This window comes from Ruegeria sp. CDSB136 (genome assembly GCF_059610965.1).
In genome coordinates this window covers 1-218,203 of sequence record NZ_JBXWOP010000006.1, presented here as the reverse complement: position 1 = coordinate 218,203, position 218,203 = coordinate 1, and the positions used below count along the sequence as shown (strand labels likewise).

Annotated in this window: 217 protein-coding genes, 2 tRNA genes and 1 riboswitch; of the genes, 104 read left to right on the top strand and 115 right to left on the bottom strand. The window is 58.7% G+C overall.

Features of this window, described 5'->3' with window-relative positions; all coding sequences use genetic code 11:
- The 12 genes from AC2FIR_RS09060 to AC2FIR_RS09005 all read right to left on the bottom strand — a co-directional run.
- Positions 1-375, bottom strand: a 375-nt coding sequence (locus AC2FIR_RS09060; RefSeq protein WP_496762176.1) for an adenylate/guanylate cyclase domain-containing protein, incomplete at its 3' end; no start/stop codon positions are given.
- A gap of 332 nt (positions 376-707) precedes the next feature.
- Positions 708-1,856 (bottom strand): hypothetical protein, encoded by a 1,149-nt coding sequence (locus tag AC2FIR_RS09055; RefSeq protein ID WP_496762173.1) that lies wholly within the window; start codon positions 1,854-1,856, stop codon positions 708-710.
- Between the two features lie 892 nt (positions 1,857-2,748).
- Positions 2,749-4,512, bottom strand: coding sequence for an adenylate/guanylate cyclase domain-containing protein (locus tag AC2FIR_RS09050; RefSeq protein ID WP_496762170.1), 1,764 nt, complete (start codon positions 4,510-4,512; stop codon positions 2,749-2,751).
- Positions 4,513-5,290: 778 nt separating this feature from the next.
- Positions 5,291-6,961, bottom strand: a complete 1,671-nt coding sequence (locus AC2FIR_RS09045; protein WP_496762167.1) for an amidohydrolase — start codon at positions 6,959-6,961, stop codon at positions 5,291-5,293.
- 29 nt (positions 6,962-6,990) lie between these two features.
- On the bottom strand, positions 6,991-8,211 hold the full coding sequence (locus AC2FIR_RS09040; RefSeq protein ID WP_496762163.1) for a serine hydrolase domain-containing protein: 1,221 nt from the start codon (positions 8,209-8,211) through the stop codon (positions 6,991-6,993).
- Positions 8,212-8,320: 109 nt separating this feature from the next.
- A complete protein-coding gene (locus tag AC2FIR_RS09035) occupies positions 8,321-9,352 on the bottom strand; it encodes an extracellular solute-binding protein (RefSeq protein WP_170680699.1) in 1,032 nt (343 codons plus the stop codon).
- A gap of 50 nt (positions 9,353-9,402) precedes the next feature.
- A complete protein-coding gene (locus AC2FIR_RS09030) occupies positions 9,403-10,233 on the bottom strand; it encodes an ABC transporter permease (RefSeq protein WP_170680702.1) in 831 nt (276 codons plus the stop codon).
- Entirely contained in the window at positions 10,226-11,182 is a 957-nt protein-coding gene (locus AC2FIR_RS09025; protein WP_170680705.1) for an ABC transporter permease, read from the bottom strand. The genes AC2FIR_RS09030 and AC2FIR_RS09025 overlap by 8 nt, the downstream gene beginning before the upstream one ends.
- Positions 11,182-12,243 carry an ABC transporter ATP-binding protein gene (locus AC2FIR_RS09020; protein WP_170680707.1) on the bottom strand — a complete coding sequence of 354 codons (1,062 nt, stop codon included), beginning with the start codon at positions 12,241-12,243 and terminating at the stop codon, positions 11,182-11,184. Before AC2FIR_RS09020 ends, AC2FIR_RS09025 begins: the two co-directional genes overlap by 1 nt.
- A gap of 114 nt (positions 12,244-12,357) precedes the next feature.
- Entirely contained in the window at positions 12,358-13,134 is a 777-nt protein-coding gene (locus AC2FIR_RS09015) for a helix-turn-helix transcriptional regulator (protein WP_170680710.1), read from the bottom strand.
- Between the two features lie 481 nt (positions 13,135-13,615).
- On the bottom strand, positions 13,616-14,416 hold the full coding sequence (locus AC2FIR_RS09010; protein ID WP_496762159.1) for a glutathione S-transferase family protein: 801 nt from the start codon (positions 14,414-14,416) through the stop codon (positions 13,616-13,618).
- Positions 14,417-14,420: 4 nt separating this feature from the next.
- A complete protein-coding gene (locus AC2FIR_RS09005) occupies positions 14,421-14,864 on the bottom strand; it encodes a cupin domain-containing protein (RefSeq protein ID WP_496762157.1) in 444 nt (147 codons plus the stop codon).
- Between the two features lie 112 nt (positions 14,865-14,976).
- Here AC2FIR_RS09005 and AC2FIR_RS09000 point away from each other — a divergent pair, with 112 nt between their 5' ends.
- The gene (locus AC2FIR_RS09000) at positions 14,977-15,909 is read left to right on the top strand and encodes a LysR family transcriptional regulator (protein ID WP_496762154.1); all 933 of its coding nucleotides are present in this window, start codon (positions 14,977-14,979) and stop codon (positions 15,907-15,909) included.
- A gap of 257 nt (positions 15,910-16,166) precedes the next feature.
- Here AC2FIR_RS09000 and AC2FIR_RS08995 read toward each other — a convergent pair whose 3' ends face one another.
- Positions 16,167-17,501 (bottom strand): tetratricopeptide repeat protein, encoded by a 1,335-nt coding sequence (locus AC2FIR_RS08995; protein ID WP_496762152.1) that lies wholly within the window; start codon positions 17,499-17,501, stop codon positions 16,167-16,169.
- Between the two features lie 100 nt (positions 17,502-17,601).
- Between AC2FIR_RS08995 and AC2FIR_RS08990 the strand changes: the two genes are divergently transcribed.
- The 4 genes from AC2FIR_RS08990 to AC2FIR_RS08975 all read left to right on the top strand — a co-directional run bounded on the left by AC2FIR_RS08990 (position 17,602) and on the right by AC2FIR_RS08975 (position 21,326).
- A complete protein-coding gene (locus AC2FIR_RS08990; RefSeq protein ID WP_170678873.1) occupies positions 17,602-17,835 on the top strand; it encodes a hypothetical protein in 234 nt (77 codons plus the stop codon).
- Between the two features lie 10 nt (positions 17,836-17,845).
- Positions 17,846-19,318: a guanitoxin biosynthesis MBL fold metallo-hydrolase GntH gene (gntH, locus tag AC2FIR_RS08985; RefSeq protein WP_480527399.1), complete on the top strand. Its 1,473-nt coding sequence runs from the start codon at positions 17,846-17,848 to the stop codon at positions 19,316-19,318.
- Positions 19,319-19,322: 4 nt separating this feature from the next.
- Entirely contained in the window at positions 19,323-20,303 is a 981-nt protein-coding gene (locus tag AC2FIR_RS08980) for a CobW family GTP-binding protein (protein WP_480527401.1), read from the top strand.
- Between the two features lie 354 nt (positions 20,304-20,657).
- The gene (locus AC2FIR_RS08975; protein ID WP_496762149.1) at positions 20,658-21,326 is read left to right on the top strand and encodes a hypothetical protein; all 669 of its coding nucleotides are present in this window, start codon (positions 20,658-20,660) and stop codon (positions 21,324-21,326) included.
- A gap of 503 nt (positions 21,327-21,829) precedes the next feature.
- Here the strand turns inward: AC2FIR_RS08975 and AC2FIR_RS08970 are convergent.
- A tRNA-Thr gene (locus AC2FIR_RS08970) sits at positions 21,830-21,905 on the bottom strand.
- A 181-nt stretch (positions 21,906-22,086) separates the two neighbouring features.
- Here AC2FIR_RS08970 and AC2FIR_RS08965 point away from each other — a divergent pair.
- On the top strand, positions 22,087-22,962 hold the full coding sequence (locus AC2FIR_RS08965; protein ID WP_496745998.1) for a hypothetical protein: 876 nt from the start codon (positions 22,087-22,089) through the stop codon (positions 22,960-22,962).
- A gap of 193 nt (positions 22,963-23,155) precedes the next feature.
- Here the strand turns inward: AC2FIR_RS08965 and AC2FIR_RS08960 are convergent, their stop codons facing one another.
- The gene (locus tag AC2FIR_RS08960; protein WP_170614681.1) at positions 23,156-23,425 is read right to left on the bottom strand and encodes a DUF2312 domain-containing protein; all 270 of its coding nucleotides are present in this window, start codon (positions 23,423-23,425) and stop codon (positions 23,156-23,158) included.
- A gap of 163 nt (positions 23,426-23,588) precedes the next feature.
- Between AC2FIR_RS08960 and AC2FIR_RS08955 the strand changes: the two genes are divergently transcribed.
- Complete coding sequence (locus AC2FIR_RS08955) at positions 23,589-23,807, top strand: hypothetical protein (protein WP_170614682.1); 219 nt, start codon at positions 23,589-23,591, stop codon at positions 23,805-23,807.
- Positions 23,808-23,817: 10 nt separating this feature from the next.
- Here AC2FIR_RS08955 and AC2FIR_RS08950 read toward each other — a convergent pair whose 3' ends face one another.
- Complete coding sequence (locus AC2FIR_RS08950; protein ID WP_170807960.1) at positions 23,818-24,033, bottom strand: hypothetical protein; 216 nt, start codon at positions 24,031-24,033, stop codon at positions 23,818-23,820.
- Positions 24,034-24,286: 253 nt separating this feature from the next.
- Here AC2FIR_RS08950 and AC2FIR_RS08945 point away from each other — a divergent pair, with 253 nt between their 5' ends.
- From AC2FIR_RS08945 to AC2FIR_RS08930, 4 genes are read left to right on the top strand one after another with little or no spacing between them, the layout of a single operon-like run.
- Positions 24,287-25,150 carry an MBL fold metallo-hydrolase gene (locus tag AC2FIR_RS08945; RefSeq protein WP_321254336.1) on the top strand — a complete coding sequence of 288 codons (864 nt, stop codon included), beginning with the start codon at positions 24,287-24,289 and terminating at the stop codon, positions 25,148-25,150.
- A gap of 33 nt (positions 25,151-25,183) precedes the next feature.
- A complete protein-coding gene (locus AC2FIR_RS08940) occupies positions 25,184-25,606 on the top strand; it encodes a YeeE/YedE family protein (RefSeq protein ID WP_321254338.1) in 423 nt (140 codons plus the stop codon).
- Positions 25,606-26,037: a DUF6691 family protein gene (locus tag AC2FIR_RS08935; protein ID WP_170807957.1), complete on the top strand. Its 432-nt coding sequence runs from the start codon at positions 25,606-25,608 to the stop codon at positions 26,035-26,037. Before AC2FIR_RS08940 ends, AC2FIR_RS08935 begins: the two co-directional genes overlap by 1 nt.
- 9 nt (positions 26,038-26,046) lie before the next feature.
- On the top strand, positions 26,047-26,478 hold the full coding sequence (locus AC2FIR_RS08930; protein WP_170807956.1) for a protein tyrosine phosphatase family protein: 432 nt from the start codon (positions 26,047-26,049) through the stop codon (positions 26,476-26,478).
- On the opposite strand, the gene AC2FIR_RS08925 is transcribed toward AC2FIR_RS08930, so the two are convergent.
- The 6 genes from AC2FIR_RS08925 to AC2FIR_RS08900 all read right to left on the bottom strand — a co-directional run bounded on the left by AC2FIR_RS08925 (position 26,479) and on the right by AC2FIR_RS08900 (position 32,344).
- Positions 26,479-26,697 (bottom strand): hypothetical protein, encoded by a 219-nt coding sequence (locus AC2FIR_RS08925; RefSeq protein WP_496746505.1) that lies wholly within the window; start codon positions 26,695-26,697, stop codon positions 26,479-26,481.
- Positions 26,698-26,733: 36 nt separating this feature from the next.
- Positions 26,734-27,588, bottom strand: a complete 855-nt coding sequence (locus AC2FIR_RS08920) for a FliM/FliN family flagellar motor C-terminal domain-containing protein (protein ID WP_496746503.1) — start codon at positions 27,586-27,588, stop codon at positions 26,734-26,736.
- Between the two features lie 78 nt (positions 27,589-27,666).
- Entirely contained in the window at positions 27,667-30,345 is a 2,679-nt protein-coding gene (locus AC2FIR_RS08915; RefSeq protein ID WP_496746501.1) for an ATP-binding protein, read from the bottom strand.
- Complete coding sequence (locus tag AC2FIR_RS08910) at positions 30,333-30,647, bottom strand: hypothetical protein (RefSeq protein WP_496746500.1); 315 nt, start codon at positions 30,645-30,647, stop codon at positions 30,333-30,335. Before AC2FIR_RS08910 ends, AC2FIR_RS08915 begins: the two co-directional genes overlap by 13 nt.
- The gene (locus AC2FIR_RS08905; protein ID WP_170807952.1) at positions 30,644-31,024 is read right to left on the bottom strand and encodes a response regulator transcription factor; all 381 of its coding nucleotides are present in this window, start codon (positions 31,022-31,024) and stop codon (positions 30,644-30,646) included. Before AC2FIR_RS08905 ends, AC2FIR_RS08910 begins: the two co-directional genes overlap by 4 nt.
- 78 nt (positions 31,025-31,102) lie before the next feature.
- On the bottom strand, positions 31,103-32,344 hold the full coding sequence (locus AC2FIR_RS08900) for a short-chain fatty acyl-CoA regulator family protein (protein WP_496746497.1): 1,242 nt from the start codon (positions 32,342-32,344) through the stop codon (positions 31,103-31,105).
- Between the two features lie 278 nt (positions 32,345-32,622).
- On the opposite strand from AC2FIR_RS08900, the gene AC2FIR_RS08895 reads away from it, so the two are divergent.
- The 4 genes from AC2FIR_RS08895 (at position 32,623) to aat (ending at position 35,855) form a co-directional block, all read left to right on the top strand.
- Positions 32,623-33,159, top strand: coding sequence for a LuxR C-terminal-related transcriptional regulator (locus AC2FIR_RS08895; RefSeq protein ID WP_170614692.1), 537 nt, complete (start codon positions 32,623-32,625; stop codon positions 33,157-33,159).
- 152 nt (positions 33,160-33,311) lie between these two features.
- The gene (accB, locus tag AC2FIR_RS08890) at positions 33,312-33,815 is read left to right on the top strand and encodes an acetyl-CoA carboxylase biotin carboxyl carrier protein (RefSeq protein WP_496746495.1); all 504 of its coding nucleotides are present in this window, start codon (positions 33,312-33,314) and stop codon (positions 33,813-33,815) included.
- 9 nt (positions 33,816-33,824) lie between these two features.
- On the top strand, positions 33,825-35,174 hold the full coding sequence (accC, locus tag AC2FIR_RS08885) for an acetyl-CoA carboxylase biotin carboxylase subunit (protein WP_496762146.1): 1,350 nt from the start codon (positions 33,825-33,827) through the stop codon (positions 35,172-35,174).
- Between the two features lie 48 nt (positions 35,175-35,222).
- Complete coding sequence (aat, locus tag AC2FIR_RS08880; RefSeq protein ID WP_496746491.1) at positions 35,223-35,855, top strand: leucyl/phenylalanyl-tRNA--protein transferase; 633 nt, start codon at positions 35,223-35,225, stop codon at positions 35,853-35,855.
- Here the strand turns inward: aat and AC2FIR_RS08875 are convergent.
- From AC2FIR_RS08875 to AC2FIR_RS08850, 6 genes are all read right to left on the bottom strand, one after another.
- The gene (locus tag AC2FIR_RS08875) at positions 35,819-36,178 is read right to left on the bottom strand and encodes a DUF2155 domain-containing protein (RefSeq protein ID WP_496746489.1); all 360 of its coding nucleotides are present in this window, start codon (positions 36,176-36,178) and stop codon (positions 35,819-35,821) included. The two genes, aat and AC2FIR_RS08875, sit on opposite strands and share 37 nt — an antisense overlap.
- Positions 36,175-36,627, bottom strand: coding sequence for an outer membrane lipid asymmetry maintenance protein MlaD (mlaD, locus tag AC2FIR_RS08870; protein ID WP_170614697.1), 453 nt, complete (start codon positions 36,625-36,627; stop codon positions 36,175-36,177). Before mlaD ends, AC2FIR_RS08875 begins: the two co-directional genes overlap by 4 nt.
- A 12-nt stretch (positions 36,628-36,639) precedes the next feature.
- A complete protein-coding gene (locus AC2FIR_RS08865) occupies positions 36,640-37,023 on the bottom strand; it encodes an NADH:ubiquinone oxidoreductase subunit NDUFA12 (RefSeq protein WP_170680842.1) in 384 nt (127 codons plus the stop codon).
- Between the two features lie 79 nt (positions 37,024-37,102).
- Positions 37,103-37,462, bottom strand: a complete 360-nt coding sequence (locus AC2FIR_RS08860) for a RidA family protein (RefSeq protein ID WP_496762143.1) — start codon at positions 37,460-37,462, stop codon at positions 37,103-37,105.
- Positions 37,463-37,662: 200 nt separating this feature from the next.
- Complete coding sequence (gene clpX, locus AC2FIR_RS08855; RefSeq protein ID WP_170614700.1) at positions 37,663-38,931, bottom strand: ATP-dependent Clp protease ATP-binding subunit ClpX; 1,269 nt, start codon at positions 38,929-38,931, stop codon at positions 37,663-37,665.
- 133 nt (positions 38,932-39,064) lie between these two features.
- A complete protein-coding gene (locus AC2FIR_RS08850) occupies positions 39,065-39,697 on the bottom strand; it encodes an ATP-dependent Clp protease proteolytic subunit (protein ID WP_480491648.1) in 633 nt (210 codons plus the stop codon).
- A gap of 367 nt (positions 39,698-40,064) precedes the next feature.
- Between AC2FIR_RS08850 and AC2FIR_RS08845 the strand changes: the two genes are divergently transcribed.
- The 3 genes from AC2FIR_RS08845 (at position 40,065) to AC2FIR_RS08835 (ending at position 41,584) form a co-directional block, all read left to right on the top strand.
- Entirely contained in the window at positions 40,065-40,406 is a 342-nt protein-coding gene (locus tag AC2FIR_RS08845) for an ArsR/SmtB family transcription factor (protein WP_170614702.1), read from the top strand.
- Positions 40,407-40,650: 244 nt separating this feature from the next.
- A complete protein-coding gene (locus AC2FIR_RS08840; protein ID WP_170807946.1) occupies positions 40,651-40,860 on the top strand; it encodes a hypothetical protein in 210 nt (69 codons plus the stop codon).
- Positions 40,861-41,302: 442 nt separating this feature from the next.
- Positions 41,303-41,584, top strand: coding sequence for a type II toxin-antitoxin system Phd/YefM family antitoxin (locus AC2FIR_RS08835; protein WP_496746485.1), 282 nt, complete (start codon positions 41,303-41,305; stop codon positions 41,582-41,584).
- A gap of 221 nt (positions 41,585-41,805) precedes the next feature.
- Here AC2FIR_RS08835 and AC2FIR_RS08830 read toward each other — a convergent pair whose 3' ends face one another.
- Entirely contained in the window at positions 41,806-42,258 is a 453-nt protein-coding gene (locus AC2FIR_RS08830) for a hypothetical protein (RefSeq protein WP_170614705.1), read from the bottom strand.
- Positions 42,259-42,426: 168 nt separating this feature from the next.
- Entirely contained in the window at positions 42,427-42,912 is a 486-nt protein-coding gene (locus AC2FIR_RS08825; protein WP_480491646.1) for a hypothetical protein, read from the bottom strand.
- Positions 42,913-43,332: 420 nt separating this feature from the next.
- Here AC2FIR_RS08825 and AC2FIR_RS08820 point away from each other — a divergent pair, with 420 nt between their 5' ends.
- Complete coding sequence (locus AC2FIR_RS08820; RefSeq protein WP_496746483.1) at positions 43,333-44,097, top strand: hypothetical protein; 765 nt, start codon at positions 43,333-43,335, stop codon at positions 44,095-44,097.
- A gap of 77 nt (positions 44,098-44,174) precedes the next feature.
- On the opposite strand, the gene lepA is transcribed toward AC2FIR_RS08820, so the two are convergent.
- Complete coding sequence (gene lepA / locus AC2FIR_RS08815) at positions 44,175-45,974, bottom strand: translation elongation factor 4 (protein ID WP_170614709.1); 1,800 nt, start codon at positions 45,972-45,974, stop codon at positions 44,175-44,177.
- A 520-nt stretch (positions 45,975-46,494) separates the two neighbouring features.
- Between lepA and AC2FIR_RS08810 the strand changes: the two genes are divergently transcribed.
- Positions 46,495-46,806: a hypothetical protein gene (locus AC2FIR_RS08810; RefSeq protein ID WP_170614710.1), complete on the top strand. Its 312-nt coding sequence runs from the start codon at positions 46,495-46,497 to the stop codon at positions 46,804-46,806.
- A 65-nt stretch (positions 46,807-46,871) separates the two neighbouring features.
- Positions 46,872-47,822, top strand: a complete 951-nt coding sequence (locus AC2FIR_RS08805) for a LysR family transcriptional regulator (protein WP_170614711.1) — start codon at positions 46,872-46,874, stop codon at positions 47,820-47,822.
- Here AC2FIR_RS08805 and AC2FIR_RS08800 read toward each other — a convergent pair.
- A complete protein-coding gene (locus AC2FIR_RS08800) occupies positions 47,819-48,262 on the bottom strand; it encodes a low molecular weight protein-tyrosine-phosphatase (RefSeq protein ID WP_480491642.1) in 444 nt (147 codons plus the stop codon). The genes AC2FIR_RS08805 and AC2FIR_RS08800 overlap by 4 nt on opposite strands.
- A gap of 28 nt (positions 48,263-48,290) precedes the next feature.
- Here AC2FIR_RS08800 and AC2FIR_RS08795 point away from each other — a divergent pair, with 28 nt between their 5' ends.
- Positions 48,291-48,986: an NAD-dependent deacylase gene (locus AC2FIR_RS08795; protein ID WP_496746556.1), complete on the top strand. Its 696-nt coding sequence runs from the start codon at positions 48,291-48,293 to the stop codon at positions 48,984-48,986.
- Positions 48,987-49,047: 61 nt separating this feature from the next.
- Complete coding sequence (locus AC2FIR_RS08790) at positions 49,048-49,656, top strand: HdeD family acid-resistance protein (protein ID WP_480491640.1); 609 nt, start codon at positions 49,048-49,050, stop codon at positions 49,654-49,656.
- A 96-nt stretch (positions 49,657-49,752) separates the two neighbouring features.
- On the opposite strand, the gene AC2FIR_RS08785 is transcribed toward AC2FIR_RS08790, so the two are convergent.
- The 5 genes from AC2FIR_RS08785 to meaB all read right to left on the bottom strand — a co-directional run bounded on the left by AC2FIR_RS08785 (position 49,753) and on the right by meaB (position 53,804).
- Positions 49,753-50,226 carry a copper chaperone PCu(A)C gene (locus tag AC2FIR_RS08785; protein WP_496746479.1) on the bottom strand — a complete coding sequence of 158 codons (474 nt, stop codon included), beginning with the start codon at positions 50,224-50,226 and terminating at the stop codon, positions 49,753-49,755.
- 40 nt (positions 50,227-50,266) lie between these two features.
- Entirely contained in the window at positions 50,267-50,617 is a 351-nt protein-coding gene (locus tag AC2FIR_RS08780) for a hypothetical protein (protein WP_496746477.1), read from the bottom strand.
- A gap of 397 nt (positions 50,618-51,014) precedes the next feature.
- Positions 51,015-51,302, bottom strand: a complete 288-nt coding sequence (rpmB, locus tag AC2FIR_RS08775; RefSeq protein ID WP_170614716.1) for a 50S ribosomal protein L28 — start codon at positions 51,300-51,302, stop codon at positions 51,015-51,017.
- A gap of 222 nt (positions 51,303-51,524) precedes the next feature.
- A complete protein-coding gene (locus AC2FIR_RS08770) occupies positions 51,525-52,661 on the bottom strand; it encodes a Hint domain-containing protein (RefSeq protein WP_496746475.1) in 1,137 nt (378 codons plus the stop codon).
- A 165-nt stretch (positions 52,662-52,826) separates the two neighbouring features.
- Positions 52,827-53,804: a methylmalonyl Co-A mutase-associated GTPase MeaB gene (gene meaB, locus AC2FIR_RS08765; RefSeq protein WP_480907498.1), complete on the bottom strand. Its 978-nt coding sequence runs from the start codon at positions 53,802-53,804 to the stop codon at positions 52,827-52,829.
- Positions 53,805-53,927: 123 nt separating this feature from the next.
- Between meaB and hrpB the strand changes: the two genes are divergently transcribed.
- The 3 genes from hrpB to AC2FIR_RS08750 all read left to right on the top strand — a co-directional run bounded on the left by hrpB (position 53,928) and on the right by AC2FIR_RS08750 (position 58,580).
- Positions 53,928-56,375: an ATP-dependent helicase HrpB gene (gene hrpB, locus AC2FIR_RS08760; RefSeq protein ID WP_496746473.1), complete on the top strand. Its 2,448-nt coding sequence runs from the start codon at positions 53,928-53,930 to the stop codon at positions 56,373-56,375.
- Positions 56,376-56,552: 177 nt separating this feature from the next.
- The gene (locus AC2FIR_RS08755) at positions 56,553-57,011 is read left to right on the top strand and encodes an NUDIX hydrolase (protein WP_496746471.1); all 459 of its coding nucleotides are present in this window, start codon (positions 56,553-56,555) and stop codon (positions 57,009-57,011) included.
- 90 nt (positions 57,012-57,101) lie between these two features.
- On the top strand, positions 57,102-58,580 hold the full coding sequence (locus AC2FIR_RS08750; protein ID WP_496746470.1) for an inorganic phosphate transporter: 1,479 nt from the start codon (positions 57,102-57,104) through the stop codon (positions 58,578-58,580).
- Between the two features lie 6 nt (positions 58,581-58,586).
- Here AC2FIR_RS08750 and AC2FIR_RS08745 read toward each other — a convergent pair whose 3' ends face one another.
- Entirely contained in the window at positions 58,587-59,351 is a 765-nt protein-coding gene (locus tag AC2FIR_RS08745; RefSeq protein WP_496762141.1) for a ketopantoate reductase C-terminal domain-containing protein, read from the bottom strand.
- Between the two features lie 535 nt (positions 59,352-59,886).
- Between AC2FIR_RS08745 and AC2FIR_RS08740 the strand changes: the two genes are divergently transcribed.
- Positions 59,887-60,606: a response regulator gene (locus AC2FIR_RS08740; protein ID WP_496746466.1), complete on the top strand. Its 720-nt coding sequence runs from the start codon at positions 59,887-59,889 to the stop codon at positions 60,604-60,606.
- A 346-nt stretch (positions 60,607-60,952) separates the two neighbouring features.
- Here AC2FIR_RS08740 and aspS read toward each other — a convergent pair whose 3' ends face one another.
- From aspS to AC2FIR_RS08720, 4 genes are all read right to left on the bottom strand, one after another.
- The gene (gene aspS / locus AC2FIR_RS08735) at positions 60,953-62,728 is read right to left on the bottom strand and encodes an aspartate--tRNA ligase (RefSeq protein WP_496762138.1); all 1,776 of its coding nucleotides are present in this window, start codon (positions 62,726-62,728) and stop codon (positions 60,953-60,955) included.
- Between the two features lie 79 nt (positions 62,729-62,807).
- Entirely contained in the window at positions 62,808-63,479 is a 672-nt protein-coding gene (locus tag AC2FIR_RS08730; protein WP_480812294.1) for a CPBP family intramembrane glutamic endopeptidase, read from the bottom strand.
- Positions 63,476-64,123, bottom strand: coding sequence for an aminotransferase class IV family protein (locus AC2FIR_RS08725; RefSeq protein ID WP_170680879.1), 648 nt, complete (start codon positions 64,121-64,123; stop codon positions 63,476-63,478). The genes AC2FIR_RS08730 and AC2FIR_RS08725 overlap by 4 nt, the downstream gene beginning before the upstream one ends.
- The gene (locus AC2FIR_RS08720; RefSeq protein WP_496746461.1) at positions 64,078-65,205 is read right to left on the bottom strand and encodes an aminodeoxychorismate synthase component I; all 1,128 of its coding nucleotides are present in this window, start codon (positions 65,203-65,205) and stop codon (positions 64,078-64,080) included. Before AC2FIR_RS08720 ends, AC2FIR_RS08725 begins: the two co-directional genes overlap by 46 nt.
- Positions 65,206-65,383: 178 nt before the next feature.
- On the opposite strand from AC2FIR_RS08720, the gene carB reads away from it, so the two are divergent.
- Positions 65,384-68,737: a carbamoyl-phosphate synthase large subunit gene (gene carB / locus AC2FIR_RS08715; protein ID WP_496746460.1), complete on the top strand. Its 3,354-nt coding sequence runs from the start codon at positions 65,384-65,386 to the stop codon at positions 68,735-68,737.
- A gap of 219 nt (positions 68,738-68,956) precedes the next feature.
- The gene (locus tag AC2FIR_RS08710) at positions 68,957-70,081 is read left to right on the top strand and encodes a beta-ketoacyl-ACP synthase III (RefSeq protein ID WP_496746458.1); all 1,125 of its coding nucleotides are present in this window, start codon (positions 68,957-68,959) and stop codon (positions 70,079-70,081) included.
- 65 nt (positions 70,082-70,146) lie between these two features.
- Here the strand turns inward: AC2FIR_RS08710 and AC2FIR_RS08705 are convergent, their stop codons facing one another.
- Positions 70,147-70,608, bottom strand: coding sequence for a hypothetical protein (locus AC2FIR_RS08705; RefSeq protein WP_170614729.1), 462 nt, complete (start codon positions 70,606-70,608; stop codon positions 70,147-70,149).
- 355 nt (positions 70,609-70,963) lie between these two features.
- Here AC2FIR_RS08705 and AC2FIR_RS08700 point away from each other — a divergent pair, with 355 nt between their 5' ends.
- A complete protein-coding gene (locus AC2FIR_RS08700) occupies positions 70,964-71,542 on the top strand; it encodes a thymidine kinase (RefSeq protein WP_480913466.1) in 579 nt (192 codons plus the stop codon).
- Here the strand turns inward: AC2FIR_RS08700 and AC2FIR_RS08695 are convergent.
- The 5 genes from AC2FIR_RS08695 to AC2FIR_RS08675 form a co-directional block, all read right to left on the bottom strand.
- Complete coding sequence (locus tag AC2FIR_RS08695; protein ID WP_496746456.1) at positions 71,539-72,489, bottom strand: 2-hydroxyacid dehydrogenase; 951 nt, start codon at positions 72,487-72,489, stop codon at positions 71,539-71,541. The two genes, AC2FIR_RS08700 and AC2FIR_RS08695, sit on opposite strands and share 4 nt — an antisense overlap.
- The gene (locus tag AC2FIR_RS08690) at positions 72,489-72,827 is read right to left on the bottom strand and encodes a tRNA-binding protein (RefSeq protein WP_496746454.1); all 339 of its coding nucleotides are present in this window, start codon (positions 72,825-72,827) and stop codon (positions 72,489-72,491) included. Before AC2FIR_RS08690 ends, AC2FIR_RS08695 begins: the two co-directional genes overlap by 1 nt.
- Complete coding sequence (gene proC / locus AC2FIR_RS08685) at positions 72,820-73,635, bottom strand: pyrroline-5-carboxylate reductase (RefSeq protein WP_170614733.1); 816 nt, start codon at positions 73,633-73,635, stop codon at positions 72,820-72,822. The genes AC2FIR_RS08690 and proC overlap by 8 nt, the downstream gene beginning before the upstream one ends.
- Positions 73,636-73,674: 39 nt before the next feature.
- Positions 73,675-74,175 (bottom strand): type III secretion system chaperone family protein, encoded by a 501-nt coding sequence (locus tag AC2FIR_RS08680; protein ID WP_170614734.1) that lies wholly within the window; start codon positions 74,173-74,175, stop codon positions 73,675-73,677.
- A 327-nt stretch (positions 74,176-74,502) separates the two neighbouring features.
- Complete coding sequence (locus AC2FIR_RS08675) at positions 74,503-74,751, bottom strand: accessory factor UbiK family protein (RefSeq protein ID WP_050604795.1); 249 nt, start codon at positions 74,749-74,751, stop codon at positions 74,503-74,505.
- A gap of 98 nt (positions 74,752-74,849) precedes the next feature.
- On the opposite strand from AC2FIR_RS08675, the gene lgt reads away from it, so the two are divergent.
- The 4 genes from lgt (at position 74,850) to AC2FIR_RS08655 (ending at position 79,075) form a co-directional block, all read left to right on the top strand.
- Positions 74,850-75,737 (top strand): prolipoprotein diacylglyceryl transferase, encoded by an 888-nt coding sequence (gene lgt / locus AC2FIR_RS08670; protein WP_496762135.1) that lies wholly within the window; start codon positions 74,850-74,852, stop codon positions 75,735-75,737.
- A complete protein-coding gene (locus AC2FIR_RS08665; protein WP_170614736.1) occupies positions 75,734-76,801 on the top strand; it encodes a class I SAM-dependent methyltransferase in 1,068 nt (355 codons plus the stop codon). Before lgt ends, AC2FIR_RS08665 begins: the two co-directional genes overlap by 4 nt.
- Positions 76,798-77,556: a peptidoglycan editing factor PgeF gene (pgeF, locus tag AC2FIR_RS08660; protein ID WP_496762133.1), complete on the top strand. Its 759-nt coding sequence runs from the start codon at positions 76,798-76,800 to the stop codon at positions 77,554-77,556. Before AC2FIR_RS08665 ends, pgeF begins: the two co-directional genes overlap by 4 nt.
- Positions 77,557-78,292: 736 nt before the next feature.
- Positions 78,293-79,075, top strand: coding sequence for a Hint domain-containing protein (locus tag AC2FIR_RS08655; RefSeq protein WP_170614738.1), 783 nt, complete (start codon positions 78,293-78,295; stop codon positions 79,073-79,075).
- A gap of 117 nt (positions 79,076-79,192) precedes the next feature.
- On the opposite strand, the gene AC2FIR_RS08650 is transcribed toward AC2FIR_RS08655, so the two are convergent.
- On the bottom strand, positions 79,193-79,693 hold the full coding sequence (locus AC2FIR_RS08650; RefSeq protein ID WP_170619551.1) for an Lrp/AsnC family transcriptional regulator: 501 nt from the start codon (positions 79,691-79,693) through the stop codon (positions 79,193-79,195).
- Between the two features lie 227 nt (positions 79,694-79,920).
- On the opposite strand from AC2FIR_RS08650, the gene trxB reads away from it, so the two are divergent.
- The 3 genes from trxB to AC2FIR_RS08635 all read left to right on the top strand — a co-directional run bounded on the left by trxB (position 79,921) and on the right by AC2FIR_RS08635 (position 84,581).
- Entirely contained in the window at positions 79,921-80,862 is a 942-nt protein-coding gene (gene trxB / locus AC2FIR_RS08645; protein WP_496746448.1) for a thioredoxin-disulfide reductase, read from the top strand.
- A gap of 123 nt (positions 80,863-80,985) precedes the next feature.
- The gene (locus tag AC2FIR_RS08640) at positions 80,986-82,656 is read left to right on the top strand and encodes an adenylate/guanylate cyclase domain-containing protein (protein WP_496715955.1); all 1,671 of its coding nucleotides are present in this window, start codon (positions 80,986-80,988) and stop codon (positions 82,654-82,656) included.
- Between the two features lie 206 nt (positions 82,657-82,862).
- Entirely contained in the window at positions 82,863-84,581 is a 1,719-nt protein-coding gene (locus tag AC2FIR_RS08635) for a bifunctional sulfate adenylyltransferase/adenylylsulfate kinase (protein ID WP_170807918.1), read from the top strand.
- A gap of 57 nt (positions 84,582-84,638) precedes the next feature.
- On the opposite strand, the gene AC2FIR_RS08630 is transcribed toward AC2FIR_RS08635, so the two are convergent.
- From AC2FIR_RS08630 to AC2FIR_RS08615, 4 genes are all read right to left on the bottom strand, one after another.
- Positions 84,639-85,511, bottom strand: a complete 873-nt coding sequence (locus AC2FIR_RS08630; RefSeq protein ID WP_496746446.1) for a glycosyltransferase family 10 domain-containing protein — start codon at positions 85,509-85,511, stop codon at positions 84,639-84,641.
- Entirely contained in the window at positions 85,508-86,395 is an 888-nt protein-coding gene (locus tag AC2FIR_RS08625) for a PhzF family phenazine biosynthesis protein (protein WP_496746444.1), read from the bottom strand. The genes AC2FIR_RS08630 and AC2FIR_RS08625 overlap by 4 nt, the downstream gene beginning before the upstream one ends.
- Positions 86,396-86,508: 113 nt before the next feature.
- The gene (locus AC2FIR_RS08620; RefSeq protein ID WP_170614745.1) at positions 86,509-86,733 is read right to left on the bottom strand and encodes a DUF1150 family protein; all 225 of its coding nucleotides are present in this window, start codon (positions 86,731-86,733) and stop codon (positions 86,509-86,511) included.
- A 5-nt stretch (positions 86,734-86,738) separates the two neighbouring features.
- On the bottom strand, positions 86,739-87,152 hold the full coding sequence (locus AC2FIR_RS08615) for an Hsp20 family protein (protein ID WP_058280036.1): 414 nt from the start codon (positions 87,150-87,152) through the stop codon (positions 86,739-86,741).
- Between the two features lie 164 nt (positions 87,153-87,316).
- On the opposite strand from AC2FIR_RS08615, the gene AC2FIR_RS08610 reads away from it, so the two are divergent.
- The 3 genes from AC2FIR_RS08610 (at position 87,317) to AC2FIR_RS08600 (ending at position 89,154) form a co-directional block, all read left to right on the top strand.
- Positions 87,317-87,541, top strand: coding sequence for a YdcH family protein (locus AC2FIR_RS08610; protein ID WP_037308505.1), 225 nt, complete (start codon positions 87,317-87,319; stop codon positions 87,539-87,541).
- 64 nt (positions 87,542-87,605) lie between these two features.
- Positions 87,606-88,094, top strand: coding sequence for a 5-(carboxyamino)imidazole ribonucleotide mutase (purE, locus tag AC2FIR_RS08605; RefSeq protein WP_170614746.1), 489 nt, complete (start codon positions 87,606-87,608; stop codon positions 88,092-88,094).
- Positions 88,087-89,154, top strand: coding sequence for a 5-(carboxyamino)imidazole ribonucleotide synthase (locus AC2FIR_RS08600; protein ID WP_496746442.1), 1,068 nt, complete (start codon positions 88,087-88,089; stop codon positions 89,152-89,154). The genes purE and AC2FIR_RS08600 overlap by 8 nt, the downstream gene beginning before the upstream one ends.
- A 67-nt stretch (positions 89,155-89,221) precedes the next feature.
- Here the strand turns inward: AC2FIR_RS08600 and AC2FIR_RS08595 are convergent, their stop codons facing one another.
- The 6 genes from AC2FIR_RS08595 to AC2FIR_RS08570 form a co-directional block, all read right to left on the bottom strand.
- A complete protein-coding gene (locus AC2FIR_RS08595; protein WP_170614748.1) occupies positions 89,222-90,373 on the bottom strand; it encodes an alpha-D-ribose 1-methylphosphonate 5-triphosphate diphosphatase in 1,152 nt (383 codons plus the stop codon).
- Complete coding sequence (locus AC2FIR_RS08590) at positions 90,370-91,143, bottom strand: esterase/lipase family protein (RefSeq protein ID WP_170614749.1); 774 nt, start codon at positions 91,141-91,143, stop codon at positions 90,370-90,372. The genes AC2FIR_RS08595 and AC2FIR_RS08590 overlap by 4 nt, the downstream gene beginning before the upstream one ends.
- A gap of 38 nt (positions 91,144-91,181) precedes the next feature.
- Positions 91,182-92,024, bottom strand: coding sequence for a DMT family transporter (locus AC2FIR_RS08585; RefSeq protein ID WP_496746439.1), 843 nt, complete (start codon positions 92,022-92,024; stop codon positions 91,182-91,184).
- A 238-nt stretch (positions 92,025-92,262) separates the two neighbouring features.
- Positions 92,263-93,903 (bottom strand): chaperonin GroEL, encoded by a 1,641-nt coding sequence (groL, locus tag AC2FIR_RS08580; RefSeq protein ID WP_480913441.1) that lies wholly within the window; start codon positions 93,901-93,903, stop codon positions 92,263-92,265.
- Positions 93,904-93,958: 55 nt separating this feature from the next.
- On the bottom strand, positions 93,959-94,246 hold the full coding sequence (locus AC2FIR_RS08575; protein ID WP_170614752.1) for a co-chaperone GroES: 288 nt from the start codon (positions 94,244-94,246) through the stop codon (positions 93,959-93,961).
- 174 nt (positions 94,247-94,420) lie between these two features.
- A complete protein-coding gene (locus AC2FIR_RS08570) occupies positions 94,421-95,095 on the bottom strand; it encodes a DUF2161 domain-containing phosphodiesterase (RefSeq protein ID WP_170614753.1) in 675 nt (224 codons plus the stop codon).
- Between the two features lie 121 nt (positions 95,096-95,216).
- On the opposite strand from AC2FIR_RS08570, the gene AC2FIR_RS08565 reads away from it, so the two are divergent.
- The 7 genes from AC2FIR_RS08565 to AC2FIR_RS08535 all read left to right on the top strand — a co-directional run bounded on the left by AC2FIR_RS08565 (position 95,217) and on the right by AC2FIR_RS08535 (position 101,393).
- A complete protein-coding gene (locus AC2FIR_RS08565) occupies positions 95,217-96,197 on the top strand; it encodes a TraB/GumN family protein (protein ID WP_496715959.1) in 981 nt (326 codons plus the stop codon).
- A 108-nt stretch (positions 96,198-96,305) separates the two neighbouring features.
- The gene (locus tag AC2FIR_RS08560) at positions 96,306-97,226 is read left to right on the top strand and encodes a manganese-dependent inorganic pyrophosphatase (RefSeq protein WP_170680923.1); all 921 of its coding nucleotides are present in this window, start codon (positions 96,306-96,308) and stop codon (positions 97,224-97,226) included.
- 241 nt (positions 97,227-97,467) lie between these two features.
- Entirely contained in the window at positions 97,468-98,343 is an 876-nt protein-coding gene (locus tag AC2FIR_RS08555; RefSeq protein WP_496746437.1) for a TIGR01459 family HAD-type hydrolase, read from the top strand.
- A gap of 101 nt (positions 98,344-98,444) precedes the next feature.
- Positions 98,445-98,888 carry a MaoC family dehydratase gene (locus AC2FIR_RS08550; protein WP_496746435.1) on the top strand — a complete coding sequence of 148 codons (444 nt, stop codon included), beginning with the start codon at positions 98,445-98,447 and terminating at the stop codon, positions 98,886-98,888.
- Between the two features lie 68 nt (positions 98,889-98,956).
- On the top strand, positions 98,957-99,889 hold the full coding sequence (locus AC2FIR_RS08545) for a bifunctional riboflavin kinase/FAD synthetase (RefSeq protein WP_496746433.1): 933 nt from the start codon (positions 98,957-98,959) through the stop codon (positions 99,887-99,889).
- Positions 99,886-100,359: a YcgN family cysteine cluster protein gene (locus AC2FIR_RS08540; protein WP_496746431.1), complete on the top strand. Its 474-nt coding sequence runs from the start codon at positions 99,886-99,888 to the stop codon at positions 100,357-100,359. Before AC2FIR_RS08545 ends, AC2FIR_RS08540 begins: the two co-directional genes overlap by 4 nt.
- The gene (locus AC2FIR_RS08535) at positions 100,359-101,393 is read left to right on the top strand and encodes a threonine aldolase family protein (protein ID WP_496746429.1); all 1,035 of its coding nucleotides are present in this window, start codon (positions 100,359-100,361) and stop codon (positions 101,391-101,393) included. The genes AC2FIR_RS08540 and AC2FIR_RS08535 overlap by 1 nt, the downstream gene beginning before the upstream one ends.
- A 35-nt stretch (positions 101,394-101,428) precedes the next feature.
- Here AC2FIR_RS08535 and AC2FIR_RS08530 read toward each other — a convergent pair whose 3' ends face one another.
- Both AC2FIR_RS08530 and AC2FIR_RS08525 read right to left on the bottom strand, forming a co-directional pair.
- On the bottom strand, positions 101,429-102,253 hold the full coding sequence (locus tag AC2FIR_RS08530) for an alpha/beta fold hydrolase (RefSeq protein WP_496746427.1): 825 nt from the start codon (positions 102,251-102,253) through the stop codon (positions 101,429-101,431).
- Positions 102,250-102,852, bottom strand: coding sequence for a 2-hydroxychromene-2-carboxylate isomerase (locus AC2FIR_RS08525; protein ID WP_496746426.1), 603 nt, complete (start codon positions 102,850-102,852; stop codon positions 102,250-102,252). Before AC2FIR_RS08525 ends, AC2FIR_RS08530 begins: the two co-directional genes overlap by 4 nt.
- Positions 102,853-102,959: 107 nt before the next feature.
- On the opposite strand from AC2FIR_RS08525, the gene AC2FIR_RS08520 reads away from it, so the two are divergent.
- Both AC2FIR_RS08520 and rpiB read left to right on the top strand, forming a co-directional pair.
- Positions 102,960-103,979 carry a ribose-phosphate pyrophosphokinase gene (locus tag AC2FIR_RS08520; protein WP_496762130.1) on the top strand — a complete coding sequence of 340 codons (1,020 nt, stop codon included), beginning with the start codon at positions 102,960-102,962 and terminating at the stop codon, positions 103,977-103,979.
- 67 nt (positions 103,980-104,046) lie between these two features.
- On the top strand, positions 104,047-104,496 hold the full coding sequence (rpiB, locus tag AC2FIR_RS08515) for a ribose 5-phosphate isomerase B (RefSeq protein WP_496746424.1): 450 nt from the start codon (positions 104,047-104,049) through the stop codon (positions 104,494-104,496).
- Positions 104,497-104,556: 60 nt separating this feature from the next.
- Here the strand turns inward: rpiB and AC2FIR_RS08510 are convergent, their stop codons facing one another.
- The 7 genes from AC2FIR_RS08510 to AC2FIR_RS08480 all read right to left on the bottom strand — a co-directional run bounded on the left by AC2FIR_RS08510 (position 104,557) and on the right by AC2FIR_RS08480 (position 110,929).
- Positions 104,557-104,907: an H-type lectin domain-containing protein gene (locus tag AC2FIR_RS08510; RefSeq protein WP_496746422.1), complete on the bottom strand. Its 351-nt coding sequence runs from the start codon at positions 104,905-104,907 to the stop codon at positions 104,557-104,559.
- A gap of 117 nt (positions 104,908-105,024) precedes the next feature.
- Positions 105,025-105,435 carry a F0F1 ATP synthase subunit epsilon gene (locus AC2FIR_RS08505; protein WP_170817178.1) on the bottom strand — a complete coding sequence of 137 codons (411 nt, stop codon included), beginning with the start codon at positions 105,433-105,435 and terminating at the stop codon, positions 105,025-105,027.
- A 12-nt stretch (positions 105,436-105,447) separates the two neighbouring features.
- Positions 105,448-106,872, bottom strand: coding sequence for a F0F1 ATP synthase subunit beta (atpD, locus tag AC2FIR_RS08500; RefSeq protein WP_170614767.1), 1,425 nt, complete (start codon positions 106,870-106,872; stop codon positions 105,448-105,450).
- Positions 106,873-106,890: 18 nt separating this feature from the next.
- Entirely contained in the window at positions 106,891-107,769 is an 879-nt protein-coding gene (locus AC2FIR_RS08495) for a F0F1 ATP synthase subunit gamma (RefSeq protein ID WP_170614768.1), read from the bottom strand.
- A 12-nt stretch (positions 107,770-107,781) separates the two neighbouring features.
- Complete coding sequence (gene atpA, locus AC2FIR_RS08490; protein ID WP_170614769.1) at positions 107,782-109,320, bottom strand: F0F1 ATP synthase subunit alpha; 1,539 nt, start codon at positions 109,318-109,320, stop codon at positions 107,782-107,784.
- On the bottom strand, positions 109,321-109,881 hold the full coding sequence (locus AC2FIR_RS08485) for a F0F1 ATP synthase subunit delta (protein WP_170614770.1): 561 nt from the start codon (positions 109,879-109,881) through the stop codon (positions 109,321-109,323). It lies immediately after the preceding gene.
- 313 nt (positions 109,882-110,194) lie between these two features.
- Positions 110,195-110,929, bottom strand: coding sequence for a class I SAM-dependent methyltransferase (locus tag AC2FIR_RS08480; protein WP_170614771.1), 735 nt, complete (start codon positions 110,927-110,929; stop codon positions 110,195-110,197).
- 61 nt (positions 110,930-110,990) lie between these two features.
- Between AC2FIR_RS08480 and gloB the strand changes: the two genes are divergently transcribed.
- The 3 genes from gloB (at position 110,991) to AC2FIR_RS08465 (ending at position 114,944) form a co-directional block, all read left to right on the top strand.
- Positions 110,991-111,758 (top strand): hydroxyacylglutathione hydrolase, encoded by a 768-nt coding sequence (gloB, locus tag AC2FIR_RS08475; RefSeq protein ID WP_480913417.1) that lies wholly within the window; start codon positions 110,991-110,993, stop codon positions 111,756-111,758.
- A gap of 174 nt (positions 111,759-111,932) precedes the next feature.
- Positions 111,933-114,257: an ATP-dependent Clp protease ATP-binding subunit ClpA gene (gene clpA, locus AC2FIR_RS08470; protein WP_170680940.1), complete on the top strand. Its 2,325-nt coding sequence runs from the start codon at positions 111,933-111,935 to the stop codon at positions 114,255-114,257.
- 78 nt (positions 114,258-114,335) lie between these two features.
- Entirely contained in the window at positions 114,336-114,944 is a 609-nt protein-coding gene (locus tag AC2FIR_RS08465) for a DJ-1/PfpI family protein (protein WP_480812320.1), read from the top strand.
- A 10-nt stretch (positions 114,945-114,954) separates the two neighbouring features.
- Here AC2FIR_RS08465 and AC2FIR_RS08460 read toward each other — a convergent pair whose 3' ends face one another.
- The 3 genes from AC2FIR_RS08460 to AC2FIR_RS08450 all read right to left on the bottom strand — a co-directional run bounded on the left by AC2FIR_RS08460 (position 114,955) and on the right by AC2FIR_RS08450 (position 118,416).
- Complete coding sequence (locus AC2FIR_RS08460) at positions 114,955-116,634, bottom strand: peptidoglycan -binding protein (RefSeq protein WP_170614775.1); 1,680 nt, start codon at positions 116,632-116,634, stop codon at positions 114,955-114,957.
- A gap of 3 nt (positions 116,635-116,637) precedes the next feature.
- Positions 116,638-117,816, bottom strand: coding sequence for a biopolymer transporter ExbB (locus AC2FIR_RS08455; RefSeq protein ID WP_496762128.1), 1,179 nt, complete (start codon positions 117,814-117,816; stop codon positions 116,638-116,640).
- A gap of 69 nt (positions 117,817-117,885) precedes the next feature.
- The gene (locus tag AC2FIR_RS08450) at positions 117,886-118,416 is read right to left on the bottom strand and encodes a gamma-glutamylcyclotransferase (protein ID WP_170614777.1); all 531 of its coding nucleotides are present in this window, start codon (positions 118,414-118,416) and stop codon (positions 117,886-117,888) included.
- A 67-nt stretch (positions 118,417-118,483) separates the two neighbouring features.
- Here AC2FIR_RS08450 and AC2FIR_RS08445 point away from each other — a divergent pair, with 67 nt between their 5' ends.
- Both AC2FIR_RS08445 and AC2FIR_RS08440 read left to right on the top strand, forming a co-directional pair.
- On the top strand, positions 118,484-119,485 hold the full coding sequence (locus AC2FIR_RS08445; protein ID WP_496746419.1) for a DUF2125 domain-containing protein: 1,002 nt from the start codon (positions 118,484-118,486) through the stop codon (positions 119,483-119,485).
- Between the two features lie 58 nt (positions 119,486-119,543).
- Complete coding sequence (locus AC2FIR_RS08440; RefSeq protein ID WP_496746417.1) at positions 119,544-120,386, top strand: FkbM family methyltransferase; 843 nt, start codon at positions 119,544-119,546, stop codon at positions 120,384-120,386.
- Positions 120,387-120,397: 11 nt separating this feature from the next.
- On the opposite strand, the gene AC2FIR_RS08435 is transcribed toward AC2FIR_RS08440, so the two are convergent.
- The 4 genes from AC2FIR_RS08435 to AC2FIR_RS08420 all read right to left on the bottom strand — a co-directional run bounded on the left by AC2FIR_RS08435 (position 120,398) and on the right by AC2FIR_RS08420 (position 124,722).
- Positions 120,398-121,243 carry an extensin-like domain-containing protein gene (locus AC2FIR_RS08435; protein ID WP_496746415.1) on the bottom strand — a complete coding sequence of 282 codons (846 nt, stop codon included), beginning with the start codon at positions 121,241-121,243 and terminating at the stop codon, positions 120,398-120,400.
- Complete coding sequence (locus AC2FIR_RS08430; RefSeq protein ID WP_170680954.1) at positions 121,240-122,160, bottom strand: prephenate/arogenate dehydrogenase family protein; 921 nt, start codon at positions 122,158-122,160, stop codon at positions 121,240-121,242. Before AC2FIR_RS08430 ends, AC2FIR_RS08435 begins: the two co-directional genes overlap by 4 nt.
- On the bottom strand, positions 122,157-123,242 hold the full coding sequence (gene hisC, locus AC2FIR_RS08425) for a histidinol-phosphate transaminase (protein ID WP_496762125.1): 1,086 nt from the start codon (positions 123,240-123,242) through the stop codon (positions 122,157-122,159). The genes AC2FIR_RS08430 and hisC overlap by 4 nt, the downstream gene beginning before the upstream one ends.
- A 64-nt stretch (positions 123,243-123,306) precedes the next feature.
- Positions 123,307-124,722 (bottom strand): aminotransferase class V-fold PLP-dependent enzyme, encoded by a 1,416-nt coding sequence (locus AC2FIR_RS08420; RefSeq protein WP_496746411.1) that lies wholly within the window; start codon positions 124,720-124,722, stop codon positions 123,307-123,309.
- A gap of 103 nt (positions 124,723-124,825) precedes the next feature.
- On the opposite strand from AC2FIR_RS08420, the gene AC2FIR_RS08415 reads away from it, so the two are divergent.
- Positions 124,826-125,287 carry an Lrp/AsnC family transcriptional regulator gene (locus AC2FIR_RS08415; RefSeq protein ID WP_170614784.1) on the top strand — a complete coding sequence of 154 codons (462 nt, stop codon included), beginning with the start codon at positions 124,826-124,828 and terminating at the stop codon, positions 125,285-125,287.
- 124 nt (positions 125,288-125,411) lie between these two features.
- Here the strand turns inward: AC2FIR_RS08415 and rpsD are convergent, their stop codons facing one another.
- Both rpsD and AC2FIR_RS08405 read right to left on the bottom strand, forming a co-directional pair.
- The gene (gene rpsD / locus AC2FIR_RS08410; protein WP_170614785.1) at positions 125,412-126,032 is read right to left on the bottom strand and encodes a 30S ribosomal protein S4; all 621 of its coding nucleotides are present in this window, start codon (positions 126,030-126,032) and stop codon (positions 125,412-125,414) included.
- A 218-nt stretch (positions 126,033-126,250) separates the two neighbouring features.
- Positions 126,251-126,703 (bottom strand): hypothetical protein, encoded by a 453-nt coding sequence (locus tag AC2FIR_RS08405; RefSeq protein WP_496746410.1) that lies wholly within the window; start codon positions 126,701-126,703, stop codon positions 126,251-126,253.
- Between the two features lie 342 nt (positions 126,704-127,045).
- On the opposite strand from AC2FIR_RS08405, the gene AC2FIR_RS08400 reads away from it, so the two are divergent.
- Both AC2FIR_RS08400 and AC2FIR_RS08395 read left to right on the top strand, forming a co-directional pair.
- Positions 127,046-127,468, top strand: coding sequence for a hypothetical protein (locus AC2FIR_RS08400; RefSeq protein WP_496762122.1), 423 nt, complete (start codon positions 127,046-127,048; stop codon positions 127,466-127,468).
- Positions 127,469-127,684: 216 nt separating this feature from the next.
- Complete coding sequence (locus AC2FIR_RS08395) at positions 127,685-128,047, top strand: hypothetical protein (protein WP_496746406.1); 363 nt, start codon at positions 127,685-127,687, stop codon at positions 128,045-128,047.
- A 115-nt stretch (positions 128,048-128,162) separates the two neighbouring features.
- On the opposite strand, the gene AC2FIR_RS08390 is transcribed toward AC2FIR_RS08395, so the two are convergent.
- Positions 128,163-128,966, bottom strand: a complete 804-nt coding sequence (locus tag AC2FIR_RS08390; protein WP_480812328.1) for a glycoside hydrolase family 25 protein — start codon at positions 128,964-128,966, stop codon at positions 128,163-128,165.
- A 389-nt stretch (positions 128,967-129,355) separates the two neighbouring features.
- Here AC2FIR_RS08390 and rplS point away from each other — a divergent pair, with 389 nt between their 5' ends.
- Together rplS and rpmE are read left to right on the top strand one after the other, a co-directional pair.
- Positions 129,356-129,739, top strand: coding sequence for a 50S ribosomal protein L19 (gene rplS, locus AC2FIR_RS08385; protein WP_170328369.1), 384 nt, complete (start codon positions 129,356-129,358; stop codon positions 129,737-129,739).
- Between the two features lie 11 nt (positions 129,740-129,750).
- A complete protein-coding gene (rpmE, locus tag AC2FIR_RS08380) occupies positions 129,751-129,972 on the top strand; it encodes a 50S ribosomal protein L31 (RefSeq protein WP_170428949.1) in 222 nt (73 codons plus the stop codon).
- Positions 129,973-130,038: 66 nt separating this feature from the next.
- Here the strand turns inward: rpmE and AC2FIR_RS08375 are convergent, their stop codons facing one another.
- Entirely contained in the window at positions 130,039-130,410 is a 372-nt protein-coding gene (locus tag AC2FIR_RS08375; RefSeq protein WP_496746404.1) for a VOC family protein, read from the bottom strand.
- A gap of 367 nt (positions 130,411-130,777) precedes the next feature.
- On the opposite strand from AC2FIR_RS08375, the gene AC2FIR_RS08370 reads away from it, so the two are divergent.
- The gene (locus tag AC2FIR_RS08370; RefSeq protein WP_170614791.1) at positions 130,778-131,587 is read left to right on the top strand and encodes a division plane positioning ATPase MipZ; all 810 of its coding nucleotides are present in this window, start codon (positions 130,778-130,780) and stop codon (positions 131,585-131,587) included.
- Positions 131,588-131,623: 36 nt separating this feature from the next.
- On the opposite strand, the gene AC2FIR_RS08365 is transcribed toward AC2FIR_RS08370, so the two are convergent.
- Entirely contained in the window at positions 131,624-132,160 is a 537-nt protein-coding gene (locus AC2FIR_RS08365) for a winged helix-turn-helix transcriptional regulator (RefSeq protein WP_496746402.1), read from the bottom strand.
- 40 nt (positions 132,161-132,200) lie between these two features.
- On the opposite strand from AC2FIR_RS08365, the gene AC2FIR_RS08360 reads away from it, so the two are divergent.
- Positions 132,201-132,578 (top strand): VOC family protein, encoded by a 378-nt coding sequence (locus AC2FIR_RS08360; protein ID WP_496762119.1) that lies wholly within the window; start codon positions 132,201-132,203, stop codon positions 132,576-132,578.
- 34 nt (positions 132,579-132,612) lie between these two features.
- Here the strand turns inward: AC2FIR_RS08360 and AC2FIR_RS08355 are convergent, their stop codons facing one another.
- Positions 132,613-133,848 carry an adenylate/guanylate cyclase domain-containing protein gene (locus AC2FIR_RS08355; RefSeq protein ID WP_496746398.1) on the bottom strand — a complete coding sequence of 412 codons (1,236 nt, stop codon included), beginning with the start codon at positions 133,846-133,848 and terminating at the stop codon, positions 132,613-132,615.
- A gap of 61 nt (positions 133,849-133,909) precedes the next feature.
- Positions 133,910-134,362, bottom strand: coding sequence for a MarR family winged helix-turn-helix transcriptional regulator (locus tag AC2FIR_RS08350; RefSeq protein WP_170614795.1), 453 nt, complete (start codon positions 134,360-134,362; stop codon positions 133,910-133,912).
- Positions 134,363-134,419: 57 nt separating this feature from the next.
- On the opposite strand from AC2FIR_RS08350, the gene hmgA reads away from it, so the two are divergent.
- The 3 genes from hmgA to fahA are packed head-to-tail and all read left to right on the top strand — an operon-like array spanning position 134,420 to position 137,701.
- Positions 134,420-135,775, top strand: coding sequence for a homogentisate 1,2-dioxygenase (gene hmgA / locus AC2FIR_RS08345; RefSeq protein ID WP_496746396.1), 1,356 nt, complete (start codon positions 134,420-134,422; stop codon positions 135,773-135,775).
- Positions 135,776-135,781: 6 nt separating this feature from the next.
- A complete protein-coding gene (locus AC2FIR_RS08340; protein ID WP_170614797.1) occupies positions 135,782-136,405 on the top strand; it encodes a LysE family translocator in 624 nt (207 codons plus the stop codon).
- 39 nt (positions 136,406-136,444) lie between these two features.
- Positions 136,445-137,701, top strand: coding sequence for a fumarylacetoacetase (fahA, locus tag AC2FIR_RS08335; protein WP_496762117.1), 1,257 nt, complete (start codon positions 136,445-136,447; stop codon positions 137,699-137,701).
- Positions 137,702-137,800: 99 nt separating this feature from the next.
- Here the strand turns inward: fahA and AC2FIR_RS08330 are convergent, their stop codons facing one another.
- Positions 137,801-138,682 (bottom strand): LysR family transcriptional regulator, encoded by an 882-nt coding sequence (locus AC2FIR_RS08330; RefSeq protein ID WP_170815753.1) that lies wholly within the window; start codon positions 138,680-138,682, stop codon positions 137,801-137,803.
- 103 nt (positions 138,683-138,785) lie between these two features.
- On the opposite strand from AC2FIR_RS08330, the gene AC2FIR_RS08325 reads away from it, so the two are divergent.
- From AC2FIR_RS08325 to AC2FIR_RS08265, 13 genes are all read left to right on the top strand, one after another.
- Positions 138,786-140,228, top strand: coding sequence for an aldehyde dehydrogenase family protein (locus tag AC2FIR_RS08325; protein ID WP_496746392.1), 1,443 nt, complete (start codon positions 138,786-138,788; stop codon positions 140,226-140,228).
- Positions 140,228-141,205 (top strand): membrane dipeptidase, encoded by a 978-nt coding sequence (locus AC2FIR_RS08320; protein ID WP_496746390.1) that lies wholly within the window; start codon positions 140,228-140,230, stop codon positions 141,203-141,205. Before AC2FIR_RS08325 ends, AC2FIR_RS08320 begins: the two co-directional genes overlap by 1 nt.
- Positions 141,202-142,887 carry a hypothetical protein gene (locus tag AC2FIR_RS08315; RefSeq protein ID WP_496746389.1) on the top strand — a complete coding sequence of 562 codons (1,686 nt, stop codon included), beginning with the start codon at positions 141,202-141,204 and terminating at the stop codon, positions 142,885-142,887. Before AC2FIR_RS08320 ends, AC2FIR_RS08315 begins: the two co-directional genes overlap by 4 nt.
- A complete protein-coding gene (locus AC2FIR_RS08310; protein ID WP_496746387.1) occupies positions 142,884-143,471 on the top strand; it encodes a DUF3726 domain-containing protein in 588 nt (195 codons plus the stop codon). Before AC2FIR_RS08315 ends, AC2FIR_RS08310 begins: the two co-directional genes overlap by 4 nt.
- Before the next feature lie 10 nt (positions 143,472-143,481).
- Positions 143,482-144,492, top strand: coding sequence for an Ldh family oxidoreductase (locus AC2FIR_RS08305; RefSeq protein ID WP_496746385.1), 1,011 nt, complete (start codon positions 143,482-143,484; stop codon positions 144,490-144,492).
- A gap of 101 nt (positions 144,493-144,593) precedes the next feature.
- Positions 144,594-145,760, top strand: a complete 1,167-nt coding sequence (gene iadA, locus AC2FIR_RS08300; RefSeq protein ID WP_496762115.1) for a beta-aspartyl-peptidase — start codon at positions 144,594-144,596, stop codon at positions 145,758-145,760.
- Positions 145,761-145,816: 56 nt separating this feature from the next.
- Positions 145,817-146,704 carry a cyanophycinase gene (locus AC2FIR_RS08295; protein ID WP_496746381.1) on the top strand — a complete coding sequence of 296 codons (888 nt, stop codon included), beginning with the start codon at positions 145,817-145,819 and terminating at the stop codon, positions 146,702-146,704.
- Between the two features lie 23 nt (positions 146,705-146,727).
- Positions 146,728-149,529, top strand: a complete 2,802-nt coding sequence (cphA, locus tag AC2FIR_RS08290) for a cyanophycin synthetase (RefSeq protein WP_496746379.1) — start codon at positions 146,728-146,730, stop codon at positions 149,527-149,529.
- Positions 149,530-149,544: 15 nt separating this feature from the next.
- The gene (locus AC2FIR_RS08285; protein WP_496762113.1) at positions 149,545-151,281 is read left to right on the top strand and encodes a Mur ligase family protein; all 1,737 of its coding nucleotides are present in this window, start codon (positions 149,545-149,547) and stop codon (positions 151,279-151,281) included.
- Positions 151,282-151,391: 110 nt separating this feature from the next.
- Positions 151,392-151,594, top strand: a riboswitch (cobalamin riboswitch).
- A 101-nt stretch (positions 151,595-151,695) separates the two neighbouring features.
- Positions 151,696-152,052: a DUF1636 family protein gene (locus AC2FIR_RS08280; protein WP_170614809.1), complete on the top strand. Its 357-nt coding sequence runs from the start codon at positions 151,696-151,698 to the stop codon at positions 152,050-152,052.
- Positions 152,049-152,834, top strand: coding sequence for an ABC transporter ATP-binding protein (locus AC2FIR_RS08275; protein WP_170614810.1), 786 nt, complete (start codon positions 152,049-152,051; stop codon positions 152,832-152,834). Before AC2FIR_RS08280 ends, AC2FIR_RS08275 begins: the two co-directional genes overlap by 4 nt.
- An 18-nt stretch (positions 152,835-152,852) precedes the next feature.
- Positions 152,853-153,800 carry an ABC transporter substrate-binding protein gene (locus tag AC2FIR_RS08270; RefSeq protein WP_170614811.1) on the top strand — a complete coding sequence of 316 codons (948 nt, stop codon included), beginning with the start codon at positions 152,853-152,855 and terminating at the stop codon, positions 153,798-153,800.
- Position 153,801: 1 nt separating this feature from the next.
- A complete protein-coding gene (locus AC2FIR_RS08265; protein WP_170614812.1) occupies positions 153,802-154,809 on the top strand; it encodes a FecCD family ABC transporter permease in 1,008 nt (335 codons plus the stop codon).
- A gap of 54 nt (positions 154,810-154,863) precedes the next feature.
- On the opposite strand, the gene tcuB is transcribed toward AC2FIR_RS08265, so the two are convergent.
- The 3 genes from tcuB to AC2FIR_RS08250 are packed head-to-tail and all read right to left on the bottom strand — an operon-like array spanning position 154,864 to position 158,007.
- Positions 154,864-155,931 carry a tricarballylate utilization 4Fe-4S protein TcuB gene (tcuB, locus tag AC2FIR_RS08260; protein ID WP_496715992.1) on the bottom strand — a complete coding sequence of 356 codons (1,068 nt, stop codon included), beginning with the start codon at positions 155,929-155,931 and terminating at the stop codon, positions 154,864-154,866.
- The gene (gene tcuA, locus AC2FIR_RS08255) at positions 155,921-157,315 is read right to left on the bottom strand and encodes an FAD-dependent tricarballylate dehydrogenase TcuA (RefSeq protein ID WP_170614814.1); all 1,395 of its coding nucleotides are present in this window, start codon (positions 157,313-157,315) and stop codon (positions 155,921-155,923) included. Before tcuA ends, tcuB begins: the two co-directional genes overlap by 11 nt.
- An 11-nt stretch (positions 157,316-157,326) precedes the next feature.
- Positions 157,327-158,007, bottom strand: a complete 681-nt coding sequence (locus AC2FIR_RS08250) for a GntR family transcriptional regulator (protein WP_170614815.1) — start codon at positions 158,005-158,007, stop codon at positions 157,327-157,329.
- Positions 158,008-158,129: 122 nt separating this feature from the next.
- Here AC2FIR_RS08250 and AC2FIR_RS08245 point away from each other — a divergent pair, with 122 nt between their 5' ends.
- Positions 158,130-159,149 carry an AbrB family transcriptional regulator gene (locus AC2FIR_RS08245; protein WP_480913369.1) on the top strand — a complete coding sequence of 340 codons (1,020 nt, stop codon included), beginning with the start codon at positions 158,130-158,132 and terminating at the stop codon, positions 159,147-159,149.
- Here AC2FIR_RS08245 and AC2FIR_RS08240 read toward each other — a convergent pair.
- The 5 genes from AC2FIR_RS08240 to AC2FIR_RS08220 form a co-directional block, all read right to left on the bottom strand.
- A complete protein-coding gene (locus AC2FIR_RS08240) occupies positions 159,118-160,098 on the bottom strand; it encodes a D-2-hydroxyacid dehydrogenase family protein (protein WP_170614817.1) in 981 nt (326 codons plus the stop codon). The genes AC2FIR_RS08245 and AC2FIR_RS08240 overlap by 32 nt on opposite strands.
- Positions 160,095-160,331, bottom strand: a complete 237-nt coding sequence (locus AC2FIR_RS08235) for a hypothetical protein (protein ID WP_170614818.1) — start codon at positions 160,329-160,331, stop codon at positions 160,095-160,097. The genes AC2FIR_RS08240 and AC2FIR_RS08235 overlap by 4 nt, the downstream gene beginning before the upstream one ends.
- 51 nt (positions 160,332-160,382) lie before the next feature.
- Positions 160,383-161,471: a 4-oxalomesaconate tautomerase gene (locus AC2FIR_RS08230; RefSeq protein WP_480907069.1), complete on the bottom strand. Its 1,089-nt coding sequence runs from the start codon at positions 161,469-161,471 to the stop codon at positions 160,383-160,385.
- An 8-nt stretch (positions 161,472-161,479) separates the two neighbouring features.
- The gene (locus AC2FIR_RS08225) at positions 161,480-163,510 is read right to left on the bottom strand and encodes a tripartite tricarboxylate transporter permease (RefSeq protein ID WP_496746371.1); all 2,031 of its coding nucleotides are present in this window, start codon (positions 163,508-163,510) and stop codon (positions 161,480-161,482) included.
- An 81-nt stretch (positions 163,511-163,591) separates the two neighbouring features.
- Complete coding sequence (locus AC2FIR_RS08220; protein ID WP_321254578.1) at positions 163,592-164,680, bottom strand: tricarboxylate transporter; 1,089 nt, start codon at positions 164,678-164,680, stop codon at positions 163,592-163,594.
- Positions 164,681-164,819: 139 nt separating this feature from the next.
- Between AC2FIR_RS08220 and AC2FIR_RS08215 the strand changes: the two genes are divergently transcribed.
- Together AC2FIR_RS08215 and AC2FIR_RS08210 are read left to right on the top strand one after the other, a co-directional pair.
- The gene (locus AC2FIR_RS08215) at positions 164,820-165,488 is read left to right on the top strand and encodes a response regulator transcription factor (protein ID WP_170614822.1); all 669 of its coding nucleotides are present in this window, start codon (positions 164,820-164,822) and stop codon (positions 165,486-165,488) included.
- Complete coding sequence (locus tag AC2FIR_RS08210) at positions 165,485-166,852, top strand: sensor histidine kinase (RefSeq protein ID WP_496746368.1); 1,368 nt, start codon at positions 165,485-165,487, stop codon at positions 166,850-166,852. The genes AC2FIR_RS08215 and AC2FIR_RS08210 overlap by 4 nt, the downstream gene beginning before the upstream one ends.
- A gap of 184 nt (positions 166,853-167,036) precedes the next feature.
- Here the strand turns inward: AC2FIR_RS08210 and AC2FIR_RS08205 are convergent, their stop codons facing one another.
- Positions 167,037-167,882: a LysR family transcriptional regulator gene (locus AC2FIR_RS08205; RefSeq protein ID WP_170825063.1), complete on the bottom strand. Its 846-nt coding sequence runs from the start codon at positions 167,880-167,882 to the stop codon at positions 167,037-167,039.
- Positions 167,883-167,968: 86 nt separating this feature from the next.
- On the opposite strand from AC2FIR_RS08205, the gene AC2FIR_RS08200 reads away from it, so the two are divergent.
- The 3 genes from AC2FIR_RS08200 to AC2FIR_RS08190 all read left to right on the top strand — a co-directional run bounded on the left by AC2FIR_RS08200 (position 167,969) and on the right by AC2FIR_RS08190 (position 170,398).
- On the top strand, positions 167,969-168,436 hold the full coding sequence (locus AC2FIR_RS08200; protein ID WP_496746366.1) for a c-type cytochrome: 468 nt from the start codon (positions 167,969-167,971) through the stop codon (positions 168,434-168,436).
- Between the two features lie 13 nt (positions 168,437-168,449).
- On the top strand, positions 168,450-169,358 hold the full coding sequence (locus tag AC2FIR_RS08195) for a c-type cytochrome (protein ID WP_480913358.1): 909 nt from the start codon (positions 168,450-168,452) through the stop codon (positions 169,356-169,358).
- A gap of 206 nt (positions 169,359-169,564) precedes the next feature.
- A complete protein-coding gene (locus AC2FIR_RS08190) occupies positions 169,565-170,398 on the top strand; it encodes a hypothetical protein (RefSeq protein WP_496746364.1) in 834 nt (277 codons plus the stop codon).
- Positions 170,399-170,473: 75 nt separating this feature from the next.
- On the opposite strand, the gene AC2FIR_RS08185 is transcribed toward AC2FIR_RS08190, so the two are convergent.
- The 3 genes from AC2FIR_RS08185 to AC2FIR_RS08175 form a co-directional block, all read right to left on the bottom strand.
- Positions 170,474-171,121, bottom strand: a complete 648-nt coding sequence (locus AC2FIR_RS08185) for a response regulator (protein ID WP_170614826.1) — start codon at positions 171,119-171,121, stop codon at positions 170,474-170,476.
- On the bottom strand, positions 171,118-172,521 hold the full coding sequence (locus AC2FIR_RS08180) for a sensor histidine kinase (protein ID WP_496746362.1): 1,404 nt from the start codon (positions 172,519-172,521) through the stop codon (positions 171,118-171,120). Before AC2FIR_RS08180 ends, AC2FIR_RS08185 begins: the two co-directional genes overlap by 4 nt.
- Positions 172,522-172,623: 102 nt before the next feature.
- Positions 172,624-173,022, bottom strand: coding sequence for a MerR family transcriptional regulator (locus AC2FIR_RS08175; protein ID WP_170614828.1), 399 nt, complete (start codon positions 173,020-173,022; stop codon positions 172,624-172,626).
- Positions 173,023-173,121: 99 nt separating this feature from the next.
- Between AC2FIR_RS08175 and AC2FIR_RS08170 the strand changes: the two genes are divergently transcribed.
- Together AC2FIR_RS08170 and AC2FIR_RS08165 are read left to right on the top strand one after the other, a co-directional pair.
- Positions 173,122-173,445 (top strand): hypothetical protein, encoded by a 324-nt coding sequence (locus tag AC2FIR_RS08170; RefSeq protein WP_480913354.1) that lies wholly within the window; start codon positions 173,122-173,124, stop codon positions 173,443-173,445.
- A 4-nt stretch (positions 173,446-173,449) separates the two neighbouring features.
- The gene (locus tag AC2FIR_RS08165; RefSeq protein ID WP_496746358.1) at positions 173,450-173,668 is read left to right on the top strand and encodes a GDCCVxC domain-containing (seleno)protein; all 219 of its coding nucleotides are present in this window, start codon (positions 173,450-173,452) and stop codon (positions 173,666-173,668) included.
- Between the two features lie 69 nt (positions 173,669-173,737).
- Here AC2FIR_RS08165 and AC2FIR_RS08160 read toward each other — a convergent pair whose 3' ends face one another.
- From AC2FIR_RS08160 to AC2FIR_RS08145, 4 genes are all read right to left on the bottom strand, one after another.
- Positions 173,738-174,775 carry a glutathione S-transferase C-terminal domain-containing protein gene (locus AC2FIR_RS08160; protein ID WP_170614830.1) on the bottom strand — a complete coding sequence of 346 codons (1,038 nt, stop codon included), beginning with the start codon at positions 174,773-174,775 and terminating at the stop codon, positions 173,738-173,740.
- A gap of 10 nt (positions 174,776-174,785) precedes the next feature.
- Positions 174,786-175,352: a hemerythrin domain-containing protein gene (locus AC2FIR_RS08155; RefSeq protein WP_170614831.1), complete on the bottom strand. Its 567-nt coding sequence runs from the start codon at positions 175,350-175,352 to the stop codon at positions 174,786-174,788.
- A 74-nt stretch (positions 175,353-175,426) separates the two neighbouring features.
- Positions 175,427-176,959: a glutamate synthase-related protein gene (locus AC2FIR_RS08150; protein WP_496746356.1), complete on the bottom strand. Its 1,533-nt coding sequence runs from the start codon at positions 176,957-176,959 to the stop codon at positions 175,427-175,429.
- Between the two features lie 3 nt (positions 176,960-176,962).
- On the bottom strand, positions 176,963-177,943 hold the full coding sequence (locus AC2FIR_RS08145) for a glutathione S-transferase family protein (protein WP_496746354.1): 981 nt from the start codon (positions 177,941-177,943) through the stop codon (positions 176,963-176,965).
- Positions 177,944-178,089: 146 nt separating this feature from the next.
- Between AC2FIR_RS08145 and AC2FIR_RS08140 the strand changes: the two genes are divergently transcribed.
- The gene (locus tag AC2FIR_RS08140) at positions 178,090-179,001 is read left to right on the top strand and encodes a LysR family transcriptional regulator (protein ID WP_496762178.1); all 912 of its coding nucleotides are present in this window, start codon (positions 178,090-178,092) and stop codon (positions 178,999-179,001) included.
- Between the two features lie 287 nt (positions 179,002-179,288).
- Here AC2FIR_RS08140 and AC2FIR_RS08135 read toward each other — a convergent pair whose 3' ends face one another.
- A complete protein-coding gene (locus AC2FIR_RS08135; RefSeq protein ID WP_496746352.1) occupies positions 179,289-180,182 on the bottom strand; it encodes a LysR family transcriptional regulator in 894 nt (297 codons plus the stop codon).
- Positions 180,183-180,339: 157 nt separating this feature from the next.
- Between AC2FIR_RS08135 and AC2FIR_RS08130 the strand changes: the two genes are divergently transcribed.
- The 3 genes from AC2FIR_RS08130 (at position 180,340) to AC2FIR_RS08120 (ending at position 183,318) form a co-directional block, all read left to right on the top strand.
- A complete protein-coding gene (locus AC2FIR_RS08130; protein WP_321254612.1) occupies positions 180,340-180,750 on the top strand; it encodes a GFA family protein in 411 nt (136 codons plus the stop codon).
- Positions 180,751-180,783: 33 nt separating this feature from the next.
- Positions 180,784-180,990, top strand: coding sequence for a DUF1059 domain-containing protein (locus tag AC2FIR_RS08125; RefSeq protein ID WP_170614837.1), 207 nt, complete (start codon positions 180,784-180,786; stop codon positions 180,988-180,990).
- Between the two features lie 561 nt (positions 180,991-181,551).
- The gene (locus tag AC2FIR_RS08120; protein ID WP_496747626.1) at positions 181,552-183,318 is read left to right on the top strand and encodes an adenylate/guanylate cyclase domain-containing protein; all 1,767 of its coding nucleotides are present in this window, start codon (positions 181,552-181,554) and stop codon (positions 183,316-183,318) included.
- 7 nt (positions 183,319-183,325) lie between these two features.
- On the opposite strand, the gene AC2FIR_RS08115 is transcribed toward AC2FIR_RS08120, so the two are convergent.
- Together AC2FIR_RS08115 and AC2FIR_RS08110 are read right to left on the bottom strand one after the other, a co-directional pair.
- Positions 183,326-183,622 (bottom strand): hypothetical protein, encoded by a 297-nt coding sequence (locus AC2FIR_RS08115; protein WP_496747628.1) that lies wholly within the window; start codon positions 183,620-183,622, stop codon positions 183,326-183,328.
- Positions 183,623-183,866: 244 nt separating this feature from the next.
- Entirely contained in the window at positions 183,867-186,152 is a 2,286-nt protein-coding gene (locus AC2FIR_RS08110) for an adenosylcobalamin-dependent ribonucleoside-diphosphate reductase (RefSeq protein WP_496747629.1), read from the bottom strand.
- Positions 186,153-186,281: 129 nt separating this feature from the next.
- On the opposite strand from AC2FIR_RS08110, the gene AC2FIR_RS08105 reads away from it, so the two are divergent.
- Positions 186,282-186,713 (top strand): DUF1489 family protein, encoded by a 432-nt coding sequence (locus AC2FIR_RS08105; protein WP_170614840.1) that lies wholly within the window; start codon positions 186,282-186,284, stop codon positions 186,711-186,713.
- On the opposite strand, the gene hisG is transcribed toward AC2FIR_RS08105, so the two are convergent.
- From hisG to hisS, 3 genes are read right to left on the bottom strand one after another with little or no spacing between them, the layout of a single operon-like run.
- A complete protein-coding gene (gene hisG, locus AC2FIR_RS08100) occupies positions 186,714-187,403 on the bottom strand; it encodes an ATP phosphoribosyltransferase (protein ID WP_480491507.1) in 690 nt (229 codons plus the stop codon). It abuts the gene before it with no gap.
- Complete coding sequence (locus tag AC2FIR_RS08095) at positions 187,400-188,488, bottom strand: ATP phosphoribosyltransferase regulatory subunit (protein WP_496747631.1); 1,089 nt, start codon at positions 188,486-188,488, stop codon at positions 187,400-187,402. The genes hisG and AC2FIR_RS08095 overlap by 4 nt, the downstream gene beginning before the upstream one ends.
- A 3-nt stretch (positions 188,489-188,491) precedes the next feature.
- Entirely contained in the window at positions 188,492-190,039 is a 1,548-nt protein-coding gene (gene hisS / locus AC2FIR_RS08090; protein WP_496762110.1) for a histidine--tRNA ligase, read from the bottom strand.
- A 131-nt stretch (positions 190,040-190,170) separates the two neighbouring features.
- Between hisS and AC2FIR_RS08085 the strand changes: the two genes are divergently transcribed.
- Complete coding sequence (locus AC2FIR_RS08085; RefSeq protein ID WP_170614844.1) at positions 190,171-190,365, top strand: SlyX family protein; 195 nt, start codon at positions 190,171-190,173, stop codon at positions 190,363-190,365.
- 4 nt (positions 190,366-190,369) lie between these two features.
- Here the strand turns inward: AC2FIR_RS08085 and AC2FIR_RS08080 are convergent, their stop codons facing one another.
- From AC2FIR_RS08080 to dnaE, 3 genes are all read right to left on the bottom strand, one after another.
- Positions 190,370-190,738 carry a hypothetical protein gene (locus tag AC2FIR_RS08080; protein WP_170614845.1) on the bottom strand — a complete coding sequence of 123 codons (369 nt, stop codon included), beginning with the start codon at positions 190,736-190,738 and terminating at the stop codon, positions 190,370-190,372.
- A 47-nt stretch (positions 190,739-190,785) separates the two neighbouring features.
- Positions 190,786-191,004: a YMGG-like glycine zipper-containing protein gene (locus AC2FIR_RS08075; RefSeq protein WP_170614846.1), complete on the bottom strand. Its 219-nt coding sequence runs from the start codon at positions 191,002-191,004 to the stop codon at positions 190,786-190,788.
- A gap of 90 nt (positions 191,005-191,094) precedes the next feature.
- The gene (gene dnaE, locus AC2FIR_RS08070) at positions 191,095-194,595 is read right to left on the bottom strand and encodes a DNA polymerase III subunit alpha (protein ID WP_496747635.1); all 3,501 of its coding nucleotides are present in this window, start codon (positions 194,593-194,595) and stop codon (positions 191,095-191,097) included.
- Between the two features lie 343 nt (positions 194,596-194,938).
- Between dnaE and xdhA the strand changes: the two genes are divergently transcribed.
- From xdhA to AC2FIR_RS08035, 7 genes are all read left to right on the top strand, one after another.
- On the top strand, positions 194,939-196,300 hold the full coding sequence (gene xdhA / locus AC2FIR_RS08065; protein WP_496747637.1) for a xanthine dehydrogenase small subunit: 1,362 nt from the start codon (positions 194,939-194,941) through the stop codon (positions 196,298-196,300).
- Positions 196,297-198,699 (top strand): xanthine dehydrogenase molybdopterin binding subunit, encoded by a 2,403-nt coding sequence (gene xdhB, locus AC2FIR_RS08060; protein ID WP_496747639.1) that lies wholly within the window; start codon positions 196,297-196,299, stop codon positions 198,697-198,699. The genes xdhA and xdhB overlap by 4 nt, the downstream gene beginning before the upstream one ends.
- Positions 198,699-199,634 carry a xanthine dehydrogenase accessory protein XdhC gene (gene xdhC / locus AC2FIR_RS08055; protein WP_496747641.1) on the top strand — a complete coding sequence of 312 codons (936 nt, stop codon included), beginning with the start codon at positions 198,699-198,701 and terminating at the stop codon, positions 199,632-199,634. Before xdhB ends, xdhC begins: the two co-directional genes overlap by 1 nt.
- The gene (locus AC2FIR_RS08050) at positions 199,631-201,148 is read left to right on the top strand and encodes an ABC transporter ATP-binding protein (RefSeq protein WP_170614851.1); all 1,518 of its coding nucleotides are present in this window, start codon (positions 199,631-199,633) and stop codon (positions 201,146-201,148) included. Before xdhC ends, AC2FIR_RS08050 begins: the two co-directional genes overlap by 4 nt.
- A gap of 63 nt (positions 201,149-201,211) precedes the next feature.
- Positions 201,212-202,294, top strand: coding sequence for an ABC transporter permease (locus AC2FIR_RS08045; protein ID WP_170614852.1), 1,083 nt, complete (start codon positions 201,212-201,214; stop codon positions 202,292-202,294).
- Between the two features lie 3 nt (positions 202,295-202,297).
- A complete protein-coding gene (locus AC2FIR_RS08040; RefSeq protein ID WP_496747643.1) occupies positions 202,298-203,218 on the top strand; it encodes an ABC transporter permease in 921 nt (306 codons plus the stop codon).
- Positions 203,219-203,253: 35 nt separating this feature from the next.
- Entirely contained in the window at positions 203,254-204,327 is a 1,074-nt protein-coding gene (locus AC2FIR_RS08035; RefSeq protein WP_321254651.1) for a BMP family ABC transporter substrate-binding protein, read from the top strand.
- A 305-nt stretch (positions 204,328-204,632) separates the two neighbouring features.
- On the opposite strand, the gene AC2FIR_RS08030 is transcribed toward AC2FIR_RS08035, so the two are convergent.
- Together AC2FIR_RS08030 and AC2FIR_RS08025 are read right to left on the bottom strand one after the other, a co-directional pair.
- Positions 204,633-205,865, bottom strand: a complete 1,233-nt coding sequence (locus AC2FIR_RS08030; RefSeq protein ID WP_170614855.1) for an HlyD family secretion protein — start codon at positions 205,863-205,865, stop codon at positions 204,633-204,635.
- Positions 205,866-205,868: 3 nt separating this feature from the next.
- Complete coding sequence (locus AC2FIR_RS08025; RefSeq protein ID WP_480442174.1) at positions 205,869-206,270, bottom strand: hypothetical protein; 402 nt, start codon at positions 206,268-206,270, stop codon at positions 205,869-205,871.
- A gap of 129 nt (positions 206,271-206,399) precedes the next feature.
- Here AC2FIR_RS08025 and AC2FIR_RS08020 point away from each other — a divergent pair, with 129 nt between their 5' ends.
- From AC2FIR_RS08020 to AC2FIR_RS08010, 3 genes are all read left to right on the top strand, one after another.
- Positions 206,400-207,473, top strand: coding sequence for an NAD(P)/FAD-dependent oxidoreductase (locus tag AC2FIR_RS08020; protein ID WP_496747645.1), 1,074 nt, complete (start codon positions 206,400-206,402; stop codon positions 207,471-207,473).
- Entirely contained in the window at positions 207,470-208,123 is a 654-nt protein-coding gene (locus tag AC2FIR_RS08015; protein ID WP_496747646.1) for a DUF938 domain-containing protein, read from the top strand. Before AC2FIR_RS08020 ends, AC2FIR_RS08015 begins: the two co-directional genes overlap by 4 nt.
- A gap of 65 nt (positions 208,124-208,188) precedes the next feature.
- Positions 208,189-208,527: a carboxymuconolactone decarboxylase family protein gene (locus AC2FIR_RS08010; protein ID WP_170614858.1), complete on the top strand. Its 339-nt coding sequence runs from the start codon at positions 208,189-208,191 to the stop codon at positions 208,525-208,527.
- Between the two features lie 68 nt (positions 208,528-208,595).
- Here the strand turns inward: AC2FIR_RS08010 and AC2FIR_RS08005 are convergent, their stop codons facing one another.
- The 4 genes from AC2FIR_RS08005 to AC2FIR_RS07990 all read right to left on the bottom strand — a co-directional run bounded on the left by AC2FIR_RS08005 (position 208,596) and on the right by AC2FIR_RS07990 (position 215,555).
- Entirely contained in the window at positions 208,596-211,103 is a 2,508-nt protein-coding gene (locus tag AC2FIR_RS08005) for an FAD-dependent oxidoreductase (protein ID WP_321254659.1), read from the bottom strand.
- A gap of 180 nt (positions 211,104-211,283) precedes the next feature.
- Entirely contained in the window at positions 211,284-212,681 is a 1,398-nt protein-coding gene (locus tag AC2FIR_RS08000) for an FAD-binding oxidoreductase (RefSeq protein WP_496747648.1), read from the bottom strand.
- Between the two features lie 23 nt (positions 212,682-212,704).
- Positions 212,705-214,498 carry a gamma-glutamyltransferase gene (gene ggt / locus AC2FIR_RS07995; RefSeq protein WP_496747650.1) on the bottom strand — a complete coding sequence of 598 codons (1,794 nt, stop codon included), beginning with the start codon at positions 214,496-214,498 and terminating at the stop codon, positions 212,705-212,707.
- Positions 214,499-214,568: 70 nt separating this feature from the next.
- Complete coding sequence (locus tag AC2FIR_RS07990; protein WP_170614862.1) at positions 214,569-215,555, bottom strand: 2-hydroxyacid dehydrogenase; 987 nt, start codon at positions 215,553-215,555, stop codon at positions 214,569-214,571.
- Positions 215,556-215,693: 138 nt separating this feature from the next.
- Here AC2FIR_RS07990 and AC2FIR_RS07985 point away from each other — a divergent pair, with 138 nt between their 5' ends.
- On the top strand, positions 215,694-216,215 hold the full coding sequence (locus AC2FIR_RS07985) for an SH3 domain-containing protein (protein ID WP_170614863.1): 522 nt from the start codon (positions 215,694-215,696) through the stop codon (positions 216,213-216,215).
- Between the two features lie 15 nt (positions 216,216-216,230).
- Here the strand turns inward: AC2FIR_RS07985 and AC2FIR_RS07980 are convergent, their stop codons facing one another.
- Positions 216,231-216,737, bottom strand: a complete 507-nt coding sequence (locus AC2FIR_RS07980; protein WP_496747651.1) for a ferritin — start codon at positions 216,735-216,737, stop codon at positions 216,231-216,233.
- 252 nt (positions 216,738-216,989) lie between these two features.
- Here AC2FIR_RS07980 and AC2FIR_RS07975 point away from each other — a divergent pair, with 252 nt between their 5' ends.
- Positions 216,990-217,979 (top strand): NADPH:quinone reductase, encoded by a 990-nt coding sequence (locus AC2FIR_RS07975; protein ID WP_496747653.1) that lies wholly within the window; start codon positions 216,990-216,992, stop codon positions 217,977-217,979.
- 89 nt (positions 217,980-218,068) lie between these two features.
- Positions 218,069-218,143, top strand: a tRNA-Gln gene (locus tag AC2FIR_RS07970).
- Positions 218,144-218,203 lie beyond the last annotated feature (60 nt).

The following is a 218,203-nucleotide window of genomic DNA, read 5'->3' as shown; positions in this document are numbered from 1 at the left end:
GTCCAACTGCCGCTTAAGGTCTTCGGAGATCATCACACCACCGGGTGGCGCTTCGGTTTGCAGGCGGGCGGTGATATTTATACCGGCGCCATAAATGTCGGCCTCGTCTTGAACGATCTCACCGAGATGCGCTGCCATCCTCAGCCTGATTTTCTTATGGTCGACCAATCCCAATTGCACAAATTGAGCGGTTTCGATTGCCGCTGATACTGAAGGAAAGGCAATAATCCATCCATCGCCCATACGCTTCAGTATTTCGCCGCCTCTTTGTACGGCCTCTGGTTCCAGTAGTTTATCCCGAAGTTCGTGGACCAGCTCGATTGCGAGCGACTGATCCGCCTCCATTGCGGACGTATAGCCGACCAGGTCAGCCATCAAGATTACGGCCAGGCGAGCTCTCATAAAGCAAGGTTAAGACAACGCTCAGGTATTGTCATCTTTTGAAACGGGTGAAGCGGCCTCTGGGCACCATCAAAGCAATGCAACGAATGGCGGCTTCGTCCGCAAAGTAGACGTTCAAGCAAGTTGCAGCGAAAGACGGCTCAGAGCCCAAAGCGAACATGGTTGTTTCGCGGAAGTTGTGTTTTAGGTTGTCCACTTAGTAGCGATAGTGGCACCTAATGCATAAATCGGGTTCAATCCAACTGGAGGCTGGCAATATCAAAGAAGGCGTCTAAATTCCCGCTCTGAGGCCTCTTACATTACATCTATCCGTTGCTTGCAAATTCGTCTTCCGGCTCTTCATCCGGGGTTTGATTTGCTCCCTCCGCTTCTCCATCAACATCATCGTCCTCCTGGCCGTCGGCATAAAGGCTTCCGTCGTCCGAAGTGCCAAGCGTGGCTTTTACCGATTCTTCATCGGGATTGGAGGCGCGGACGGCTCCAAGGACGCGGTCTTGCTGTTCCTCCGCGATGATTGTGTCGTCAGAAAAGTCGCCTTTGTAGTGCCCCAACAGGCTGGCTTCCGCGTCATGCACCGCCTCCGCAGCCGCCAACTGATCGTCGGTCGGCTGCCCTATCTTATTTCCGTCTTCATCTGTTGTTACGTCGTGCGCATTTTTCACCGCTTGTGCGGTTTCCAAGTCTTCGGGCGCAATCGTACCGGGGGTGGCCGCCTCATCGGCAAGAACCTGTTCAGCTTCCTCCAGCGTCATCGGAGCCGTGTCCAAATAGTCATACGCCGCAGCAATTTCCTTCACTTCTTCAGGGCTCAAGTCGTAATCTTCACCCATGACATGATTGAAATTTGCGTCGGCTACGGCGAGGCCAGCGGCCAGGCTCACCGGCCCTGTACCTTTCGCATACTGTCCGTTCGCGATATGCGCGAGTTTTGCATTTACACTGGAGTTAATGGCACCATTCAATTTGCCGAGGTTACGCGGGGCAAGCGTGCCATCATCAAGGAGTTTTGCTTTTCTGCTTGGTGGTCTCGGGGATTGCGCGACACTCGCATTACTTGTTCGTGTTGTGGTGGTCCGTGCCTTGTTCCCTTTGAATAGACCTTTGACACCGTTTTGCTTCAGGTTACGGCCCAAGGCCTGAAAGTCTTCCTTCACAGCCCGACCCAAACGACTGCCGCTCTTTGATTTATGACTTTTGCTGGCAGACTTCGTTCTTGTCCCGTTTAGCGTTTTGTCGGAACCCCATCCCTTTTTGGCACCTTTTTCACCGCTGTTGCCGCCCTTTCCGCCACCGTTGCCACCTCCATTATCCCCTTTTCCGCCGCCGTTGCCCCCACCTTTTCCGTTACCATTTTTTGCATATGCGTAATCGGTGGCGAAAACGGTCACGATTGGCGCGACTACAAATGCAGACAGCACGAGTGCGGAGACACTCACTTTAAGGAAGTTCAACACGTAAGAAATCCTTTTTACTTAGCGAAATACAGATTAGCGGCGACGTGCAAATGCCACACTTAAGAGTGTTGTCAAAACGGGGCCAGAATGTGGCAACGATCCGACATTTCGGAGTGGATATTTTTAATTTAACATTAACAGCTTAGCCGTTACTCCCAAAAGAATCACTGGGGAAGCATTAATACTGTTGACAATAGTAATTGGCTTGGAGTTTTTGTCTCCAAAAGCGGTCAAAAAAAACGCCAAAACTGAAATAATTTGAGCGTTAATCTTCGGTTAATGTGGGGTTTGAAAGAGATTAGTCAGTTTTTCACGAGTTGACTATGATTAAGCAAAGCAAAAGGGATCTATTCCCACCTTTAAGTTACACCAAGGTCGAAACTTTTAGCCCACACAAAAATGGCGCCCTAAAATCTTCGATAAGGAAGGCTATGATTGCTTTTCCCGTATTGCTGTATTTTCTTCTTTTGGCCTTTTTTCTAAATAGAGCGTCCGCCGCAAGCTATGTATCGATCCTGTAGTGGAAGAAGGCTTTTGCCCTGAGATGGGCGATGAGGGTCCGCGCTTTTAGGTCCGACAGCGAAAGATAACTCTGTTCGTCAGCTCCGCCTGCTGAGCAATCCTTCAATTGATTCCGGAGCTCTGCGCCGCAGCAAACGGCAGCTTGGTCCGCATAGTAGTCGTTCAGCGGATTTTTGCGAATGTCCGCTGCCGTTCAATGCAGAACTTCAGGCGAAAATTCTCGGAATGACCACCGATAATGACCGCTATCCGTTCCTGAGCCGTCATCTGACTGAAAGACTCAGATGACCGCTTCGAGCCCAAAGCGGTATTTCAATGACGGTCAAGTGTAGGTGCCGAACTCGCCAGCATACCCTTCTAGGCGGCGATATTAGGTGCTCGTTTTCCTCCACCCCGCTTTTTGGAGACCCTCTATGACGTGGTTCGCGTCATCTAAGTTACGGAATACGCTGGGAAGAATGTCGATCTCCATATTGATTCGGCCAGGGTCAATGCGTTCCGCGTCATTAATCGCTTCCCGCGCCTCGTCCAGTAGCTCCAAATGACCCAATGCAGATGCTAACACGATATGGGCAAAGGCGTGTTCCACACGTCTGCCGATTGACTCGCGTGCATATTGAACAGCCAAATGGTGATCTTTCGCGGTCAAATAAGAGCGCGCAATCATGTTAATGTAGAAGTGGGCGTTGGGATCATAGGGGTTTAGTTGCAGGGCCCTCTGTATACTGAGAATGCCATCATTGGGAGATCCTGCGAACGAAAGCGCATTACCAAGGATGGCGTGTGCCAGTGCGTTGCTGGGGTTCAAGGTCACTGCGCGTCTGCAGCAGGTCAGGCATCTCTCATGCTCTCCTTGGCGCAAGTAGACGGTTCCCAACACAGCATGAGCGTATGAATCGGTATCGTCTAGTTCAATTGCTTTGGAGGCGGCCGAGATCGCTTTTGACAAAACTTCTTCTCGGTTTGCCGCCTGCCAGATGGCGACTTCTGCGTGATAGCTAAATGCAAGCGACGCATAAGCTGAGCCAAACTTCGGGTCTGCTAAGATTGCTTTGCGAAAAAACTGACGGGCGGTAGCGTTTGCCTCCCTAGTTGTTTTGTAGAAATAGGACATACCACGCTGATGCAGATCCCAAGCACCGGCAACATTGGCTTGGTATGAGAGACGCCTTCGTTCTGCCTTCTCGAGTTCGGGGACAATACACGCTGCGATCTTCTCGGTTATCTCGTCTTGTAGCTCAAAAACGTCGATTAAGTTGCCGTCAATATTCTCCGCCCAGACATGATGCTCGCTGGCTGTGTCGATCAGCTTCGCCGAAACCCGCACACGATTGTCAGCCTTTCTGACACTGCCCTGCAAGACATAACGAGCTCCAAGAGAGACCGCCACATTTTGGATGTCGATCGGTTTACCCTTGAACGCGAACGAGGAGTCACGCGCGATTACAGGGAACGAACGCCAATAAGAGAGTGCCGTAATGATGTCATCGGTCAACCCGTCAGCAAAGTATTCCTGATCTGGGTCCCCAGTTAGATTAATCAGCGGAAGCACGGCGAGGGTGGGTCGTGTAAACAAGTCCAGGGTGCTTACCTGTAGATCGGATGCTGTGTTTGACGCGAGTCGAAATACCCGAATTGGTTCACCTATGTTTTTTAGATGATGATAGCCGAGATCTTCGAATGTCAGGTCTACTTTGTTCTTCAAATGACGATGGGCCTCACCAGAAAAAGTTACACCGCCAGGATCGGATAGCGCTTCCAATCGGGCGGCGATATTTACTCCTTCGCCGAACACGTCGTCACCGTCGACAATGATGTCGCCGACGTTGATACCCATTCTGAATTGCACCTGTCTGACTCGGTCAGGGCTGATGGATATCCGAAGTTCTTCCTGGATTTCCCATGCACACTGTGCTGCATCGACTACGCTTTGAAACTCCACGAGCAAACCGTCGCCCATCTCCTTAACGACCCGTCCGCCGCGCGCAGAAATCTTTGGGAAAAGAGTATCGCGAAGTGTAGCCTTGAGACTTCTAAGCGTACCGACTTCGTCGCGTTCCATAAGGCGACTGAAGCCGACAACATCTGCAGCGAGTATGGCCGCAAGGCGTCTATGAGTCCCTTTGCCAAGCATACTTCACTATAACTTAGAGTATGTGACCTCGAGCAAACCATTTGATCGACGCAAGAATTACAGCGGTGCCTGAATTGAAATCGGCACCCTAAATTTGTGTCGATTCAGTCCGCACAGCGGTCATTCAGGCGGAGCGCGGCGAAAGACGGCTCAGAGCCGAAATGGTCATCAGTTTGGAAGACACGCTTGAGGGCGCAGCAAATGACTGACTTTAGCCTGCGACCATCTCTACCCAATATGCGATAATTGCACTGTCACAACCACAATAGGGGCACGTGACTGAAAAGGAAAAAGACCGGCGCAAATGCGCCGGTCAGTCCAACAGGGAGAATGCAGAGTTGACCTCTGCATTGTGAAGTCACCACATAGGTTTGGCGTTAGTTGGACCTCTTTGTGGATTATTGTGCGTTTGTGGCTTCTTTGCCGACACAACAAAATACTGAACTTCAGACGATGGCTGCTCCGTCCGCGACTCGGACATAGCCCTATTTTTGGCCGCCGTCCGCCCCCGCGCGAAGCGGTCGTTCATGGTCGGGGTTTCGAAAGTTTTCCGCTGAACGTCGGCAATACGCTTATAACCAGTCACCTGAACAAAAGACCTGAATGACCGGGTCGAGCCCAAACTGGACCTTGCTTCTTGGCGCAGCATCCTCCGCAGTGGGCGGGAAGTAGTCATTCGCTGCGCTCGAGGCCAAGGTCTGATTTGCTGCGAAATGCCGACAATCGTCGCGGCCTAAAAGAAGTTCTCTAAGCACTAATACAATCGATGCTTAGCATTTCAAGCTGTATGCGAAACGGCGCCTCCACAAACGGTCACAGCAATGCGCACATTTGCTAATTGGTTTTCCTCAATCGAAAACAGGTCCTGTTCGAGAATGGCAATGTCGGCCAGATATCCCGACTTCAGACGGCCCTTTTGATTCTCGTTGAACTCCAGCCACGCATTGTCATGCGAATAAGCGGAAAGCGTGGCCATAAGGCTTTGACGGTTGTCCTGCCAGGGCGATGGCAGCTCATTGCAGTTTACCGCTCCGGCAATCGTCATCATTGTGTCGACGGGAACGACTGGCCAATCCGTCGAGAAACAAATCTTGGCGCCACTCTCGCGTATTTTGTTCCACGCGAACGCAAAAGGGATTTGCTCGGTTGTCAGAATATCTCCGGCCGAATAGGGAGAAAACAATCCTCCAGCGGGTGAATGCAATGGTTGAAGAGAGGCAACGACATCGAGGGCTGCCAGACGGGGCAGATCCAAGGGGTCTATCACCTCGATATGCTCGATCCGGTGTCTGGAATCCCGTGCGCCGTTGGCACTGCGCGCAGCCTCGTAACCGTCCAGCGTGCGCCGAACGGCACCGTCGCCAATTGCGTGCGTGCTGAGTTGCAAACCCATTGCATCAGCGCGAATGCAGGCTTCGTTAAAGTGTTCGGCACTGAATACAGCATCGCCGAGGCTTTCCGGCTTGCCCGGATACGGCGCGAGCATCAGTGCTGTGTAGCTGTCCAGCACGCCATCCATGAACATCTTTACGCGCCCTGACCAAACCATATCCGACGCAAAGCGACGGCGCATTTCATCGGCCTCTTCCAACCGATCCAGAGGGTCGGTGTTCTTAAGGTGCATGGGCACCTGAACACGGATCGGAAGTCGCCCCTCGGCCTCAAGTTCACTTAGCAGCTCAAGTTGATAGAAGTTGCCGTCCATATTGTGCAACCCCGTGATCCCGTGGGATGCGCAGTGCTTCAGGCCACGCAGTATGACTTCCTTGTCAAAGGCGCGTTCCTCTGGTGTTGCGGGTGGCACGGGGTCCGCTCCTGTAACATACCCCAGAAGATCGCGCCCTCCCAGTTGCGACAGGCGCAGGACAGGGCCAAAAGCACCGGTTTCGTTCAGTTGACCTTGTGCGGTACCATCCCCAGCCATCACGATTTCCGAACCGGGGGGAACGCCGCCGCCGTGAAGAATGCCCGCCTTTTCCAAGGCAATTGTGTTTGCCCAGACGGTGTGGTGGTCGGCCGACATTAACGCAACCGGGCGCTCGGACAGGATGCGATCCAGATCTTGCCGTGTCGTTGTGACGCCGGGGCCAAGAATTTCGTAGTCGGCGGCGACCCCCATAAGCAAAGGTTCGTCGGGGTGCTCGGCCGCAAAGGCTCGCAATGCGTTTGTCAGAGCATCCGCGCCTGTCGTTTCGCGCAGGTCCAACATGCCCAACTCGGCCGCTCCACCGAAAAGGTGGACATGGCTATCAATAAAGCCAGGCATGACGGTGCCGCCCGCAGCGTCGATGATTTTGGTTCCATTCCCAGCCAGAGTACGGATGTCGTCGGTGTTTCCAACAGCCACAATTATGCCGCCCTGAATTGCCAGGGCCGAAGCCTTCGACGTGGCGTCGTCAAAGGTCAGGAGAGAACCGTTGAGGATGATCAGATCAGGTGTTGGCGACATGCGGCCTCTTGTGTCAGTGATGGTTTGAACTACTCAAGCGCGCGAATGATTGCCTCGCAGGCACGCACGGCATCGTGGCTAAAGGACTGGATCAGATAGTCGGGCCAGCTGGAAAGCTTGACGATAACCACGTCCGCGGTCAGGTCAATGAAGATCAGTTGACCAAAAACTCCGCGCGCCATGAACACGCCGCGCCTCGGGTCGTGAACCCACCAAAACCTTCGGTATGCCCCTTGAGGGGACAGCACGTCATACGGGTCACCGTGCTTTGAAGGGTCCGCTCCCGAACAAATCCCAGAAACCCAGCTTTCCGGCACTACTTGCTGGTCACCGACCTTGCCACCATCAGCCATCATGCGGCCAAAGCGGGCATAGTCCCGAAGAGTTGCGTTGAACCCGCCGTCAGCGAGTGCTGTCTTGGCGTCGTCTACAGTGAAAAAGCCCGAATGCACGCAGCCAATCTTTTGCCAGATCCGGCTGGACAAGAGCGAAGCAAGGTCTTCGCCGCTCACACGTTCCAAGGCCCAGGCGATGACATCCGTCTCAATCGAGCGGTAAGAAAACGCCTGCCCATGGGGTCTTTCCCGGGGCAAAGTTAGAATAACATCCCGAATGGTAGGTTTGATTTCTCCCTTGCGAACCGGGCGCCAGCCCGACGCCACATCTACGCGTGTCATGTCACTATCCGGAAAGCCATAATCCTCGGTAAAGCGCACGCCGGATTGCATATCGAGCGCCTGATCTACAGTGCATCCGGCATAGCCGGTCCCAGCAAGTTCCGGTACGATATTGTCAAGCGGCTCCGAGAGGTCCAGCTTGCCTTCACCGTGAAGCACACCGGCCAGAGAGCCGATCAGGGATTTGGAGACAGATTGCCCCAAATGTGCGGTGTCCGGAGTAAAGTCGTTGGCATACATCTCGGTTAAAAGCCGGTTGCCTTTCAACACTAGGAAGCCATCCGTGTAGCTCTCAGTCAGCCAGTTCCCGACCGATAGTTGGCGGTCGTCAAAGGTCTGAAACTCCGTATCCAGCAGGTCACGGGGCGCCTGTATCAGTTCTCGGGCATTCGGGCCCGGACGAACATCGACCGTGGGAAACAGACTACGCATGTTCTGGAAGGTCCAGCGGTTGAATGGGGCGAGGTCCCAGTTCTCGAGAGACGGGCGTTTCTCAGGCGGGGGCGGGAAACCCTGCATGATGCCGATCTCACGCGCTGTTTTGGGCCTGGGGCCGGATTTGCTGTTTTGCATTTTCCATGCTCCCGCAAGGCGACCCAAACAGGGGCCGCAGTCAGGTTAATAAAACTTTGGAAGGGGTCGGCCCGACCAGAGATGGGCCGACCACAGGTGACTTTTAAGCTTATTGCTTAAGGCGGGTCCAAACCTGGTTGTACAGGTCCACAACGTCTTGGTCGCAAGGCTTCACAAAGTCGGGTACCGGTGCCCCTGCAGGCATCACGATTTCAGGCGCGTCGAGCATCTCGGCATCCATGAATGCCTCGGAACCTTTGATCCCGTTGGCATAACGCGCAAAGTTCGAGGTCATTGCAGCGTTTTCCGGGTCCATCATGAAGTTCACGAAGAGCTTTGCGTTTTGCATGTTGGGTGCGTCGGCAAGAATCGCGACGTTATCCATCCATCCGGTGAACCCCTCCTTTGGATAGGCGTACTGCAAGGTCGGGCGATCCGCCCGGGCGCGCATGGCCGCGCCGTTCCAGCTTTGCGACAGGTCCACATCTTTCGACGTCAGCTTTTCGATCACCGCATAATCCATGGTGCGCCAGTCACCCTTGGCATTTTCGAGCAGTGCCATCAGCTCTTTCATCTGATCGGGATTGGAGTTGCAACGCGGATAGCCTAGGTAGCGCAGGCCGGCGTTGATCACATCATTCATGTCATTCAGCATGTTGATACGGCCCTTAAGCTCTTCGGGCGTATCGAAGATCAGGCCAAGCGTGTCTATGTCACCGCTGTAGACCGCGCTGTCGACCGTAAAGCTGGTCGTACCCCACTGATATGGGACCGAATACTTGCGACCCGGATCCCAGTATACATCGACCCAGTTCGGGTCCATGTTATTGAAGTTGTCCATTTCGGAGGCATTGATCTCGGCCAGTAAGCCTTCGCCTACCATAATCGCGATCATGTAGTCGCCAGGAACAACAACATCATAGCCGGTGTTGCCCTCTTTGACCTTGGCCAGCATGGTTTCATTGCTGTCATAGCTGTCCAGCGTGACCTCAATATCGTATTGGGCTTCGAATTTCTCGATCATCTCTGGGTTGGTGTAGTTCCCCCAGTTATAGATGTTCAGTTTGCCTTCGGCATGCGCTCCTGCCGCGCTGAGCGCCAGGGCCGAGATGGCTGCGGCTTTGAGAAGAGTGTATTTCATTTTGTTCTCCGTTGAGATTGATGGCGTCCCGCAGCAGCGCGGGCTTCTTGTTATTTTCGTTTGCGTTGCAGAAAGAAGGTCAGGGCGACCATGGCGATGGTCACTCCGATCAGGATGGTCGAAACGGCGTTGACCTCTGGCGTTACGCCGCGACGGATTTGGCCCAAAATATAGATGGGCAAGGTGGTTTCACCCGGTCCGGCCACCAGAAGCGTGATGATGACGTCGTCAAGAGAGACTACAAAGGCCAGCATCGCCCCCGCCATAACACCGGGCATCAAAAGCGGCAGCGTCACATAGCGGAATGTCTGCCAGGGCGTCGCGTACAAATCAGCGGCGGCGGCTTCGTAAGTCACGGACAAATCTGACAAACGCGCGCGGATCGGCATGTAAGCAAAGGGCACGCAAAAAACTGTGTGCGCGAGGATCAGCCAGCCGATCCCAGTAACACCCGTGAGCTGGCGCAGGATCGAAAAGAAGGCCAGCGTCGCAATCGCCGTGACGATCTCGGGGATCATCAAGGGCTGGTTTATGAGCGCAATAGCCGCAGAACGGCCGCGATAAACATCGCCGCGCGTTGTCGCCAGTGCAGCCATTGTGGCAATGATAGTGGAAAACACGGTCGCGGTGAGAGCGACCTGTACCGAGATCATTGCCGACCGTCGGATGTCATCGTTTTCCAAGGCCGCCGCGTACCAGCGCAAGCTGAACTCGGTCCAGCGCACAACAGAGCGGTTATCGTTGAACGAGAACACGACCAGGACGGCAATCGGTGAGTAGAGGAACAACAGAACCAGCCAGGACATGCCGGTGAACAGGGGTTGCCGGCGTAGTTCGCGCACGTCTGTCGACGGCCGGAAGAGTGACGACAGTTTAGCCATGTCCACTCTCCTTCGAAGCACCTGCCCGCAAGCTGACAAGAAGCGCGATTAACACGACTGCCATCAGGATCAGTGCAGCAGCGGCGCCAAAGGGCCAGTTGCGGCCCGAACCGAACTGCAGGGCAATCAGGTTGCCGATCATCAGTTTCTTGCCACCGCCGAGCAGTTCCGGCGTGATGTAGGCCCCAAGCGCCGGGATCAGCACTAGAACGCAGCCCGCGACAATGCCCGGACGGGTAATCGGTATAATGATGTGGCGGAACACCTGCGTGCGTGTGGCATAGAGATCATGCCCTGCCTCAAGCAGCGAAAAGTCGAACTTCTCCAGCGAGGCATAGATCGGGAGGATCATGAAAGGCAGGTAGCTGTAGACCAGCCCGGCCAGTACCGCGCCGTCGGTGTACAACATCTCGATCGGCTCGCTGATCAGGCCGATGTTCATCAGCGTCAGGTTCACAAAACCCTCGTCCCGTACGATCAGAAGCATCGAGTACGTACGGATCAACAGGTTCGTCCAAAACGGCAGAGTGATGGCGAACAGCCAGAAATTGCGTTGTTCCTGCGAGCGGGCCGCAATGAAGTAAGCAACAGGAAACCCAAGGATCAGGGTTCCAATCATAGTGGCGATGGCAAGACCAAAGGAACGCCCGAAGATCTGAAGATAGGCGCTGTTAAAGGTCAGCGTGTCATCAAAAATATCCCGCTCGAACAGGAACTGCACATAGGCGTCGTAAGAGAACGTCCATTCAACGCCGCCATAGGTCCCGGGTTCAAGGAACGAGTAAACCAGGGCGATAGAGAGAGGGAACAGTCCAAAGATACCGATAATCCCGAGCGCCGGCGCCAGCAGGAATAGCCGCGTTCTGCGTCTTTGACGCGCGCGCTCGGCCTGCGCCGCAAGCAATCTCGACGCGGCGTCCGGCTGCGGGATATGTGCAACGCCGGCCATCAGTCTTCCAGTACATGCAGCATGGAGGTATCAAATTCGAGCCCGACGCGCGATCCGACGGGGCGCGGAGTGGAAACCTGGACGTGAACACTGACACCATCTTCCAGCCGCACAAGCATTTGCGACCCGGCCCCGAAATAGGTGCTGTCCACGACCTCGCCACGCAAGAGCGCTGTTTCGGCACTCTCCTCGACCACACGGATCGTTTCGGGGCGCAGAGCGACATGTACGGGGCCCGGTTCGAGCAAGGTGCTGGCAGTGTGAATCGTGAGTGGTTTGCCTTCGCCAAACCGGATTTTTGCCGCGTCTCCGTCAAAGCCAAGCAACGTAGCGTTTACGATGTTGGTGTCCCCGATAAAATCCGCGACGAACCTGCTTTTCGGGGCTGTGTAAATCTCTTCCGGTGTGCCGACCTGACGTACCGAGCCTGCCGACATCACAGCGATCCGGTCCGACATCGCCAGTGCTTCCCCTTGGTCATGCGTGACAAAAACAAACGTAATGCCTGTCTCATGCTGCAGTCGCTTCAACTCGCTCTGCATTCCTTTGCGAAGTTTCAGGTCCAGAGCAGAAAGGGGTTCGTCCAGCAGCAGAACCTTTGGGCGCGGCGCCAGTGCGCGCGCCAAAGCCACGCGCTGCTGCTGCCCGCCTGACAATTGATCAACCCGGCGCGTTGCAAACTCGCCCAGCTGCACCAGGTCCAGCATCTCAGTGATGGTGCTGTCGATCTCGGCTTTCGGCCTTTTCAGCATCTCAAGGCCAAACCCGACATTGCGGGCCACACTCATGTGCGGAAACAGGGCGTAGTTCTGAAACACCGTGTTCACGGGCCGATTGTTGGGTGCCAGATGGCCAATCGACTCACCGTCCAGCGCTATTTCGCCTTCGCTTGGAAGTTCGAACCCGGCGATCAGCCGCAGTAGTGTCGTCTTGCCACAACCTGACGGGCCCAAAAGCGTGAAAAAGCTTCCTTCGGGAATGGTCAGCGACACGTCCCCCAGAGCCGTCACGGCCGCCTGACCTTCGCCAAAGCGTTTTGTCACATTCTTTACGTCGATCATGGTCTGATCCGGACACCCGCACTTGTTGTTTTGTAGAATCAGCTTAAAGCCGGGAGACTTACCCTGTGAATACCTCCAAAGGGCAGTGTGATTTGTACCCCCAAAGGGGTACGACTAATCGTTTGCCGAATGCAGAAACATTGAAAACAGGGCAGACTGGGAAGATATGCGCAGCTTTCTATAGATGTTCTTGCGATGCACTTTGATCGTCGCCGGGGAAACATCCAGCAAAAGCGCAATGGACCGCGTCGAGTGCCCGCGCAAAAGGAACTGCACGACCTCGATCTCCCGCTGTGTCAAACCTTTGCAAACCTTGTCGATGACCCCGCCGAAATCGACCTCGCTCTCGTCGAGTCGGCCTGACGAGGGGTTGCGATGGAAGTGCTGCTCGCAAAGCGCCGATATGATCGGGTGCAGGTCTGTCAACCGTTCGACATCCCGCCGCGTGAACCGGGTTTTTCCCTCGGAAGGACCGAGAGAAAGAAACAAGGTGCCGCTTGCTATTGCTACGAACACCCCGATCTCGTCCGTCAGAAACAGGGATTTGTAGTAGATCCGAAAGTAGTCGGAATTGGCAAACCTGTCCGGTGTAACGTCTCTTAGTACCATCACTGGTTCGTGGCGTTCACCAATGAAACGAACAACAAACGGGTCCAGCAGCCAGGCGCGATCAAGCCATCGGTCGACAACAACCGAGCGACGTTCCGAACGCACATTGTCATAGACATGTTCGGGCGCTTTTCCCGGGTTCAAAAGGCTGACAAACGCGCCCTTGAACGAAGCTGCCTCGCGCATGAGGTTCAACAATTCCGGCATAAAACTAGATGTGCCTACAGCCCTGATCGCCCCGGCGACTTCTTCCGCGTAAGTTGGCTTTTCGGACTTTCCCAAGTATCCCACCTGGCTAAAGGGCGTTTCCTTCCCAATGTGGCTAGCCGGATTTAACTTGGCAACCTTTTCGCGCAGCTATCAGCCGGGAGAGGCGTTTTTTTCGCATAGACTTGCTGAATCATGCTCAAAACCTATTCCGATACAAGATTTCAAATATTGGAGAAGCGGAAGAACAATGACTTTAAACTAAATCTCTTTAAAGGCTTAACCTAAGCATTAGCCGTCCTCTGGCAATCTTACGCCAGTTCTGAGGAACTCTTGTTCGCCGCAAAGCATCGTGTTGCGGCTGAAGCCAGTATGCTTGACGGAACCATGAACTAAAATCCTAGTATGTCCAATCCGAGATTGCCGACTGTGCCAGCGTACCCGACCAGAGAGGCTTTTTTCCTGTTGCTGGAGACGAACGCTCCACTATCAAAAGCCCATTTTGTCCAATGCCGCGCGGCGCACGAATGTCCGGTACTGGGCATTTAATCAATAGTCAGGCGACAAGGCCCAGCTCTTTGTCGGTGGCTGTACCCGCATACTTTTCCCTCGGGGGCATGGGCCTTGACTGCCAGGGCGGTTCGAAGGTGAAACTTGAAACGCTGCGGCCGTCAGGCAAGGCACCGTTTCCGGCCCCGAGCGCGTAGTCGTAGTAAAGCTTGACGATCTCTTCTTCGGTCACCTGCGCTGTTTCTGGATGCGCCATGCATGCATCACGCCACTCTCGTACCCGGTCATAGTCTTTGCCAACGGGTAGTGTGAACCCTTCGTAGTAGTCAAGGAACCAAAACCGCTTGAACATTGGGGTAAAAACAGCCTCTGCCAAACCGAAGTCCTCGAACAAGAATGGGCCAGTCGGATTATGATGAGCTAGGAAATCATCAAGGTCTCGATAGAGCGCGAGAAGTTTATTCAAATGCTCATCTCGGCGCGCCTGATCCTGATTCATGACAAAGAGATAGCCCGCCATTGTGAAGGGTCCTTCGCGCGCGATCAGCATCGACTCAATGGCGTGCTCGGCAGGATCACTGCGGCGCAGTGGTGCCCCCGGTAGAGCCTCGTCAAGATAGCGCAGGATCACAAGGCTTTCTTTCAAAATACGGCCGTCGCCGGTTTCCAGCACGGGCAAGGCTGTCGTCCCTCGGGTCTTGGCCAGCAATTCAGGGTCGCGCGGCTTGGTGATGTCTACTACACGAAATTCCACGGCATCCGTCAGTCCGCGCAGCGCCAGTAGGATTTCCAGTCGCTGCGAAAAGGGACAGACGGGGATATGATAGACGATGTGTTTCTTAGTCATGGCTTCAATCCAACGGCGGGCCGGTGAAGGTCATGTTGTGCCGCTTGGCGCTCTCTTCAATAGCAGGCATGTCCTCGGGAATGCGGCACTGACCGGCTGCCATGTCGGAAAAGAAGCCTTCGAATCCGCCGGGTGTCAGGATCACGAGATGGCGGCAAGGTTCGTCGTCTGTCACCTTGAAGGTATGTTCCTTGCCTCGTGGGATGAATACGCTTTCGCCGGCCCCTGCGGTGAACTCCTTGCCTTCCAACCAGAACCTGCATGTGCCGGTCAGGATTATAAAGGTTTCGTCTTCGTTTTGATGCACATGGCGCGGAGGGCCGCTACCCGCAGGGGACCAGCTGTTCACGATGGACATAGCGCCGCCTGTCTGTTCTGGGCCGAGGATGGTTTTGTATTTTACGCCGAGCCATTCGATGGCTCCGTCGATTTGGGCCAGGTCCTTCATCGTTTCTCTCCATTAGCATCGGATTGAAACGAAAGCGCTTCCGTTGACAGAAACTTATCCGAAGGCCAACCTATCAGGCAAACCGCAATATCAAATATAGGATATCGGCCAGGTGAATTTCGCTACACTGGACCTCAATCTTTTGCGCGTGTTGGACGCCCTCTTCAGTGAAGGCTCAACCGTAAAGGCGGCCGACAAGCTAGCGATGTCGCAATCCGCAGTCTCTGGTGCATTGTCGCGTCTTCGTCATGCCTTGGACGACCCCCTTTTTGTCCGGCAGGGAAACCGTTTGGTCGCTACCGATTACGCGTCCAGGATTGAATCCGGTTTGCGCGAAGAACTCGAACGTCTGGAAGCTTTGCTAGCGCCGCCAGCTACCTTTGATCCGCGAACCGCTGAAGGCACTTTCCGGATCGCCGCCAGCGATTTTTTCGCGGAACTCCTGATGCCACCCTTGGGTGATCTCCTGCAAAAGTCAGCGCCCAATCTACGAGCACAGCTGGTTGATCTGGTTCCGAATGACTATGTGGCCAGTCTTGAACGACGCAATGCTGACATTGCGCTGATCCCAGATTTGCTCCTGCCGGACTGGGTCAATCGAGAGCCACTCTTCCATTCGCCGTTCCACGTGATAGCTCGCAAGGAAAATCCAAAGCTTGAGGAGCTTCAGGAAGGAACGCAGATGCACATGGATACGTTCTGCGCACTCCACCACGTTTTGTTTTCCCCACAAGGGAATCTGGCTGCAATGGGTGATGCTGCCCTTAATCGCGTCGGAAAACAGCGCCAAGTAGCTATGACAGTGCCCGTCTTTAGTGGCGTTTGCCGTGCGGTTAGCGAAAGCGACCTCATCGCGCTTGTACCCGCGCAGCTTGCAAAGAAAGTGGCCAAGACATTCGAACTGAACGTGTTCGAACCTCCGATGCATATTGAACCGGCGTTGATCATCGGCATCTGGCACAAGCGTTTCGACAACGCCCCGATGGCGGCCTGGATGCGTAGCCAAGTCTTCGAATTAATGAAGGGTTTGGAATTTGACGGTTAGTCAAATTGTTCTAAGCAGCGCCCGTATGGCAGATACAAGTTGACGTTTCGAATAACAGAATCGAAATAGGTTCTATCAGCCAATGCAGACATTCGCGCAGCCGCGGCGAACGAACGTTTTGGTCCCCAAAGTGGTCGTTAATGGCAAGTACGGCGGATGACCGCGTTGAGCCCACTTTGGCCGGTGCTGCGCGTTGCCCCAATGACAGCAATGCGCGGAAAGCAGACTTTGCGTCGACAAACATGCGACACGTTTCATCAGTATCTGATCAGAGTATCCAGGATCACTTGCCGCGTTGCGTCATCATTTTGGAAAATCCTGCCGGCGAGAAACTCAGATGGAAACTCCGGCCACGTTTTGCGCATTTCGGAAATAAGTCGCTGAGCTTCTTCGGTATGTCCCAACTGATCCTGCGCGACGGCTTGGAACAGGAGAGAAGGAGCACTCACAGGCGCACCGGCTGCGGGCGCTCCTTTAAAGGCGTCTACTACCTTTTCGTATTTCCCGAGCATCAGTTGCGATACACCCCAAATGTTTCGTGCGCCAAAGCGGCCCGATCCTGACCTGAGTCTTTCTGGATCGCTAACCTCAGCCGCAAGTTCTGGGGCGCCCGCCATGATGGCGGTGATGCCGACAAGATCCAGAATATGACCATCATTCGGCGCAAGCTCGACCGACAGTCTTGCGAATTTCATAGCCTCGACTGGATTGTTTTGGGTGGCCAACACCCAACCATTTGCGCCGTTTGCCCATGCATCGGTGGGAGATAGATCAAGCGCTCTTTCCGACATCTCGGAAGCTTGGTTGAAGAGATCGTCTCTTTGCGCCTTATTAGGGGACAGCATGGCCAAAGTCGCCAGAACCTGCGCCGATCCGGCATAACCGTCGGAGAGTGCGGGGTCGAGCTCCACGGCATGCTGAAACATTCCCAGTGCTATTTGCTGGCGCTTGACGTCAAAAACAGGAAAAAACATGCCTCGGGCCTGATCCGCAAGATTAGCCGCCTGAAGCCTTGTCAAAGACTGCTCGCCAAGAGCAGTTCGCTCAGCCTGTTCGATGGATTGAGCTGTGGGCAAAACCACCTTGTTATCCCGAGTGAGCCAAAAGCCAGTCACCGCAATCAACACTAGGCAACCCAGCCCAATTGGCAGCAGTTGCCTTAGACGTCGATTCCCGCCAAGCAGATCGCTATCCTGAGCATTTGAGTTGTCGCTTCCTGTCGTCCTGCCTTGCGAAAACCGTGGTTTGTATCCGCCGGAATCAACAAAAATGCGAACTCCCTCACCGTCCCATTGATCTTCATAAAACTCATGTAGCAGTCGCCGCAGGCGCCTGGCTTCGACGCGGACAAGGTTTCGACCACCAGTGCCATCAATACTCCGACCGTAGACTTCGACCGCGATTGCTTTACCCCGGATCTGGGTACCGCGACCCGCGAGAGTTTCTTCGACCACGTATGTAAGAAACTGTTGGAGTCGAGGCGAAGCCTGGAGCGCGACGCTGGACACAACGCTCTGAAGTGCCTGTCGAACAAGCTCCGGCGATGGCGGTGCAACATCTTGATCTATCGACAATTCATTAGCTTGGTTCAAAGCAAACTCACCCCCCAACTCACGGTGACTCACTTGGCATATGTCGTCAACCGCTCTCATCTTGATGTGAGAATAGATAGTGGGAACCGGGGATTATCCAGTGACTTGGGAACTGAGTGATGAGCTTCCAGATCTTTCCGATGCGCTTTCAGGGCGTACCGAAACGGATGCGTTACTCAGCGAGGCAATCGAAGACCTAAAGAAAGTTACTGCGCTGTTGGATGACGCATCGATCACAGCCTCAGAGCGCGCGGAATGGGCCCACATCAGATCCGAACTCGTGAACGAGCTTCGCCGGATGGTGAAGCGCAACCTTCGTAGCATTTCCAACTAAGGGCATAGCCATGACAAAAGAAGACAACGGCAAAGAACTTAAGAACGAACAGATCCAGAAATCTGACGAAATCGAAAACCCTTCCCGGCGACACGTTATGCAGGGACTGGCAGCAGGTGCGGTCGCAACCGGTGCCGTTAGCTTCGGTACAGGAACTGCACAGGCGCACCCCGGTGATGGACCACTAGGCGAAAGCCTAAAGAACCCGTACGGCGGCAGGCCTGCCGGGGGCATCACTCTGCCGGAGTACTTCCGTCCTACCAAATACATGACGGGCTCGAATGCGAACTACTTCCCGCTTTCCGAGGACCTCGGGCCCGACGAAATGCGGATATCGTTCTGTGGTTCGACGCCATTTCCGCCCCGCGAAGATCAGGCTGGGACTTGCATCATGGTAGAATTGGGTAATGGAAAGAGGTTCTTCTTCGACTTCGGCTCGGGCTGCGTCCGCAACATTATCGGGATGCAGGTTCCGGGGCAGTTGATCAACGACATCTTCATCACACACCTGCATGTCGATCACTATGCAGACATCCCTTACATCTACCCTTTCCGGGCTTGGTCTGGTGGATACACGCCGCTGCGCATTCACGGCCCTTCTGGTCGGACACCAGAGCTTGGTACAGCCGGAATGGTGAAAGGCATGCAGCAGATGCTCAAATGGCATCTTGAGGCCTTCGATGTGTTCCCGATTGGGGACGGCTACGAGATCGAAGTTAACGAATTCGATTTCCGTCAAGAAGGCGGCATCGTCTATGACGAAGATGGTGTGACTGTTCGGTCCTGGCCTCGTAGCCACGCCAAAGACGGTGCAGTCGGGTATCGGCTGGATTGGAACGGACTGAGCTTTGTTTGGACCGGCGACGGCCGCCCCGATGAACTGAGTCTTGAATACGGAAAAGGCGTCGATGTGTTTGTGACCGAAATGTCCGGACAGGATATCGGTCAGTTGATGACCTACAAATACGGTCTGCCGCAAGAGCTGTTCAACTACACAATCGATACGCACCATACATCGCACTATGCGGTCGGTAAGATGATGGCTGAGGCGCGCCCGCGGCTTGCAATGGTAACCCACTATACGCAAGACGAAGACATCGATGCCGAAATGCTGGCGGGAATCCGTGCCCACTACGATGGGCTGTTCGCTTGGGGTTTGGACGTCGCCGTCGTCAACGTCACCAAAGATGCAATCTGGTATCGGAAGGCGACACTTCCCGGAAAATCTGGTTCGGTCGCGCCATTCCGCGAATTGGGCAAGATGGAAGCAGAAGGCAAGATCACATTGCCGGATGAAATCAAGCCGCCAGCACCGCGGTCATCACGTGCCGAACAACAAGACCAGAAGTACCGGGACATGGAGATCGATCCTAAAGAATACTACCCAGCTGATGTATTCCGGGCTCCCGATCCAGAGTGGCCCAGTGATTTCGTAATCAAGGTCGATGACGTGATCCCGAACCGCAAGAAGAAGACGGAGTAACGACATGATCGAATTTGGGTCGTCGTCCGCAATCCCCGTAACGATCCTTACCGGCTTTCTCGGAGCCGGTAAGACAACACTTTTGAACCGCATCCTGACAGGCAATCACGGGTTGCGGGTTGCGGTTCTGGTGAATGACTTTGGATCAATAAACGTTGACGCCGACTTGGTAGTCGGTCTCGAAGATGATGTGATGAGTTTGGCAAATGGCTGCGTTTGCTGCTCGATCCGAGATGACCTGATCGAAACGGTAGAGGCCGTTCTCGCCCGGCCTGAGAAACCGGAATACATCGTCCTTGAAGCAAGCGGAGTGTCGGACCCGTCATCAATTGCGATGACATTCACCGATCAGAAGTTTCGGGACATGATCCGCTTGGACAGTCTTATGTGTCTTGTTGATGCAGAACAGTTATTTGCCGCGCCGGAACAAATGGAACTGAAGCTCCGTCAAATCGCGTTCTCGGACATGGTTATTTTGAACAAGGTCGACCTCGTCGACAGGGCGGCTGTTCAAAGGGTGCACGATTGGCTCGGGTCTCGCTTCCGTCGATATCGTTTGGTCGAAGCGGTCAACGCGGATGTCCCACTGGATATTCTTCTTTCTGTTGGCCGCTTTGCCGCCGAACAGCTCGAAACAGAAATACCCGATCATCACGAACATGGACCGGATTGTGGTTGCCACCACTTTGATCACTCGGACAGCTTCTCAACAACAATGATGAAAGCTGAACGCCCGATAAGCTTGTCTTCTCTTCGGAGTGCAATTCGCAAGCTTCCGGGCGACGTCTATCGCCTCAAGGGCTTTGTTTTTAGCGAGGAGGATCCGGATCATCGCATTCTTGTTCAGGTAGTCGGAAAGCGCATGGACATCGCAAGGGATGGCGCTTGGGGCCAACGAAAACCCGAAACAAGGCTTGTTGCAATAGGTGCACCAGGGGCCCTTTCGGAATACGAGCTTTCCGATGCGTTGTTGGCGACCGCATAGCAGCAAGTTAGACCAAACTTGTTTGCGTGTGTTTATAAAACTCCAACACGTAACAGCTCGAAAGCCCGCAACACCGCGGACCAAATATGGAGAGAAACCTAATTGCTGAAGCAGCTTAGGAAATGGAGCCAAGCGATCAGATTGCTCGCACCTGCCACTGCGTTTGTCTTGTCGGGGGCGGCTTTGTGCGCGCAGGACGTTTCAAGTCGAGAACTTGAAGATACAACCCCAAACCTCGGATTGCCGAGTTCAGCTGGAGGACAAGATGCCGAGTTGCTTTCCGCTTTCCACGGGCTCGAGGCGTTGCCCCGCGTAGCAAATCTCATTTGCAGAGGTTCCAGGGGCAAAGACGGGATGCCTGTCATCTTTTCAACCGAGGTAGATCTGGAAACTTTGCAGGCAGGTGACTTCAGAGTTGTAACAAAGTCAGGTCAGATCGGAACAATGCACTGTGCGTCAGTGTTGCCTGCTACCGATCCCGGTGAATTGCGCACTTTGCTTCTGATCGGGGATTTTGGGAACGTTTCCGAGGATCCACCGTTTGAAGTCGAGGTTATTGGACACCTTCATTCCATCGATGGAACACTTGATTTTCGCGGTGCCACTGTAGCCGTGACTCCGCTGGAAGACGGGCCGCCATTGATCTTGGCCGAGGTTGTCGAAGATTGGACTTTGGTCGGAAACTTGGGGCCACGCCGAACCAGAGGAAGCCTTTGTCCAAGTGACAACATCGTACAGGCCATTCAGGTAACTTGGGCGGGTGGCGTTACGCTGGCGAACGGCAAGGAACCTGGCGATGCGGAACGCGATCTGTACAGGATCATCGTAGAGGCCGAAGATGGATCTCAACGCACAGTTACGCCCGCCGCGCTTGCCGATCTGGGTGACGGGGACAATAACCACATGCTCTGCCTTGATACTAAGGATCGACCTATCTCGGTTTCCTTTCCAGCTGGCATTTTGACGGATCCGAATGATGATCTGAACCCAGAAACCAGCGTATTTGTTTCAAAACCAAATTAACAAACTGTTTTTAGGTTTGTTCGAATGGACTTTTAGCCGAAAATGCCCGGCCGGGCCGGTTGCGGGTATTGCAGCGGTAAATGCGAATGAACGGACTTGTTCGCCTCTCGGACATTGCAAACTCGGTTTTGAAGGTCCGCTTTGGGCTGACTGCGGTCCTTTGGAGCAATACTGCGGATGTCTGCAAAGTCCGCAACTCGGTCAGTCGCCCAATTTCGATAAACGTCCGTTGTTCATGAAAGCTGCCGTCGGAGCCTAGCATCGTTATTAGGTATTAAACCTAGGTCGGGTTGCCCGTTAAAGGTGGGACATTTTCACAGCACTAACTCCAACAAATACCAACATTTACTATCATCAATCGTATTAGAAGAATGCGTATCAAGGGAACCGATGGCAAGAAAATCGGGGCTCACAACTATCAGCAGAATAATAGGGGATAGATCAGGGGATACACAAAGTTCCACTCTGAAAAATATTATATTACAGCATCTTATCTTTGAATGTGGTGCCCCCACACGGACTCGAACCGCGGACCTACTGATTACAAATCAGTTGCTCTACCAGCTGAGCTATAGGGGCGCTGGAGTCCGATTACTCTCTCCGGAAAGGGACTGCAACCCACAATTTTTGCCCGCATAGAAATCTATCCCAGAACGTTTTAATAACTGCACCTCTGTTCCCCCGTTGTGAATTTGACTGTGGTTGCTGCAGGCTGTAACCCGACGGGGCACCATGGGGACGCAAGGGCTGAAACGGAAAGATGCAGGTTGTCATTCACGCAGGCGGAGCTTTTGCGGACGATGGTCGGCTGCTGAACTCATTGCAGGCGAATTTGAACATCCTGTCTGCCCATGGGGTGTCTCTGGTTGGACCACGGCGCTATCGCCAGGTTTTTCGGCCTGTGTTCAACGCGATAGGATCGCATCCGGTCTCCACTGATGAGCTTGTGCGCCTCATGGAAATACTGCCGGATGACGAAAACACTCAGCGAACAATATTCACCAGCCCGGATTTCATCGGTGAGCCGATCGAGGCCATAAAGGATGGACAGTTCTATCCTGCGGCCGGGCAACGCATGGCCATCCTGGAACACGCCTTCCCCAATGATCAGGTCGAGCTGTTTTTCGGGCTGATCAACCCCGCAAGCTTCATTCCGAAAACCCTGGCAGCACTTCCGCAAGACCGTCGCGATCAGATCCTCCGGGACACCGATCTGAGCTGCCTGAGTTGGCTCAGCACGATAGAAGATATTCGCGATCTTGCACCCGGGGTCGGCATAACGCTTTGGTGCAACGAGGATACGCCTCTGATCTGGGGGGATGTTCTGCGCGCGATGGCCGGGCTTGACGACGGTATGGTGATGCAGGACGAATATGCCTTCCTCTCCTCCCTTCTGACGGACCCTGGCAAGCGCGAGGTTCTGGCGCTGATCCGTCAGGACCCTCAACCCGACAAGCATGTTCTGCGCGAGGAACTGGCCGGGATCTTTGAAACACACGCATCGCCTGAAGAGGTTGAAGAGGAGTTGGAATTGCCCGGCTGGAGCGCAGATATAGTTGAAGCGTTTTCCGAGCTTTACGAACAGGACCTGGCCCGAATTCAATCCATGCCGGACATTCGCTTTCTGAAACCCTGATGGTCGGCCGAGGGTAGCAGTCATCCGGTATGGGTTGCTACCACCGCGGGTGAACCTCGTATTGGGTTTGATGATTTACGTTAGCAAGGATTGAAGACCCACACTGCGCCTGAACGCTGCGACAGCCCGAAATTCGCGGGCTTCCCCCTAGGACCCGAGCAGAATGGCAGCACAGAACCCCGTGGTTCTGAGCCTAGCTCATACCCAAAGCTTCTTTGTACATTTCAAGAACCGCCTCTTCCTCGGCGATGTCGTCCTTGTCCCGTTTGCGCAGCGCGATTACCTTGCGCATGACCTTGGTGTCGTAGCCGCGCGCCTTGGCTTCTGCCATCACCTCTTTTTGCTGTTCGGCAATGTCTTTTTTCTCGGCATCGAGGCGCTCGAACCGTTCGATGAACTGGCGCAATTCACCCGCCGTCACACGGTAGTTGGCGGTGGCCTGATCTTCGGTCATGTCTTCCATTTACGTCTCTCCCAGAGGCTGCGGTCTGATGCTGTGACATCGGGCAATATGCCGGATACATCGGTGCCGTCCGGGCCGCAAGCACCCAATAGCGGGCCAGGCTTGTGCCATCCGGCCTGATCCGCTAAGCGCAGCTTGAGAAAAAGGCAATATGTGGAAACCCATGTTCGAACTCATCACATGGAGCGGGGCCGCTCTTTCGCTGGCGGGGCTGGCCGGGCTGGTCTGGTGCATTCTGCGCGTGATGAAGGCGCGCAAGGCCGGCCTTTCGGATGATGAATTGCGCGCGGCTGTTCAAAGCGTTCTGCCGTGGAACCTCGCCTCATTGTTTTTATCGGTGATCGGGCTGATGCTGGTCATCCTCGGTATCTCGTTCGGATGACCAACTAAGCTCAGACTGGCAGGTTGTCGAAGCGCGCTTCCATGGCGTCTTCGCACAGCGACGCATCCAGTCGCTTCAGTCGGGACGGCACATGCAGCCCCCGCTGATGCAGACGGTCAATCATTTTGCTGACGGAGGGCTGAAGGGCCAGTCGTGTTTCAAGGCATGCACCCTTCAATTGACGCTCCAGTTGTTCAGCTTCTGAGTAGAGATTCTGTTTCGACATTTCCATCCTCCCAAATGGTGCCAGTCTTGCAGATATGCGTAGTAAGTAACGGTATTGCGACTTTCAGAACATTTCCACCCAAGGTTGCGGATTCCCGCCGGTTCCCGGGGAAGATTTCGCCACTTTGCGCGCACTGCATGAATTTTATGCGGTTCCGAGACAGAATGCCTTGACCGACATCAACAAGGAATTGATGATTGCATCACATTCCGAATTTACTATATGATAAATGATACGTTTAATGGGGGTGTGCATGACACCAGTAGTGAAAGCCTTTTTCGACCAGGATACATTCACCGTATCCTATGTCGTGCAAGAGCCCGAAGGCACGGCATGCGCCATTATCGACAGCGTGCTGGATTTTGACCATGCATCGGGGCGGACCGGCACCGGTTCGGCCGACCGGATCATCGAATACGTCAGGTCCGGCGGACTGAAAGTCGAATGGATTCTGGAAAGCCATGTGCATGCGGATCACCTGTCGGCCGCGCCCTATCTGCAGCAGGAGTTGGGCGGAAAGATCGGGATAGGCGCCCAGATCGTCACAGTGCAGGACACGTTCGGCAAGGTGTTCAATGAAGGCACGGAATTCCAACGCGACGGCAGTCAGTTCGACGCTCTGTTCTCGGAAAATGACAGCTTTCACATCGGCCAGATGCGGGGCGACGTTCTGCATACGCCCGGGCACACCCCGGCTTGCATGACCTATGTGATCGGTGACGCGGCTTTTGTCGGGGACACCCTTTTCATGCCCGATTTCGGAACCGCACGTTGCGATTTTCCAGGCGGCTCCTCTGAAATGCTGTATGCCTCGATCCAGAAAATCCTGTCTTTGCCGGATGAAACCCGGATTTTCGTCGGGCACGACTACAAGGCACCCGGACGCGATGAGTTTGCCTGGGAAACGACGGTGGGCGAGCAAAAGGCGCTGAACGTACATATCGGACAGGGACGCAGCATCGAAGAATTCGTGGAAATGCGGGATGCGCGGGATGCGACACTGGCGATGCCCCGGCTGATCCTGCCATCGCTACAGGTCAATATGCGGGCCGGGCAGATGCCGCCTGCGGACGAAAAAGGCGACGTATTTCTGAAGCTGCCCCTCAACAAGCTTTGACGCGTACAGGCGCTTAGAAGAAGGCAAAACAACATGAATGCAGACTGGATATGGGGCCTCGCCGGAGGCCTTCTGATCGGGCTTGGCGCAGCGGTTTATCTGTTGGGAAACGGCCGCATCATGGGCGCCAGCGGTATCCTTGGCGGGTTGGTGGATCGCAGCGGCAGAATGACCGAGCGTTTGGCGTTCATCGCCGGTGTTGTCGCCATACCGGCATTGCTTCGCCCCTTGATGAATCCGCAAGCTGAAACCCATCTGACCGGAAACATCGCGGTTGTGATAGCCGCCGGCCTTCTGGTTGGTGTCGGCACCCGGATCGCAAACGGCTGCACCTCCGGGCACGGTGTGTGCGGCATCTCGCGATTTTCAACGCGTGGGATCGTTGCCACGATTGTCTACATCGCTGCGGGCGGGCTGACGATTGCCCTGCTGCGGCACGTCTGGGGGGTGATCTGATGCGTATTTTGATTTCTCTGATTGCCGGGTCTCTATTCGGGGCAGGCCTTCTGATCTCGGGCATGACGGACACCACCAAGGTGCAAGGCTGGCTGGACGTGTTCGGCAATTGGGATCCGACCCTGGCCTTTGTGATGGGAGGTGCAATTCTGCCTATGTTGGTTGCCTGGCAGCTGACGACCAACCGCGCACCTCTGGTGGGTGGGCAGTTTCCGACCGCACCTTCGTCGGAACTGGATCGCCGTCTGATCATTGGATCGGTTCTGTTCGGGGCCGGCTGGGGGCTGGCCGGATTGTGCCCGGGCCCGGCCATTGCGTCGCTCAGCTACGGCGGGGTTGGCGGCGTTGTGTTTATGGTCGCAATGATCACGGGAATGTTGATGGCTCCAACCCTTGGTTCGCAACTGGACAGAACCGCAAACCCGGCCTAAGCAATCAGAATGGAGATTCGACCAATCACCCCCCGCTATGCCGTCTCGCCACAAATCACGGTCGAGGATGTGCCAGCTATCGCTGCGGCTGGATTTGCTAAAGTCATCTGCAACAGGCCCAACATCGAAGTTCCGGCGAACATGCAGTCTGACGCCATCGGACAGGCAGTTCGCGATGCAGGGATGGAATACGAGGTTTTGGAACTGACACACCAGACCATGACCCCCGAGAACGTGGCGCTTCAACGTGAACTGGCGGAAAGCTGTAGCGGGCCGGTTCTGGCTTATTGCGCATCAGGCACGCGATGCTCGGTGGTCTGGGCGCTGGGACAATGTGATCGGATGAGCACGGATGACATCCTGTCCGCTACAACCAATGCAGGTTACATGCTGGACAACCTGCGTCCGGCATTGGATCACATGCGCCAGGAAAAAAGCTGATCAGAAATTATGGCCCGGGTCGGTTTCCGGCCCGGTCAATCCAGCAAGCTGGGATATCTCGGCGGCCATTTGGTCCGTGTCCTCAAAATTCAGTTCCGCATCGGCTGATGTCAGCAAACGCGTGTCTTTTGGCAAGGAGGCCTCAACCGCATCGACTTGTGCGGTTGGATCTTTGGGGATCGACTGTTTTTCGTCGGGCTTGCTTTCCAGAAATGCCAACGCTGCCGCATCGGCGGGAACAGGTGTAATTCCTTGCTAATTCAGCCGAACAGCGCGCATTCCCCCACATTGACCCAGACGACCGACAGCGACGGGGCTTTTGTCAATCGTCAGGAGCCTGGTACGGTCCAGCCTTGCGCCGGTCAGGGGAACAACATCGCCCACCTTTAATTCCGACAATGTTGTCAGGGGCAGCGACATCCGGCAGATCACGGAGTTCAGTTCAGCCCGTAAAACGCCGATCGCCTGATCCAGTCGGGGCCCTGTTTTCTGAATGGCCGCGTCACCGGTTTCCACAACCAGTGCTGGCTCGGGTTGCAGAAAGCACATCTGACCTTGCCGCGCCCCTCCGCCCAGCTCCACAGTCAGGTCGAAAAGGCGGTATCTGTCTTCCACCAACGCCAGTGACAAGGCCCGTGTATCCGGCAGGCGGGAAGCAAACTCAAACCCCGACAGGCTCGCCTGATCGGACGCCAAGGCGACCAGATCGACGGACCGAGCCAGCGTATCTTCGATCAGAGGTGCCACCATGGCCGCATCTGTTTCAGTGAAAGGGCGCGGCTGAGGTTCACCCGGCAGCACCTCACCGAAGGCTTGCGCCTGCACGATCGCGGACACAGCGCCGGGGTTCAGACAAACGGCAGCCATGACCCCATTGTCCGCCCGAAACAACAGCAAAAGCCAGTCTTTCCCTATCAGGTCAGCCAACCCGTCCTGCGGGCAGGTCGTCTGTTTTGCGCCGATTACAGTTGGTGGTAGGTTCCATTGTTCGCCCGCCGCCCTGGCCAGTGCCAGTCGGAGGGCCCGCAGCACCGGTTGGAGCGTGTCGTCGGGTTCGGTCGGCCTGATTGCAAGCTTGCGCGCCAAAGCCGCATTGACGGGTTGTGTCATCGCCCTGTTCGCCACCTTATTCCGAATTCCAGGTTCAGGTGTAACCCAGCCAAAGTTACGAATGTCTTTAGACGGCCGTTATTGCGCAGCGTGCCGGTAGGCCAGCGGCAGGCTGACCCGGAACGCCGCCCCACCCTGCCCCGCGAGATAGTTGATCTCGCCGCCCAGCCTCTGCACAATCTCGCGGCAGATCGCCAGACCCAACCCCGCCCCCTGAGCTTTTTCTACCCCTACGCGCGCAAATTTCTCGAACACAACCGAACGCGCTTCGGGGGGGATGCCGGTGCCGTTGTCTACGAAGTCGATCACCACCTGACCACCAATGTCATGAGCCGAAATCGTCAGTTCCGGATCGGCCGCGTCGCAGTATTTCTGAGCGTTCGAAATCAGGTTGATGAACACCTGGGCGAGGCGGTCCAGATCCGTGTGCAGCGGAATCCGTTCAGCACCACGCACCCGCCGCACACTCAGAGTCTTTTCGGTTCCTGCAAGCGCGCTGGCGACCGCTCGATCCAGGACCGAGCGCAGCGTGTCGTCTCCCATATTCAGACTGACCTTGCCACTTTCCAGAACACTCAGATCCAGCAGATCGTCCAGCAAACGAGTCAAACGCAACGCCTCGTCATGAATGATCGCGGCATATCGGGTCTGCTCCTCACGCTTCAGTCCGTCCGTGTCACGCATGATCTCGGAAAAAGCCCGGATCGAGGTCATTGGCGTACGCAATTCGTGGCTGACCTGACTGAGGAATGTGTCCTTTTGCTCGGAAATCTGCGTCAACTTCGTGTTGGCTTCGCGCAGTTTCCGCGCCGTGCGGCTGAGTTCTGCGGACTTCTCCTCAAGCTTGCTGGAATATTCCAGCAGTTCCGCGGATTCGTCCGCGACCGCCAGCAGATCTTCGACGGAAACCGATGCACCGCCAACGATCTGTCCGATCATCGCATGGGCCGTGGCCGCACCAACCGAACCGCTCAACTCGCGTTCCAGCCGTTCCAGAAACCCCGGCGTCGGTTCAGGCAGATCGGCGCGCCCGCCCTGTTGTCTGGCTTCGGACTGAAAGAACTCCTGCGCGGGACCCGCACCCAGAATCCGCTGGGTCATGATCATCAGATCTTCGCTTTGAGCAACTGAACCTGTCCAGCCACCCGGCGCGACAGAGTGATCAAAGACATTCACGAACTGCGCACCCTGCAGGCGTTCAAGCGGGCTGGGAAAGCTCAGCAGCGAGGCGATACAGAAGGCAACAGTGTTCAGCGACATGGACCACAGGACGGAATGCACCATCGGGTCGATCCCCTCGATCCCGAACAGCGCCTGTGGCCGCAGCCAGCCCCAACCGAACAGCCCGTTCTGCACAACGCTGTCAGGCATTATGGCGCCGCCCATTCCCGGCAGAAGCAGGGTGTAGATCCACAGGACGAACCCAACGCTGAGCCCGGCAAGCGCTCCGGTTCGAGTGGCACCGCGCCAGAACAGGCCGCCGACCATCGCCGGCAGAATCTGGGATACACCTGCAAAGGCAATCAGACCGATCGAGGCCAAAGCCGCCCCGCCCCCCGACAGTCGGTAGTAAAAGTAGCCCAGCGCCATCAAGGCTGCGATGGACACACGGCGCGACATCAACACCACGTTGCGCACGTCACCCGAAACCGAACCGGAACCTTCCTGCGTGCTCAGCCAGATCGGCATGACGATATGGTTCGATACCATGGTCGACAGCGCCATCGCAGTCACGATCACCATCGACGTGGCCGAGGAGAACCCGCCGATAAAGGACAGCATCGCCAGCCAGTCATTGCCCTGCGACAGCGGCACGGTCAGAACGAACAGGTCCGGGTTCGAGCCTTCGGGCAACAGATCCAGCCCCACAACGGCAATCGGAACGACAAACAGACTCATCAGCAGCAGATACAGCGGAAATGCCCATGCAGCGGTTCGCAGATGACTTTCGTCATCGTTTTCCACCACCATGACCTGGAACATGCGCGGCAGACAGACAAAGGCAGCGGCGGACAGGAAAACAAAAGTGGTCCATCGGCCCGCATCCACGTTCCATCGACCGATATCCGACGCGTCGATACGCTCCATCATCGGGGAGATCCCCCCCGCAACGCCCCAGACCACAAACGCACCGACGGCAAGCAGGGCGAACAGTTTCACCACGGATTCCAACGCGATGGCCGTCACCACACCGTGGTGTCGCTCGTTCGCGTCCAGGTTGCGTGTGCCGAACAGGATGGCAAAAACGGCAAGACCTGCCGCGACCCAGAATACACTGGAACCTTCGCGATAGAGGCCCGAGGGGTCCGCCTCGGCAAAAATGGAAAAGGACAGGGTTATCGACTGTAGTTGTAGCGCGATGTAAGGCGTGCCGCCCAGTACCGCCAGAATAGTCACACAGATGGCCAGCGTGTTGGACTTGCCGTAGCGGGAGGAGATCAGGTCCGCGATCGAAGTCACACGCTGGCTGCGTCCGACCCGGACCAATTTGCGCAGGCCCCACCACCAACCGATCATCACCAAAGTCGGCCCCAGATAAATGGTCACGAATTCCAGCCCCGAACGGGCTGCGTTTCCGACCGCACCGTAGAAGGTCCAGGCGGTACAGTAGATCGACAGGGACAGCGTATATATCAGCGGTGAACGCAGCCATTTACCCTTGCCCGCTGCCGCCATTCTGTCGGCGGCGAACGCAACTCCAAACAGCAACACCACATAGCCCAGGCAGACCAGGATCAGGACGTTCAGCGTTGCCATTGATCCGTATCCGCTTCGGTTTCGTCGCGCCGGGACAAACGCCTGGCCGCATATCCAAATCCCACACTGGCCAGAATAAGCAGCCCCCAGCAGGCAAAGATGTAATAGATGGCCGAGGACAATGGCACGCCGGCCCCGGCGTTATCCACCGAGGGCCACAACAGCGGGATTGCAACAAGGGCGCCGCCGAGTACAGGCAGCAACCGGGCCGCGTCCATCAACCTGCGCCGGCGATACCCTTGACGTTCAAGAAACAGCGAAGACCGCCCCGTTGGCGGCTGATGGTCTTCACTCTGGCTCATGTCCGGGTGGCCTGTGCGTGCAGGTCCCGCACCGCTGTCAGAACTTCGGCATTGGAAAACGGCTTTGTCATGAACCGGCTGACCCCCGCATTTTCAGCCATTTCGCGGTCGCGGGACTGGCCCCGCGCAGTCAGCATCAGGACCGGCAGAGCTTTCATCTCGTCCAGCTCGCGTAAATCCCGCAGGATGTCCATGCCGTTTTTTCCCGGCAACATTACGTCCAGTATCACCAGATCAGGGTTTGCCTCCTGAATCACTTCAACCGCATCCGTACCCTCGGCATGGGTTTCGACCTGCCAGCCTTCACGCGTCAGCAAAAACCGAATGGCCTCAGCAATGTTCGGCTCATCCTCAATCAACAGAACCTTACGGCTCATATTTGCAATTCCTCCCCGAGACCGGCCACGCGCCTGGCGACCTGTCACATTCAGATTAAGCGCTATGTTACGAAACTGTCAAAAACCTTCACTCAGAATCGACGGTTCGCGGCGCGATCCGCATTCTGGGTTTGGGCACACACGGCAGCCGGGACCGGCGCGGACACTTGCATTACTTATGTCTCCGGCAAACTCGACCGGTTGCACCAGCATGACAGACCGGTAATCCGGCCCGTCCTCGTGACCCGATATGCTATGCGGCCAGGCCACCGCATGACACTCGAATTCTGCCGCTGTTCTGCCAAGTTGCAGAACACGCCTGCGGATCGGTACCAATGGACGATTCAACGCCTGATACAACGGCCACAGCGGGCAGGCTTCGCCGTATCGCGGCAAGGCAAACCCTTGTACCGGCTTGAAGAAAAGGATGCTTCCCGAGGCGTCGCAGATCACGAGGCCTGTCGGGCGTGTCAGCGTGTCCTTGGGCAAAAAGGCCAGCCTGCGCAATACCGTGGCGTGGTCGACCGAAAACCGGGCCGCCAGTTTCAACGGATCTGTTCCTGTATCAGCCAGGGCTGCCTTCAGTGGCTCAAGCGGCAGGGCCTGTGCGTCCTGTGCGTAGAGCCTCAGAAGATCGCGCGTGACGGCCCTGGCGGCACCAGAATCAAGCGCGTTGAGGTCTATTTCGCCGGTCGCTCCGTTCTCTTCGATCATCGGGAAATGATGCGCATGATCCGAAAAGAACGCCTCGGCTTCTTCCAGTGGGACACCCCGGCGATCGTTTGCCGAGTCGTTGTCATCCAGATAGGCCACCAACGCCTTTGAACTGTCGGCCAGACGCTCTGCATCCTGATGCAGGTTTCGATGAAATCGGTCCTGCCACTCGACCTCGATATCCCGGGTGTCGACCAGAATGGCTGCCGTGGATCGAATCGCTGCTGCCGTTGACAGAACCTCGTGCATGGATGCGGCCAGGTGCGGGTCATGCGTCAGGCGATCGGACAGTGTTTCGACTGTGCGTTCAAGCGACACGACCCGCCGATGCATCTGTGCCAGCACCTTCGCCCACCCAGGAAAGCGTCCGGCAAATTCTTCCAGCCCGTCAATTTCGGCGGAATGGCCGACCGATTCCGCCGCAGCCTCACGCAGGGCCGAAATCAGCGTGGCCTCGATACCTTGCGTCAGTACCGAAGGTTCCACCATCAGAACTGACGCTATATCGACCAACAGCTTACCGCCGATCCGGCGTCGATTGTGTTCGATCAGATTCAGGTAAGAGGCCGAAATGCCGACCTGCCGGGCAAGTTCGGACTGGCGCATACCAGCTATCTGCCGACGTTCCCTGATACGGCTTCCTGTCAATACACCCCGAATTGCAGCACCCTCCCTTCGGTTGCCGCTACTGTATATCCCAGATTTGTTTTCAGATAAAATTATTAATAAAAGAAGTTTAGGGCAGTATTTTCAACCGGTCTTTACACAATTAACAAGCTATACCGCACCATGCGTTTCGTTTAATATTCACCAACAGACATCCCCGTTCGATCTATTTCTTCATACCACTTCATTTTCACCACAAATCCCGGCACGATACAGAAATGAGCGACCCTGCATTCGAATACGCGCCGATCGGCCTTGTCGAGTTGGAAAACCGGATCATCCGGCGATGCAATCTGCAATTCGCGCGCACCTTTGGCGGCGAAGAAGCGGAATATCGCAACATGCCGCTGCTGCATCTCTACCCGTCCGTGGCCGACTGGGAGCGCATTGGCGCGCGCAGTCTGCAGGTGATGCGCGATACGGGCTACTACACGGATGAACGCGTCATGCGTCGGCGCAATGGCGATCTGTTCTGGTGCCGGGCGCGCGGACGCTCGCTGACGCCTGATGACCCGTTTCGACATGGAATCTGGAGCTTTTCTGACATCTCCGAAGAACGGCCACTGGTCGAGTTGACCGCGCGGGAACGCGAAGTGGCCATCCTGTCGTGCCGGGGGCTATCCGCCAAGGAGATCGGCGGCGAACTGGGCCTGAGCTATCGCACCATCGAGGCCTACCGCGCGCGGCTTCTGGAGAAGTTCGGCGCCCGGAAACTGCCTGAGCTTGTCGCCAAATTGTCGGGGATGCCATTATGAGCGCCTCACCCCCTCACGTTTCCGAGTAAAACCCCAATTTAGCAGGGCGAGACGGCACTTTTCATGACCGTGCGCTTGGCTTATAACGCTGCCTAATCAGACCAAAGCCCGCACGAAACAGACGGGCCAAAGGGGAACCGTCGAGGACACTCATGACAGATACCAAGCACGAAGCGGATGTGGCGTTCATCAAGGCATTGGCCGAACTGTTGCGCGAAAATGACCTGACCGAATTGCAGGTCAAGCGCGAGTATGGCGAGGAAGACAGCCTGAACGTACGCGTCAGCCGCATGTCGCAGGCCGTGCCTGCCCCGGTTCAGATGACCGTTCCGGCCGCTGCACCGGTCGCTGCCGCCCCCGTTGCTGCTGCGGCTCCGGTCCCTGCGGAAGCGCCCGCCGCTGCCGAAGATCCCGCCAGCCACCCCGGCGCCGTGACGTCGCCCATGGTTGGCACTGTCTACATGCAGGCCGAACCCGGTGCACCCTCTTTCATCTCTGTCGGGGCATCCGTGTCCGAAGGCGACACGTTGCTGATTGTCGAGGCGATGAAGACCATGAACCACATCCACGCCCCCAAGTCGGGTACAGTCAAACGTATTCTGGTCGGCGATGGCGACGCTGTGGAATTCGGCACCCCTCTGGTCATCATCGAGTAAGGCGGGCCCATGTTCGACAAGATCCTGATTGCCAACCGAGGCGAGATCGCCCTGCGCGTGATCCGTGCCGCGCGCGAGATGGGGATTAAGACGGTCGCCGTGCATTCTACCGCTGACAGCGACGCCATGCATGTGCGTATGGCGGACGAATCGGTGTGTATCGGCCCTCCGCCCAGCCCGCAAAGCTACCTGTCGATGCCTGCGATCATATCGGCCTGTGAAATCACCGGAGCGCAGGCCATTCACCCCGGCTATGGCTTCCTGTCCGAGAATGCCGAGTTCGTGCAGATCGTCGAGGACCACGGCATTACCTTCATCGGCCCCACTGCAGAACATATCCGCATCATGGGCGACAAGATCACCGCCAAGGATACGATGAAAGCCCTGGGCGTGCCCTGCGTTCCGGGATCGGATGGCGGAGTGCCTGATCTGGCCACAGCCAAGCAGATCGGCAAGGAATTCGGCTATCCCGTCATCATCAAGGCCACCGCCGGTGGCGGCGGCCGCGGCATGAAAGTCGCGATGAATGCCGACGAGATGGAAAGCGCATTCATGACCGCGCGCGCCGAGGGCAAGGCCGCCTTTGGCAACGACGAGGTCTATATCGAGAAATACCTGACCACGCCGCGCCACATCGAGATTCAGGTGTTCGGCGATGGCAAAGGCAAGGCCGTACATCTGGGCGAGCGCGATTGTTCGCTGCAGCGTCGCCACCAGAAGGTGTTTGAAGAGGCCCCCGGCCCCTGCATCACCCCGGAAGAACGCGCAAAGATCGGCAAGGTATGCGCGGATGCGGTGGCCAAGATTAACTACATCGGCGCCGGGACAATCGAGTTTCTCTATGAGAAAGGCGAGTTCTATTTCATCGAGATGAACACCCGCCTGCAGGTAGAACATCCCGTCACCGAAGGTATCTTTGGCGTCGATCTGGTGCGCGAGCAAATCCGCGTCGCCGCAGGTGAGCCGATGTCCTTCGGTCAGGACGATCTGGAAATCAACGGCCACGCCATCGAAGTTCGGATCAACGCTGAAAAACTGCCCAACTTCTCGCCCTGCCCGGGCAAGATCACAGCGTACCACGCGCCGGGCGGACTGGGCGTCCGGATGGATTCGGCGCTTTACGACGGGTATTCGATCCCGCCCTATTACGACTCACTGATTGCCAAGCTGATCGTGCAGGGCCGTGATCGGACCGAAGCGCTGGCGCGGCTGGAACGCGCGCTGGGTGAACTGATCGTCGACGGTATCGACACCACGGTTCCCCTGTTCCACGCGCTTTTGCAGGAATCCGACATTCACAGCGGTGACTACAACATTCACTGGCTGGAGCGTTGGCTTGCGCAAAACATGGCCCAGTAAGACAGCGGCATTGGGTGGTCACACCCACCCAATTCCCGGCCATAAATCATGAGCCTGTCTCCTGAACTTCTGCTGCACGGGTATTCCATCGGAATCTTTCCGATGGCCGAGCACCGCGACGCGGCTGAACTGTTCTGGGTTGATCCCAAACTGCGCGGAGTGTTTCCGCTGGATGGGTTTCACATTTCCCGAAGCCTGGCCCGTCGCATACGAAACGCGGACTACTCGGTTTCAATCGATCGTGACTTCGCCGGCGTTGTCGATGGCTGCGCAGACCGCGCGGACACCTGGATAAACGCCGAACTGCGCGATCTATATCTGCAGCTTCATCGCTCGGGCCATGCCCATTCGCTGGAAGTATTCGCCCAAGACAGATTGGTCGGAGGCGTCTATGGCGTGGCCCTCGGTGCCGCGTTTTTTGGCGAAAGCATGTTTTCGTACCATACCGATGCGTCGAAGATCGCCCTTGCCTATTTGGTGGACCGATTAAGTCAGACCGGGTTTCAATTGTTCGACACGCAGTTTCTGACAGCGCATCTAGCCTCGCTTGGCGCTATTGAAATCCCGCGCGCGCGCTACCAGCAGGCTCTGGAAAGGGCGGTCAATGCCAGCGCTCATTTTTCCGCCGAAATCTCTCAAACCCCTCAGGGGGTCATACAGCGGATTACCCAAACGTCATAACGGGAATGGTCCAGCGCGTTCAGCGCGGGCGAGGTTGCAATCATCCAGCCGTCAAACAATTGCTCGGTCTTGCCCTGTTCCCAGATTGTCAGGAAGGCAAACGCATCGCCGGTGGGGTTTTCAATCGGATACCTGCAATCGCCCAAAGCGACATCCAGCCCAAAGATGGTCTGTGTCTCGCCGCTTTTCAACTCGACATCAACGGTCTGGCCACTGACCTTGTCCAGACCACGCAGCATGGCACCCGGCCCCGACGCCACTTTTTGCTGGGCCATTGCGCCGGTTGCGGACAGGACAAGCGCCAAAAGCGCGGCGCGCATCATTCGCTGCCGTCTCCGGCCACAAATTTGACCAGCAGTGAGATCAGGCTGACGGCACCCTGCGTATCCTCGACCACGTCTCCCGGTTCAAAAAAGAAGGGCGAACCGCCGGGCATGACTTCAACAAAGTTCCCGCCGAGCAACCCCTCGGAAGAGATCACGATGGCACTGTCATCCGGCACCAGGACGCCATCCGCAATCGTGAAGGTTGTATCGGCACGATAGGTATCGGCGTTCAGTTCAACACCGGTTACAGTCCCGATCTTCACCCCCGCCAGTCGCACGTCTGTTCCGACCCCCACACCTTCCAGGGATCGGAAGGATGCGCCCAGTTCATAGCCTGTGCGGTTTTGCGACAGGCCGGTGGATTGGCTGGCATAAACGCCAAATGCGACGGCGCATGCCAATACAACGCCGCCGACCAAGACTTCGGTCATGTTATGGGTAGACATCGCTCGCCTCGCCTATTCCGGGCTCCAGGCCTCATAGTCGGATCGCTCGACCGGTTCGGCCCGGCGCAACGATCCAGCAGGCATGTATGCCAAAGCTGTTCCCGTCAGGTTTTCCTGATGCGGTTTTTCCCAGGATTTGTGCGCAAGCGGCTTGTCGGTGGGCGGCTCATCCCAGGTACGGTGCAGCCAACCGTGCCAATCCGGATCGACCCGGCTGGCCTCGACCTCGCCATTGAAGATGACCCAGCGCTTGCTGTCATCGGCATTGCGGTAAAAAACATTGCCTTCGTTGTCTTCGCCAACCTTGATGCCATTGCGCGAGGTGAAAATCCGTGTGTTCAGGGTCGCCCCATTCCACCAGGTCACCGCCCGCAATAGAGTGTTCAGGATTCCCATCGGTTGCCTCCGGCATTTAAGTCAAGGAAGGTATGGACCAAAGGCCGGGCAAGGTCCAGTACCACGCAACGCAACTGCGTCATTCCGGCAAAACCGCGGTTACTTCTATTTCGATCCTGTATTTGGGGTCGATCAGGCCACACTCGATCATCGTCGCGGCCGGAGTGTGCTCTCCGAATGTTTCGGCCAGGATTGGCCAGCACGGCGCAAATTCCATCCGGTCCGGCAGCATATAGGTGACCCGAACCACGTCGGCGAAACCCGCTCCGGCCTCGGCCAGTGCCTTTTCGATGATACCCAACGCGGACCGGCATTGTTCGGCCACCGTATCGCCCTGCCCGACCGTGCCCGCGACATGAACAAACCCACCGGCCACAACCGCGCGGCAATACCCGACCTTGGCCTCAAACTCGCCGCCCGAGGAAATACGCTTGATCACACTGCTCTCCTTAAGAAGGTTCATCCGGGGGTGATTTTGCGAGGCTCCGCCTCGCGCTCCGGGATATTTGCGGCCAGGTGAACACGGGATCCTTTATTCATCTGGCTAAAAATATCCCGGGGGAATCGCGGCCCGCCGCGATGGGGGCAGCGCCCCCCTCGAAAGGCCGAAACCAACCGATTTTTTGAAACCGCGTCCGATCAACCCGCAGAGGCGGATTCCTGTCCGGCATCGGCATAGATGAACAGAGGCTGAGCGTCTGACATCACGGCCTCTTCGTTGACCACCACTTCGGTCACGTTTTTCATCCCCGGCAGGTCGAACATGGTATCCAGCAGGATGTCTTCGAGGATCGAGCGCAAACCACGCGCGCCGGTCTTGCGTTCGATGGCCTTCTTGGCGATTGCCTGCAATGCGTCATCGGTAAAGGCCAGTTCGGCATCTTCCAGCTCGAACAGACGCTGATATTGCTTGACCAAGGCGTTCTTGGGCTTGGTTAGGATGGTAACCAACGCGTCCTCATCCAGATCTTCCAGCGTGGCCAGAACCGGCAGACGGCCGACAAATTCCGGGATCAGGCCGAATTTCAGCAGGTCTTCCGGCTCAAGATCCTTGAAAATCTCGCCGACACCGCGCTCGTCATTCTCGCGGACGTCTGCGCCGAAACCCATGGCCGAACCCTTGCCGCGCTGCGCGATGATCTTGTCGAGCCCGGCAAACGCACCACCGCAGATGAACAGGATATTCGTGGTATCCACCTGCAGGAACTCCTGCTGCGGATGCTTGCGACCACCTTGCGGCGGAACACTGGCCACGGTGCCTTCCATCAGTTTCAGCAGCGCTTGCTGGACGCCCTCGCCCGAGACATCGCGGGTGATCGATGGGTTTTCAGACTTGCGCGTGATCTTGTCGACTTCGTCGATATAGACAATGCCGCGCTGCGCACGCTCGACGTTGTATTCGCTGGCCTGAAGCAGCTTGAGGATGATGTTTTCGACATCCTCACCCACATATCCGGCCTCGGTCAGCGTCGTCGCATCCGCCATGGTAAATGGCACATCCAGAATCCGTGCCAGCGTTTGCGCCAGCAGGGTCTTGCCGCAACCGGTGGGGCCGATAAGCAGGATGTTCGATTTCGCCAGTTCGATATCATTGCCCGCCTTCTGGGCATGGTTCAGCCGTTTGTAGTGGTTGTGCACGGCAACCGACAGAACCCGTTTGGCAGTGGCCTGACCGATGACATAATCGTCCAGCACCTCACAGATATCCTTGGGCGTTGGCACGCCATCCGAAGACTTCAGGCCACTGGCCTTGGTTTCCTCGCGAATGATATCCATGCACAGCTCGACGCATTCGTCGCAAATGAACACGGTCGGGCCGGCAATCAGTTTGCGCACCTCATGCTGGCTCTTGCCGCAGAAACTGCAGTAGAGCGTGTTCTTGCCGTCACCGCCTGAATTCGTCGCCATGTTTTACCTTTCGGGCTCCATCCCAGCGACCCCCTCGAGCCGCGCTTGCCGCCTTTTGACGCAGCTTAGGCCAGCGCCGGGGCCGCTACAATCTCAAAATCGCACCTCGCGCAGTGTGCGCGAGGTTTTGAACTCAGGCCTCTTCTCCGCCCATCTTGGCGCGGTTTTCGACGATCTCGTCGATATGGCCCCAGTCCATGGCTTCTTCCGGGCTCATGAAATTGTCACGATCCAGCGCTTTTTCAACCGCCTTTTTGGTCTGTCCGGTATGACGCACGTAGATATCATACAGGCGATCCTTGAGCTTTTGCGTCTCGGCCGCATGGATCATGATGTCGCTGGCCTGACCCTGGTAACCGCCGCTGGGCTGATGCACCATAATCCGGCTGTTGGGCAGCGAAAAGCGCATGCCTTTCTCACCCCCAGCCAGCAGAACAGAACCCATCGAGGCCGCCTGACCGATCACCAATGTCGAACATTTCGGCTTGATGTACTGCATTGTGTCGTAAATCGACAAACCGCTGGTGACGACGCCGCCGGGAGAGTTGATGTAGATCGAGATTTCCTTGTTCGGGTTTTCCGCCTCAAGATGCAGCAGCTGCGCCACGATCAGGTGGCTCATGCCATCGTGTATCGGACCGTTGATGAAAATGATCCGCTCTTTCAGGAGGCGCGAGAAGATGTCGTATGCGCGCTCGCCCCGGCTGGTCTGTTCGACGACCATCGGGACAAGAGTGTTCATATATGTATCTACGGGATCGAACATTCGGAACCTGCCTGCTTTGCTATGGATCGGGACACTACCCGAAGAAAAGTTACATGAGTCTTAGTATCGGCACAGAGGGGCCGCAAGGGGTCGGCTGACATCGGTCAGGTATTCTTGCTTTTGGAATTGTCGAGTGGCATTTGAGGGCGCCCGCGGTTTGGATCGGTGTCCGGAAAATCATCGAAATGCGGTTTGGCTTCGGTGGCTTATGTCTTTCATCACGGTATTTTGATGCGTGCATATTGTGATGCATGATCAATAACTGTATCTACACAGCCCATATTGAGCGTCTGTAATTGGTTAACACCTGCCCCTTTATCGGGCCAAGAACACCTGCCCCTTTATCGGGCCAAGAAGGATCGGAACAATGGCACTGCCTCAGCTCGCACAGGACATGAACCCTGAAGACCTAGACCGTATGGTGACCAGCGCCACAGAAGCGTCCAACTTTCTAAAAGCTATCAGTCACGAGGGTCGCCTCATGATCCTGTGCCATCTGGTGTCGGGAGAGAAATCTGTGACCGAGCTGGAGACGTTGCTGTCTGCCCGTCAGGCCGCTGTATCGCAACAACTTTCCCGTTTGCGGTTGGAAGGCCTTGTGACGCCCCGCCGGGAAGGCAAAGCCATTTATTACCGCCTGGCAGATGATCGCCCGCGCCGGATACTGGAAGTGGTTTACGAGCTGTTCTGCGCTGGGAAACACGCCTGACAACTGTTCCACTACGGACAACGGGCAGACCGAATAACTCAATGGTCACATACTGAACAACCGCCGAAGGTCCTCCGCATATTGCGTCGACGGCAGCAGCGCACCCCATATATAGTTGCGCACCTCAAAAAGGTCATGTAGGATGTTGCCCACAGGTGCATAGACGCGGCATTGCATATCCTGACACAAATGCGGGGTTCTTTTGCTCAAGCAAAAGAACCCCGCTCTCGTTGGCAGGTGAGTAGTGGCAGCCTGTATGAACCCGGGGTTCGAAAAAGGAAAAGGCGTCAGGTGCGCAGACGCGGTCTTTGCATGTATCCTTGCGGACACCCCTGACGCCTTGCCGGTCCGATCCGTCCCGAAAGACATCTCGATCCAGTTGCCCGGCCCCCGAAAGGACCAAAGCTGCTACGTCACGCTCAGTGTCGCGGCGCAGCACGCACGAACCGTCTGAGAGGCTGATCATCTGATCCGGACATAAAGCCCAACTCACCGATCCGCCACCGGTAAGCCATTGTGATCAAAACTAAATCCTAAGATCCGCCTTCATCACCGCGGCCCCCTTGGCCCTTGCGTCCCGCTTGGGTTCCTAAGAACCGCTGCGGTGATCAGACTGTTACATTCACACCCTCAACCGACAAGAAAATAGCACTGCAGCATGAAAATTAGACGGGGATAACCTGTTGGTATCCACCGGGAAAGAGTTGTGGACAACTCTGAAATCCGCGATGCCGCGCGGGGTTGCGGGTGGATAAGTCCGGACATGAAACAGCGGCCCGATTTTGGGCTATTTCTGCAGGTGCGAAGACCCTGCGCGGTGCTCTAGGCCGAAATTGCAGGGTTTGTACATTCATCGAACCCGCGATCTTTCGAATCGTACATACGGAGATTCGCCGATGCGCTGCACCATTTCCCACGCCCGCGCCCATCTGGGTGATCTGGTCACCCGTGCCCAGGATCCCCGCGAGGTGATCATCCGGACCCGCCACGGCAAACCGCTGGCTGCGTTGATCTCGATCACCGAGGCCAGCCGAATCTGGCACCTGCAGGACAATGACAAGATCGGGTGGAAACACCTTCTGAGCGGCATCCGCGGAATGTGGTCCGGGGGCGGAACATTCCGGGGATGGAACCGGGGCCGGACGGCACCTATGTCACCGCGCGCGGGGCCGCGCTGAAGGTTCGCGAAATCCAGATGACCCGCGCCGAGGAACGCCGCATTCTTGCGCGGGGCGGTCTGGACCCTGTCGCGGGCGGCGAGCTTGCCGCCCGGCCTGTCCCCTCCTGGTGGAGACGCTGGTTCCGTTTTTGAGAAGCGTTCCGGCCCGGGCGGGATTACCTATTACGCGCTGCCAACGACAGCCAGTACCCCCTACAGCCCGACCGGGCCGGAAACACTTCAGTTCACCTGACGTTCCAGAACAGTGCTGTAGGTCGTTCCGTTCCGCAGGCTACGGAAATCCGCATAGATCTTGCCATCCTCATAGCGGGCATCGATCAGGGCATTCACGCCAATCGTCGGATCGGCCGAGCTTTCAACGATGCCGATCTTGCCCGACCCGTCCAGACTGACCGAGCCGGTGGCGTCATAGAAAGTCCAGTCCTCGCTGGCCGCACGCCGCCATTTGCTGGGTCCCCAGAACACGTTGTCCTGCTGCTTTTCGATATGCAGCACCCATTCGGCATTGTTAAAGCGCGGCACGTCACCGGTGGCGGTGCGCGAGGGGGAAACCGTGGTGTAGCTGCCGGCCCAGGTGCCGCGCAGATCCGGTGTGGCATCTGCCAGCGCGGCGGTTCCAAGGGCGAGTGTGGTGGCCAGAGCAGCGGCTCCGGCGGTCATGTATCTGGTCATGGGCTCTCTCCTTCTCTCTGCCAAACAGATTGGGAGGGCGAAAGCGGGTTGCAACTTACCTAAGGGAAACTTCATGATCGGTTCATCCAACGTTCAGGCAACGCCCACGCGGATTGGGCGCGCGAACCCCTGCCCGCGCGCCCGATACCATGGCTTTAAACTGTTAAGTCAGTTCATCGTGATACTGCCGGTTATCGTGTTCACGAATGTCTTGGTTTCCGAGTCGGTCAGCGATGAAAACGTGCCGCTCCCCGAAGCGGTTCCCCATCCGCCAGTGCCACCCGACACGGTCCAGTCTCCGGTCAGTGCGCCATCCGCGCCGAGGCCCTTGGCGACCCAGCTCAGCACCGCCTTGTCCCCTGACGCGGTGTCGAACACGCAGTTGCCAGTGCCCGAGGCCGCGCCCGCATTGATCAGCAAAGCGCCAAAGCAGGCCCCTGTCGCCCCTTCCAGCGGATGGCCGGACGGGACCTCGAAACTGTCGTAATTTGTCTGCGTTTTCACCACCGCGTGGCCGTCAGAAATGCCGTAGACTTCGTTGGCATTCATACCCATCCCCTTGCCCGCGGAATCATAGGTTTCCGCGGATGCCGAGGCGGCGAACAGCCCGATGGCGAGCACAGAGATTGCGGTCGTCTGAAAGAACTTTTGCATTATACCCTCTCGTTTCTGAGGCCTGGGCGTTGCAAGTTTCCGGACAAGAAATGCGTCCACCTGAACGCGGTCCCCCGGAGAGACAATACCACATTCTGATCAGATGGTTGGGTATTAATCGCGCGTATGGCGCAGCGGGTGGTCGGTGGAACTGAGAGCAGCGGTTGGCCCGAGAGGGTGAGCGGCGTCCCGGAATTCGTCCAGTGGACGAATTCAGCCGCGAACGGGCGTGCCCCGGGGCGCAAACGCGCCGCCCGTTTTGCCGAAGGCAAACCTTCGGTTTGACGGGGGCGGGTCGGCGCGGCCCGGCGGTGCCACCGGGCGGGTGGGTTGATCCGAAGGCGCGAACATGCAAACAACTGTAGTAAATACAGAAAGCAGCCTTTTGGACTAAAAAACATTTAGATAAGGCTCAATAAATTGGCCGCGATGATCGACTTAAATGAATTCCAACCCTACAAGGATCTCTCACTGGAAACGACGAAACTAATTTCGTCCGAAAAACGAAAAGTTGTCGATTCAAACATTGGGTCTACTACCCGTGAAATCGCAGAGATTATGGCGGATCAAGCTGCGTCAAGTGTTAGCGCACTAGTCCAATTGGGTGGTGTCATTGAAGACATGCAAACAACTTACCACATGATCTCTAGGGATCCATGGAATAGTACTAGAGTATCGAGGGTTAAACATCTTGAGCTGAACTGGTTCCTATTCCAAAACCTTTGTTACAAATACAAAGAAAAGATTAAGCTATACTTTAATACATCAAAAACAGCCTGTCAGACATTGAACCTAGATCAACCAAACTGGCTGAAAGAGGAACTTCACCGCACAGAAGGAGTTCTTCGAAAAGAGATACTAGATCGTGGCAACACTGTGCACAGCTGGAACGCGAGCAACAAAGATTTAGATTTCTTATCAATGGTTTCGGTTTTGCACGACATACATCAGACTGGAGAAAGTATCGACCTGCCTGATGGTTTTCTCGATGTGAAGGGCCACTACGAAGATGCACGATGGCTACTAAAAAAACGTGCGCAAGAGTTAATAAAGGCTGCAGAGTCTTCCCTTTGCGCCATCCTAGAGAGTTACTCCCCTGAACCAATTACTATTGTAAGAAAAGCAAATGAAATTGTGGAGCAAGTAAACTTGCGAAACGTCACTCTGTCATACCAAAGCAAATAGTCGCAGTGACAGCGTATGCCCAATTTTGAAAACGGCTATTGCATTACCACCAATATTGGAATTCGAAATGGACAGCCTTAGCTATCCATCTTGAGCGCAGAAATAAACGCCTCCTGCGGGATATCGACCTTCCCGAACTGGCGCATCTTCTTCTTACCAGCCTTCTGCTTGTCCAGCAGTTTGCGTTTCCGCGTGGCGTCGCCTCCGTAGCATTTGGCGGTCACGTCCTTGCGCAGCGCCGAGAGGGTCTCGCGGGCGATGACCTTGCCTCCGATGGCGGCCTGGATCGGGATTTTGAACATGTGGCGCGGGATCAGGTCCTTGAGCTTTTCGCACATCGCCCGGCCCCGCATCTCGGCCCGGTCGCGGTGAACCATGGTCGACAGCGCATCGACCGGTTCGTCGTTCACGAGGATCGACATCTTGACCAGTGCATCCTCACGATAGCCGGTCATCTGGTAGTCGAAGCTGGCATAGCCCTTGGTCACCGATTTCAGGCGGTCGTAGAAGTCAAAGACGACCTCGTTCAGCGGCAGGTCATAGACGACCATGGCGCGGCTGCCCGCATAGGTCAGGTCCATCTGGATGCCACGGCGGTCCTGGCAGAGTTTCAGCACGTCGCCGAGGTATTCGTCGGGCACCAGAATGGTCGCCTTGATGCGCGGTTCTTCCAGGTGGTCGACCTTGGACAAGTCGGGCATGTCGGCGGGGTTGTGCAGCTCGATCATCTCACCGTCTTTCATGAAGACGTGGTAGATCACCGACGGCGCGGTGGTGATGAGATCGATATCATATTCGCGTTCGATGCGGTCGCGGATGACCTCGAGGTGCAAGAGGCCCAGGAAGCCGCAGCGGAAGCCAAAGCCCAGCGCGGCCGAGGTTTCCATTTCAAAGCTGAAACTGGCATCGTTCAGGGCCAGTTTGTCGATCGCGTCGCGCAGGTCCTCGAATTCGGCCGAGTCCACAGGAAAGAGGCCGCAGAAGACCACCGGCTGCGCGGGTTTGAAGCCCGGCAGGGCAACCTCGGTGCCATTGCGGTCATTGGTGATGGTGTCACCGACGCGGGTGTCGCGGACCTGCTTGATGGAGGCGGTGAGAAAGCCAATCTCGCCGGGGCCAAGGCTGTCGATCATCTGCATTTCGGGCCTGAACACGCCGACGCGGTCGACATGGTGCAGGGTGCCGTTCGACATGAACTTGACCCGCATACCCTTTTTCAACGTGCCGTCCATGATGCGGACCAGAACGATCACACCCAGATAGGCGTCGTACCACGAGTCGACCAGCATCGCCTTGAGCGGCGCGTCCAGAGTGCCCTTCGGCGCGGGCAACTGACGCACGATGGCTTCCAGCGTCTCGTGGATGCCCTGCCCGGTCTTGGCGCTGACCTGAATGGCGTCGGTCGCGTCGATGCCGATCACGTCCTCGATCTGTTCGGCCACGCGGTCACAGTCGGACGCGGGCAGGTCGATCTTGTTCAGCACCGGCACGATCTCATGATCGGCGTCGATGGCCTGATAGACGTTGGCCAGCGTCTGCGCCTCGACCCCCTGGGTCGAGTCCACGACCAGCAGCGACCCCTCGACCGCACGCATGGACCGCGAGACCTCATAGGCGAAGTCGACGTGGCCGGGGGTGTCGATCAGGTTCAACACGTATTGCTCGCCGTTGTCGGCGGTATAGTCGATGCGGACCGTGTTGGCCTTGATGGTGATGCCCCGCTCGCGCTCGATATCCATGCTGTCGAGCAACTGTTCCTTCATGTCGCGATCCTGCACCGTTCCGGTCTCCTGGATGAGCCGGTCGGCAAGGGTGGATTTGCCATGGTCGATATGCGCGACGATGGAGAAATTGCGGATATGAGCGAGGTCTGTCATGTTCCGCGTATTAGCGGGTTTTTTAAGGCGGTCAAGGTGGAGAACGACTGCAATCGGAACCTGAGCCAAGAAAGAATTGGAGCTTGGCAAACGAATGCCGACAATACTGTGCTCTGCGGTGGGTTGCAGTGAAACTGCCGTCACCTGCGTCGGCAATCGTGTCTTGCCTGAGGGACGATGCTGAAGGTTGGATTGGAAGACCTGCAGGTCTGGTGCGCGCAGAACTGATCCTGCCGAAGAAGGGGTTATCCGATGGAACATTCCGGTCGCCGGGGCCAGTGCATACTGCCGAGTATTCCAGACAATCGAAGGGTCAATTGAAGCTGTTCAAGAGTGGTTGGCGTTCCTGCCTTGACCGGTGCCGGGCTGAAGCCCGGCCTACGGGTGTGGCGGGGTTGACCCCAGTAATCACTTTTTCGCAACGCATGATTGATCCGAACCCCCGATTAATTCATACTCCGCCGCAGACCGAGAGGGGCGTCAGATCTCTCCGGGCAGGCAATAAAAACGAGGCTCGAGTATGAAACAGTTCCTCTTAATCGCATTCTGTGCGGCGTCGCTGACGGCGGTGGCTCCGGCCCCTTCGTATGCGGCCAAGATCAAACAGGCATGTCTGGCGTCCGACCGGGCGGCGGCGACGCGGGATCGGTGCAGCTGCATTCAGCATGTGGCCAATCAGGCATTGACGCGCAGCGACCAGAAGACCGTCGCCAAGTGGTTTACCGACCCACACAAGGCGCAGGAGTTGAAGATGTCGAAAACTGCGCGCGATGACGCGCTGTGGGATCGGTATCAGAACTTCGGCCAGATGGCGCAGGCGATCTGCAGCTAAGCCGGACGCAATCCTTGACCTGACGCCCGCTGCCCCTCAGAAAAGGCGCAGCGAGAGGATTTTGCATGGTTATGAAAGGGCTGAGCTTGCGCGGCCTCGAAGTGTTCGAGGCGCTGGCGCGGACGGGATCGGTGGCGCAGGCGGCCGAGATCACCGGGCTAAGCCAGCCGTCGGTCAGCCAGCAGTTGCGCAATCTGGAAAACGCGCTGGGGGCCGAGCTTGTGGATCATGGGCGGCGACCGATGCGGCTGACGCAGGCCGGGCGCAGCTTTCTGGCCCGGACCAGAGCCGTGCTGGCCGAATTGCAGATGGCGCAGAGCGAGCTTTCCGTAATGGACCTGGGGCATCTGGCCACGCTGTCCATCGGTCTGATCGACGATTTCGACAACGAACTGACCCCACGGCTGGCAACGTTGCTGGCCGACAGCCTGACCCGGTCGAAATTCAAGCTGATCACGCTGTCCAGCCTTGACCTGTTTCAGGCGCTTGAGGACCAGCGGCTGCATCTGGCGGTCTCGGCCCATAGCGGCGAGGTGCTGGAGGGCGTGGTCGAGTACCCTCTGGTCCGCGATCCGTTCATACTGGTGGCCCCAAAAGGCGCCGGAGGTGTGGAGGCCGCGCTGCGGGACTTGCCGTTCCTGCGGTATGCCCGCGAACAGTTGATCAGCCGCCAGATCGAGAGCCAGTTGGCGCGGCAGCAGGTCGAGTTCGAGGAACGGTTCGAGATCGGCTCGCATCTGGCGCTGATGGCGATGGTGGCGCGGGGCTTGGGCTGGGCGATCACCACACCGCTGGGCTATATGCGGGCGGCGCGGTTTCATGACGGGCTTGAAGTCTATCCGGCCCCGTTCGGAGAGTTTTCGCGCACCATCTCACTGTTCACCCGCACGGACTGGCCCGACGAGGTTCCGCGCGAGATTGCGGGCATGATTCAAAGGCTGATGCGGAGCCATATCCTTGACCCCGCGATCGAGCAGGTGCCGTGGCTCAGCGACCGGCTGAAGGTGATCGGCTAAGCCCTCAGATGGGCGTCCAGCCCTTCGACCGCCGCTTCAATCAGGTCAAGCGCACCGTCAAAATCACGGGTATAGTACGGATCGGGCACATGGTCGGCCCCGGTCTGGGGCGCGAAGTCGGTCAGCAGGCGGACAGGGGTTTGGTTCCCCGGTGGCCGCAAGGCCTCGATATCTTCGATGTTGCTGGCGTCCATACCGATGATCAGGTCGAACCGGTTGAAATCGGCCGCCAGGAACTGCCGCGCGCGCAGGTCGCTCAGGTCGATGCCCAGGGCGCGGGCAGCGGTCTGCATCGGGCCATAGGGCGGAGTGCCGATGTGCCAGCCCATGGTGCCGGCGCTGTCGGTTTCGTGTTGCGGGGCACGGGCGCGGAACACGCCCTCGGCCGCGGGTGAGCGGCAGATATTGCCGAGACAGACAAACAGGATACGGTGGGTCATGAGCCAAGGTTTAGCGCGCGGAGGAGACATGGGAAAGATCGTCATTCTGACCGGAGCCGGAATTTCAGCCGAAAGCGGGTTGAGCACGTTTCGCGATGAAGGCGGACTATGGGCGCAGCACCGCATCGAAGATGTGGCCACGCCCGAAGGTTTTGCCCGCGATCCCGCGCTGGTCCACGGGTTCTACAATGCCCGCAGAAAACAGGCCGCGCAGGTGCAGCCAAACGCGGCGCATGAAGCCTTGGCACGGCTGCAGCGGGATTGGCGCGGAGACGTGGTCATCGTGACCCAGAATGTTGACGGCTTGCATGAGGCGGGCGGTGCCAAAGGGGTCATCCATATGCATGGCACTCTGGCCGGCGCATTGTGCTCGGCCTGCAACCATCGCTGGCAGGCCCCGACGAAAATGGTAGTGGGCGAACGTTGTCCCGCCTGTGACCATCCAACCGCCCGCCCCGGTGTCGTCTGGTTTGGCGAGATGCCCTATTTCATGGACGACATCTATGATCATCTGGCCGACGCCGCGATCTTTGCCGCCATCGGCACATCGGGTCAGGTCTATCCTGCGGCGGCTTTTGTGCACGAGGCGCAAGCCGCCGGGGCGCGGACGATCGAGCTGAACCTTGAACCGTCCTCCGGAGCGTCCCATTTTGATGAGACGGTATTTGGCCCGGCCACACAGATCGTGCCCGGGTGGGTGGATCGGCTGCTGGATCGGACCTGATGCCATCCGTTACAATCGGGTTCACGCGTATTGGAATAAGACCCGAAGACAGGAGACCCCGATGGAGGAACATCAGACCCGGAGCGGTGAAGTTCTGGAAGACGGCACATTTACAGGTCGGGACGCGCTTGGTGACAAGCTCGCCAATCTTTGGTGGACATTTCTGCTGCGTGGGCTGATGGCCGCCGCACTTGGGCTTGCGGCCCTGTTCTGGCCGGCCGGCAGCATTACGGTTCTGTTGCAACTGGTCGGTCTGTTGCTGATTCTCGATGGCGGGCTGACGTTGCTGGGGTTCGGGCGGCGCGGGTTGATTGGCGGGTTCGGCATCGGCGCCGTGCTGATTGGCCTTATCCTGCTGATATGGCCCGAAGGGACCGCCCGGCTTGCCTTCTTCCTGCTTGGGGCCTGGGCGTTGATTGTCGGGATCGGATCCGTCATGACGTGGCGACAGATGCACCAGATGGACCCGGCAGGGCCGACCCTGCGCAATTCCGGAATCATCGCCATTCTGATCGGTTTGGTTCTGATGTTCTGGCCCGGCAGCGGGTTGGTTGCGCTGGGATGGGCAATCGCGTTTTCTGCGCTGGCATTTGCCGCCGTAATGTTCTGGCTGACGGCCCGGTTCAAACGGGCCCATGACCGGATCGACATGCGTGTCGTCAACAGATAGCAAAAATACCCGGACCGCCAAAGGGCAACAGGCCGGGCTAAACCCGGCCTGACGCATGGATGACGGCCGCAGAGCGGCCTGAAGACGGGCGTTGGTTCAGTTGGAATGCGAGCCGTGGCCGCCCTGATCCTGACGCTCGAGATCGACCGGGACCTCGACCGTGACTTCACCGGCCTGTTCGAAAATCAGGGTGACAGGAACGGTTGCACCCTGTTCGAACGGCTGCTTCAGGCCCATGAACATCACGTGATCGCCGCCGCGTTTCAGCATGTGGACCTCGCCCGCGGGGATGGCAAAGCCTTCCTCGACATGCATCATCTTGGCGACGCCGTTTTCGTCTACCTCGTGGGTATGAAGCTCGACCCGTGCCGCCACATCCGACGTCACACCGACCAGGCGGTCATCCTGACCGCTGTCATTCCGGATCATCATGAAAGCTGCGCCCGCCTTGGCCGATTTGCCCGAGGATCTGGCATAGGCATCTTCGACCAGGATCAGATCCTGAGCAAATGCAGTAGTGGCCATGGCTGCGGTGGCGATGGTGGCGAACAGGGTGGATTTGAAGGACATTGTGCCTCTCCTTTGATTGGATCTGAAAACTGGCTTGGAATCAGATCAGAAAAGGAGGCGCGCGGGCCGGTTTGCGCGGCAGCGTCCGGGCGACGAGGTTTTCGGCCAACGGCAATGGGGCCGGTTGCGAAAGGCGCGGAGCAGCAGGCAACTCGGGTTGCGCCGCCGCCAACGCCCCCAGAAGGCTCAGGGCGTAGTCAGGGCAGTAATGCGGGGCTTTGATGGGCTGGCCGTCTTCGTCCATGTAGACGACAACCGGGCCGGTTCCGGTGCACAGCACCATCTGACCAACGGCGCGGTCCATCCCCCGCGATACAGCCACCCCCTGCCCGGTCAGAATGACGAGCAGGGAAATGGCCAGAGCCAGATTTTGCTTGAATACGGATCTCATCTTATCCGCGATATACGCTCGCTTTCGCGCGCGTCACAAGGGCATTCGCCTGCGTCCTTTTCTCCGCGTCAGGTATCCACGCCGTTACGACGGACCTGGCTTTTGGTCAGGCTGGTGTGAAGATGGTTCACCCGTCTCTGCATCCGCGTGCAGGCCGCAAAGGTTCTGGCGCAAACGGTAGCCAACAGAGAGAAAAAGTAAAACGATTTTAACGACATATCCACAATCTCCACCGGAATTGCGAGTCAGACAATAGACCTGCCACCGATGGGCGTCTGTGAACAATTTCACGAAAGAGAATAAAACTATTTCTCTTTGAGGAACAGTTTGCAATCAGGCCAAGAAAAAGGCCCCGCACCGGGCGGGTGCAGGGCCAAAACTCTTGCTGTGAAAAAGATCAGGCCGAGGCTTGTGCCTTGGCGATTTCCTTTTTCACTTTCAGCGCGTTTGCCGACAGCTCATCGTCTTTGGCCTTGGCCAGGAACGCGTCCAGACCACCGCGGTGGTCAACCGAACGCAGAGCAGCAGCCGAGATGCGCAGCTTGACGCCACGGCCCAGTGTTTCGGACTGCAGAGTAACGTCGTTCAGGTTCGGCAGAAAGCGACGCTTGGTTTTGTTGTTGGCGTGGCTGACATTGTTGCCAGTCATCGGGCCTTTTCCGGTCAGTTCGCAACGGCGCGACATGGTTTCTTCCTTTGTTTCTGGAGGCCGGGCTACTGCCTGCGGCCAAATCACAAGGGGCGCAACCCGAAGTCGCGCCCGAAAACTGGTTGGATGCGTGTAGTGGGAATCGGCGGAAGGGTCAAGACGGATGCTGCGAATTCTTTCCAGCACCTTCGGAGGTAATCCGCGATGTCAGACCGGGCTATCCGTTTCGGGCAATATTCGCAATCCTTGCTGCCCGGATCACGAGTTCAGAAGCAGGGGCTTGTTGTTGCGCAAGTGGCGCGCGACCAGCCGGGCCTGTTGCGGTCCGCGCGGAATGAAACGGGCGGGATCCGACTCATGTGTCACGTCCGCCAGTTCCGGGAAAATGGCGAAAATCTCCTCGCGGGCCGCATCGCTGAGGGTCTTGAGCGCTTCGGGTCCGGTGAAAAGGCTTTCGGTGGGGGCGTCTTCGGCGAAGATGATCTCGTGCCGGTCAAAGAGCAGGTGAAAATACTCAACCTCAGCCAGCGTGTCATCAACATGGATACCCGGCAGTTGCGTCAGCTTGATTGCGGGGATCAGCACCTCGGGCGCGCCGAACATGCGCATGGCGATTTTCGACCGCACCACCATGCGGTGCTGCCGGGAGACCAACAGATCCTGCTGCGGCAACCCGCCGCCCAGGGCTCCGGCATGGATCCGGACGGGCCGGAGTTTGGGGTTGGCGGCAAGAGTCTTTGCGCCCATGCGGCGGCGACCGATCCAGCGGATGGGCTGCAGCCCGTGGCCGCCGGTGGGAAGTCTGTTGCCCGTGCGCAGGTTCTGGATGGGCACGGGTCCGTGTTCGGTCTGAATTTTCGTGTCGCGGGTAAAGCAGGGAACACCGGCTCCGTTTTCGAAGGTGGAATAGGTCACGGTGCTGCCCGATGGCAGGGTGAACGTGCCACTGGACAACGAATAACCTGTCCCGGCCACAACCGTGATGGTGCCAAATGTGTTGTCGGTGATGACCGTGCCCGCAGGCAGGTTCAGCGTATCGGTTCCACCGCCACCGCGTATATCGCCGGACACATTGGTGCTTTGGAAATCGAGCGTATCATTGCCGCCGCCCAGGCGGATGTTGGAAACGTCCGATCCCCGGACGGTGACCGTGTCGCCTGCGCTGCCGGCCGCCAGCGTGCCGCCGATGGCGCTGCCCGTGATGGTGATGTCATCGCTTCCGGCATTACCGCGCACATCACCCACGATCGTGCTGTTCGAGACGTTGATGACGTCATTGCCCTGCCGCCCACGGATATTGTCGATCGGCGACCCTTGCGGCGTACCGTTCAGGGTGCCGTTGTTGTTGGTGACGTCGATGTTGTCGGCACCGTTGGTGCCATTGATATTGGGCATGATCGACAGTTCCCGTTGATCTGTTCAGTCTGGCTCCTGCCCTGCGGCATCAACATGTGCCACCTTGAGGGACGAGCGCCCGAGCGCCCGGATCCCGTTAAGTATTCATATATAATACAACATTAGATGGAATCGCACCACCTTTGGCGGAATTCCGGCCCGAACCTACTGCCCGGATAGGGTGCCGAGCATACGCTCCGCCGCTGCGGTGGGGCTGATATCGCCTGATCCAACCTCGGCGCTCAGCCGCTCCATCTCGGCGCGGATTTCGGGTGCGTCAAGCTGCGCCAGAAGGGCATGGCGCACCTCCTGATCGAACCAGAAGCGGGCCTGCGCAGCTCGGTTCGCGTGCCAATGACCGTTGTCGCGGCGCCATTGGGTGAGGGATTGCATCTCGTCCCAGGCCTGTTCCAGCCCATGTTCCTCGACCGCCGAGACGGTCATCGCCTTCGGAAAACCTTCGGGGTCCTGCGGACGTTTTCGCAGCAGGCGCAGCGCACCGGCATAATCGGCGCAGGTGCGGGTGGCGGTGGCCTTCAGGTCGCCGTCGGCCTTGTTGACCAGAATCATGTCGGCCATTTCCATGATGCCGCGCTTGACGCCCTGCAATTCGTCGCCGCCTGCGGGCGCAAGCAGCAGCAGGAACAGATCGGACATTTCCGAAACCACGGTCTCGGACTGGCCGACGCCCACGGTTTCGATCAGCACCACGTCAAAGCCGGCCGCTTCGCACAGGGCAATCGCCTCGCGCGTGCGGCGGGCAACACCGCCCAGGTGGCTTTGGCTGGGGGACGGGCGGATAAAAGCGTTCTTCTCGCGGCTCAGCCGTTCCATCCGGGTCTTGTCGCCCAGAATCGAGCCGCCCGAGCGGGCCGAACTGGGGTCGACCGCCAGAACCGCGACGCGCAGCCCTTGCCCCGTCAGCATCATGCCAAAGCTTTCGATGAAGGTGGATTTGCCGACACCCGGCGTCCCCGAAAGGCCGATGCGCAGCGATTGCCGATCCGCTGTTGCCAGATGGGACAGCAATTCGGCGGCCTGCGCCCGGTGATCGGCGCGGCGGCTTTCTACCAGCGTGATGGCGCGTGCCAGCGCGCGGCGGTCGCCCTGCAGAATTCTGTCCCCAAGCTCGGCGGTGTTCATGGATGGGTCCCTCGTCGAAATTTGCCCTAGATGACGGAGTGGGCCCGGGTTTGTCCAGTGCCCGCGGCAAGGTTTCGGCACACGCGTTCTGGACCTTGGCGGTGCCATTGGGGATAAGGCGGCATGACCCGACTGCCGATAGATGATGCCCTGCCCGATCTGATCTCAGCGCTGAAAGCGCGGGGCCGTGCCGTGCTGCAGGCCCCGCCCGGCGCAGGCAAGACCACCCGGGTGCCTCTGGCGATGCTTGAGGCTGGTCTGTGCGAGGGCCGGATCGTCATGCTTGAACCCCGGCGGCTGGCGGCCAGGGCTGCGGCCGAGCGCATGGCGGAGACATTGGGGGAACGACCGGGGCAGACCGTGGGCTATCGTGTGCGCGGCGATGCCAAAGTCTCGAAAACGACCCGAATCGAGGTTGTCACCGAAGGTATTCTGACCCGGATGCTGCAGTCCGAACCCGACCTGCCGGGTATCGGCGCGGTGATATTCGATGAATTTCACGAACGGTCCTTGAATGCCGATCTGGGTCTGGCCCTGTGTCTTGAGGTCACGGGTGCGTTGCGGGACGACCTGATCTTGCTGGCGATGTCGGCGACACTGGATGCAGAACCGGTGGGGCAGCTGATGGATGCCCCCCTGGTGACGTCAGAAGGGCGCAGCTACCCGGTTCAAACACGCTGGCTGGACCGGCCTTTGAGCGCGCAGGCACGACGGCTGGATGCGCTGGTCGATCTGGTCGTGCGGGCCGAGCGTGACAGCCGCGCGGCAGGCGGCGGGATGCTGGTGTTTCTGCCGGGCGAGGGTGAAATCCGGCGGACCGAGGCGACTTTGTCGGGGCGGTTGCCCGGCGACTGCGTGGTACGGCCCTTGTTCGGGGCAATGCCCTTTGCCGCCCAGCGCGCCGCAATTGCGCCAGTTGATCAAGGGCGCAAGGTGGTGCTGGCAACATCAATTGCCGAAACCTCTCTGACCATCCCCGACATACGGGTGGTGGTCGACATGGGACAGGCGCGACGGGCGCGGTTCGATGCCGGATCGGGCATGTCCCGGCTGGTGACCGAACGGGTCACGCGGGCCGAGGCCACGCAACGTGCGGGCCGAGCCGGTCGTGTCGCCGAAGGCCTGTGCTATCGGCTGTGGTCGAAAGGCGAGGATGGCGCCATGGCCGCCTACCCACCCGCCGAAATCGAGGCGGCAGATCTGACCGGGCTGGCGCTGGAGCTTGCATTGTGGGGGGCCGAACCGGGCGATCTGGCATTTCTGACGCCACCACCCGAGGGGGCCATGTCAGAAGCTCGGGCACTGTTGGCGATGCTGGGTGCGCTGGATGCCCGTGGGCGGATCACTGATCACGGGCGGGCGCTTGCGGCGCTGCCCCTGCACCCTCGGTTGGGGCACATGCTGGTGCACACGGGTGCTGACGCCGCGCCGCTGGCGGCGTTGATGGCCGAACGGGATCCGTTGAAGGGCGCGCCAGCCGATCTGTCCCTTCGGCTTGAAGCGTTACGAGATCCACGCGCGTTCCAACGCAATCGGGTCTGGCCGGTGAACATGAGTGTTGTGGAGCGCATCAAGGGCGAAACCAGGCGGTTGCGGGCACAGCCCGGCGGGGCCGGTGAATTGTCCCCTGCGGCCATGGCGGCGCTGGCCTATCCCGACCGCGTCGGTCAGCGGCGCAAGGGGGACGTACCACGATATGTCCTTTCAGGCGGCAAGGGTGTTGTGCTGGACAATGGCGACACGCTGGCGGCCGCACCCTATCTGGTGGTGATCGATACGGACGGAAACCCGCGTGAGGCCCGCGTGCGAATGGCGGTGCAGATCACCGAGCGGGACATCCGCGACCTGTTCATCGATCAGATCGCATGGATCGATAGTTGCGACTGGTCTAGGCGCGAACGCAGGGTCGTGGCCCGCCAGCAGGAAAGGTTCGGGGCGATCGCTCTGGACGACAGGATCTGGAAGGACGTGCCCGCAGAACAGGTGGCGCGCGCCATGTTGGACGGTGTACGCGATCTGGGGTTGCGTCTGGACGGGGCCGCCGCCCGGCTTGCTTCCCGGGTGGAACTGGTCCGGGCCGGAGGGGTGGACCTGCCGGACTTCTCGGTCGAAGGGCTGCTGGCGGATCTGGAAAGCTGGTTGCTGCCGATGTTGGCGGGCGTGCGCAGTGCAGAAGACTGGAAACGCTTCGATCTGTTGCCTGCCCTGCGGGGGCGACTGGACTGGACGCAGACGCAGGAGCTGGACCGCCGCGCACCAGGATCGTTCGAGACGCCGCTGGGTCGGAAAATTCCGATCGACTATGGCGGGGCGGTGCCCGAAATCTCGGTCCGGTTGCAGGAAATGTTCGGAGTGACGCGCCACCCGGTCATCGGGGATGAACCGTTGAAGATCACCCTGCTGTCGCCGGCACAGCGTCCGATCCAGATCACGCGCGATTTGCCGGGTTTCTGGGCGGGGTCCTATGCGGATGTGCGCAAGGATATGCGGGCGCAATATCCCAAACACCCCTGGCCGGAAGATCCGACTCAGGCCGACCCGACCCTTCGCGCCAACAGGCGCCACAAGTGAAGACAGCTCCCCGCGCGGGATTTTCAGTGAATTTTCGTGACCGCCACCGGGTGTGCGTGAGCACGTGGTAGAGTCGGAGCGGCAACACTTTCCGGAAATGAAAGCTCGTTGAAAACACTCAGTTAGGTTCCTAAATGATATCTGCCTAATGTAGGTTATGGAAACTGACGCGAACACATGAAAAACAAGCTACAAAAGCTCTGGAACGAGGTCGGCAAACCTCTGTTTCAGCGCCCGGAACGGGTGCAGTTTGCCGCGCTTTGCACACGCAGAACCGAAACCGGTGAGGATGTTCTGCTGATCACCAGCCGCGAAACCAAAAGGTGGGTCATTCCCAAGGGCTGGCCGATTGACGGCCTCGACGGGGCCGAGACCGCTTTGCAGGAAGCGTGGGAAGAGGCCGGCGTGCGGGCCACTTCTTTCGAGAAAACGCCGATCGGGCATTTCACCTATGACAAGATCCTGAAAGACGGCACATCCCAGGCGGTCCGGACAAATGTCTACCGCATACCGGTGACGGAACTGTCGGATCAATACCCCGAGGCGCATGAGCGTCAGCGGTGCTGGGTGTCGCCCAAAGTGGCCGCGGAACGTGTGAACGAGCCGGAATTGCGCGATTTGCTGCTGCATTTGTAACAGTAAAACGTAAAATTGATGACATGTCGGTTGCCCAACCTGCCGAAAACCGTTAGCGGCCTGCATCCAAATCCCTAACGGCCCAAACAGATGTCAGAATCGCAGACCAAATCCCGCTGGCGCGCACTGGACAGCGACCTTCACCGTATTTCACGGCTCGAGCATGCGAATGCGCATGTGGCGCGGCCGTTGCTGGCCCCGGGGATCGCGCTGGCCTTCATCGCGCTGGCCGGTTTGTCCGCAGCGGTACTGTTCGGTCAGGCCGATGGCAGTCTGATCGTGGTCGCGGCCGCAGGGTTCGGGGCCTATATGGCGATCAATATCGGCGCCAATGACGTGGCCAACAATATGGGCCCTGCGGTAGGTGCCAACGCTCTGACCATGGGCGGTGCGATCCTGATCGCCGCCGTGGCCGAAAGCGCCGGAGCTTTGTTGGCCGGCGGCGATGTGGTTTCGACCATCTCGAAAGGCATCATCGATCCGATGTCGGTGCAAAACAACAACGTCTTCATATGGGCGATGATGGCAGCGCTGATTTCATCGGCTATGTGGGTCAACCTGGCCACCTGGATCGGCGCGCCGGTGTCCACGACCCATTCGGTGGTCGGCGGCGTCATGGGCGCCGGAATTGCGGCGGCCGGGCTGAGCGCGGTGAGCTGGGGCACCATGGGGGCCATTGCCGCCAGCTGGGTCATTTCGCCGGTGCTGGGCGGCGCAATCGCCGCCTGTTTCCTTGCGCTGATCAAGGCCAAGATCCAGTATCAGGACGACAAGATTGCCGCTGCCCGCTTTTGGGTTCCGATCCTCGTCGCGGTCATGGCGGGGGCATTTGCCACCTATCTGTCCGTCAAGGGCCTGAAGCGGATCGTGAAGATCGATCTGGAATACGCCCTGCTGATCGGTCTAGCCGCAGCCCTGCTGGTCTGGGCGGTTACCGTGCCTTGGGTGCGTCGAAAGTCCGAAGGTCTTGAAAACCGCACCCGATCGCTGAAAACCCTTTTCGGGTTGCCTCTGGTGATTTCGGCCGCGTTTCTGAGTTTTGCCCACGGTGCCAATGACGTCGCCAACGCGGTTGGCCCGCTTGCGGCGATTGTGCACGCGGCAGAGTTCGGAGATTTCTCGGCCAAGGTGTCCATTCCCACTTGGGTGATGGTCATTGGGGCCTTCGGCATCTCGTTTGGCCTGTTCCTGTTCGGCCCCAAGCTGATCCGTATGGTCGGAAGCCAGATCACCAAACTGAACCCGATGCGCGCATTCTGCGTGGCCCTGTCGGCAGCCATTACGGTGATCTTCGCCAGTTGGCTGGGCCTGCCCGTCAGCTCGACCCACATCGCTGTGGGCGCGGTTTTCGGGGTTGGCTTCTACCGCGAGTGGCACTCGGACCGCCGACGGAAAGTTACCAACCGCCGGCGCTCTTCCGAGTTGCAGCTGGCACCTGAAGAGTACCAACGCCGCAAGCTGGTACGCCGGTCACATTTCATGACCATTGTGGCGGCATGGGTCATTACAGTGCCTGCGGCAGCGGCAATGTCTGCGGTGATATTCTGGGTGCTGACGGCGTTTTCCTGAGCTGTCTCAAGCCCGGACCCGGTCCGGTGTCAAAGGCTCGGCAGGGGCCCTTTCGATCAGGGCCTGAACCTTTGTGCATAGTGGCGCCGAAGTGCCAGCTTCATTGGCGATGCGAACGATCTCGCCCTGCAAACTGTCGATTTCCGTCGGCCGGCCTGCCGCCAGGTCATAGGCCATGGATGTGCGTGCGCTGGGGTCAATCGTCAGCATCCGGGATGCAATCCGGGTAAAAAGCGGTGTTGGCAGACGCAAGACATATGGCGTCATCCACGCCGGAAGCGGCGTGGTCGACGCGACGGGATGACCGGCGGCTTTCAGCACGCGCAGTGCCTCACCCATCTGATCGGCCATCAAACGCCGCCACGCCCGGTTCATGAGCTGTTCGCGCAGGGTCAGGCCGGACAGGGCATTCAGGGCGTTGTTGAGGTTGATGACCAGTTTGCCCCATTGCACCGCCTGAATATCGTCACTTTCAGACACCGGCAAATCCGCGTTGCCCAGCGTCCGACCCAATGCGCCCGTTCCGCTTTCGATAACGATATCGCCTGATGTTGCCCGGTGGAAACAGGCGGGTTCTGTCGGCACAACGTTGAATGGCACCATTCCGGCGCGCACATCGTGCCCCGGCAAGGCTGCGCGCAGGATGCGTGCGTTTTCCATACCATTTTGCCACGACACAATCGGTGCGCTTGTCGGGGTGAAGCGGGCTATAGAGCGATGTACTCTTCGCGGGTTACGTAGCTCATGCCAGAGACCCCGCCGTGTCAGCACGGTAAGCCGCCTCTTCAAAAGCGGTGATATCCTCTTCTCTGTAGAGTACCTTTTTGTGTGAAAGCTTTAGGAAAGCGGGGCCAGTACCGCGCATTCTCATCATGGCTAGTGCGTATGTTGTGGTACGCCACCGCGCCGCGACTTCTTTGGTCGTTAGGAGCTTATCGCCCATAGCAACACCCTCTCCCCCTTGCAGGGGATACGACGTTGCCCAAGCGTCAGAATGGTGCCATGCGTTTAACTAAGCAGTGTCGGCGGTAGCTCTGCTGGTAGGCGTCTCATTTCTCGCAGGTCGTAACCTATTGATATTTATAACATAATACGTTGTGGATGTCAAGTATTATTTTTCTTGTTAACTATTTACTGCAAACTTGCAAACCTAGTTTTGCTAAGTTGCAAACTACCGAAGCCATCACCCTAGGGCACACAATAGGCACAGATTTAGCTGTTTATTAGCGATTTCAGGTAGATAGAATTTACCCTGTGTTAGCCAGGAGATCCTAGCGTGAGGCATCTGCTGATCAGGAGGTCTGCCATGGACGATTCGAACCCTTTCAAGGCCACACGCCCTTTGCCCACCGCCACGCGCCCGCTTTTGGGGCAAACCATTCTGGTTGTCGAGGACAGCCGTTATGCCTGCGATGCGATCCGGCTGATGTGTCTGCACAGCGGCGCGCGGATCCGGCGGGCGGACTGTCTGATATCTGCGCGGCGTCATCTGAAGATTTATCGCCCATCGGTCATTCTGGTGGATATGGGGCTGCCCGACGGGCCCGGGGCGGACCTGATTGCCGAGCTTAACGAGGCCTCGCCCCGGATCGGCGTCATACTGGGTCTGTCCGGCGACGACTGTGCCGAGCAACTTGCAATGCAGGCTGGTGCAGACGGTTTTCTGAACAAGCCCCTGAACTCTCTGGCCTGTTTTCAGCGCACCATTCTGGAGTTGCTGCCCGAAGATCGCCGCCCCGGCGGACTGCACGCCATCCAGGATGAGTTTATACGCCCCGATCCGATGGCCTATCAGGACGACATGGCCCATATCGCCGACGTTCTGGCCGGGCCAAACGACCACCGGACGCTGGACTACGCCGCGCAATTCCTGACCGGCGTGGCCCGCGATGCGGAAGACACGGTGCTGGCAGACGCCGCGCAAAAGCTGGCCGCGTCCCGGGCTGCGGGTGCGCCTGTCACCGCGCGGGCTGCGCAGGTGGCCGGTATCGTTCAGTCCCGCTTACAACAGCGGGAGGCGATCTGACATGGTCACGGCGTATTTCATCACGGCCACGCTGCTGTTTCTATGGGCCTACCGGCAGACGCGCACGGCGGCGCGCAGCATTCGGAACAACCGGCAGCATCTGGAAAACCCGCTAGACTGATCCGCTGGCTGAGCGGCTGATCGTCGTCCGGTCGGACCCCTGCGTGAGTGGTGGGGTCAGGATGCCGAGGGGAAAGGCCTTCACGCCTTGCGCCAAATGAGGTGGGTTCGTGTGGACTAAGGGATTGCATCACCCGATCAGCGCGTATCAATGCGCGAAACCTATGGCGCGATCCCGGAAACGGCCCGTCAGTGCAACCGCCCGCGCAAGGCGGGCGTTACCGGATCACTCCTGCGGAATGAGGCGCAAGCCCAGTTCCATTAGCTGATCCGAGGTCGGATCGGACGGGGCGTCCATCATCAGATCCTCGGCGCGCTGGTTCATCGGGAACATCATGACCTCGCGGATGTTCGCCTCATCCGCCAGCAGCATAACGATCCGGTCGATACCGGCAGCACAGCCACCGTGCGGCGGCGCGCCGTAATGGAAGGCATTGAACAGGGCGCCGAAGCGGGATTTGACTTCGTCCTCACCATAACCGGCCAGTTCAAAGGCCTTCAGCATGATTTCGGGTTTGTGGTTCCGGATCGCGCCCGAAACCAGTTCATAGCCGTTGCAGGCCAGATCGTACTGATAGCCGCGCACGTCCAACGGATTGCCGTTCAGCGCCTCCATCCCGCCTTGGGGCATCGAGAACGGGTTGTGCTCAAAATCGATCGCACCGGTTTCCTCGTCCTGCTCGTAGATCGGGAAATCCACGATCCAGGCAAAGGCAAAACGGTCCTTCTCGGTCAGGTTCAGTTCTTCGCCGATCACGTCGCGCCCTTTGCCTGCAACCTTTTCAAAGGCTTTCGGCTTGCCGCCCAGGAAGAAAGCCGCATCGCCGACACCCAGACCCAACTGCTGACGGATCGCCTCGGTCCGCTCGTGGCCGATGTTCTTGGCCAGCGGGCCGGCGGCCTCCATGCCTTCGCCCTGATCGCGCCAGAAGATGTAGCCCATACCGGGCAGACCTTCTTTCTGGGCAAAGGCGTTCATACGGTCACAGAACTTTCGGCTGCCACCAGTCGGCGCAGGGATGGCGCGGATTTCGGTGCCTTCCTGCTCGAGCAGCTTCGCGAATATCGCAAAGCCAGACCCACGGAAGTGGTCGGAGACCACTTGCATTTTGATAGGATTGCGCAGGTCGGGCTTGTCGGTGCCGTACCACAGGGCCGAGTCCTTGTAGGAAATCTGCGGCCAGTCCTGATCGACCTTGCGACCACCGCCGAATTCTTCGAACACGCCGGTCAGAACGGGTTGGATGGTATCGAACACGTCCTGCTGCTCGACAAACGACATCTCGAGGTCGAGCTGGTAGAAATCGGTAGGCGAGCGGTCGGCGCGAGGGTCTTCGTCGCGAAAGCACGGCGCGATCTGGAAATACTTGTCGAAGCCCGACACCATGATCAGCTGCTTGAACTGCTGCGGGGCCTGCGGCAGGGCGTAGAACTTGCCCGGATGCAGGCGCGAGGGCACCAGGAAGTCGCGCGCGCCTTCGGGTGACGAGGCGGTGATGATCGGCGTTTGATACTCGCGGAAGCCCTGATCCCACATACGTTTGCGCATCGAGGCGACAACGTCCGAGCGCAGGGTCATGTTCTGCTGCATCGCCTCGCGGCGCAAGTCCAGATAGCGATAGCGCAGGCGGGTTTCCTCGGGGTATTCCTGATCGCCAAAGACCATCAGCGGCAGTTCTTCGGCGGCGCCCAGCACTTCGAGTTCGCGGACATATACCTCGATCTCGCCGGTCGGCAATTTCGGGTTCACCAGTTCGGCATCACGCGCCTTGACAGTGCCGTCGATGCGGATGCACCACTCGGACCGCACCTTTTCCAGGGCAGCAAAGGCGGTGCTGTCGCCGTCGCACAGCACCTGGGTTACGCCGAAATGGTCGCGCAGATCGATGAACAGCACGCCGCCGTGATCTCGGACCCGATGCACCCAGCCGGACAGGCGGACGGTTTCACCGACATTGGCGGCGGTCAGAGCGGCGCAGGTGTGGCTGCGGTAGGCGTGCATGGATCATATCCCTTCGGGCGCAGAATTCGTCGCGCCGATACACCCCGTCGGGCTTGGAAAGTCAAGGCGGGTCGCGCCGTCAAAACGGCCTTTGCACGTTGCCCGAGTAGAAATAGACGCCCAGCCCGGCCGCGAATATGATATTGCCCGCAATCGCGTGCAGCAGCACCGCGTAGAAAAACGATCCGCGCTTGCGGTAGGCCCAGGTGAACAGCAGCCCGCCGCCGAAGGTCATGAGGGCGACAATCCAGCTCCAGTACATCAGGTGCGCCAGTGAAAACAGCGCTGCATTGAGTAGATAGGCCGCGCGGCCGTCCGGCAGGATCCCGTGATAGCGGCGAAAGAACAGGGGCCGGAAAAGCAGCTCCTGCGGCAGGGCCGAGGCCAGCGGATACCCGAGCCAGATGATGGCCAGAAACTCGGGCCGCTGGAGCAGCAGGTAGAACGCTGCGTCCTGCCGTGTCCACAACACCAGGATCGAGCAGAACAGGGCCATGGCGAAGATGAACACCAACAGTTCGGCCCAGGACCAGTTGCGCCAGTTCCAGCGTAGTTCGGCCCATGAAAAGCCGGGCGTGTTGTGCAACAGAACGATCCCGATTGCCGTGAAGATGAACAGCATCGGAAACATCCAGTTCGGCGGGAAAAGGACCGCAATCAGGACCGGGGCCACAACGAAGAACAATCCGAACTCCAGCCAGAGCCGGACGCGGGTTGTCGGCGGAAGGGCCCATTCGCCAAACGCGCTCAATGCTGCACCAGTTCAGCCGGGATAAGGCCGCGAAGGGAATTGCCGACCCAGAGGTTCCGGGCGTTGCGCAGATCGGCCAGGGTAAGGACCGCCTGAGTGGTTTTTCCTGTTTCCAGAAGCTGCTGCCGCAGAATGCCCGGCAGAAGACCGCAGGTCAGTGCCGGTGTCAGGTGCTGGCCCCGCGAGGTTTCGATGAACAGGTTCGTTATGGTGCCCTCGCACAGCTCGTCCAGTTCGTTCAGGAAAATCAGCTCATCCGTTCCAGCAGGCAACGAGGCCCGGGCGGTGTCATAGGTTTCGCGTTGCGTGGTCTTGTGCCGCAACCAGATATCCGACGAAGATAGCCGTGTTTCGGCCACGGCAATCCGCCAGACTGCGGGGTTGTCGGCCAACACCCCGGTGGTCACCTCGAAACGGCCCGACACGTCCATCGTCAGACGACACCGCAGCGGGGTATCGCCCGTTATGGTCTGCAGCGCCGATTGTGCGTCGTCCGGGGAAAACGGCAGGTGCAGGGCGTTTGCGGTGCGCTGCATCCGGTTCAGATGAAGATCCAGCCGGATCATCCCCTGTCCCGGCCGGTAGGCCAGTGTTTCAATCAGGCGGAAGTCAGTCTCGGCTGGCGGGCAAAGCGGGCTTTCCATAGCGCTTCCTCATATTCGGACGGGGCGGTGCTGTCCCAGACGACACCGCCGCCGACATTCAGCGTGGCCGCGCCGTTTTCCACCATCAGGGTCCGGATCGCCACGTTGAATTCCGACCGTCCGTCCGGCGCTGCCCAGCCGATTGTGCCGCAATAAATGTCGCGCGGCCAGAGTTCGAGGTCGGACAAAATCTCCATCGCGCGGATTTTGGGCGCGCCGGTGATCGAGCCACAGGGAAAAAGTGCCGTGAGGATATCGGACAATTCCGCGCCCATATGAAGTTGCGCCTGCACCAGCGAGACCATCTGATGCACGGTGGCGTAGGTTTCGACCTTGAACAGTTCGGGCACCCGGACCGACCCGGGCAGGGCGACGCGGCTGATATCGTTGCGCAGCAGATCGACGATCATCAGGTTCTCGGCGCGGTTCTTGTCGTCGGTCGACAGGAATGCGCGGCGGCGGGCATCTTCGGCCATGTCCTCGCTGCGCGGCTGGGTGCCCTTCATCGGGCGGGTTTCGATCCCGCGGTCGGCGTCGGTGCGGAAAAACAGCTCTGGCGAGCGGCTGAGCAGATCGGGCAGATCGTCTTGCTCGATCAACGCGCCGTGGCCTACAGGCTGGCCTGCAGCAAGGGCCGCGTATAGCGCGGCGGTGTCGCCTTCGACCGTCAGATCGATCGGAAAGGTCAGATTGGCCTGATAAATGTCCCCGGCCCCGATCGCGTCATGAACCTGTCGAAAGGCGCGGGTATACCGGGCCTCATCCCAGCGTGGCTGAAAACCGGTCACCCCGCCGGCGGCGGCGGGATGATCACGTTGTGTGGGCGCGGCATAAACGCCAAAACACAGAAGCGGCAGGCGGCGATCTTCCGGCAGGCGGTCGTTCAGGCGCGGCTCTAAAACATAGCCAAGCTCGTAGCTGGCGTAGCCTGCCAGCCATGCACCGTCAGCGCGCGCCGAATCCAGCGCCGCCATCGCCTGGGGCACGTCCTCCGCCCTGTCCGCGCGGATCACTCTGGCTGGCCGGTCGAAACTGGTTCCGGGTCCGGCTGGCCCCTGATCGAAACGAATTCGCACGTGCATCCTCAATTTACCGTGCTGCGCGGTATAGAGAATACGGCGGTAAGGGAAAGAGGGGAAAGCGGCAATTTCATCCCTGTTTCCGATCCCCCTTGAACCTTTTGGCGCGGTCCCTATAACGCAGGACAATTTGGGCACTCGGAGGGTGCCCTGACTCGCGGACAATCGAAGGAACCAGGCCATGCCCAGAAGAACCGACATCCAGTCGATCATGATCATCGGGGCCGGCCCCATTGTCATCGGACAGGCCTGCGAATTCGACTATTCGGGCGCACAGGCCTGCAAGGCGCTGCGGGAAGAAGGGTACCGGGTCATTCTGGTGAACTCGAACCCCGCCACGATCATGACCGACCCCGGTCTTGCGGATGCCACCTATATCGAACCGATCACGCCCGAAGTGGTTGCCAAGATCATCGAGAAAGAGCGCCCAGACGCTCTGCTGCCCACGATGGGCGGGCAGACCGGTCTGAACACCTCGCTGGCTTTGGAAGAGATGGGTGTGCTCGAGAAGTTCGGGGTTGAGATGATTGGCGCCAAGCGCAATGCCATCGAAATGGCCGAGGACCGCGCCCTGTTCCGCGAGGCGATGGACCGGCTGGGTCTTGAGAACCCCAAGGCAACCATCGTGACCGCACCCAAGCGCGAGAACGGCTCCACCGATCTGGATGCCGGCGTACAGATGGCGTTGGACGAACTGGAAGAAATCGGCCTGCCTGCGATCATCCGCCCCGCCTTTACACTGGGCGGAACCGGCGGTGGTGTTGCTTATAACCGCGAGGATTATATTCATTTTTGCCGCTCCGGCATGGATGCCTCGCCGGTGAACCAGATCCTCATCGACGAAAGCCTGCTGGGCTGGAAGGAATACGAGATGGAGGTGGTGCGCGACACCGCCGACAACGCCATCATCGTCTGTTCCATCGAAAACGTGGACCCGATGGGCGTGCACACCGGCGACTCGATCACCGTGGCCCCTGCCCTGACACTGACCGACAAGGAATACCAGATCATGCGCAACGGCTCGATCGCCGTTCTGCGTGAGATTGGCGTCGAAACAGGTGGGTCGAACGTGCAGTGGGCGATCAACCCTGAAGATGGCCGTATGGTCGTGATCGAGATGAACCCGCGCGTGTCGCGCTCCTCGGCGCTGGCCTCGAAAGCGACCGGTTTCCCGATTGCCAAGATCGCCGCCAAGCTTGCTGTGGGCTATACACTGGACGAACTGGACAACGACATCACCAAGGTCACGCCCGCGTCGTTCGAGCCAACAATCGACTATGTCGTCACCAAGATCCCGAAATTCGCCTTCGAGAAATTCCCGGGCAGCGAACCCTACCTGACCACCGCGATGAAGTCCGTGGGTGAGGCGATGTCCATCGGCCGCACGATCCACGAATCGATGCAGAAGGCGCTGGCGTCGATGGAATCGGGCCTGACCGGATTTGACGAGATCGAAATTCCGGGGTTTAGCATCGGCCTGTGGGACGAGGTCGAAAGCGGCGACGACAAGGCGCACGTCATCAAGGCGATCAGTCAGCAGACGCCCGACCGCCTTCGCACCATCGCGCAGGCCATGCGCCACGGCCTGACCGATGACGAGATTTTCGGCGTCACCAAGTTTGACCCGTGGTTCCTGGCCCGTATCCGCGAGATCATCGAGGCCGAGCGCACGGTCCGCAAAGACGGCCTGCCGGTAACCGAGGACGGCATCCGCAAGCTGAAAATGCTGGGCTTCACCGATGCGCGTCTGGGCAATCTGTCTGGCCGCGACGAAGCCAACGTCCGCCGCGCCCGCCGCAATCTGGGTGTGAATGCTGTGTTCAAACGTATCGACACCTGTGCCGCCGAATTCGAAGCACAGACGCCCTATATGTACTCGACCTACGAAGCCCCGATGATGGGTGAGGTTGAATGCGAGGCGCGTCCGTCGGACCGCAAGAAGGTTGTCATCCTCGGTGGTGGCCCGAACCGGATCGGTCAGGGCATCGAGTTCGACTATTGCTGCTGTCACGCCTGTTTCGCGCTGACCGAAGCTGGGTATGAGACCATTATGGTCAACTGCAACCCCGAGACGGTCTCGACCGACTATGACACCTCGGACCGCCTGTATTTCGAGCCGCTGACCTTTGAACACGTCATGGAAATCCTGACGAAGGAACAGGAAAACGGCACGCTGCACGGCGTCATCGTTCAGTTCGGCGGTCAGACCCCGCTGAAACTGGCCAACGCGCTGGAGGCCGAAGGCATTCCGATCCTCGGCACCACACCGGACGCCATCGACCTGGCCGAAGACCGCGAACGGTTCCAGGCGCTGGTCAACGAGCTGGGTCTGAAGCAGCCCAAGAACGGTATCGCCTCGACCGGCGAACAGGCGCTTGAGATCGCCGAAAAGATCGGTTTCCCGCTGGTGATCCGCCCGTCCTACGTGTTGGGTGGCCGCGCGATGGAAATCGTGCGCGATATGGATCAGCTGAAACGCTATATCAACGAGGCCGTGGTTGTGTCTGGCGACAGCCCGGTTCTGCTGGACAGCTATCTGGCCGGTGCGGTCGAACTGGACGTGGATGCCCTGTGCGACGGCACTGACGTGCATGTGGCCGGCATCATGCAGCATATCGAGGAAGCAGGTGTGCATTCGGGCGACTCGGCCTGTTCGCTGCCGCCTTATTCGTTGTCGAAGGAGATCATCGGCCAGATCAAGGAACAGGCGTTCAAACTGGCCAAGGCGCTGAACGTCGTCGGCCTGATGAACGTGCAGTTCGCGATCAAGGACGACGAGATTTTCCTGATCGAGGTCAACCCGCGCGCCAGCCGCACGGTGCCGTTTGTCGCCAAGGCGACCGACAGCGCGATCGCCTCGATCGCGGCGCGGGTGATGGCGGGCGAAAAGCTTTCGAACTTCCCGATGCGTCCGGCCTACAAGACCGTGGACGACACCAAGATCGCCGATCAGATGACACTGGCCGACCCGGACATGCCGTGGTTTTCGGTTAAAGAGGCGGTGCTGCCCTTTGCCCGCTTCCCCGGCGTCGACACGATCCTGGGTCCCGAAATGCGCTCGACCGGGGAAGTGATGGGCTGGGACCGCAGCTTCCCGCGCGCCTTCCTGAAGGCGCAGATGGGCGCCGGGATGGTCCTGCCGTCTTCGGGGCGCGCGTTCATCTCGATCAAGGACGCGGACAAGGGCCGGACGATGCTTGAAGCGGCGCAGGTGCTGGTGGCGCAGGGCTTTACGCTTGTCGCAACCCGGGGCACGCAAAGCTGGCTGGCTGAACAGGGCGTGCCCTGCGACGTGGTCAACAAGGTTTATGAAGGCCGCCCGGACGTGGTCGACATGCTGAAAGACGGTCAAGTTCAGTTGCTGATGAACACCACCGAAGGCGCGCAGGCGGTCGAGGACAGTAAGGCCATCCGCTCGATCGCGCTCTATGACAAGATCCCCTATTTCACCACCGCTGCCGCAAGCCATGCGGCCGCGCTGGCGATCAAGGCGCAGGCCGAGGGTGATGTCGAGGTCAGGTCGCTGCAGGGCTGACACGGTTCAGCGCCCCAAAATGTCACGCGAAACCCTCGGAGCAATCCGGGGGTTTTTTCTGGCTCGGGCAGGCTGTTCACATAGTCGGGTAAGCAAAAGCAATCACGCCGGAGGTTACATCACCCGGCGTGTTCCCGCGCATTCCCTTAGGTCACCCAACCTTGATCTGCCCGCCTTGCATCGGCATTTTGTGCTGATCCAGACCAATCAGGACCGACCATGTATACGCCTGCCATCACCGGCTCCGGGGTTTTCACACCCGAAAATGTCATCACCAATGCCGAGCTTGTCGAAGCGTTCAACGCCTATGCCGACAAACAGAACGCCGCGAACGCGCAGGCCATCGCGGACGGGCGCATGGAGGCGATGCAGCATTCGTCGGAAGAGTTCATCCTGAAGGCGTCAGGGATCGAAAACCGTTATGTGATGGACAAATCCGGCGTTCTGGATCCGGACGTGATGCACCCGCTTCTACGGCAGCGCGGCGATGATGAGCCGGGGATCATGACCGAAATGGCGGTGGATGCCTGCAAAAAGGCCATGACGCAGGCCGGTCGCACGGCGGATGACATTGATCTGGTGATCTGCGCTGCCTCGAACCACGAGCGCGCTTATCCTGCCATTGCGATCGAGATACAGCAGGCGCTTGGTATCTCGGGCTTCGGGTTTGACATGAATGTCGCCTGTTCCTCGGCCACGTTCGGGATTCAGGCGGCTGCGGATATGGTCCGGTCGGGGTCTGTCCGGGCGGCGCTGGTGGTCAACCCCGAGATCTGCTCGGGCCATCTGGAATGGCGCGACCGCGATTGCCACTTTATTTTCGGCGATGTTGCAACCGCCACGCTGATCGAGCGGCAGGAGGATGCCACGGGCGCCCATTTTGAGATTCTCTCGACCCGCTGCGCCACGGCATTTTCCAACAACATCCGCAACAACAACGGCTTTTTGCGCCGCGCCCGACCGGCCGGGATGGAAGATCGGCGCGACATGCAGTTCATGCAGAACGGGCGCAAGGTGTTCAAGGAGGTGCTGCCGATGGTCAGCCAGCACATCACCGATCACATGGAGGCCGAGGGGCTAGGCAGTGACGATCTGAAACGGCTGTGGCTGCATCAGGCCAACAAGACCATGAACGATTTCATCGGCAAAAAGGTTCTGGGCCGCGTGCCCGACCCGGGTGAGCAGCCCAATATCCTGCAGGATTACGCAAACACCTCATCCGCCGGGTCGATCATTGCATTCTCGAAATACTCGGACGATTTGGAAGATGGCCAGATCGGCCTGATCTGTTCCTTTGGGGCCGGCTATTCGGTCGGCTCTGTGATTGTGAAGCGGAGAGGCTGAGTTCACAATCATTCGGGCAAGCGTCTGTTCACGAAAATCGCATCTCGGACCCGAGTTCCGGCGGTTCAGCTGACGCTTTCTTCTTCCAGATGCAGCTTCATTTCGATCAGCACCTGCTGCAACAGGCTGGTTTCTCTCAGCAGCCGCTTTGCCTCGTTCACGGTGATGATACCGTCTTCGATGGCAGCCTGGTATTCGGTCATCAGCATCGCAAAACGCTGACTTAAGGCGATGACGTCCGAGTTCACGCCGCCGGTGCGCGGGGAGTCGGAATTCCGGCCGTCATACGACAATGTGATGTTATTGAGATCGGCCAGCGCTGAGGTAACGTGGGGAAAGCCTGCCACCGTCTCAAGCCTCGCTACGGCGTCCACCGGCATGAACCGGTCGCTGTGTTCGGCGTTGTCTGAATAGTACCGCCCAAGTGTCGCTTTGGACTTGCCCGTTATCTTACAGGCAGATTCGATTCCCACATCTTTGACCAGTGCTTCGGTATGCTTTTTCAGATAGGCCCCGATATCTGCCATTGTTTTACCTTTGTTACCTGTAATCACCCTTCAGCCGACCGCATTTGGGGGAAAGGGTGGGGAAATTTCCCATATTCGATTCATAATTGAAATGTCATATATTGGCTATCCCTCAGATATGCGGGGATTTTGTGAGTGAGTGGCGGCATTTCAAGCCGGTAATGAGTGATCGCGGAGCTGATTCTTAGCTCCGCTCTGTTTAGGCCATATGTTGGCCGACGGCGTCGTTGTTGTGGGCGCGCGGGTTCCATCCCCAGAGAGCATCTGCTCGGCCCATGCAACCGCAACGGCGACGTCGCTTCCTCAATGCCATTGATGACTTGCCCCCTTGGTTCACCCGATTTAGACCCGGCCCATGGCAAAACTGTATTTCAACTATTCCACCATGAACGCGGGCAAATCGACCGTGTTGCTGCAGGCGTCGCACAACTATCGCGAGCGGGGCATGGATACCTATCTGATGACCGCCGCGCTGGATGGACGGGCCGGTGTCGGTCGCATCGCCTCTCGCATCGGAATATCCGCCGAAGCGGATGTGTTCGCAACGGAAGACGACGTTTTTCAGATGATCCAAGATCGCCGGAACAAAGGCAAAATCGCCTGCGTCTTCGTCGATGAGGCGCAGTTTCTGACCGAGGATCAGGTATGGCAACTGGCCCGCGCGGTGGACGATCTGGATGTTCCCGTGCTGGCGTATGGGTTGCGGGTTGATTTTCTCGGAAAGCTGTTCCCGGGCTCGGCCGCCCTGCTGGCGTTGGCCGACGAGATGCGCGAGGTGCGCACCATCTGCAGATGCGGACGCAAAGCGACCATGGTGATCCGGCAGGACGAACATGGCCAGGCCATCACCGAAGGCGCGCAGGTGCAGATCGGCGGCAACGAAACCTATGTTTCGCTGTGCCGCAAACACTGGCGCGAGGCGGTGGGCGCCTAAACCAGGTTGGGCAACGGACGCCCCGCAACAAAGGCCGCGACATTGTCCAGCGCCATCTGCCCCATATCGGTACGCACTTCCTCGGTGGCTGTGCCCAGATGCGGCAACAATGTCACGTTTTCCATATCACGAAGGGCCTGAGGGACGATCGGTTCGAATTCGTATACGTCCAGACCCGCGCCCGCGATTCGGCCGTCTTGCAGGGCCGCAATCAGGGCGGCCTCGTCCACAACCTCGCCCCTCGCGATGTTGATCAGCAGGCCGGACGGCTTCATCGCCTCAAGAACCTGCGTGTTGACCAGATGCCTTGTTTCCGCGCCGCCGGGGACGGCAAGCACCAGGAAATCGACAGACGCAGCAAGGTCGCTCAGTTTGGGGATGTAGTCAGCGGGAAAATCGACGTCCTTTGGGCTGCGGGACTGATAGGCAACCTGCATACCGAACCCGAAATGACAGCGCCGTGCGATGGCCTGCCCGATACGGCCCATGCCCACGATGCCGACCCGCTTGCCGGTCACGTGGTGGCCCAGCATCTGGGTCGGGTGCCACCCCCGCCAGCCAGCCGAACGGACCAGCCGCTCACCCTCGCCCGCACGGCGAGCAGTGGATAGCAAAAGGGTCATGGCGATGTCAGCGGTGGCGTCCGTGACAGCGCCAGGCGTGTTGGTAACGGCGATACCTGCCGACCGTGCCGCATCCACGTCGATATGGTTGTAACCCACGCCGAAATTGGCCAGCAGCTTGCATCGCGGTGCGGGCACCTCACCGATGATCTGTGCCGAGAACTGATCGCCCAGCGTCGGCACCACCAGATCGAACTCGGTCAAGGCACGATGCATTTCAGCGTGGTCAAGCGGCGTGGTTTCAGACCTGATCTGGACGTCGAACTCGGCGCGGGCGCGGGCTTCGACGGCGGGTGTCATCGGTCGGGTGATCCAGAGCTTCATCAGTGCATCCGCCCGCCCAGCGGGACCTTGCCATCAGGGCCGATCAGAACGATCTCGCCATTCTCGTCCGGCAGGCCAAGCACCAGAACTTCGGACATGAAACGTCCGATCTGGCGCGGCGGAAAGTTGATCACGGCCATCACCTGTTTGCCAACAAGCCCGGACGGGTCGTAATGGGCCGTGACCTGAGCCGAGGTTTTGCGCTCGCCGATCTCGTCGCCGAAGTCGATCCACATCTTGATCGCGGGTTTGCGGGCCTCGGGATATGGTTCCGCGCGCACCACCTGACCCACGCGGATATCGACCTTCAGAAAATCGTCGAAGGAAATCTCACTCACGCGACAGCTCCCTCGACCGGTTGGTTGCAGCGCCGACGGCGCGGTGCAGAAGATCCGGGAACCCGGTTTCCTCGTGCATCAGAACCTCAAGCGCGGCCTGCGTTGTCCCGTTGGGCGAGGTGACATTGATGCGCAGTTGTGCGGGGTCTTCCTCGGCTGCCATGGCCAGCGCACCGGCCCCGGCCACGGTGGATTTGGCCAGCTTCATCGCCAGTTCGTGCGGCAGGCCATGCGCCTCGCCCGCCTTGGCGAGCGCTTCGATCAGGTGGAACACATAGGCCGGACCCGACCCGCTGAGGCCGGTTACGGCATCCATCTGGTCCTCACTCTCCAGCCGGACCGTCTGCCCGATGGCCGAGAGAAGGGATTCGGCCAGATCCGCATCGGCGTCTGTGGCGTTGGCGTTGCCGATCAGCGCGGTAATGCCCTGGCGGATCGCTGCGGGCGTGTTCGGCATGGCGCGGATGATCGGGGTGCCCTGCCCCAGAACGTCCTCGAACGTGGCCAGAGAAGTTCCGGCTGCAACAGAGATGAACAGGCTGGTGCCACCGCCCAGCGCCTTGATCGCGGGCAGCGCGTCGCCCATCATCTGCGGTTTGACGGCAACAAGCACCACGGCGGGCGCTTCGGGCAACGGTGTGTTGATGTTCACGCCCTGCGCCTTGAGCCAGTCGGACGGATAAGGGTCGATAACCCAGACCGAAGATGCGGGAAGACCATGCTCAAGCCATCCGGCGAGCATGGCGGACCCCATCTTGCCACATCCCAAAAGCACAAGCCCCTGATCGGCGACGCGTGACATATCCATGATTGCCCCTCTCGTAACGTAACGATTCAGGGCAAAGCTTTACGCGCGGCCGTAGGCCTCTGCAATGGCGACCTGAATGGCCTCTTCCGGGGTACGGTTGCCCCACGTGACCAGTTGTATCGCCGGGTAATACCGCTCGGCGCTGAGAACGGCGGCGTTGATCATCGTATCGATCTGCTCGGCGCTGGCCATCTGGCCGCCCGCCAGCACCAGACCATAGCGGTAGACCATCAGTTTCTGGTTGGCCCAGTAGGTAAATGCCCCAGCCCAGCACTGATCGTTCATCTTGTTGAGCAGCTCGTAAAGCTGCATTTCCCGTTCGGCCGGCGGTTCCATTTCGAACGAACAGACCATCCGCAGTGTTTCGTCATAGTTGGACCAGGCCAGCGTGATCGAATAGGTCCGCCACTGGCCTTCGACGGCCATGGCAATCTGGTCATCGCCGATGCGGTCAAAATCCCAGTCGTGGTGTTCGGCCAGATGTTCAACAATATCAATCGGATGAAGGTCTTCTTCTAGAAACTGTTCGGAAAGGGCCATAATGCCACCTCGCTCCTTCTCTAGCATTTCGGGGCTGGCAGCGCCCCATTGCTAGTTGCCTGCTCTACAAGCCGGGCTTCCCCCTTAGGCCTGTACTAAATATGGTGCGATGTGGTTGATATTCTGACAACCCCCATTCTTGGGGATAACAGCAATAAGTTGTGGACAGCCTGCAACGGCATCCAAAATATTGGCACTTTGCCCAGCTTTTTCTTGATTAAATTCTGCGACGCGTCAAAATACACCGCATCGCACAACCCGTTAATTCGGATTGCGCGGCAGAAAATTTTGTCCTGAAAACTTGGTCAACGCGGCGCGAACGGAACGTTACTTGTCCAGTTTCGCCTCAAGCGCTGCAATTCGCGCTTCGAGCGCCGCATTTTCTTCGCGCGCTTTCTGGGCCATGGCACGGACGGCATCAAATTCTTCGCGGGTGACGAAATCACGGTCGGCCAGCCAGCGGTCGATCATCGACTTCATCGCGTTTTCGGCCTCTTCCCGCGCGCCCTGTGCCACGCCCATCGCGTTGGTCATCAGCTGGGATACGTCGTCCAGGATTTTGTTGCGGGTTTGCATGTCTCTAACTCCGGTTTCGCGGTTGGTCCCTATATGGGTAAAGAATGAGCCGGACTCAAGGTTGACTTGCCCTGCAAAGCCCGGGCAATGAGACGCACATGCAGGCTGTTCTGAATTTTCCCGATCTGTCGCCCGAATTGTTCTCGATCTCGCTGTTCGGGATGGAGTTCGCGCTGCGATGGTACGCACTGGCTTACATCGCCGGCATTCTGATCGCGTGGCGGATGGCGCTGTCCGCATTGCGTCGCCCTGCCCTGTGGCCCGGCGAGGTGCCGCCTCTGCGCAAGGAACAGCTGGAGGATCTGGTCACGTGGATCATCCTTGGCGTCATTCTGGGCGGACGGCTGGGGTTCGTGCTGTTTTATCAGCCCGGATACTACCTGTCGCATCCGCTGGATATCCTGAAAGTCTGGCAAGGCGGCATGGCCTTTCACGGCGGATTGCTGGGCGTGGTTGTCGCCGCATATCTTTATGCAAGGCGGCATAATATACCGGCGCTGTCTCTGGCCGATCTGATCGCCCACACCGTACCGCCGGGATTGTTGCTTGGGCGACTGGCAAATTTCATCAATGCGGAACTCTGGGGGCGGCCAAGCGATGCGCCATGGGCTATGATCTTTCCCGGCATGGCCGCGCAGGACTGCCCCGGCGTTGTGGCGGGCATGTGCGCGCGCCACCCTTCACAATTGTATGAGGCTGCACTTGAAGGCATCCTGCTTGGCGCGCTTTTGCTGTGGCTGGCCTATCGGCGCGGGGCGTTCCGCAAACCCGGCCTGATCATGGGCGTGTTTCTGGCCGGATACGGCGCGTCGCGTTTTATAGTCGAGTTCTTCCGCCAGCCGGATGCGCAGTTTGTTTCTCCCGGCAACCCGTTGGGTCTTGCGTGGCATGTGGGCGGCTATGGGCTGACGATGGGACAGTTGTTGTCTCTGCCGATGATCGCTCTTGGCCTGTGGTTTGCCCTGCGTGCCCGGGCGGCGAAATGACCCTGACCGATCACCTGCTGGCACGGATCGGGCAGGACGGCCCGATGACGATTGCCGATTACATGAGCGAATGCCTGCTGCATCCTGATTTGGGATACTACACAACCCGCGACCCGCTGGGCGTGCAGGGCGATTTCATTACCGCACCCGAAATAAGCCAGATGTTCGGAGAAATGCTCGGCTTGTGCCTGGCGCAAAGCTGGCTGGATCAGGGAAGTCCGTCGCGGATTGCATTGGTTGAACTCGGTCCCGGTCGCGGAACCCTGATGGCCGATATCCTGCGCGCGACGCGGGAGGTTCCCGGCTTTCATGACGCGGCGCGGGTGCTGTTGCTGGAGGCATCACCCACACTGCGCGCCATGCAGGCGGAGACTCTGAAGGACTACGCACCCGTTTGGATCGACGCGATCGATGAATTGCCAAGCCTTCCCACTTATCTTGTAGCTAATGAGTTCTTTGATGCCCTGCCCATCCGGCAATTCCTGCGTGACGGCGAGGGTTGGCGCGAGCGTCTGATCGGCGCGGATCAGGGTGCGCTGCATTTTGGTCTGGGGCCATTGGGGTCGCAAATTGCCCTGCAAGACCGGCTTGAGGATACAATGGATGGCGATTTGGTCGAGCTTTGCGCAGCTGCGGCGCCTTATCTCACCGAAATTGCCGGTCGCATAGCGGCGTATGGAGGAGTTGGCCTGATCGTGGATTACGGCGACTGGCGATCGCTGGGCGACACGTTGCAGGCACTGCGCGGGCATCAGCGGTCAGACGTGCTGACGGATCCGGGCCAGGCCGACCTGACGGCCCATGTTGATTTCGAACCCCTTGCAGCGGCCAGCCGGACAGCGGGCTGTGCCCACACGCGCCTGACCCCACAGGGCGTTTTCCTTGAGCGGCTGGGGATAACGGCACGCGCGCAAAGACTAGCTCAATCGTTAACCGGTCCGGCACTGGATTCGCTGGTCTCGGCACATCGCCGGTTGACGCATCCCGAGGAAATGGGAAACCTGTTCAAAGTGCTGGGCCTCTATCCGGCAAACGCTTCTCCACCACCGGGACTGGAACCATGACGCTCGAGATTCTGACATCTGATCTTCTTTCCCCTGTCCGACATGGGTTTTTCAGCCGCCGCGGCGGGGCGTCATCCGGAATCTTCTCGGGGCTGAACTGCGGGTACGGGTCGTCTGACCAGACCGACGTTGTAACCGTGAACCGCAGCCGGGTGGCCGATGCGATGGCAGTTGCCCCCGACGCGCTGATCGGTGTGCATCAGGTGCATTCCCCGACCGTCCTGACGGTCGATGCCCCGGTTACCGGTGAGAAGCCAAAGGCGGACGCGGTTGTGACCGCAACGCCCGGGCTGGCCCTGACGATCCTGACGGCCGACTGCCAGCCAGTGCTGTTTGCTGATCCAAACGCAAATGTGATCGGGGCCGCACATGCCGGGTGGCGCGGTGCCCTGGATGGTGTGCTGGAAGCCACGTTGGAGGCCATGGTGGCCCTGGGCGCGCGCCGCGAAGACACCATTGCGGTGATCGGCCCCACGATCTCGCAACGCGCATATGAGGTTGGGCCGGAGTTTTTGGATGACTTTGCCGCGGACTCGCCCGATAACATGCGGTTTTTCGCAAATGGGCAAGGCGATCGGCTTCATTTCGATCTGCCCGCCTTTGGCCTGCACCGGCTGCGGGCGGCGGGTATCGGGCAGGCGGAATGGACACGGCATTGCACCTATTCCGACCCCGAAAGGTTCTATTCCTACCGCCGGTCGACACACGCCAAAGAGGCGGACTACGGGCGCCTGATCTCCGCGATCAGATTGTAGTTTTAGGCAAGATTAAGGCAATTTTGCCGCTTTTCCGCCACATTTGTGGTGTTTATTCTAATCAGAATCGAACGGAAATTATTGTCCGCTGTCAAACAGTTATACGTTTTGACCTTTGATTGGCGCGGCAATGTTAACAAAAGGGAACCGCTTACCTTCAATTTGTCCTCAATTGATCCCGGATCAGCCTTATCGGTGCCGCAAATCAGCGTCACAAATGGTTCACACAAGGGAAAACGGGCCTAAGCCCCAATAATTGAGCAGGACAAAGTTATGAAGACGAGATCACGCTTTCTAAGCGCTGTTTTCGCGGCGATCAGGGATCAAAACCCTGACATGCCATGGAAGCGAGTTTCCAGCAGATCTGTCAGAGTTGCACGCCGTCTGGCGGCGCGGCGCTGATCATGAAGGCCCGCGGAACCATGCTGCCGGTTCCAAGGGCTAATACGTGCAACGGGAGGGTGCTCCGGCCCGATGCACGAGCTGCCACGACCATACTGCGTGGCGCTGATACGGGGCGTGTGTGCGTGAACAATTTCAGTTTGCGTTTGTGTGAGTTTGTCTGGGGGGTCAATGTGTTGACCAAAGTTATGCGATATTGCGTCGCGACGCGCGGGAATTCCGACTGCCGTCCTGTGGTCTCTCGTTTCATTCAAGACAAAGAACAACACCGATCTGGTGGGTCTGCCCTAGGGTTCGGCCTGCATGACCGGTATTTAGAGGGGACGGAATAAATATGACTATTCCAAATTCATTGGCACGCGCCGCCAGAAATGCCGTCGAAACGTCGGCGATGCTGCGCGAAGCCCAACAACCGCCAGTAAAGGCAAAGGCGCAGCTGCGGCGCTACGAAGTCAGCACCTTGCTGAAAAACGGTGAAGTTTCGCAAACCCGCCACATCGCACCGGCGCTGCCCATGTTCGAGGACGCGTTCTGCGCTTTCACGCGCGGTTCGCTGGTCGATACCGAACGCGGACCGATTGCAATCGAAGATCTGATGCCGGGGGATACGGTCCTGACACAGGATGGCACCTCGGAAACCGTGCTGTGGAAAGGATCCGTCACGCTGATTCCAGGACGCGAAGATTCTCGCGGCCGGACGCGGCCATTGACCCGGATCATGGCCGACACGTTCGGGATGCAGAAACCGATGTCCGGTGTCATCGCCGGACCAGCGGCCCGGCTGCTGGGCTGCCCGGCCCATTTGCGCCACCTGCATGGCGGCGCGCCGATTCTGGCACCGGTTCGGGAGTTCCAGGACGGAATGGGCGTTATCGAAACATTGCCGCCCACTCCGGTCGAACTGTTTCATATCTGCCTCAAACGGCATTCGGTGATAAGTGTTGATGGGTTATCTTTTGAGTCTTATCATCCAGGTGTTAATGCTGTTCGGATGATCAGCCACTCTTTGCGGTCGATCTATTTGAACTTGTTTGCTCATATCGAGTCGCTCAACGATTTTGGCCCGCTGCTTATGCCGCGCGCCGGAGATGGAGAGGTGGACGCGATATCAGCGTGAAATGTTAACGATTACTGCATAGTGGGGGCATAATGCAGCTAGTACTCAGTTGGATCTTATCTTTGGCGGTCGCCGCAATGCTGCCGCCGGTTACGGCACATCCAAAACGCGCGGGGGTTACGCCGTCCGGTTCATTCGTTCTTCCAGAACGTCGAAGGGCACGCCGGGCTCGTCTTTTGCGCCGCGGATGACAAGCGACGTCTTGACGCTGGCCACGTTCGGCGTGGTCAGCAAGTCGCCTGTCAGAAACTGCTGAAAGCTGCTGAGATCTGGCGCAACGCATTTCAGGATGAAATCGACTTCGCCGTTCAGCATGTGGCATTCGCGGACCAGTGGCCATTCCCGGCACCGATTTTCGAACGCGCTGAGTTCGGATTCGGCCTGGCTTTCGAGCCCGACCATGGCAAAGACCTGCACTTCGAACCCAAGTTCGCGGGCGTTGACGTCGGCGTGGTAGCCGTGGATCAGGCCTGATTCCTCGAGCGTGCGCACTCGGCGCAGACACGGCGGGGCTGATATTCCCACGCGTTTGGCCAGTTCTACATTGGTCATGCGACCGTCTGCCTGCAATTCCGCCAGAATTTTGCGGTCAATCTCATCCAGCCGTGTGGCGACCATGGAATGCTCCTGAATTTTCAGTTGTTATATCAGCGCCCAGCTAATGCGCAATATTATTTCACCGCCGCGCAATATTGTTTATTTGTAATGCAAAATTGATCGACAACGCCTGACCTGCCTGCCGTACAGGAACCGTCAGGAAGGGGCTTTAAGCCCGATCAAGCGGTCGCTATATCCATCCTCAACGGGCCGAGCGCCCACATCAGGCAGATCGAGTTGGGGGTACCATGGCCGACACAAAACACACCAAGGTTCTGATCATCGGGTCGGGACCGGCCGGATACACGGCCGGCGTTTATGCGAGCCGGGCAATGCTGGAGCCGATCCTGGTACAGGGTATCGAGCCCGGCGGCCAGCTGACCACCACAACCGATGTCGAGAACTATCCCGGCTTTACCGAGGTGCAGGGCCCCGATCTGATGATCAAGATGCAGGAACACGCAGCGGCGATGGGCTGCGAGATCATCGACGACATCATCAGCGATCTGGATATCAGCAAGCGCCCGTTCACCGCGAAGGGTGACAGCGGCACGGTTTACACGGCAGACGCGGTCATTCTTGCCACTGGCGCCCGCGCCAAGTGGCTTGGCCTGCCCTCGGAAGACAAGTTCAAGGGCTTTGGCGTATCTGCCTGCGCCACCTGCGACGGGTTCTTCTATCGTGGACAGGAGATCGTGGTGATCGGTGGCGGCAATACCGCCGTCGAAGAGGCGCTGTTCCTGACCAACTTTGCAAGCAAGGTCACGCTGATTCACCGCCGGGATGAACTGCGGGCAGAAAAAATCCTGCAGGATCGCCTGTTCAAAAACGAAAAGATCGAGGCGCTGTGGTTCCATGAACTGGACGAGGTGATCGGAACCGATGCTCCGCTGGGCGTGGAAGGCGTGCGCGTGAAGAACGTGAAAACCGGCGAGATCACGGAAATTCCTTGCAAGGGCGTATTCGTGGCCATCGGCCACGCTCCGGCCAACGAACTGGTCAAGGACACGCTGGAAACCCATATGGGTGGCTATGTCGTGACCAAACCGGGGTCCAGCGAAACCTCGGTTCCCGGTGTTTTCGCTGCGGGTGACCTGACGGACCATATCTATCGCCAGGCCGTCACCAGCGCCGGAATGGGTTGCATGGCCGCACTGGACGCCGAGCGTTTCCTGGCCGAACAGGAATAAGCAATTGGCTGAATTCACCAGCGCCGCACGGTGAATTCAGTCCTTCGCCCGATGGCCGTCTTGACCGCCGCCCTACCCCGTATCAGACTTTGGGGCACGAAAGGCCGGATATGGGTGGCATCATTGAGTAACGTTCTGTGGCGCGGCGGATGGGCTACCCGTCTTCGGATCGGCAGCGGCCTTGTCCTGTTTACCTTTGCCTTCTTCCATTTCATCAACATTGGCCTGGGCCTGTTTCACACGGATTACCTGCATGGCATGCAGGATGGGCGTCAGGCTGTGACCCGGCACGATGCCGGGGCAATCCTTCTGTATGCGGCGCTGTTCACCCATGCCGGTCTGGCGCTTTATTCCATCGCCCAGCGCAGAACCCTGCGCATGCCGTTCAGCACCGGATTGCAGGTTGTTCTGGGGTTGCTGATCCCGCTGCAGCTGATCTCTCACATTGTTCATACACGGTATGCGCACGAGATTTTCGATGTGAATGACGAGATGGGCTATATCATCATCCTGATGTGGCCCAGCATCGCGATCTGGATGCAAAGCCTGTTGCTGTTGTTGGTCTGGATACATGGCTGTATCGGCCTGCATATGTGGCTGCGCCTGACCCGTTGGTGGTCACGGGCCGTGCCCTATCTGATCGGATTGGCCGTTTTCATCCCAACCTTTGCGCTTGCGGGGCTGCTGACCGAGGGGCGGCGGCTGTGGTTGGATTTCGCCGATGATGACCTTCGCGAGCAGTATATCGAGCACTACAACTGGCCCTCCCCCGAAGCTTTCCAAACCATGTTCGGTGTCAAGAACACCTCGCTAATGGTGTTCTGGGTGGCCCTTGGGGCGACGCTTCTGATCTATTTCGGGCGCAAGATGTGGCGGCGCAGGCATTCGGTGCGTGTCCGGTATGTGGACGGCCCCGAGGTAGTGGCAGAGAAAGGCATGACCCTGCTTGAGATTTCTCAGGCCAACGGCATCCCGCACACTGCATTGTGCGGCGGCAAGGGGCGCTGCACCACCTGCCGTGTAATTGTCGAGAAAGGCGCCGACGATCTTCCGTCCCCCAGTGCAGTCGAGGCACGCAGTCTGAGCGCCGTAAACGCCCCGCAGGGCGCGCGCCTGGCCTGTCAGATTCGCCCGACCGAACCCGCAACCGTGTTCCGCATGTTCCGCCCTGAAGGCCGCCGCGGGCGCGCGCATGCCAGTCAGGGAAAAGAGCGCCAGCTTGCCGTGCTGTTTCTGGACATGCGCGGGTTCACCGCGCGCACGACCGGCCAATTGCCGTATGACATTGTGTTCCTTCTGAACCGGTTCTTTGACGCGATCGTGCCGCCCATCACTGCCCAGGGCGGTGTTGTCGACAAATACATGGGCGATGGGCTGCTGGCCGTGTTTGAAACACCGGATACCGCAAGCTCGGCCCGGGCCGGGCTGAAGGCGGCAGCCGAGATCAGCCAGGCGCTGCAGCAGTTCAACCGTCAGCTTGAGGGCGAAGGCGCACCGGGTGTCCGGATCGGCATGGGTCTGCATCTGGGCGATCTGGTTTTGGGCGAGATCGGCGCTGCCGGTTCGGCTTCTCGCACCATTATCGGGGATGCCGTGAACGTGGCCAGCCGGTTGGAAGCCGAAACCAAGGCACTGGGTGCGGAACTGCTGGTGTCCGAGACGCTTTTGCAGGCGGCGGAGTTTGATTACAGCGTTTCAGACATCCACTTTTTCGAGCTGCGCGGTGTGAGCCACCCGGTGCCGGCCCTGACCGTCAAGCGTGCATCGGAACTTGAGCTGAGCGTCGCGGCATAGGAACACATTCGCTGAATACGGCGGAATTGTTGCCAATTTGAAGAACCTCGATCGCAATTGCATTCCAAACATGGAAAATCCTTCCAATCCGGGAGAATTCGACGCATATCGTCCTTTGTTTCATGAAGGTATATGGACTCCGGGCCTGCATCGGGGCACATGCGCCGCGACGACAGGCAACACCACACTGTAATAAGAGTATTCTGATGACGATGTTAAGCAATCTGGCACCGATCCCTGAACTGTACGTATCCTATGACTCGGCCCAGAAACTGAAGGTCGAAGCCGCCGATCTGACAAGCTGGGACCTGAGCCCGCGCCAGATCTGCGATCTGGAGCTGCTGATGAATGGTGGGTTCAACCCGCTCAAGGGTTTCCTGTCCGAGGCCGACTACGACAACGTCGTGGAAAACATGCGCCTGGCTGACGGCACCCTGTGGCCGATGCCGATTACGCTGGATGTCAGCGAAGATTTTGCCGAGAACATCGAACTGGGTCAGGACATTGCCCTGCGCGACCAGGAAGGTGTCATTCTGGGCACCATGACCGTGACCGACCGCTGGACACCGGACAAGGCGCGTGAGGCCGAGAAAGTCTTTGGCGCGGACGACGACGCGCACCCGGCCGTGAACTATCTGCACAACGTGGCCGGCAAGGTATATCTGGGCGGCCCCGTTGTCGGCATTCAGCAACCGGTCCACTACGATTTTCGCGCCCGCCGCGACACCCCGAACGAGCTGCGCGCCTATTTCCGCAAGCTGGGCTGGCGCCGCATCGTGGCGTTCCAGACCCGTAACCCGCTGCACCGTGCACATCAGGAACTGACCTTCCGCGCCGCCAAGGAGGCGCAGGCCAACCTGCTGATCCATCCGGTTGTCGGCATGACCAAGCCGGGTGATGTCGATCACTTTACCCGCGTCCGCTGCTACGAGGCGGTACTGGACAAGTATCCCGCATCCACCACATCGATGTCGCTGCTGAACCTGGCGATGCGCATGGCCGGCCCGCGCGAGGCGGTCTGGCACGGCCTGATCCGCGCCAACCACGGCTGCACCCATTTCATCGTGGGCCGCGACCATGCCGGCCCCGGCAAGAACAGCCAGGGCGAGGATTTCTATGGCCCCTACGACGCGCAGGATCTGTTCCGCCAGTTTCAGGACGAAATCGGCGTCGAGATGGTCGACTTCAAACACATGGTCTATGTTCAGGAGCGTGCTCAGTACGAGCCGAATGACGAGATCCTGGACAAGGACAAGGTCACGATCCTAAACATCTCGGGCACCGAACTGCGCCGCCGTCTTGCCGAAGGTCTGGAAATCCCCGAATGGTTCAGCTTCCCCGAAGTCGTTGCAGAACTGCGCAAGACCAAGCCGCCGCGCAGCCAGCAGGGCTTTACGGTGTTCTTCACCGGTTTCTCGGGCTCGGGCAAGTCCACTATCGCCAACGCGCTTATGGTCAAGCTGATGGAAATGGGCGGCCGCCCGGTGACTTTGCTGGACGGTGACATTGTGCGTAAGAACCTGTCATCGGAACTGGGCTTCTCGAAGGAACACCGGGATCTAAACATCCGCCGCATCGGCTATGTGGCGTCTGAAATCACCAAGAACGGTGGCATCGCCATCTGCGCGCCGATCGCGCCTTATGCCACAACCCGCCGCGCGGTTCGCGAAGAGATCGAACAGTTCGGCGCGTTCTGCGAGGTTCACGTGGCCACCACGATTGAGGAATGCGAGCGCCGCGACCGCAAGGGCCTGTACAAGCTGGCGCGGGAAGGCAAGATCAAGGAGTTCACCGGTATCTCGGACCCTTACGACGTACCGCAGAACCCGGAACTGCGCGTTGAAACCGAGAATGTCGAGGTCGACAACTGCGCCCACCAGGTACTGCTGAAACTGGAAAGCATGGGCCTGATTGCCGCGACCTGAGCCGGTTTCAGAACCTGAACACGGAAGCCCCCGGTCTATGCCGGGGGTTATCTTCTCTCAACTTCCGGAATTCAGTTCCGCGCGAAGCGCCTCGACTGCGCGGCGCTCGAAGGCGCCAAATTCGGCGGCTTTGGCCTGAATGGCCTGCACATGCGGCAGACGGGCGGTGAAATCCTCTGGCGATGCATCCGCAATCGCCTGCTGAATTTCAGCCTTGGATTCGCACAGGATCATGCCCGAAGTGTCCATAAAGTCGTCGATATTCGGGCATCCCCAGTAGATCGGCACGGTCGAACACAGGATCGCATCGATCAGCTTTTCCGAGAAGTAGTTCCGTTCCCGGACGTTCTCGATAACCACCGAGTACCGGTATGGGGCCAGACCATCGGACTTGTTTTCAAACGGTTTGTAACCCCGGCCCATTACATCGACATCCGCGCCACTTTCCCGGACCCAGTCAATCAGTTCGTGCCGCAATTCATGCCCAACCTGATCCCGTTTGGCCGACGCGATGAGGGAACAGGAGCGTTTTTTTTCAGTTTTCAGATCCTGCCAGTCCAACACCTGCGTATCGCCGTAGGGCAGGAACACGGCGTTCGGGATGGTCTGCAGAAGGATGTCGTGAAAGGTGAACACCCGGAAAAAGCGGCGATGGGTCCAGCGCAGCATCCGGTCGTGCTTGGCGTGAATGGCCGAAGGTTCCCCCATCATCAACGAAATGCGCGCGCGTGTGCCGCGGCGCAGGCGCAGATGTACGGTAGAGTTGGGGTACATGATCAGGTGATCGGTGCGCTCGAGGTCACCGATGGTCTTGCCGGTCAGGCGCTCTGGGCAGCCCTCGGGCCAGATGAGATCGGACAGGGGAACTGCCCCCAGTTTCGGCCCAAGACGGTGGCCGTATGGCAAAATGGCAATCGCGGGACGGGTCATTGCAATGTCTCTGGCAGGTCGACCTGACCACGCATCAGGACATGGCCGCGACCGGCAACCCTGATCCCGGTCATCGCGTCCGGGGGGCCAATTCGCGTGACAGTCGCCTGTCCGGGGCGGCCCATGTCGTGCCCCTGCTCTGCCACAAAGGTGTCCTTCGGCATCAGGCCGTATTTCCACAGGTAAGCCGCCATGGCGCCCGTGGCCGAGCCGGTGAACGGATCCTCTGGCGGGCTGGGTGGCGCCAGCAGCAGGCGCGAGAATGTGTCACCTTCAGACGTTGCACCCTTCAGCGTCACAAGGAAGGGTTCGGCCATATCTGAGCCCGAAAAACCTGCCTTCTCGGCCACCTTGCGCAGAGGCTCTTCGGACAGTTTTGCGGCCCGCAGGGCATCATGATCGCGCAACACGGTGATGCAGAACGGCAATCCGGTCGACACGAACTGGGGCGGGGAGATGATGGCGCTTTCCGAAAGGCCGATCGCGGCGGCAACAAGTTCCGCCGGCACGTGCTGGCCAAATTGGGGGGCAACCTGCGTCATCTCAATTTCATCGCCGTTCAGGTTGATCGATACGATCCCTGCCCCGGTTTCCAGCGTCAGGCTGTCACCTTCGAACAACCCGCGCGACCGCATGGCTGCTACGGTGGCGATTGTGGGATGCCCGGCAAATGGGATTTCGCGGCTGGCCAGGAAGTAACGCACATGCACATCAGCGACTTCCGAAGGGCCGGTGAAGGTGCATTCCACAAGCGAGGTTTCGCGGACATAGGCCATGCACACTCCCTGCGACAGCACAGCACCACCGTGGACCACGGCACAACCGTTTCCGCCAAATGCCCGGTCACTGAAGGCGTCCACCCAGTCAAAATCGAACCAGCTCATGCGTCACTTTCCCCGAACGATATGAATTACGGGCGCATCCGGCCCTTCCGGTTCGCATGTGTCGCCGCTATGGCGGTGATTGTCACGCTAAAATCAGCCGGAGGCGGGGCCGTTCAGTGAACGGCCACCGGTGAAAAGTCATGTTCACGGGCCAGGACAAAGGCCAGTTTCCGGTCGGCGACCAGCGCCAATTGCTGCCCGTCGGAATCGTGAACCGCATAAAGCTGATCCAGATCACCAGCCTGCTCTCGCACTTCCAAGGGAAGATCGGCAACATCGACCGCTTTGACATACACGATCCGGTCGCCTTCAGTGTTAATCTCAATCGGTGTATTCATTGCTCTTACCCCTTCCTTATGTTGATCGTCTGCACCACGGTTTCCGGCACGGCGCGGGTCAGATCCACGTGCAGCAGACCGTTTTCCATGATCGCCTCGCCGACCTCGACCCCGTCTGCCAGCACAAACATGCGCTGAAACTGACGCGCCGCAATGCCACGGTGCAAAAAGATGCGCCCCTCACTGTCGTCGCGTTGACGGCCCCGGATCACCAACTGGCGATCCTCGATGGTGATCGACAGATCTTGTTCCGCGAACCCAGCCACGGCCAGGGTGATGCGATACGAAAAATCCGATGTCTGTTCGATGTTATAGGGCGGGTATCCTTCGTTGCCAGCCTTTGCAGACCGTTCCAGAAGGCGTTCCAACTGCTCGAACCCCAAAAGATGCGGGTATGAGCCAAGAGTAAGTTTTGACACGTTTTCTCGTCCTTTTATGTCAAAGCGACGGATGGTGCGGCCCCGTTGCGGCAACCGCGTGTTATAGAATATGGGAATATGCAGGGATGTCCACAAGGTCTGGCCCGATAAACCCTGACACACTATCTTGTGTGGAAAGCACCACAACTACGACTGAGTCGCCTATGAATGCGCCTACCGATCTTTCCATGAAAACTGATGAGGTTTTGCGGGTTGAACTTGAGGTTTTCCGACGTCAGCACCGCGATCTGGACGAAGCGATCGAGGCGCTGCAGGCAACGGGTACCTCGGACCAGCTGACCATCAAACGTCTGAAAAAGCAGAAACTGCGGCTGAAGGACATCATCCGGCTGATCGAGGACCGCCTGACCCCCGACATCATCGCCTGACGCATTGCCAGACAGGTGGATTTGGCTATAGTGCGCGCTCTTTGAAAAGCCGGGGAAAATGCGGATGGGTGAGATCAAGGTAGGCATCATCATGGGCAGCCAGTCGGACTGGCCCACGATGAAGGAAGCCGCGGATATTCTGGACGAACTGGGTGTTGCCTACGAGGCGCGCATCGTGTCGGCCCACCGCACGCCGGATCGCCTGTGGGACTATGGCAAAACCGCTGTGTCGCGCGGCTTGCAGGTGATCATTGCGGGTGCCGGCGGGGCCGCGCATCTTCCGGGCATGATGGCTTCGAAGACACGGGTTCCGGTGATCGGAGTGCCGGTTCAGACGCGGGCCCTGTCGGGTGTCGATTCCCTCTATTCCATCGTTCAGATGCCGAAAGGGTTTCCGGTGGCGACCATGGCCATCGGATCGGCGGGTGGTGCCAATGCCGGGTTGATGGCTGCTGGTATCCTGGCTCTGCAGGATGCCGAACTGGCCGGACGGCTGGATGCCTGGCGCGAGGCGCTGTCGGCCTCTATCCCCGAGGAGCCTGCCGATGACTGAAGCATTGCAAACCGGGGCTCGGATCGGAATTCTGGGCGGTGGCCAGCTGGGCCGGATGCTGTCGGTCGCAGCGGCCCGTCTGGGGTTTGTAACGCATATATTTGAGCCGGGCGCGAACCCGCCTGCTGGCCACGTCGCTGACCGCGTGACCACTGCCGCCTATGACGATGCCGACGCCCTGCGTGCCTTTGCCGAAGACGTGGATGTCATCACCTATGAGTTCGAGAACATCCCGACTGAGGCACTGGATCTGCTGGAAGCGCATCGCCCCATTCGCCCGGGCCGCGAAGCCCTGCGGGTCAGTCAGGACCGGCTGACCGAGAAGAGCTTTCTGCAGGGACTGGGCCTGAAAACGGCACCCTTCGCCGACATCACAGATCTGGACAGCCTGCGCGCAGCGATTGATGAGATTGGCACACCCGCCATTCTGAAAACCCGCCGGTTCGGCTATGACGGCAAAGGTCAAGCCCGGCTGCGCGCGCCCGACGACGCCGAATCCGCACTGGCCGAAATGGCGGGCGCGCCTGCTATTTTGGAAGGCTTCGTGGATTTCTCGCACGAGGTGTCCGCCATCGCCGCCCGTGGTCTGGACGGTCAGGTTGCCTGTTTCGATCCCGGTGAAAACGTCCACCGTGACGGTATCCTGCATACAACGACCGTACCGGCGCGGCTGTCGCCGTCGCAGCGCACGGATGCCGTGCTGCTGGCGGCCAATATTCTGAACGCGCTGGATTATGTCGGGGTGATGGGCGTTGAACTGTTTGTCACGGCCGAGGGTCTTATCGTCAACGAGATCGCCCCGCGTGTTCACAACTCGGGACATTGGACCCAGAATGGATGCGCCGTGGATCAGTTCGAACAGCACATCCGCGCTGTCGCAGGGTGGCCTCTGGGGGATGGCCAGCGGCATTCCGACGTGGTCATGGAGAACCTGATCGGCGCCGATATGGACCGTGTGCCCGATCTGGCCCGCGAACGGGATGTGGCGCTGCATCTCTACGGCAAGGCCGACGTCAAGGCAGGCCGCAAGATGGGCCATTTCAACCGTGTCATCCGCTGAGGGGTATCGAGCCGGCGTGCGATGCCTCAGTCGAAGCTATTCCTGAACAATAGAAAACGCAGCGCGCTTATGCCACCAGGCGCGCCGCGATGTCCCCGGACATGTAGCTGACGCGCCCACCCGCCAGAGTGGCCGCGACACGGTTGGTGGCGGTTTCCAAGATCACCAGATCGGCCCGTTTGCCCGGTGCAAGCGTGCCGCGATCCGTCAGACCCAGCACCTGCGCAGGCCCTGACGAGACCAGCGCCCAGGCCCCGGCCAAATCCAGCAGACCGCTTTTGGCCAGCATCAGGGCCGCGCGGCGCGGGCTGGGGTAATGGTAATCCGACGCCAGCGCGTCGCACAGGCCGATCGTGATCAGGTCAAGCGCGCTGGCATTGCCTTTGTGCGAGCCGCCCCGCACCACGTTCGGAGACCCCAGTATGACGTGATCACCGGCAGCACGGGCCGCCTCGGCGGCTTCCAGCGTTTCGGGAAACTCTGATATCCGGGCCCCACGCGCGCGCCAGTCTGCCCGGGCCCGGGCCGTGGCGTCGTCATGACTGCCCAACCGGACACCGCGATCGGACAGCTTGGCGCAAAGCTGTTCCAGCGCTGCCGGTACTTCCCCTGACCGGGCATGCATTTCTTGCAGCATTTCGAGATGCGCTTCAGGGCTGCGCCCGGCCTTGAGCGCCTGCCCGGTCAGACGCGGCGGTGTGCGTCCTTGCGCCAGGCGGTCATGCGGCAGATGGTCATTGAACACCACATAAGGCACCTGCCACCGGGCAATACGCTCGGGCAGGTCCGCATAGTCGTCCAGCATGTGGGTTTCAAACCGCAACTGGGGTAACAGATCCGTCACGACGGTATCCCTGACCCCGGCAATCGCGTCAAAGACCTGGCCCGCAAATCCCGGGCCACGCACGCCGCCCTCCCAGCTATGGAACTGGGCCAGCACGGCTGTGGTAATACCATTGGCGGCCAGTTCCGCCTCGGCCGACACCAGACCTTCGGCCATTTGCTTCATCGCTCCGCGACGCGGCGCAAGATGACGCTCAAACCCGTCCCCGTGCAGATCGACGATCCCCGGCAGGATGGTGTATCCCGACAGATCGATCTGCCGTCCGGCCCCCGAGGACTGAATGATCCCGTCCGCCACGGCCAGTTCGGTTCGCGTCACTTCGTGACCTGACACAAGAACATCCGCCCGGGTGAAGGTCAGTTCAAGTGCGGTCATCGCGTCGGCTCCGACAGAGGTTCTGAACAGTCCTCTCCGATACAGATCTCGTCAATGACATTCATGACACCGTCGAGCCAGGTGATCTGCGGATCAAAGCGGCCAAACTCGATAAAATGCAGCGACTGCGCCATGACCCGGGGGTTGTTCATCATGAAGGTATGGGTCACAGGCAATACGATGTGATCGGCCATGCCTGCGACACGGGTGGTTCGCACTGACACCTTTCCATCATCCCGCCCCTCGATCATCGACGAAAACAAAGGGTTCAGCGAGTTTTCTCCCGCGATTACGCCAAGATCGAATTCGACCGGCGGCAACTGGCCGGGAATACCCTCCGGTCCCGTTCCCAGCGCCAACCCGGCGGGACCGTTGAGCATACCGAAGACCTCCCATGAGCCTAGTTCATCAACCAGTTGGCTGCCCTGGTTTGGCGGGCCCAGCATGACCACGCGGCCCAGGTTGTCCGGTGTATTGTCCTGCAGCCAGTACCGCAGAAGAATCCCGCCCATCGAATGGGCCACGACATTTGCGGTCTCGTCCCCGCAGGCGGCAAGGGCGCCCGGCACGGTTTGCCGGGCCAGTTCGGGTATGGGCAGATCCGTTGACGGGTAATCCGGACGCACGACTTTGTAGCCGTGGGCGCTAAACAATTGCTCCATCACCGAAAACGAAGCCTTGGTTCGCGCAAGCCCATGCAGCAAAACAACGCATTTCGCGCTGGCTAAAGATGGAGCGAGGCAAAGAAGCAATACGACCAGAAATCTCATAGCCGCCAGATAAGGCTTATCGTGGATCGTGAAAACCCCTAGCCGGTCTTCCGTCGCGATATGGCCATCGCAATGCCGCCCAGAACCGCGACGGTTCCAACGGCCAGACGTAGACCTGCCGTTTCCCCCAGCAGGGCAATGCCAGCCGCGATGGCTATGATCGGAACGCTCAGTTGCACCACGGCCGCAGTCGCAGGCAAAAACTGAGGCAGAACCCGGTACCACAGCGCATAACCCAGCCCCGAAGTCACGGCGCCGGACAAAATCGCCAGCGCATACCCAGCGGGTGCCATCTGCCACGCTCCGCCCAACAAAAACAGCGCAACGGACGTGACCGGCAGGGCCACCACGAAATTGGCAGCTGTTCCCTGCAATGCGTCGGGCTCGGACCGGCCTGCCAGCGAATAGGCGGCCCAGCCCACACCCGCCGCTGTCATCAGCGCGGCACCGGACAAGTCGACCTGAACAGCACCAGATGGCCACAACACATAGCCAAGTCCGGCGAGTGCAATCCCCGCTCCGGCCAACTGGCGCGCGGTGGGGCCCGAACCTGTCACGGTGCCAAAGGCAAACATGGAAATCTGTACGACCCCGAACAGGATCAACGCCCCCAATCCGGCATCAAGCGTCAGATACGCCATCGAAAACCCGATCATATAAAGGGACAGTGACCCTGCCCCGATAACCCTGCGTTTGTGAAATACCGGCAGATGCCCGCCTTGTTGCCGGACCAGCACCACCAGCATCAAGGCCCCAGACAGAACCCGCACCACGGCAAATCCCGCCGGATCGGCGACACCGCTGTCGATTGCCAGCCGGTTCAGGATCGAGTTCGCCGCGAAGGCGCACATGGTCAGGGTGGTCAGCAAGAACAGTCTCATATCAACCGCATAGCTGGTTCGCTGCGAACTGGACAGTCCTTTCCGCAAACACCCGGCGCTTCATCTATTCCCAAATACTCCCGCCGGAGGCATGGCCGCATCGCGGCCATCGAAACCGAAACGGGGCCGCCCGAAGACGACCCCGTTCCTTTGCACTGTGCGTCCCCGTGAAGCAACCTGGCCATGGGGCCTGGCACCTGTCGGGGTCGTCAGAATTCGCCGGAGCGAATTCGACGTCTTACATCATGCCGCCCATGCCGCCCATGTCGGGCATGCCGCCTGCGGCAGGTGCGTCTTTCTGCGGCTTGTCTGCAACCATCGCTTCGGTGGTGACCAGCAGACCGGCAACCGATGCCGCGTCTTCCAGAGCGGTACGGACAACTTTGGCCGGGTCGATCACGCCGAACGAGAACATGTCGCCATATTCTTCGGTCTGCGCGTTGAAGCCGAAGGCAGCATCCGAGGATTCGCGAACTTTGCCTGCAACAACCGCACCGTCGACACCTGCGTTCTCGGCGATCTGGCGCAGCGGCGCTTCGATAGCCTTACGAACGATGTTGATGCCTGCGTCCTGATCAGCGTTTGCACCCTTCAGAGTTTCCAGTGCTTTACCGGCCTGAACCAGAGCAACACCACCGCCCACAACGACGCCTTCCTGAACGGCAGCGCGTGTTGCGTTCAGAGCATCGTCCACACGGTCCTTACGCTCTTTCACTTCAACTTCGGTCATGCCGCCGACGCGGATAACAGCAACACCGCCTGCCAGTTTGGCAACGCGCTCTTGCAGCTTCTCGCGGTCGTAATCCGACGAGGTTTCTTCGATCTGGGTGCGGATCTGTGCAACACGTGCTTCAATCTCGGCTTTCTCGCCAGCACCGTCGACGATGGTGGTTTCGTCTTTGGTGATTTCGATTTTCTTGGCGGTGCCCAGCATGTCCATGGTGACGGACTCAAGCTTCATGCCCAGGTCTTCGCTGATGACCTGACCGCCGGTCAGGATTGCGATGTCCTGCAGCATGGCTTTGCGGCGATCGCCGAAGCCCGGTGCTTTGACAGCAGCAATTTTCAGGCCGCCGCGCAGTTTGTTGACAACCAGAGTTGCCAGCGCTTCGCCTTCAACGTCCTCGGCAATGATCAGCAGCGGCTTTTGCGACTGGATCACCTGCTCGAGCAGCGGAACCATCGGCTGCAGCGAAGACAGTTTTTTTTCGTGCAGCAGAATCATGCAGTCGTCGAGTTCTGCGATCATCTTGTCTGCGTTGGTGACGAAGTAGGGCGACAGGTAGCCACGGTCGAACTGCATACCTTCGACAACGTCGGTCTCGGTTTCCAGACCTTTGTTTTCTTCGACGGTGATAACGCCTTCGTTGCCAACCTTCTGCATCGCGTCTGCGATCTGCTGACCGATTTCGGCTTCGCCGTTGGCCGAGATGGTGCCAACCTGAGCAACTTCTGCCGAGTCCTTGACTTCGCGCGAAGCGGCCTTGATGCCTTCAACAACCTTGGCGGTTGCCAGGTCGATGCCGCGCTTCAGGTCCATCGGGTTCAGGCCCGCTGCAACCTGCTTCAGACCTTCTTTAACGATGGCCTGTGCCAGAACGGTTGCAGTGGTGGTGCCGTCGCCAGCTTCATCATTGGTGCGGCTGGCGACTTCTTTCACCATCTGCGCGCCCATGTTTTCGAACTTGTCTTCCAGTTCGATTTCCTTGGCAACCGAAACACCGTCTTTGGTGATGCGCGGCGCGCCGAAGGATTTGTCCAGAACCACGTTGCGGCCTTTGGGGCCCAGGGTCACTTTAACCGCGTCAGCCAGGATGTTCACACCCTTCAGCATACGGTTGCGGGCATCGGTGTCGAACTTGACGTCCTTTGCAGCCATGTCGTTTCTCCTTGAGAAATATGTTGGAAATGAAGATCAGAGAAAGCGCGTGGGCTTACTCGATGATCCCCATGATGTCGCTTTCTTTCATCATCAGCAGCTCTTCGCCGCCGACGTTGACCTCGGTGCCCGACCACTTGCCGAACAGGATCTTGTCGCCAGCTTTAACAGCCATTGCGATCAGTTCGCCGCTGTCCTTGCGTGCGCCTTCGCCGGTTGCAACGACTTCGCCTTCGCTGGGCTTTTCTTTTGCGCTGTCAGGAATGATCAGGCCGCCTGCTGTTTTCTCTTCGCTTTCAACGCGACGGACCAGCACACGGTCATGAAGCGGTTTCAATGCCATCTTTGCAGCTCCTTGGGCTCAAAGTTTGTTTATCCTCCCCTCACCTAACGGCGAGGCGTTAGCACTCGGGTCATCCGAGTGATAACGACGCATAGCTAGGGAGTTGGAAAGGCCGAGTCAACAAGATGTGAGAAACTTTTTGCGTCCGGGATTCCAGCGGGGCCGTTTCGGGCTTCAGTCCTGCTGTTCCCAGCTGTAGGCCCAGTGCTTCAGCCCCTCGGATCCACAGGCCGACAATTGGTAGACCCCCTTTTCGACTTTTTCGAACCAGCCATAGTGATTGTCGCGCATGATGCGCGTCGCCCCGGTAACTCCGGTTGCGCTGGCCACGTCAGATCCCTTGGTCGCGCCGCATTCCGCCAGATGGGCCGCACATTTCAGGGCGTCTTGGCGGTACCCGGTCACGATTCCGTGCCGCGTGGCCCCGCCCGCATTCGGGTCACCTTGCAGCCGGTCGAATTCCCGCAACAACCGCGCGGCCCTTACCTTGTTCTTGCGAGGCGCGTACGGCCCCGGGTCGCAATGCACCTCGGCCCGGCCATCTTCCCGGACGGTAATCAGGCCCAAACCCAGCCTGCGGCATAAGGACAGATTATCCCTCAGCGCCCGCCTTGCGGTCCGGCCCTTCGGTTTGCGCACACCGACATAGACCTGATCGGTTACTTTCAGGCGCGCGATCGCCTGATGAAACAGGGCCAGCGAAAACCCCAGCTTCAGCTCGACAATGACCGGATCATCGCCGTCGCGCGCGGCAACGATATCGGCTGCGCCGACCTCGCCCTTGACAGTGTATCCCTGACGCTCAAGCAACGCCTTGATCGGCGGGTATAGGTCCTGTTCGCGCTTCATCTCACCATGCTAGGCTATTCGGCCGGGATTGCCAGACGTTGCCAGTCCCTTCAGCTTGCGCATCGCCGAAAGGAAAGGCAATGTCGCGCCCGGTAGGATGACCGTCAAAGCAGGGAAAACGATGCGCCTTCTTATATTTCTGTTGTGCCTGATCTTGCCTGCCAGCCTTCACGCCGCTTGCGAAGGCCGCGACCTGAGGGCGGACATGACACCCGAGATGGCGACCCGCCTTGAACACGCCTTGGACGGCATCCCCTTTCCCGAAGGCAACCACTGGGTAGCTGTCAGGGGCGACACGGTGTTGCATCTGATCGGAACCCTGCACGTCAATGACCCGCGCATGTCCGCCGTGGTCGAGCGGCTGGAACCGCTCCTGAAAGACGCCGACGCCTTTTTCTTTGAAACCTCGCAGGCCGAGATGAAAGCGTTCGAGCAGGCTCTGGCCAAGGACCCCAGCCCTTTGCTGATCACATCGGGGCCGACTCTGATTGATCTGATGTCGGCCGAGGATTGGGCCGCCCTGTCAGCCACCTTGGCCAAACGCGGCATTCCCGCCTGGACCGCCGCCAAGTTGCGCCCCTGGTTTTTGAGCCTGACATTGGGCGTGCCATCCTGCGTCGCCCAGACCCCGGACGGAGACCGCGGCATGGATGCACGCCTGTCCGAACTCGCCGATACCCATGGTATTCCGCAATACTCGCTGGAACAGGTCGAGAATGTCATTGCGATGTTCGAAAGCCATCCGATCGAAGAACAGGCCCAGTCACTGGCCCGGCTTGCCGGCGCGCTGGAGGCCAGCGAAGACCAGCTGGCCACGATGACCAACGCCTATCTGGAAGAAAAACATGCCGAAATCATCCAGCTTTCCTTGCTGCAGGGGTTCGACGCATCAGATCTGACGCAGGAAGAATTTGATGCCGAATGGAAGGCGTTCGAGCAGCAATTGCTGATCCAGCGCAACGACAACTGGCTGAAGCACATTCTGGAACTGAAGAACCAAACGGCCGTCATCGCCGTGGGTGCGGGGCATCTGGCAGGTCAGCAGGGGTTGTTGCATCAATTACAGCTTGCAGGATTCACGCTGACCCCCGCGCCCTTTTGATCTGACAGTCAGATTTGACGAACAGTCGCATCTGGCGCGCAGCCGGGTGACAAGCCTGTCTGTCCACCCTATAAGGCCCGCAAAATCCCATTTCTGCAGGACACTGACATGACAATTCAGGTTTTCGGCCACAAGTCCCCCGACACTGACTCGACCGGCTCGCCCATTCTGTGGGCCTGGTATCTGAACGAAATTCAGGGCGAGAAAGCCGAGCCCGTGCTGCTGGGCGAACCCAATACCGAAGCCGCCTTCATGCTGCGCCACTGGGATCTGCCGAAACCGCGGATCATCGATGACGTGAGTGAGGGCGCTCCGGTCGTCATCGTCGACACCAACAACCCCGCCGAGCTGCCTGCCGGTATCAACGGCGCCGATATCCGCGCCATCATCGACCACCACAAGCTGGTTGGCGGCCTGGAAACCAAAGGCCCGATCGACATTACCGTTCGCCCGCTGGCCTGTACCGCAACCATCATGATCGACCTGATCGGGGATGACGCGGCCAAGATGCCTGACGCCATCAAAGGCGCAGCGCTCACCTGCATTCTGTCCGATACGCTGGAGTTCCGCTCGCCGACCACGACCCCACGCGATCGTGCGGTCGCGGAAAAGCTCGCCGCCGAACTTGAGTTGGATATCTCGGAATACGCTGCAGACATGTTCGCCGCGAAGTCGGACGTTTCGTCCTTTTCCGACGCGGAATTGATCCGCATGGACAGCAAAGAATACGAGGTCGACGGCACCAAATTCCGCGTCTCGGTTCTTGAAACCACCGCGCCCGGTGTGGTTCTGGACCGCAAGGACAGCCTGGCAGGCTCGATGGCGGATGTCGCCCGGGAAGATGGTGTGGATCAGGTTCTGCTGTTCGTTGTGGACATCCTGAACGAAGAAGCCACCCTGTTGGTTCCGAACGATCTGGTCAAATCCGTTGCCGAAAAAAGCTTTGGTGCCTCGGTCGACGGCGATGCCGTGGTTCTGCCCGGCATCATGAGCCGCAAGAAACAGATCATCCCGAACCTCAAGGTCTGACACCGAACTCTTTTCAGATTGTCAGGCGCCCTTATCGGGCGCCTGTTTTTTTTGCGAGGCTCTGCCTCGCGCTCCGGGATATTTTTGGCCAGATGAAGTTTGGATCCCCTGCTTCATCTGGCTGAAAGTATCCTGGGGGAGACGTCCAAAGGGCGGCGGGGGCAAAGCCTCTACTGGCCAAACCGGTATTCCTCTGCCATAGGCTTTGATGACTTTCCCACCGCGTCAACAGGGGCCTGACATGACACAGATCATCCAATCGCTTGCCGAGGTTTCCGACCGCTACAAAGCTCTGTTCGTCGACCTGTGGGGCTGCGTGCACAATGGCATTACGGCCTTCCCCGAAGCGGTTGCCGCGCTGCAGTCTTACCGCACGTCGGGTGGTTTGGTGGTTCTGGTCACAAACTCACCAAAACCCCGTGCCGGTGTGGCCGTGCAACTGACGCAGTTCAACGTACCGGCCGACGCCTATGACACCATCGCCACCAGTGGCGACTCGGCCCGGTCGGCCATGTTCCGGGGCACGGTTGGTCAGAAAGTCTATTTCATGGGCGAATGGGAGCGCGACGAAGGGTTCTTTGAACCACTCAAACTGTTGCATCACCCGATCCAGATCGAACGGGTGCCGCTGGATGATGCCGAAGGGATCGTTTGCTGCGGCCCGTTCGACCCCATGGCGGACCCGGCCGTCAACCGGCCCGATTTTCTGTACGCCAAACAAAAAGGGCTGAAGCTGCTCTGCGCAAACCCCGATATTGTCGTGGATCGTGGTGAAGTACGCGAATGGTGTGCAGGGGCTCTGGCCCGCCTTTACACCGAAATGGGCGGTGAGAGCCTGTATTTTGGCAAGCCTCATCCGCCGATTTATGATCTGGCCCGGCGCAGGCTGCAGGAACTGGGCGCAGACATTGCCGATGCCGATATTCTGGCAATCGGTGACGGTCCACATACGGACATCACCGGCGGCATGGGGGAAGGGATTGATTCCCTGTTCATATCCGGCGGTCTGGCTGCATCCGAGACAAAAACGTCATACCAGCCTGACCCGGATGCCCTAAACAGCTATATTGAAAAAGAAAAAATAAACCCAACCTATTCGATCGGCCGTCTGAGGTAATAAAATAAGGCTTGATTTTCTGCACTTGCGAAGTAATAAAGTTGCCAATCGATGGCTACGGTCGGTTTTTTATTTCTCCGCCAACTGCAAGTGAGGGCAACATGTTGGACAATCTTCCGCGCGGAACGATCTGTATCGAAGACATTGAAATGGGCATGAGCCGCCACCTGCGCAAAGTGGTGACGGATGAGGACATCGAGATGTTTGCCCAGGTGTCGACCGACCGGAACCCGGTTCATCTGGACGATGATTATGCCCGCGACACGATTTTCCAAGGGCGCATCGCGCATGGGATGCTGACGGCCGGCCTGATTTCGGCGGTAATTGGTGAGCAGCTGCCCGGCCACGGCACCGTATACATGGGCCAGTCGCTGAAGTTTCTGGCTCCGGTCCGCCCCGGCGACATGGTTTATGCCGAGGTCAAGGTCATCGACATCGACTTTTCGAAGCGGCGCGTCAAGCTGGACTGCCATTGTTCTGTCGAAGGTAAAAAGGTTCTGGTTGGCGAAGCCATGGTTCTGGCCCCCTCGCGGAAATTCGACTGAGGCGAACTCTGACTGGTCCGCTATCGGCAGGTCTTGAACCCGCCTCTCAGTCCCGCTAGGCAGACGCCATGCGCATCATCCGGGATTTTCAGTTTGTCGAGCCTCAGGACCGGGGCGCCAGCGTGGCGATCGGGAATTTTGACGGCGTTCATATCGGCCATCAGTCGGTCATCGAACTGGCGCGCAAAGCCGCGCCGGATGCGCCCTTGGGTGTCATGACGTTCGAGCCGCATCCGCGCGAGTTTTTCGCGCCGGACAGCCCCCCCTTTCGGCTGATGCGCGGCAACAGCAGAGCGCATCGGCTGGAAAAGCTGGGGGTGCAGAAGTTGTATGAGCTGCCCTTCAACAGTGCGCTGGCCGGCCTAACCCCCGAGGAATTCGCGCGCGATGTCATTTGCAAAGGCCTGGGTCTGGCGCATGTGGTGGTGGGGGCCGATTTCCGCTTTGGCAAAGGCCGCAGCGGCACAGCCGATGACATGGTCCGGTTTGGCCAGGGCATGGGGTTTGGGGTCACCATCGCGCCGCTGATGGAACGGACCGAGCATGTAGTCTCATCCACCGCGATCCGACAGGCGCTGAGTGACGGACGCCCGCGCGACGCGGCCTCGATGCTGGGTCACTGGCACCGGATCGAAGGCGAGGTCATCGGCGGGGAACAACGCGGGCGCGAACTGGGTTTTCCGACGGCCAACATGTCCATCGAAGGGATGCACCCGCCGAAATTCGGCGTCTACGCGGTGCTGGTTGACGTTCTGGATGGACCCAATCAGGGCAGCTATCGCGGTGCCGCATCTGTTGGGACACGCCCGATGTTCAATGGCGCAGTGCCGAATATTGAGACCTTTCTGTTCGACTTCTCGGGCGATCTTTACGGGGCCACATTGTCGGTGGGGCTGGTGGACTATCTGCGCCCGGAAATGACGTTTGAGGGGCTGGACGGGCTGGTCGCGCAGATGGATGCGGATTGTGCCCGTGCCCGCGAGGTTCTGGCGGGCCAATGAAACAAGACCCGATCGAACGCGGTGGCCTGCCGCATCGTTTTTGGGAACGTAAGCCCCTGCGTCGCCTGAACGAGCGCGAATGGGAGGCCCTGTGTGATGGCTGCGGTAAATGCTGCCTGAACAAGCTGGAAGATGAAGACACCGGTGAGGTCGCCCTGACCTGCGTCGCCTGCCGCCTGCTGGACGACGAAAGCTGCCGCTGCACGCAATACGACATCCGCCATCAGTTCGTGCCGGAATGCATCGTGATGACCCCGGACAATATTGACGATCACGCCTATTGGCTGCCGCAGACCTGTGCCTACCGGCTGCTGTGGGAAGGCAAGCCCTTGTATGACTGGCACCCCTTGATATCGGGGACGCCGGACAGCGTTCATGCGGCCGGGGTTTCCGTTCAGGGGCGCACCGTTTCCGAATTCGAGACCCCTCTGGAAGAGTGGGAAGACCATATTATCGAGGAGCCCGTCTGATGTTTTTCGCCTCTGACAATTCCGGACCAGTCCATCCCGAAGTGCTGACCGCGCTGAGTGAAGCCAATCATGGCTATCAGATGGCGTATGGCGCCGACACGCTGATGAACGAGGTGCGCGACCGGATCCGGGGCGTCTTCGAGGCGCCGGGCGCGGCGGTATACCTGGTGGCGACAGGCACGGCTGCAAACTCGCTGGCGCTGGCGACACTGGCGAACCCTTGGGACACCGTCTTTTGCTCGCCCGTCGCGCACATTCACGAGGATGAGTGCAACGCGCCCGAGTTCTACAGTGGCGCCAAGCTGACGCTGGTGCCCGGTGGCGACAAGATGCAGCCTGAGGCATTGCGGAGCAGTATTCTGGGCGAGGAGACCCGCGGCGTACATGGTCCGCAGCGCGGTCCTGTTTCGATCACTCAGGTGACCGAGCGCGGGTCTGTCTATTCGCTCGCCGAATTGCAGGGGCTGTGCGGTGTGGCACGGGAATACGGCCTGCCGGTGCATCTGGACGGGGCACGGTTCGCCAATGCTCTGGTCGCGCTGAACTGTTCCCCTGCCGAAATGACGTGGAAAGCCGGGGTGGACGCCGTAAGCTTTGGCGGCACCAAGAACGGGCTAATGGGCGTCGAAGCCGTTGTTTTCTTTGACGAAAGCAAAGCCTGGGAATTCGAATTGCGCCGCAAGAGGGGCGCGCATCTGTTTTCCAAACACCGCTATCTGTCCGCGCAGATGGCGGCCTATCTGCGGGACGATCTGTGGCTGCGCGCAGCCCGGCAGGCGAACGCGAATTGCGCAAGGCTGGCGGCAGGATTGCGGGCGGCCGGTGCGGATTTCCTGCACGAGCCGCAAGCCAATATCGTTTTCGCCCGTTTCCCGAGGCACCTGCATCGTCGACTGCACGAAAAGGGCGCGGTCTACCACATGTGGGGTGATGAACTGGACGGGGCGGATGAAGACGAGATGCTGGCCTGCCGCCTTGTCTGCGACTGGTCCATCAGTGCGGAACAGATCGACCGGTTTCTGGCCCTTTTCTGACGGTTGTCGGGGGCGTCGCCCCCGCCGCAGCAAATTCAGACAGAAGAGGCTAGCGGAATGCGGAAGAACTCCGACAGGCTGCGCGCCGTCTCTTTTGGATGGGAAATCGGCAGCATGTGCCCTGCCCCCGGGATGAGTTCGGTGGTTGCCGCAGGCAGAAGGCGTTGCAGGCTGTTGCATATTGCGGGGATGACCGGGTGCGTCAGCGATCCGCTGAGGATCCGGACCGGCATCTGGGCGCGTTCCAGTTTTCCCGGTTGCAACAGGCCCGCACCGTCCTCGTATAGGGCATTGTTGGAGGCCGGGACTACATGCACCCCGCGGATCATTGCGGCGCGGGTACGGTCCGGCAGATCCGCCCAGCGGGGGCTGTCCTGTGTGCTCCACATGCGGTTGAACAGGCGGGCTGCCTGCGATGCGTTGCCTGCGGCGAGCGCGGAGACAAACGGTTCTGCATCTCGCTCATGCTGATCGTAGAGGTCTGGGGCGTCCAGCTTTGCCAGGGCAAAAAAGACCGGCTCGATCAGAATAGCGCGGCGCACGAGGTCGGGGTGTTCGACTGCCAGGCGCAACGCAATCATTGCACCAAAGGAGTGGCCGATCACATCCATCGGTTTTTGCAACTGGCTGGCCGCCAGTTCGGTCATCCGGTCAAAAAAGTCGCCGCGCCCGTCCCAATCGGGGCTGCGGCCGTGTGACAGCATGTCCGGCGCAATCAGGCTTGCCTTCCCGCTCAGCGCAGCTGCAAGGCCCGACCAGGCGCCGGAATGGGCAATGGTGCAATGCAAGGCGAGCATCTGATGCGCGCCCTTGCCCAGTGTTCGCACAAAGACATCTTGCGGCAGGGAATGGCCTGTCATGCCTTCAGCGTCGACAGGTGCCGGTCCAGATCGTCCAGCCTGTCCTGCCCCCAGAACCGCTGGTCATCCGGGGTGATATAAAACGGCGCGCCGAACACGCCACGATCGACGGCCTCTTCAAGATTGGCAGCGTAGGTTTCCGCACCCACAAGCAGGCCGCTGTCGGCAAGTCCGGGATCGAACCCGGCCTTTGACAGGCAATCGCGGATCACATCATCCTGAGCGATGTCCTTTTCCTCGGCCCAGCAGGCACGCAGGATTGAATGGCAAAGCTGCCCGACATCGCCGGACCCGTCCTGAACGGCGGCGATCACGGCGTAAGATGAGGGGGCCATATTCGTTGGCCAGTGCGCGGGTTGCAGGTTGAATTCCATTCCCAGATTTCTGGACTGGCGCAGCAATTCCTGAGCCCGGTATTCGATGCGAGAGATGTGCCGATCCTTTGGCGGAACCCCACCAGTGCGCGAGAACAGAGCGATAATGTCCAACGGCTTGTAGTTGATCGTCGCACCGCGCTTTGCCGCGATCTCCTCCAACCGGGTTCCGGCCAGATAGGAATAGGGCGAGAGTGTCGCAAAATAGTAGTCAATCTGGGTCATGTGCACTTTCTCCGCTGCGTTACCTTTGCGGGACGGTAAGGCCATGCTAAGCGGTGTCAACATCACGAATCTGTCACATTGCCATTGCTGCCCGGGGACCTCAGCCGATGCCGACACTTCACGAACCCAAGCTAATCGCTGGGAACGCCAACCTTCCGCTTGCCAAAACCATAGCCCGCCGCATGAGCCTTTACCGCGGCGTCGATCAGGGGCTGGTCGATGCGCGGGTCGAACGGTTCAACGATGGCGAGATCTTCGTCGAGGTGTTCGAGAATGTGCGCGGCGAGGACATGTTCATCATCCAGCCGACCTCGAACCCGGCCAATGACAACCTGATGGAACTGCTGATCATCGCTGATGCCCTGCGTCGGTCGTCGGCCCAGCGGATCACTGCCGTGATCCCCTATTTCGGTTATGCCCGTCAGGACCGCCGCACAAAGGCGCGTACGCCGATCTCTGCCAAGCTGGTCGCCAACATGGTGACCGGTGCCGGAATCGAGCGGGTTCTGACCATGGACCTGCACGCGGCCCAGATTCAGGGCTTCTTCGATATTCCGGTGGACAACCTCTATGCCTCGCCGATCTTTGCCCTGGATGTGAAACACCAGTTCAAGGACAGCCTGGATGAGATCATGGTGGTGTCGCCCGACGTCGGCGGCGTGGCCCGTGCGCGCGAACTGGCCAAACGGATCAACGCCCCCCTGTCGATCGTGGACAAACGCCGCGAGAAAGCCGGCGAAGTGGCCGAGATGACAGTAATCGGCGACGTCAAAGACAAGATCTGCCTGATCGTGGACGACATGTGCGACACTGCCGGTACGCTTTGCAAAGCGGCGCAGGTGCTGCTGGATAACGGCGCGAAAGAGGTTCACTCGTACATCACCCACGGCGTCATGAGCGGCCCGGCGGTCGAACGTGTGACCAACTCGGTCATGAAGTCGCTGGTGCTGACCGACACGATCCAGCCCACCGACGCAATCGCCAAGGCCAAGAACATCCGGATCGTCCCGACGGCACCGATCTTTACCCAGGCGATCCTGAACATCTGGAACGGCACAAGCGTTTCTTCGCTGTTCGAAGACAAGACACTGACACCAATCTACGAATCCCTGTATCAGATGAACTGACCGGAAAGGGGCGCCTGGACAGGGCCCATCTTTCTTACACGCGCATCTCAGAACGGACAGCCTTTTCATGACTGACAACAAACGCGTCGTCCTTTCCAGTGACCATGCCGCCATCGGACTGCGCCAGGCAATCGCCGCACATATCGCGGACGCCGGGTGGGAGGTCGTGGATATCGGCCCGACCACCCCGGAAAGCACACATTATCCCCTGCATGGCAAGGCCGCTGCCGACCGCGTCGCCTCGGGCGATTGTGCTCTTGGCATCCTGTTGTGTGGCACCGGTCAGGGCATCATGATGGCGGCAAACAAGGTTCCGGGCATCCGTTGCGGTGTGTGTTCCGACACATTCTCAGCCCGGATGATCCGGCAGCACAATGATGCCAACATGCTGTCCATGGGCGCGCGCGTCATTGGCGAAGGTCAGGCGCTGGATATCGTGGACGCGTTTTTGGGGGCCGCGTTCGAAGGTGGCCGCCACGCAACACGCGTGGACATGATCGAAGGCACCGACGCGTAAGAAACGGGCTTCAGGTGAGCAGTTGACGACAAGAGCGCGGCTTCCGTTCCGAAGGCGCGCTCAGGATATATGCCAGTCATCCTCGTGCGGCACCTCGCCAATCGCGGTCCACGAGGCGCGGATGCGGGCAACGCGCGTATCCGACCAGGTGCGGAAGACGGCGCAGAACCCTTCGGACGTAATGTTCTCGGCCTTGATTTCGGCGCGCAGCGCCGAGGACGTGTCCACATCCCACAGCGAAATGCCGATCTGTACCATCGGTGCCGAGCGAAACGGTTGGCTGAATGCGACGGTCGTCCGGCGTTCCCGCGCCCCCTCACCTGTCCACATTTCACCGCCATTGGCAAAATCGGAAAACAACAGGGCCTCGCCTTGATCAATGCCAATCGGATGGGTTTGAAAAGTTTTCATTCTGTCGTCGTTGTTCTTTAATTCCCGCAACTTATTCCGGCATTCGGGCAAAAGCACGACAAAAAAACGGCCCCGCAAACGCGAGGCCGTTCTAATTCATAAACGATCAAGCCCGCGTTACAGGCTCATATGCGTTCCAAGCGCTTCCATGTCGGCCAGCAGTTTGGCCGCGTCGTCGACGATGGTCTGATCGTCGCCACCTTTTGCCGCTTCGTGCGACTCGCGGGCCTCGGCGATCAGATCATCGATATGCGCACGGGTCACTTCTGAAACCGGAATGGCCTTTTCGGCCAGAACCGACAAGCTGTCGCCGTTGATCTGGGCAAACCCGCCGGTGACCAGATATTCACTGGACCCTTCGGGCGCCTCAACCTTCAGCAGACCGGGGCGCAGCGTGGTGATGGTGGGGGCATGATCGGGCATTGCCGTCATGTCTCCGTCCGCGCCGGGAATCTGGACCGCCGTCACCGCGAGCGAAGCAAGGCTCCGCTCGGGGCTGACGAGGTCGAATTGCATCGTGTTTGCCATCAGGGTTTCTCCTTAGGCAGCCGCTGCAGCCATTTTCTCGGCCTTGGCGATCACGTCTTCGATGCCGCCGACCATCAGGAAGGCCGCTTCGGGCAGGTGATCGTATTCGCCGGCCACAACGGCCTTGAACGAAGAGATGGTGACATCCAGAGGAACCTGAACACCCGGAGAACCGGTGAAGACTTCGGCCACGTCGAACGGCTGCGACAGGAAGCGTTCGATCTTACGGGCACGGGCCACGGTCAGCTTGTCTTCTTCCGACAGTTCGTCCATGCCGAGAATGGCGATGATGTCCTGCAGCGACTTGTAGCGCTGGAGGATCTGCTGAACGTCGGTCGCAACCTTGTAGTGCTCTTCGCCAACGATGGCCGGGTCGAGCAGACGCGAGGTCGAGTCGAGCGGGTCAACCGCAGGGTAGATACCCTTTTCCGAGATCGCACGGTTAAGAACGGTAGTCGCGTCCAGGTGCGCAAACGAAGTTGCCGGCGCGGGGTCGGTAAGGTCGTCCGCAGGCACGTAGATCGCCTGAACCGAGGTGATCGAACCAGCTTTGGTCGAGGTGATGCGTTCCTGCAGGGCACCCATGTCGGTCGCAAGTGTCGGCTGATAGCCCACCGCCGAAGGAATACGACCCAGCAGAGCCGAAACCTCGGAGCCCGCCTGCGTGAAGCGGAAGATGTTGTCGACGAAGAACAGAACGTCGGTACCGGACTGGTCGCGGAACTGCTCGGCCAGGGTCAGACCGGTCAGAGCAACACGCGCACGCGCTCCCGGAGGTTCGTTCATCTGACCGTAAACCAGGGCCACCTGCGATTCCGACAGGTTGTCCGGCTTGATAACGTTCGATTCGATCATCTCGTGGTACAGGTCGTTCCCTTCACGGGTCCGTTCACCAACACCCGCGAACACCGAGAAGCCCGAGTGCACTTTTGCGATGTTGTTGATCAGTTCCATGATCAAAACGGTTTTACCAACGCCGGCGCCGCCGAACAGGCCGATCTTACCGCCCTTTGCGTAGGGGGCCAGCAGGTCAACAACCTTGATGCCCGTGACCAGAACTTCGGATTCGGTCGACTGTTCCGCAAAGGTCGGTGCGGGCTGGTGGATCGCGCGGGCTTCTGTCGCCTCAACCGGGCCTTTCTCGTCGATCGGCTCGCCGACAACGTTCAGGATGCGGCCCAGAGTGGCGTTGCCGACGGGAACCGAGATCGGTGCGCCGGTGTCGGTCACTTCTTCACCACGGACCAGACCTTCGGTCGCGTCCATCGCGATGGTGCGGACAGTGTTTTCACCCAGGTGCTGAGCAACTTCCAACACCAGGCGCTTGCCGTTGTTGGTGGTTTCCAGCGCGTTCAGAATTTCAGGCAGCTGATCGTCGAAGTGCACGTCGACGACGGCCCCGATGATCTGTGTGACTTTGCCTTTTGCATTCGCCATGTTTCGTCTCCGGTTTTCTTACAGCGCTTCGGCGCCGGAAATAATTTCAATCAGCTCGTTGGTGATCACGGCCTGACGCGAGCGGTTGAACTGGATCGTCAGCTTGTCGATCATTTCACCCGCGTTACGTGTCGCGTTGTCCATCGCGGACATCCGTGCCCCCTGTTCGGACGCTCCGTTTTCGAGCAGAGCCGAGAAGATCGCGGTCGCAACCCCCTTGGGCAGCAAGTCGGCCAGAATGGCCTCTTCGCTGGGCTCGTAGTCGAAAATGGCACCGCTGTCGTCACCTGCCGCTTCGTCCTCGAACGAGGCGGGAATGACCTGCTGTGCCGTCGGGATCTGGGTCACAACGTTGACGAACTTCGAGTAGAAGATCGTGGCAACGTCGAACTCTCCCCCGTCGAATCGAGACAGGACGTCCTTGGCGATGTCTTGCGCGTTGGAATACCCCAGACGCTTGACCTCGCTCAGGTCGATATGTCCAACGAACAGATCGCCAAAATCACGCTTTAGCGCGTCGCGGCCTTTCTTGCCGACGGTCAGAACTTTGACCGTCTTGCCATTCAGGCGCAGCTCTTCCGCCTTTTGACGGGCCAGCTTGGCGATGTTCGAGTTGAAGCCGCCACACAGGCCGCGTTCAGCTGTCATCACAACCAGCAGATGGACATCATCACTGCCCGTACCACGGAGCAGCTTGGGGGCGCTGTCGCTGCCCCCGACCGAAGCCGCCAGCCCCGCCATCACGGCATTGAACCGCTCGGCATAGGGGCGCGAGGCTTCGGCAGATTCCTGGGCGCGGCGCAGTTTTGCTGCCGCGACCATCTGCATGGCCTTGGTGATCTTGCGGGTCGATTTGACCGACTCGATCCTGTTTTTAAGGTCCTTCAGACTAGGCATCGGAACCCCCTATCAAGCGAAGGTCGCGGCGTATTCGTCGATCGCTGCCTTGATCTTGTCGGACGCGTCGCCTTTGACCTTCGGATCTTCGTCGGTGATCCACTTCAGCAGGTCGGCGTGCTTGCCGCGCAGGTGCGCCAGCAGACCGGCCTCGTAGCGGCCAACATCCGATACGTCGATCTTGTCGAGGTAGCCGTTGGTGCCCGCGAAGATGACGCAGACGATTTCCGCGTTGGTCAGCGGCGAGTACTGCGGCTGTTTCATCAGCTCGGTCAGACGCGCACCACGGTTCAGCAGCTGCTGAGTTGCGGCGTCAAGGTCGGAACCAAACTGCGCGAACGCAGCCATTTCGCGGTACTGGGCCAGCTCCAGCTTAACCGGACCGGCGACCGACTTCATCGCGTTGGTCTGGGCCGACGAGCCCACACGCGAAACCGACAGACCGGTGTTCACGGCAGGACGGATGCCCTGGTAGAACAATTCGGTTTCCAGGAAGATCTGGCCGTCGGTGATCGAGATCACGTTGGTCGGAATAAACGCCGAAACGTCACCACCCTGAGTTTCGATAACCGGCAGAGCGGTCAACGAGCCTGCACCGAAGTCCTCGTTCAGCTTCGCCGAACGTTCCAGCAGGCGGGAGTGGAGGTAGAAAACGTCACCAGGATAGGCTTCACGTCCGGGCGGACGGCGCAGCAGCAGCGACATCTGACGATAGGACACGGCCTGTTTCGACAGGTCATCATAGATGATCAGCGCGTGGCGGCCGTTGTCACGGAAGTACTCGGCCATCGCGGTCGCGGCGTAAGGCGCCAGGAACTGCATCGGTGCCGGGTCGGACGCGGTTGCGGCCACAACGATCGAGTATTCGATGGCGCCGGATTCTTCCAGTTTCTTCACCAGCTGCGCAACGGTCGAACGCTTTTGGCCGATCGCAACGTAAACGCAATACAGCTTCTTCGACTCGTCGTCGCCTGCTGCGTCGTTGTAGACTTTCTGGTTCAGGATGGTGTCCAGAGCAACGGCGGTTTTGCCGGTCTGACGGTCACCAATGATCAGTTCCCGCTGGCCGCGGCCGATCGGGATCATCGCGTCAACCGATTTCAGACCGGTTGCCATCGGCTCGTGCACCGATTTACGCGGGATGATGCCCGGGGCTTTCACGTCTGCAACGCCGCGCTTGGAAGCGTTGATCGGGCCTTTGCCGTCCAGCGGGTTGCCCAGACCGTCAACAACGCGACCCAGCAGTTCGTCACCGATCGGAACGTCCACGATCGAGTTGGTGCGCTTGACGGTGTCACCTTCTTTGATGTCACGGTCGGAACCGAAGATAACGACACCGACGTTGTCGCTTTCCAGGTTCAGCGCCATGCCCATGATGCCACCGGGGAATTCGACCATCTCACCGGCTTGCACATTGTCCAGGCCGTATACACGGGCAATCCCGTCACCGACGCTCAGCACGCGGCCGATCTCGGCCACTTCGGCTTCCTGACCAAAATTCTTGATCTGGTCCTTCAGGATTGCAGAAATCTCTGCAGCTTGGATTCCCATTTATCCGACCTCTTTCATTGCATTCTGTAGGGAGTTCAGCTTCGAACGGATCGAACTGTCGATCATTTTCGAGCCCACTTTAACGACAAGACCGCCGATGAGGCTTTCATCAACGGTCGCATTGATTGTCACGGTCTTGCCCACACGCTCGGACAGCGTTTTGGACAGTTTTTCCATTTGCGTCTTGGTCAGCGCCTTGGCCGAGGCGACATCGGCGGTCACTTCGCCGCGCTCGTCCGCCAGCATATCGCGCAGAACCTGCACCAGCTGCGGCACAACGAACAGGCGACGCTTTTGCGCCATCAGGCCCAGCGTGTTCTGCAGGATGGAGTTCAGCCCCATCTTGGCGGCAATTGCGGTGATTGCGCCTTCCTGTTCGGCGCGGGAAACCAGAGGCGAGGCGATCAGGTCGCGCAAATCTGCGCTTTCGCCCAAAGCTGCTGCCAGATCATTGATGCCGGTTTCCAGACCTGCGAGGTCATTATTCTCTTTGGCAATCTCGAAGATTGCGGTGGCATAGCGCTCGGCGATGCCTGTGGAAATCGAAGCTGGTTCGGACACGTCCACCCTTCCGATATTTTGGGCCCCGAATTCGCGTGCGGCAGCTACCCCGGGGGCGTGAAGAAACCCCGTCCTTGTAGGGCGGGGATCAAAATCACCGGGGATGTAGCAGAGGTGTTCCAACCTCGCAATATAGTATAGTGATTACGATGTTATCCACAAATTGTTTGATTTCATACACTTACGCAAAGTGCGACCCTTTGGACACGTCTGAATGGGTGAAAAATGTTACCAAATTGCAGCTTTTGGCGATTCCTGTGGCCTATTTCCCTCAGATTTAGGCACCAGACATGGGTGTCCATCACCCGTTCTGTCAGGCCGGCTTGAGCAGGCCGTCCAGCGCTTTGATCGGGCGTTTGACCGCATCTTTGGTCACGGTGCCACTTGGCGGCCGGATAAGCTTGGTCGCCTCGACCATGAGAACGCCACCCGCCATAATTGTCGGCAGACGTTGCCCTGTCTTTTCGATCAGATTGCCGGATTTCAACCAGAACCGTCGATAGGATGGCGGCATGTAAAGAGCCGAGCAATGCGTTTCCGGGACGAAATGATGGGCCTTGAGCTGGGATTCCAGCTGCGATGCGGAATACGGGCGACCAAACCCGAACGGTGTCCGGTCGGACCGCGACCACAGACCCGCCCTGTTGGGCACGACAAACAGGATACGCCCCCCCGGCCCCAACACGCGCCAGCATTCCTCAAGCAACTGGGTCGGACGCTCAGAGGTTTCCAGACCGTGCATAACCACCAGCTTGTCCACGTGACCGGTTTCGATGGGCCAAAGCGTCTCTCCGGTTAGGACAGAGACGTTGGGCATTCCTGCAGGCCAGGGCATCACACCCTGTGGGCCGGGCATCAGCCCGATCACGCGCCGCGCATCCTTCAGATAGGGGCGCAGCAAGGGCACGGCGAATCCAAACCCGACAACAGTCTGCCCCTTGGCCTCGGGCCACAGCTCGACCATTCGACCACGGATCGCCGCCTGCGCGGCACGTCCCAAAGTGCTGCGGTAGTAGAAATTCCTCAGATCCTGCACATCAAGATGCATTGCGGACACCCGGTCAATCGGCTTAGCTGTCGGCAGTCTAGCAACGAAAGGGCAAAAGGCCATGCCTCTTGAGATCGTCACCATCCCATGCCTCAGCGACAATTACGCCTTTCTGGCGCATGATGCGGCCAGTGGCCAGACCGCATTGATCGACGCGCCTGAACCTGGACCGATCCTGACCGCGCTTGACGCCCGCAACTGGAAACTGTCTCATGTCCTGCTGACCCATCACCACTGGGATCATGTGGATGGTCTGGCCGGAATCCTCGAACATCACCCGGCCAAATTGATCGGAGCCGCCGCTGACGCCCATCGTCTGCCGCCTCTGGATTTGCAGGTGCGCGAAGGCGATACTTTCGAAATCGGCGGCGAACCGGTTCATGTGCTGGACGTCTCGGGCCATACGATCGGACATATCGCGTTTTACATGCCGGAGAGCACGGCTGTGTTCACAGCAGACAGCCTGATGGCCTTGGGCTGCGGCCGTCTGTTCGAAGGCACACCTGCGCAAATGTGGGCTTCGCTTGGCAAACTGGCCGCCCTGCCCGACGAGACGATCGTCTGTTCCGGTCACGAATACACACAATCCAATGCAAAGTTCGCGATCACAGTCGACCCGGACAACGCGGCGCTGCAGCAGCGCACGCAGGATATCGACCGCGCAAGGGCTGCCGGCGAGCCAACTGTTCCGTCGACTCTGGCGCTTGAGAAGGCCACAAATCCGTTTCTGCGGGCCACGGATCCGGGGATCAAGACTCAACTGGGGATGGAAAATGCCGATCCTGTATCGGTATTTGCCGAAATTCGGGCTAGAAAAGACCGGTTTTAGGACCTATTTGCCCCACGTCACGGTCACGGTCACACGAAATGTGACTGTCAAGAGTAAGAAAACCCTTGAAGCCGCGCCACGATCAACCAAACTCTAATAGTATGAGGACATGGTTGGGATGGGGATCCGACCTTTAACGCGCCCCCTTCTGACCCAAGACAGAGGAGCACCCGCGTGCCTTCATTCTCGAGCACATTAGAACAAGCCATTCACGCGGCCCTGGCTGCGGCGAACGAACGGCGACATGAATTTGCAACGCTGGAGCATCTGCTGCTGGCGCTGCTGGAAGAACCTGATGCAGTGCGCGTGATGAAGGCGTGCAGCGTCGATCTGGATGAGTTGCGCAGCACCCTTGTCGAGTTCATCGACGAGGATCTGTCAAATCTGGTGACGGATATTGACGGATCCGAGGCGGTGCCGACCGCAGCCTTCCAGCGTGTCATCCAGCGCGCGGCGATTCACGTTCAAAGCTCTGGCCGGACCGAAGTCACCGGGGCCAACGTTCTGGTCGCCATCTTCGCCGAACGCGAAAGCAACGCGGCCTATTTCCTGCAGGAGCAGGACATGACCCGCTATGACGCGGTGAACTTCATCGCACATGGCGTGGCCAAGGATCCTGCCTATGGTGAAAACCGTCCCGTTTCCGGCGCGGATCAGGTTGAGGAAGAGGTTCAGTCTAGCGCGGGTGAAGGCGAACAAAAGGAAAGCGCGCTGGGCAAGTATTGCATCGATCTGAACGCCAAATCGCGGGCTGGAGATGTCGATCCGCTGATCGGGCGCGCAGATGAGGTCGAACGCTGCATCCAGGTGCTGTGCCGCCGTCGCAAGAACAACCCGCTGCTGGTGGGTGATCCGGGTGTAGGCAAAACAGCCATCGCCGAGGGTCTGGCGCATAAGATCGTCGCGGGTGAAGCGCCGGATGTTCTGGCCAACACCACGATCTACTCGCTCGACATGGGTGCGTTGCTGGCCGGAACCCGATACCGCGGTGATTTCGAGGAGCGTCTCAAGGCTGTCGTGACCGAGTTGGAAGACCATCCTGACGCGGTCTTGTTCATCGACGAGATTCACACCGTGATCGGTGCCGGCGCCACTTCGGGCGGCGCGATGGACGCGTCGAACCTGCTGAAACCTGCACTGCAGGGCGGCAAGCTGCGTACCATGGGCTCGACCACGTATAAGGAGTTCCGCCAGCATTTCGAGAAGGACCGCGCGCTGAGCCGCCGTTTCCAGAAGATCGACGTGAATGAGCCTTCGGTCGAGGACAGCGTGAAGATTCTGCGCGGTCTGAAACCCTATTTCGAAAAGCATCACGAGATCAAATATACCGCTGATGCGATCAAAACCGCTGTGGAACTGTCGGCGCGCTATATCAATGACCGCAAACTGCCCGACAAGGCGATCGACGTGATCGACGAGGCCGGCGCGGCCCAGCATCTGGTCGCGGAAAGCAAACGCCGCAAGACCATCGGTGTGAAAGAGATCGAAGCGGTGGTCGCCAAGATCGCCCGCATTCCGCCCAAGAACGTCACCAAGGATGATGCCGAGGTTCTCAAAGACCTCGAAGCTTCGCTGAAACGAGTGGTGTTTGGTCAGGACGAAGCCATCGAGGCGCTGTCCAGCGCGATCAAACTGGCACGCGCGGGTTTGCGTGAGCCTGAAAAGCCAATCGGCAATTACCTGTTCGCCGGCCCGACCGGTGTGGGTAAAACCGAGGTTGCGAAACAGCTGGCCGATACGCTGGGTGTGGAACTGCTGCGGTTCGACATGTCCGAATACATGGAGAAACATGCGGTTTCCCGTCTGATCGGTGCGCCTCCGGGCTATGTCGGGTTCGACCAGGGCGGTCTGTTGACCGACGGCGTCGACCAGCATCCGCATTGCGTCCTGCTGCTGGATGAGATCGAGAAAGCGCACCCGGACGTGTTCAACATCCTGTTGCAGGTGATGGACCACGGTGAGTTGACCGATCACAACGGCCGCACGGTGAATTTCCGCAACGTGGTCTTGATCATGACCTCGAACGCGGGCGCGCAGGAACAGGCCAAAGCCGCCATTGGCTTTGCCCGTGATCGCCGCGAGGGCGAGGACACCGCCGCAATCGAGCGCATGTTCACGCCGGAATTCCGCAACCGTCTGGATGCGGTGATCTCGTTCGCGCCGCTGCCGAAAGAGGTCATCCTGCAGGTGGTCGAGAAGTTCGTCCTGCAGCTTGAGGCGCAGCTTTTGGATCGCGGCGTCTCGATCGATCTGACCCCCAACGCAGCCGAATGGCTGGCCGACAAGGGTTATGACGACAAGATGGGGGCCCGCCCGTTGGGCCGGGTTATTCAGGAGCACATCAAGAAACCGCTGGCCGAGGAATTGCTGTTCGGAAAACTCGCCAAGGGCGGTGTGGTCCGCGTATCCGTCAAGGACGGCGAGCTGGATCTGGAAATCCTCGGCCCCGATCAGCCGCGTATTCCGGGCGACAAACCTCCGCTGCTAACGGCAGATTGACCCGAAGAATGAAACGACAGCCTTCGCCTGCCAACCCAAATTGGCAGGCGATTTTCGTTCAAAGGACAGGAGACAGGGATGCGCAAAATCGGCGCTTTGATTTTTCCCGGGTTTGAGTTGCTGGATGTGTTCGGCCCGATGGAGATGTTCGGCCTGCTCACCGATGACTTCACCCTGGAGCTTGTCGCGGAAACCAGTGGGCCGGTTGAAAGCAATCAAAAGCTGAAGGCCTTTGCCGACACGACGATCGACGCGGCGCAGGGCTATGACATTCTTTTTGTGCCGGGCGGAGCCGGCACCCGCAAGGAAGTCAACAACTCACGCTTGTTGGATTGGATTGCGGACAGTTCGGATAAGGCGGAATTCACCTTGAGCGTATGCACTGGCAGCGCCCTTCTTGCCAGGGCCGGAGTATTGGACAACCGACGCGCCACGACCAACAAGGCGGCTTTTTCGTGGGTCTGCGCCCAAGGGCCCGACGTGGAGTGGGTTCCCCGGGCCAGATGGGTTGAAGACGGGCCATTCCTGACCTCATCCGGCGTTTCCGCCGGAATGGATATGGCCCTGGGTGCCATTGCCCTGATGCACGGAACGGATGTAGCCGAAAAGGTGTCGGTGTGGTGTGAGTATACCTGGCACAAGGACAAGACCCACGATCCGTTTGCCCGCGTGCATGGGCTGACGTGATGTAAAGGGATCAGCGCTCGGTCAGTTTCAGCTCGATCCGCCGGTTCTGGGCGCGGGCTTCGGGCGTATCTGACGGATTGACGGGCTGGAATTCACCAAAGCCGTTTGCGGCAAGCCGGTCTGGCGGGATGCCCAGCGCGTCGACCATGTAGCGAACAACGGACAAGGCGCGCCCCTGGCTGAGTTCCCAGTTGTCCTGATACCGCCCTGTTCCGGCCAGCGGCACGTTGTCGGTGTGCCCGTCCACCCGGATGACCCAATTCAATCCTTCAGGGATTTCCGCCGCCACGCTGCGCAGGATATTGGCCACCTTGGCGACCTCCAATTGCCCTTCCGGGGAAAGGACGGCCGAGCCGGTGTCGAACAGAACCTCGGACGAGAACACGAACCGGTCGCCTTCGATCCGTACGCCTTCCTGATCCCCAAGAACCTCGCGCAGGCGCCCGAAAAACTCGGACCGGTACCGTTGCAGATCTTCGGCCTGCGCCGCCAGTTGCTGGTTCTGACCCGACAGCGCTTCGGCTTCGGCCTCAAGCCGTATCCGCTCGGCCTCTTCCAGCAAGCGGCGACGGCGTTCTTCCGAGGCCGCCCGCGCCAGGGCGGCGTTCAGGTCCTGCCCCAGTGTCTGGATGCGGATATTGGCTGAAGCGTTACGCTCTTCGTAGTCATCCAGCAGGGCCTGCAACGATCCAAGCTGCCCGCGCAGTGCAGCCATCTGTTGATTCAAAAGCGCCGTTTGCCGCTGCGCTTCTGCAGAGATTTCTTTTTCATCCGCAATCGTGTTACGTGCCACCGCCAGCAATGTTGCCCGCTCTTCTGCCAGTGTCTTCTGCGCCTCGGCATCCGCTTGCGCCTGGGTCTGCGCGGCCAGGGCGGCCTTGAGTTGCGCCTTCAATTCTTCCGGATCCAGATCGCCAAAGCGACGCTCCAGCTCGGCCTTGGCTGCCTGCGCCGCGGCGAGCAAGGTCAGAGTATCCTCGGCGTCCTTGCGCTGCGCCTCAAGTGCCAGGGTCATCGCCGTCAGCTCCGCATCGGCGTCCTGAAGACGGTTGCGCAGGTTTTCGGCGGCGGCGGCTTCGGCCAGTTTCGCGGCCTCTTCCGCGCTCAGTGTTTCTTCAAGTTCAGCGATCCGGCTGCTTTGGGTTGCCTCGCTCGCCTCTAGGTCGGCAACGAGCGCTTCCAGCGCTTCCCGGCGGGCGGCAGCCAAACGGGCAGCTTCGGCCTGCGCGTCGATTTCTGCCCGGCGCTGGGCAAGCGCAAGGTTCAGGGCCTCCTGTTCGCTCAGCAATTCCTCGCGCTGGGATTGAAGATCGGCAATCGCCCCGCGCGCCTCTTCCTGATCAACCAGCAGAGCCGCGACCTGAGCCTCGAAATCCGTGATCCGGGTCTGTGCCTGTGACAGGTCATCTTCGGCCTGCGTCAAGGTCGCGTTCAGCGCCCCCAGACGGGCCTGCAAACGGCTGTTTTCACGCTCTTCCAGCCCCAGTGCGCCTGCCAACGCGGCGACTTCGTCGGACAGGGCCGTCAGCTCATCCTCCTGCCCCGAAATAGTCTCGCGCAGGACGAATTGCACCACCATGAAGATGGTCAGAACGAAGGTCAGAACCATCAGCAGCCCGGTCATCGCATCCACAAAGCCGGGCCAGACCGAACCCTGGAAACGTTGACCTGTGCGGCGGGACAGAGCCATGGTTTACTCGCCTTCCGGTGTGCTGCGCACGGCGCCCTTGGGCAGGGTCAGCGCCCTGACCAGCAATTCGATATCCTTGCGCATCTCGTTCATGCTTTCCTGACGGCCAGCCGAAATTTCCTCGAGGATACGCAGCAGCTGCACGTCCATCGACCGCAGGCGCATCCGGCTTTCGGCGTCGATCCCGTCGCCGGCGCCATGTTCGCGTATGTGATCCAGCAGCGCGTCCTGACCAAGGGCCACGCGTTCCAAAGCAGATGTCACACCTTCGGTTTCAGACTGCCGCTGGTTCATGTCCCCGATGGTTCGAACCAGCTGACCCATCTTGGCCGAAAGGTCGGCGCGGTCAGCTTCCTGCGCGGAAAACAGATCCTGCAGCGCATTCATCTGTTCGGACATTGCATCCAGAACCGGCGTCAGAACCGCGATTTCTGCGCCGCCTTCTTCACTTGCCGCGAACCCGACGCGGGTGATCGATGACAGCCATTCCTCAAGCTCGCGATAGAACCGGTTTTGGCCGTGCCCGGCAAAGAGTTCCAGCAGGCCAACGATCAAGGAGCCAGCCAACCCAAGCAGCGAGGATCCAAATGCGACGCCCATACCCTGCAACTGCGCCTCGAGCCCGGTCATCAGCCGGTTGAACACCGCCAACCCTTCTTCGCCTTCCTGCGGGTTCAGGCTGCGGATGGTGTCGACTATGGCCGGAACGGTGGTGGCAAGGCCAAAGAATGTACCCAGAAGGCCAAGGTAAATTAGGACGTTGGTGATATAGCGTGTGATCTCACGCTCTTCCTCGACCCGTTCGGCGACGGAATCCAGAATTGACCGGGTTGAACTGGAACTGATCTGCGACCGCGCACCGCGTTCGCGCAGCAGCGAGGCCAGCGGTGCCAAAAGCTGCGGTGTCCGGGCATCCTCGCGCACAACACCGCCGACAAATGCCTCGATCCAGCGGACGGAGCCGATCAGCTGCCCCACCTGATAGAAACAGGCCAGAACGCCGATGACGAAAACAAGCAGAATGAACCCGTTCAGATAGGGGTTCGCCTGAAACACCGGCAGCACGTATGGCAGCGCCATGAACACACCCAGCCCTGACAGGCCAATCGCGATCAACATCATCACGATCTGTCGGATGGGATGCGAGAAATGGGGTCTCGCGCCCTGATGTGCCTGCGCCATGCGCGTCATTCCCGGTTTTTGCCTGCTCTGCGCTGAATCTAGCGAACTTCCGCCGGTGACGCCAAGGGTTTATGCGGTAATGCTGCGCACCCGTTGCGACAACCACTCAAGATCGGGATCGCGCAGACCGATCTCGGCCAAATGTTCGGTCGTATTGTACAGATATTCGGTGTTCGGACCGCGCCCGCCAACGGCATGGGCGATGATCTGAGCCTGTTCTTCCAAGGGCATGCCGCCGCAATACTGCACGTGGGCCTCGTCGATCACATAGGTCACGGCATTCACCACTGTACCGCAGTCCAGATGCACATCCAGCATCTTCTCGACATAGGCCGAGGAAATCAGCTCGCGCTCGCGCAGTTCGTGCAGGGTGCGTTCCTCGTGCCCCGTTTCGACCGCCAGTGCCAGACCCTTGCAATGGGCGGCGGTCTGCTCGTCCAGCGCCAGCACCAGACCCGGGTGGTCCTCGGTGCCGCGGTGGTGGATGGAACTCATGCAGAAAGAGCGAGCATATCCATGCAAGGTTGCGCGTTCGCTGCGCGCCACCGGAAACCCAGGATTCCACAGCAGCGATCCATATCCGAAAACCCACATCGTCATTACTCTGGTCCTTGCCCGTTTGCGCCTATAAACATCAAATCCGACGCAGGAAAAAGGGCCATTTGTCATGCGCCGTCTGATACGAGTACTCATATTTGTTGCCGTTGCCTGGAGTGCCTATTGGTTCATCGCCGGTTACGGGCTGCGCAGCGCGATCACCGCCTGGTTCGACAAGCAACAGGAACTGGGCTGGCAGGCCGAATTTTCCGAAGTCGCAACAGCGGGTTATCCGACGCATCACGTAACCCGGCTGAACAACCCGGGGCTGGCCGATCCGGTCAACGGCACCGCCTGGAGCGCCGACTGGATCGAGTTCGAAAGCCCTGCGATCTGGCCCGGTCGGCAGGTGCTGCGGTTTGCGGATACGCCCCAACGGCTGTCCTATTTCGACCAGACGGCGACCGTTCAGGCAACGGATTTGCAGGCAGAACTGCAATTGCAGCCGGGTGTCGCACTTGTTCTGGAAAAGATGGCCCTGACTGCAGACAAGTGGATTGTCGCGGGCGAAGCTGCTGCGGTGGCAGGTGGTGAAACCCTTGATCTGCTTATGGAACAGTCCGGCCAGCCCGAAGCATACAAGGTCAGCGCCCGGATCGACGGCTTTCGGCCTGGCATGGACCTGCGCGACCTCATGCGGTCGGCCACATCGCTGCCGCAGGCATTTGAAACGCTGGCGGTGGACATGACCGTCACCTTTGACAAGCCATGGGACCGTTCTGCGCTTGAGGAAAGCAGGCCGCAGCCGGTAGCCATCGATCTGAGGCTGGCGGAAATCAGGTGGGGTGAGTTGCGCCTGTTTGCTGCTGGCGGGCTGGATGTTGACGCACAGGGCATTCCAACCGGCGAAATCGCCATCAAAGCGGAAAACTGGCGCGACATGATCGCCATGGCCAACGCCGCCGGTGCCTTGCCGGATCAGGCGGTTGACCCGGTCACGCGAGCGCTGAACTTTATGGCCGGTTTGGGCGGAAATCCGAACGCGCTGGACCTACAGCTCAATTTCCGCGACGGATTCGTGGCACTGGGCCCGTTGCCGCTTGGACCGGCACCCCGGTTGATATTGCGGTGATGCCCGGCGATACCTTGGGCAGATACGAAACAGAATTCAGCGCTTACGGGAACGGTCAATGGGACTAAGAACACTCATTTCCAATCGGATTTCGAAATGGGCGCTGGGACACAAGAAGATCAGGCGCGAACTGCTGCGGCAGTTGTGGAAAGATGACGTTCTGTTCTTTCGCAATTTCAACGATCACAGCCTGGTCTATTACCCTCATGATGTCATTGGAGAACACCTGACGAAATTCGGTGAGTTCAGTCGCGAACCGGTGCGTGAACTGGCCGAATATCTGACTCGTTCGGGCCAGCCCCCGGAAGGCGGTTCCGTGCTGGAGGTCGGTGCAAATATAGGTACGCACACAGTTTATTTCTTCAGGGATCTGCACTGCAACTCGGTTGTTGCGATCGAACCCGACCCCGAAAACCACGAATTGCTGTGCCGGAACGTTCGGATCAACGACCTGAACGATAAAGTGACCATTCTGCGCGTTGGCGCATCTGACAAAACCGGGCAGTTGCCCTTCGTCACCAGTGAACTGAACCGGGGAGGTTCGAAAATCGGAGAGGCGCAGGATAATGCGATCATGGTGGAGGTGACCACCGTTGATTCACTTCTCGAGACCCAAGCCCAATCGCTTCAGGATCTTCGTTTAATCTGGATCGACGTCGAAGGGCATGAATTGCAGGTCCTGCAAGGCGCACTGCGAACCCTGGGCGAAGTCAAACCCCCGGTCTATTTGGAATACACCCCCAAATCGGATGCGTCCGAAAACGAAAAGCTGCGGGATATTCTGTTTGAGGCCTATGATCACGTCGTTGATTTTGCGAACGGTCAAACGGTTCTGACCCGTGAGAGTTTCAATCACATCCACGCACAGACCGATCTGTTGGCACTGAATCTGAAACCCTAAGCGCGCCGGAACTAGCGGCAGAACGTACCGCTGCGGTATCGCGCCGTATCCAGGTGGAAATGATCGCGGTGATACCTGTCCGAATTTGGTCCCAGCACGGTTCCGAACGGGCCACAGGCACCGCGCCAGACCTTGATCAGCTGCTTTTGAGAGGGGTTTTTACGCCAACCGTTCAAAACCGTCACAACCTCACCATCGGCCATTGTGAAACCCGAGATGTCGATGGCACGCCCCTTGCCGTGTTCTGAAATCCGGGCACCTTTTTGGCTGTTGCGCGTGCGGCAGGCGTAATGGGCCGCCACCTGCAACTCGACTACCGGACCACGTCTTTTGAAGGTGGGAATGACGGCTTTGTCGACCCATTTGTTGAGCGCGATCGCCGTGCCGCAATCCATCGTCGACGGGCGGCTGAGCGCGACACCCGAAACTGATGTGATCTGGACCGCATCCTTGATCCCGCAGGCCTTGATCTTGCCCGACACCCTGCCCACCGCTTTGCCCTGAATGGCGATGTCACCGCAAACTGACCCCTTGCGCAGTTTGCGTTTCTTCAGAAAAGCCTGTTGCTCCAACTCTTTGGGGCGCAGGTACGGCATCAGTGACGTGTCCGGTCCCAGCAGCGGCAGATCCGAAGGTCGCGCAGCAGCGGCCAAAACCTGAGGCGATTCCGGACGTGTTTGGGGCCGCATCTCTGACAGCGCCGCAACGGATGCTGCAGCTTTGGAAATCACTGCGCTTCCTGAAAAAGCCGCCGGGCGTGTCAATGGAAACAGCGATTGTTCTGGTGGCGCAGCCGTGGTTGCGGTGGCGACCAACACCGCAGTTCCGACCAGTATGCGCCCCCAGATCTTTGTCATGAATGGGCCTTGCCACGTCCAAAGTCGGGCGCGTCCGTATCCTGACCCGCGTCGATGATGCCGCGTCGGATCGCGCGGGTGCGGGTGAAGTAATCGAACAGGTGCTCGCCATCCCCGGTGCGGATCGCACGTTGCAGGGCAAAAAGCTCTTCGGTAAAGCGCCCGAGAATTTCCAGCGTCGCGTCCTTGTTGGTCAGAAACACATCGCGCCACATAGTCGGATCAGACGCTGCAATCCGGGTGAAATCCCGGAAACCGGCTGCCGAGTACTTGATCACCTCGCTATCTGTGACCCGCCGCAGATCGTCCGCGACGCCCACCATCGTATAGGCAATCAGGTGCGGCGCATGAGAGGTCACGGCCAGAACCAGATCGTGATGGTCGGCATCCATTTCATCGACATTCGAGCCCATACCCTCCCACAGGGCACGCAGCCGGGTAACGGCTTCAGGGTCAGCGTCTTCCACCGGCACCAATAGGCACCAGCGATTGTCGAACAGTTCCGCAAACCCGGCTTCGGGGCCGGAATGCTCGGTTCCGGCCAATGGGTGGGCGGGAATGAAATGCACGCCATCGGGAACGTGCGGTGACACGGCCTGAATAACGTGGCGCTTGACCGAACCGACATCCGTCACGGTGGCGCCCGGTTTCAGGACCGGTGCGATATCCTGCGCAACAGCTTCCATCGCACCAACGGGAACGCACAGCACCACCAGATCAGCCCCTTCAACGGCCTCGCGCGCCGTGTCGCACACGCGGTCGCACAACCCGATGCGCCGCGCCGTATCACGGGTGGCTTCGGACCGTGCATAGCCCGTGACTTCGCCGGCCAGACCGGCGCGCTTGATGGCCCAGAACATCGAGGAAGCGATCAGACCCAGCCCGATCAGCGCCACACGGTCATATATCTGGCTCATGCTGCGCCCCCTTTGAACGCGGTGATTGCTGCCACGACACGGCGGCAGGCCTCTTCATCGCCAACGGTGATCCGCAGCGCGTTCGGCAGGTTGTAGCCTGCAACCCGCCGAACAATCAAACCCTGGGTTTTCAGGTAGTCGTCGCAGGCCTCGGCTTCGGCCTGATCAGCAAAGCGCGCCAGGATGAAATTGGTGGAAGACCGGTCTGACGGAACGCCGATCTTCGCCAGCTCGCCCGACAACCAAACGCGCAGGCGGGCGTTCTCGGTCTGGCAAAACGTCATGTAATCGGTGTCCCGCACCGCCGCTTCTGCAGCGGCCAGCGCAGTCTGCGACAGGTTGAAGGGCTGGCGGACCCGGTTGAGCACATCGATGATCGGCTGCTGCGCGTACCCCCAGCCGACACGCAGCCCGCCCAGACCGTAGATCTTGGAAAAGGTCCGCGTCATGATCACATTTTCAAACCGGTCCACCAATGCCGCGCCGCCATCAAACCCATCGACAAACTCGGCGTAGGCGCCATCAACCACCATCAGGCAGCTTTCGGGCAGGTTTTCCGCCAATCTCGTCAGTTCGGCCTCGGAAATCATGGTCGAAGTCGGATTGCCTGGATTGGTGACAAAAACGATCCGTGTGCGTTCGGTGACCGCCGCCAGAATGGCATCCACATCGACCGTGCGATCCGTTTCAGCCACCATGACCGGGTCCGCGCCGACCATGCGAGCGATGATCGGGTACATGGAAAACCCATGCTCGGTATGGATCACCTCATCGCCCGGTCCCGCATAGGCCTGCGCCACGAACTGAAGAACTTCGTCGCTGCCGACGCCACAGATGATCCGCGCCGCATCCAGCCCGTTCCGCTCGCCGATTGCACTGCGCAGACTGGCATGATCCGTGCTGGGATAGCGATGCAGCATGGCAGCAGTTTCCCGAACGGCCTCAATCGCCTTTCGGCCCGGACCAAAGGGGTTTTCGTTGGAACTCAGCTTGATGACATTCGCCACGCCTTTGATATGCGACTGGCCGCCCTGATACAGCGCGATGTCCATGATGCCGGGTTGCGGGGTAATCTTGGTCATGAGGGGCTCCGTTATCCGAGCCCCTCATACCCGTCTCAACGGATTGAGAAAAGCGGCAATTCCCTTATGCCGCCCGGAAGCGGGCCGTTGCCGGATCAGCGTCGTAGAATGGCGCGAATTCTTCGGTCCGGTGCGACAGGTCATTAACACTGTCGATGATGAACTGAACCGTCTCTTCGGTCATCAGGTACGAGAAGTTCAGCCGCACCCAACCGGGTTTCTTCATCTCTTTCCCTGCGGACAATTCGGCATGCAAAACCTCGGATGTCGCGCGGTCTATACCCAGCAGTCGGTGCGCATAAGGCCCGGCGCAGGCACATCCGCCCCGAGCCTGAATGCCATAGACATCGCTCAGCATGCGGGTGAACAACTGCTGGTGCACTGGCTGGCCAGAATTGTCTCGGACGAGAAACGAAAAGATGGGCAGGCGGTGCCAGTTGTCCACGCCCAGCAATGTCAGGTTTGGATTGCCACGCCAGCCGTCCAGCGCCATTTGATTGTAAAGCGCCTCGCGCTTTGCGATCTCCTCGGAGCCAACGACATCCTTGACGATGAAGGCCAGCGCGGCGCGGATATCTCCGATGACGTTTGGCGTTCCGGCCTCTTCCCGGGTGGCAAGATCTTCGCTGTAATCATGGCGCCAAGGCGACACGAAACTGACCGTTCCGCCACCGGGCCAGCTGGGGCAGGTGCGCTGAACCGCATGACTGTTCACGATCAGAACGCCCGACGCCCCCGGCCCGCCGGGAAATTTGTGTGGTGACACGACTATCGCATCCTTGCGCGCGTCCGCCGGCCCCATGTCCATCGGCAGATAAGGTCCGCCACCGGCATAGTCCCAGACCGACACAGCACCATGCTCCTTCAGCAACCGTGTGACCGGATCGGGATTGGTGATGATGCCCGTCACGTTTGATGCCGCCGAAAACGAACCAATCAACAGATCCGCATCCTGGTTTGCAACCAGCGCCTCTTTCAATGCATCCAGATCAAGGCCACCCTCCGGGGCTTCGGGAATTTCGATCACCCGCGCCTTGCTTTCCCGCCATGGCAGAATATTCGAATGATGTTCATACGGCCCGATCAGGACAACTGGCTGGTCAGCTTGCTCTATCCCCAGCAAACTGACCAGCCGGTTGAGACCCGCAGTGGCGCCCGACCCGGCAAAAATCACCGCGTCTTCTCCCCTTGCGCCAACAATGCGGGCGATCTCTGCGCGTGCTTCGCGGCGCAAACGTGTCATATAGGATCCGCAAAAAGAGGCCTCAGTATGGCTGTTGGCATAGAACGGCAACACATGCCCGGCCACAAAGTTTTCGACCTGCCGCAACGCACGGCCGGAGGCCACGTAATCCGCATAGACAAGCGGTACGCCCCGAAGCAGACCAGGGATCAGCACGTTCTCTCCGATCAGCCCTTCACGCAGGGATGAATCTTGAGCGGCGGTCTGAAGGTTTGCTCGAAATTCGGACAAGGTCATTGCATCTGCTCCATTCCTTTGGAACCAATGTGATTGAAATATGTTCTAAAAACTTCACCTATTTTTGCTTTATTTTCTCCTTTTTTGTGTCATATGATCAGGAATGACCTCAAAATTAGATCAATTGGACATACGCATTCTGAAAGAGCTGCAACGGGATGCTTCGTTGTCGCAACGCGAGTTGGCCGACCGGGTCGGCCTGTCGCAGAATGCGTGCTGGCGCCGCCTCAAGGCGTTGACCGACGATGGCGTGCTGCAAGGCTCCAGTGCCCGGATCGCGCGTGAAAAGCTGGGGCTCAGCCTAGTTGTCTTTGTCATGCTGCGCACCCGGCACCATTCAACGGAATGGCTGCAGGCTTTTCGCAGCCACGTCCTGACCATCCCTGAAGTGGTGGATTTCCACCGGATCGGCGGCGACTATGACTATCAACTCAAGGTGGTGACCCAGGACATGGCATCTTACGACAAGGTCTATCAGCGCCTGATCGAAAAGGTGGAACTGGACAGCGTGACTTCGTATTTCGCCATGGAAGCGATTGCCGAGGGGCGTCCGCTACCGCTCTGATCCGCACTTCATCTGGCCAAAAATATCCCGGGGGAAGCGCGGCCTGCCGCGATGGGGGCAGAGCCCCCAACAAAAAAGGGCCGCGCAGAACAGCGCGGCCTTTGAAACTTGGGATCGGCGAAGATCAGTTCTTCGCGTAGAATTCGACGACCAGGTTCGGCTCCATGACGACCGGGTAAGGCACATCGCTCAGGCCCGGCGCGCGCACGAAGGTCGCGGTCATTTTCGAATGGTCGGCGTCGATGTAGTCAGGCACGTCACGCTCGGCCAGAGCAGCGGCTTCCAGAACAACGGCCAGTTGCTTGGACTTGTCACGCACTTCGATCACGTCGCCTTCCTTGACACGGTAGGACGGGATGTTGACGCGCTGGCCGTTTACCTTGACGTGGCCGTGGTTCACGAACTGACGTGCAGCAAACACGGTCGCCACGAACTTGGCGCGATAGACTACAGCGTCGAGGCGACGCTCCAGCAGGCCGATCAGGTTTTCACCGGTATCGCCTTTGACACGCTCGGCTTCGGCGTAGATGCGGCGGAACTGCTTCTCGGTCAGGTCGCCATAATAGCCTTTCAGCTTCTGCTTGGCGCGCAGCTGCAGACCGAAGTCCGACAGTTTGCCCTTGCGGCGCTGGCCGTGCTGGCCGGGGCCGTATTCACGACGGTTGACCGGGGATTTCGGACGACCCCAGATGTTTTCGCCCATCCGGCGGTCGATTTTGTACTTGGCAGACGTGCGTTTGGTCACGGCTGATCTCCTTCGTTCAGGTCGAGGCCCATTCAGGCCACTATGAAGGGCGTTGTCCTCTTGAGGTTTCCCCCATGACAGGCATCCCCTTGCGGGGGCCACCAACACCAATGAAGCAGCGCTTATATCCGTGAATTTCGGAGAGTCAACAGGTCTCGGGGCTTTGATTTTTTAACCCGCAGGGAAACAGCCGGCCTGTTGCACCAATAATGGGGAAGTTACCGAAGGCCGTTCCGTGCCGGAAATGCGATCACTGTGCTGTTGCTGTGATCGATGGCGTCAAATGGCAGGCTGATTTCCCAGATTTCGCTGACCCAGTAATCCTGATCCCGCTCGGGGAAATCCTGTTCAAAAACCAGCGTCGGCGCGTCTTCACCTTCGGGGACAATCAACTCCCCTCGATATTGCCGTGCACCGTTGGTCAGAACAACAGTGCCAAACACATCACCGGGTATCTCCGAAGAGGAATATACACTTTCAGCAACAACCCTGCTGCCGACGCTTTCTGCCTTGCCCAGCATCATCTCGGCAGCCACGTCCAGTCGACGTGCCACGCCGCGCCAGGACCATGCCGCACCTACCGTCAACGATTCCACAGGCGCAGCCTCAAGCCCGTCGATTTCAGTTTGTGTCCACAAGATAGCTTTGCGACCGTTTTGTCCGGTTCTCATTTGCCCGCCCGACCTTTCAACAAACTACACGTTACCGATGCGTATTTATCTATTAAGAATTGGTCGGAAAAAAGACCGAATTGCAGCATTCACAGAAATGTTGTGCTTTTGCCATTTCAAAACGATACTTCCGGGCTTTTCAAAGAGTTTCAGCACACAGCCCACTGACATTCAGGGACACGATCACCCCCCTCTTTGGCCGCCTCATCCGGGCGATTGTGACCAGAAAGTCGCAGAAAGCAGCAATGAAGCAATTCACTTTGAGGTTGCTCGAAAATGCAGGTACTCAGCCTGGAGAATACTGGTCGGAATCGACCTCCCAAGAGTGAATAAGTTTGTAAAATGAAAAAGTTATTGTTTGGTGCATTACTTGTTGTGAGTGCTTGTGCCGCCAATCCCGGACCATCCATCCCCGTAAAGCCCGGCCACGATCTTGCCTTTGCCCGCAGGGCAGTTCAGAGCTGTTCGGCCAATGCCGAGGCCGGCAGCACCAGCGCCGTTGTCGGTGGCTATGCAACCGGTGTCATTCTGGTGGGCGTCATCCTGGGCCCGGCGATTGTCGGGCTGAATCAGGATACCATTTATGAAAACGGCAAGATCGACGGCGTCGACCGCTGCCTGGCCAAGCACGGCTTTGAGCGCCGTGACCTGACGGATGGTGAAGTCTTCTGGCTGGGCGACAGTTACGGCACGGAACGCGAGAACCGGTTACGTCACCTCATCGGCGGCGGCACCGTTGAAAGCTACAAACCGACTTTGAATTGATGGGTGCACTTGCCTGACGGCATCCGTGGCGGGGAACGTCTGCGCCTCGGCATGCGCGTGGCAAGTCATTGCAAGTACGGATCTCCTGCCCGATCGGTACAGGATATCTGACCGGATTACAAAAGTTGTCATTGCGAAACCATTGCCCGCGAGACGGGTGGTCTCTTAGCGTTTGAACAGGGTCGCAGACCCAACAATTTCAAGCAGGAGATTACAATGAAAACTGGAATGACACTTGGAATTATCGGCGGTGTTATCGCCTTATTGGTCGGTGCGGTGGGCTACAGCGCCTCATCCGCCCTCGGCTCGTTGTCCAGCGGCATCGGGTACGAGCAGGGCGCATCATCCGCGCAGTTCTACAGCATCATGTCGCTGGTGTTGCCGGTCGCCGGCCTTCTGGGCGGAGGCATCGCCGGCAGGAACGCGCAGGTTGGAGCTGGCCTGATGGGCCTGTCCGCCGTCGGAATTTTATGGGCCTTCGGCCTGAGCTTTTTGTCAATCGTTCCCGCCGTCCTTCTTGGGCTCGGCGCTTTTCTGGTGCTTTCAGAAGGCGAAAGCAGTTCGCCTGAAAATAGCTGAGACACCTACCAAAACAGGCATGCCCAAATGGGCAAGCCTGACCGGATCATCCGTGCTTTTGCTGTTACCCGGAATTCGCAAAAGCGAACGTCCGGAGCTCACCACCCAAGAAAACTCAGTTGCCTCCAGCCTTCCAGCGGGCCCAGATTTCCGGCTCTCCGTTGAATGTGTTGATATCAACCTTGCCCTGGACCCCCGGGACCAGCCCGGTGCCAGTGTATTGCCAGAAACGCCAGATCGTATTCGGATAAACGTCGCGAGGGTGCCCGGCAACCGAACGCAACCAGAACTCGGTTTTGGGCAGGCGACTGATATTGGTGTCCTGATAAAAATCCACGGTGGTGTAGACGATCGGTCTGCGCCCGTAGTGACGCTCGAGAATATTCAGGAATTTCTCGGCCTCGGCCCGCACTGTTTTGCCATCGGGCCGCAAAGTGCAGGTCTTGGAATGTGGCGTCCATTCCATGTCGAGAACATGAGGCAGATCGGCGCCCTTGGGCACGTTGCGGATAAACCAGCGGGCCTGTTCGGCAGCAGGACGGCAAAAGTAATAATAGTGATAGGCGCCCCACGGCACACCCGCTGCCTGCGCGCCCTGCCGGTGTTCATTGAAGCGCGGATCCGCGAAATCGCCCCCTTCAGTGGCCTTGATGAACACAAAGCTGACCCCGGCAGAGCGGGCAGTGCGCCAATCGATCGAGTCCTGCCAGCGCGACACGTCCAGCCCATGGACCGGGTAGCTTCCGGGTTGCCGCCCCTCCCACTCATGAGGGTCCGCATCGCCAAAGCGAGGGTGAATAACCAATGGCGGTTTCGGGTCCGTTACCTCGAAGTGCTCGACCACCTGTGGTGGCGGAGGACGCCGCCCGCATGATACAAGTGTCAGCCCGATGAGTGCCAGTAAGACCACTAAGCGCATTATTCTAACCTGCCTGAAATATCTGCTCGTATTGTTGGGCTCAGAATGACAAATCTGCGTGATAAGACAACGCTACAATTGCGTGACGGCGGAAACTTACCGCTTGCACACCGGGCACCTTCAGAAATTGACAATTCATGCTTGATCCCGGGCACCAAAACGCCTAAAGCAGCGCAATCCGGTGCCGCGTCATGCGACTCCGGTGTTTTGGTTTGCTTCAAAGCGTGACGTCCCGCTTTCTTCGGCCCGGACGCGATGCGGCAAGCCAGACCAAAGGAACATTCGATCTGACCTCTGGCGGGCTGTGCGCAGGACCCGGTGAAGACCAAGAGCTCTCAGGCCGTGCCCAAACTTCGTGGACCAACCACGAGCAGATAGGAGTACCTGCGATGGACCTGATCGCACAGCTTGAGGCGGAACAGATTGCCGCCCTGGGGAAAGACATCCCCGATTTCAAAGCCGGAGACACCATCCGTGTCGGCTTTAAAGTGACCGAAGGGTCGCGTACCCGTGTGCAGAACTACGAAGGCGTCTGCATCGCGCGCAAAGGTGGCAGCGGCATCGCCGGTTCGTTCACCGTTCGCAAGATTTCGTTTGGCGAAGGCGTGGAGCGTGTGTTCCCGCTGCATTCGACCAACATTGACAGCATCACCGTTGTCCGCCGTGGCCGCGTCCGTCGCGCCAAACTGTACTATCTGCGCTCGCGCCGTGGTAAGTCCGCGCGTATCGCAGAAGTCACCAACTACAAGCCCAAGGCTGGCGCCGAGGCGTAAGGAGCGGAAAGATGAAAAAAGACATCCATCCCGATTATCACGTCATCAACGTCAAAATGACCGATGGCACCGTGGTTCAGATGAAATCCACTTGGGGCGCCGAAGGCGACCAGCTGGCTCTGGAAATCGACCCCTCCTCGCACCCCGCGTGGACCGGTGGATCGTCGCGCCTGATGGACGCTGGCGGCCGCGTGTCGAAGTTCAAGAAAAAATACGAAGGTCTGGGCTTCTAAGCCTTACCGGTTCCGAATGCAGAAGGCCGCCCATTGGGCGGCCTTTTTTTTGGAGCGTGTTGGGTTTTATTCGAACAGGTAAAAGCACAGCTTGTTGCCGTCTGGGTCCCGGACATATGCGCCGTAGAAGCGGTCAGGCACACGCTGGCCCGGCTCGCCCTCGTCCGTCGCGCCAAGGCTGATGGCCCTGTCATACATGGTGGTGACCGCATCTTTGGATTCGGCGGCAAAGGCCAGCATGTTGCCATTTCCTGACGCGCAGGTTTCGCCGTCATAGGGTTCGCAAACCGCCAGCATGGGTGCAGTCGGATCGTTGCCGATGAACGCAATCCGACCGGCATCGATCAGAACCTTCGCGCCTTTGTCCGCGAAAAGCGCGGTATAGAACTCTTTGGCCTTGTCCATGTTGGAAACGCCAATGGTAACATATCCGATCATTCAGGATGTCCTCTGCTGATTGCTAAGCTGTTTGCGACGCACTGTCCGTCAGGCGCCACAGGTATACAAGTCACGAAACCGGCATCGACTGACCTTGAAAGCCCACTGGGAAAGTGCAGGTCACGGCCTTCGCAACCACGCGCTGTTTTTGCCTGTCTGGCCCATCGTTTCTTTGGCAAATCTGAGAAACGGTGCAAACCGCCCGTCATGTTACACGGCGTAACCCGCCCGCGCCGCGCTGTTTTCCGGTTTCCTCGCCAATAATAGGCCAATACACCGCTTGAGGTTCTTTCCTTCCCACCAAACACAACATATAGTGGCTACAAACAACGTGTGGGCAAACACGGCGGGACTTGGGAATACAAGCATGGCACATATCATTGTGGTCGGGAACGAAAAGGGCGGCGCAGGCAAATCGACCGTTTCGATGCATGTGGCGACGGCGCTGGCGCGGCTGGGGCACAAGGTCAGCACACTGGATCTGGACCTGCGGCAGCGCAGCCTTGGGCGTTACTTCGAAAACCGCCTGAACTTTCTCAGAAGTTCGGACCTGAGCCTGCCCAGCCCGCGTCATCACGACCTGCCCGAAATCGATGCGGCCACGCTGAAGCCGGGCGAGAATATCTATGACCACCGCCTGTCCGCCGCCGTTGCTGAACTGGAAAGCGACAGCGACTTCATCCTGATCGACTGCCCCGGCTCGCACACGCGCCTCAGCCAGGTGGCGCATTCGTTGGCCGACACGTTGATCACACCGCTGAACGACAGCTTCATCGACTTCGACTTGTTGGCGCGGATCGACTCGAAAGGTGAAAAGATCCTCGGGCCATCTGTCTATTCGGAAATGGTATGGAACGCGCGTCAGCTGCGGGCGCAGGCCGGGCTGAAACCCATCGACTGGGTTGTGGTCCGCAACCGGGTCGGCACACAGCGCATGGTCAACAAGGAAAAGATGCAGCGCGCGATCGAGATGCTGTCTCAGCGGATCGGTTTCAGGGTTGCATCTGGCTTTTCCGAACGGGTGATTTTCCGCGAGCTGTTTCCGCGCGGCCTGACCCTTCTGGACCTCAAGGATATCGGGGTCAAACAGCTGAACATCTCGAACATCGCCGCGCGACAAGAGCTGCGCGACATGATGAAAGAACTGAACCTGCCGGGGGTCGAGATCGACTTCTGACGGGGCACGCCTTCACCGCTACCTTGAACATCCTGATCATTTTGCCAGGGCGATCGCCTTGTTGACTTCGATGCCACGATTGATGGCAAGGTAGGTCGGAAAGGGCGACCGGCCTGAGACATCGATGTCGCGCCGAAGCCAGTCATGCGTTTCCAAAAGATAGAGCGACTTCGACAACGCGCGGTCGGTGATCGTGGACAGATCTGATTTTATGACAGAAAAGCGCTGGGGGGTTTGCGTCACGGCCAGAATCGGCACGGTCCAGCTTCGCCTCAGAAGGGCAAAGTCGTCTTCGTCGGGCACGGCCTTAACAATTCTGCTTGCAACCTCGGCCATTTCTTTACCGCTCTGCGTTAGCCGGAATTCGGGGCGCAGTGGATGACCGTGGCCGGGGTTTTTCTCAAGAAGCCTTAACTCGATCAGGTGCCCAAGGCTTTGGGTAAACGAACTGCGGCCTGCCCCCGTCGCCGCAATCAGCGGTGCCTGCCGCCCCGGAACGCCCGCGTGCAGCTTTGCCAGAATGCTCAGCGACCATGCCCGCGACGTAAGCTTGACAAGTGACTTTGTGTCCATAAAGTATAGTTACTTTATTATTAGATAGTAGGAAAGACCGATGCTGCCAGTTTCTTTGGAAAACACGATCACGCTTGCGATCTCAGTCCGCGACCGTCACGCCAGCGCCAAATGGTACAGCGACATGCTTGGATTTGAGCTGATCCATCACATTGACGAAGCCAGCTGGAGCGAAATGCAGACAAAGACCGACGGCGTAACCTTGGGACTGGGCGAGCAGACCAAACCCGCGCCCGGTAACACCGTCCCTGTATTTGGAGTAAGCGACATCAAAACGGCAAGGGGCGCGCTGGAAACGGCCGGGGTCAAATTCGACGGCGACACAGAAACCATCGAGGGGATGGTCAGCACCGCCACATTCTACGACTTGGACGGCAACGCCATGATGTTGGCGCAGGACCTGACCGGACAAGGATGACATCTTACGACCGGCGCAATCCCACGGGCCGCCGTTATTCGGCGGCCCTGTAGACAGTAAACAGCTCTTTCGGCTCGGTCACACCGCGCAGCATGTAGCGGCCCAACGATACAAGCTCGTGACTGCAGGGTTCGGCTGCCCGGGCGACGTCGTCTGATATCAGGATTCGCTGCCCCAGAGACCGGTGCATGCCGGAGATGCGGGCGGCCTGATTGACCGCAGGTCCGATCACAGTGAAATCCAGCCGGTTTTCCGCCCCGATATTGCCATAGAGGATTTCACCTGCGTGCAGCGCCAGGGTGTAACCAACTACGCGCAGACCCTCTGCCTGCCGCTGCGCGTTCCTTGCGGCCATTCGATCCTGCAACAGCGCTACGGCAACCAGCGCGGCGCGCGCGTCTTCGTCGATTTCCCCGACATCGAACATGGCCATCAGCCCGTCGCCCATGAATTTCAGGATATTGCCACCGCATTCGTGCACGACCGCCACCACAACCGCGAGATAGTCATTCAGCATTTCGATGATTTCCGGGCCGGGCAATTGCTCGGACAGGCTGGTGAAATCTTCAAGATCGAAGTTCCAGATCACAGCGTCGATCTGCTGTAGCGAACCGCGGCGAATTTCCCCTGACAGCACCCGGCGCCCCGCGTCCCGGCCCAGATAGACGCGCATCAGATCCCTGGCCATCCGGCTATTGGACGCCGATTTGAGCGCAAGTCCCAGATGGGGCAAGACGGAATTAATCAGGTTCAGATCATGATCGCGGAACCCCTCGGGCGCGTCGCTGGTCCAGGACATCAGTACTCCGTCAACCGAGGTGTCCGGTTCTTTCAGGGCCTCGCGCATGGGACGCTCGAAAGACACGCCTGTTGCGTAATAGTCCGTGGCGCCCTGCTCGCGCAGTTCATTGAGCAACGGAAAACGGCTGGGCGTGTTCTGATCGACCAGCCGTTCACGCAGGTCCTGCATGTCCTCTGTCATCAACGCATAAAGCGGGCTTTGCTGCCATTGCGGGCTGGGTTCTTCGGAATACTCGAACTTCTGATAGTCACCGCCATGCCCGTGATACCAGCTGTATCCTGTGCCGCCATACACCGGGTGCAGGGCGGATTGCGCCGCGTGAAACCGCATGAGGGGCACGCCCAGATCAACCAGTCGCGCGCAGTACCCGTCCAGCAACTCTTCTTTTCCGGCCCCTTCCAGCCCCCGGTCGACCAGCCATTCGATCAGAGAGTCCGCTTTTGCCGTTTCGGTGTCGGGGGCCGTCATATTCAAGTCCTGTATGAAGTCTCTTGATCATCTGGGGTAAGGGACGGCAAATTACCAGTGCTCAGACCATTCCCGCCAGCTTCCGAAGCATTTGCCGCAACAGGATAACCTCGTCATCGGAAAACGCATTGGCAAGCTTTGCGTCATATTGCTCGGCAATGTCGCGCAGTTCGCGATATACGCGCGTGCCGGCGTCCGTCAGCCTGAGATGCTCGACCCGGCGGTCCGTGTCGCTTTGGGTGCGCGCCAGGTAACGGCGCTGTTCCAGCCGCTGAACCGCCCGGCTGATCTTGGTCTTGTGCACCTTGGCCCTTTGGCCGATCTCCTTAGCGGTCATTTCCCCGAAGTTGCCAAGATGGAACAGCACGCGCCATTCGGTGCGCAGCATGCCGTGCCGCCCTTTGTAAATGCGCTGGAACTCAAGCGAAACCTCTTCCGCAGCCATGTTCAGAAGAAACGGCAGGAATTCCTGCAGATCAAAGTCATCTTTTTTGTGTGAATCGGGCTTTGCCATACTTGTTAGTTACAAAATCAACTATTACCCGACAAGCAGCAAATGGAGGAACACAGGATGAACCGTCCGACTGATCCACACAAACTGACCCAGGCCATCACTCCGGTCGGGACGCACGCGGGCTACATGCCCGGCTTTGGCAACGACTTCGAAACCGAGGCTTTGCCGGGTGCGCTGCCGCAGGGCATGAACAGCCCACAGAAATGCAACTATGGCCTTTATGGCGAACAGTTAAGCGGCACAGCTTTTACCGCCAACCCGCCCGAGCGGACCTGGTGTTATCGCATCCGCCCTTCGGTCAAGCATTCACACCGTTATGAAAAGATCGACCTGCCGCACTGGAAATCTGCACCCTATGTTGATCCGGATGTGATCAGCCTGGGCCAGTATCGCTGGGACGCGGTCCCGCATTCTCAGGAGAAGCTGACCTGGCTGACCGGAATGCGCACCATGACGACAGCAGGCGACGTAAACACGCAAGTCGGAATGGCGAGCCATATCTATCTGGTCACCGAGTCCATGGTGGATGACTATTTCTATTCCGCCGATTCCGAATTGCTGGTCGTGCCGCAGGAAGGCCGTCTGCGTTTTGCGACCGAGTTGGGCATCATCGACCTGGAGCCGAAAGAGATCGCCATCCTGCCGCGCGGTCTGGTTTATCGGGTCGAAGTGCTGGAAGGCCCGGCGCGCGGCTTTGTCTGCGAAAATTACGGGCAGAAGTTCGAACTTCCCGGCCGCGGCCCCATCGGCGCGAACTGCATGGCCAATCCCCGCGATTTCAAGGCACCTGTTGCGGCTTTTGAAGATCGCGAGACGGCATCGACGGTGACCATCAAATGGTGCGGACAATTCCACACGACAAAGATAGGGCACAGCCCGCTGGACGTCGTGGCCTGGCATGGAAACTACGCGCCCTACAAATACGATCTGCGCAATTACTGCCCTGTCGGCGCAATCCTGTTCGACCATCCCGATCCGTCGATCTTTACCGTCCTAACCGCCCCGTCCGGGCAACCCGGCACGGCCAATATCGACTTTGTTCTGTTCCGCGAACGCTGGATGGTGATGGAGGATACGTTCCGCCCGCCCTGGTATCACAAGAACATCATGTCCGAACTGATGGGCAATATCTACGGTCAGTACGACGCCAAACCGCAGGGCTTTGTTCCGGGCGGCATGAGCTTGCACAACATGATGCTGCCACATGGACCCGACAAGGATGCCTTTGAAAAAGCATCGAATTCCAACCTGGGTCCGGACAAGCTGGACAACACCATGTCCTTCATGTTCGAAACGCGGTTCCCGCAGCATCTGACGCCCTTCGCAGCCAACGAGGCGCCCTTGCAGGATGACTACATCGATTGCTGGACTTCGCTTGAGAAAAAGTTCGATGGAACGCCTGGAAAGAAGTAGTCAGCCATGAGCCTGGACATCTGGATCACCTATGTCGGAACCGTCCTGCTGTTGATGAGCACTCCGGGGCCGAGCCAGTTGCTGATGCTGTCAAACTCGGCGGCCAACGGCTTTTCCCGGGGTCTGTTCACGGCAGCGGGGGATCTGACGGCAAATCTGCTGCAAATGCTGGCGGCGGGTCTTGGGCTGGCGACGCTGATTGCCACATCGGGCATTGCACTGACCGTGATCAAATGGCTCGGCGTGGCGTATCTGGTTTTTCTTGGCGCACGGTCCATCCTGCGGGCTGAACGCAAGACGCTTCAGAAAGCCGTCAGAACAAGCCGGAAATCACTTTGGGCGCAAGGGTTTATCACGTCTGCGGCAAACCCGAAGGCCGTGGTGTTCTTTGCCGCCCTTTTCCCGTTGTTCATCGACGGCGCCTACCCGTTCTGGCCGCAGTTTGCCGTTTTGTCGGCGACCTATCTGGTCATGGACGGCCTGTTCCTTTCGGCCTATGGCGGCAGCGCAAGCTGGCTGGCCAGACGGCTCAGTGGACAGGCGCGGCTTTGGCTTGACCGGGCGGGCGGCATTTTCATGATACTGGCGGCAATCCTGCTTGGGTTGAAGTCCCTCCGCCCGACAGCATAACGGCGGCATCACGCCACAAGACACGAAAAAGGACAGACCATGCCTTTGAAAAAATCCTGGGTGGCTTCGGCCAATGACGCGACGCACCCGTTTCCGCTGAACAACCTGCCCTATGGGGTCTTTTCGACCGAGGGTGAAGAACCCCGTTGCGGCGTCGCCATCGGAGACATGATCCTGGACGTCACCACTGCCGAGGCCGAAGGCCTGATCAACTTGGGTGACGAGCCGCTTTTCGATTTGCCCTTTTGGAACCCGGTGATGGAGGAAGGCCCGGCCGTCTGGGGCGCATTGCGCGATCGGCTGACTGCCCTGCTGGCCGACGGGTCGGACGAACAGGCAAAGGTCGAGCCACTGCTGGTGCGACAGGATGAGGCCGAGTTGCACATGCCCTTTGCGGTCAGCGAATACACCGATTTCTACGCGGGCCGGAATCACGCTTTCAACGTTGGGACAATGTTCCGTGGCCCTGAAAATGCGTTGCCGCCGAACTGGCTGCATATCCCGATCGGTTATAACGGGCGCGCCTCCTCCGTGGTGGTTTCGGGCACCGATATTCGCCGTCCTTGGGGGCAGCTCAAATCGCCCGATCAGGATCTGCCGGCATTTTTGCCCAGCCGCCGATTCGATATCGAGCTTGAAATGGGGGCAATTGTCGGCACTCCGTCCGATGGTCCGATCTCGGTTCAGACGGCAGATGACCACATTTTCGGCTATGTCCTGCTGAATGACTGGTCCGCGCGCGATATTCAGGCATGGGAATACCAGCCGCTGGGCCCGTTTCAGGCCAAGGCCACCGCGACTTCGATCAGCCCGTGGATCGTCACCAAGGCAGCGCTTGTACCCTTCCGGTGTGACACACCGGAGCGTGAGTTCGAATTGTTGGATCACCTCAAGGATTGCGGCCCGATGCTCTATGACATCGAGCTGGAGGTCACGATGGCGCCCGAAGGCAAGGCAGCCACCACCATCGCGCGAACGAACTACAACGAGATGTACTATTCCGCTGCGCAACAGTTGGCCCATCACTCCACATCGGGTTGTCCGATGAATGCAGGTGATCTGCTTGGGTCAGGGACGATTTCGGGCGAGACAAAAGCCGAACGTGGATCCTTGCTGGAACTCAGCTGGGGTGGGAAGGAACCACTTACGCTGGACGGCGGAGAGACACGCAGTTTCATCGAGGACGGTGACACACTGACTCTGAAAGGTGCGGCCAAAGGGGATGGGTATGTCATCGGGTTCGGTGATTGCGTCGGAACCGTTCTGCCGGCACTGTCTGACCCCTATAAGTCCTGAGTTTTTTTGGAGACTTCCGACGGTCCTGCAGGCAGGCATCGGCGGGGGTCTCCATTGCAAGACTGTGGTGCGTTTGTAGTCATCATGTCTTCCGCGTCATCATTGCCCGCCTCCCAGATCAAGGCCCTGAATGAAGGCACTGATCTCTTCAGTCATGTCCTGAAACCGTGACCGTTCGCTGACATAAAGATAGACCTGCCTTTTGTCTGCAAGGTCCGAAATGGGCCGGAAGGCCGTCGCCTCGGGGATGAACCGGGCAACGGTTTGCGGAAGAACCGTCACCCATCTGCCTGTGCGCACCATCGTTACAAGCGAGTGTGTGTTGTGGATGGTGACATCCGCACCTTCGATGGCCTGCACAAATCGCGGCGAGCGGATCAGGCCGCACAATGCGTTCCGGATAAACGGAGCCGATGCGACATCATCAATTGTCGGTGCGGCTTCAGCTTTGATCAACGGATGGTCCGACGCGCAAACCAATCCGAACAGGTCTTCGAACAGGGCAATCGCCCGGAACCCGTTCAGTGCGTGGTGGCCCGAGGCAATTCCGATATCAGCCTTGCCCTCGACCAGCGCATCAAGCACCTGCTGAGTATCCGTATCGCGCAGTTCGATCTTTAAGCCGGGAAACCGCTGCGTCATATGCGCCAGCGCCGCCGGGAAAACCAGCGCCGCAACCGACGGGACCGAAACGATCCGCAACAGGCCGTGTTCGGCATCCGCTGCCGCTTCGATGTTCTGCACGGTTTGATCGAATTGACGAACCTGTTTCAGTGCAAGCTCGAACACCTGCTGCCCCAAAGGTGAAAGACGGTTCTTGCGCTCGCCCTCGAACAGTTTTTTGCCAAGGTGTTCCTCAAATTGCTTCAATGTCATCGACACGGCGGATTGCGTCCGCCCAAGCCTGTCGGCGGCTTCATTCAGCTGACCGGTTTGGGCAACGGCGCAAAAACACCGCAAAGTTTCGATCTTGATTGCCATGGTTCAAGATTCCTGAAGTTTTCTTCACTTATTTGAGTTTGACTGATGTTGCTGCAAAAAGCCATCCTGTCAGAAATCCTGTTTTTCGACTCTGGGGCGCATTGTGACCAAACTGAACCTGATCGCCGGCGAATGGCTGGCGGGAGAAAGCGAAATTGAAAACCGCAACCCTTCGGACCTGAGCGATCTGGTCGGCATGTTCGCGCAGGCCAGCCCGGACCAGTTGGACGCGACACTGGATCAGGCGCGCGTTGCGCAGGCCGAATGGGAGGCCTATCTGCCGGAGCGCAAGCAAGCCGTTCTGATGAATATCGGGAATGAGCTGATGTCGCGCGCCGAAGAGTTGGGCACGCTGCTATCACGAGAGGAAGGCAAACCGCTTGCCGAGGGCAAAGGCGAGGTCTATCGCGCAGGCCAGTTCTTTACCTATTACGCCGCAGAATGCCTGCGTCAGATCGGTGAAAATGCAGACAGTGTCCGGCCGGGTGTCGAGATTGACGTACGCCGCGAAGCTGTTGGTGTTGTGGCGATCATCAGCCCGTGGAATTTTCCCACCGCGACCGCTTCGTGGAAGATTGCCCCGGCGCTGTGTTGTGGCAACGCGGTTGTCTGGAAGCCCGCGAACATCACCCCGGCCTCGGCTGTGGCCCTGACCGAAATCATCGAACGGCAGGACATACCCAAGGGTCTGTTCAGCCTTGTCATGGGTTCAGGCCGATCCATTGGCCAACGACTGGTGGAAAGCCCAAAGGTCAACGCTATCTCGTTCACCGGTTCGGTTCCGGTCGGCAAGGGCATCGCTGCTGCCGCCATCCAGAACCTGACCAAGGTACAGATGGAGATGGGGTCCAAGAACGCTCTGGCGGTGATGGATGACGCTGATCTGGATCTGGCCGTCACACTGGCGCTTGGCGGCGCTTTTGGGGGCACCGGTCAGAAATGCACTGCGTCTTCGCGTCTGGTTGTTCATGCCGGTGTGCATGATGCGTTTGTCGAAAAGCTCGTGGCCGGTGCGAAGGCCTTGAAGGTCGGCCATGCCCTGCAGGATGGGGTGCAGATGGGGCCGGTTGTCAGTCAGCAGCAGCTCAAGGAAAACCTGAGCTATGTGGAGCTTGGCAAATCCGAAGGCGCTGAGCTTGCCTGTGGTGGCCAGTTGCTCGACATGCCGCATGACGGGTTCTACATGTCCCCCGGCGTGTTCCTGAACACGACCAACGATTTGCGCATCAACCGTGAGGAAATGTTCGCGCCCCTGACCAGCGTCATCAAAGTCGGCAGCTATGACGAAGCGTTGAGCGTGGTGAACGACACCAATTTTGGCCTGACCTCGGGTATTGTGACCAAGTCGCTGGCCCGCGCCACGCACTTCCGCCGCAATGCACGTACCGGTGTTGTCACGGTCAACCTGCCAACCGCCGGAACCGACTATCACGTGCCATTTGGTGGGCGCGGCGACAGCTCGTATGGCCCGCGTGAACAGGGCAAGGCGGCGGCCGAATTCTACACCACCGTCAAAACGGCCTATATCAGCGCGGGTCCCGTCTGATGAGGATTGACGGGCTGCAATATGCCAACTGGTCGGAAAAGATCTTTCGCCAACTGCGCGAAGGTGGCGTGGACGCGATCCACGTCACCATTTCGTATCACGAGAACTTTCGCGAAACGGTTCTGAACTTTGAAAAGTGGAACCGCTGGTTCGAGCAGTATCCGGACCTGATCATGAAAGGCCGTTGGGCCAGCGACATCGATACAGCCCGCGATACCGGCCGGACGGCAGTGTTCTTCGGGTTTCAGAACCCCAGTCCCATCGAGGACGATATCGGGCTGGTGGAAATCCTGCATGACCTTGGTGCGCGGTTCATGCAACTGACGTACAACAACCAGTCTCTTCTGGCGACCGGCTGTTACGAGGCCGAAGACACCGGCATTACCCGCATGGGCAAACAGGTCATCAAAGAGATGAACCGCGTTGGCCTTGTGGTCGACATGAGCCATTCGGCAGACCGGTCGACCATCGAGGCCGCCGAACTGTCCGAGCGTCCCATTGCCATCACTCACGCCAATCCGCACGAATGGTCTCCGGCCCTGCGCAACAAGCGCGCGGAGGTTATTCGTGCGGTGACGGAAAATGGTGGGATGCTCGGCTTTTCGGTCTACCCTCATCACCTGAAAGACAAATCCGCCTGCACGATTGAAAGTTTCTGTGAGATGATCGCACGTACTGCCGACACATACGGCGTTCAGCATCTGGGGATCGGCACCGATCTGTGCCAGGATCAGCCCGACAGTGTGGTCGAATGGATGCGTGTAGGGCGCTGGACGAAAGAGATCGATTACGGCGAAGGCTCGGCCAGCAATCCCGGCTTTCCGCCGATGCCGGACTGGTTCCGCGACAATCGCGATTTCGGCAACATCGAGACCGGATTGCGTACCGTCGGCATGAGCGAAGACGAAATTGCCGGTATCATGGGCGGTAACTGGTACCGGTTCTTTAATGAAAGCTTCGGACCCCAACACGCATGACACCCCCCGCCCCTCATATCGCGCGACGTGATCCTGCGAAGGTGATGCGCCTTTCCCGCCTGGGCTCGCTGCATCAATGTCGCCTCAGCTTCATGCGGCAACTGACGCGGCGCATGTCGGAGGAGGCCTGGGTTTTCTCTCGCCCGGTCTTTGAGATTGATGACAACGGTGTCGGCCATGCGGTTTATACAGCTTGCGGTCCCGAGCGCGCGTATTCTCTGGTCGCGTTTGCCCATGACCTGCCGCCCGAACAACGCTCGGACCGGGTGATTGCCGAGGCGTGGGATGCCACTTTCACAATGTTTGACGGGGTTCCGACGTCCGAGGATATCGCGCGACTGTCAAGGAATGTCCCGCTGCAAGAGGCGGGGCGCGTCAGCGAAAGCGAACTGTCCTTGTCCCGGGCCAACCGGTCCGTTCGCTTATGGACCCATGTTGTCGACAGTCTTGCCGCCGGTAAACAGCCTGAACTGGAGCAAATTTACAAGGTCGGCTATCTGATGCGGACAACGGCGGTTTACGGTTCCGGCAAGTTCGGCGCGGCCGATCGCGAAATAACGGCAGATCGTTCCGAAGTTAGTGGCCCGTTCCAGATCGAGATGCTGTCAGTCTACCTGACCCGGGTTTTTGTGCGCGATCTGGTACAGCATATGGCGAATGTCAAAGGCAATGGACAGGCTGCGGTGCTTGACCCGCAAATCGCACGCTGGCTGGGCATCGGCAATTCCACAGGGTTGGGAATGGCGCCGTTTATCGTCAACCATCCGATCCTGTTCAACAACTGGATCATGGCACGGGAAGAGGCCATCGCCCGCGTGCGCGGCATCGAAACTGCATCCAGCGACGAAGTTCGAAAATTCCTGAACATCTTTGACCGCAGCAAGCTGTCGACCTCATGGTGGCGGTCGGATCACCCGATACAGATTGAAAAACTGGCGACTCTGAACGCTGATCTGAAGGCCATCTCGGACTATCTGGAACAGGATGACCTGACGCAGAACCAACCCTGGGACCGGCTTGTGCGCTGGTCAGAGAACACGCTCAGCGAAGAAGGTCAGGAACTGGTCGCCTCGCTGATCATGGAACCCTACCCCGAGCTTGTGGATGGATTGGCAAGCTGCATGGCCGACAGCAACACGCAGGCGCATCTGATCGACGGCGCAATGACGGTGAAACAGGTCCGTTCGCTGATCCGCGAAAGCTTTGACTGGGCACTGGATGTTGATTGGACCAACCCGCAGAATTGCGCCCGGGCTTGGTATGTTTCGGAAGAAAAGCTGGAACCCAGATTGGGTGAGCGGTTCGAGGAGCCGATCTCGGACTATGAACAACCGCTGGCCCCAGCGCGGGATGCGGCGCTTGCCTGTCAGCAGCTTGCCAGTTGGCAGGACAACGCACCCATCGCTGAGTTTCTGCTGCAACACCCGGAACACCGGCATACGGTTCGACGGGCTCAGATGTCATGCGTCGCGCCCTACGGCGAAATCCGTGACAATACGATCAGTGCAGATGTTCTCCCCATCGACATGTTGCGTGCCAAACTCTCGTTTTTCGGAGCAACCCATTTCGATCCGCGGTCAGACCGATGGGTTCGCATCTGCATGTATTCAGGCGCGCCCTACCCCGAGGAATTGACCCCTCAAACGGCGGATCTGTGGGTTTACCCGGAGGCTGTGGAATGAGCTATTCCCTGAACGAGGTTGAAGCCACGGCCAAACGTGCCGCACGCGGCGCGGGCTACAGTTGGGGACTGGCCGAGGAAGCTGGCAAGGCAACACGCTGGCTTTGCGCGCAGGGGTTGGACGGTATCGGAGCGATGGCGCGGCTGCTGGAAAAAGAAACGATCCGGTCGGGCGAACGCGGTCCGTGTCCCCTTTCAAACGGCGCATATCTGTCCGACAGCGCGCATATTCTGAAGTCAGACCCTATGATGTTGCGGCAAGTCGAATGCCCACTCCTTCTGGTGCCGTTTGCGGCCTATGCCGCACGTCGATTGGATACTTGTGTTGCAATCACCTGCGATGGCGCTGAGATTGTTACTGACGGAGCCGTTGTTTCAACCTCCGATGCGCTGCCCAATCGTGCCGATCGCGTTGAAATCCGTCCAAGCGGCGATTTGACCAGCATCGCGCCACAGCGATCCCGCGCCATCCCAGACCCAAGCGATTGGGAGACCCTGAACAGGTTTGCCCACCGCACCTACGCCCCCGCCACCGAAGCCTCCCGCCTACTGGGTGCTGGTGCCGGGCTTTCCGACAATGACTGAAGAGAAACCCATGATCGAAACCCGCACCCTGACCCTCGCAGAAATCGAAGAACTGGCCTTTCGCGCGCTTGTCGCTGCGGGCACCACCGAGGCCAACGCCCGCCCGCTGGCAGTGGCCACCGCTGCAACCGAAGCGGATGGTGTTGCCAGCCACGGCCTCGCCTATATCCCGATTTATTGTGAGCATGTGCAGTGCGGCAAGGTGGATGGTCAGGCCGAGCCTGTTCTGACCCGCCCGCGCCCCGGTGTCATCAACGTCGACGCGGCGACGGGTTTTGCACATTCCGCCATCGATCTCGGGTTCGAGGCACTGACAAAAGCTGCCCGCGAGCAGGGCGTGGCAGTGCTTGCAATCCGCAACAGCTACAATTGTGGCGTTCTGGGGTATCATACCTACCGGCTGGCGCAGGCCGGTCTGGTGGGTCTGGGCTTTACCAACGCCCCCGCTTCGATCGCACCATCCGGAGGATCGAAACCTGTGGTTGGCACCAACCCGTTCTCGGTTGCGGTTCCCGGCCCGGACGGGCAACCGTCGCTGCTTATTGATCAGAGCGCCAGCACCATCGCCAAAAGCGAAGTGATGAAACACGCGCGCGAAGGCAAGGCCATTCCCGTCGGCTGGGCGCTGGACCCCGATGGCAACCCGACAACCGACCCCAATGTCGGCCTCAAAGGCTCGATGGCGCCGTCCGGCGGCTACAAGGGCGTGGGCGTTGCATTGCTGACCGAGGTCATGGCCGCCGCGCTGACCGGGGCCACCCTGGGCATCCATGCATCGCCGTTTTCGGGAACCGCCGGTGGCCCGCCCAAGACCGGCCAGTTCTTTATTGCGATCGATCCCGCCGCCACATCCGGCGACAGTTTCGCCACCGGGATAGGCGCGCTGGTAGGTGCGATCAGGGCGCAGTCGGGCGCCCATCTTCCGGGGGACGGTCGCGGCGCGAAGCGCGCTGCGTCACAGGCCGATGGGGTTGCAGTCAATGTTGCCACACTGGACAAAATCGAAACCTTCCTGAACTGAATCTGGCGGAACATGATCCGAAGGCAATCGCACGGAAATGTTTGAGCTTTGCGAAAGGGTCAAATAAAGAACGTTCGTTTTGTATATGACGGACCGCCGATATGCTGATCCTGATCAGGAATGCCAATCTTTTTACACCCAAGCCCTTTGGGATAGGTCATCTTTTGGTCGCTGCCGGACAGATCGTTTATCTGGGCCGGGACCTGCCTGATCTGGGCAGGCCCTTGCAGGTTGACGTGTTGGATGCCGAAGGCGCGCCGGTTGTGCCCGGTCTGATCGACGGCCATGCCCACATCACGGGTGGGGGCGGCGAAACCGGACCTGCCAGCCGAGTGCCGCCGATGGTATTGTCCTCGTTCACGCGGGCGGGCGTCACCTCGGTCGTTGGGGTTTTGGGGACCGACGATCTGACCCGCAATACGCAGACACTGGTGCAGCAAGCCTACGGTCTTCGCGCAGAAGGACTTTCGGCCTGGTGCCACACGGGCGGCTATCACGTCCCGCTGACCACGCTGACCGGGTCCGCCCGTGGCGACATCGTGTTCCTTGACCCGGTCATCGGTGTCGGTGAACTGGCGATCAGCGATCATCGCTCCAGCCAGCCGACACTGGACGAGTTCCTGCGCATTGCCAGCGAGGCGCATGTTGCAGGGTTGATGACAGGCAAGGCCGGGATCGTTCATTGCCATATGGGGGATGGCGTGCGCGGGCTTTCGATGCTGGAACAGGCGATCGAGACCAGCGAAATTCCGGCCCGGGTCTTCAATCCGACCCATGTCAACCGCAACAAGTCGCTGTTCGAACAGGCCGTCGCCCTTGCCCGTCATGGCTGTTTCATTGATGCCACGGCCTTTCCCTGCGCGCATGTCGATCCAGGCATTTCCGCTGCCGAAGCCTATGTTCAGTTTCGTGATGCCGGCGGGCGGACAGACCGCTTCACCATCAGCTCCGATGGTGGCGGCTGCCTGCCCGCATTCGACCATGAGGGCAATCTGACCCGTTTTGGCGTTGGCCTGTCTGACACATTGCCCGAAACGCTGGCCGAGATGGTGGGCATGGGCGTACCTCTGGATGAGGCTCTGCGCCCGTTGACATCAAATGTCGCCGACCTGCTGAAATTGCATGGAAAAGGCCGATTGAGCAACGGAAAAGACGCCGATCTGGTGGTTCTTGACGAAAACCTTGGCATACGGCATGTGATGGCGCGGGGGGAATGGCATGTCCGCAGCGCCCAGATAGCCCGGCGCGGCATGTATGAACAGATATAAGCGCCTGTGCGGCCCCGGCGGCTGCCCCGCTTCAGGACGAAGAAGGTAATCTTGACATGTGCCCTGCACCCGTTGATGCAGACACCCCTCGCGGGTTCATCATTCCGATTGGTGGCGGCGAAGACCGCGTGAAGGAAATGCAGATCCACCGCAAGTTCGTGGAGCTGTCAGGCGGCGCGGATGCCGACATCGTTGTGATCCCGACCGCCTCGATGCTGGAAGAAACGGGGCCGGACTATAACCGCATCTTTTCCGAGCTTGGCGCGGGTCAGGTCGAATTCCTGCCCATCTCGCGCCGCGCCGACTGTGACAACCCCGATTACGCCGGAATGCTGGACCGGGCGACCGGCATTTTCATGACTGGTGGCAACCAGTTGCGCCTGTCCGCGATTCTCGGCGGAACGCTGGTAGCGCAGAAAATCCGCCGCCGGAATGCGGCGGGCGTGCCGGTTGCCGGAACCTCTGCCGGGGCGTCGATCATGTCCGAACATATGGTCGCCGGAGGCAGCAGCAACTCGGCCCCCGCCGAAGGCAACATCACGCTTGCACCGGGCATGGGCCTGACCAACGCGGTGATCATCGACCAGCATTTTACCCAGCGCAACCGGCTGGGGCGCCTTCTAACCGCCTCATCTTTCAACCCTTTTCTGATCGGCCTTGGAATTGACGAGGACACCGCCGCCTTTATCGGCCCCGACAACGTCCTTGAGGTTGTTGGCAGCGGCACGGTCACGGTCGTGGATGCCAGCCATCTGACGCATTCGTCGATGTGGGATGCACGCCGGGGCGAAGCACTGAGCCTTTTGGGTCTTCGGCTTGACGTTCTGGGCGAAGGGTGCCGTTATGACCTGATGGCTCGCCAGGCTTTTCCGCCAGATGAGCATATGGCGTTCTACACCTTGCCCGATTTGTCCGGCGATGAGGACGCCTCCGGGGGGAAATGAACAATTAATAAACGAGGAGCCTTATGAAAATAATCTCTACCAATGTCTTCGTCGGTCCCAACGTCTGGGCAAGTTTTCCGGTTATTCGACACGTCATTGATCTGGGATTGTTGGAAGATTGGCCCTCGGCCCGAATAGGCCCCGAATTCATCGACGCATTGGTCGCGGCCCTCCCCGGCCTTGCCGAGCATGGCTGTTCCTACCGCGAGCCCGGCGGCTTTATCCGCCGTCTGCGCGAGGATGAAGGCACCTGGCTGGGTCACGTGCTGGAACATTGCGCCATCGAGGTTCAGAACGTGGCCGGCACGGATGTGACATTTGGCCGGACGCGGGGCACGGGCGAACCCGGCCAGTACAATATGGTCTACGAATACCGCCAGCGCGACGTGGGACTTGATGCCGGGAAACTGGCGATGCGCCTGCTGATGCACCTGCTGCCGCAAAACCTCAAGGACGCCCTGGACTATGATTTCGATCCCGATTTCGATTGGGACGACGAGTTGCGCAGCTTTGTTCTGCGTGCCCAACGCAAGGAATTCGGTCCCTCGACCGGGTCGTTGGTCAAGGCCGCCGAAGAACGTGACATTCCATGGATCCGCCTGAACGAAGGATCGCTGGTTCAGTTCGGGCATGGCAAGTATCAGCGACGCATTCAGGCGACCATCACGTCCGAGACCAAACATATCTCGGTCGAGATTTCCTGCGACAAGGAAGATACCCATAATCTGCTGAACGATCTGGGCCTGCCGGTGCCACAACAGCGCATGGTCTATTCGGCCCGCGAAGCCGCAAAAGCAGCTGGCCGGATCGGATTTCCGGTGGTGGTCAAACCGCTGAATGCCAATCACGGCCGCGGAGTATCGATCAATCTGAACTCGGAATCCGAGGTCGAGGCCGGTTTTGCCGAGGCCAAGGAACACTCGCGAAGCCGCGCCATTCTGGTTGAAAGCTTCATTACAGGATTTGATCACCGGATGCTGGTGGTGAACAACAAGCTGGTCGCCGTCGCCAAACGGGTTCCGGGTCATGTGATGGGGGATGGCAAGCATACGATTGCGGAACTGGTCGCTATCGTGAACCAGGATCCGCGCCGGGGCATCGGGCACGAAAAAGTGCTGACCATGCTGGAAATCGACAATCAGGCCAAACGCCTGATGGAAAACGCCGGTGTGACCGAAGAAACCGTTTTGCCGGAAGGAGAGGTTTTCTATTTGCGCTCTACCGCGAACCTGTCCACAGGCGGCACGGCCATCGACCTGACCGATGTGGTTCATCCCGACAACCGCGACATGGCTGAACGCGCCATCATGGCGGTTGGGCTGGATGTAGGCGGTGTCGATTTTCTGATCGACGACATCACCAAGTCCTACAAAGATATCGGCGGCGCGATTGTCGAGGTAAACGCAGCCCCCGGATTCCGGATGCACGTAGCTCCGTCCGAAGGCCAACCGCGCGATGTTGCCGGTCGGGTGATCGACATGCTGTTCCCAGTCGGGGACAAGACACGCATCCCCATTGCGGCAATCACGGGAACCAACGGGAAAACCACAACATCGCGGATGCTGAACCATATCATGAAAACCAGCGGCAAGACCGTTGGCATGACCTCGACCGACGGGGTCTATGTGGATGGCAAGCTGAGCGTCAAGGGCGACATGACCGGGCCCAAGTCGGCCCAGATCGTGCTGCGCGATCCGATGGTCGATTTCGCCGTGATGGAGACCGCGCGAGGCGGGCTGGTGCGTTCGGGCCTGGGCTATCAACGCTCGAACGTGGCCGCCTGTCTGAACGTATCCGCCGACCATTTGGGGCTGGGTGGCATCAACACGGTTGAAGAGCTTGCCGTGGTCAAACGCGTCGTGGTGGAAAGCGCCACGGATACGGCCGTTCTGAACGCCGACGACATCAACTGCCTGAAGATGGCGGATTATGCCGGGGCAAGTCAGATCTTCTATGTCACGACCAATCCCGGCCACAGTCTTGTGAAAGAACATATCAAGGAAGGCGGCAAGGCCATCGTGCTGGAAAAAGGCATGAACGGTGACATGCTGACCATCTACGACAATGGCCTGCATATCCCCGTGCTCTGGTCGCACCTGATCCCGGCGACACTGGAAGGCAAGGCGATCTTCAACGTGCAGAACGCCATGTTTGCTGCCGCCATGGCCTATAGTTTTGGCGTTGATCTGGACAACATCCGCCACGGGCTGCGGACCTTTGACACCAGCTATTTCCAGGCACCGGGGCGGATGAACGTTTATGACGAACATCCGTTCAAGGTAATCCTGGATTATGGCCACAACCCCGCCGCCCTGAAGGCAATGGCGGCGCTGGCCGACCAGCTAGAGATCAAGGGCCGCAGGCTGTGCGTCGTATCGATGCCCGGTGACCGTCGTGACGAGGACGTCGAGGACGCGGGCGCGGCGCTGGCCGGTCATTTTGACCACTTCATCTGCAAGGCTGACGACCGCCGTCGCGGACGCGGGCATGACGAAATTCCTCAGATGCTGCGGCAGGCGTTGATTGCAGGCGGCACGCCGGATGAGGCGATCACAATCATCCCTGATGAGGTCGAAGCGGTGACGGCGGGTCTTGAAATGGCAGCTCCCGGCGATCTGCTGGTGATATTCGGCGACGACACCACCCGCTGCTGGAAACAGATCATCTACTTCAATTCGGATGGAGACGCACCTGAAGCTGAAGCAATCGGCAAGCCTGCCCCTGTTGAGACCTCTTTCGAGGACATGTTCGACAGCGATCAGGCCCTGATCCGGGACGAGCGCGGCGTGCGTCTGGCCCGCGAAATCAGCGAAGACGCGGATTGAGCCGAGGGCACCGGAATGGACAGAATTGAAGAGCTTGAGACCGCGCTGACCATCCCCAGCGCGACCAGTGACGCGTTTCGGGTAGACGATGCGCGCCGGCTGACCGGGCCCGGGTTGCTCTGGGATCACCCGGGCGCAATCATGGACGTCTTTTTTGGCCAGGAGCAGTCTTCGCGTGTCATTGAGCTGTGGCAGCATCATGCACGTCGCGTGCTGGATGCGCTCGGCTGGCACCAAGAAAAGCTGACATATCGGGTATTCACCGGCGGCGTGAACCTTGCGATTTCAGCGCCGATGGATCAGCTATATTCAGCGATCTTTGCGGTCCAGACCGCATGGCATTTCTGTGCCGCGGCGCTGGTCGGGGAAACAACCGGCGATTTCGACAAGATGATCGCCGACGTCCGCGACGTCATGGCCAAAGAGGCAAATCCGGCCCTGATCGCCCTGATCCAGGCGGCCTCGGCGCGGGGCGTCGATATCCTGTGTGACGACGACAAGATTTCGATCGGCCACGGGGTCGGAAGCCAGATCTGGGCCTGGAACGCTCTGCCTGCGCCTGATGAAGTCGAGTGGGACGCCTTGCATAACATCCCCGTCGCCTTCATCACCGGAACCAATGGCAAGACCACAACGACCCGGCTGCTTGAGGCGATCGCCCGGGCGGCGGGCAAGGTTGCCGGGCTGACCTCGACCGAGTTTGTCCGCGTCGGCGACGACATCCTCGACCGTGGTGATTATTCCGGCCCCGGCGGAGCGCGCATGCTGCTGCGCGACCGGCGGCTTGAAGTCGCCTGTCTGGAGGTTGCCCGTGGTGGAATCCTGCGCCGGGGTCTTCCAACCCATGCCGCCTCGGCTGCGGCTGTCACAAATGTCGCCAATGATCATCTGGGTCAGTATGGCGTCAACACGGTTCCGGAGTTGGCGCATGCCAAGTTCGCCGTGCACCGCACCCTTAAGAAAGATGGCGTTCTGGCCCTGAACGCGGATGACGCGTATGTCCGGGATGAGGCACTGAACACGTCCTGCAGGATCTGGTGGTTCTCGCTGGACCAGAAAAACGCACTGATCCAACAATCCCGCGAGCAAGGACATTGTTGTGCCTTCCTGCGGGACGAGATGATTGTGTTCTTCGATGGCTTCTCGGAACAACCGGTGATTTCGGTTCACGATGTGCCGCTCGCCATGGGCGGGGCTGCCAGGTACAATATTCTCAACGCAATGACTGCGCTGTGTCTGGCCCGCGCACTCGATATCCCGATGCAGGCCATTCGCGCCGGATTGTCCGGGTTCAAGCCAGACGCCAAAGATAATCCTGGCCGGTGCAACGAGTTTTCACATAACGGCGCCCGTGTCTTTGTCGATTTTGCGCATAACCCACATTCGGTCGCAGCGGTGTGCGAGGCTTTGTCCGGACTTCCGGCAAAGCGCCGCTTCATACTGCTAAGCCATGCCGGGGACCGGTCCGATCAGGACATCATCGATGTCACGCAAACGGCCTTGCGGTTCCAGCCGGATGTGGTCGTCGCTGCCGAGCTTGAGGGCTATCTGCGGGGACGCAACCTTGGTGAGATTCCAAAGCTGATTAAGCAGGCGGCAATGGACAAGGGTCTTCGGGATGAGCAGATCCTGAGCGCGCCTTCCCCGACCGAGGCGAGCAGGACAATACTGGATCAGATCGAACCGGGCGATCTCGCCCTGTTGCTGGTCCTGTCCGAGCGCGAGCAAGTCTTAAAACTGCTGGAAAACTGAACCCCTACGCTGAATCCGAGAGCCTCGGGCGGTGAAATTCGAACACCGCCCTGCCCAGCCGATCCGATTGTCCTGCCAATAATTCTGTATTGACGCATGCCCGGGTCTGAGGCACTTAGCTAGTAGATGGTTCCCGAAGGAAGACCCGAGGGATGAAAAGGGAATACGGTGCGGCCCTGAAGGCCAAGTCCGTAACTGCCCCCGCAACTGTAAGCGGTGAGCGACGCCAAACACCCACTGGCCGAATAGGCCGGGAAGGAAGGCCAAGCAAGGACCCGCGAGTCAGGAGACCTGCCATCAGTGTTCAACCAACCCAGGGCGGGGCGCCCTGGAAGGAGGCTTAGATGGCACGTCAGTCACGTGTTTACATGATCAGCACCTTCTGTCCGCGCTTGGCAACAAGTGGAGCGGACCATGTCAGACGCCACTGATCATATTCTTCTGATCTGTTCGACATGCAACGGTGATTTGTCTGCGGACAAAATACGCTCTTCTTTGTCAGATGCGCTACCTTCCGGGTTTGCCATTCGCACGGTCGATTGCATGGCCGGGTGTGCGCAGCCGACAACTGTTGGGTTTCAGGCCGCCGGCAAAGCCCAATACCTGTTCGGTGACATCCGGACCCCGCATGACATCGCGGCCTTGGCCGAATTCGCGTTGCAATATCAGAACAGTGCCGATGGATGGACATGCGCGTCCGACAGGCCGAGCGCGCTTTTTGACAAAACCCTTTCCCGTTTGCCCCGAATGATTTTGGAGGAGCCTTCATGACGACCTCTGCATTTCTTGCCGTGCGTGACGTCGAATACTATGCGCTGAATGGTGATGTTCTGCTGCAAGCGGCGTCTTTTGAACTGGAAGAAGGCGCAATCCTTGCAATTGCCGGGCCGAACGGGGCCGGGAAGACGACGCTTCTGAACCTGTTGTGCGGCACGGCCGAACTGGTGCTGGGCGACGTTTTGATCAATGGGCGCAGCCTGAAACACATGCCCGCCAACGAGCGCGCCCGAATGATCGCTGTTGTCAGTCAGCACGAACTGCCGGATAGCAGACTGTCTTTGCGGGAATATGTGGCCTTGGGGCAAATCCCGATCCGGGCTGATCGGTCGAAAGAGGGCCACGCCGCCGAACTGGACAGGGTTTTGAACCTGACAGGTCTGAGTGATCTGGCGGACAAACGAATGGGCGTACTTTCCGGGGGTGAACGTCAACGTGCGCATATTGCGCGCGCTCTGGCACAGAACCCTTCGCTTTTGTTTCTGGACGAACCGACAAACCATCTGGACCCCGACGCCAAGGGGCGGATGCTGTCGCTGGTTGCCGAGTTGGGCATCACGGTGGTTATGATCGTCCACGACCTCGTCATGATCCCCGAATTCGCCACCCATGTGGCCATGATGAAATCCGCGCGGCTCACGGGCTTTGGTCCCGTGGCCGATGTGCTGACCTCGGACCAGGTTCGGGAAACCTTTGGCGTCGACTACCTGTACTTTCACCATGAGGGCCGCGTGATTCCGGCGCTGGATATCCGAAAAACCTCGGTCTCAAACTAACCCTAGGAGCATCTTTGAATGAAACAGATCTGGTCGGTGGTCCTGACCACAGCCCTGGCAGGCGGTGCGTCGGCGCAAGAAATTGCCGTCGACAATTGCGGCAAGCCGCTGGTTTTTGAAACTGCGCCCGAGCGGATTGTCGTGCACGATATGAACATGACCGACATGGCCTTTGCGCTGGGTCTGCAGGACAAGATCGTCGGGCTGACCGGCATCACCGGATGGTACAAGACCAGCCCGGAATTCGATACGCTGCGCGGCGACATTCCCGAGCTTGCGCCCAAATACCCAACGGTCGAGAACCTTGTGGCCGCCGAACCCGATATGTTCTTCGCGGGCTGGTATTACGGGATGAAGCCGGGCGGAGACGTGACCCCTGACACGCTGGAACCCTTTGGCATCAAGACCTTGATCCTGTCCGAAAGCTGCGTGCATCTGGACAAGGACCGCCCCGAAGCCAGCATGAACCTGCTGTTTGATGACGTTCTGCGCCTGGGCCAGGTCATGCAGGTCGAAGACAAGGCGAAGGAACTGGTTGATGGTTGGAAAGAAGAACTGACCGAGATCGAAACCCGGACAGCCGATCTGCCCAAACCGCGCGTTTTCCTGTTGGATGGTCCGGCTGATGCGCCCTTCACCGCGGGCAAGTTTGCCATTCCCGATGCGATGATTTCCGCAGCGGGCGGTGAAAACGTGACCCATGACATGGATACAAGCTGGGGCCGCACCTCGTGGGAAACGGTGGCGGCCGCCAACCCCGAATTTCTGGTGCTGCTGGATTACCAGACCGGCAACGGCGCCGAGGATACCTTCAAATTTCTGCAGGAGCATCCGGTGATGTCCCAGACCGATGCCGTCAAGAACGAGGCCTGGATTGGCCTGCGGTACGAGGAACTTACCCCCGGACCGGCAAATATCGAGGCGATCCTGAAAATGGCGCAGGCCATGCATCCGGATCTCAACTGATATGGGTCGACTTGGCCTGACACTTCTGCTGGGGGCGGTCGTTCTGGCCGCCCTTTTGCTGATCTCAACCATCTACGGCACCACATCCATTCCGGTTTCCGACACGTTCACCGCTGTCTTGCTGGGAACAGGTCTGAGTGACGGGGAAATGTCGCCGTTGCACCGGATCGTGTTTGATTTGCGCCTGCCGCGCGCCCTGTTCGCGGCCGTAATCGGCGCCGGGTTGGGCATCGTCGGCGTCGTCCTGCAAACCACAACCCGCAACGATCTTGCTGATCCTTTCCTGTTCGGCCTGTCCTCGGGTGCGGCGGCCGGCGCCGTGTTCGTGATCACCGTGACCGGCGACGTGCTGGGCTTTTGGACCCTGCCGTTGGCCGCGTTCTGCGGCGGGCTTGTGGCGTCGGGCATCGTGCTGGCGCTGGTTCACGGTTTACGCACAAGCGCGCCCGAAAAACTGATCCTGGCCGGGCTTGCGGTTTCGTTCCTGTTCTCGGCCATCACCAACTACCTGATTTTTGCAGGCGACAGCCGCGCCGCGCATTCCGTGATTTTCTGGATGCTGGGCGGTCTGGGCCTGGCCCGCTGGGAGACGTTTCCGCTGGTCTGCGCAGGCCTGCTTCTGATCCTGAGCTTTTCTCTCTACCGCAGCCGCTGGCTCGACGCGCTGCTGACCGGCGACCTTACTGCCTCTACCCTCGGCGTACCCGTGCGCGGACTGCGGTTCAGCATGTTCTTTGTTGCGGCGCTGGCAACGGCGGTGTTCGTCTCGGTCGCCGGTGTCATCGGTTTCGTCGGTCTGATGGTCCCTCACATCGCCCGCGGAATCGCGGGGCCGCTGCATGGCCATCTGCTGCCGACCGCAGCTCTCGTCGGCGCCGCATTGCTGACGGGCTCGGATATTATCAGCCGTTTGTTGCTGGCCCCGCAGGAATTGCCTGTCGGGATCGTGACAACCTCAATCGGATCGGCGTTCGTGTTCCTGCTCCTGTTCAGGACCAGAGCCCGCTGACCGGACCCTTTCCACCTTCCATCCAGGGCGCAAGCAGCGGCTGGTGCGAACCATTTATGTGCCCCGCTTCCTCTGTGCATCTCTGACAAGTGCGGCGAGGCGATAGAACCCGTGTGCCATCTTGGTATAGGGCATGAGCAGGAAGAAGGTCAGAACCGACCCCAGATGGATGGCCAGAAGAGCGGGCATCACTGTGGTCGAGCCGAGCACGTAGAGGACAAGGCCGCTGAGGCCAACAAACCCCAACAGCAGGATAAAGCCCATCTCTCCACCCCACGCGGACGTGTCGCCTAGGTCACGATCGGATTTCTGCTTCAACATGACCATGCCGCCACAGCCGATGGTCAACAGGATACCGCCTGAGACGCCAAGCAGTTTGGGTAATGACCAGAATCCGTAGGGTGCATACAGGCCAAAGCCGTAATGCATCGCTGTCGCAACCGAGGTTGAGGCAAAGCAAAGCAGGAACCCATACATGATCGCCTGATGCATGTGTCGGCGGGCGTGGCTGAACCGGTCTTCATCTTCGAAATTGCAGCCTTCGCCGTGGCCGGCCGCAAGATCCTGCATCGTCCCGGCGCGTTTGAACGCCGCTGTCAGATCGGCCCATTGGACTGACTTTCCGTCAACCGCACGCCAATAGCGGCGCAAGCTGATGGCGATGCTGAACAGCGGCAGCAGGAAGGCGGGCATAAAGATCGCCACCATCGCATTGTGGGAAAGAACCGCATAGAAACCTTCGCCGCCAGAAGACCCGATTGCCCGGATCGCCCAAAACAGCGCGGCAAAACCGAGGACCAGCGCAAGCGCAATTGCCCCTCCTTGGGTGTGGAAGCGACGCGCCAAAGGCTGGGGCCAGGCGAAGCTTTCCCAACTGTCCCGGCGCACTTCGGCCAAAGCAGCAGGCAGGTTCAGATCAAACTCGTGCGGGGCGGTGTACTGGCAGGCATAATAGCAACCCCTGCAATTGTGACAGAGGTTGGCAAGTTGTGTGATGTCGCCATCCGAGAACGCGCGCTCGGCGTGCAATGACGGGAAAACCGAGCAGTAACCCTCGCAATACCGGCAGGCATTGCAAATCTCGGCCTGACGGCGGGCTTCCTGTATCAGTTCAGTTTGCATAAGCGGCGGCCTCACGTCCTGCGATACGTCCGAAAACCGTTCCAATGGTCATGCCGAACCCGGCCAGATACCCCTGCCCCAGGATCGAGCCGGCCATGGTTTCCCCCGCCGCCCAAAGGTTCCTGATCTTGCCGTTAGGGGTCGAACACTGTGCCGTCTCGTCGACCTTGAGCCCCAGATAGGTGAAGGTCACACCGGTGCGCAGCGAGTAGCCATAGAACGGCGGTTCCGAGATTGGGCGGGCCCAGTTTGTCTTTGGTGGTGTCAGGCCGGATGTGGAAACTCCGTCCAGCTCGGTTGGATGGAAGCCGCTGACGTCGCCACAGGCGGCATTGAATTCGGCGACCGTTGCCTTCAGCTTTCCGGCAGGCAAGTCCATTGTGTCGGCCAGTTCATCCAGAGTATCAGCCTGAAGCGGCGGGAAAACAGAAGGCATGAACAGGTTCAGCGATTTGGCGTCGATGATCACGTAGCCCACCTGTTCCGGCTGAGCTGCCACCAGACGACCCCAGATCGCGTAACGCTTGGGCCAGACATCCTCGCCCTCGTCATAGAACCGCTCGGCGTTCTTGTTCACGACGATGGAGAACGGCACGCAGTCAAGACGGGTGACAATGCCGCCGTCAAACTTGGGCGCGCGTCCGTCGATCGCAACGGCATGGCATTGGGTCGGGTCGCCGACACTCTCGACACCCTGATCCAGCAGATCGGCCAGCACCACACCGCGATTATAGGGCGTTCCACGGACCAGGAAGTTTTGCGCCGCCGGTCCCCAGGCACGGGTCAGCCAATCGGTGTCGGCCTGAAACCCGCCCGAGGCGACAATGACGGCCTTCGGTGCGATGCGGTGGGACTGCCCCTCGTGGGTATAGTCGACCCATTCGACCCTGTCGCCATTCAGTTCCAGATGGGTGACGGCAGCCTCGTACAGCACTTCAACGCCCAGCCCTGCCGCTGTTCTGTAATACGCATTAACCAGAGACTTGCCACCACCCATGAAAAACGCATTTGTTCGCGCCAGCGACAGGGTCCCCGAAAGCGACGGCTGGAACCGGACCCCGTGTTCTTCCATCCAAGGCAGGCATTCCTCGGAAGTGCGGATCGCCAGCCGTGCGAGACGCTCGTCAGTTTGTCCGTCGGTCACCTTCAAAAGATCGGACAGGTATTCGTCCTCGCCATACGCTTCGACAAGCGGGCCCAGTGGGCCCGAGTGCATGCAGCGAAAGTTGCGGGTGTGGCGCGAGTTTCCACCGCGATAGGGTTTCGGTGCTGCCTCCAGGATCAGGACACGGGCGCCCGCCTCGGCTGCCGTCATCGCGGCGCAGAGGGCGGCATTTCCCCCGCCGATCACTGCAATATCATAAGCTTCGGTTTGAGGTGCCATTTCCGGTTGTCCTATTGGCCTTGATCGCTGGTGCGATCTCGTTCCTGCAATGCGCGAATGCGCATGCGTTGCGCAGCCTGGATATGCGCTCGCATTTCCGTCTCGGCTGCCGCCCCGTCACGTGTTTTGAGGGCGGCCATGATACGGCGATGTTCGGCCACGGCAGCCTCAGCCCGATCGCTGTCCAGCAGTTGCGATGGGCCAAGGATCAACAAAGCCTTTTGCAAGGACAGCATGGATTTTGCCAGAAACCGGTTCTTGGCCGCATCCAGTAGCGTTGCGTGAAAAATCCGGTTGATCCGCGCCGCATCCGGACCTGTTCCCGCCTCGGCCAGACGCTCATTCAAAACCTCAAGCTCGTCCAGTTCCACGTCCGACGCGGCCCGCGCAGCAAGGCGCGCTGCAGTGCCTTCAAGCACGGCGCGCATCTCGTACAGTTCCATGACCTCGGCGTAATCCAGGCTGCGGACCGTCGCGCCCAATCGTGGGACATGCGTGACCAACCCGTCGGCCTCAAGTTGACGGATGGCTTCGCGGACCGGCGTTCGGCTGACGCCCAGCCGATCGGACAGCTCAATCTCCCGCAGTCGTTCACCAGGCAACAACGACCCTTCGCGGATCTCGTCCAGCAATCTCTGATAGGCAGAGCTGCCTTGCGGGCCGGGCTGTAATGGGTCGTCCTGAATAGTCATAACACTCACACTTGCATATTGCGTCCACTTGTATACATTTGGATACATAGTGAGTCAACAGCGTCGGAAACCAACCTTTGTCCACCCCAGGAAACCAGACTTCGCTCTTCGTGAAGCGGTCGATGACCCTTGGCCTCGCGGTTTTCGGCACTGCGATCTTCTGGGCGCTGGACCTGCCGCTGCCGTTTTTGTTCGGTCCAATGACCGCTTGCCTGATTGCGGCACTGGCTCACGCACCAATGGAAGGCTTTGGTCAGGTTTCTGTCGCAGCCCGGACCATTCTGGGTGTCGCTGTTGGTGCCTCGATCACGGCTGCCCTGTTCGCCGATCTGCCCAAGATGGCAGCATCGATCATGTTAATCCCCTTCTTCATCATTCTGATCGCGCTGGTCGGCGTTCCGTTCTTTCGCAAGGTGTGGGGGTTCGATGAGAAAACCGCATTCTACGCCGCAATGCCGGGCGGATTGCAGGACATGATCATCTTCGGGACCGAAGCCGGCGCCGATCCACGCACCCTGTCGCTGATTCACGGCACGCGCGTTCTAATTATTGTCACTTTGGCACCGCTGTTTCTGACAGTGTTCTACGATGCTGAACTGACCAACCCCATCGGGCAGCCCGCAAGCAATCTGCCGGTGCACGAAATTCTGCTCATGGTTCTGGCCGCTTTGGTCGGCTGGAAAGGCGGAGAGAGAATTGGCCTGTTCGGCGCATCCATCCTCGGGCCGATGATCCTGACCGCTGCTCTGTCCTTGGGGGATTTCATCCACTCCCGTCCTCCGCGTGAAGCTATTCTGGCTGCGCAGTTCTTCATCGGGTGCGGGATCGGAGTGAAATTCGTTGGCGTCACATGGGGCGAATTGCGCCGTGTCGTTGCCGCCGGTGTTGCCTATGTCGTTGTTCTTGCCATCTTGGCTGCGGGTTTTACGGCTGTTGTCACCACACTCGGGCTGGGTCGCCCTGTCGAGGCGTTCCTTGCTTTTGCGCCCGGAGGTCAGGCCGAGATGACTGTGCTGGCCATTGTTTCAGGCGCGGATTTGGGATTCGTGATCACTCATCACCTGACGCGGATTGTGCTGGTGATCATTGGGGCGCCCATCGCGGCCAATCTTATTTTGCGCTGGTCCAGACCTCGGGATTGATCATATGGATCGGAGCGCCTTCGGCAAAGGCGTTCACCTGATCAAAGATATCCGCAAATTGCAGGTCAAACTCATCTTCGGTCACAAAACCGATATGCGGCGTTGCGATCAGGTTGGGATGCGACAGCAACGGGTCGTCAGGATCGGTCAGCGGTTCGGTGTCAAACACGTCAATTGCCGCATTTCCGGGGCGGCCGTTATTGAGCGCCTTCAACAGCGCGCCGGGTTCGATCAGACCGGCCCGCGACGTGTTCACAAACAGCGAACCGGGCTGCATCGCCCGCAAGTCGGCTGCCGTGATGATACCGCGGGTTTCCGGTTTCAGGCGCACATGGATCGAAACGACATCGCTGCCGGAAAAAAACTCCTGTCGGCTGGATGCGACCGCCGCACCATCGGCGGCTGCGCGGGCGCGGCCATCTTCAGACGACCACCAAACAACGCTCATGCCAAACGCCTCGGCATAGCCCGCAACGGCCCGGGCAATACGCCCATAGCCATAAAGGCCCAGTTGTCGCCCGCGCAGTGTCTTGCCGACCCCGGCTTGCCAGCGCCCCGCCTTGACGGATTCCATTTGCGCCGGCAGGTTCCGCATTCCGGCCATGGTCAGCGCCCAGGTCAGTTCAGCAGCAGCGTAAGACGGCGTGCCCGCGTGCATGTTCGAACAGAACAGCACTATGTTGTCAGTACATGCCTGAACGTCCACATGCGGATAGACGCTGCGCTGGCTGATCAGGCGCAAGTTGGGAAGTTTCTCAAGCAACTCACGGGTTACCCTGGTGCGCTCCCGGAACAGGACCAGCGCTTCGGCGTCCTGCAGGCGCGCGGCCAGGGTATCCGTATCTTCGACGTGATCTGTCCAGACCGTAACCTCATGGTCGGCCAGCTTTGAAAAGCAGGGCAAGCCGCGCAATGTGTCGAACCAATCATCGAGAACATGGACTTTCACCGGCTTTCAATACCCCGCTCGGCTTCGAGCTTTCTTGGAGTTGGGACAAAATGCGCTGCCTCAAGCGCTGCCAATGCGTTGCGAACGCGCTCGCTCTGATCAAGCAGGTGATTGAACTGTTCATCGCAGCCCGCAATCGGTGCCGGATACTCGGTCATGTCCCGTCGCAGCGCGGCTTGCGCCAGTTTGAGTTCCTGTCGAGCAATGTCGAGGCATTCGGAATAGTGGTCCATCGTGACACCTCCTAACTGTATACCAAAGTATACCAATTTAGATTTACCCGATCAACTCCCATCCCACACACTGCTAGGAACATAGACATGACCATCCGCCAGTTTGCGTGCGGTGCGCACCAATCCAGCTGAGTTCAGGGCAAATCCGCCCTCGTTGGAGAAATCCACAAGGACGTCGATCTTGCCCGAAGCGTGCTCCAATACCACCTCGGCCGGACTGGTTTCCATTTGTTCGACTAGCCCGGCTGCAACCGTTTCCGGCGTCAATGCACAGGAGGCCATGCATTGCGCGCCCGTAACGGCCATTGTTGGATGAGTCTTCCAGGGCATGAAGTACCTGACCGCGATCGTACCCCCATCTTTCGCAGGGGCCAAGATACCAAACTTGGGCGTCACGGATTTCGACACATCGCCCATTCCCATCCTCTGACCCGCTTCGATCCGAATGGCCTCCATCCGTTCAAAGAACGCGCGGTTTGCGTCCAGTTCTTCCGCGTTTTCATATCCGGTCAAACCAAAATCCGCAGCCCGGGCGATGGCCATCGGCATCGCGACATCCATGCAGGTCAGTTCGATCCCCTGGACCGTATCACGCAGGTTACCGGTGGGCAGGAACGCGCCGGTGGATGATCCGACGACCCCCATGAAACCAAGCTGTATCGGCGCTGCGGACCCCGGGACACCGGCTATTTCAACTGCGCCATCATAGGTCAGATGGCCCGCCGGCGTTTGCACCTTTGCCACCACCCGCGCCCCGGTATTGACGGCGCGGATGCGGATTTCGGTTTCACCACCTTTCGGCGTGATCAATCCCATCTCAATCGCCGCCGGGCCGACCCCTGACAGGATATTCCCGCAAGTGGGTCTAAAATCGACCAGCCTTTCGTCAACCGACACCTGGGCAAAGAAATAGTCGACATCCGCCCAGTCATCGTCGCTGGCCGACAGCATGGCGACCTTGGTCGTAACTGCCGCGCCGCCGCCTATGCCGTCGATATTCAGCGGGTGCCCGGCACCGAGGGCGGCAATCAGAACCTCGGCCAGCAAATCCAGATTCTCGGGCAGGTCAGAACGCCGGAAATACGGGCCGCGCGAGGTGCCGCCGCGCATGAAGACAAATGGGATCGCTGTCTGGGGCATCGCGCGGCTCATTTCACCGGCCATGGCAGATCAAGCATGTCCTGCAGCAGACCAGGCGGAAAGTCGCGGTTCAGAGCGCCCGCCATAAAGCACATGAAGCCGACACCGCAGGCCGTCAGGATCAAAGTCATCGGCCAGCTTGACCCGGCGCGCGCACGTAGGAACGCGATCAGAAAGCCGATCAGGGCAAGGATAAAGCCCACAACCCATGTTGCCGCGATCAGGCTGGCAAACCAGGCCAGTGTGGACCACAGACCGTGTGGGGCGCTGGCGTCCTCACCCGCTACTTCTTTGTCCGCGAAAATCGCATCCCCCTCGGGCCGACGCATCATCTGGAGCAAAAGGATCACGCAGCAGAACAGTGAAACGCTGCCGATCACCAGCGGGATGATCTTGTCGGTCATGTTGTAGTCGGGTATCATGTTGGCATTGACCAGTGCAAAGATCAGATAGGCCATGATCACCAGCAGGAAGACCAGCGGCGCGCGCTTGGTGCCCGCCTGAACATCGCCCTCGGCCATGATCATCTTGGCCTGTCGGATGCCCAGAATGACCGAAACGACTGTGATCACGATCAGGACGATCACGATGGGGCTGAAAACATACTCCATGCCCTCACCTAAGCTCTTGCGGAAGCGGAACGAGGCGATCTGGAAAGCCTGATTGGTGAATTTCTCAACCGGGTTCGAAAGCACGAAACCGATCAGGAAGGCCGGGCGCGACCAGTCGAAGCGGCGCAGGAAAATGCCGATCAGACCTATCACGAACAGGGCCAGCAGGTCTTCGAAATTCTGACCGGACTGAAAGGCCGCAAAGCTGATCAGCATGAACAGGAACGGTGCAAGATAGGTAAAGCGGATCGTGGTCAGCTTTGCAATCCCGCCCGAGGCCGCGATGCAGAGGATCGTCCCCACAACATTGGCCAACGCCAGCAGCCAGACGATCGAATAGGTGATGTCGAGATTGTCTTTGAGCATGCTCGGACCGACCTCGATATCGCCGGATCCCAGCAGAGCAACCGCGCCGATGAAGATCGCCATGGAGCCGGAACCCGGAATACCGAACAACAAGGTCGGAACCAGACCGCCGCCCTCTTTTGCATTGTTCGAGCTTTCCGGGCCTATGACCCCGCGCACTTCGCCCTTGCCGAAGTTGCTTTTGTCCGGCGTCGATTGCACCGAATGACCATAGGCGATCCAGTCAACGACCGACCCTCCCAAACCGGGGATGATGCCGACAACCACACCGATGATCGAACAGCGGATCGACAGCCAGATATTGGCGAACCAATCCTTGACACCGTCCAGCCATCCGGCACCCAGCGAAGCCCCTTCGGCAATCGACCGGTCCTGCCGCAAGAGCGAGACAATCTCGGGTACCGCAAAGATACCCAAGCCGACGATGACCAGTTTCAGACCGTCGGTCAGATACGGGATGTCATAAGTCGCCATGCGCAGAGACCCGCCCGCGTCGGCCTCACCAATAGTTCCGACCATCAGGCCAAGTCCGGCCGCAGCAACGCCCTTTAGCGGTATGCGACCGGCCAGAATGGCAACCATAGACAGGCCGAGGATGGTAATCATCAACATTTCGGGCAGGCCAAAAGCCAGAACGATCGGTCGTGCAACCAGAATGAACATGGTCAGGAAGGTCGCCCCGACCAGACCACCAAACAGGGACGAGGCAAAGGCGGCGGAAAGCGCCCGCGCCGCTTCGCCCTTCTTGGCCATCGGAAAACCATCGAGCACCGTCGCCTGAGATGCGGAACTGCCGGGTATTCCCATCAGAACCGACGCAAAAGTGTCAGATGTCGGGACAACGGCGACCATCCCTATCATCAGCGCCAAACCCAGGATCGGGTCCATTCCGAACATGAAAGGCAACAGCAGCGACAGCCCGGCGATTCCGCCAAGTCCCGGGAACACCCCAACGGCCAATCCCATGACGACACCAAGCACCAGGTAGCCCAGAACGATGGGTTGCAGGATCAGACCCCACGCGTCACCAAGCGCAGGAAGAGCGGTGGCGAAAACCTCCATAGCGGCCGCCTTTCATATGATTTTGTTGGAACTCAGAAAGCGCGCGCCTCGTAGTGAGGGCGCGCGCTGAATTGGGCCGGCTTAGTTGAGCTCGACGCCGTAGGCTTCCTTGAGCCAGTTCAGGACATATTGCTTGGCGTTGTCGTCAACGCTTGTCGCGGTTTGCAGGGCCGCTTTTGAGCCGTCACCAACAAACACCGGGTATTTGCCAACGCGTTTCGAGGAGATTTCCGCGAAGTCGCCGCGCTCGGTCACAGCCTTAAAGGCCGCAGTATATGCGTCGACAACGTCCTGAGGTGTATCACCGGGCAAAAACGCAAGCTTCTGAACCGGAAAACCGGCTACAAAGAAGGCTTTCCAGGCATCCCATGCCTCGCCGCTGGTTTCGCATCCTTCGGTTGCTTCGCAGACCTCCTTGAAGGTCGGCATGTCCGGGAAAGTCGGGTCACGCACGATGTTGCCATCCGCATCCAGGGCACCCCATGTCATCATCGGCACGGCCTGACCGGATTCGACCAACGGGGCCGAGCCACCCAGATAGCCGGACGATGTCTGGTAGTCGATATTGGCCTCGCCACGTTCAAACATCAGGCGACCGTCACCGCGACCCTTGATGCCAAAGACAGGCTCAACATTCATGCCCAGCATCTGCCATGCCAGCAGCGGCACCAGGTCCAGCCGGGTGGCGCCCTGCGATCCGTAGATGAAGTTGATATCTTTCAGCGCATTGGCGGAACCGTCAAACTTGGCGCCATCTTCAGCGTTCAGATAGGCAACACCACCGGTTCCCGACGCCATGACCGGAATCCAATCATTGTATTCATAGCGCACGCGCGGATCGCTCAGCAGATAAGGAAACTGCGTCGATCCCGACGTACCGAACAGCAGCGTGCCGTCATCATGCTTTTGCTCCTGAAACCAATTCGCGCCCTTGGTCGACCCTGCGCCCGGCATGAATTTCACAACCACAGTCGGCTGACCCGGCAGTGCCTCGGACAGAAGCGGAGCGAAAAAGTTGGCCCATTTAGCCGAACCGCCCGTTTCCGAAAACGGTATAACCCATTCAATGGTCTTGCCCGAGAAATCGACCTCGGCAGTGGCGGGTGCCGCGATACCGGCAGCGGCGATCAGCCCCACGACGGCGCGACGGGTAAAGCTGGAAATGGTCATTGGTTCCTCCCTGTTGACCAGACAACCACGCCAACGGCTCTCGCGCCACCGTGATTGCAAATAGAACTGCGGGGTTGATTCCCCCTCCCATCTGGCAATCATGAGGGGCCAACCTTGCGCGAAACTTGCAGGAGACCCGATGCGGATCGTCATTGTCGAGGACAACGAAACGCTGGCCAACGCCATTGCCTACCGGCTGCGCGATCGTGGTCACGCGGCAGATATTCTGACCGACGGCGACGCAGCCGACCTTTTCCTTGAGCAGGAGGGCGCAGATTTGGTGGTACTGGACATCAATCTGCCGGGGCAGTCCGGGCTGGAAATCCTGCGAACCCTTCGCAACCGAGGCGATGGCGTGCCGGTCATACTGCTGACGGCGCGTTCCGAAACCAGCGACCGCGTGTCTGGCCTGGACATGGGGGCTGACGATTATCTGGTGAAGCCGTTTGAAATGGACGAACTGGAGGCCCGAATCCGGGCATTGTCACGCCGCAAGCAGCTTGACTATGGCGCGAAAGAGACCATCGGAGGCCTGGAATTCGATCGTGCCGCAAGACAAGCCAGTGCGCGGGGAGAGGTATTGGACATTCCGCGCAGGGAATTGGCGGTTCTGGAATGCCTGCTGGAACGACGCGGCAGAATTGTCCCCAAAAGCCAGCTGAACGACTACGTTTACGGTGTCGGTGCAGATGTCGAGGATTCGGCGGTTGAACCCCACGTGTCGCGCCTGCGCAAGCGGCTTCAGCCATTGGGGATAAGGATCAAGACTGCCCGTGGCCTTGGGTATCTGCTTGAGGTGCAACAGTGATTGGGCACGGATCGCTCAGGCTGCGATTGTTTCTTCTGATCCTGACACCTCTGGTCTTGCTTGCCGTTCTGCTTGGGTTCTGGCGCTTTACGGTCGCCCAGAAAACGGCCCAGGAATTGTTTGATGACAGCCTGCTGTCTGCCGGTCTCGCAATCTCGCGCGATGTCGCCATTTCAGGGGGGGACGCTTTGCTCCCCTCAACGCGCAGCATGATCCGCGACTCGTCGGGCGGAGAGGTTTTCTATCACGTGACAGGGCCCGGCGGCATTTACGTTACGGGTTATGCCTATCCGCCGACCTCAACCGACGCAGGCGATCAGGATCCTTATGAACCATTTTTCTTCGAAGCTGTTTATCGCGATGAACCGGTCCGCGTCCTGCGGATGACGGAACGCGTCACTTTGGAGAACCTCGCTGGTGACGCAACTGTTACGGTCTGGCAGCTCATGGCCGACCGCGACGCCTTTGCCAATCAGCTGTCGATCCGGGCCGGGATCCTCATGGGTATCCTGCTCGCCACTCTTGCAATCGTCGTCTGGTTCGGTGTGGCGCGCGGTCTGCGGCCCTTGCTGGATTTGCAGGACGCAATCGACCTGCGATCGCCGGATGACCTAAGTGAAATCAAACGCCCCGTTCCGGTCGAAGTGCTGGGTGTCGTCAAAACCCTGAACCGGCTTTTTGGTCAGGTTGAACGCAGCATCAACGCCCATCAGACATTCATTTCCGAAGCCGCGCATCAGCTAAGGAACCCAGCAGCTGCGGTCCAGTCCATGGCCGAGGCCCTGCGGGATGCAAAAACGGAGGACGACAAGGAACAGCGCATTCAGGAACTCATGACCGCTGCCAAAAACTCGGCCACTGTGGCCGAACAGTTGCTGTCCCTCGAAAGGCTCCGATATCCGGCACATCTGGAACAGGTAGCAGAATTCGACTTTCGTTCGGTTGTCGAGGAGGCCTGCGCAGAAATGGGTGTCCACATCCTGGCGAATGGGATCGAATTCGAAGTTGCCATGCCGGATACAGCCGTAATGGTTTCGGGCGATCAGGTTTTTCTGAACGAGGCTGTCAAAAACCTTCTGGACAACGCGCTGAAGCACGGCGGCGGTCTTCTCAGCCGGATTTCGGTTACACTGCACCGCGATGACAAGGTCGTGAAGCTGACTGTGGCCGATGACGGAAAAGGCCTAGACCCCGACCACAGCGAGGCAGCTTTTGGGCGATTTTCACAACTGGAGCACTCCGAAGGCAGCGGGCTGGGCCTGTCCATCGTTGCCGCCGTCGCACAGCGTCACGGTGGGCAGGTTTCAATCAACAAAGCCGCGCGTGGCGCAAGCCTTACGCTCGAGCTTCCTTGTGTTCCGTAAACTCTGACCGGGTTTCAACGTTGCCCACCCTGCCCATCTAACTGGTCCATTTCATCACCGGACATGGTTCTATCGAGATGATAGTTTCACACACAGGCGCGCGTTAGCCCCGCGTAACCGAGGTGGTTCTTTGTATGGCCGTTCTGCCGAATAGATGGCCGCAGTACTTCTTTTCGGCATGATGTCAACGTGCCAGAGCTTTGGGTAACCGTCCAGCCAACGCCCGCTGAACAACGGCAAACCTCGGGGTGTGCGCGATTTCCTCAAGTGTCGCGACCCAGAGCGGAACCTCAAAATCCGGAACTGCATCGTCCGACCTGCGAAGCCGGGCGTCCGCGTCGCCAATGAATGTGGGCAGAAAGGTCTTGCCCACGCCCGAAGCCGCCATCTGCTGGAGGACCAGAAAACTGTCTGCTCCGTTGGTCATTTCGTCAGCATTCACGTGTTCCGCCATCCATTTAGCCGGGAGAGAGCGGCTTAATGCGCCATCAAGCCTCATCCATTTTTGATCTGGGGAACCATCATCATAAACTCCGAACGACAATGTACCCGAGCGTTCACCAACCAGACCCTCGCCAAGCTGAACCGATGGGCGCACGGCAATGTCTGCAGTCAACCGGGGCAGATCATGGTGGCTGTTTCCACTCAACAAAGTCAGTTCCAAGCCGGGGTAAAGATTTGAAATATCAGTCAGTATTTTTGGCAGCACAAGCTGGCAGAGGCTGTCAGTGGATGCAATGCGCACGCGACCGACAGGGGACCGGTTTGCACCCACAATTGCCCGCTCCACCGAAAGGACCGCGTCTTCAACGCCTTCCATGGCAGAAAGAACTGCTCGGGCCTCGGGGAGCGCGCAATATCCCGACGGGCTTTTCTGAAAGATAGTGCAGCCATTTCGCTGTTCGAACGCGGCCACTCTGCGCAGGACCGTTGCATGTGTGACACCCAAGGCAGACGCCGCTGCATTCAACGATCCGTATTTGGAGACGGCAAGCGCGTATCGGATATCATCCCAATTGTCGTTGTTCATAAATTAACAGGGGACGACGAATAACAAACAATTACAAGAAAATTCGTTCAAGCTAACATTCGGTGTATTGAACAGGGAGAAATACCATGATGAAGAAAATTACGATTGTCGCGGCAGGTCTTTTGTCGGTAGCCGCAATAGGAACAGCCATCGCCCAGGAAAGTCAGAACCCGGCTGTAAAAGCTCGGACCTCAATCATGAAGCTTTATGCCTTTAATCTGGAAACACTCGGCGGAATGATAAAGGGAGAGGTGGAATACGATGCCGAGGCGGCAACTCGGGCTGCCAACAATATTGTCGTTCTGACGCAGATCGATCAATCCGCAATGTGGCCGGCTGGTTCCGACAATGCGTCCGACCCCGCCACCCGTGCCCTGCCCGCCATCTGGGAAAACTTTCCCGACGTCGAAGCCAAAGGGCAAGCGATGGCTGAAGCCGCCGTTGCGATGCAGGCTGCGGCAGGACAAGATGTGGAAGCCGTGAAAGCGGCGATGGGACAATTGGGCGGAGCCTGTACGGCATGTCACAAGGCATACAGAGCGCCAGAAAACTGATGAGGCACTGAAGGTGCGGCGTTTCTTTCGATTGGCCGCTGGTGTCGTAGTTTTGGTCGGGTTGGCCGGTGTTCTGCTGACCCGACCGCAAAGAGTGAATCCGGCGCAACTGAATGATGTCACCGCCGATCTCGTCAGAGGTGAGGCTGTTTTCTATGCAGGCGGGTGTGCGTCCTGCCACTCACCACCAGATGCCACCGGAGAGGAGAAGCTTAAACTCGCCGGAGGGCGTCGGTTTGAAACGGGTTTTGGCACATTCATAGCCCCCAACATTTCCAGTGATCCGGAATCCGGAATTGGCTCATGGTCTGCGCTGGATCTGGCCAACGCCCTGCTTCATGGCACGGGTCCCGAGGGGCAACATTATTACCCGGCTTTTCCTTATACGTCTTATGCCAACATGACCTTGGAGGATGTTGCGTCTCTCCACGCATTCCTCGGCACCCTGCCAGCGGTGGCCACGGAAAGTGACGCGCATGAGGTCGGCTTTCCTTTCAACATTCGACGCGGGCTGGGGGGATGGAAGCTATTGTACCTGCAGCCAGGCTGGGTGGTTGAAGGCGAACTGACGGACCAACAAGCCCGAGGCCGATATCTGGTCGAGGCGTTAGGACACTGTGCTGAATGCCACACACCGCGAAATTCCTTCGGTGGTCTGCAACGTGATCTGTGGCTGGCAGGCGCGCCAAATCCAAGCGGCAAGGGTCGCATCCCCGGTCTGACCGCCGACCAGCTTGATTGGTCTGAAGCTGATATAGCGGAATACCTGAGATCCGGTTTCACACCGGACTATGACAGCGCTGGTGGTGAAATGGCGGAAGTCATCGAGAACACATCACAGCTTACAGATGACGACCGCTTGGCGATTGCCGCCTATCTCAAAGCCGTTTCCCTGCCGTCCGTTGCGCCTGCGCCGGAGTAACTGCCGTTCGAGGAAATGGGTCTTTGGTATCGGGAAACCGCCCCTGTGATGCGCCCCGAAACTGACGGTGGTTCAAAAGGCCACAGGATCTTAGCTAAGACGTTCGGCTTGAAATTCGTCAGACCTAAGCCCGATGTGGGAAGGCCCGACCAAGGGTAGCCTGTCTTCAGTATCAAAAATCGCGTCAAACGGCAATGGAGGCGGAAATGAAAGCCCGGAAAAAGTTAGGTCAACTTCTAAGCACAGTGGCATTGGCTTCGTTGATTGCTGCGACGCCCTACGTGCCAAAGTTTGACGCAGACGGTCGCCTTCAGTTTGAACCGGTCTACGCGTTCGCCAAAAGCGGCAAGGGCAAAGACGGGGATGATCGCGACGATGACCGGGACGACAACTCGGGATCGGGAAATAGCGGCCGTGGTGGTGACCGCGACGATGGTCGTGACGACGACCGGGATGATGATCGCGACAATGACAGGGATAACGATCGAGACGACGACCGGGATGATGATCGTGACGACAATTCAGGATCGGGCAAAGGCGGTCGTGATGTTGACGACGACGATGATGACTCAAAGCGCTCCAACAGGGGCAGCGGTAAAAAGGATCGGTCTCAGACCGGTGGCAGACCAACTGGTTCGGCCGGGATAACGAAGGTTGAGACAAATGCGAGCGGCATCGAAGTTCGTTACGCCGACGGAACCAAGGAAGAGATCGAAAACGGCCGCTATGAAAGAAAGAATGCGCAGAACCGAACCGTCGAGGAACGTCCCGCGACTGGTGCTGACGTCTCACGGCTGCGGTCTTTGGCGAACGGCATCTCTATCAACAACGTACGCTCAAGTGGCCAAGGCGGCGCATCTGGCAGCCGCCCCACGAAAATTGAACGCCAAGGCGACAACATCGAAGTGAACTACGCCAATGGGTGGAAAGAAGAGATCGAGTTTGGGCGCTATGAACTGAAAGATCCGTTCAACCGGACTGTTGTTGAAAGAAACGCAACCGCCTCGGATCGACGCAGATTGCAGGCAATCGCAAATTAAACGGCGCTCCTGGCAGAAGTACCCCAGGCGGTCTCTCATAAGCAGAGACCGCCTTTATCATCGAAGACACCGCGACTAGTCTCCTTTGTTCCAAGCATCGTGCGCTATCAAAGCGGCCTCCACCCGATTTCTCGCATGAAGTTTGGACAGGATCGCCGTCATGTAGTGCTTCACGGTTTTCTCCTGAAGACCCAGCGCTACGGCGATTTCCCTGTTGCTCAACCCCTTGGCCACATGGCGCAGGATTTCCTCCTCGCGATGCGTGAGATCATTCAGGATGTCTCTGTTTTTGCGGGCACCGTTTTCGCTGTTGATCTTAAGCAGCACGCGTGAAGCAAGACCCGGCGAGACAAACCCTTCGCCCGCAGCAATGCTGCGCAGAGAAGCTGTCAGTTCGCTCGCTGTCACGCCCTTGACAATGTACCCTATGGCGCCGGCTTCCAGTGCATCCGCAACGTCACTGCTGTTTTCCGAGACCGTCAGGATCGCAATGAAGGGTGGGTTTGTCATTGCCGCAATCTTGCGTGTCGCGCTTATCCCGCCTCCCGGCATCGAGAGGTCAAGAATGGCGATGTCTGGCTGATGCGTTCCGACGAGCGCTATCGCCTCTTCCGCACTTGAACCTGCGGCGAGAACCTCGAACCCGTCGGCCTCATCCAAAGTACGCTGCAGGCCGTCCCTGAAAATCGGATGATCATCCGCTATAACGACAGATGTGGTCATAATGCACTCATCTTTCTGGGAAATAATGTCATTGCTATTATGGTGCCGTTGCCGGGGCGCGACGAAACACTGAACCTGCCACCAATGCTCTCGACCCGATCTCGCAAGCCCAATAATCCCTGCCCACCATCGTCGCGCAAAACGGTTTCGTCCGAAGTGTCAAACCCGGGTCCGTCGTCGCTGACCTGAATGACGATGCGGTCACTTTGCACTTCACTGGTGACCGTGCATCGGGAATCCGGGGCATATCTTGCTGCATTGGAGAGTGTTTCCTGCAAAAACCGAAAAACACACAACTTGTCGGACAGTGACAATTCCGGCGACTGGCGCCCTTGAAACGAAATCTCCGGCCGCAACGGGCTGTGTTCCGAGTGATCTTCTACAGCCCTCTTCACGACATCAATGAGCGTAAGGTTGTCGATGTCCGGAGCCGACAACCCCCGCGACAATGCACGAATTTCTGTAAGGGACTTCTGCAAAGACTGATGAATTTCTTCAGCCTCTTTGGGCCTTGCAGACCCTTCCGGAAACGCTGCCTCCAATCGAAGGGCGGCCAAGGACAGGTACTGAGCGGGACCATCATGCAGTTCGGCACCAAGCTTCTTGAGAAACCGATCCGTTTGCGTGGCGTATCTTTCCGACGCTTCGACGACACGCGACCGCAACTGGGCGTTCTGCTCGGCCATCTGTTCGCTTTCTGCAAGGCGCTTTTCCAGAAGACGCCCCTGTCGCTGAATTGTGTTGTCGCCAATTGCAACAATCGAAAACAACACGATCGTGCTGGCCACAAATGCCGAGCCGACAACCAACCAGCTTGTTCTTCTTGCCTTGGCAAGGTCCAGTTCCAGTTGATCAGCCCTTTCGTAGAACTCGGCAACCGCAATGATTTCACCGGACCAAAGCTCGCGAATGGGGCTGTACACTTCAAGCAAAGGTATCCCAAGGGCCGCTTCGGCGGCGCTTTCGGCATGATCAAGCTCTTCAAAAGAGCCGGAGATTTTTCCGCCCCAAGCTTGCTTCAGATCGTCGGTTGGACTGAATCGGCTGCCAATTATCGCAGTATCCGAGGCGTGGGCGATGACACCTCCTTGTTTCCAGAATTTGTAGGAGACAACGCGGTCGCGCATTGGCTGGGTCATGAATATCTCGTCCAGTGCCCGGCTTGCCTGCTCTGAAATTCGGTCGCCGTGCGCCAATTCCTGACTGAGGGGGGAAACGATGCTTTCCATATAAAGCGCGGCAGAGTTGGCGGAGTTCTGGACGACAGCATTCTGAATTCGATTTGACACCCAGACCCCGACTATCGCGGTAGCAGTGCCCATCACGGCAATACTGGCCGCAAGAAAAACTCGCGACAGCGACCAATTGCCAATTGTCAGGTCAGCTATTTTTCCTTTCATTGTGAAATCGACTATGAACTACAATCTCTTAACGCACCACAGACCTTGGTCTGACGTGAACTGTCGGCTACTCGAAACCCAGGTTCTGACCCAGAAGCCAAGTCAGGTGTCTTCCATCTTTCTCAGTCTTTGCAGCATCGGGCAGTGAACGTTGCCACTATCACAATTGGCTGTAAGCTCGCTCAAGGCGCGCTCCAGGCGATTGAGTTCATCAATCTTGCTACGAACACTGACAATGTGAGCCTCGGCTAATTCTTTGACTGATTGGCAGTCATCGGTACTTCCCTCTGACAGTTCCAAAAGCGCCTTGGCGTCTGAAAGCGGAAACCCCAGGTCACGGCACTTCTTCAGAAAGTGAAGTCTTCCGACATCGTTCGGTGAATAGAGGCGACGATTGTTCAGAGCTCGCGCGGGTCTTGGTACGATACCTTCGCGTTCGTAATAGCGGATGGTTTCTATTCCGACACCGCTTTGCCGGGAAGCCTCTCCTATCGCAATCATGTGAAGTGACCCCTCTTGATCCTGTAGTCGCTACAGGAGTTATACAATCTGACAGTTGGTGCCTCAACTTGATCAAATTTGATACCCACGGAGTGAAAGATGAAGAAATACGTGATCCTAAGCTACCTTGGATCGGTTTCCGCTCTGGGCGTCGCAACATGCTGTGTTCTTCCAATGGCCGTGATGTTGCTGGGCTTTGGAGGCAGCTGGTTGGCGGTATTCGGAAAAATTGCTGCGGGAAGTTATTACGTTCTCGCCATCTCCACAGCACTGGTCGCGATTGCGTGGTTTCTATCTCATCGAAACAGGGCTTTGGGGCAGTTGAAATGGTGGCTAGCAGGAAGTTCGTTGATCACCGCACTAGCATGGGTCATCGTGTTCAAAGAGGCTCAGATCAACGACTATATAATCATGAAGATGTGAGACAGTGACGAAACAAATCGTGGTGCTCGACAGTACTCTGACTTGCCCTGAATGTGGGCACGTCGAAACCGAGAAAATGCCAACAGACTCCTGCCAATGGTTCTATGAATGCAAGTCATGCAAGGCCGTTTTGAAGCCGCTGGAGGGCGATTGCTGTGTATTCTGCTCTTACGCGACGGTCCCATGTCCGCCAATCCAGTTGGGGGATGACTGCTGCAGTTAGTATCGCATATGGGGCGGCAACTTTGGGTCCGTCGATGTTGAAACGTTACATGCGCGCCCAAAATGAAGATCACTTCGCTTGGCGATGGTCCGCCAGTTCCGGATGTTTGTAGGCCTCGGGGTATGTCATTGGTTTCGAGGGGCCAAGGGGTACAACACCATTCCAGCTTCGACCAAAATACCCTTGGCGGCAGTGTTCAATTGAACCGCTGTTTTCCACGCCCGGCACGGAATGCGCGCGGCAAAGCCAGCGCCATAGGTTCCGGTAGTCAAGGATCTGGGCACCGTTGAGCTTCATACGCAGGTAATAGACCGGGTCGTGTCGATACAGCGTCGGAAACAGGCGAAGGTCTGCTTCGGTGAAATGATTGCCGGTCAGAAACATGCGACCGTCGCTGGCAAGGCGGGCGTCAAGCCGTGACAGAGTGTCAAAATAGGCGGTGAAAGCCGCCGCATATACGCTTTGATCAGACGAAAATCCGGCTTTGTAGGCACCGTTGTTGATATTGACGTAAATCAGCTCGTTCAGCTCGTCGATTTCTGTCCGAATGGCCGGATCATCCGGGTAAAGAACTGGCCGTTCATCATTGCCACGCGAACTGCCCAGTTCGACCGCATTGCGATCCAGCATGCGAATGATCTCGGCGCTTTCGTTATTGACGATGCGCTTTGACTTTTTGTCGTACAGGATTGGAACCGATTTTTCTTCAGAACTTTCTGCCAGATATATGTCGCGCACCAGCCTGAAACCCTGGCCAGTGCCGGTTTCGGCGGTGCATTCCGGAAGTGTTGTTCCAGTCAGCGAAGCCACGAGGTCAGGTGCGAATTGCCAGTGGTTCGGGCCTTCAGGGTCTTCTTCGTCTGTTCGGTTGGGAAACACCACATCCATCGAAATACTGCCCTGCAGGCCCAACACGTTGCGGGCCAGTGTAACCCGGTGGCACCACGGGCAGTTGAGCGCGACAAACAGGTGATACCTGCCCGGTTCTGCGGGAAAATCAGTATCGCCGATGGCATGCCGGAAACCGCTGACGCCGCGCACGAATTCCCCTCGGGCGCGGCGCAGTTCGGCATTTGACTGATCTTCCTGTTTAGAACGGTCCGTCATTGTTCAAGCTTCACCCTCTCAGACGGTGGTGCAGAATGATAGGCACCGCAAGCTCTTCTTCATCACTTAGATGGCGTTTCAGAAAGGCCTCGATCACTTCCGACGTGTCGCGCAGCGCTCCGACCTCTGAACGTGCCTGGGCCTCATCCAGATGGATCAGCTTGATCGCCCGATTGGCTGTTCGGGTGTATTGATCAAGGACCAGATCAAGATCTGCATGATCCTTTTCCAGTACCTCCAGGCCCGCATCAAAGCGGGGGTCCGCCGCAGAGAGTTCGGGGAAATAACTGCGATCTTCCCAGCCGTGATGGCCGTGCAGATTGCCGACAAGCGCGTTACCATAATAGGACAAACGGGCGGCGTACGCGTCGGGTGACACCGTTCGGTTCAGAAAATGCTCGGCATCGGTCCGAACCAATTCGGCAAGACGGCGAAACATCTGATGGGCGCCCAGCCAGTGCCGCGTTTTCTCTTTGAAGCCGGGATGGGAGTCCCAGCTGTCGCGCGGATATTTGTCGAGCAAGACCTGCATCTCGCCCGGCATGTTTTCGGTGCGGATATTGTGGTTATCAAGCATGAGCTTACTCCTTTCCGCAAGGATGTGTGGCCCAAATGTTCCGACCGTTAGACCCACGGCTGCACAGCCGCTGTCTATGTCCGCACACCGGCAAAGCGAATTCCGCTCAAATCCGAGACACTGCGTTTCCATGTCGTGATATCGCGCAGACTGAAATCGCTCAGCGATGGGTGACCGCAGGCTCTTGCCAATACTTGCATCAGTTCGACACTCGCACCGAAGTAGCGCGCAAGCCTCTCCGCGCTGACTTGTACATCCAACCTTTTCCGCAGCTCGGGTTTCTGCGTCGCTACGCCAACCGGGCAATTGTTGGAATTACACATGCGAGCCGCAATACAGCCAACGGCCTGCATGGCCGAATTGCTGACCGCAATTGCATCAGCGCCCAAAGCCATTGCCTTGGTGAAATCCTCGGCCACGCGCAGCCCGCCGGTGACAACCAGTGTAACTTCGTGGCCTGTTTTTTGATCCAGATGCGCCCGGGCACGTGCAAGCGCCGGGATCGTGGGTACCGAAATATGATCACGGAAAATCAGCGGAGCGGCGCCAGTGCCACCGCCCCGACCATCCAGAATGATGTAATCGGCGCTGGCCGCCAGCGCAAAGTCGATGTCGTCCTCGATGTGATTTGCGGACAATTTGAAGCCAATCGGAATACCGCCAGAGCGTTCCCGCACCTCATCCGCCAGTTTGCGGAAGTCTTCCGGGCTTTCCAGATCTGGGAAGGTCGCAGGCGAAATCGCGTTTTGGCCCGGCTCCAGCCCGCGCACCTCGGCAATTTTTCCCTGCACCTTTTCACCAGGCAGGTGGCCACCGGTCCCGGTTTTCGCGCCCTGTCCCCCTTTGAAATGGAAGGCTTGTACGCGTTCCACCAACTCCGGCCGCCATCCAAACCGGGCCGAGGCGAGTTCGTAGAAGTAGCGAGAGTTTTCCGCCTGCTCTTCCGGCAACATGCCACCCTCTCCGGAACAGATGCCGGTCCCGGCCAGTTCGGCGCCACGTGCCAATGCGGTCTTTGCCTCCTCAGACAGGGCCCCAAAGCTCATGTCGGAGACAAATAGCGGGATATCCAGTTTCAGCGGCTTGGTGGCCCGTGGGCCGATTGAGACCGAGGTCGATACCAAGGCGCCATCCAGCAGTGGCTTTCGCGCCATCTGCGCGGGCAGAATCTGGATGTCGTCCCAATGCGGCAAATCTTTGCGCGGCACGCCCATGGCGCCCATTTCCCCGTGGTGACCCAACTTGGAAAGGCCGTCCCTTGCCAGTTCATGAATGCGGGCAACCGTTGGCTCTTCGGGGTTCGGCGTCGCCTTGGGCACATCGCTCACCGGTTCGGGTGCCGGGTCGCCCTCGGACAGGTCACCCAGTCTGGTGTGGCTGCCGTCGCAGAACGGAGCATTGGCGCTGGCTTTACAGCGGCACAAAACAGCCGGGCCGTCCTTTTCTGCCATGAACTTCAGCGGGGCAATCCCGTTTCCGGTGTGGCTGCCGTCGCAGAAGGGCTGTTTTTGTGAGCGCCCGCACCGGCACCAGAAATAGGTTTTACCTTTCTCAAGCTCGACACGTTCCGGGGTCTTAGCGGCGATGATGGGTGGTGTGGTTGTCATGTCTTAATCCAATCTGTCGCGATCATGGGGTAAGGAGTAGTCGATACAGGGACCTATCGGGATGACCCGCGACGGGTTCACCGTTTCATGACTGGCATAATAGTGGTCCTTGATATGCGCCATGTTGACGGTCGCTGCGACGCCGGGCTGTTGGTACAGATCCCGTACATATTCCGACAGATTAGGATAATCCGCGATCCGGCGGATATTGCATTTGAAATGACCCACATAAACCGGGTCAAAACGCACAAGCGTCGTGAACAGGCGCCAGTCTGGCTCGGTAGTCTTGTTTCCGGTCAGGTAACGCTGTTTGCCCAAACGCTCGTCCAGCCAGTCCAGGGTTTCGAACAATGGGACGACCGCCTCTTCATAGGCATCTTGCGTGGTGGCAAATCCCGCCTTGTAGACCCCGTTGTTCACGGTGTCGTAAATCCGGTCATTCAGGGCATCAATCTCGGGGCGCAGCTCCTTTGGATAGTAGTCCCCCGGCTTTGCTCCGATCCCGTAGAACGCCGTGTTGAACATCCGGATTATTTCGGGGGACTCGTTCGAAACAATGGTCTTGGTCTTTTTGTCCCAGAGAACCGGTACTGTCACCCGCCCGGAATAGTCCGGTTTTGCAGCGGTATAGACCTGGTGCAGAAAATCTGCGCCGTTGATTGTATCCGGCACGGCACCTGGACCTGGTCGAAATGTCCAACCGTTCTCTGCCATGTACCAATGCACGACCGAGATCGAGATCATTTTCTCCAGTCCCTTGAGTGTGCGAAAGATCAGCGTTCTGTGCGCCCAAGGACACGCCAGAGAAACATAGAGATGGTAACGCCCGGCTTCGGCCTTGAACCCGCCTTCGCCGCTTGGTCCGGGCGCGCCGTCTGCTGTGACCCAATTCCTGAACTGTGGTGCCCGCCGCACGAACCGACCTGCGGTATCCGAGGTGTTGTACCATTGATTTACCCAGCGTCCTTCCTGCAGAAGTCCCATGAGCTGTCCTTTCCAAGCCGCAAACCGTGCCACGTGTTAAGACGTGCCGCATCGTTTCGCTTCAGACTAACTGGTTCATTTTCTTCAACCCAGAGACTAATATTAGCCCACTTTGTTCTAATTTGGAGAACGATGCCGTGGGCCAGATGGAAGACATGCGACTGTTCGTTGCAGTCATAGAAGCGGGCAGCATAACGCGGGCTGCCCAGAGCCTTGGAATTGCAAAATCCGCTGTCAGCCGAAGGGTTTCTCTGCTGGAGGGTCGCTATGAAACTGTTCTGATCGACCGGCAGCGTGGAAACTGGGAAATAACCGAGACCGGTCGCGAACTGTTTCAGAGAGCAATCCGACTGGTACAGGATATGGATGAAATCACGGATGATTTCACAAGCACTTCCGCCGTGGTCGAAGGACCGTTAAGCGTGAGTGTTCCGCTGGAGTTTGGTGTTTCATTCCTTCAGCCCGCACTTTTTGACTTTAAGCGGAAATACCCGCAAATCCGGCTCACCGTAAACTTCGACGAACGCCAGGTGGATCTGTCCCGAGAGAATTTCGATCTGGCTATCCGGATAACGAACGAACCCGAGGCCAAGCTACTCTCAACGCGTGTCGGCTCTGTTTGGCATGGACTGTTTTGCAGTCGAGGGTATCTGGAGACTCATCCTGCCCCAAAAGAACTGCGAAATCTCCATGACCATCAGTTGTTGTTCTTTGGATCAGCCCACCGCGCAACATGGGAGTTTCTTTCAACACCCGGAAAGACGGAAATCTTTGAGTTCCAACCATACCTCAACTCCAACAGCGGGACGTTCTTGCTGAACGCCATGAAGCAAGGATTAGGAATAGCCCGCCTTCCCAATTTCATCCTTGGAGATCTGCAAGACTCAGACGACATTGCTCAGGTGCTACCTGAAGTGAAAATCGGAAACTGGGGCATTTTTCTGGTGCATGCTGAAAACAGACGTATGAACCGCCGCATGAGGTTATTTACCGAAGCCATCAAAACCTTCTGCGCCCGGTCACAAAAAAGCATCCAGGTGTCTGACACCGCATTTTAGGGTGGCCGCAATCTATTCGGCTTGCCCTTGCGAATTCCCGCTTCAACAGTGTGATCGTGGCTTGGAATGAGAATCCCAAATGCGCTGGACACGACAAATTCTTTCATGCCGCGCACATGAAGCTGCAACAGCCCACTCCCGGATGCTGTCTCAATCACAATGCAGGAATACGGACCTGTTCCCAATACTCTTGGTCTTATTCGGATATACGCGGCGGGCGCGGAACTCTCCAAAAGGGCCCAAACGACCAGCTTCGGCGAGCATTTGGTTTCTTTTGGCACTTCCCGCTAAACACCCGCCTCTGTTGACACGACTTCTGACTTCGATCGGAGCCACTTGAGAAACAGCATTACCTCAGGTCGATGATGATCCGGCAGAGTGTGGATGTAGTAGACGCCAAATAATGGCTCAGAAAACAACTCCACCATTCTGCCTGCCTGAAGATCATCCTGAAAAAAAGCACGCGCTGTGTAGGCAATGCCGTCGCCCCTACGAACGGCAGCCATGATCAGGTTACCCGGCATGTGATTGACTGAGAGAGGCTGCTCTGGAACGACACCATGGTAGGTAAACCAGTCGCTCGCTTCGTTTGTTCCCAATTCTTGCAACCACAGAAACTGCGTTAATGATTCCGGACTGTTCAGGTCCTTTCCTTCAACCAATTCCGGCGTAGCGACGACAATCATGTCAGAAATCAGAACCGGGTCTTCATCCGGCCTTGGCCTACGTTTGTCATGATATCGAATTGCTATGTCGATCCCACCCGGACGAGGTTCAACCAACTGTGACGTTGGATTGAGCATAAGTGTAATTTCCGGGTGTGCCCGTTGAAATTCAGCCATACGCGGAAGTAACCACTCCACGGCGAAGGCTGGTGACATCGTGACCTGTACTGGCCGGTTTGTTGCTGCTTCTGTTACGCGCTCCACGCCTCGGCCAACAATTTCAAAGCCTATACTGAGCTCACGAGCCAAACGTTCCCCCTGAGAGGTCAACGAAATACCTCGGCCACGTTTTTCAACCAAAGGTATGCCCAGGTGCTTTTCCAGGGACTTTACCTGCTGACTGACTGCAGCTTGCGTTACGTTCAAGCATTCTGCGGCCAAGGTGTAACTGCCCACTTCTGCCACGGCAGAAAAGGCGCGGAGGGCGTTCAAAGACGGCAGGTTCAACCAATTCATATGATAGTTTTTCTAATATATGGGTAGAACAATTGACTCGCATAACGGCGACGAATTGGCAATGCTTGGGTGAAGACAGTCGAACTCTATCACGCCGACTTAGCGAAAAAACTATCGTCCGTGTCGCGCCAACTCTCGAACAAAAGGAGCTATCCAAATGCAAGGTTTTGAAGGTGGTTGCTACTGCGGTGCAGTTCGTTACCGGATTAACACGGCCCCAGTCTGGTCTGGCCATTGCCATTGCAGATCATGTCAAATGGCACTTGGCGGGGCTTTTGTCACTTGGGCAAAAGTGGCGTCCGAGGATTTTGCTGTAACAAAGGGCGAAATCCGAACAGTTCAAAAAACACCAGGTGTCACGCGCGGCTTTTGCCCGCAGTGCGGCACCACTCTGACCTATGCAGCCGAGGGGGAGATCGAAGGTCAGGACTGGAGTAAGGACGCTTGGTTTGCCGCTTCCACCTTGGACGATCCATCCGCTGCAGAGCCCAAGGCCCATATTTTCGTTTCTCACAAACAACCGTGGATCAAGCTCAATGACGGCCTTCCTACGTTTGAGGAGTTTTAGACGAACCGCGGAGTTACACTGGAGGAAAACACAATGAGTACTGCGTTTTCGTACGCCTGCAAAGACTGCGACGGCATGGAAACCTGCCCCGGCAAGGTCGTGGCTTCTACAGAAGATGAAGTATGGAAATTGATGGAACTTCACGCGGTGATCGCGCACGGAGAAGATCCGAGCACTTGGGATGCTGAGACACGCGATTATCTAGGCAAGCTGATAAAAACTCACGACTTCGGCAAATAGTTCGCATTCAGCGAAGTGTTGGGATCAGTACGGGTCCACCCCAGCCCGAATACTTGCCAAAGAACCTTCGTTCCAATTCCGAGTTCACTGGAATGTTAATGGTAGCGGTTCACTTGCTGCTGCATCTGGGTACAAAGACGCAGGATACGAACCAATGGGCGAACGAAACCTGCTGTGTGTGCGGTCTGTGCAAACGTGGCGTTTGAGGTCTGACGAAGCATATCGATCTCCTGTGTCTGACCTTACGTTAACCGCCATCACAGGAGAGGTCTGTGAACTAGGACACAGACGTTTGCCAATCGCTTTGGAGGCCACCGACGCAGCGTGATTGGTATGCAAGGCGAGGCTCAACGAAGTCGAACAGCCAGATCCCTTGCGGAGGCTTTTTCAAAGCTTGCCTATAAGCTGGAAGCAACAAGTTTTGCCATTGGCCTTCAATCCGCTTGCTGTCGCTTTGGCATTCAGCATTCTTTCTGATTTTCCTCCGGTCCCCACTGGGAACAATCGATTTAAGTCTTTCAAAATGATATACTGCTAAAGCTCGTTAGCCGGGAGATCAGAATGGAACGGCGTCTTGCCACAGTGCTTGCGACGGACGTTGTCGGATACTCCGCGTTGATGCAACGCTCTGAAGCGGACACAGTTAAGCGCCTTAAGCGATTGCGGGATATCGTCAGCGATTTGGCGGAGCGTCATGGTGCTCGGGTCATAAGCTGGGCTGGTGATGGAGCGTTGGCGGAGTTCACCAGTCCGGTTTCAGCGGTCCGAGGGGCCTTTGAATTGCAGCGTGAACTATCGGCCCCTCATAACGCACAGGAAATCGGCCTCCAGTTGCGGATCGGCATACATCTTGCCGATGTGATTGTTGATGGGAAAGATCTTCTGGGAGACGGTGTGAATATCGCCGCGCGCATTCAGGCAGAGGCTGAGCCGGGCGGAGTTCTGGTTTCAAGCGCAGTATTCGAACAAGCCAAACGTGGGGCGCAGGTGCGGTTCATGCCCATGGGTCACCGGCGTTTCAAAAATATTGAAGATGCAATCGAACTTTATGCGATTGAGGGAGACCTCGGACTGCACAGTTGCATGCTTACGAAAGGCTTGCCTCAATCACAGGCTGCCAAGCCTCAGCAACGTGATAACGGTGTTATTGTTCTTCCCTTCCAGAACCGCAATATCGATCCAGAGCAGCAGTACTTTGCGGAAGGTTTTACAGAAGACGTTATCACAGAGCTTTCCCGCTTCACCGAGTTGTTCGTGATTTCACGAAATGCCAGCTTCTCGTTGGAAGGACGCGATTGCACGCCAGAAACGATATGTAACGAAACGGGTGTTCGGTATGCGGTTGAGGGGGGCGTAAGGGTTTTGGGAAACCGCGTGAGGATTTCCGCGCATCTTTTTGATGCGGCTCGTGGTGCGCAGGTTTGGTCCGAAAACTACGACTGCGACGTGCACGAATTGTTCGATGTTCAGGACGATATGGTTGCCAAAATCTCGGCCGCCGTCGCGGGTCGCGTCGAGCGGCAAGCGGAAAAATCTGCCCGGGAAAAACCTACGGAAGACATGGCGGCTTATGATTGCTTGAAGCGAGGGCTTCACCATCACCGCATTGGCGGGGTCACACGCGAGAATGCCGAATCCGCCATTAAGTGGTTTAATAGAGCCTTGGAAAAAGATCCGGCGTTCGGTCGCGCTCAGGCATGGCTGGCCTGTGCTGTAGCAACGCGGGACGAATGGCTTGGGATAAAGGACGAAGACCGCTACTGGGAAATGGGGCGGCGCGCTTTGGAACTGGACTGTAATGATGCTGAAGTGCATCGGATCATGGGGTCACTGTCCCTGTACAAAGAGGACTTTGACAATGCGCTTTATCATTACACGCGCGCGCTCGAGATTACGCCAAACCACGCGTACATAGTGGCGCACGCGGGCAATGTTCACAATTATCTGGGCGACGGAGAAAAGGGGTTGGTCTTCCAAAGGCGCGCCGAAGCTCTTGACCCGTTCCTTCCAGAGTATTGCCGGGAAGTGGGCGTCATTGCGCATTATGTTTTGGGGGACTGGGAAGCCTGTTTTCAGGCAGCAACAGCATTCCCACGAAGGACCCGGCGCGCAGCCGCATATCGAGCCGCAGCTGCCCTGCATTTAGGCGACCCAGAGCGGTTGAATCGCGCCATTCGACGATTGGCCACGATTGATCCGGAATTCGATATAGAAGGGTTTCTTTCTGTCGAACGCTTCCAAGACAAGCGGCGCAATGAGCAGCTTCGGGAAGAGATGTACCAGGTGCTGGCCATCATGAACAACGGTCTCTTGCGTGCGGTCGTGTGACAAACTTTCAAAACACGGCAAATGCTTCCTTGCAAACCCGCCACACAGGCAAACACACGAGATGTGTCGAACCCTCTTTTTCATCAGAACGCATTTGTTCAGAAACAACTGACGGCGCGCAAAACCAGTTCGTGACACCTGCTGAGGCGGCTCCAAGCTCCGCCGTATTGCCTGTTGTAACATCAGCGAGAATTTTTATTGCCCATGTTGCGTGAAACTGCCCCGGACAACCGCTGCTGCCTCCGAAATTGGGTTTTGGGTTCGTCTGCACGTTAAAAAGTTCGTTTCTGCGCAACTCAAACATTGACGGCAGGCGCAGTAGATTTCGCTTTCTAACGCCTGTTGCCTTCAATTATCGTCTGGCTTCGGCGCGCACTAGCAAACTCGAACCAACAAAACCAAGGCGCCGGCGATTAATGACCCGGCGTCTTATTTCCCTTTTTGGCCTCAGATTTACGAATAATAGGCGCTACTGACCTTGTTAATGGGTGCCAAAACCGCCGAAATGGGTTCGTATTGCTTAACGGTTCAACAGCGCAGCTCAAGCATCATCCGTCACATTTGGAGTGCCCGCAGCTCCGGCATGTCATGCAACCTTCGATCATCACCATGTCGAATTGGCCACATGAAGGGCAGGCCTTTCCGCGTGGTGCGTCCATGTTCACCACCTGTGCCTGCGGGTCGGACTTCAAGCCCATGCCTTCGCCCTCAAGAAAGCCGATGTTGATCAAGTGCTGCTCGATGACTCCGCCGATCGCCGCCAGAATCGAGGGGATGTATTTTCCCTTGACCCAGGCGCCGCCGCGCGGATCGAACACCGCTTTCAGCTCCTCGACCACGAAGGACACGTCGCCACCGCGCCGGAACACGGCCGAGATCATGCGGGTCAGGGCCAGCGTCCAGGCGTAATGCTCCATGTTCTTCGAGTTGATGAATACCTCGAATGGTCGACGACGGCCCGCGATCACGATGTCATTGATCGTCAGATAGATCGCGTGCTCGCTGTCCGGCCATTTCAGCTTGTAGGTTGAACCTTCCAGCGATTGGGGTCGGTCCAGCGGTTCGGACATGTAGATGACATCGCCGCCATCGGCTTCGTGTGGGGCGTCGGCGCTTTCGCCAGGTGCCTTGTCCGAGCTTTCCGAGACGGTCAGAACCGATCCGGTCACATCGTTCGGGCGATAGGTGGTACAGCCCTTGCAGCCCTGATCCCAGGCCTGCATGTACACGTCCTTGAAGGCATCAAAGCTGATGTCTTCGGGGCAGTTGATCGTCTTGGAGATCGAGCTGTCGATCCACTTCTGCGCGGCAGCCTGCATCTTCACATGATCCAGCGGTGTCAGAGTTTGTGCGTTCACGAAATAGTCTGGCAACGCCTCGTCACCGAACTTGTCGCGCCACATCTGCACGGCGTAATCCACGACCTCTTCCTCGGTTCGCGATCCGTCTTTCTGCAACACCTTGCGCGTGTAGGCATAGGCAAAGACCGGCTCGATCCCGGACGACACGTTCCCGGCGTACAGGGAAATCGTTCCGGTCGGTGCAATCGACGTCAGCAAAGCGTTGCGGATACCGTGTTCGCGGATTGCATCGCGCACATCGTCATCCATCTGCTGCATCGTGCCGCTGGCCAGGTATTTCTCGGCATCAAACAGGGGGAATGCGCCTTTTTCCTTTGCCAGGTCCACCGACGCCAGATACGCGGCGCGGGCTATTGCGTGCAACCAGCGCTCGGTCTGACGCGCCGCCTCGTCCGAGCCATAACGCAGGCCCAGCATCAGCAGAGCATCCGCCAGCCCGGTCACACCCAGGCCGATACGGCGCTTGGCCTGTGCTTCGGCGGCTTGTTCAGGCAACGGGAATTTTGACGCATCGACCACATTGTCCATCATCCGAACCGCCGTGGCGACCAGTTCCTGCATCGCCGCCTCGTCCAGATGGGCACCTTGTTCGAACGGTTCTGCCACCAGTCGCGCCAGGTTGATCGACCCCAGCAGGCAAGCGCCGTAGGGCGGCAGCGGTTGTTCTCCACAAGGGTTCGTGGCCGCGATGGTTTCCACGTAGCTAAGGTTGTTGGCCTGGTTGATCCGGTCGATGAAGATCACACCCGGTTCGGCATAGTCATAGGTCGCCTGAATGATCTTGTTCCACAGATCGCGCGCCTGAACGGTGTGATAGATCTTGTCGCCGAACACCAGCTCCCACGGGCCGTCCGCCTTGACCGCTTCCATGAAGGCATCCGTCACCAGCACCGACATGTTGAACATGCGCAGACGGGCCGGGTCGGATTTGGCGGTGATGAACTGCTCGATATCCGGATGGTCACACCGCATGGTCGCCATCATCGCGCCCCGGCGCGATCCGGCGGACATGATGGTTCGGCACATCGCGTCCCACACATCCATGAACGACAGCGGACCGGATGCGTCCGCCGCGACCCCGTGCACATCCGCGCCCCGCGGTCGGATGGTCGAGAAATCATAGCCGATCCCCCCACCCTGCTGCATCGTCAGCGCGGCCTCTTTCAGCATATCGAAAATGCCGCCCATGCTGTCAGGAACCGTTCCCATGACAAAGCAGTTGAACAGGGTCACACGCCGCGCTGTCCCTGCGCCTGCGGTGATACGGCCCGCTGGCAGGTATTTGAAATCTTCCAGCGCCTCGAAAAACTTCTGCTCCCAATGCGCCGGGTCCTTTTCGACCTGCGCCAGATCGCGGGCGATGCGCCGCCAGGAATCCTCGACCGTCTGGTCGATGGGCGTGCCATCCGCCTTTTTAAAGCGGTATTTCATATCCCAGATCTGCTCGGCGATGGGGGCGGCAAAGCGGCTCATTGGTGATTCCCTGTACTGAAAGAGGTATCCAGACTACCCCAAACCCTGCCCCTGCCACAACACCTTGATGACTGCGCCTTACGAGCTACAATATAAAGATGCACTTCGGGACGACTCTGTGGGAAAGCTGTGGATAAGTACGTAAACCTCATAAAACTATCCGTCGGCTCGGAAAGCGTAGACACGCTGATGGCGTGGCAGGACGGCCGCATAGCGCTTTATGAGGACGGCTGCCCGCGCCACGTCACCCGTATGTGGCCCAAGCGTGAGGCCGAAATTCTGAACGGCGGATCAATCTATTGGGTGATCAAGGGCGTCATCCAGTGCCGCCAACGCATCCTGCGGCTGGACGAGGTACGCGGCGAAGACGGCATCCGCCGCTGTGCCATCGTGCTGGACCCCGAGATACACCGTACGCAGACCGCGCTGAAACGCCCGTTTCAGGGCTGGCGCTATCTGAAACCCGAGGATACTCCGGCCGATCTGCCACAGGGACGCGAGCAGGACGATGCCCTGCCCGATGATCTGAACCGCGCGCTGGCCGAGATTGGTGTGCTGTAATTAGCCCAGCCGGTCCAGCAGATCGGACAGAACGGCCTTGTCGTCAGCGTCATAGTTCGCGACGCGGCTGCACCAAAGTGTCGCCTGCGACTGCAGTATAAGTCCATCCGACAGGATTTTCAGATGGTTGGCCCTCAGGGTTTCCCCGGTTGACGTGATGTCCGCGATCGCCTCGGCGGTTTCGTTCACCACCGTGCCTTCGGTCGCGCCCTGGCTGTCGACCAGAGTGTAGTCGGCCACGCCCGCCTCGGTCAGGAATTCACGCACCAGCCGATGATATTTGGTGGCAATGCGCAGCCGGTGGCCGTGCACCTTGCGGAACGCCGCCGCTGCAGCATCCAGATCGTCCAACGTGTCCACATCGACCCAACAGGCAGGTGTCGCAATGATCAAATCGGCATTTCCGAACCCCAATGGCGCGATCTCTTCGACCTGTTGTTCCCAGCGGGGCAATTTTTCGTGGACAAGGTCCGTTCCCGTCACGCCCAGATGGATCCGCCCTGCTGCAAGTTCCCGCGGAATCTCCCCCGCCGACAGCAGGATCAGCGATACGTTGTCGATCCCCTCAACCTTGCCCGAATACTCGCGGTTTGATCCACTGCGCGACAGGGTGATGCCACGCTTTTCAAACCAGGCGAAGGTCTTTTCCATCAGCCGGCCCTTCGAGGGAACGCCCAGTTTCAGGCTCATCTTGCGCCCTCCTCGATCTCGAGCATCAGGTCGGGGCGCAGGACACCACCCACTGCGGGAATTTCCGCGCCGTTGCCCAGTTGCCGGGTCAGCGCGTCGTAGCGTCCGCCGGTTGCGATGGGCGGCAGATCGGGACGACCTTCGGCGTAGAAGCCAAATACGAACCCGTCGTAATACTCCATGGATGTCCGGCCATAGGCGGCTTCGAAATCCAGCCGTTCCACGTCGACCCCACGCGCCTGAAGCGAGGCAATCCGCGCCTCGAGCCGATCCAGCGCAGGGGTGATCTGCGGCAGATCAACGGCCACATCGCGCAAGCGCTCAAGCGCGAAAGGCATCGTTTCGCGGACATTCAGCAGCGTCTCCAGACCGGCCAGTTCGCTGTCCGAAATCGGAGGCGTCTCGCGGTCTTCGCGCAGTGCCGCGATGCGGGCTTCGATTTCCGATGCGCGGCGTTTGCCGATTATGGGTGTATCAAATGCCATCGGATCGGGCGCGTCCAACAATGCATCCCGGCCCGCCGGAGCGGGTTTACGTCCGGCAAACCGGTCCAGAAGAACACGGAACCGGCGGGGTCGCCACAGGTGCCGCATTAACGCGGCCTTACGCCGTTCAGTCGTGCTCAGGCCCAGAACGGCTGCGGTCAGGATACCGATATCGCCAGTGGCTGCGCGCAGGGGCAAACCACGAAGCTGCAGCGCAAAAAGCGAGAACACCTCGGCGTCCGCTCCGGCGGGATCGTCGCGATCAAAAACCTCGTACCCGACCTGAATGTATTCGTTTGCGCGGTCCAGATCGTGTTCCTGACGCCGGAAAACCTCGCCCGAATAGGTGTAGCGCGCGGGTTCGGCACCTTCGCTCATGTGCATCTGCACCACGGGCAGGGTGAAATCCGGGCGCAGCATCTGTTCGCCGCGCAGCGCGTCCGAGGTCACATAGGCCCGGGCCCGGATGTCCTCGCCGTAGAGATCCAGCAGCAAGTCTGCCGATTGCAGCAAAGGCGGATCGACCACCTGCGCCCCGGCGGCCTCGAACCGGACGCGCATCATCGCGGCGCGGGCCTGAATCTGAGAGCGGTTGGGCATGCGTCAGTCCTGACTGTTCAGAATTTCACGCACCTTGGCGACCAGATCGCCGCGCGGCACTTCGAACTGGCTGGGGCGTTCTTTCCATTCCTCGAGCGTGGCGCTTTCGGCAATCTTCGCGCCCAGGATAAGGTCCTTGATCTGCACGATGCCATTGGCCTTTTCGTCACCGCCTTCGATCACTGCAATGGGCGAATTCCGCTTGTCCGCATATTTCAGTTGGTTGCCAAAATTCTTGGGATTGCCCAGATAAACTTCGGCCCGAATGCCTGCGTTGCGCAGTTCCGCGACCATTGCCTGATAATCAGCCATGCGGTCACGGTCCATGACGGTGACAACCACGGGGCCAGTGGCCTGCGCTGCGATGCGGCCCTTTTCCCGCAACGCGGCCAGCAGGCGATCAACACCGATGGAGATGCCAACAGCAGGCACTTTCTGCCCCGTGAAACGGGCAACCAGATCGTCGTAGCGCCCTCCCCCTGCAACGGAACCAAATTGCCTTTTACGTCCCTTCTCGTCGAAAATCTCAAAGGTCAATTCGGCCTCAAAGACAGGGCCTGTATAGTAGCCCAATCCGCGCACCACTGACGGGTCAATGACGATACGGTCCTCATCGTAACCTTGTGATGCAAGTAGTTGCACAATTTCCTGAAGCTCAGCGATTCCTTCAGCACCTATCGCGCTATCTCCAACCGCAACCATCAGTTTTAGCAAAGTGTCGGCATTAGTTGAGCCGCGTGCCGTAAGGAAATCGATCACTGGTTTAACTTGTTCTTCGTTAAGACCGGCACCTGCGATAAACGCTCCCGAAGCGTCCTTGCGTCCGCGCGTTAGCAACTCGCGAACGCCCTGTTCACCGACCTTGTCAAACTTGTCGATAGTACGAAGTACGTTGTTCACAACGATGTGATTGTATTTCTGAACTTGTTTATTAAACGCTTCTTGAGGACTTGCTGTTTGCCCCGCTTTTACGTCTCCTAAACCGATGGTCTCCAACACACCATTCAGAACCTTGCGGTTATTCACCCGCACCAGATAGTCGCCGCGCGGGATGCCGACGGTTTCCAACGTATCCGACAGCATGGCGCAGATCTCGGCATCGGCGGCCATTGAGGCCGTACCGACCGTATCGGCATCACACTGATAAAACTGGCGATACCGCCCCGGACCCGGCTTTTCGTTCCGCCAGACCGGCCCCATTGCATAACGGCGATAGGGCGTCGGCAGATCGTTGCGGTGCTGTGCGTAGACCCGCGCCAGTGGTGCGGTCAGGTCGTAACGCAGGGCCATCCAGTCGCCCTTGTCGTTCTCGTCCACTTCCTGCCACGCAAACACGCCTTCGTTCGGGCGATCCACGTCGGGCAGGAATTTGCCCAGCGCCTCGACAGTTTCCACTGCGCTGCTTTCCAGGGCGTCAAACCCGTACCGATGATAGACGTCCGCAATAGCCCGCAGCATCTCGGTGCGCTGCGTGACTTCCTGGCCGAAATAGTCGCGGAACCCTTTCGGCGTCTCGGCCTTGGGGCGGGGCTGTTTCTTGGGCTTGGCCATGTGGGGCGTCCTTGGGAGTTTTCTTGTTCCGCGCGCGGTCTATCCCATGGTCTGTTTCGGGGCAAGGCGCGCTTTCTCTGGCCACGGCGTCACAGGGTCGCTATGACCAGCCCCAGAGACAGGAGCCACCCATGCAGCATCTGGAAGAACAGATCGCCCACCTCACCCGTACAGTCGAAGACCTGAACGCGGTTGTCACGCGGCAACAAACCGAGATTGAACGCCTGACCCGCAGAGTTGAGATGCTGTTGCAACGTGAGGCTGAGCGCGCGCAGGAAGGGTCCGGCGGTGTCGTATTCGGCGACGAGCGCCCGCCGCATTACTAAAGGGTTACAGTCCCAGCGTCGATTTCACCGCACTGTCCACAACACCGCCCAGCAGCGCATCCTCGTCCCCGGTGCATCCTTCGGTCAGCGCGGCCAGGAAGGTTTCGCGCAGCTTGGCTTTGTCGTCCTCGGACGCGGCGTATTGTTCGATGTCGATCTGGCGATTGTACAGAGACAGGGCCGTCATCTTTCCGACCACGTCCAGGACGTACTCGTCATTCCCGTCTGCCTCTTCGATGACTGATGCGCAGGTATGGTACATCAGCGGCAGCGCTTCCTGCATCATCTGGTCCGCTTCGTCATCGGCCAGCGCAAATCCCGGCGCGGCGATAAAAGCGACCATCGAAATCAGTTTGAACCCGTGAAAACGCATGGCAAGTCCTCTCAAATTGGGCATCGATCCTTTTTTGGGATCGGTGGTTACTTTTTGTTGGCGCCGATGATGGCCCCGACAACGGCCCCGGCAGCGGCCCCCTTGCCATCGCCGACCAAAGCACCAACGCCCGCGCCAATCAAAGCGCCTTTGAGCGCGTCTTCCTGCTTGTCCTTATCCGCCAAAGCTTGTGTTGCGGGCAACAATGCCAGTGACGCCACAGCAGCAGCGACCAGTATTCCCAGACGTCTTCCTGAAATCCCCATTTGGCGTCCTCCCATGACTTAACCCAAATGAATATAGGTAGAATTCCAGCCTAGCTTGGCGGCAATCTTCTGGCAACAAGCCGTTAGATGTCAGATTTCCTCGACCGACATCACGCCATCCAGCGATTTGATCGCGCCTTTGATCTGCGGGTTGATCGGAAAATCCTGCCCCAGATCCATTTCCACATCCCCAGGCAAGCCCGGGTCAAGCAGACACAGATGGATCGGCCCCTTCGCCGCGCCCTTGGCTGCACCGGCAGCGTCTTCCAAAACCCTGGCGACGGTGGGCAGAACCTGCGGCTGATCCACGAAGATGCGCAGCCCGGTTGCGCCCGCCTCGGCCACCACCGAGCCCACTGGCCCAACAGATCGCCCGAGCAGTTTCAACTGATCCGACTCCATCGTCGCCTCGGCGGTCAGAACAACCTGCGCGCCGGTTTCGAGAAATTCCCGGCATTTCTCCAACGTATCCGAGAACAGCGTGACCTCATAAGCTCCGGTCGGATCAGAAAGCTGTGCAAAGGCAAAGCGGTTGCCGCGCGCTGACTTGCGCTCCTGTCGTCCGGCAACGACACCGGCCATCTTGGCGATCAAAGGGCCGGAACGCGCCTTTTCGGTCACTTCGTCCAGGGTCAAAACCTGCTTGCGCTTCAGCGCAGGCATGTAATCGTCCAGTGGGTGGCCTGAAAGATAGAAGCCGATTGCCTTGAACTCTTCGCTCAAGCGTTCTGCCGGCAACCAGTCGGGGGTCGCGGAAAGCCGCGGTTCGGGCAGATCATCCCCTGCCTCACCGAACAGCGACACCTGGTTCGAGTTCTTCTGGTGGTGGATCGCCGCCGAATACTGCACCAGTTGTTCAAGACTTTCGAAGACACGGCGGCGGTTCTTGTCGAGCTGATCAAAGGCCCCGGCCCGCGCCATCATTTCCAGCGGACGTTTACCGACCTTCTTCAGATCGACCCGGCGGGCAAAGTCAAAGAGGTTTACAAACGGCTTGTCCCCACGCCCTTCGACAACAAGGTTCATCGCCTCGACGCCTACGTTCTTGAGCGCGCCCAGCGCGTAAACCAGCTCTCCGTTCACAACGTCAAAAGTCGCCAGCGAGCGGTTTACACAGGGAGGCACATAAGGAAGCTCAAGCCCCTTGCGGACTTCTTCGAAATAGACGGCCAGCTTGTCGGTCAGGTGAATATCGCAGTTCATGACGCCCGCCATGAACTCGACCGGGTGGTTCGCCTTCAGCCAGCCAGTCTGATAGCTGACTACCGCATAGGCGGCGGCGTGGGATTTGTTGAAGCCGTAGTTCGCAAATTTCTCGAGCAGGTCGAAGACTTCGGAGGCTTTCTTGGCATCCACGCCATTCTCGCCCGCGCCCTTTTCGAATTTGGGGCGCTCGGCGTCCATCGCCTCTTTGATCTTCTTACCCATCGCGCGGCGCAGCAGGTCCGCGCCACCAAGGCTGTACCCCGCCATCACCTGCGCGATCTGCATCACCTGTTCCTGATAAACGATGATGCCCTGTGTTTCCTCAAGGATATGGTCGATCAGAGGATGAACCGAGGTGATCTCGCGCAGACCGTTCTTGACCTCGCAATAGGTCGGGATGTTTTCCATCGGGCCCGGACGGTACAGCGCCACAAGGGCCACGATATCCTCGATGCAGGTCGGTTTCATGCGCTTGAGCGCATCCATCATGCCCGAAGATTCCACCTGGAACACCGCCACCGTCTTAGCCGCCGAATAGAGTTTATACGTGGCCTCGTCATCCAGTGGGATGGCGTTGATCTGGTTTTCCGCCCCCTCGGCGGGTTCATAGAGTTCCGTACCATCTGCCGCCACATGCAGGGGCCGCCCGGATTTGAAGATCAGATCTATCGCGTTCTGGATCACGGTCAGCGTCTTCAGACCAAGAAAGTCGAACTTCACCAGCCCGGCCTGTTCGACCCATTTCATGTTGAACTGGGTTGCCGGCATATCGGACCGCGGATCCTGATAAATCGGCACCAGAGCGTCAAGTGGACGGTCCCCGATCACAACACCCGCCGCGTGGGTCGAGGCGTTCCGCAGCAGCCCTTCGACCTGCTGGCCGTAGGTGAGCAGGCGGTCCACGACCTCTTCGTTGCGCGCTTCTTCGCGCAGGCGCGGCTCGTCCTTCAGCGCCTTTTCGATGGAAACGGGTTTAACGCCTTCAACCGGGATCATCTTGGACAGGCGGTCCACCTGGCCGTAGGGCATCTGCAACACCCGCCCGATATCGCGCACGGCGGCCTTGGACAGCAACGCGCCGAAGGTGATGATCTGCCCGACCTTGTCGCGCCCGTATTTCTGCTGCACGTAGCGGATCACCTCTTCACGGCGGTCCATGCAGAAGTCGATATCGAAGTCAGGCATCGAAACCCGCTCGGGGTTCAGAAAGCGTTCGAACAGAAGTGAATAGCGCAGCGGGTCAAGGTCGGTAATCGTCAGCGCATAGGCCACCAGCGATCCCGCGCCCGACCCCCGCCCCGGCCCAACCGGAATGTCGTGGTCCTTGGCCCATTGGATAAAGTCGGCAACGATCAGGAAGTAACCAGGGAAACCCATGCCTTCGATGATACCCAGTTCGAAATCCAGCCGTTCCTGATACTCCTCAGGCGTCATGGCATGCGGGATCACGGCCAGACGTTTCTGCAAACCCTCATTTGCGATGCGACGCAGTTCGGCAACCTCGTCATCTGCGAATTTCGGCAGGATCGGATCGCGGCGATAGGCCATGAAGGCACAGCGTTTCGCGATTTCGACTGTGTTTTCGATCGCCTCCGGCAGGTCGGCGAACAAAGTCACCATTTCCTGCTGCGACTTGAAATAATGCTGCGCGGTCAGACGGCGGCGGCCTTCCTGCTGGTCGACATAAGCCCCTTCCGAGATACAGATCAGCGCATCATGCGCCTCATACATATCCGAGGTGGGGAAATAGACGTCATTTGTGGCGACCAGCGGCAGGTTCTTGGAATAGGCCATCTCGACATGGCCACGCTCGGTCAGACGTTCCGCTTCGGGCTGGCCATCCTCGCCCGGGTGGCGTTGCAGTTCAATATAAAGCCGGTCCGGAAACATCGCGGCCAATCGGTCAACCAAAGCCTCTGCCGCCGGGCGCTGCCCCTGTTGCAGCAACCGCCCGACCGGCCCGTCGGGACCGCCGGACAGGCAGATCAGACCGTCTGAGCGGTCGGCCAGTTCATCCAAGGTCACCTGCGGAAGCTGCCCGCCCTTGTCCACATAAAGGCAGGAGCTGAGCTTCATCAGGTTCTCATATCCAACCTCGGACTGCGCCAGCAGCACCAGCGGCGCGGGCGACTTGGGTTTTTCGCCGGGTTGCGCCTGCACATAGGTCAGGTCCACCTGGCAACCCATGATCGGCTGCACACCGGCACCGCTGGCCGTTACCGAAAACTCGAGCGCGGAGAACATGGAATTGGTGTCCGTCACGGCAACGGCAGGCATCTCCATCTTCTCGCACAGGGCGGGCAGCTTTTTCAGCCGCACGGCGCCTTCGAGAAGAGAATATTCTGTGTGAACGCGGAGGTGAATGAATCGAGGGGAACTGCTCATGCCGCCTACGCTATCCCACCCTGCGGAGTTGCAAAAGCGGGAACCGCAGCTTTGAAATGCCGGAAAAATCGGCGGCGATTATTCGGCTTTTTCAGAAGGTGCTTCGGGGATGGCAGGCGCCTTCTACCAAAAAGCGCTTTAATAACAACCGACTGACCGTTATGAAAAAGCGACATTCACAAGTCGCGGGTGCCTAATGGTGTATCGTACAGGCAGTTTTTCTTGCCAGACAAGGCGCGCTGTTTCTAACATCTGACGGCAAGCTATCCGCCCGCCACTCTTTCTACGTCGCATCGAAGGAGGGCCTAACGGGCGCAACTGGGTAACGCGACGGGTTTCTCGTATGAATATCACGTTTCTTCTGAACGGAGAGACAGTGGAGCTGGCGGATGTCAATCCGACAGCGACCCTGCTGGACTGGCTGCGCGAAGATCGTGGCCTGACCGGCACCAAGGAGGGCTGCAACGAAGGCGATTGCGGGGCCTGCACCGTCATGGTGACGGATGAGGGTGGCCACAAGGCGCTGAACTCCTGCATTCTGTTCCTGCCTCAACTACACGGCAAAGCGGTGCGCACCGTCGAAGGTGCCAGCGGCCCAAATGGCGAGTCCCATCCTGTTCAGCAGGCGATGGTTGATCTGCACGGGTCTCAGTGCGGCTTTTGCACCCCCGGTTTCGTCATGTCGATGGTGGCAAGTCACGCCAATGGTGCCACGGATCACGACACACAGCTTGCCGGAAACCTGTGCCGGTGCACGGGATACGCACCGATCATACGCGCGGCTGCAGCGACCGAAACGCAACCGGTGCCCGTTTGGGTCAAGGACAAGCCGGTGGCGACGCTGGTGACTTCGCCCATGCTGCCGGGGTCAACGGATGAGCTGGCGGCAGTTTATGCTCAGCATCCTGACGCCACCCTGGTTGCCGGCGCGACCGATGTTGGGCTTTGGGTCACGAAACAACTGCGGGATCTCGATCCGGTGATATTCCTGAACCGTTGCGATGACCTGAAGGAAATCACCATCACGGATGACGAAATCCGCTTCGGTGCCATGGTCGACATGAACCGCATGGGTGAGGCATTGGCCGACCTGCATCCCTCCTACGCCGAGATGATCCGCCGTTACGCCAGTGTTCAGGTGCGCCACGCGGCCACCGTCGGTGGCAACATCGCCAACGGCTCGCCCATCGGGGACAACCCGCCTGCCCTGATTGCCTTGGGTGCAACACTGCATTTGCGCCAGGGTGATACGCGCCGGTCGATCCCGCTGGAGGAGTTCTTCATCGACTACGGCAAGCAGGACCGCGCACCGGGCGAATTCGTCGAGGCAGTCAGTTTCCCACGTCAGGAGGATCGCCTGAAAGCCTACAAACTCAGCAAACGGTTCGATCAGGATATCTCGGCCGTGTGCGGGTGTTTCAATATCACCGTGACAGATGGCGTGGTCACTGATGCCCGGATCGCGTTCGGCGGCATGGCAGGCATTCCAAAGCGCGCCTCCAATGTCGAAGCGGCACTGACGGGTAAACCCTGGACAAACGAAACCGTTCAAGCCGCGATCCCGGCCTTTGCCAACGACTTCACGCCGATGACGGATATGCGCGCCTCGGCCACCTACCGATTGGAGACCGCAAAAGCGATGCTTGAGAGGTATTTCCTCGAAGATCAGGGCGAGGTGACCAACGTATTGGAGGTGTCCGCATGAGCGTGACCAAACCCCTCCCCCATGACGCGGCGCCGCTGCATGTCTCTGGAACCGCGCGCTATGTGGATGACATTCCCACACCAAAAGGTTCTCTGCATCTGGCCTTTGGATTGAGCCCGATTGCCAAGGGTACGATCACGTCGATGGATCTGTCAGCGGTGAAAGCTGCCGATGGGGTCGTCATGGTCATGACCGCCGACGACCTGCCGTTTGTAAACGATGTCTCTCCGTCGATCCATGACGAGCCCTTGCTGTCGGATGGCACGATCCACTACATTGGCCAGCCCGTTTTCCTTGTTATCGCCACCAGCCATCTGGCCGCGCGCAAGGCAGCCCGGCTGGGCAAAATCGACTACGCCGAAGAAACCCCGATCCTGACGGTCGAAGAGGCTTTGGCCGCGGACAGCCGGTTCGAAGATGGTCCCCGTATTTATGCCAAAGGTGACGCTGATGCCGCCATCGCCGGGGCCGCGCATGTCATCGAAGGCACGTTCGAGATCGGCGGGCAGGAGCATTTCTATCTGGAAGGCCAGGCCGCGCTGGCCGTGCCGAATGAGGGCGCGGATATGCTGGTGCACAGCTCGACCCAACACCCGACCGAGATTCAGCACAAAGTGGCGGATGCCTTGGGTGTTCCTATGCATGCCGTTCGTGTTGAGACCCGCCGTATGGGCGGAGGTTTTGGCGGAAAGGAAAGTCAGGGCAACGCTCTGGCCGTATCCTGTGCCGTGGCCGCCCGCGCCACCGGCAAGGCCTGCAAGATGCGCTATGACCGCGACGATGACATGATCATCACCGGCAAACGCCACGCCTTCCGTATCGCATACAAGGCCGGTTTCGATGAAAACGGGCACATTCAGGGTGTTTCCTTCCTGCAATATGCCATTTGCGGCTGGGCGCAGGACCTGTCCCTGCCTGTCGCCGACCGTGCGATGCTGCATTCCGACAACGCCTATCTGTTGCCCAATGCGCGGATCGAAAGCCACCGGCTGAAAACCAACACCCAATCCGCCACCGCTTATCGCGGCTTTGGCGGGCCGCAGGGTATGGTTGGTATCGAACGCGTCATGGATCACGCAGCTTATGAATTGGGCTTGGACCCGGTCGAACTGCGCCGCCGGAATTATTACGAACCGGCTCATGCTGTCGCGGACGCTGAGCCTGCGGAAAAACCTCTGGGCCATCCCGATCCGCACGAAGACCTGACCAGCCGCGGCGCTGTTGAGATGGGGGACGCCCCCGTGCGCCCCTTGCCCGCAGGCGGCAACACCACGCCCTACGGGATGGAAGTCAGCGATTTCGAACTGCACGGAATGACCGAAAAGCTGCTGAAAACCAGCGATTACGCGTCACGCAAGGCGGCCATCGAGAAGTGGAACGCCGAGAACAGAGTGATCAAGAAGGGCATCGCTTTTGCCCCGGTCAAGTTCGGTATTTCCTTCACGCTGACCCACCTGAACCAGGCGGGTGCGCTGGTGCATGTGTATCAGGACGGCTCTGTCCACCTGAACCATGGTGGCACCGAAATGGGCCAGGGCCTGTTTCAGAAGGTTGCGCAAGTTGCGGCCTCGCGCTTTGGCATTCCGCTCGAGATGGTGAAGATCACCGCCACCGATACCGCGAAGGTACCCAACACCTCGGCGACGGCAGCCTCGTCGGGCAGCGATCTGAACGGTATGGCGGTGAAAGCCGCCTGCGACACGATCCGCGACCGGATGGCCGATTATCTGGCCGAACGGCATCAGGCCGATCCGTCGGCGGTGACGTTCTCGGACGGCCATGTCTCGGTCGGAGAGGAACGCTATACCTTCGCCGAAGCTGCCGCGCTGGCTTATCAGGGCCGCATCAGCCTGTCGGCGACCGGGTTCTACAAAACACCCAAGATCGAATGGGACCGGATCAAGGGCCGGGGTCGCCCGTTTTTCTACTTCGCCTACGGTGCCTCGATCACCGAGGTCGCAGTAGACACGCTTACCGGTGAGAACCGCATCCTGCGCACGGATATCCTGCACGACGCTGGTGCGTCGCTGAACCCGGCGTTGGACATCGGGCAGGTAGAAGGTGGGTATGTTCAGGGCGCAGGCTGGCTGACGACCGAGGAACTGGTTTGGGACGGCAAGGGCAATCTGCGCACCCATGCGCCGTCGACCTACAAGATTCCGGCCTGTTCCGACCGGCCCGACATATTCAATGTCGCGCTCTGGGATGGCGAAAACCGCGAGGACACGATCTATCGGTCGAAAGCGGTAGGTGAGCCGCCGTTCATGCTGGGCATTTCCGCCTGGCTGGCACTGTCGAATGCGGTGGCAGCTTGCGGGGATAGCTATCCGGCATTGGATGCGCCCGCCACGGCCGAAGAGGTCTGGCGCGGCGTCCAAAGGATGAAGGGAGGCATCTGATGGGATTTGATCGGGAGGCTTTGAGGGAGGCGGTCAATACCCACGGCAAGGTGGTCCGGGTGGTTATCGCCGGGATCAAGGGGTCGTCCCCGCGCGAGGTCGGGGCCGCGATGCTGGTCTGGAAAGACGGGCAGTCCGGCACGATCGGAGGCGGCACTTTGGAATTTCAGGCGGCGGAAGCCGCAAGAACACAAGCCGTTTCGTCCCGCCTGACGCAACATGCGCTTGGCCCCGATCTGGGCCAGTGCTGCGGCGGTGCTGTGACGCTGCTCAGCGAGATCTATGATCTGGATGCGGTGGAAGGGCTGGATGACAATATCATCACTCGCCCGGTTTCGACCGGCGCGATGCCGCTCTCGGTCAAACGGATGCTGGCGCAAGCCCGGGGTCAGGGTGTCGAACCCGAACCTCAGTTGTTAGACGGCTGGATGGTCGAGCCGGTTCACACACCGGCCCGCAATCTGTGGATCTGGGGCGCCGGCCATGTGGGACGTGCCCTGGTCGATGTCCTGTCCCCCTTGCCCGATCTGGCAATCACCTGGGTCGATACCGGGCCTGAGCGGTTCCCGGAAACGGTGCCGCCGGGTGTAACCGCTGTTCCGGCCGCCAAGCCAGCAGAACTGGTTCGCCATGCACCGCGAGACGCAGAGCATTTGGCCCTGACCTACTCGCACAATCTGGACCTGGAGCTTTGCAACAGATTGCTTTTGCACGATTTCCGCTTTGCCGGGCTGATCGGCTCGGCTACGAAATGGGCGCGATTCCGATCGCGGCTGGCCGCACTTGGGCACTCGCCCGAGCGGATCAGCCGGATAACCTGTCCAATCGGTGATCCGTCACTGGGCAAACACCCGCAGATGATTGCCGTTGGCGTCGCGGCGCAGCTTTTGCGCCCTGCCCGGCAGAACGAGTTGAAAAAGGACCTGAGCGCGTGACCACTCCATTGTTAAGCTTGCAGGGGCTGACCAAAGCCTATCCCGGCGTCGTGGCCAACGATCAGGTGTCTTTTGACATCGGTGAGGGCGAAGTTCACGCGCTGCTGGGTGAAAACGGCGCCGGTAAATCCACGCTGGTAAAGATGATCTACGGGCTGGTGAAGCCCGACAGCGGCACGATGTTGTTGCGCGGCCAATCCTTTGCGCCGCCAGAGCCCCGTGCCGCACGGGCCGACGGGATCGCGATGGTGTTCCAGCATTTCTCGCTGTTCGACGCACTGAATGTGGCCGAGAACATCGCATTGGGGATGGAGAACCCGCCACCGATGGGAGATCTGGCCTCGCGTATCCGGCAAGTATCCGAAACCTACGGTCTGCCGCTAGACCCGTATCGCACGGTGGGTGATCTGTCCGCGGGCGAACGTCAGAGAGTTGAGATCATCCGCTGTCTGTTGCAGGAGCCCAAGCTCTTGATCATGGATGAGCCGACCTCGGTTCTGACGCCGCAGGAGGTTGATATCCTGTTCGAGACGCTGAACAAATTGCGGTCCGAAGGCACCTCGATCCTGTATATCTCGCACAAACTGGAAGAAATCCGCACGCTGTGTGATCACGCCACGATCCTGCGTCTGGGCAAGAATGTGGGCGAATGCGTTCCGTCCGAGACCTCGGCGCGGGACATGGCCGAGATGATGGTCGGTTCGACCCTGCAAACGCCGGAACGATCGGGGCGAGAATTCGGGGACGTTGCGCTGGATGTCAGCGGATTGTCGGTGCCATCGCCTTCTGAATTCGGAACCGCGCTGAAGAATGTCCATATGACCGTCCGCAAGGGCGAGGTTCTGGGCATCGGGGGTGTTGCGGGCAATGGGCAGGACGAATTGCTTGGCGTGCTGTCCGGAGAAATTCAGACAACAGCCGACGCGATCAAATTCAATGGACAGCCGATCGGCAAATTGGGTCCGACCGCACGGCGAAAGCTGGGTGTTCTGACCGCTCCCGAGGAGCGGTTGGGTCATGCGGCCGCTCCGGATATGAGCCTTACCGAAAACGCCCTGCTGACCGGATCGGTCCGTGAAGGGCTGGAGAACAACGGGTTTCTGAAATGGGCCGAGACCAAGAGTTTCGCCGAAAAGATCATCAAGGCCTTTGATGTCCGCACGCCCGGGCCGGAAAATGCGGCCCGGTCTCTGTCCGGCGGCAACCTGCAGAAATTCGTGATCGGGCGCGAAGTGTTACAAAACCCCGACGTGCTGGTGGTGAACCAGCCCACTTGGGGTGTGGATGCGGCCGCAGCGGCCTCAATCCGACAGGCCATTCTGGATCTTGCAGCCAAGGGTACTGCCGTCATTTGCATCAGCCAGGATCTGGATGAGCTGATGGAGATCTCGGACAGTTTTGCCGCGTTGAATGAAGGACGCCTGAGCGCGCCACGCACGACCACAGGTCTGACCGTGGATGAGATCGGCCTGATGATGGGCGGCGCGCATGGCATGGAGGTGGCGCATGTGTAGACAAATTGACCGCCTCCGGCGGGAGTATTTTCAAAAAGATGAAGAACTTGGAGGGATGAGCAGGTGATTGTGTTGGAGAAACGGCCGCAGCCGTCCAAGGCGTGGTCTTATGCGACCCCTCTTGTGGCCGTGCTGGCAACGATGGTGTTTGGCGGGCTTTTGTTCGCTATTTTGGGCAAGAACCCGCTGCAGGCAATCGGCACCATCTTTTGGGAGCCATTGTTCGGTGAGTTTTCCTTTTACTACCGGCCGCAACTGCTGGTGAAAGGCGCGCCGCTGGTGCTGATCGCGATTGGCCTTTCGCTGGGTTTCCGGGCCGGCATCTGGAATATCGGTGCCGAGGGCCAGTATATCATGGGCGCCATATTCGGCGCTGCTGCGGGACTTGCGTTCTACCCATTGGAGGGCTGGTACATCTTCCCGATAATGGTCATCGCCGGTGCGTTTGGCGGCTGGCTGTGGGCGATGATCCCGGCCTTTTTGAAAGTGCGCTTTGGCACCAACGAAATCCTTGTTTCGCTGATGCTGGTCTATGTGGCCGAGCAGATGCTGGCCTCGGTTTCTCTTGGCCTGCTGAAGAATCCCGAAGGGTTCGGCTTTCCCGGCTCGCGCAACCTGCAATCCTATGAAAGCGCGCATAATGCCGAACTGATCGCGGGATCGGGGATGCACTGGGGTGTCGTGACCGCCTTGATCGCGGTGATCTTTGCCTATGTGCTGCTGAACCGTCACATGCTGGGTTTTCACATCCGCCTGACAGGTGAGGCTCCGCGCGCCGCGAAATTCGCCGGTGTAAACCCTGCTCGTCTGATCCTGTTCTGCCTGGGCCTGTCCGGCATGCTGGCCGGGCTGGCAGGCATGTTCGAAGTCTCCGGACCGGCCGGTGTCGTCAGCATCGATTTCAACGTAGGCTACGGCTTTACTGCGATCATCGTGGCCTTTCTGGGCCGCCTGCACCCGGTGGGCATCCTGCTGGCCGGTGGCCTGATGGCGCTGACGTATATTGGCGGCGAAATCGCCCAATCTCAGATGGGCCTGCCGGCCGCAGCCATTCAGGTGTTCCAGGGGATGCTTCTGTTCTTCCTGCTGGCTTTCGATCTTCTGACAAACTACCGCATCCGTGCGGCCCGTAGCGAGGTGGCGTGACCCATGGACCTTGGTGAAATCAATCCCGTACTTCTGATCGCCTCGCTGATGGTGGCCGCAACCCCCCTGCTTCTGGCCGCGATCGGAGAGCTTGTCGTCGAAAAGGCTGGCGTTCTGAACCTTGGCGTTGAAGGCATGATGATTGTTGGCGCGATCAGCGGTTTTGCAATCTCGGTCGAAACCGGCTCGCCTTGGCTGGGATTCATCGCGGCTGCCATCGGTGGCGCCGTTCTGTCCCTTCTGTTCGTCCTGCTGACGCAGGTGGCGCTGGCCAATCAGGTCGCCAGTGGCCTTGCGCTGACGCTGTTCGGTCTTGGGTTCAGTGCATTGATGGGGCAGAGCTATGTAGGGATCAAACCGCCCAGCATGGGCGACATCCATATCCCTGTGCTGAGCGATATCCCGGTCATTGGCCCGATCCTGTTCCAGCACGATCCGATCCTATATGTCGGGATCGCTCTGACGGCCGCCGTCTGGGCCACGCTGAAATACACTCGTGTTGGTCTGATCCTGCGCGCGGTGGGTGAAAACCACGATGCGGCGCACGCCCTGGGTTACAAGGTCATCAAGATCCGCATCATGGCGATCCTGTTCGGCGGAGCCTGTGCCGGACTTGGCGGCGCGTACATCAGCCTGATCCGTGTTCCGCAGTGGACCGAGGGCATGACCGCCGGTGTTGGCTGGATTGCTCTGGCTCTGGTCGTGTTCGCAAGCTGGAAGCCGTGGCGTGCATTGTTGGGTGCTTATTTGTTTGGCGGAATCACAGTGTTGCAGCTTAATCTGCAGGCAGCGGGCGTTGCCATTCCAGTCGAGTATCTGGCAATGTCGCCATACATCATCACGATCCTTGTGCTTGTGATCCTTTCGGCCGACAAGAGCAGCGCACCTGCCTCACTGGGCCGGACCTTCCATGCCTCGCACTAGACGGGGCCAACTGAACCAACTTGGGGAGTAACTACATGAAATTCAAAACACTTCTGACAAGCGCCGCCATGGCGCTGGGTCTGGCGACAAGCGCCATGGCCGAAGACAAAACCAAGGTCGGGTTTGTTTATGTCGGCCCCGTGGGCGACGGCGGCTGGACCTATGAACACAACAAGGGCCGTTTGGCCGTTGAGGAGCATTTCGGTGACAAGGTCGAAACCGTATTTGTTGAATCGGTGCCCGAAGGCCCTGACGCCGAACGTGTGATGACTCAGATGGCGCTGGAAGGTGCTGACCTGATCTTTACCACCTCGTTCGGCTACATGGACCCGACCATCAACGTGGCCAAGAAATTCCCGAACGTGAAGTTCGAGCACGCAACCGGCTACAAGACTGCCGACAACGTCTCGGTCTATTCGGCACGCTTTTATGAAGGCCGCGCCGTTCAGGGCCACATCGCAGGGAAAATGACCCAGTCGAACATCGTCGGTTACATCGGATCGTACCCGATCCCCGAAGTGATCCGCGGCATCAACTCAGCCTACATCCACGCCAAGAAGGTGAACCCGGATGTCGATTTCAAAATTGTCTGGGCCTACACTTGGTTCGACCCGGCGAAAGAGGCCGACGCGGCCACTGTTCTGATCGAACAGGGCGCGGACGTGATCCTGCAGCATACCGACTCGACCGCGCCGCAGGCGGCCGCGCAAGAGGCAGGCAATGTCATCACGTTCGGTCAGGCCTCGGACATGAGCGAATACGCCCCGAAACCGCGCGTATCCTCGATCATCGACAACTGGGCGCCTTACTACATCGCGCGCACCCAGGCCGTTATGGATGGATCGTGGGAAACCGTGAACACCTGGGACGGCATCAAGGAAGGCATGGTTGAGATTGGCGAAATCTCGGACGCAGTGCCTGCCGACGTGAAAGAGGAAGCGCTGGCCATGAAGGCAGCCATTGCTGACGGCAGCTACCACCCGTTCACCGGCCCGCTGAAAAAGCAGGACGGTAGCGACTGGCTGGCCGAAGGTGAAGTTGCCGATGACGGTACTCTGGCCGGTATGAACTTCTATGTCGAAGGTCTGGAAGGCGAGATTCCGCAGTAGACACCAAAAGATCGAACCATTGGGATTGGCCCTCGGGCCAACCCTTTTTTGTTTCCGTGGCAGCTACGGCACGGCAGATCGCCAGAATACAGCAGGATCTGTTATCAGTTGGCGACTGTTCCCCATCGCCCCAAGCAAAGCCCGACCCTTGCTGGCTGTCGTTCGCCAGCGAGCTTGCGGACCCTGGCGATTGGCTGGTTCCAGCCTTTTTGGACACCAAAGCCAACGTCGGAGACAACTCCTGAAAGGAACGCGGGCCGCTGCCGCAAGACCGGCCGTTGCGCGTTGACCGGCAAGCTGATTGCTCAGTGCCCGCTCAGAACCAGCGTGTTGACCGGCATCAGGATCAGTCGCAGGCGCAGGCCAGCCGCGTGGACGACACCGATCGTGTCGACGACATGCAGAAACGCAGCCTCCCAGAAACCCAGGTCTTCATGCTCGAGCCGCTCGTGGTTGTCTGTATAGACATTGGCCAGACAATTGCTGCCCGCCGGAATGTCGTCCGCCATGCCTTTGTACAGCGGTTCGAGATAGACAAGGATCGACCCCGGCACCGTATTGGTCTGCACATCACGCAATTCGTCCGAGGGGCGGATCTGACCCGAGGGGATCACGTCCTGCACCTCGACCACAACCATCGGGATCACCGTAAATGGCTTGGTCATGCAGCCAAGCTCTCCGATCATGCCGGGCTTGATGACCTGTGCTGACAGCTGATTGAAGGCCGCCTGGAACCGGTCATGACCGGACGAGGACGGAACCAGAATACCAGCCGGGCGCAGCAGCGGGCTGACATAGTCGCCGACCTGCAATCCGAACTGTTCGACCCGGCCCGTGACCCCGGCATTGATGACGGTTTTGTCCAGCTCGGTCAGGGCGGCGTCCAGTTGTGCATTGGCGCTGGCCAGTTGCGCGGGAATCAACTCTTCGATCTGCTGCACGACCGCAGCGCGCCGGGATTGGGCTGCTGTTACTTGGGCTTCACGCTCGGCCACCAGGTTTTCCAGGCGGTCGATTTCGGCCAGACGCACAGCGCTTGATCCTTCGTCGCGCAGGGTTGTATTGCGCTCAAGATCCTCCAGCGCCTGATCAAGCGCGGCCTTTGCGCCGGCAATCCCGGCTTCCGCCTCGGCCAGATCGGTTTGCGCGACTTTCAGCGAGGCCTGAACCTGCGCGATTTCGGCATGCGCCGCCTCGACCTGCGCGGTCTGGGTCAGATCCTCGATCCGGAAGATCGGTTGCCCGGCAGTGACCTGTTCGTTGTTACGAACGTAAACCTCGGACACACGCCCGCCCAGTTGCGGCAGGATGGTGACAGTGCGGAAATAGGACGCCGCCGTGCTGCTGGCGGGATGAAAATAAAACAGGGTGGTGATCACGGTCAGCGCCAGAATGGCACAGGTGGTCAGACCCCAGCGCAGTTCGTACCACATGGTGAACAGTGTGATCTCATGTCCGATCCGCTTGCCCTGAACATAGCGTCGAAACAGATAATCCGGCAGTACCGTGACCAGCGCACACATCAATGTCTCAAGCATGAATTAGTGCTCCTGCTGCGGTTCTTGTGCCGGTTGTGGCGCGGGTGGTTCCGGCGCGCGCTGCGGCGCCAGGGACCGGATGGCATCGGCAATTCCACGCAGGGGTGCAGCAAAATCCGGGAACTGAAACCCGGCCACAAGGATCGCCGCGACCCAGAACAGACCGTTATGAGTGAACAACGCCAGCAGCGCCAGAATACCCACCAGCTGAAATTGCGGATGGTTGGACTGGTGTGCAATTTTCTCGGGGATCGAATGCAGGGTGAAATATGCAACCCCAAGCAAAACAATCACGACAACAGTAAAAACCAGCATGAAAGTGAAAAGAAAATCGCTTCCGTCTGCCTGTGTCACGTAGGACGGAATATGTCCCGTGGCCATCGGGTGTAAATCTGCGGCGTTCACCCTGCCCTCCCTTTATCTGATTGCCCACTGTTTGAATGGGTTGAAGCGCAAATTCAAGCCTGCTTGAATGACCTGACCCCGCTTCACGGGTTGTGTTCCATAAACATCGATTCAGACGGGTAAAACGAGTTGATTGATTTTCTGATCATTGGCGGCGGCATCGCCGGTCTGAGCGCGGGCGCACGCCTGTCGCAATTTGGCTCTGTCACCGTGCTGGAAGCAGAAGACGCGCTGGGGTATCACGCTTCGGGTCGGTCGGCTGCCCTGTTCGAAGAAAGCTATGGGCCACCGTCGGTGGTCGCGTTGAACAGGGCCGGTGCGCAGTTCCTGCAATCTGACAACGGCGGTTATCTGACACCTCGGGGGATCATGCTGGTTGCGGCACCCCATCAGGCCGAAGAATTCAGGAAAGATGCCGAAAACCTTAGCGTGGCGCCAATTTCCACGGAAGACGCCTTGGCCCGTGTCCCGATCCTGGACCCGGACACGCTGGCATTCGCGGCAGTTGGTCATGCCGCGTTTGACATCGACACGGACCGGTTGTTGCAGGATTTTGCCCGAACCATACGAAAGAACGGCGGCCAAATTCTGACCAGGCGCAAGGTCAATGCAATCAGCAAACCCCGGCACTGGGAAATAAAGGCAGATCAGGTTTATCAAGCCCGGATGCTGGTCAATGCCGCTGGCGCTTGGGCTGATGAAATCGCGGAACTGGCCGGGATCGCACCGCTCGGCATCACGCCGTATCGCAGATCGATGGCCCGCATTCCTGCGCCGGGCGGATATGACGTGCGCGGCTGGCCCATGATGCTGGGTGCCGGCGACAGCTGGTATGCCAAGCCGGACGCGGGAAACCTTATCGTGTCCCCTAGCGAGGCTGATCCCGTCGCCCCCCACGATGCCTATGCCGATGACATGGTTCTGGCTGAAGGGTTGGCCCGGTATGAAGCGATGGTCACGGAACCCGTCAACCGGGTTTTGGCGAACTGGGCGGGATTGCGCAGCTTTACCCCGGACAGAACTCTGGTTCTGGGGCCTGATCCCGGCGACCCTTCGTTCGTCTGGTCCGTCGGTCAGGGCGGTTACGGGTTTCAAACCGCACCCGCTGCATCACGGCTTGTCGCGGATCTGACAACAGGCGCCGCCCCCGAACTGGATCAGGAAACAGTCGCCGCTGTGAGCCCGGCGAGGTTTTACGCATGACCCCTCGCAAATTGCCCTCGAACGCGAGCGTTGCGACGCCGGAGGACGGCGGAAAATTGGTTGCTCCGGCCGCGAGCCGGAACAGCGGTGTTCTTTGCGACCTGTTGCTTCAATGGGCACCGCGTTCAGGTTCCGCGCTTGAGATTGCCAGCGGCACAGGCCAGCATGTCAGTGCCTTTGCGACCGTCCTGCCCGAAGTCAATTGGCAACCGACCGAAGTTGATCCTGTTCGCCGCGCCAGCATCGACGCCTATACAACGGCTCTGGCCAATGTATCGAAGGCCGCGCATCTGGATGCCACAACCGAAGGCTGGCACAAGCAGTTTGCAGAGCTCGACCTTGTGGTCCTGATCAACCTGCTTCACCTTATCAGTTGGGACGAAACAAAGACGCTTCTGACGGAAATCGCCCGGGCGCTTTGCGTAAATGGGCGTTTTGTCCTTTATGGCCCGTTCAAGCGTTCCGGTATCCTGATCAGCGACGGCGACCAACGCTTTCACGACGCCCTTTTCCAGCAAGATCCTGAAATCGGGTACAAAAACGACGATGACATCGCCGAGTTCCTGGAAGAACAGGGATTGAGTGTTGTCGAAAGAGTGGAGTTGCCTGCAAATAATCTTGCCTTCATAGCGGGTAAACGCGGCAAATGATCAAGATCAAAGTCTGATGGTGATCTCCAATATATTCAGTTTTTGATATATAATGGAGAACATCAATGACCTGGACGACAAAACTGTCTGAAACCCGAAGCGGTTTGCGCAACCTGAATGGGGCGATTCCCGACACGGCGCGCGCCTTCGGCGCGTTGGGAAAGTCCGTCAAAGAAGGCGGTGCGTTAGACTACAAGATCAAGGAATTCATCGCGCTTGGGATGTCGATCGCCGTGCGCTGTGAACCCTGCATCTCATTGCACACAGAAGCCCTTGTGAAAGCCGGGGCTTCACGCGACGAAGTCTCGGACGTGCTTTCAATGGCCATCCAGATGGGCGGTGGACCATCCATGATGTACGCGGCCAAGGCATTGGAATGTTTCGACGAACTTTCCAATAAGTAACAATAAGTTACCCTATAAGCCCAGCGCAAAAGGCGGCGCACTTCAGGTGCACCGCCCGTGGTTCTTACTTAACCGTCCTTGCGGATGGTTTCGTTTTTCGGATCGTAGGGGCTGTCGCAGGTCACGACCGCATCCCACAGCTTGTCCTGAATTTTAACCTGCAGCTTGGTGCCTTCGACCGCCAGCTCGGGCTTCACATAGCCCATGCCGATGGATTTCTCAAAGGCCACCGAATATCCACCCGAGGTCAGACGACCCACGCGCTCACCTTCCGGCGTGTACAGCGCCTCGCGGCCCCACGGGTCGGCATCGTCCGGGCCGTCGATCAGCAGGGTGCAGCATTTCACGCGCACGCCGGTCTCTTCCAGCTTGGCCTTGCCGTAGAAGTCCTTGGACAGGTCGACAAAACGCGGCAGATCGGCTTCCAGCGGGGTTGCATCGCGGCCCAGTTCGGTGCCGAAGGCGCGATAGGATTTCTCCTGACGCAGCCAGTTCTGAGCGCGTGCACCGACCAGCTTCATACCGTGCTTCTCACCAGCTTTTTCCAGCAGGTCGAACAGGTAGTTCTGCATCTCGATCGGGTGGTGCAGTTCCCAGCCCAGCTCACCGGTATAGGCCACACGGATCGCGTTGACCGGGCACATACCCAATTCGATCTGACGGGCCGACAACCACGGGAAGCGCTTGTTGGACAGTGCGGTTTCCGGATCGGCGTCTTTGATGATCTCTTTCAGAACGTCACGCGACTTGGGTCCGGCGATGGCGAAGACGCCCCACTGGGTGGTCACGTCCTGAATCTCGATGTAACCGAACTCCTCCATCTTGTCCTCGGCCGCCTTGCGCAGATAGTCGGCGTCGTACTCGGTCCAGGCACCGGCAGAGACGATGTAGTAGTTATTCTCGCCATTGCGGACGATGGTGTATTCGGTGCGGGTGGTCCCGTGCGAGGTCAGCGCGTAGGTCAGGTTGATACGACCGACCTTGGGCAGCTTGTTGCAGGTGAACCAGTCCAGGAACTGGGTCGCACCGGGGCCTTTGACGACATGCTTGGTGAAGGCCGACGCGTCGATCAGGCCAACGCCTTCGCGGATCGCCTTGGCTTCTTCGACGGCATGTTGCCACCAGCCACCACGGCGGAACGAGCGGTTTTCCTTGTCGAAGTTGTCAGGTGCATCGACGGGGCCGAAATAGTTCGGGCGTTCCCACCCGTTGACCCATCCGAACTGTGCGCCACGTGCTTTCTGCCGATCATAGGCCGGAACGGTACGCAGCGGACGGCAGGCTTCACGCTCTTCATCCGGGTGGTGCAGGATGTAGACGTGCTCATAACACTCTTCGTTCTTGCGCGCCGCGAACTCGGTGGTCATCCAGTTCGACGAATAGCGTTTCGGGTCCAGCGAGGCCATGTCGATCTCAGCTTCGCCATCGACCATCATCTGAGCCAGATAATAGCCGGTGCCGCCCGCGGCGGTGATCCCGAACGAGAAACCTTCGGCCAGCCACATGTTGCGCAGGCCTGGTGCCGGACCAACCAGCGGGTTGCCGTCGGGGGTATAGCAGATCGGGCCGTTGAAGTCGTCCTTCAGGCCGGACTCGGCACAGGACGGCACACGCTCGGCCATTGCCATATACTGATCCGCGATCCGGTCCAGATCCAGCGGGAACAGGTCGGCACGGAAGCTGTCCGGCACGCCATGTTCAAAGCGCGCGGGTGCGCCGTGCTCATAGATACCCAGAATCCAGCCGCCACGCTCTTCACGCGCATAGGATTCGTTGTCCGCGTCGCGCACGACGGGGTGTTCCGGGTTGCCCGCCTCACGCCATTTGACCAGCTCGGGGTCCTTGTCCATGACGATGAAGGTGTGCTCAACCGGGATGGCAGGCATCTTGATGCCCAGCATCTTGGCAGTGCGCTGTGCGTGGTTGCCCGATGCGGTCACGACATGCTCGGCTGTGATCACGACCTTCTCGTCGCTTTCGACAAGGTTGCCACCCTTTTCCACCATTTTGGTGCAGGTGACTTCCCAATGGGTGCCGTTCCAGTGGAACGCGTCGGCCTGCATCTTGCGCACGATATCGACGCCACGCTGACGGGCCCCCTTGGCCATCGCCTGCGTTACGTCCGCAGGGTTAATATAGCCGTCTTCGGTGTGATAGATCGCGCCCTTCAGGTCCGAGGTCTCGATCAGCGGCCAGCGTTCCTTGATCTGCTCGGGTGTCAGCCACTCGTAGGCGACGTCGCAGGTTTCGGCTGTGGACGCATAGAGCATGTATTCATCCATACGCTCTTGCGTCTGCGCCATGCGCAGGTTGCCGACCACGGCAAAACCAGCGTTCAGACCGGTTTCCTCCTCGAGCGTCTTGTAGAAATCGACCGAGTATTTGTGGATGTGAGTTGTCGCATAAGACATGTTGAACAGCGGCAGCAGACCGGCGGCATGCCATGTCGATCCGGACGTCAATTCGTCCCGCTCGATCAGCATCACATCGTCCCAGCCCGCCTTGGCCAGATGATACGCTATCGAGGTGCCGACGGCGCCGCCGCCAACAACCAGTGCTTTGACTTGGGTTTTCATGTGCCCGCTCTCCGGAGTGAATCTGTTTGGCATGGTTTATGACGAATGGCGCATCTGATCGCAAAGTCCATCCGACGCAAAAACGGACAAAACCGACCTTAGTGCACGAACAACAGAAGTTCGGTCAGCTGAAGATCGTTGAATTTGAGTATTTGGGAAAAGATGAAGCGGCAGGGCCGCTCACAATATCTTGCCCGGGTTCATGATATTGTCCGGATCCAAAGCAGATTTGATTGCGGCCATGTAATCCAACGCGGCCCCAAGCTCTCGATGAAGGTAGGGTCGCTTGCCTTGCCCGATGCCATGTTCACCCGTGCAAGTTCCGTCCATTGAAATGGCCAGATCATTCAGCCAACCGACGAATTGTTCGGCATTGGACACCTCGGCTGTATTGTCCATGTCGATCAACAACAGAGTGTGGAAGTTGCCGTCCCCGACATGCCCCACCATCGGCGCGACCAGGCCCAGCTCGGCCGCTTTGGCCTGCGTGGCAGTCACACATTCGGAGAGACGCGAGATCGGGACGCAGACATCGGTCGAAATACCACTTGTGCCGGGTCGCAACTGCAGACACGCCCAGTACATGTCGTGGCGGGCCTGCCAAAGCCTGTTACGTTCTTCCGTGGTCGAGGTTGCGGCGAAATCGGTACCGCCAAACTCATCCGCGATGTGTCCGAAGGTTTCGGCCTGTTCGATGGCACCGGATTCGGACCCGTGAAACTCGAGCAACAAGAGCGGTGTTTCAGGGAGAGCCAGGCCGGAATAGGCATTGGCCGCCTTGACCGACAACTCGTCCAGCAATTCGATCCGGGCCACGGGGATGCCGTATTGGATCGTCATCATGACGGCCTGACAGGCCGCATCGACGGAGGGAAAGGAACACCGGGCTGAACTGATCGCCTCGGGGATGCCCTGAAGGCGCAGCGTCAGTTCGGTGATGATGCCCAAGGTGCCCTCGGCCCCGATCAGCAGTCGGGTCAGGTCATATCCGGCCGAGGATTTTTTGGCCCTGTGGCCAGTGCGAATGATCCGCCCATCCGGCATCACGGCCTCGAGGCTGAGTATATTGTCCTTCATCGTGCCGTAGCGGACGGCATTTGTGCCTGACGCGCGGGTCGCAGCCATCCCGCCCAGCGAGGCATTCGCCCCCGGGTCGATGGGAAAAAACAGGCCCTGATCCCGCAGATACGTATTCAGATCCTCACGCGTGACACCGGGTTGCACAAGACAGTCCAGATCACCGGCATTGACTGCCAGTATCTTGTTCATCTGGCTCAGATCAACGCAAACCCCACCTGCGGGCGCGTTCACGTGCCCTTCCAGCGAAGTGCCGGTTCCAAATGCAATCACCGGCACTTTGTGAAGGGCACAGGTGCTGACGATACCCGAGACTTCTGCGGTTGAGTGTGGAAAGACCACCGCGTCCGGCGGCTGGTTTTCTATCCAGGTCGTCGTATGCCCATGCTGCTCGCGGATGGCATCACCCGTTTGCAGCCGGTCCCCGAATGTCTGTTTCAGGATACCGATTGCGGTTGCAATCCCGTCCTCATTCCGGGGCAAAGCGTTTGCCTGCACCATGGTCTTTCCTTTCTGCCGCCCGGCTATTCACCCAGCGCGATACCTTCACGACGCGGGTCTGCGCCACCGCTCAGAACCTCTCCGATTTCGATGGCATGCAGGCCCGAGGTCAGATCCCGGGCATTCACTTCGAAACCCAGCTCGGTCAGGGCATCCAGGAAACCTTCTGCACCGGTGCCCAACTCGACATCATATGTCCCAAAGCGGTTGACCAGATGCGGCAGGGAAACGGCCTGCTGCACATCCATGCCCCAATCGGCCCAGGCGATGATCGATTTGGCGACATACCCGATGATGCGGCTGCCGCCGGGTGAACCTATGGCCAGCACCGGAGCACCGTCCTGCATGACGATGGTCGGGCTCATCGACGAGCGGGGGCGTTTGCCGGGTTCAAGCCGGTTGGCAATCGGGACGCCGTCCTTGTGCGTTCGGAACGAGAAATCCGTCAGTTCATTGTTCAGCAGGAAGCCGTTTGTCATCAGCCGCGAGCCAAAGCCGTTTTCGATTGTCGTCGTCATCGACAGCACATTCCCATACCGGTCAACGATCGAGATATGCGACGTCGACGGCAGCTCCAGAGAAATATCATCCGCCAGGTTCAGGGCGTGGTCGAACTCGGGCTTGCCGGGTGTTGCCTCGGTCAGGGTGCCTTCCTGGTTCAGCAGCGAACCGCGCTGGGAAAGATAGTCCGGGTCCACCAGACCGGCGGTCGGCACCGGGACGAAATCGCTGTCAGCCATGTAGCGACCGCGATCGGCAAATGCCAGTCTTGAGGCGTCACCGATCAATCGCCACGCTTCGGGGTTTTCCGGTCCCAGACCAGCCAGATCGTAGCCGTCCAGCATTCCCAGAATTTGCCCGACCGTCAGGGCACCTGATGATGGCGGGCCCATGCCGCAGACCTCATAGGCCCGGTAGGCCGCGCAAACCGGCGCGCGCTCGACCACCTGATAGAGCGCGAGGTCGACCCCGGACAACACACCCGGATTGCCCGGCGCCGAGCGAACTGTGTTCACGATGCCCGCAGCAATATCGCCACCGTAAAACCCGGCTGAGCCTTCACTTGCCAAAGTGCGAAGCGTTTCGGCATATGCCGGATTTGTCAGCCGCTGCCCCTGTTCCAAAGGTGCCCCACCGGGCAGGAAATATTCGGCCGTAGCAGGAAAACGCGCCAGACGCTCGGCGTCGTTCGCGACCAAAGCCGCCAGTCGAGGCGACACCAGAAATCCGTCATCGGCCAGCGCGATGCCGTCCTTGAACAACGAGGGCCATGAGCTGCGCCCCCAGCGCCGATGCGCTTCTTCGAGCAAGGCAGGCGTACCGGGCGTTCCCACAGAAAGGCCACCGACAACGGCATCGAAGAACTTCAGCGGCTCTCCGTTTTCGTCCTGAAACAGCGTGGGTCTTGCCGCGAGCGGTGCAGTTTCACGCCCGTCCAGCGTGGTCAGCTGACCGCTGGCCGCATCGTACCAGACCAGAAAGGCGCCACCGCCCAGACCTGACGATTGCGGCTCGACCAATCCCAGAACAACCTGAACGGCAACCATCGCGTCCGCCGCCGTGCCCCCGTCGCGCAGCACCCGCGCGCCCGCCTCGACCGCAAGCGGGTTGGCGGCGGCCACCATCCAGTCTTGCGCTTCAACCGGGGCCCCAGCCATCTTCGCTTCAAGCGCTGCGATCACCTCAGCGGTCAGCGCCTGCGCCTCACCTTCGGTCGCCGCCTCGGGCGACACCGCGTCCGCAGTTTCCTGAGCGAATACCGAAGTGGTCGAGACAGCCACAGACAGAAGCAGTCCTGAAATCATTCCACGTTTCATAGTGTCCTCTCAATCTAATAATGATGAAATACACGATCGCCCCGGCATTTCCGACCGGGGCGTCATTTTGTCAAAGCATTGATGGCACCACCTGATCCGGTGGGCGATGCCCGTCCTCGAAAGTTTTGATATTGATGATAACCTTCTCGCCCATCTCAATCCGCCCCTCCAGCGTGGCGGACCCCATGTGCGGCAACAGGACAACGTTGGGCAGTTGCCTCAGGCGCGGGTTGACGTCGGTACCGTGTTCGTAGACATCCAACCCTGCCCCCGCGATTTCGCCTGACCGGATCATGCGGGTCAGCGCATTTTCATCGACCACTTCACCCCGCGACGTGTTCACAAGAACGGCCGACGGTTTCATCAGCTTCAGACGACGTGCGTTCATCAGATGAAAACTTGACGGGGTCGACGGGCAGTTGACCGAGATGACATCCATCCGCGATACCATCTGGTCCAGGCTCTCCCAATAGGTCGCTTCAAGTTCTTCTTCGATCTCGGGGCGCAGCCTGCGGCGGTTGTGGTAATGCACCTGCATTCCGAACGCGGCGGCACGGCGCGCGACAGCCTGACCGATCCGGCCCATGCCGAGGATGCCAAGCCGGCGACCGCCGATCCGCCCTCCAAGGAATGCCGTGGGCGCCCATCCCGTCCAATCGCCCTTTTGCATGATCGCCAGCCCCTCGGGGATACGGCGTGTGACGGCCAATATCAGCGCCATTGTCATATCCGCGGTATCATCGGTCAGAACACCGGGTGTGTTCGAGACCAGTATCCCACGCTGCCGCGCGGTCGCGACATCGATATTGTCGACGCCGGCGCCATAATTCGCGATTAGCCGCAGGTTTTCACCCGCCTGCCCCAGCAGTCCGCCGTCAATGGTATCCGTGACCGTCGGGACAAGGACATCCGCCTCTTTCACGGCCGCGACAAGCTCGTCGCGGGTCATGGGTGTATCATCGTCCCGCAGGCGCACATCAAACAGCTCGCTCAATCGGGTTTCCACTGCCTCTGGCAACCGTCGCGTAACGACAACACTCAGACGTTCTCTTGGCACTTTCGCCCTCCCACTGCTTTGCAAACGTGCGCGCGCCATGTCATCGTGGCGCAGGATAAGGCGGGGCACAAGAACCCCACGGCCATTGAGTCGACCTTTTTTCGAAACCCGTTGAACAGGTATAAGAGCAGGCATTCGGTGAGTGGTTTTCTATCGGTAAAACGCCCGGTTCTGGCGATCCTGTCTGTATTTCTGATCGTGTTCGGCACATTGGCGGCCAGCGCGCAGGACAAACGCGGCCCCGTCACCAACCTACCGTTGCCACGTTATGTGTCGATGAAAGCCGCTGAAGGGAATGTGCGCCGCGGGCCATCGCTGACCCATCGAATCGATTGGGTGTTCAAACGGCGCGGGATGCCGTTGCAGATCACTGCCGAATACGGAAACTGGCGCAAGGTTCAGGATCGCGACGGCGCCGGAGGTTGGGTCCACTACGCCCTGTTGTCAGGCGTACGGACCGTTCTGATCGAAAGCGACATGCTGCCGGTCTATTCCAGTCCCGACCCTGCCTCACAGGTCAGCGCTCATTTCGAAGCGGGCGTCGTGGCCCGCCTTGGAACCTGCACGGTTGACTGGTGCCGCGTCTCAGCCGGTGGCTATCGCGGCTGGACGCTGAAAGGTAACCTGTGGGGCGTTGATCCTGCAGAAATCCGGGAATAGCCCTTTCGCCGGCGTCTATTCCGGGTCGCCAACGCCGCGAGCGCCAAGCTCCTGATCCAGCATCAAAAGGTGCCAGCGATCACCGTTGGCGGCCTTTGCCTTGTCCAGCACCTGACCTATCAGATCCTCTTCCTCGATCTGCTCGTCCAGAAACCAGTTCAACATGTTCTGGGTGCTGAACTCCCTGACTTCCTGCGCCAGTTCGAACAACGCATTGATCTGACCTGTTACAGTCTTCTCCTGCGCCAGCGCTGCTTCCAACACATCAACCGGCGAGCCAAAATCCACCTTGGGTTTGGCAATCCCGTCAATCTCTATCCGCCCCCCGCGCTTGGCCAGAAACTCGAAGATACGCATAGCGTGTGCGTTTTCCTCTGCCGACTGGCTTTTGAACCACTGTGCAAAGCCCGGCAGATCCTGGGATTCGAAATAAGCGGCCATCGCAAGATAGGAATACGAGGCGTGAAGCTCATTGTTGATCTGACGGTTCAGGGCGTCTGAAACTTTGGAATTCAATTGCATTTCTGAGCCTCCTTGGCACGTGTCTTGCGGATGTCCGAAAGCTAATCCCTGAAATCCCCATTTTCAATGCGATTTCCATTTTTTATTATTTATTTCATTATCTTAATTGACACTTTTCGCAACTGGAATTCAATTGCAGCTGGCCTGCGGCAAAACAAGGAATCCGCCGTACCTGTCGCTCCCAATCCTTTACTGGGGCTGGCAATTCACGCCGTCCCGGCTACTGTTGCGGCGAGACAAGAAGGGATGACCATGAAAGCCGTCACTTATCGCGCCTTTGGTTCCGCAGGCGACGTTCTGAAAGTACAGGATGTGCCCTCGACCCCTCCGGGGGTCGGAGAAGTCACAGTTGATCTGGCGTTTTCAGGTGCCAATCCTTCGGATGTCAAAGCCCGCGCCGGAAGCAGACCCGGCGTGACCAAGCCGCCATTCCCAGTGATCATCCCGCACAGCGACGGGTCGGGGGTTGTCGCGGCGGTTGGCGAGGGAGTCCCAACCTCAAGGATCGGTCAACGCGTCTGGCTCTGGAACGGCCAGTGGCAGCGGCCGTTTGGCACAGCCGCCACTAAGATCACGCTGCCGGCCGAGCAAGCCGTGCCACTGCCCGATTCCGTGTCTTTCGAAACCGGATCCGTATTGGGCATTCCGGGCCTGACAGCATGCCACGCCGTATTCTCCGGCGGAGACATCGCAGGGCAAAGCCTGCTGGTTCACGGCGGCGCTGGCACGGTCGGCCATCTGGCCGTTCAACTGGCAAAGTGGGGCGGCGCCGATGTCATCGCCACGTCCGGTCCGGGCAGTTTCGAAAGGGTTTTGCAGGCCGGAGCAGCTGCGGTTCTGGACTACAATGCCCCGGACCTCGCGGATCAAATTCTGCAAGCCAACAACGGGCGCCCGATCGCCCGAATCGTCGATGTCGAATTTGGCCGGAACGTCGAGACGAACACGGCAGTCATCGCTGAAAACGGACGGATCAACACTTTTGGGTCCGCCAAGGAAATGCTTCCCGTTCTGCCCTTCTACCCCCTGATGTTCAAAGCGGTCACGCTGGAGACCATCCTGGTTTACCTATTACCCATGGCCGCCCGTTCTGCAGCAATCGAAAAACTCCATGCCGCACTTGAGGCAGGTGCCTTAAATTGCCCAATCCAACAGGTATTTTCTATGGACGAGTGCCCGGCGGCGCACGAATTGGTCGCGGCCGGACATCGCGCCGGGGCGGTCTTGATTGAAACAAAATAAAGGCTTGAAAAAATTTCTGGGGCAACCGAGATTTTTGCAGGAAAGCCCTTGAACACCGCCACCAACAATCGTAGATAGCCGCTCACCGTTGGGGTGTAGCCAAGTGGTAAGGCAGCGGTTTTTGGTACCGTGTATCGTAGGTTCGAATCCTACCACCCCAGCCAGTCTTTCAAGACATCGATACTTCGACACCCGTGGCACCCGTTTGCTACGGAAAATGCCCC

Excerpts from the sequence above, each read along its gene's own strand:
- AC2FIR_RS09050 (WP_496762170.1), bottom strand. The coding sequence starts at position 4,512 with ATGCTTGGCAAAGGGACTCATAGACGCCTTGCGGCCATACTCGCTGCA.
- AC2FIR_RS09045 (WP_496762167.1), bottom strand. The coding sequence starts at position 6,961 with ATGTCGCCAACACCTGATCTGATCATCCTCAACGGTTCTCTCCTGACC.
- AC2FIR_RS09040 (WP_496762163.1), bottom strand. The coding sequence starts at position 8,211 with ATGCAAAACAGCAAATCCGGCCCCAGGCCCAAAACAGCGCGTGAGATC.
- AC2FIR_RS09035 (WP_170680699.1), bottom strand. The coding sequence starts at position 9,352 with ATGAAATACACTCTTCTCAAAGCCGCAGCCATCTCGGCCCTGGCGCTC.
- AC2FIR_RS09030 (WP_170680702.1), bottom strand. The coding sequence starts at position 10,233 with ATGGCTAAACTGTCGTCACTCTTCCGGCCGTCGACAGACGTGCGCGAA.
- AC2FIR_RS09025 (WP_170680705.1), bottom strand. The coding sequence starts at position 11,182 with ATGGCCGGCGTTGCACATATCCCGCAGCCGGACGCCGCGTCGAGATTG.
- AC2FIR_RS09020 (WP_170680707.1), bottom strand. The coding sequence starts at position 12,243 with ATGATCGACGTAAAGAATGTGACAAAACGCTTTGGCGAAGGTCAGGCG.
- AC2FIR_RS09010 (WP_496762159.1), bottom strand. The coding sequence starts at position 14,416 with ATGACTAAGAAACACATCGTCTATCATATCCCCGTCTGTCCCTTTTCG.
- AC2FIR_RS09005 (WP_496762157.1), bottom strand. The coding sequence starts at position 14,864 with ATGAAGGACCTGGCCCAAATCGACGGAGCCATCGAATGGCTCGGCGTA.
- gntH (WP_480527399.1), top strand. The coding sequence starts at position 17,846 with ATGACAAAAGAAGACAACGGCAAAGAACTTAAGAACGAACAGATCCAG.
- AC2FIR_RS08980 (WP_480527401.1), top strand. The coding sequence starts at position 19,323 with ATGATCGAATTTGGGTCGTCGTCCGCAATCCCCGTAACGATCCTTACC.
- AC2FIR_RS08975 (WP_496762149.1), top strand. The coding sequence starts at position 20,658 with ATGCCTGTCATCTTTTCAACCGAGGTAGATCTGGAAACTTTGCAGGCA.
- AC2FIR_RS08965 (WP_496745998.1), top strand. The coding sequence starts at position 22,087 with ATGCAGGTTGTCATTCACGCAGGCGGAGCTTTTGCGGACGATGGTCGG.
- AC2FIR_RS08960 (WP_170614681.1), bottom strand. The coding sequence starts at position 23,425 with ATGGAAGACATGACCGAAGATCAGGCCACCGCCAACTACCGTGTGACG.
- AC2FIR_RS08955 (WP_170614682.1), top strand. The coding sequence starts at position 23,589 with ATGTTCGAACTCATCACATGGAGCGGGGCCGCTCTTTCGCTGGCGGGG.
- AC2FIR_RS08950 (WP_170807960.1), bottom strand. The coding sequence starts at position 24,033 with ATGTCGAAACAGAATCTCTACTCAGAAGCTGAACAACTGGAGCGTCAA.
- AC2FIR_RS08945 (WP_321254336.1), top strand. The coding sequence starts at position 24,287 with ATGACACCAGTAGTGAAAGCCTTTTTCGACCAGGATACATTCACCGTA.
- AC2FIR_RS08940 (WP_321254338.1), top strand. The coding sequence starts at position 25,184 with ATGAATGCAGACTGGATATGGGGCCTCGCCGGAGGCCTTCTGATCGGG.
- AC2FIR_RS08935 (WP_170807957.1), top strand. The coding sequence starts at position 25,606 with ATGCGTATTTTGATTTCTCTGATTGCCGGGTCTCTATTCGGGGCAGGC.
- AC2FIR_RS08930 (WP_170807956.1), top strand. The coding sequence starts at position 26,047 with ATGGAGATTCGACCAATCACCCCCCGCTATGCCGTCTCGCCACAAATC.
- AC2FIR_RS08920 (WP_496746503.1), bottom strand. The coding sequence starts at position 27,588 with ATGACACAACCCGTCAATGCGGCTTTGGCGCGCAAGCTTGCAATCAGG.
- AC2FIR_RS08915 (WP_496746501.1), bottom strand. The coding sequence starts at position 30,345 with ATGGCAACGCTGAACGTCCTGATCCTGGTCTGCCTGGGCTATGTGGTG.
- AC2FIR_RS08910 (WP_496746500.1), bottom strand. The coding sequence starts at position 30,647 with ATGAGCCAGAGTGAAGACCATCAGCCGCCAACGGGGCGGTCTTCGCTG.
- AC2FIR_RS08905 (WP_170807952.1), bottom strand. The coding sequence starts at position 31,024 with ATGAGCCGTAAGGTTCTGTTGATTGAGGATGAGCCGAACATTGCTGAG.
- AC2FIR_RS08900 (WP_496746497.1), bottom strand. The coding sequence starts at position 32,344 with ATGCGCCAGTCCGAACTTGCCCGGCAGGTCGGCATTTCGGCCTCTTAC.
- AC2FIR_RS08895 (WP_170614692.1), top strand. The coding sequence starts at position 32,623 with ATGAGCGACCCTGCATTCGAATACGCGCCGATCGGCCTTGTCGAGTTG.
- accB (WP_496746495.1), top strand. The coding sequence starts at position 33,312 with ATGACAGATACCAAGCACGAAGCGGATGTGGCGTTCATCAAGGCATTG.
- accC (WP_496762146.1), top strand. The coding sequence starts at position 33,825 with ATGTTCGACAAGATCCTGATTGCCAACCGAGGCGAGATCGCCCTGCGC.
- aat (WP_496746491.1), top strand. The coding sequence starts at position 35,223 with ATGAGCCTGTCTCCTGAACTTCTGCTGCACGGGTATTCCATCGGAATC.
- AC2FIR_RS08875 (WP_496746489.1), bottom strand. The coding sequence starts at position 36,178 with ATGATGCGCGCCGCGCTTTTGGCGCTTGTCCTGTCCGCAACCGGCGCA.
- mlaD (WP_170614697.1), bottom strand. The coding sequence starts at position 36,627 with ATGTCTACCCATAACATGACCGAAGTCTTGGTCGGCGGCGTTGTATTG.
- AC2FIR_RS08865 (WP_170680842.1), bottom strand. The coding sequence starts at position 37,023 with ATGGGAATCCTGAACACTCTATTGCGGGCGGTGACCTGGTGGAATGGG.
- clpX (WP_170614700.1), bottom strand. The coding sequence starts at position 38,931 with ATGGCGACGAATTCAGGCGGTGACGGCAAGAACACGCTCTACTGCAGT.
- AC2FIR_RS08850 (WP_480491648.1), bottom strand. The coding sequence starts at position 39,697 with ATGTTCGATCCCGTAGATACATATATGAACACTCTTGTCCCGATGGTC.
- AC2FIR_RS08845 (WP_170614702.1), top strand. The coding sequence starts at position 40,065 with ATGGCACTGCCTCAGCTCGCACAGGACATGAACCCTGAAGACCTAGAC.
- AC2FIR_RS08835 (WP_496746485.1), top strand. The coding sequence starts at position 41,303 with ATGCGCTGCACCATTTCCCACGCCCGCGCCCATCTGGGTGATCTGGTC.
- AC2FIR_RS08830 (WP_170614705.1), bottom strand. The coding sequence starts at position 42,258 with ATGACCAGATACATGACCGCCGGAGCCGCTGCTCTGGCCACCACACTC.
- AC2FIR_RS08825 (WP_480491646.1), bottom strand. The coding sequence starts at position 42,912 with ATGCAAAAGTTCTTTCAGACGACCGCAATCTCTGTGCTCGCCATCGGG.
- lepA (WP_170614709.1), bottom strand. The coding sequence starts at position 45,974 with ATGACAGACCTCGCTCATATCCGCAATTTCTCCATCGTCGCGCATATC.
- AC2FIR_RS08810 (WP_170614710.1), top strand. The coding sequence starts at position 46,495 with ATGAAACAGTTCCTCTTAATCGCATTCTGTGCGGCGTCGCTGACGGCG.
- AC2FIR_RS08805 (WP_170614711.1), top strand. The coding sequence starts at position 46,872 with ATGGTTATGAAAGGGCTGAGCTTGCGCGGCCTCGAAGTGTTCGAGGCG.
- AC2FIR_RS08800 (WP_480491642.1), bottom strand. The coding sequence starts at position 48,262 with ATGACCCACCGTATCCTGTTTGTCTGTCTCGGCAATATCTGCCGCTCA.
- AC2FIR_RS08795 (WP_496746556.1), top strand. The coding sequence starts at position 48,291 with ATGGGAAAGATCGTCATTCTGACCGGAGCCGGAATTTCAGCCGAAAGC.
- AC2FIR_RS08790 (WP_480491640.1), top strand. The coding sequence starts at position 49,048 with ATGGAGGAACATCAGACCCGGAGCGGTGAAGTTCTGGAAGACGGCACA.
- AC2FIR_RS08785 (WP_496746479.1), bottom strand. The coding sequence starts at position 50,226 with ATGTCCTTCAAATCCACCCTGTTCGCCACCATCGCCACCGCAGCCATG.
- AC2FIR_RS08780 (WP_496746477.1), bottom strand. The coding sequence starts at position 50,617 with ATGAGATCCGTATTCAAGCAAAATCTGGCTCTGGCCATTTCCCTGCTC.
- rpmB (WP_170614716.1), bottom strand. The coding sequence starts at position 51,302 with ATGTCGCGCCGTTGCGAACTGACCGGAAAAGGCCCGATGACTGGCAAC.
- AC2FIR_RS08770 (WP_496746475.1), bottom strand. The coding sequence starts at position 52,661 with ATGCCCAATATCAATGGCACCAACGGTGCCGACAACATCGACGTCACC.
- meaB (WP_480907498.1), bottom strand. The coding sequence starts at position 53,804 with ATGAACACCGCCGAGCTTGGGGACAGAATTCTGCAGGGCGACCGCCGC.
- hrpB (WP_496746473.1), top strand. The coding sequence starts at position 53,928 with ATGACCCGACTGCCGATAGATGATGCCCTGCCCGATCTGATCTCAGCG.
- AC2FIR_RS08755 (WP_496746471.1), top strand. The coding sequence starts at position 56,553 with ATGAAAAACAAGCTACAAAAGCTCTGGAACGAGGTCGGCAAACCTCTG.
- AC2FIR_RS08750 (WP_496746470.1), top strand. The coding sequence starts at position 57,102 with ATGTCAGAATCGCAGACCAAATCCCGCTGGCGCGCACTGGACAGCGAC.
- AC2FIR_RS08740 (WP_496746466.1), top strand. The coding sequence starts at position 59,887 with ATGGACGATTCGAACCCTTTCAAGGCCACACGCCCTTTGCCCACCGCC.
- aspS (WP_496762138.1), bottom strand. The coding sequence starts at position 62,728 with ATGCACGCCTACCGCAGCCACACCTGCGCCGCTCTGACCGCCGCCAAT.
- AC2FIR_RS08725 (WP_170680879.1), bottom strand. The coding sequence starts at position 64,123 with ATGGAAAGCCCGCTTTGCCCGCCAGCCGAGACTGACTTCCGCCTGATT.
- AC2FIR_RS08720 (WP_496746461.1), bottom strand. The coding sequence starts at position 65,205 with ATGCACGTGCGAATTCGTTTCGATCAGGGGCCAGCCGGACCCGGAACC.
- carB (WP_496746460.1), top strand. The coding sequence starts at position 65,384 with ATGCCCAGAAGAACCGACATCCAGTCGATCATGATCATCGGGGCCGGC.
- AC2FIR_RS08710 (WP_496746458.1), top strand. The coding sequence starts at position 68,957 with ATGTATACGCCTGCCATCACCGGCTCCGGGGTTTTCACACCCGAAAAT.
- AC2FIR_RS08705 (WP_170614729.1), bottom strand. The coding sequence starts at position 70,608 with ATGGCAGATATCGGGGCCTATCTGAAAAAGCATACCGAAGCACTGGTC.
- AC2FIR_RS08700 (WP_480913466.1), top strand. The coding sequence starts at position 70,964 with ATGGCAAAACTGTATTTCAACTATTCCACCATGAACGCGGGCAAATCG.
- AC2FIR_RS08695 (WP_496746456.1), bottom strand. The coding sequence starts at position 72,489 with ATGAAGCTCTGGATCACCCGACCGATGACACCCGCCGTCGAAGCCCGC.
- proC (WP_170614733.1), bottom strand. The coding sequence starts at position 73,635 with ATGGATATGTCACGCGTCGCCGATCAGGGGCTTGTGCTTTTGGGATGT.
- AC2FIR_RS08680 (WP_170614734.1), bottom strand. The coding sequence starts at position 74,175 with ATGGCCCTTTCCGAACAGTTTCTAGAAGAAGACCTTCATCCGATTGAT.
- AC2FIR_RS08675 (WP_050604795.1), bottom strand. The coding sequence starts at position 74,751 with ATGCAAACCCGCAACAAAATCCTGGACGACGTATCCCAGCTGATGACC.
- lgt (WP_496762135.1), top strand. The coding sequence starts at position 74,850 with ATGCAGGCTGTTCTGAATTTTCCCGATCTGTCGCCCGAATTGTTCTCG.
- AC2FIR_RS08665 (WP_170614736.1), top strand. The coding sequence starts at position 75,734 with ATGACCCTGACCGATCACCTGCTGGCACGGATCGGGCAGGACGGCCCG.
- pgeF (WP_496762133.1), top strand. The coding sequence starts at position 76,798 with ATGACGCTCGAGATTCTGACATCTGATCTTCTTTCCCCTGTCCGACAT.
- AC2FIR_RS08655 (WP_170614738.1), top strand. The coding sequence starts at position 78,293 with ATGACTATTCCAAATTCATTGGCACGCGCCGCCAGAAATGCCGTCGAA.
- AC2FIR_RS08650 (WP_170619551.1), bottom strand. The coding sequence starts at position 79,693 with ATGGTCGCCACACGGCTGGATGAGATTGACCGCAAAATTCTGGCGGAA.
- trxB (WP_496746448.1), top strand. The coding sequence starts at position 79,921 with ATGGCCGACACAAAACACACCAAGGTTCTGATCATCGGGTCGGGACCG.
- AC2FIR_RS08635 (WP_170807918.1), top strand. The coding sequence starts at position 82,863 with ATGACGATGTTAAGCAATCTGGCACCGATCCCTGAACTGTACGTATCC.
- AC2FIR_RS08630 (WP_496746446.1), bottom strand. The coding sequence starts at position 85,511 with ATGACCCGTCCCGCGATTGCCATTTTGCCATACGGCCACCGTCTTGGG.
- AC2FIR_RS08625 (WP_496746444.1), bottom strand. The coding sequence starts at position 86,395 with ATGAGCTGGTTCGATTTTGACTGGGTGGACGCCTTCAGTGACCGGGCA.
- AC2FIR_RS08620 (WP_170614745.1), bottom strand. The coding sequence starts at position 86,733 with ATGAATACACCGATTGAGATTAACACTGAAGGCGACCGGATCGTGTAT.
- AC2FIR_RS08610 (WP_037308505.1), top strand. The coding sequence starts at position 87,317 with ATGAATGCGCCTACCGATCTTTCCATGAAAACTGATGAGGTTTTGCGG.
- purE (WP_170614746.1), top strand. The coding sequence starts at position 87,606 with ATGGGTGAGATCAAGGTAGGCATCATCATGGGCAGCCAGTCGGACTGG.
- AC2FIR_RS08600 (WP_496746442.1), top strand. The coding sequence starts at position 88,087 with ATGACTGAAGCATTGCAAACCGGGGCTCGGATCGGAATTCTGGGCGGT.
- AC2FIR_RS08595 (WP_170614748.1), bottom strand. The coding sequence starts at position 90,373 with ATGACCGCACTTGAACTGACCTTCACCCGGGCGGATGTTCTTGTGTCA.
- AC2FIR_RS08590 (WP_170614749.1), bottom strand. The coding sequence starts at position 91,143 with ATGAGATTTCTGGTCGTATTGCTTCTTTGCCTCGCTCCATCTTTAGCC.
- AC2FIR_RS08585 (WP_496746439.1), bottom strand. The coding sequence starts at position 92,024 with ATGAGACTGTTCTTGCTGACCACCCTGACCATGTGCGCCTTCGCGGCG.
- groL (WP_480913441.1), bottom strand. The coding sequence starts at position 93,903 with ATGGCTGCAAAGGACGTCAAGTTCGACACCGATGCCCGCAACCGTATG.
- AC2FIR_RS08575 (WP_170614752.1), bottom strand. The coding sequence starts at position 94,246 with ATGGCATTGAAACCGCTTCATGACCGTGTGCTGGTCCGTCGCGTTGAA.
- AC2FIR_RS08570 (WP_170614753.1), bottom strand. The coding sequence starts at position 95,095 with ATGAAGCGCGAACAGGACCTATACCCGCCGATCAAGGCGTTGCTTGAG.
- AC2FIR_RS08565 (WP_496715959.1), top strand. The coding sequence starts at position 95,217 with ATGCGCCTTCTTATATTTCTGTTGTGCCTGATCTTGCCTGCCAGCCTT.
- AC2FIR_RS08560 (WP_170680923.1), top strand. The coding sequence starts at position 96,306 with ATGACAATTCAGGTTTTCGGCCACAAGTCCCCCGACACTGACTCGACC.
- AC2FIR_RS08555 (WP_496746437.1), top strand. The coding sequence starts at position 97,468 with ATGACACAGATCATCCAATCGCTTGCCGAGGTTTCCGACCGCTACAAA.
- AC2FIR_RS08550 (WP_496746435.1), top strand. The coding sequence starts at position 98,445 with ATGTTGGACAATCTTCCGCGCGGAACGATCTGTATCGAAGACATTGAA.
- AC2FIR_RS08545 (WP_496746433.1), top strand. The coding sequence starts at position 98,957 with ATGCGCATCATCCGGGATTTTCAGTTTGTCGAGCCTCAGGACCGGGGC.
- AC2FIR_RS08540 (WP_496746431.1), top strand. The coding sequence starts at position 99,886 with ATGAAACAAGACCCGATCGAACGCGGTGGCCTGCCGCATCGTTTTTGG.
- AC2FIR_RS08535 (WP_496746429.1), top strand. The coding sequence starts at position 100,359 with ATGTTTTTCGCCTCTGACAATTCCGGACCAGTCCATCCCGAAGTGCTG.
- AC2FIR_RS08530 (WP_496746427.1), bottom strand. The coding sequence starts at position 102,253 with ATGACAGGCCATTCCCTGCCGCAAGATGTCTTTGTGCGAACACTGGGC.
- AC2FIR_RS08525 (WP_496746426.1), bottom strand. The coding sequence starts at position 102,852 with ATGACCCAGATTGACTACTATTTTGCGACACTCTCGCCCTATTCCTAT.
- AC2FIR_RS08520 (WP_496762130.1), top strand. The coding sequence starts at position 102,960 with ATGCCGACACTTCACGAACCCAAGCTAATCGCTGGGAACGCCAACCTT.
- rpiB (WP_496746424.1), top strand. The coding sequence starts at position 104,047 with ATGACTGACAACAAACGCGTCGTCCTTTCCAGTGACCATGCCGCCATC.
- AC2FIR_RS08510 (WP_496746422.1), bottom strand. The coding sequence starts at position 104,907 with ATGAAAACTTTTCAAACCCATCCGATTGGCATTGATCAAGGCGAGGCC.
- AC2FIR_RS08505 (WP_170817178.1), bottom strand. The coding sequence starts at position 105,435 with ATGGCAAACACGATGCAATTCGACCTCGTCAGCCCCGAGCGGAGCCTT.
- atpD (WP_170614767.1), bottom strand. The coding sequence starts at position 106,872 with ATGGCGAATGCAAAAGGCAAAGTCACACAGATCATCGGGGCCGTCGTC.
- AC2FIR_RS08495 (WP_170614768.1), bottom strand. The coding sequence starts at position 107,769 with ATGCCTAGTCTGAAGGACCTTAAAAACAGGATCGAGTCGGTCAAATCG.
- atpA (WP_170614769.1), bottom strand. The coding sequence starts at position 109,320 with ATGGGAATCCAAGCTGCAGAGATTTCTGCAATCCTGAAGGACCAGATC.
- AC2FIR_RS08480 (WP_170614771.1), bottom strand. The coding sequence starts at position 110,929 with ATGCATCTTGATGTGCAGGATCTGAGGAATTTCTACTACCGCAGCACT.
- gloB (WP_480913417.1), top strand. The coding sequence starts at position 110,991 with ATGCCTCTTGAGATCGTCACCATCCCATGCCTCAGCGACAATTACGCC.
- AC2FIR_RS08465 (WP_480812320.1), top strand. The coding sequence starts at position 114,336 with ATGCGCAAAATCGGCGCTTTGATTTTTCCCGGGTTTGAGTTGCTGGAT.
- AC2FIR_RS08460 (WP_170614775.1), bottom strand. The coding sequence starts at position 116,634 with ATGGCTCTGTCCCGCCGCACAGGTCAACGTTTCCAGGGTTCGGTCTGG.
- AC2FIR_RS08455 (WP_496762128.1), bottom strand. The coding sequence starts at position 117,816 with ATGGCGCAGGCACATCAGGGCGCGAGACCCCATTTCTCGCATCCCATC.
- AC2FIR_RS08450 (WP_170614777.1), bottom strand. The coding sequence starts at position 118,416 with ATGACGATGTGGGTTTTCGGATATGGATCGCTGCTGTGGAATCCTGGG.
- AC2FIR_RS08445 (WP_496746419.1), top strand. The coding sequence starts at position 118,484 with ATGCGCCGTCTGATACGAGTACTCATATTTGTTGCCGTTGCCTGGAGT.
- AC2FIR_RS08440 (WP_496746417.1), top strand. The coding sequence starts at position 119,544 with ATGGGACTAAGAACACTCATTTCCAATCGGATTTCGAAATGGGCGCTG.
- AC2FIR_RS08435 (WP_496746415.1), bottom strand. The coding sequence starts at position 121,243 with ATGACAAAGATCTGGGGGCGCATACTGGTCGGAACTGCGGTGTTGGTC.
- AC2FIR_RS08430 (WP_170680954.1), bottom strand. The coding sequence starts at position 122,160 with ATGAGCCAGATATATGACCGTGTGGCGCTGATCGGGCTGGGTCTGATC.
- hisC (WP_496762125.1), bottom strand. The coding sequence starts at position 123,242 with ATGACCAAGATTACCCCGCAACCCGGCATCATGGACATCGCGCTGTAT.
- AC2FIR_RS08420 (WP_496746411.1), bottom strand. The coding sequence starts at position 124,722 with ATGACCTTGTCCGAATTTCGAGCAAACCTTCAGACCGCCGCTCAAGAT.
- AC2FIR_RS08415 (WP_170614784.1), top strand. The coding sequence starts at position 124,826 with ATGACCTCAAAATTAGATCAATTGGACATACGCATTCTGAAAGAGCTG.
- AC2FIR_RS08405 (WP_496746410.1), bottom strand. The coding sequence starts at position 126,703 with ATGAGAACCGGACAAAACGGTCGCAAAGCTATCTTGTGGACACAAACT.
- AC2FIR_RS08400 (WP_496762122.1), top strand. The coding sequence starts at position 127,046 with ATGAAAAAGTTATTGTTTGGTGCATTACTTGTTGTGAGTGCTTGTGCC.
- AC2FIR_RS08395 (WP_496746406.1), top strand. The coding sequence starts at position 127,685 with ATGAAAACTGGAATGACACTTGGAATTATCGGCGGTGTTATCGCCTTA.
- AC2FIR_RS08390 (WP_480812328.1), bottom strand. The coding sequence starts at position 128,966 with ATGCGCTTAGTGGTCTTACTGGCACTCATCGGGCTGACACTTGTATCA.
- rplS (WP_170328369.1), top strand. The coding sequence starts at position 129,356 with ATGGACCTGATCGCACAGCTTGAGGCGGAACAGATTGCCGCCCTGGGG.
- rpmE (WP_170428949.1), top strand. The coding sequence starts at position 129,751 with ATGAAAAAAGACATCCATCCCGATTATCACGTCATCAACGTCAAAATG.
- AC2FIR_RS08375 (WP_496746404.1), bottom strand. The coding sequence starts at position 130,410 with ATGATCGGATATGTTACCATTGGCGTTTCCAACATGGACAAGGCCAAA.
- AC2FIR_RS08370 (WP_170614791.1), top strand. The coding sequence starts at position 130,778 with ATGGCACATATCATTGTGGTCGGGAACGAAAAGGGCGGCGCAGGCAAA.
- AC2FIR_RS08365 (WP_496746402.1), bottom strand. The coding sequence starts at position 132,160 with ATGGACACAAAGTCACTTGTCAAGCTTACGTCGCGGGCATGGTCGCTG.
- AC2FIR_RS08360 (WP_496762119.1), top strand. The coding sequence starts at position 132,201 with ATGCTGCCAGTTTCTTTGGAAAACACGATCACGCTTGCGATCTCAGTC.
- AC2FIR_RS08355 (WP_496746398.1), bottom strand. The coding sequence starts at position 133,848 with ATGACGGCCCCCGACACCGAAACGGCAAAAGCGGACTCTCTGATCGAA.
- AC2FIR_RS08350 (WP_170614795.1), bottom strand. The coding sequence starts at position 134,362 with ATGGCAAAGCCCGATTCACACAAAAAAGATGACTTTGATCTGCAGGAA.
- hmgA (WP_496746396.1), top strand. The coding sequence starts at position 134,420 with ATGAACCGTCCGACTGATCCACACAAACTGACCCAGGCCATCACTCCG.
- AC2FIR_RS08340 (WP_170614797.1), top strand. The coding sequence starts at position 135,782 with ATGAGCCTGGACATCTGGATCACCTATGTCGGAACCGTCCTGCTGTTG.
- fahA (WP_496762117.1), top strand. The coding sequence starts at position 136,445 with ATGCCTTTGAAAAAATCCTGGGTGGCTTCGGCCAATGACGCGACGCAC.
- AC2FIR_RS08330 (WP_170815753.1), bottom strand. The coding sequence starts at position 138,682 with ATGGCAATCAAGATCGAAACTTTGCGGTGTTTTTGCGCCGTTGCCCAA.
- AC2FIR_RS08320 (WP_496746390.1), top strand. The coding sequence starts at position 140,228 with ATGAGGATTGACGGGCTGCAATATGCCAACTGGTCGGAAAAGATCTTT.
- AC2FIR_RS08315 (WP_496746389.1), top strand. The coding sequence starts at position 141,202 with ATGACACCCCCCGCCCCTCATATCGCGCGACGTGATCCTGCGAAGGTG.
- AC2FIR_RS08310 (WP_496746387.1), top strand. The coding sequence starts at position 142,884 with ATGAGCTATTCCCTGAACGAGGTTGAAGCCACGGCCAAACGTGCCGCA.
- AC2FIR_RS08305 (WP_496746385.1), top strand. The coding sequence starts at position 143,482 with ATGATCGAAACCCGCACCCTGACCCTCGCAGAAATCGAAGAACTGGCC.
- iadA (WP_496762115.1), top strand. The coding sequence starts at position 144,594 with ATGCTGATCCTGATCAGGAATGCCAATCTTTTTACACCCAAGCCCTTT.
- AC2FIR_RS08295 (WP_496746381.1), top strand. The coding sequence starts at position 145,817 with ATGTGCCCTGCACCCGTTGATGCAGACACCCCTCGCGGGTTCATCATT.
- cphA (WP_496746379.1), top strand. The coding sequence starts at position 146,728 with ATGAAAATAATCTCTACCAATGTCTTCGTCGGTCCCAACGTCTGGGCA.
- AC2FIR_RS08285 (WP_496762113.1), top strand. The coding sequence starts at position 149,545 with ATGGACAGAATTGAAGAGCTTGAGACCGCGCTGACCATCCCCAGCGCG.
- AC2FIR_RS08280 (WP_170614809.1), top strand. The coding sequence starts at position 151,696 with ATGTCAGACGCCACTGATCATATTCTTCTGATCTGTTCGACATGCAAC.
- AC2FIR_RS08275 (WP_170614810.1), top strand. The coding sequence starts at position 152,049 with ATGACGACCTCTGCATTTCTTGCCGTGCGTGACGTCGAATACTATGCG.
- AC2FIR_RS08270 (WP_170614811.1), top strand. The coding sequence starts at position 152,853 with ATGAAACAGATCTGGTCGGTGGTCCTGACCACAGCCCTGGCAGGCGGT.
- AC2FIR_RS08265 (WP_170614812.1), top strand. The coding sequence starts at position 153,802 with ATGGGTCGACTTGGCCTGACACTTCTGCTGGGGGCGGTCGTTCTGGCC.
- tcuB (WP_496715992.1), bottom strand. The coding sequence starts at position 155,931 with ATGCAAACTGAACTGATACAGGAAGCCCGCCGTCAGGCCGAGATTTGC.
- tcuA (WP_170614814.1), bottom strand. The coding sequence starts at position 157,315 with ATGGCACCTCAAACCGAAGCTTATGATATTGCAGTGATCGGCGGGGGA.
- AC2FIR_RS08250 (WP_170614815.1), bottom strand. The coding sequence starts at position 158,007 with ATGACTATTCAGGACGACCCATTACAGCCCGGCCCGCAAGGCAGCTCT.
- AC2FIR_RS08245 (WP_480913369.1), top strand. The coding sequence starts at position 158,130 with ATGACCCTTGGCCTCGCGGTTTTCGGCACTGCGATCTTCTGGGCGCTG.
- AC2FIR_RS08235 (WP_170614818.1), bottom strand. The coding sequence starts at position 160,331 with ATGGACCACTATTCCGAATGCCTCGACATTGCTCGACAGGAACTCAAA.
- AC2FIR_RS08230 (WP_480907069.1), bottom strand. The coding sequence starts at position 161,471 with ATGCCCCAGACAGCGATCCCATTTGTCTTCATGCGCGGCGGCACCTCG.
- AC2FIR_RS08225 (WP_496746371.1), bottom strand. The coding sequence starts at position 163,510 with ATGGAGGTTTTCGCCACCGCTCTTCCTGCGCTTGGTGACGCGTGGGGT.
- AC2FIR_RS08220 (WP_321254578.1), bottom strand. The coding sequence starts at position 164,680 with ATGACCATTTCCAGCTTTACCCGTCGCGCCGTCGTGGGGCTGATCGCC.
- AC2FIR_RS08215 (WP_170614822.1), top strand. The coding sequence starts at position 164,820 with ATGCGGATCGTCATTGTCGAGGACAACGAAACGCTGGCCAACGCCATT.
- AC2FIR_RS08205 (WP_170825063.1), bottom strand. The coding sequence starts at position 167,882 with ATGAACAACGACAATTGGGATGATATCCGATACGCGCTTGCCGTCTCC.
- AC2FIR_RS08200 (WP_496746366.1), top strand. The coding sequence starts at position 167,969 with ATGATGAAGAAAATTACGATTGTCGCGGCAGGTCTTTTGTCGGTAGCC.
- AC2FIR_RS08190 (WP_496746364.1), top strand. The coding sequence starts at position 169,565 with ATGAAAGCCCGGAAAAAGTTAGGTCAACTTCTAAGCACAGTGGCATTG.
- AC2FIR_RS08185 (WP_170614826.1), bottom strand. The coding sequence starts at position 171,121 with ATGACCACATCTGTCGTTATAGCGGATGATCATCCGATTTTCAGGGAC.
- AC2FIR_RS08180 (WP_496746362.1), bottom strand. The coding sequence starts at position 172,521 with ATGAAAGGAAAAATAGCTGACCTGACAATTGGCAATTGGTCGCTGTCG.
- AC2FIR_RS08175 (WP_170614828.1), bottom strand. The coding sequence starts at position 173,022 with ATGATTGCGATAGGAGAGGCTTCCCGGCAAAGCGGTGTCGGAATAGAA.
- AC2FIR_RS08170 (WP_480913354.1), top strand. The coding sequence starts at position 173,122 with ATGAAGAAATACGTGATCCTAAGCTACCTTGGATCGGTTTCCGCTCTG.
- AC2FIR_RS08160 (WP_170614830.1), bottom strand. The coding sequence starts at position 174,775 with ATGACGGACCGTTCTAAACAGGAAGATCAGTCAAATGCCGAACTGCGC.
- AC2FIR_RS08155 (WP_170614831.1), bottom strand. The coding sequence starts at position 175,352 with ATGCTTGATAACCACAATATCCGCACCGAAAACATGCCGGGCGAGATG.
- AC2FIR_RS08150 (WP_496746356.1), bottom strand. The coding sequence starts at position 176,959 with ATGACAACCACACCACCCATCATCGCCGCTAAGACCCCGGAACGTGTC.
- AC2FIR_RS08145 (WP_496746354.1), bottom strand. The coding sequence starts at position 177,943 with ATGGGACTTCTGCAGGAAGGACGCTGGGTAAATCAATGGTACAACACC.
- AC2FIR_RS08140 (WP_496762178.1), top strand. The coding sequence starts at position 178,090 with ATGGAAGACATGCGACTGTTCGTTGCAGTCATAGAAGCGGGCAGCATA.
- AC2FIR_RS08135 (WP_496746352.1), bottom strand. The coding sequence starts at position 180,182 with ATGAATTGGTTGAACCTGCCGTCTTTGAACGCCCTCCGCGCCTTTTCT.
- AC2FIR_RS08130 (WP_321254612.1), top strand. The coding sequence starts at position 180,340 with ATGCAAGGTTTTGAAGGTGGTTGCTACTGCGGTGCAGTTCGTTACCGG.
- AC2FIR_RS08125 (WP_170614837.1), top strand. The coding sequence starts at position 180,784 with ATGAGTACTGCGTTTTCGTACGCCTGCAAAGACTGCGACGGCATGGAA.
- AC2FIR_RS08120 (WP_496747626.1), top strand. The coding sequence starts at position 181,552 with ATGGAACGGCGTCTTGCCACAGTGCTTGCGACGGACGTTGTCGGATAC.
- AC2FIR_RS08115 (WP_496747628.1), bottom strand. The coding sequence starts at position 183,622 with ATGTTTGAGTTGCGCAGAAACGAACTTTTTAACGTGCAGACGAACCCA.
- AC2FIR_RS08110 (WP_496747629.1), bottom strand. The coding sequence starts at position 186,152 with ATGAGCCGCTTTGCCGCCCCCATCGCCGAGCAGATCTGGGATATGAAA.
- hisG (WP_480491507.1), bottom strand. The coding sequence starts at position 187,403 with ATGAGCCTGAAACTGGGCGTTCCCTCGAAGGGCCGGCTGATGGAAAAG.
- AC2FIR_RS08095 (WP_496747631.1), bottom strand. The coding sequence starts at position 188,488 with ATGCCCAACCGCTCTCAGATTCAGGCCCGCGCCGCGATGATGCGCGTC.
- hisS (WP_496762110.1), bottom strand. The coding sequence starts at position 190,039 with ATGGCCAAGCCCAAGAAACAGCCCCGCCCCAAGGCCGAGACGCCGAAA.
- AC2FIR_RS08085 (WP_170614844.1), top strand. The coding sequence starts at position 190,171 with ATGCAGCATCTGGAAGAACAGATCGCCCACCTCACCCGTACAGTCGAA.
- AC2FIR_RS08080 (WP_170614845.1), bottom strand. The coding sequence starts at position 190,738 with ATGCGTTTTCACGGGTTCAAACTGATTTCGATGGTCGCTTTTATCGCC.
- AC2FIR_RS08075 (WP_170614846.1), bottom strand. The coding sequence starts at position 191,004 with ATGGGGATTTCAGGAAGACGTCTGGGAATACTGGTCGCTGCTGCTGTG.
- dnaE (WP_496747635.1), bottom strand. The coding sequence starts at position 194,595 with ATGAGCAGTTCCCCTCGATTCATTCACCTCCGCGTTCACACAGAATAT.
- xdhA (WP_496747637.1), top strand. The coding sequence starts at position 194,939 with ATGAATATCACGTTTCTTCTGAACGGAGAGACAGTGGAGCTGGCGGAT.
- xdhB (WP_496747639.1), top strand. The coding sequence starts at position 196,297 with ATGAGCGTGACCAAACCCCTCCCCCATGACGCGGCGCCGCTGCATGTC.
- xdhC (WP_496747641.1), top strand. The coding sequence starts at position 198,699 with ATGGGATTTGATCGGGAGGCTTTGAGGGAGGCGGTCAATACCCACGGC.
- AC2FIR_RS08040 (WP_496747643.1), top strand. The coding sequence starts at position 202,298 with ATGGACCTTGGTGAAATCAATCCCGTACTTCTGATCGCCTCGCTGATG.
- AC2FIR_RS08035 (WP_321254651.1), top strand. The coding sequence starts at position 203,254 with ATGAAATTCAAAACACTTCTGACAAGCGCCGCCATGGCGCTGGGTCTG.
- AC2FIR_RS08030 (WP_170614855.1), bottom strand. The coding sequence starts at position 205,865 with ATGCTTGAGACATTGATGTGTGCGCTGGTCACGGTACTGCCGGATTAT.
- AC2FIR_RS08015 (WP_496747646.1), top strand. The coding sequence starts at position 207,470 with ATGACCCCTCGCAAATTGCCCTCGAACGCGAGCGTTGCGACGCCGGAG.
- AC2FIR_RS08010 (WP_170614858.1), top strand. The coding sequence starts at position 208,189 with ATGACCTGGACGACAAAACTGTCTGAAACCCGAAGCGGTTTGCGCAAC.
- AC2FIR_RS08005 (WP_321254659.1), bottom strand. The coding sequence starts at position 211,103 with ATGAAAACCCAAGTCAAAGCACTGGTTGTTGGCGGCGGCGCCGTCGGC.
- AC2FIR_RS08000 (WP_496747648.1), bottom strand. The coding sequence starts at position 212,681 with ATGGTGCAGGCAAACGCTTTGCCCCGGAATGAGGACGGGATTGCAACC.
- ggt (WP_496747650.1), bottom strand. The coding sequence starts at position 214,498 with ATGAAACGTGGAATGATTTCAGGACTGCTTCTGTCTGTGGCTGTCTCG.
- AC2FIR_RS07980 (WP_496747651.1), bottom strand. The coding sequence starts at position 216,737 with ATGCAATTGAATTCCAAAGTTTCAGACGCCCTGAACCGTCAGATCAAC.
- AC2FIR_RS07975 (WP_496747653.1), top strand. The coding sequence starts at position 216,990 with ATGAAAGCCGTCACTTATCGCGCCTTTGGTTCCGCAGGCGACGTTCTG.